Below are 161512 nucleotides of genomic sequence, written 5' to 3' on the forward strand. Positions count from 1 at the left end.
TTTGCTTTAACTTTATTGAAAGTGTTTCGTGATTTTAAGTCACTTTTAAGGTCTATAATTATTAGGTTAAAACTATTTAATTGTATTTTCATTTGAGTTAATAAAATATGGTAAGAAAATTGTACAGAGACTTCTCGAATCTTTTTAAGATAGAACAGATAATCTTAAGTTTTTAAAAACATTGCTTCTAGTGAATTACCTATATGTCAAACGTAATATTGATTTGTGACGACGATGCCGGCATTTTGAATATGCTTAATGTAATGCTTGATTATGAAGGCTACGATGTTGTAGCAGTCGACGACAGTTCGGAAATAAAGGGTCTGATTGAACAACGGTTACCAGACATAATCATTATTGACCTTTGGATGCCAACTGTATCAGGTTATGATGCCATTAAAGCCATAAAAGCTAATCCTGATACATCCAGAATCCCAATAGTCGCCATCTCTGCGAGTCCTGATGGACGTAATATAGCAATGGAGGCAGGGGCGAATGAGTTTATAACAAAGCCATTTGATATCTACGATTTAATAGATGTAGTCAACAGATTATTGGTTGCTGCATAAAGTAGCTTATCAAATAGCTGTAGCAAGGGACATAAAAAATAAAAGCGGAACTAGGTCCGCTTTTATTTTACTGCAATTAATTAAAATCTACAGATGTAGATTTTTTTGAGCATTTTTTGAAAACTACTATTTAATCATGCCTGTCTTATCAGCAGCAAAGCGTTTGTCAATCATCGAGCTCATTTCTTCTAAATGAAAACGTGTTAACTTATTGAGTGAGTTGCTTTTCAATTTTTGTTTGAACAAGCTGTTTAATTGCTTTAGTTCATCTTTTAAAATTGCATTTATATCTGTTATAGTAAAGTGATAGGTATTGCTCGGAAATATTGTGCTCATTTCATTAGGCAAAAACGCCTGCTCACATACCCTATATACAAAAAGCTTTTGCATAGTACGACGGTAAACATCAACATTGCGACCGGCATAAACTTCCTCAAAAATGCCTTTGTTCAAATCGTTGAAAAGTTCATTTACAGTATAACCTTTGCCTTTGCCCTCTATTTCGTTTGTGTACAGATTGCTGAGGCGCATACGCGTTATTAACGGATACAAAACGCTTTCCTGAAGCTTACTTAGCTCTATTGGGAAGATTTCAGAAAACGATGATTGAAAGTCAGAAGCGTTAAGCCATGTTGGTGTTTTGAAAACCTGCTTATTCAAAAATGCAACAGCCTGCTTTTGACGCCAACGCGGTACGGGTTGGTAACTTGGTAAACGCTCGCTATTTAAACGGATGGTATGATAGGTGCCGCCAACATTTTTTAAAACGTGACCGGCATACATACCCATTTGACTCCATATACCAGCATAAGCATTTAAGCGGTCTGACTGATCTTCATATGGTTTATTAACCCAATTACCCAACTGTGGCATAATACGCTTAAGGTTTTTGATACCATACTCACTTGCTAAAACTGAGTTATCCCCTAAATCCTCGTTTTGAGCACGCGGATCAAACGGTTCCATTTCATTACCAAACCATAAGCGGTGGTTTTTGGCTAAAGAATCGGTCACCACTTTAACCATCGCTTTGTTTTCTGCTATTTCGTTAGCAAACTCAGGTCGCCAGGTGTAACCAAACTTAACTGCCCATTTATCATAATCGCCAATACGCGGGAAGATTCCCTTTTCGCCAATATGATCTTCGGGTTGTGCAACGTAGTTAAACCTTGCATAATCCATAATAGATGGCGTATGGCCATGCGCCTCAACCCATTCTTTCTTGCGAAGATTTTCAACAGGAACAGTTGAGCTTGAGCCAAAGTTGTGGAGTAAGCCAAGTGCGTGGCCCACTTCGTGAGATGATACAAAACGGATTAGTGAACCCATCAGCTTTTCATCTAACTCAGGTTTGCGCGCCCGTGGATCAACAGCACCGGCTTGTGTACGGTACCATTGCTCTAATACCGACATTACATTGTGATACCAGAAAATATGACTTTCAATAATCTCACCGCTGCGTGGATCGGCAATGCTTGGGCCCATGGCGTTGGCTATTACAGAAGGCCTGTAAATTATAGCCGAGTGATTAGCGTCGTCAATACTCCAGGTACTGTCCTGAGCTTTTGTGGGCGCTTCTTTTGCCATAATAGCATTTTTAAAACCCGCTGCTTCAAATGCCTTTTGCCAGTCATTTACACCCTGAATTAAATATGGTACCCATTTGCGCGGGGTAACGGGGTCGATATAAAATACAATTGGCTTTTCAGGTTCAACAAGTTCTCCGCGTTTGTATTTTTCTTCATCACCAGCTTTTGGATTTAAGCGCCATCTGTTGATGTAAGTGGTATTGGCTACTCCTTGTGGCTTAATATCAAAATCACGTGTTGATGTGGTGAAGTAACCTACGCGTTCATCCTGCAGGCGCGGCCTCATTGGCTGAACCGGCAATAGTACCATTGACGTATTTAGCTCAACCGTGTAACTTGAGTTGGTTGGGTTCATTCCGGCCGAATATGTCTTTACCGTATGAATTTCAACGTTGGTAGGGAAGGTGTGGATATAATCTATATAGCTTTTATCATTTTGCTGCCCACCCATACCTGCTTTGTCTTTGTACTGTTTTCTTTGAAAGTACAGCACATCATTATCGGAGTTCAAAAGCTCGGTTACTTCAACAAGTATGGCAGATGAATCGGGCTTGTATGATACCAACGGAAACGAGGCTACAATGGTGCTCACGTTGTTTTTAACAACGCTTGCGTACATAGTTGCTGTACTATCTTTTGCATTCTCCCTGAACGAGCGACGGCGTAAAAGCAGTTTATTATCAGGTGCTCTTTCAAAAGCGTAAACGCTTTCGCCAATTTGGTCGCCAGCGTAACCCATGCTACCATTGCGCATATCTGATGATGCCTTTGAAATACGGCTCACCGTTAAAATATCCCTGCCAAATATGCTTTTAGGTATTTCAAAGTAGTACTTGTTATCTGTTTTGTGAACAGTGATAAAGCCCTGGCTAGTTTTAGTGTTTTTAGTTACTATGGAAGCGTACGGTTTAAGGGCGTTGGCTTTTTTCAAGCTGTCGGCCCGGCGTTGTGCCGGGTCAACCGCCACTGCCGGCTTAACCGGAGCTTTCTTTTTATGCAATAGTTTACATGCGGGTGTAAGCATTGCAGCGCTTGCGGCACAAGCAATAAGAAAGTTACTCTTTCTAAAATTCATGGTATATTATTATCTCGGGTTTTGTATAATTTCTGGGTTTAAAGCAATATATTTTTCGGCGATAGGGAAGGTGTAGCGATTGCTGCCTGGTGCCAGCGTGTACGTTGCATCTTTAAACTTACGTGTAACTGTTTGTATCAAGCCGTTATCTTTACTTAAACGGCGCTGATCAAACCAGCGGTAGCCTCTTCCCATAAATTCACGGCCACGTTCGTCAATTACAATACGAAGCGCATTATTTGCATCAGTTGCAGCAAGGTTATAATATTCAGCTGGTTTGAAACGTTTTTTGCGCAGGTTGTTAACCATTTCCATGGCCGCACTCGTATTTCCTGCACGGGCTTCACACTCTGCTTTAATCAGCATCATTTCGGGCACGCCCGGTCCTATGTAAGTGCCCTCTAAAAAATATTGCGATCTGGTAAGACCACGGCCTACAGTAAAATTAGACCCTCTAACCAACGCTGCTGGAGCTGTAAAAACACTGTATCTTAAATCTTTGGTATCATATAAATTTAAAGCAGCTTGTTGAAGCGGAACTACAGTAACTGTTTGAGCGGTACGTTTGAAAAACATTTCTTCAGGGTTCTGAAGTTTAAGAGGCCAGGTTGTTGTATAAGCGTTATAATCAAGCAAAGTATTCCTTAATGCTAATGCCATCTCAGCATAACGTTTAGCTTCGCCAAACTCACGGGTGTTTAAGTAATACCTTGCAAGCAATGAATACACAGCCAACTTTGAAGGGTTAACATTAAAAGTGGCAACTTCAGGCAGCAATGGCAAAGCCTCAGTTAAGTCAGATTTTACCTGGTCATAAACGCGTTGTACTGTTGCGCGGCTTAAACTGGCATACAAATCGGGTGTGAGTAACAAAGGCACACCCAAATCACTATTAGCTGTGGCTGCATCATATTGTTTACCATACAAATTCACCAGAGTGAAGTATGCATATGCCCTGTGAACTAGTGCGCTTGCCTTTATTACAGCTTTTTGGGCATCGGTACCGCCTTCGCTTTTATCAACACCTGTAATTACTGTATTGTAGGTGTTCATAACTTTATAAAGCGTACTCCAGTCAGCATCTTCTTCAGTTGGGCCCCAAATACGTTCGGCCCAAGTGTATGCATTTACTGGTGGCTGGTAGGAGAAACGAGGATACCAGGTTGGGTCATCCACGCCAAAATCATCAGCTGCATAAACCGGGTAAGTATAACCCGGTTCAATGGTGGATCCATAGTTAAGTAGCGCACTGTAATCTGTTGTGTATTTTAAAGCCCTTACCTGACTTGGCGGAATCTCTACATACTTACGGCATGCGCTAACCATTATTAGCAGGCAAGCAATGATAGCTAAACTTGCTTTAGACATGATTTTTGTAAACATCTTATAACGAAATGTTAAGGTTAAATAAATAAGTACGCGCAGGCGGCAGGTTTGATATGTTTCCGGTACGCTGATAGTCCGGATCGACACCTAACTTGTTGGCGCGCCAAATAAGACCAAGATTACTAACTGTAGCACCAATATTAATTGCTTTGATAAACGGTGCCTTGCGAAGAATTGTCTGCGGTAGCGAATAGTTCAATGATAACTGTTGCAGCCTTATATTTCCTGCATCGATCAGGTTGTAATCAGAGTTAACGAAATAATCAACGTTGGTAAAGTTATTACCGGCTAAGCCTGGAATATTGGTGAAATTTTCATCTCCCGGATTGCGCCATCTGTCTAACAGCCTGATGGTATTAGGCAGGTAGCCACTTGTACTTGAGCTGGTTGGATATGTCGCACCGGTTATATCAGTAAGCATAACTTTATGCCCTAAATTATAGGTAGCTCTTACTATAAGGCTGAGGTTTTGGTATCTTACCGTGTTTGTCCACCCACCAAAATACGGAGGTGTTGTGCGGCCACCGTAAACCAGGTCGTTAATGTTTGGACTGCGTGAACCTGATACATTCAATATAGTACCATCGGCTCCGTGAATTCTTGATTGTCCTTTATTGTCAAGGCCTGCCCATTTGTACACAAAAATGTTATCTGTTGGGAAACCTTGCGTTGATACTTGCCCGCCTGCAGTGGCAAACGTTGGTTTGAATCGCGCATCAGTTACTGTATTTTCTGTGTATGAGAAATTTAAAGATGACGTCCAGTTCCATTTGTTTGTCATAACAGGCTGCCCGGTTAAGTTAAATTCAATACCACGGCCCTTTGCGTCTCCTGCATTATATTGCAGGCTTGAAAAGCCATAGGTTGAATTGTAAGGTAGAGTAACCAGTAAGTTATAATTTTTCTTCTGGTAGATATCCATAGACAAGGAAATTCTGCCGTTGAAAAAATCAGCATCAATACCCTCATTTATAGTGCGGGTTGTTTCCCATGTTAATTGAGAATTAGCCGGAACTGTTATTCCTGCTGCAGGTAAGAGCGTATAAGAATCATTAGCATATAGTGATATTGTAGCATAAGAAGTTCCGGTGTTAGGAATGCTTCCACCTGTACCAATAGTTGCACGAAGAGTTAATCCGCTAAGCCAGCTAATATTTGATAAAAAGTTTTCACGCTTCACATTCCAGCGTAAACCGGCAGAATAAAGTGGAATAGCCCGTTGTCTGCGATCAAGTCCCTGATTGGTAAAGTCGTCAAACCTTACGCTACCGCTGGCATAGTACTTATTTTTATATGAATAAGTAGCTAGGGAAAAATATGACAGGTATCTTAACCTATTTGCAAATATTGTCCCATCCAGGTAGCCAAGATTGGTTGAATAACCGAAAATAGTTGGATAATTAACTGTTGGGTTTACAACAACAGATGTTCCGGTGTCTTCATTATAACCATAGCGTGTTTGCGTGCCGCCTTTATATTTGGTTTGCCTTATTTCGGCTCCTCCAAGCATGTCAAAGTGATGATCAGTCCAGTTTTTGTTAATGTTGAACTGTCCACGCAAGCTGTATTCATCAGTGGTGCCATTGCTGGTTTTATAAATGCCCCCTACGGGTACGCCGTAGCTTGGTAAGCGGGTGGTAGCGTTAAGTACCGTGCCCGTATTAATCAGGTTGCGTGTTAAGTAACTGTTTTGATTTTGCAAGTAATCCTGGTTTGCAAACTGACGTTGAAATTGGCCTGATACATTTACATTTAACCATGATGTTATGATGCCCCTGATTGAATTGCTGATTCTGAGAGAGTTTTTTGACAAAACGGTATTATTGTAGTTAAGCTCATCAATAGGATTGTAAGTCCATGGCATGTAGCCTATACGTGCAAGACTGTCTGACACACGCTGAGTAAACATAATAGGTTTGCTTATGGGATTTCCATTTGCATCAACTATCATTTCGTAAGGCGCGAAACCAAACTGACTCTGGCTTAATGCGGCTGAAGAAGCATTATTAACCTGGCTTTTGGTGTTTATATAATTGATGTTGGTAGCAACTAATATCCTCTTGTTCCAAAAATCATTTGTGAGATTTGAGGTAAGTGAATAAGTTTCACCGTAGTTGCTCTTAAAAATAGGCACGTCTTTAGAGTAATTAGCCGCCAGGTAGTAGGTGTTATTTGCACCACCACCAGATATAGATAGATTGTGTTGCTGGGTAGCTGCTCTTTGTAGTAAATATTTTTTTAACTGATCACCATTTGAGCGATTACCGAGAACACTTAACGCCGAGTCACGCTGCGCAGCGGTAGCTTTGCCTCTCTTCACCCTAAACATCCACTCCTGAGCCTCACTGATAGGGCCATAACGGTAACTCAATGTTGGGTCAGTAAAGAAACCTTTGTCAAACATCTCGCGTTCCAGGTCAATGTATTGCTGGCTATTCATAGCATTTAACTTTGACAAGTCAGGTGATTGTGCTGTGCTTAGCGTCATGTTATAATCAATGCTAGGCGCACCTTGCTTGCCTCTTTTAGTTGTAATAACGATAACCCCATTGGCAGCTGAAGCACCCCATATTGATGCTGCTGCTGCATCTTTTAAAAAGGTTATGCTTTCAATATCATTTGGATTGATGTTATTTAAGATGGCATTGCCGGCTGTAGCTGGCTGATTAACGTTTCTAGGATTACCATCAACAATGTTATTTGATATGTTAACCAAATTTTGGTTTGTTGCAGGAAAGCCGTCTATCACTAATAAGGGCGATGAGTTTCCGCTCATGCTAATGCCATTTTTACCTCTTATTTGTATAGTGTTGTTACGTACGTCAAATCTAACACCCGGTACTTTACCTTCAAGTCGTTCAATTAAGCTTATGCTTGGTGTGCTTTCAATGTCCTTAGCAGTTAAAACAGCGCTTGAACCTGTAGTGCTACCCTTTCTCACCTGCTGATATCCGTTTGATACAATAACGTCATCAAGTTTTTGGGTAGTTAACATGAGTCGCACCACCATTACGTCTGACGCTGCAACCTCTTGTGTAGTATAACCTACGTATGAGAATACGAGGATAGCATCGTCGGGCAGGTTTCTGAAGTTGAATGTGCCGTTTTCATTTGTATAAACGCGTTGCGTGGTGTTTTTGAGGTTTACGGTAACGTTAGGCACCGGTTTGCCACTTTCTGCGTCAAGCACCTTGCCGGTAACGTTAACGCTGCTAAAGTAGCTCACCACTTTATCAATCAATGTTTTTTGCTGTTGTTGAATAACAACAGTTTTATTTACAATTTTATAAGTAAGTGAATAGGGCGGAAGTGTTTGATCGAGTACTTTTTGCAGTGTTTCTCCTTTGAAAGCAACGTTAATTTTTTGCTGTTCGTTAACCTTGCTATCCTGCCAGAAAACATTATATCCGGTTTGTTTTCTAATTTCTGTAAACAATTCTTTAAACGAAGCGTTTTGCTTAACGAATGTGACCTTTTGAGCAAAGCCAGCTGCACTGACTTGTATGAAAAAGGCTGTCATCAAAAATACGGTGAGTTTCACTATGCGAATGACTGAGAGATTATTGCAGGCTGAATGCCCTGATCTAATAAGATCTTGAAATTTCATTACATTTGTTTATTAGCGTTTTAGTTGAATGTGTGAATACGTCTTGGCTAAACACTGATATTTAATTGACCGGGGATGTTGGCGCATTCCCGGTTATTTTTTTATAGTGTTTATTGGCTAGATAAAAACTATTGCATAACAGTAACTCTCCTTCCCTCAATTTTAAAGTGAACAGATCCTGTTGTTTCGAGTACCTCAAGCATTTCTGAGATGTTTTTAAAGCGCGATAATGCACCGCTGAAAAGTTGATTTTTTACGTCCTGGTCTTCATATACCACGTCAACGTTATACCATCTTGATACCTGACGCATGATATTTTCCAGGCTTTGCTGATTATATAAAAATAACCCATTTTTCCAGGCCATGGCTTCTTCCAAATCGGCAGTCTTTACGCTAATGTTGCCATTGGCAAAAACGGCTTGCTCACCCGGACTTATAGTTGTTGATTTTTGAGCAGTCACTACACTTACTTTTCCCTCAAGTAAAGTGGTTTTTGTAACCGGTTCGTCTGCGTATGCGTTAATGTCAAAGTGAGTTCCGAGTACTTTAACCTGTTGTTTATCAGTAATTACTAAAAATGGACTTTTGGCGTTCTTGGCAACTTCAAAATAGGCTTCACCCGTAAGCTTAACCGTGCGATTTTGCTGAGTGAAGTTCACCGGAAATGTCAATGATGATGCTGTGTTCAGCCATACGTGGCTTCCATCAGACAGAACTACCTGAAACTGGCCGCCACGCGGCGTTTTAATGGTATTGTGTGATGTGTCGGCATTTGAGGATGCCTGGCCTGCATCATAATGGTACAACAGCGTGCCATCTGCACCTTTTTGTATGCTAACACCGTGTTCTTGTATCGTGCCTTGGTTGTTTGCCTGTGATAGATTTACCACCTTGCCGTTTGCCAAAGTCAAAGTTGCCTGCTCAAAACCTGGCTTAACATCGTTTTTATAGCGTTTGGCTATTGATTGATTTGCCGGGGACTGAGTTGTAAAATATATTGCCGCACCCGCCGCAACTACCAATACAGCAGCCGCATAACGATACCATGGTTTAAGCTGTTTTATTTTAAGGTCGTTCTTCCCGGATGTTTGCTCTGTTAAACGCTTGAAGATACTTTTCTTGACATCTTCCGGTGCTAAAAACTCATGTGCATTGAGGCTATGCCATATATCATCCATAGCAGCCAAAATTTCGGCATCATTGCCCGTTAGCCTGAAATGACTTATAAGTATATCAAAGTCTTCCTTTGATATAGTACCATCGGCATAGCTGCGTAAAAGAGAATTTATTTGTTTGCTTGTCATTATAATTACAGGATGTTAACACACCCTTAATAATGACATTACACATCAAACTTAATGATGTACCAATGGGAAGTGAAAAAAAATTAAAAATTTTTCGATGTTTTTTAAAAAACCGAGTAAAAACACAATATACGGTTCATTTAAATGCTGCCTAAGCGATTTTAGGGCAAGAAATAAGTGATTTCTTACAGTATTTTTTGACAAGTTTAACTTTGTGGCAATTTCGTCGTGACTTAAACCGTCTTCACGGCTCATTCTGAATATTTGTTGCTGCTGCGCAGGAAGTAATGCAACTTTTGTTTCAGTTATTCGCTGAAGATCATTAAAAAGTATAGCTTCCTCAGTAAGATTTGTGCTGTCATCAACCTGTTTCCACAATTCGTCAACTGCTTTTTGTGAACTGGCGGTTTGACGTAGCGAATTCAGCGCAAGACGTTTAGTAATGGTATATATATAAGGTGTTATAGGAAGTGAGGCGTTAATCTTATCACGATTATTCCAGGCGTTTAAGAACGCATCATGTACTATCTCTTCTGCTTGTTCCCGGCTTTTTAAGATTTTGAAGGCGAAGGCATACATTTTGCCGACGTTTTGCTCGAAAACAATTTTAAACGCACTCTCATTTCCCTGCTTAAAGGATGTAATCAAATCTGCATCAGCACTATCATGGTTGGCCTGTTGAATCCAATTTAAACTTTCGAAAACTGACCTCGCAAATATCCACCACGAAGGACCTTTTAAAACTATCATCGACACTTTCTCTTTTAACTTTTAACAGCCCGGCATGTTTTCGTTTGGTAGATAAATAGAAACACCTAATTTAAGATGTTTATATTAAAAAAGTGAAATTTAATAAGATAATGAAGTTAATTTGATGTATAAACATCTATCATAATTACTTACTTGCTGAATTCAACGCCGATTGAATAAAAGCTTTCAACTTATACCTTCAATAGAGGTAGCTCTTTTCAAAGAGATTGTTTATCTATATTTTACATCAAGCAGCGTTTGTGTACGGCCGTTTGAGTAATAAGGTGATGTGCTGTTTGACGTCACTTTAAGCTCATCGTTAATATATATCTTTCCTGTTGCCGTTGCTTTGTCGCCGTTAAGGAGCATGTCAACATGCAGGCCTATTGAACTCTTGCCATTATCAATAATGTTCACTTCCTTTTTCCAGGTGGTACCTTTAAAAGTATCAAACAAGTAACTGCCTTCAGCTGCAGTAAACATCAATTTATTGTACGCCTCGTTATCAAAAGCGGCTACCGAACTATTTACTTCGTAAGTTATCTTGATAGTTTTTTCGGGCGTCGTATTGGCAATTGGAGCGGGTTCTTCTTTATGTTTCTTTTTGCAACCAAAGGCGGTAAATACAGCAGTTATCAGTAATATATATAATAAAAATTTCATCGACTATCAGTTTCTTAGGAAACACTCACTCCGAGATTAAGTTTGTTAATTACGATTTGTAGCTAAAGATTACAAACTGATATCCAGACCTTATGCCATGCTAAACATTAATATGTGTGAACCATTAATCATCGCCTGCAATCTTGATGAACATGCCGTTAGGTTTAAGTTGGTAAACAACAGTAGACGTTTCAACAGGGGCATTATTTAAAGAACCTGTAATATCGCCCTGTTCGTTATACGTATACTGATCTTTGCTATGTAAATTGATAGTGATTTTTCCGTTTTGTTCAATCAGGAAGTCTCTGTGATAAATCACTTCAAAAGTGAACCTGCTATCCAATAAAAGCGCATCCAACTGTTTGCCGGTCTTATCGTAACTATTAAGTTGCGTATTAATAACCGTCCTATCATTTTCACCATTTACTTTGTAAACAATTATTTTGCAATCAACACCCGCCATGTGAAATTGAGATGCTGTTATGTAGCGAGTGTCGTCTTTCATTTCGTAACCATACGGGCTCTCTTTTACTTGAACACCGTTATTTTTATTTGGAGTAAGAGCAAAGCCTTCTGGAATAAGCAAACTGTAATCACCGCTTTCATTGTTTTTTTTGTAGAACCTCGCGAAGTTGACTGGTGTAACAGGCCACTTAAACTTTGCAACGATCTTTTTCCTTGTTACTGGTGTTTTCAATAGATATACCGTATCGCTTCCATCTTTAAACGTTTTCTTTATTACTTCTCCGGAATGAGTGGTTATCGTCTCAATAGTATCAGATGTATAGCCGTTTTTGTAAAAGTGTAAACGGCTATTTGCTTTATCCTCGGCACTTATACTGAAATATCCTTTAGCGTCAGTTTGCACCTGTTTATTATCGTAACTAACGGTCACACCCTGCAGTGGGCGTTTTGTTTCTTTATCATATACATAACCAATATGCACGTTTCTACTGCATGAAAACAAGGATATTAGGCAAATTGCAATGACGAGTAATTTACATTTTGACATGATTTTCATTATTGGCCGGTGGTTAAGGTGTTATTATTGATTACAATGACACATGCCTAGCGTTTCTCGGCTGATCGCACATATATCAATTTATTGTCTTTGTTAATCTGGTAAATGTCCTGCCACCAGCGTGCACCACCGCGGCAAGAAGTATAAATTAGCTTTTGTTTCTGGTTGATACTTACATCACATAAACAAGTACATTTAGCACGCGCATCGTTTGGTTCTTGCAGGGGTTTAAAGCCTTTTGTTGATGGGTTATAAAGAAATATGTTAAAGGTTTGATAAACCCCCATGCCTGCATCAGGTAACGAAAATGCAATGTCATCATAACCATCAAAATTATAGTCCTTAACATAAGCAGATCGGATAGCATTGGGAGAGTCTAATGACCCAAAGTCGGTTGTAATTGACTTGCCGTTAGCATATTTAAATGAAAACGTTTCATCTAAACTGCTGGTGGTAAAGGAAATGATAACACCATGTAATAAAAGTTTTTGAAGTTCGTTATCAGCTTCCGTCTGCTGGTAAGCAATCAATTCGAATTTTTTGCCGTCTTTACCTCGCAAATACCAGGCGCTTGTTACCCGACCTGATTGTTCAACTACTCCATATGTTCCTGTAATTTTGTCTCCTAATAATTCACTCCACTCATAATAATAGCCTTCGGGTTGCTTGTTTGAATTTGTTAAAACGCTTTTGGTGAATTTTTCCAGTCTTAACGCTAAGTACCCAGCTTGCTTATTGTATTGAACAAATGCAGCTTTACCATCATTTGAACAGTGGATGCTCAACCCAAATGGCTTGGTTTCATTCTTAGACATTAGCTTAAATGTCTTTGCATAACCTACGCTCAAAAGCATTGTTACTGTTAAAAGCAAATTGGTTATATTAATTATACAAATCTTCACAATTTTAAATTTTGAAAAGTGGATACACATTTAATTTAGCAAGGAAACCACCAGTGCAAAAGATGTAGTTTACCGTTCTTGAAAAATATCTTTACATGTCCGTCAGATACATTGTTGTAATCTTCACGCAATTGTATCACCTGTAATTTACCTTCGCCAAACACGTCCATTTCACCAATATGTTTTATGGCGTTAGGGAAAAGTCCTTTTATATCGCTTATGGTTGTCGACTTGTTGAGTAAATGTCCTTTATATAAAATATGATCTCCACCATCAAAGTTTATCTCATCAATGGCAACCTTATTGCCCGAATTTTCAAACCTCGAACCATTCTTATACAAATATTTCGCTTGCGGATTAACCGAGCCATCTGCCTCTTCAAATATTGATGTACAGGGCTCTACATCGCTTAAAAGTTTTGAACTGTCTGGCTCACCAAAATTTGCTTTAAAATCTATTAATGAAAAGTACCTTTTCAGTTTCCCATTCAATAAAATGTCTTTTTCGTCCATAACTTCAACGGAGTCTCTGTTGTCGGCATGTAATTTTGATTCAGACACTAAGGTATCGGTAGCCTTGTTGATGTTTTTTATATAGCCGGTTTGTTTTGGATCGGAGGGTTTACTGTTGTTGCTGCAAGAGGTAAAAACCAGGCAAGTAACAATAAGACATGTTATGGTCAATTCAAGAATTTTGCATTGCAGATTGTGGCTGTTGCTATTCTTCTTGCCCGGGGAAGAGTGATGATTAATAATAAACATTTCAATTAGTTTAGGTACTATTTAAAGGTCGGTATACCCCGACTTGTTGATAATTGATCTTTTAAAGGATACAAATAGCAAAATAGAGGCTATTAAGTTGATGACTGAAAAGCATAGCATGCGCATAATAATATCACTATTATCTTTACGAACATCTTTAAAATAAATAGTAATTAATACAATTACCAATATGAGGGGTGTACCACAAAAAGTAAGTAATGAGCGTTTGTAGCTTTCCCTGATTGCGCTGAGTTTATTAAGTAGAATAATAAATGAAGAAAGCAACATTACAGTCAATAAAATTGCCGAATAACCAAGGTTCAGAACGATATCCAAAATGTCTAATACGGATGATAAAAAACCCTCACCGTGCGTAGTTATATTAGAAATAGAAAACCTGTATACTAAAAAAAGTAATAAACTTGTAACTAAGCTCAGTAACCAATATAAACTAACAACTCTATTCATCTTACTGGTGTGTTATATGGATGATAAGTTGAGAATGACACTATTTGTATTCAACCAAATTGTCATTTGCTAAATCATATTCATAAAGTTTATCGTTTTCATCTCCAATGTAAAGCCACTGCACAACGTTACTGCCGTTTGGCCCAACAGGTGCAAGGCCTAACATGGTGTAGCTTTTTCCATTTTTTTCCTGCGGCTCAATAGAGTAAGTTATATCCTGCTTATTGTTAATAGCCTGTTTCAGTAATGAATTTTGTGTAGTTGCTAAATAATATTCTGCTGTTAAGTAAAGCCGGTCAAGGTAAGACGAGGTGTAATCTTCAGTTGTAGGCCAAGTGTACTTTATTTTTTTTAAATACAATTTCCTGAATTTTGATACCGAACCATCTCCGATCTTTTTTATTGAAATAAGCAACTTAGCAGGCACCTCAGCATCATCATCGCCCGCCATGGTAATAGTTCCTTCCTTCCAGGTAATTTTAACTAAGTCGCCACGATTTAGGTTACGGGTGGTGTCTGCGTTATTAATGAAGCTCCATGCCGACTTATCCTCACTTGCTATTAATTGAGAATAGTCGCCGTCGTCAATATATTTAACAAATGCAAAATTTCCTTCATGGCGCTTCTCTACAATTTCTTTATTGGTTGGGGCGGTGTCACGAACTGCTGGTTTGATTTCGGGCTTAGCGCTTTTAGGAGGGTTGGTAGAGCAAGCTTGAATTATAGCAAGTGCTATAATAACGGTAATTGTTTTTAGGTTGAGCATATATTTGAGTTTTACATTTACTTGCCGTCAAGATTTAAAGGCATTAATGTAGTAAACAAATTAAACGTTCATAGTAAACCACACCTCAGTGATATAGTTTGAATAAATTAGCCTGGGTGTTGCTGTTGAAATATTTTAATGGGTATTATACTTTTTATAAAAAGCACTGTGCGTTGTTAGCTCAAGTATTCAAATACGTTAATATGACCCATCCGATAGCATTTTTTTAATTCCTGCAAAGCTCTATGGTATGCAAACTCATCAACTAGGGTCTACAAATTCGGCAAAAGCAGTAAGGGGTTATGCAAATGCTATTACGTTGTTTAGTTTTGAGAACCTATTATAAAAGTCCTTACCAAGGCTTTCATTTATACCATTCCTCATTATGAAGATTAATTTTTTACGCGGTCTAATTAAAAGGACGTTGATGTTAACGCTCATCGTTTTCGCCATGCAGAGTTTTGCTACCGAGCAACCTTCTGGTATGCATCCTAAGGCACAGCTCGATTTTGTAAGAAAGCAAATTAGGGCTAAAAAGGAGCCTTATCTTTCGGCTTTCAAACAACTTATTCAAAAAGCTGATAGTGCCTTGCTGGTAAATAACCACGCAGTTGAAGATTTTAAAGTGCCGGGCTATTATCAGCAGAAAGAAGAGCATCAATCTAAATCATTAGCTTTACAGGTAGATGCTTTCAGCGCGTACAGTTGTGCGTTGGCCTGGCAGTTCACCAATAAAAAGGTATATGCCGAAAAGGCACTATATTTTCTCAATAGCTGGGCAACTACCAATAAGGCCTACTCAGAACTTGACGGATCATTAGTAATGAGCTATTCGGGTTCGGCTATGCTTATGGCAGCAGAACTACTTAAGCCATATTCAGGGTGGAAGGCAAATGATAAGGCATTGTTTACTAACTGGGTAAAAAATGTTTTTATAAAAGCGGCTCACAGCATACGGTATCGCAATAATAATTCGGGAGATTGGTCAAGACTGGCAACCGTTTTAGGTGATTGTTTTATTGGCGATGTGGCCGACATAAAAAAAACTACCGAGATGATCAAAGCCGATCTTTTTAATAAAATTGCGCCAGATGGTCATATGGTTGAAGAGGTTAAACGTCAGGGTAATGGCATATGGTACACCTACTTTTCACTCGCTCCGCTTACCGCTTCTATGTGGGTAATATACAATACCACCGGCGATAACTTGTTTACGCTTGAAAAAGATGGCTCATCGGTAAAAAAGGCTTTGGAAAGATTGCTATACTACAATCAACATCCTGAAGAGTGGACGTGGTTTAAAAACCCGGTTACCAGCAATACGTATACCTCGGTGGGATTTTGGCCGGTTAACCTGCTTGAAGCTATGCACCATATTTATCCTAATGATAATTTTGAAGCATATATCGCACCTCACCGTCCTATCATGTATTCTAAACATGATTACGCCTGGACGTTCCCAACATTGATGCCCGTAAAGCTTAATGGTTATAATTAACTGGCAGCCTGCAACATCATCCAAAAAATGCATTTGATGTGCATTCAACGGCAAACAATTTCATATATTGGCATTACGTTCAGTGTTGTAAACCAAACTTAATTAATTAACATACGCACCGTCATGAGCAGTCATGGCGGTTTGCTGTTAACACTGCGCCAACCAATTATAATACTTTCGGGTTTTGTGTATGAGGCTATTGAATGTTTTGAGATGCGCGTTTATAATAAGCAGCTTTTATTTTTTGATTTTTAGCGCCATTGCGCAACAAAAGCCGGTTATAAATTACCTCGGTATTGAAAACGGCCTGTCAAACAGTGCGGTACGCAGCATATTTCAAGATCATAATGGTTTCATGTGGTTTGGAACCTATGATGGTTTAAATCGTTACGACGGTTATGAATTTAAAGTTTTCAGAAGCCGCGCCGGAGATACAAGCACATTAATACATAACTGGGTTAATACCATTGCAGAAGATGCACAGTATCACCTTTGGATTGGTACGCAGCAAGGTTTAAGTATTTATAATCCCGCATCAGGGAGGTTTGGTACTGCGAAGTATATTGATGGGGAAACTTTAGCGTCGGTTACAGGCAATATAAAAGAGATTAAAGCCGATGCCTTGGGCAACGTATTCGTTTCTGCCGAGCATAAGGGACTTGTTTTGTTTTCAAACAATGGCAAAGATCCTGGGCGCTTAATTAAGTTGCCATCCACAACCAGGTACAACATCTCATCGCTAACTATAGGGAGTGACCATAAGCTGTGGCTTATTATTGAAAATTTGGGTCTTTGTACCTTTGACATCAAAAAGCAAAAACTCACGTTAGTAAACGCAAGCATACGTTCGGCCTACTGCATGCTGTTTGATGGTAAGTTACTTTGGATTGCAAATTCTGGCGGATTAAGCCGTTTCAACACAAGCATTAATAAAGTTGAACAGCAATACCATGTTGGCGCTGGTCAGCTAACTTCCCAACGCTTCACCGCAATTATAAAGAGCGGACCTAACGAGTTGTGGGTGTCAACAGATGGTGGAGGCATCAACATTTTAAACACGCAAACGGCTCGTTTCACTTATCTTACCAGTGGTAATGGCTCGCACTCGTTAACCAGTAACGCCGTTGCCGCTTTATACTGCGATAAAGAGATGCGTAAGTGGATTGGGACGTTACGGGGCGGTATTAATATTCTCGACCCGCACATCGCAAATTTCAAAAACGTTTCAAATATCCCATCCCAATCAAACAGCCTGGTTAACAATTTTGTGCTGTCGCTACTTGAGGAAACACCTCAAAGGTTATGGGTTGGAACTGATGGTGGTGGATTGAGCATATGGGACCGATCCTCTAACCATTTTAACAATTACACGCATAATGCAAATGATGAAAGCTCTTTACCTGGTAACTTTATAACAAGTATTAAAAAAGATGTTAACGGCAACATATGGGTAGCGTCTTATGATGGCGGAATTGGCAAGTACCTAAGCAGCACCGGCCGCTTTCAAAAATATTATGGTACTAACCCGCAAAACAAGCGCTCTTCAACCTTTTGGCTATTGGAGAGCGACAAGCAGGGCCGACTATGGGCGGGTTCGATACAAAACGGATTGTACCTTTTTAACGCTCAAGCAAACCGGTTTGATTTATACGATGAAAGCCTGCGCGATTTGCTGGTTTTAAAAGCTGACAAAGCGGGGCAGTACTGGGCAGGAGACTGGACGGATTTGATAAAAGTTGATTTACTGAATAAAGAGTATGAGCGTTATAAAATAGGTAAACCTGTGCGCTCCATTTTTGAAGACGGTAAAGGTAATTTATGGGTAGGAACTGAGGCAGGTTTGATTCAGTTTGACAGGAAAAATAAACAAATTGTAAAAAAATATACGACTGATGATGGCTTGGGAAATAATCATGTGCTAAACATTCAGGAGGATAAGAATGGAAATCTTTGGATAAGTACTTATAACGGGTTGTCGAGCTTCGACATCAAAAAGCAAAAATTTAGTACTTATTCGCAGGCTGATGGTTTGCCAACAAATGAATTTAATTTTAATGCCTCTTTAGCGCTGAGCTCAGGGGAGCTTGCTTTTGGGAGTATAAAAGGGTTATCAGTTTTCCATCCGGAAAATATATCCCAAACCCGTTCTGATCCTAATATTGTACTCGCGGGGTTGAAGGTAAATAATCAGCCTATTGCACAATCGCCTCAGTATATAACCAAGCGCACCAGTAACGAAGCAACAGAATTAAAAGTACCTTATGACAAGGCTATATTTACCTTTGATTTTACTGCAATTGATTATCCTTATGCCGAACGTATTAATTACAGGTATAAAATGGAAGGCTGGGACCGTGGCTGGATAAACGCCGGAAACGTGCGCAGTGCCACCTATACAAACTTAGCTCCTGGTACATACACCTTTAAAGTTAACTGTACCAACCGCGACGGGCGTTGGGTACAAAAGCAAGTCTCCATTCATTTGATTGTTTTACCGCCTTGGTACCTAACCTGGTGGGCGTATTTGTTATATGCTGCAGTTTTTGCATCGTTGGTTTACATATTTATTTCGTACCGTATAAAGCAAACGCGGTTAAAGTATGAAGTTAAGCTTGCCGTGGCCGATGCTAAGAAACAAAAGATATTACAGGAAAAAGAGCGGGAAATTAACGAAAAGCGGTTGGAGTTTTTTACCAGTATATCGCATGAGTTTCGCACCCCAATATCATTGATTATAAATCCAATTCGTGATATGCTGCGGCTTGATGCTAATGATAAGGGTTTAAACATTGTTTACCGTAACGCCAGACGCTTACTCAGCTTGGTTGATCAGTTATTGCTTTTCCGTAAGGCTGATTCAGGTACTGTACAATTAAGGGTTGCACCTGTAAACATTTATCGTTTATGTCATGAGGTATTTTTGTGCTTTAAGCAACAAGCAAAATCTGCAGGGTTACAATATGAGTTTTTGGCCAGCGAAGACAACGAGTTAATGATCTACGCGGATAGTGAAAAGCTGGAGATCATATTATTCAACCTTATATCAAATGCCATTAAATTTACACCGCCTGCCGGAAATGTATCAATAGGCATTTTTGAGAATACTGAAGGCGTAGAAGTAAAGGTTTCTGATACGGGCTGCGGTATTCCTGAAAGGGAAGGTGAACGCTTGTTCGAGAAGTATTACCAGTCACGTACTGACGGGCGCCCCGTGAAAGCAGGTTTTGGTATTGGATTGTACCTCGCCAGGCAATTTGCCGATGAACATCATGGTAACCTGACATATACAAGTAAAATTGACCAGGGCACTACTTTTACGCTTTCCTTACTCAAAGGCAAAAATCATTTTGCTCCTGAACTCATAGTAACACCACACCAACAAGAAGCCACATTCATAAATGAATTAGTAGGGGAGGAGTTGATAGTGGAAGCTGAATCTCAGGCCGGAGAGGAATTTAAGGCTGAAAACATTTTTACAGACCGTAAAGCTATACTCACAATTGACGATGATGCCGAGATACGAAGTTATATAAAGTCGGTATTTAGTCCACAGTATATTGTTTATGAGGCTGCAAGCGGCGAGGAAGCTATGGTTATGGTGAAAGATAAATTGCCAGACCTTGTACTTTGCGACGTGATGATGTCTGGTATGACAGGTATTGAGTGGTGTGACTGGTTGCGACAAGACGTAGCCCTCAGTTACATACCTGTAATTTTATTAACGGCGAGTTCATCATCAGAAAATAAATTGAAGGGTTTGGATTGTGGTGCTGATGATTACATAAGCAAGCCATTTGAAAAAGAGCTACTGTTAGCCCGTGTAGCCAATTTGTTAAATACACGTAATAATCTGCGCAGCTATTTTTATAATGAAGTTACCCTGCAATCAAATAATATTGCTATATCAGAAGAGTACAAAGACTTTTTACAGAAGTGCATAACTATAGTTGAAAAGCACATTACTAACCCTAACTTCAGCATCAAAGTACTTGCATCTGAAATAGGGATGAGCCATTCGAACCTGTATCGTAAAGTGAAGTCAATGTCTGGCTATACTATCAATGGTTTTATACGGCTTATAAAGCTGCGTAAGGCGGCAGAATTGCTTATCAATACCGAATATAATATCAATGAGGTAGCCTTTGAAACAGGCTTTAATAACGCTAAATACTTTAGGCTGCAGTTTGTCAAGCTGTTTGAAATGACACCGTCAGACTTTGCAAAGCGTAATCGTAAAGTATTTAAAAAGAAGGTTAAGGTAAATCTTTAAAAGATTGTACAGAAATGTAAAAGCCCCTTGTTTACTAACAAGGGGCTTAATTGTGTAAGTGATAGGTTGTGTAAGATTATTTAGTGTTGTATTTATATATCTCGCTTCCGCTTAGTAAAAAGGCACCCACGCCATATACTTCGGTGCTGCTTGCATCAACCTTATCTGGGCTGGCACCAATTGGTTGAACGTATCCCAGCATTCCGTTTTCATGAACAGATGATGTAAGTGCAGTCCAAGCCTTTTCAACAGCAGGCCAATACGCCTTTTTGTTAAGCAAGCCATGGTTAACACCCCAGGCCAAAGCATAGCAATAAAAACCTGTACCACTCATTTCTTTAATTGGAAAGCTTGCAGGATCAAGTAACGAGGCGTGCCAGCTTCCATCGGGCTGTTGTAGTGATACAATACGGCCGGCCATGTCTTTATAAAGCTTCTCAAGTTTTTTACGGTCAGGGTGTTTAGCAGGTGTGCCCTCCAGCAAGCGTACCAAACCGGCCATAACCCAGCCGTTTCCCCTCGACCAAAATACTTTCTGTCCGTTCTGTTCCTTTTTATTCAAATAAGTTTCATCACGGAAGTACAGCTTCTCAGTAGGATCATATAGAAACTCAGTAGTTTTCCACCACAGTTTTATAGCGGTATTGGTGTATTTTTGATCTCCCGTAGCTAATGTAAGGTAGCTTAGCGCAGGCGGACCCATAAATAACGCATCGCACCAGGCCCACTCGCGCATGGCAATGTTGTTTTTCCAGTTAAGGGGCTCGGTATGAGGTTGAGCAGCAATACTATCAGCAAGAGCCCTGAAAGGTGTAATCATTTTAGGCTCTTTATAGCGCAAGTATAATTGTGAATATGTTTGAGCGACGCAATAGTCATCGGCATAAAACCGCCGTTTGCCGGTGTTCCACTTGTTATCCTCCCCAATTTTTATCAAAACATCCAGATATTTTTCGTTACTCGGTAAGTTTCCTAGCGCAAATATGCCGGTATAGCAAGCGCCCAAAGTCCAGTCAACTTTTGGATATTTATAGCCGTCAGTGTTCCATTTATTAATTTGCCAATCGGCAACGCGCTGCATATCTTTAACTACCTGTTCGGCCTTGATCTTTCCAGAGGCGGTTTTTTGCGAAAAGGCCTGCAAACCTGTAACGGTGAATAATGTTAGAATAAGTCCCGTTTTTGAAAATTTCATGTAGGTGTATTAATTTAAGTTTATAATTAACTTCTTACTTCGATTTTTGATAAACCCTTACGTAGTCTACCTCAAAGCGTTTTGGAAATGTTGTGTTTGAAGGATCTCCGCCCTGCTGGCCACCAATTGCTAAATTCAAAAGCATGTAATGCGGTTGCCTAAAAGGGTTGACACCTGTACCGTCCTTATTAACCATCTTGTCAATATCAACGTTGAGCATCAGCATATCATCAACATATAAGGCAATGGTTTTCTCATCCCAGTCCATTCTCCAAATATGGAAGCGGGATGCCCATGTTTTACCTCCCAGTGAATCAATATTGCGGGTTTGGCTGGCCCATTCATCTTTGTTGTTTTCGCCTAAACAAACCATATTAGCCAGCAACTTTTTACGGTAAAACTCCATAATGTCAATTTCGCCTGTGGCGGGCCAGCGGCCTTTATTGCCAAGCGTCCACCATGCGGGCCACATGCCGTTGCTAATGTCAATTTTACCACGCATTACAAAGCGGCCGTATTGCCATGATTGTTTGCGGCGTGTTTTTATGCTTGATGAGGTGTAGTAAGCTTTCTCCCTGTTTTTGCGCCACTCATTACTACCCGGTGTATAGTTGGGGTTAGTTTTCGTTTCGCGTCTTGCCTCAATTATAAGCAAACCATTTTCGCACCAGGTATTTTCTGGCTGATACCATTGGGCCTCTTCATTACGTTCAAAACCCCGCTCATAACTCCAGTTGCTGCTATCGGGTGCTCCCTTGTAATTAAATTCATCGGCCCAAACTAATTTGTATCCACCGAGCGTGTCTGATTTAACAGTTTGCGCTCTCGAATGCGATACGCCGTAAAAAGCTGCAAATAAAACAGATATAATGTATTTAAGCATTACTTACTCTTATCGTTTGATTGGTTTTGTGCGGCTTGTTTATCAAAGTAATCAAGGCTCCACTCATCAAGCCATTTAATTTCAATATCGTTGCCTTTAAATGTGATAGGCAACCATAAATGACGACCATCTATAGCATTTTTAGGCATCCATTTATCGGCCATGAAGATAAAAGCATTTTTCTTACCTTCAACAGGCAAAACATGCGTGCTTTGACCGCCAAAAGTCTTCTGTGCCCCGGCACCCACACATGGATTACCTTCATACTTCCACGGACCCCATATTGAATTGGCCGAGAACCAACGAGCCGGGTTAGGAGCCCAACCTGTACAACCCGAACCTATCATATAATATCGGCCATTATTTTTAAACAGGGCAGGAGCTTCAGTTTGCTGTCCTATATAAATGCGTACAAACTTGCCGGTATGTGCTGTAAAGTCGTCACTTAGTTCGGCCAAATGCAAAGTGTTGTTTTCTTCAGATGAGAAGATGTGATAAGCCTTTCCATCGTCATCTACAAAAACGGTCATGTCACGAGCCATTTGTCCGCCAGGAAAATCGCGCATAAAAATACTGTCACTTCTGTTAGCCGGATTCAGTTTATTAATCTGCGCAGACTGTAACGTTCCTGCAGGATAGTAAGGCATATAACCTGCATTTGGGCGGTAGCTGCGTACAAACTTAAACGGGCCGGTAACCCTATCAGCAATGGCAACACCGGTACGGGCAGCCTCATAACCTTTGCCAAGCAGCTCAAGATGGAACCACATTACATACTTTTTGGTTTTAGGATTGTAAACCACTTTCGGGCGTTCCAAAATGCAGCCTTTAGCAATATCGCTGGTTTTGTCGTCAGATACTTTAAGTGCTGTTCCTTCGTCTTTCCAATTGTACAGATCTTTTGAAGAGTATGCATGTACCCCTACGTGGGCAACATTGCCGGCATCTCCCTCTATTTTATGTTCTCCAAACCAATAATAGGTTCCGTTTTGATAAAGTACTCCGCCACCATGCACGTTTATATGAGTACCCTTATTATCGGGCCATATGGCTCCGGGCTTAAAAGTGTTTGTTTGTGCGTAAGAACTTTTTATACTGCCCAGGAGCAGGCCTGCTGTAAGTAAAATGAAAATAGATTGTTGTTTTGTCCTTTTAGATAGGTTCATAAAAACAGATTAATTTGAGAGCAGCAATTTGTCATCATTAAGCCAATTGCAGGGGGGGTAAATCCATCATATAAGTGCTAAAATTTGAGCAAGTATTAAAACTGCGCTGATAACCAATACTGCATCATCATTAACTAAAATTTCATTTGGTAATATGCTGTTGCCTGTTTTAAGTTCGCGGGCTGACGTGTAATAGCTTTCAATAGAATGCAAGTTGAAGCGACATGCAGTTGGGGAGTGATAACGTTATAAAGGCGTTAAAAAAAAGCGTTTTTGTATGGTTTGACGAAAAAGTACCCCCTAAATGGTTGATTTATGGGGCTACTAATGAGCAATTACTTGACAAATTTGCTTCACCAATTAATCATTTAAAACCAAACAACCTTTAATTATGGTAAAATCTTTACATCGAACTCTCAGGGATACGAGTCCTTGCTTATCCCGCACATTTCTTTTTAAGCCTGATGCTTCGTAAAGCACATAATGAGGCTTAACGGTTAGGTAAAGCAAAATTATTTACCGCTGCTGCGCTTACTAAACGTACCGCAGCAAACCTGAGTTGCGCGTAGCGCAGCCGGTTACTCTATTAACCAATTTAAACTTATGATAAGAAAATGTACCCAAATCAATTTAAGCGTACACGCCACTTGCTAACCATGCGTGCATCGGCTATCACATCGGCCATTGCTTTGCTGCTTTGTGCTAACGAACAAGTGATGGCAGGGAACTTAATATTAAGTGAAACTGCCCATAACTCCACCGCATTTTTTCAGGCTGCAACACCTGTGAAGGGCACTGTAAAGGACGAAAGCGGACAACCCATAGTAGGAGCCAATGTCAAAATAAGAGGCACAAATACAGGTACTCAAACTGATGCAACCGGCCAGTTCAGCATCAATGCAGGCAAAGGCACCGTTTTGATAATAACCAGTATTGGATTTGACGATAAACAGATTACCGTAGGCAACACACTGCCGTTGAGTATCACACTCACATCAAAGCAAAACTCACTTACCGAAGTAGTAGTAAACGGTTACACCTCACAACGGAGAAGTGATGTTACTGCAGCTATCAGTACGGTATCCGGTAAAGAGATATTGAAATCGCCGGTAACCAATGTAACTCAATCCTTAGCAGGTGTTGTTCCGGGGCTTATAGTACAACAATCGCAGGGCCGTCCGGGTTTCAACTCAGCCAACCTTTACATCCGTGGTCGTGTGTCTCCAACAGCAACAGCTCTAATTATTGTTGATGGTGTTGAGCGTACCAGCTTTGGTGATATTGACCCTAATGAAATTGAAAGTATCAATGTACTAAAAGATGCTGCGTCAACAGCTCTGTACGGTTTGAAAGGTGCCAACGGTGTATTTGTAATAACTACAAAACGAGGCAAGGAAGGACCTGCAAAAGTTACATTTACTGCCAATACAGGTATTGTTAGTCCAACGGCCCGTCCTGAAATACTTCGGGCGTATGAAAGTGCATTGGTTTACACTGAAGGCCAGATAAATGTGGGTGAAACCCGCACCTTTAGCGACGCCGATTTGCAAAAGTTCAAAGACAAAACCGGCGATCCGTTATTGTACCCGGATGTTGACTGGTACTCAGAGTTGGTACGTAACTCATGGTCGCAAAACCAGCAAAACCTAACCGTATCAGGCGGTACTCAAAAAATCAAGTATTTTACCTCATTTGGGCATCAATTTGAAGATGGTAACTTTAAGAAGTTCAAAACACCGCTTAATTACAGCACCACTCCAAGCTATACCCGTTATAATTTCAGGGCGCGTGTAAATTTCGATATTACAAGCTCAACTAACTTTGAGGTTAACCTTGCCGGGCGTAATGAGCATCGTTACAGCCCTGCCGGTATGAGTGAGTTTAATGATCCATCGGGTGTTGTAAGTAATGGTATTGAGGGTTTGGTAGGCAGATCTTTGAAAATTGCTTCGTGGGGTTTACCGTTTTTTCCTCAGTATACAAATTCATCTGACCCGCGTATTATAACGCTTGATAATACCTACAACCATATTGTAAATATGAGTTTGTTGGGTACAAATAGCGTAAATCCTTATGCATTCCTTACTTACAATGGTTACGCGTTTACCGATATAAACGTTGCAGAAAGTATATTCACTTTTAATCAAAAGCTTGACTTTGTAACAAAGGGCTTATCATTCAAGGCCCAGTTTGGTTACGACGCCACTTTCAATACCGGGAAGTTGCAGCGCGGTAGCGTGGGTTATTACGAGTTAAACCGTAATACATTGGCACTTACACCTTATTCAACGTCATATAATGACTTTTTAGGAGCACCTGCATACACGCGCACAGGTTTCACTAAAACCAACCTGCAACTGTTTTTAAACTATAACCGTTCTTTTGGTGAGCATGCAGTAAGCGCAAACGTAATTGGGCAGCGCGAATTACAAAGTTCAGTAAACGCAAGCGCACCTTTTGCTAACCAAGGGATAATTTCTCAGGTTACATACAACTACGCCAGTAAATATTTTTTGACGGCTAACGCAACTTATAACGGTTCAGAAAACTACGCCGCGGGTTACCGTTATGGTTTTTTCCCGGCTGCAACCATTGGTTATAACATTGCCAATGAAGAGTTCATGAAAAAGTTTGACTGGTTAACGTTGTTAAAAGTACGCGGTTCAGTTGGTAGGGTAGGTATTCCGAGTCCGGGCACCGGTCGCTTCTATTACCAGGATAATTTTGGAGCCGGAACATCTGTGCCATTTGGTAATCCAAGCAGCGTTTTTAGTGCGCCAACATACACCCAAACCCAATATGGTAACCCTATGGTTAGCTTTGAAATTTCTGTTAAAAGAAATCTTGGTTTAGATATATCGTTGCTGAAAGATAAGATAAACTTCACTGCCGATGTATTTGACGATCGCAGGTCTGACATACTTATAAGCCGTAACAACACAAGTTTTGGTACTTACGGTGCAACGGTGCCAAATACCAACTATGGTGTGAATAAGAACCATGGTTATGAACTTTCGGCCATGTATCAAAACCGCGATCATAAATTCACGTACTCAGTATCAGGTAACTTTATGTTTGCCCGCAACACCCGTAAGGTTTTGGATGAGGCGCCGGGCCAGATACCCAATTTAAGAAGTACAGGAACGCCAATTGGTACCTATTTTGGGTATCATGTGTTAGGCTACTACGCTAACCAGGCTGATATTGACAACAGTCCGGTTAATAACTTAACCAGCGTTAAGTCAATTCCGGGCGACTTGAAATATGCGGATATCAATGGTGACGGACAGATAACAAGTTTGGATCAATTACCAATAGGGCATCCCAACATTCCTGAATATAACGCCGGTTTAAACCTGCAGGCAGGCTACAAAGGGTTTCAGTTATCGGTGCAGTTTAATGCTGTTGACAACGTAAGCTCAAACGTTATATTTTACGGTGGTGGTTTAAATCAGTACTACAAACCTATGTTAGGCCGCTGGACGCCAACAAATCCAAACCCCACATGGCCGGCCATGAGACCCGGACTGGCACCAAACCCTAACGAGACGCTAAACGACTACTTTTTGCAGGATGCATCTTATATAAAGCTGCGTAACATACAATTGGCTTATACATTCCCAAAAAAGGTTTTGAATCGTTTAAAGCTAACAAACCTAACCCTGATTGTGAGCGGCCAGAATCTTCTCACCTGGACGAAATTTTACGGTGTAGACCCTGAGAATAACATCGTAGGTGGTACATATAATTACGCCGCTACGGTTATCCCAACCACCAAGATTGTCAATTTTGGATTAAATATGTCCTTTTAATTCCTAAAACATTGAACATGAAAACTTTAAAGCTATCAATGCTCGCTATATTTATACTTTCATCCACCGCTTGTAAAAAAGACTTTTTACAGCGCGATATTGGTATTCAAACCGATATACAGAAAGTATTTCAAGATCCTATTCTGGCTTCACGTTATGCTGATAACAGCTATACTTTCAGCATCAACGATTATGGTCGTTTAAGCGGTTACAAGGGCATGACCTCGCAGTTTAGCGATGAATCAATTGCCAACAATGCGCAAACCGAGGTTGCTGTTATAAACCGTGGCTTGTTTTTAGATGCAGGTGCATCAGACGTGAACAATATTTATACCCAAATGTATCGTGGTATACGTAATGTGAACGTTACCCTGGCCAATATGGACAAAACTCCATGGACGCCCGATTTAAACGCGAATTATATTAAGGGTGAGCAGCTATACCTGCGCGCTTACTTCTATTCTGAACTTATTAAGCGTTATGGTGGTGTTGTGCTTTTAACACAACCGCAGGATTTTACCGAAGCTGCTGACGATAAACCGCGCGCATCATTCGATGAAACGCTTAACCAGATACTTGCGGATTTAGATCAGTCAATAACTCTGTTACCGCAAACCAACGCCGATTGGCCTAACCCTGCTGCACAGGCTAACCGTGCTACAGGTGCGGCTGCTATGGCACTTAAAGCTCGAGTGCTTTTGTTTGCTGCAAGCCCTTTGAACAATCCAACCAATGATGTAAGCAAATGGAGAAAGGCTGCCGATGCTGCATTGGCCATCATCAACTTAAATAAGTTTGGCCTCGAAACAAGCTATGCCAACGTTTTACAGCTATCATCATCACGCGAGTACATACGGATATGGCCGCGCGGTGGACGTTCTTACATCGGTACCTACATCAGCGATTTTTTGGTGCCTATTAGTTATGGAGGTGCGCAGTCTAACTTATCGCCAACACAAAACCATGTTGATTTATATGAGATGAACAATGGTAAGCCCATTACCGATCCAACATCGGGCTACAATGCGCAAGCGCCGTATACCAATCGCGACCCGCGTTTTTATGTAAACATACTTTACAACGGTGCAACATGGCAGGGAAGGGCAGTGCAAACCTGGCAAACCGAACCAAATGCATCGGGCGCCATAACTTACGGTACAGATATAAGTGCAGCTATTTCAATAACTAAAACCAGTTATTACTTAAAGCGTCTTTGGCCCGAAACTTCGCGTTCAGGCTCTACAGCTAGTGCACTGCTAAATTTTGTTTACTACCGTTACGCAGAGGTACTTATTAATTACGCCGAAGCACTTAACGAAGCTGAGGGGCCAACTCAGGCTGTTTATGATGCAGTTGATGCCATAAGGCAGCGTGCGGGTATGCCCAAATTGCCAACCGGTTTAAACCAGGAACAAATGCGTGCACGCATACGCAATGAGCGTGCTGTTGAATTTGCATTTGAGGATATGCGCTGGTGGGACATTTTACGCTGGAAGAAAGGGCCTGAATTAGTTGCACAACCTATGAAAGGTATGAAGGTAATCAGAAATGCAAATAACACTTACACGTATAACGTAGTGGAGCTTCCAACCTTCCGGAAAGTGTTTGAAGATTACATGCATCTGTATCCAATTCCGCGTAACGAGATGAACAAATCATCAGGCGCTCTTAAACAAAACCCAGGCTGGTAATCAATTCGATTTAAATTAACAAGTAACACAACATGACTAAATATATAAAGTGTTTTGGGATGTTTATGAGCTTGTCGGTATCGTTTACCGGCCTTGCGCTACAAGCACAAACACTCAACATAAAAACCTTCAGCGGTAAAATTACCGATGAAAAAGGCGCCGCTATTGACGGCGTTGAAGTTACCGTAATAGGTAGCAGGGTGAGAGCCGGATCTGACAAAAACGGCAGCTTCGCAATCAAAGGCATGTCCGAAGATTCACTATCATTTAACAAAGCAGGTTATAAAGAGCTACGTGTTGCAGGCAAAGACAGGGCAGACATAAGCGTTGTTTTAGCAAAAAGCAACGGTGCCGATTACTTTAACGAGCTGGTTGACATTCCTTTTGCCAAACGCACGCGCCGCGAGCTTAATTATGCTGTAAGTGCATTAAAGACTGATGATTTTCCAAAAATACCGGTAAGTAATCTATCAAGTATGCTTGCAGGCCGGTTCAGTGGTTTACTGGTTCAGCAAACCGGTAACCAGCCGGGTACCGAGAATATTGCTTTCCAGGTTAGAGGGAAGTCATCATACGCGCAAGGTTCAGCGCCTAAATTATTGGTTGACGGGGTTGAGCGCGACTTTAGTGATATGGATATCAATGAGGTTGAAAGCGTAACCGTATTAAAAGATGCTGCTGCCCTCAACTGGTATGGCTTACTTGGCGGCAATGGTGTTATTTTGGTAAATACACGCCACGGTAAAGCCAGACAAGACTTTATTAACTTTGACATTCAAGGCGGATTTCAAAAGGTGGAAAACCTTGTTACGCCGTTGAACTCTTACAAGTTTGCCACTTTATATAATCAGGGCCTTACCAATGCAGGTCAGGCTCCTGCGTATAACCAGGAAGCGCTTGATGCGTACCAAAATCAGTCGAACCCTTATCTGTTTCCCGACAATAATTACATAGACCGGTTTTTGAACAAAACAGCGCCTGTACAACGTTATGCAGTATCATTAGGCGGCGGCAGCGATAAAATACGCTACTTCACTAACGTAAGTTACTATGATCAAAACGGTTTATTTAAAAACACCCAAACCAATGATTATAACTCAAACTTTAATTACAAACGTTATAATTTCAGGGTAAACCTTGATTATGATGTAACTAAAACGCTGAGCTTTTCATTGCTTGCCGGAGTTCGCAGCGAGCGTCGTACCGACCCAATAGGCGGTGGCGGGGGTGGTACAGCAGCTGTTCTTTCGAGCTTATTCACACTTCCACCCAATGCGTTCCCAATACTGAACCAGGACGGAACTTATGGCGGTACATCTGTGTATCAAACCAATCCGTTGGGGCAATTGCAAAACAGTGGTGTTTACAAAGCTATTACCAACGTATTGCTGGCTTCAATTTCAGCCAAACAACGTCTTGATTTTGTAACACCAGGTTTGTCTGCAAACATTTTCTTTTCCTACGACGGTTACGGAAACTATACGCACGGATTCACTCAAAACTATTCAGTAGTAAATCAAACTTTAACACCGTCACAAACTTTCCGAACTCCTGCGGTATTGGCTTACCAGTTTGCCGGTTTTGGAACAAGTACTAAAAATAATGAGGTTTGGGCCGGTTTTGATTATGACCGCACCATTGGCAATCACAAAATTAATGCATCTGCCCGCGCTCAACAAGCTACCAGTGCTGCTGTAGACAGGATTGATTATAATGAGCGCCTATTTGTTGGCCGTGTTGATTACGGATTTAAAAACAGGTATTTTCTTGGATTTACCGGAAGCTACTCCGGATCAGAAAATTATGCGCCGGGCCGCAGGTTCGGCTTCTTTCCGGCGGGTACAATTGGCTGGGTAGTAAGTGATGAAGATTTCCTTAAGCCAAATAATGCGTTAAGCTATTTGAAACTGCGTGCATCATACGGACGTAGCGGTAACATTGGCCCAACTTACGATAGCAATGGTAATTTGGTAAGGTTACCCTACAGGGCATTATTTACGCGTGGTGCCGGGCCAATACTTGGCTCTTCGTTTTCAAGCACCACCACTGCATATGAGGTAAGCCCAACTGGTAATCCGCTAACAACCTGGGAGAAAATTGACAGGCTAAACATTGGAGCTGACATCAGTTTCCTTAATAACTCACTCTATTTAACGGCCGACTACTTTAATGAAACACGTACCGATATTTTGAGTAGTGCTAACCTGCCTGGCATATTAGGTGTGGCGGTAAGTGCGGTAAATTCGGGTAAGGTGAACAGTAAAGGCTTTGATATGAGCCTGCTTTATCAAAAAAACCTAAGCGGTGTAAACTTAAGCTTGAACGGTAATTTTACTTATGCAGCAAATAAGCTGTTAGAGCAATCATTGCCAAGCGGAACCTTATCGTACCAGTCACCATTAGGATATAACATTGGTAACGTTAACGGAGCAGGTAACAAGCGCTATTATCTATCTGACGGATTATTTCAATCGCAAGAAGAAATCAACGCAAGTCCTAAACAGTCTTTATCAGGGCTAGTAGTTCCGGGAGATATACGTTACAAGGATGTAAACGGTGACAACATTATTGATAGCCGCGATGCGGTATCTACTAACTATACCGACGTTCCTAAAGCGTACTACGGTTTTGGATTTAACATCAGCTATAAGTTATTTGATATCAGCGCACAGTTCCAGGGAGTTTACGGCCGTACAATTGACATTCGTTCACTTGTATATTCAGGACCTAACAATTTAAATGGATTATCTCTTGACAGCTGGACACCGGCAACTGCGTCAACGGCACGTTTTCCGCGCATAGCATTAACTGACAATGGAAACAATAACGCTAGTTCAGACTTTTGGTTACGCTCTGGTGATTTTATTAAGTTACGTACTGTAGAGCTGGGATTAACGCTGCCACAGCGCCTTACTTATAAACTCCATATGCAAAAGGCCCGCTTTTTTATAGGTGGCTATAACCTGTTATCATTCTCAAAATTGAAAGATTTGAATATGGATCCCGAAACGCCGTTTGCCGGACGCGGAAACAACTATCCTTATCTTAAGACTTATACGTTGGGTGTTAACGTCAAATTTTAACGCATCAAGTTCATAAAACATGAAAAAGCATTTTAATTATATATACGGCGCTGCTTTGCTGCTTATGGCTCTTTCAGGCTGCAGTAAAGACTTTTTTGAGCCATCTTATACCGAAGGTCCTATTACTGAAGAATCCATCTGGATTACCGACCGCAGGGTACGCGAATACCTTAACCAGGGCTATAATTATTTATTAAGCCGTTACAACCTTGATGCGGCTGGTGCCATGCTATCAAGCGGTAGTGACGAAGCCGTTAATTCCAACCTAAATAGTAACGTTAACTATTTCAATAACGGTACATGGGGGCCTTTGCGCACTTTTGATGACCAATATACCAATATGTATACCGGTTTGAGGGTAGCAAACGTGTTTTTGCAAAAATCTCCTACAAGCACTATTTACCCTGTAAGTGATTTAACAGGTTTACGTGGCGAAGCTTTCTTTTTGCGGGCCATGTATCATTTTGAATTATTTAAGCGATATGGCGAAATTGTATTGGCTACCCGTCCTTTTGAAGTGGGTGAGAACCTAAACCTGCCGCGCAACTCGGTAGATGAGGTAGTAAAAGCCATTACAACAGATTGCGATTCAGCCATTAATCAAATTGCCGCAGCGTCAACACGTGATTGGGATGCTGCTAACTACGGCCGTGCTACTAAAGCCGCCGGCATGGCACTTAAAGCAAAAACGCTTTTGATTTACGCAAGCCCGCTTTATAACACTGCCAATGATTTAACCCGCTGGCAAAATGCAGCTAACGCTGCCAACGCACTTATTGCATTAAACAAGCATGGGTTATTATCAGCAACCGATTATCAAAACCTTTGGGATTACACAAATACGGCAACGTCTTACAACCGTGAAGTGATTTTTGCAACACCGGCGGGCTCTGTAAACACCATTGAGTCGTTTAACGCGCCTATTGGTTTTACAGGTGGCCTTGGCAGGGCAAATCCAACTCAGGATTTGGTTGATGCATTTGAAATGACTAACGGCAAATCAATCACTGATCCAACATCGGGCTATAACCCACAAAACCCTTATGCAGGACGAGATCCGCGCCTTAATCAATTCATTATTACTAATGGTGCTACCTTTAAAACAGGCAGTTTAACCAGGACGGTTGAAACTTTTGAAAACGGATTAGATAATGTGCTTACTAACGTAAATAGTACCAAATCGGGTTATTATATGCGGAAGTTTTTAAGTGGCAACGCTACTTATAACGTAAACAGTATAACAAACGTACGCCGCCCGTGGGTACTCTTCCGCTACGCCGAAGTTCTGCTTAACTATGCTGAGGCTTTGAATGAGGTATCGGGTCCAACAAGTTCTGTTTATGAAGCTGTTAACGCAATTCGTAACAGAGCAAATATGCCATCGTTACCTGCAGGATTAAGTCAATCAGCCATGCGTGATCGTATTCGTAACGAGCGCCGTGTTGAGCTGTGTTTTGAAGAGCAACGATTTTTTGACGTGCGCCGTTGGAAACTTGGTGAAACCTATTTCAATGCCCCTGTGCGTGGCATGCGTATCACTAAAAATGGCACCACTTTAAATTATTCGCCTTTTGTAATTGAAAACAGGGTTTTCAGCGCTAAAAACTATCTGTACCCAATACCTCAGGCTGAAATAGACAAGGCCGACAAGCTTAAACAAAATCCGGGCTACAATTAATATATTTTAATGATTCTGACTTATAATAAATTTTCTGTTGCGGGCAGTGCGCTCGTATTTGCCTGGTTGCTGAATACAACGATTGCCCACGGGCAAACCAAGGTTCCGCAGTTAGGCAAAAACACCGTAAAAGAGGTGATTGCCGCAATGACACTTGAAGAAAAAGCCATGATGGTGATAGGAGGAGGGCGCGACGCTGCGCCCTCAGCCTTCACTGACGGATCAATGGTGGGAAACACAAGCTTTCGTATACCGGGAGCTGCAGGTGTTACTAACGCCATACCGCGATTGGGTATACCGGCAATGGTGCTGGCCGATGGTCCTGCCGGTGTGCGCATGGATGTAAGACGCAAAAATGACGACCACAAATATTTTGCAACCGCTTTCCCTGCCGGAAATACGCTGGCATCAACCTGGAACCCGGAAGTGGTGAAACGTGTTGGCGAAGCTTTTGGTAATGAGGTTAAAGAGTTTGGTGCTGATATCATTTTAGCACCTGGAGTAAACATTCACCGTAACCCATTGGGCGGCCGAAATTTTGAATACTATTCCGAAGATCCTGTACTTACAGGTGAAATTGCTGCTGCTATCATCAACGGAATACAAAGTAATGGCGTAGGCACATCGATTAAGCATTTTGCAGCAAATAACCAGGAAGCAAACCGGGCGGGAGTAAATGCACACATTACCGAGCGCGCTTTACGGGAAATTTATTTAAAGGGATTTGAGATCGCTATTAAAAAGTCCTCTCCCTGGACGGTGATGTCGTCTTATAATTTGCTAAACGGTACCCATACTTCTGAACGTAGAGATTTATTGACAAATATACTTCGTAATGAGTGGAACTTTAAAGGGTATGTAATGAGTGATTGGGGCGGAAAGGCCACAAATTGGGTTGAGCAGGTTAAGGCGGGTAATGACATGATTATGCCGGGCAACAACAGGCAAATACAGCGTATTATATCTGCAGTAAAACATGATTCACTTGATGTTAAAACTTTGAACACAAGCGTTGAAAGAGTTCTTAATATAATAATGCGTTCGCCAAGCTTTAGCGCTTATAAGTTCAGCAACACTCCTGACTTAAAAGCGCACGCCAAGGTTTCGCGTGAGGCGGCTACAGAGGGAATGGTGTTGCTTAAAAATGAAAAAGAAGCGCTGCCCATAAAAAGTACACAAGCTAAAGTTGCCTTGTTTGGCAACATTAGCTATGCACTTATTGCTGGTGGCTGGGGTAGTGGTGATGTAAACAAAGCTTACACCATATCATTGGCTAAAGGATTGACCAATGCAGGGTACACGCTTGATAAAGAATTATCAGACCCTTATCAGCAATACAATTCAAATTACCGTAACTGGAATAAAGAGCTTTTGATAACAGATGAGCTCATTAAGAAAAAAGCCGCTGAATGTGATATAGCCGTACTAACTATAGGCCGAAATAGTGGTGAGACAAAAGACCGCGACCTTGACTATGATTACTATCTGAAACCTACCGAGCTATCCTTAATTGAACGTACGGCTGAAGCCTTCCATCGTCAAAATAAAAAGCTGGTAGTTGTGCTTAACCTTTGCGGACCTATTGATACTAAAGGCTGGCGCGAAAAGGCTGATGCTATCTTGTTAGCCTGGCAACCCGGCATGGAAGCCGGTGATGCAATTGCTGATTTAATGAGTGGAAAGGTAACTCCATCGGGTAAGTTACCTGATACCTTTGCGGATGACTATAATGATATTGCTTCATCTGCAAACTTTCCGGGCTTGCCTTATGATAACCCGTCTGATGTTATACATCAGGAAGACATATACGTTGGTTACCGCTACTTTGACACCTGGAAGGTTAAGCCCGCTTATGAATTTGGTTATGGATTGTCGTACACAACTTTCGGTTTCTCGCCACTTAAGGTTTCATCATCCGTAGTGAAAGATAATTTGAAGGTAAGCTTAACTGTCACCAACACAGGTAATGTTGCCGGTAAAGAAGTTGTACAATTATACCTTTCTGCGCCCGGTAAAATCAGTAACAAGCCAGCACAGGAATTAAAGGCGTTTCATAAAACCAATTTGTTGCAACCGGGCCAGTCGCAGGTGGTAACTTTTGATTTGCCGGTAAATACTTTTGCTTCATTTGATAACATTCAAAATGCATGGGTGGCAGAAGCCGGTGTACATACTTTGAAAGCCGGTAGTTCATCAAGGCAAATAAGGCAAACAGTAGAAATTACTATTCCAAAAACAATAGTGACTCAAAAGGTAAATTCTGTTTTACATCCTCAAACACCCATTGAGGTCATAAAACCTAAATAAAGGATGATTAAAAAGCTTTTTTTGCCAATTGCACTTACTTTGTTACTTATAAATAGTGCTGAAGTTTTGGCGCAAGCTACATTGCGTAAGTCGTTCATTTTAAATGGAAAATGGAGCGTTATTGTGGACTGGTACGGTAGCGGAAACGCTCACGAAATAGCTACCGAAAAACGACCGGTTGCAAAAACGGATTTTGTAGAGTTTTCTTTCGATAACAGTCAAACATTGTATGTACCCGGTGATTGGAACTCTCAACGGCCGGAGTTGAAGTACTATGAAGGCACGGTTTGGTACAAGCGTGAGTTTGACTTTAAACCCCATGCCAATGCACAAGCGTATCTTCACTTTGGTGCAGTGAGTTACCGTTCAGAGATATTGTTGAACGGCATTAAATTAGGCGAGCATGAAGGAGGTTTTACATCCTTTACCTTAAACGCTTCAAAAGCCATTAAAACCGGGCGTAATGTTTTAGTGCTTAAAGTAAACAATGAACGAAGGGAAGATGCCATTCCCGCCCGTAAGTTTGATTGGTGGAATTATGGCGGCATAACACGAAGCGTATGGATTGATGAAAAGCCGGCTAATAACATCAGTGATTTTTTTTTTCAATTAAAAAAGGGATCACTCAAAGAATTACAAGGCTTTGTACAAACTTCTGAGCATAAAAAGCAACAGGTAATTGTTGAGATACCCGAAACAAGGTTTAAAAAAACTTACACAACCGACACAAGCGGAAAGGTAGTGTTTACCGCAAGTGCTAATTTGAAATTGTGGTCGCCAGCAAAGCCAAAGCTTTATACGGTTAAGGTTTACAATGCTGCAGATACCCTTACAGATGAAATCGGTTTTCGGTCGATTGAAGTACAGGGCACCAATATACTGCTAAATAAAAAGCCTGTCTTTCTACGTGGTATAAGTTTCCATGAAGAGATTCCGCAACGCGCCGGCCGCGCTTACGGAGAAGCTGACGCACGCACGTTGCTAACGTGGGCAAAGGAGCTAGGGTGCAATTTTGTTCGCTTGGCTCACTACCCACAAAGCGAAGAAACCGTTAGGCTAGCCGAGAAGATGGGCTTAATGATGTGGGAGGAAATACCGGTTTGGCAAGGTATTCAATTTACTAATCCGCAAATTTTGCAAAAGGCCAACCATATGCTTGCAGAAATGATTGCTCGTGATAAAAACCGATGCGGTATTATCATCTGGAGTTTATCAAACGAAACGGCTCCATCGCCGCAGCGTAACAGTGTGTTAATGCAAATGGCATCTGATGCTCGCAAAGCTGATCCAACAAGGTTAATATCTTCTGCATTTGATCATTTTAAGTATAATGGAAATCAAATACTTATTGATGATCCATTAAGCGAAAGCTTAGATGTTTTAGCAGCAAATAAGTATATGGGATGGTATGCCAAATGGCCGTCAGAACCAGGCAACGTGGAGTGGAAAAGTAATTTTAACAAACCTCTTATCATATCAGAGTTTGGTGCTGAGGCACTATATGGTAACCACGGATCAAAAGACACGGCAAGTTTATGGACTGAAGAATACCAGGAACAGCTTTATAAAGACAACATAAGCATGTTCAATAAAATTCCTTTTTTGCGCGGCGTTTGCCCGTGGATACTTGCCGATTTTAAAAGCCCGGCGCGTATGCACGCACAATACCAGGAAGGATGGAACCGTAAGGGTCTGCTATCTGACAAGGGCTTTAAAAAAAGGGCCTGGTATATTATGAATGAGTATTACAAACAGCTTGAAGCTAAACCGCTGCAAGTGAAAAACAAATAAAACTACTATTGATGCACAAATTAAGTATAGGCGTTTTGAGCCTTGCGCTTGCCGGTATGCAGCTAAGCGCAGTTGCACAACGAAAATCTGTTAATCAGCGCGTTGATTCAGTTATGCGGTTAATGACGCTTGATGAAAAAATAGGCCAGCTAAACCAATACTCGGGCAGGGAAGTAACAGGCCCTTTGGTTAAGCAAAACGCCAATATGTTAAATGATATTAAGCTAGGCCGCGTAGGTTCAATGCTTAACGTTCAAGGTGTTAAAAATACCCGGCAGGTGCAGGAGGTAGCCATGCAATCGCGCCTGAAAATTCCATTGCTGTTTGGTATGGACGTTATACACGGCTACAAAACTATCTTCCCGGTTCCGTTAGCCGAGTCTGCAACCTGGGATATGGATCTTATAGGTCTTTCGGCACACGTAGCAGCAAAAGAAGCTGCGGCTGTAGGTTTGCACTGGACGTTTGCACCAATGGTTGATATAGCCCGTGACCCGCGCTGGGGACGTATAATGGAAGGCGCTGGTGAGGATACCTATTTAGGTAATGAAATAGCGAAGGCTCGTATCATTGGCTTTCAGGGTAAAAAGCTTGGCGGGTTAGATGCGGTAATGGCCTGCGCTAAACACTTTGCTGCATACGGTGCAGTATCATCAGGGCGCGACTATAATGATGTTGAAATGAGCGATCATCAGCTTTGGGAAACCTATCTACCGCCATTTAAAGCGGCTGTTGATGCCGGTGCTGCGACGTTTATGAGCTCATTCAATACATTAAATGGTGTGCCCGCTGCAGCAAGCGACTATCTTCAACGTGATATACTGAAAGGGAAATGGAATTACAGTGGCTTTGTTGTTAGCGATTGGGGGTCAATAGATCAAATGATAAAATGGGGTTATGTGGCTGATAAAAAGGAGGCGGCTTTGAAGGCCATTCTCTCGGGCTGTGATATGGACATGATGAGCTACAGCTACTTGGAACATTTAAAAGATTTGGTTAGCTCTAAAAAAGTAAGCGTCAAAATAATTGATGATGCAGTGAAGCGCATTCTTGCCAAAAAGTTTGAACTTGGTTTGTTTGATGATCCGTACCGGTTTTGCAACGAGGAACGCGAAAAAGCCGAATTAAATAACCCAGAACACGTAAACGCAACACTTAAGGTTGCTCAAAAATCAATAGTGCTCCTTAAAAATCAGGATGCTTTACTTCCAATTAAGCAAAGTGTAAAAAGTATCGCACTCATAGGCCCTTTGGGCGATTCAAAACGTGATATGCAGGGTGCATGGGCGGGTGCAAATGATGCTGATCGGGTGGTTACATTGTTAAAAGGTTTACAGCAAAAATTGGGTAATAATGTTCGTATAAACTTTATAAAGGGTGCCACCATTAAAACCAACGATACTACCGGTATTGCTGAGGCTGTTAAAATAGCCAAGGATGCTGACCTTGTGATTATGGCTTTAGGTGAGGCTTATGATATGAGCGGCGAATCAAGATCAAGAGCCGACATAGGCTTGCCTGGTAAACAAAACGAGCTATTTAACGCAGTACAAGCCACCGGTAAACCTGTTGTTGCTGTTTTAATGGCAGGCAGGCCACTTACTATCAATAACATTGCTGATAAGGCGAAAGCAGTGGTTTATGCATGGTTCCTGGGTGACCAGGCTGGCAATGCCATTGCGGATGTGCTTACCGGCAAGGTGAATCCGTCCGGAAAGCTGCCCGTTACATTCCCGCGTTCAGTTGGCCAAATTCCATTAACTTATAATGATTACAAAACCGGTCATCCGTATAATGCTAATGTATTCCAATATCAAACAGGTTATATTGATCTTCCAAATTCGCCGCTTTATGCATTTGGTTATGGGCTTAGCTATACAACCTTCAAGTATTCCGACTTAAAGCTTAGTAGTACCGCGATGGATAAAAAAGGGAAAATCACCGCGTCATTTACGTTGACTAATACCGGTACAACAGCCGGCGAAGAAGTAGTTCAGTTATATGTTCATGATCCTGTTGCATCAGTTGTACAGCCAACAAAAAAACTCAAAGGCTTCCAAAAAGTAACCCTCAGTCCGGGCGAATCAAAAACAATCAGCTTTAATATTAATAATGAAACGCTGGCCTTTTACAATCAACAATTAAAATGGGATTCGGAGCCGGGCAAATTTAAACTCATGATTGGCGGCTCATCTGATAAGCTTGAGCTGCAAGCAGATATAGAACTTAAATAGCGCAGCCCGATATGACATTTTATACAAAATTTATAGTAACGCTGGCGCTTGTGTTTGCAGTTGGTGTTCATATTCTTTCCGCTCAAACAACCAGTCACAAGGATAGTCTTATCAATTTCGATTGGAAGTTTTATATAGGAGATAATGCTGCAGCAAAAGAAAAATTATTTGACGATAAAAAGTGGCAAACCGTACACCTACCTCATGATGGCAGCATAGCAGGAGGTTTTGACACTGTAAGCGGCACACGCCAAAATGGTTTCCGTCCGCGACACATTGGCTGGTACCGTAAAATGCTGTTTGTGCCTGCAAGCGCTAAGGGCAATATTATTAGCCTCGAATTTGAGGGTGTATACCGTGCTGCCGAAGTATGGGTTAACGGAATGCATTTGATTAAACATTTAAACGGCTACACGGGCTTTACCCTTGATGTTACTAAATACGTAATACCGGGTCAAAATAACCTTATTGCAGTAAGGTATGATAATACTTACAAGCAAAGTTCACGCTGGTACACGGGTGAGGGTATATACCGCAATGTTTGGCTGCACTTGAGAAACCCATTGCACATACACGAAAACGGCACTTACATAACAACTCCCTTTGTTGGAGATGGTATAGCAAAAGTGTCGGTACAAACAGAAGTAAGCAACACAGCTAATAGTGCAATTACTGCTACTTTAAAAACGGTTATTCTTTCTCCCGGTGGCAAAGAAGTGCAATCAATGTTAAGTACGGTTCCATTGCGTGCGCAAGAGACTTATAAATTTCAGCAGTATACCACTATTCAAAACCCGGAAATTTGGGATGTGCTTAAACCCAACCTTTACGTTGTAAGAAGTTATTTGAGCGTTGGCAGCAATCAAACTGATGGGTATAACAGCCGTTTTGGCATTCGTACAATTGATTTTACACCTGAGCAGGGCTTTTTACTTAATGGCAGAAAGGTGTTTTTAAACGGTGTAAATATTCACCATGATTTAGGCCCGCTTGGTGCTGCTGCGTTTGATAAAGGTTATAAACGCCGCCTGCTTGGGCTCAAAAAAATGGGTGTTAATGCTATAAGACTGGCACATAATCCATATACAAAATCGGTGCTTGATATGTGCGATGAAATGGGCTTATTAGTTTTTAACGAAGCCTTTGACAAGTGGAGTAGCGAATACTATGGACCGGGTGAAGACTTTAAAAAACATTGGCAGCCCGACTTAGGCTGGTTCATAAAGCGTGACCGCAATCATCCAAGTGTATTTATTTGGAGTGTGGGCAATGAAGTGGCAGTTAAGCAGGAGTACAAAGATTCGGCATTTGTGTTACAGCTCAACAAGATGGTTGAATTTGCCCACCAGGCCGATCCGTCACGCAAGGTAACCTCTGGGCTTTACCCTTCGCGTGATGAAGACAGCCCGGCACCGATGGCTTTTCATATGGATGTAATGAGTGACAATTACATGTCGAGGTTTTACAAACGCGATCATCCAAAATTTCCGCAACTCATATTCATAGAAAGCGAAATGACCACTGATAATGGTGGCGAAAACTTTTTCAATTATGATCATAGTTATGCTTGCGGCCAATTTTATTGGGGCGGCACAGATTACATTGGCGAATCATTTAAATGGCCGTCAAAAGGGTGGAACGGCTTAATTGACTGGTGTGACTTCTGGAAACCTATCACGTACTACATCCAAAGCCTCTATAGCGATGAGCCTATGGTAAAGGTTGCAGTGTTTGATGCGTCGGCAAGCGAATCGCGTGTATGGAACGATGTGTTTATGAACACCATTAAAATGAGCGATAGCTGGAACTGGAAACCCGGCCAAAAACTTACCCTTTACACCTTTACTACAGGTGACGAGGTGGAGTTATTTGTAAACAACAAGTCGGTAGGTGTAAAATACATGAAAGACTTTCCAAAGCATAAAATAAGCTGGGAGGTTAATTATGAGCCGGGTACCATAAAAGCTGTGGCCCGCAAAAACGGTATACAAATTGCAACCGACGAAGCCAAAACCACCGGTAAGGCTGAGCGTATTGTTCTTCAAACTGATTCTGCTCATTTTAATGCCAACGGGCTTGACCTTGCCTATGTAACTGTAACCGTGGTTGATAAAGATGGATTGGTTGTACCTGAGGCTAACAACAGCATAAATTTCAAACTATCGGGCGAAGCTACTTTAGCAGGAGTAGCAAACAACGATCGTATGAGCGATGAGCATTTTGTAGCTAACCACAGAAAGGTAAATGATGGCAAATGTTTGGTAGTATTGCGTAGTACACGTAAGAGTGGCAAAGTGAAACTTACTGCTTCGGCAGCCGGCCTTGAGGATGCATCATTAAGTCTTACCGCAAAATAAATTTAAGTAAATACCTGATGAAGAAATACATATCAATTGTAGCACTGCTTTTTATGTGCGCTGCCACAAAAGCGCAAAATAATAAACGTATAACAATAGAAACAGACCACGTTTCAATGGTTTTTAGTGTTGGCAAAAACGGCAGGGTATATCAAAATTATTTGGGGGCGAAGCTGCTGAATGCTGCCGATAACGCAACGCTGCCACAAGGTAAGGAGGTGTATGTATGTGGTGGAATGGAAGATTCATTTCAACCGGCCATTCGTGTAACACATACAGACGCAAATCCATCACTTGAACTACTATATACCGATCAAAAAGCCGAGCGACCAATAGCAGGCTGTACTGAAACGGTTATAACACTTAAAGATCCAAAATACCCGGTAACGGTTAAGCTGCACTACCAGGCTTTTACTAAAGAGGATGTCATAAAAAGCTGGACAGAGATCATTAACGGAGAGAAGGGTGAGATTACCTTAAATGACTATGCTTCTTCCATGTTAAACTTTGATGCCCGCGAGTACTGGCTAACTCAATATCATGGCGATTGGGCTGCCGAGATGAAGATGCAGGAATCAAAGTTAACCAGTGGCATTAAGGAAATTGACAGCAAGTTGGGTACGCGTGCGGCTATGTACCAAAGTCCGTTGTTTCTGCTATCGTTGGGTAAGCAGTCTGACGAAACCAGCGGCGAAGTAATTGCTGCAACTCTTGCCTGGACAGGTAATTTCAAGTTTCATTTCGAAACAGATCAAAATAACGCGTTGCGGGTAATATCGGGCATTAATCCCTATGCATCAGCATATCGTTTAACAGCGGGTAAAACATTTACTACGCCGGCATTTATTTTCACTTACTCGGCAAACGGCAGAGGGCAGGCCAGTCGTAATTTACACAAATGGGCGCGTAATTACGATGTTATGGACGGTAATAAACCCCGCCTTGTATTACTAAACAATTGGGAAACCACCTTTTTTAACTTTGATGAGCAAAAGCTCAGTGGCTTATTTGACGATGCTGCTAACCTTGGAGTTGATTTGTTTTTGCTTGACGATGGCTGGTTTGGTAACAAATATCCGCGCAGCAACGACAAGGCAGGTTTGGGAGACTGGCAGCCCACCAAAATTAAATTACCCAATGGAATTGGTAATCTTATTAAACAAGCCGAAGCTAAAGGAACAAAATTTGGAATATGGATTGAGCCCGAAATGGTTAATCCTAAAAGTGAACTTTACGAAAAGCACCCCGATTGGGTACTCCGGTTGCCAAACCGCGCCGTAAATGAGCAAAGAAATCAAATGGTGCTGGATTTGGCTAACCCAACGGTGGCAAATTTTGTGTACCAAACCATGGATGACCTGATTAGTAAAAATCCTGGGCTTGGATTTATTAAGTGGGATTGTAACCGCCTAATGACCAATACCTGGTCGCCGTATTTGAAAGATAAGCAATCAAACCTGTACGTTGATTATGTACTAAATTTATACAAGGTATTTGAACGCTTACGTGCAAAGCACCCGCATTTGCCTATCATGTTATGTTCGGGCGGAGGGAGCCGTATAGATTACGAAGCACTTAAATACTTTACCGAGTTTTGGGCCAGTGATAATACCGATCCGTTAGAGCGGGTTTACATGCAATGGGGCTACAGCAGTTTTTACCCGGCCAACGTGGTGGCAAGTCATGTAACATCGTGGGGAAAGCAGTCACTTAAATTTCGTACCGATGTAGCTATGATGGGCAAATTGGGTTACGACATCGACGTCAAAAAAATGACACCTGATGAACTGGCGTTTAGCAAGCAGGCTATCAAAAATTATAAACGCTTAAGCAACGTAATTTGGTACGGAGATTTATATCGTCTTATATCGCCTTATGAAGAAAGCCGTGCCGTACTCATGTATGTTGATAGTGCTAAAGCCAAAGCTGTTGTATTTAATTACAACCTTAACATCCGCGAACGCGAAACAGTTAATAGGGTGAAATTGCAAGGACTTGACGCTGCCAAAAGATATAAGGTGGAAGAAATAAATGTAATGACAGGAGCTAAGCCAATTTTGCCTGATAATGGCCGCATTTACACGGGTGATTTTTTGATGAAGGTAGGGCTCGACTTAAATAGCTGGCATTTGAAGGCTTTAACAAGTTCAATTGTTGAAATTACTGCTCAATGATTTGTATAACATAATGTTAGCACAAAATTATATCTTACTTAAAATATTAAAACAAGGTACTTTTTCGTCATTTGGCGAAAAAGTACCCCCTAAATGGTTGATTTATGGGGCTTATGGTGAGCTTATACTCAACAAATTTGCTTCACCAGTTAATAATTGCAAACCAAACAACCATTTAATTATGACAGAAATTTTTTTACGTCATCACTCCAAAGGTTTTTTTAAATCATCTCATCTGAATCATTTGCCGGCAACGTCACATAAACGTTGTTGCTGCAACCAAAAAGCTTTCTGATCCTGAGGGTTTCAAAACCCTACTCACTGCTATGTATTGGATTACCCAGCCGTAAAGCAGGGTAGTACTCTTCACTGCTTTTTAGGCGGTAAGCTATTCTATTGTTTAAATTTTAGTATTCCAAATGGTAAAAAAACACCCGATTATGGATAGTTACAATTCCTCACCTCTGTGAGACAAACACAAACTAATCACACAAACCCCCAAAAAAATTCCTTAATGAGAAAAGAATTATACAAAGAACTTAAAAGCTGGCTTATGCTCATTATGCTAATGCTGGCGGCCAGTTATGGCTTTGCACAAAATAACATCAAAGTTACAGGTAAGGTTACTGATTCGGGCAAAGCAGCCTTAATTGGCGTATCAGTTATTGTTAAGGGAAGCAATAACGGTACACAAACAAATGCCGAAGGTAACTACACCCTACAAGCCCCAGCGGGTGCTACATTGGTATTCACCTACGTTGGGTTTGATGCCCAGGAAATAAAAATCGGATCATCAGGCGTGGTGAACGTAACTATGGCCGGTGATAAAGTGCTCGACCAAATGGTTGTCGTAGGTTACGGCTCGGCAAAAAAGAAAGATCTTACCGGTGGTTTGGCTGTGGTGGGTAAGGAGCAGTTGAGCCTGGTATCTACCCCAAACCTTATGGATAGGTTGGTTGGGCAGGTTGCAGGTTTTAACATTACCACTACAAATGCAGCTCCAGGTCAGGATCAGTCGTTACTTATACGCGGCGAAAACTCACTTTCTGCAAATAACTCACCTTTAATTGTATTAGATAATATTCCATACAGCGGCTCATTGGTGGATATAGATCCTAATAACGTAGAAAACATTACGGTGCTTAAAGATGCCTCAGCAGTAGCTATTTATGGTTCTCGCGGCTCAAACGGGGTAATCCTCATTCAAACTAAACGTGGTATGGTTGGTAAGCCGCAGGTTACATACCGTGGCCAGGTAGGTGTGGCCGAGCCCATGCAGCGCATAGATGTGATGGGACCAAATGAGTTTATTCGTTTTCAGCAAGATATTGGCCGTTTGAGGGAAAATTACAGTGGTGATGCGCTTGACCCAATTGCTGGTGGAATAATATCAGTGTCGGAGCGTGATAACTACTTAAAAGGCATCACTAATGACTGGCAAAGCTACATTTTCCGGCGCGCTATCACTACCGATCATCAATTAAGCATCTCGGGTGGTACCGAGAGCACCAAATATTTGGCTTCAGCCGCTGCTTTGAAGCAAGACGGGGTTGTTTACAATTCTAAACTAACCCGTATCAACATCACAGCCAATATTGACCAAACATTTAACAAATGGCTTACCATTGGTATTGGTACCCAATTTACCCAGCGTAGCGATGGCGGTGTGCAACCCAATATAGAGCATGCTATTAAACAGAGCCCTTACGGTAAATACAAAGATGCATCGGGTTATTATGTTCCTGAGCCAATGGAGTACTCACTTATAGTAAATCCTATGCGTAATGTGAATGCCGATCAGGACCGGATTAACCGCAACTTCTTCCTTTCGGGCTACGCAAATATTTTGCTACCGGTTAAAGGCTTGTCTTTCCGGTCAAATTACGGCTTTAATTACCGTAGCGGTTTTACAGGTACTTATTACGGCCGCGATACCTTCGATGGTCGGGAGCAGGCCGGCTTAGTGGGCGGGCGTGCAACCATCAGCAACAATCATTACAATGATTACACTTGGGAGAATATACTGAAATATGAGCGTCAGGTGGGTGAGCACCGCTTTGATGCCACCGGGCTTTTCAGTATGCAGCAAACTAAAAGTACCGGCTCATCACAAACCGGCGAAGGCTTCGTAACCGATGAAACGAGCTATTTTATGATGAATACCGCCGCGCGTAATATATCCAATACCTCGAGCTTGTCTGAAACTGCATTGCTTTCATACATGGGACGCTTAAATTATTCATTCAAAGGAAAGTATATAGCCACACTTACAGGCCGTTCTGATGGTGCTTCGGTATTTGGTATCAATAATAAGTATGCGTTTTTCCCATCGGCTGCATTAGCTTGGCATATTGGCGAAGAAAGCTTTTTAAAGAATAAGGTAAACTGGCTAAACATGCTAAAGTTACGCCTTTCATATGGTGCCAATGGTAACCAAGCCATTACGCCTTACCGCACGCTCGATCGTTTGTATTCAAGCGTCAAATACATTTGGGGCGATGGCGGTACCGCCGTTAACACTGCATACCTTGCAGGTGATGGTGTGGGCAACCCTAACCTGAAATGGGAAACCACTTATACCGGGAACATTGGCGTCGATTTCCAATTATTTAATAACCGTGTAAGCGGTAGCTTAGATGTTTACCGTTCCCGCACAAAAGATTTGTTGATGACCCGTACAGTGCCCATCATGAACGGCTACAGCCGTATATGGGACAACATTGGTGAAACTCAAAACCAGGGTTTAGAGTTGAACTTAAATACGACTAACATCAACAACAAAAACTTCAAATGGAACACCACTGCTATTTTCTCCTTCGATAGAGATAAAATCATAGAGTTACGTGGCGATGGCCTTGATGACATAAACAACAACTGGTTTATAGGAAAGCCGCTACGTGTATTTTATGATTATAACATGATAGGAATATGGCAACGTGGCGACCAGTACTTTTATACCGATGCAAATGGCAGTCAGCGTGAAGCACAAACCGGTGCCGCTCCGGGTTCGGCCAAGTTAGAGGATGTTGACGGTAATGGTTTTATTAACGCCGCCGACCGTAAAATCATCGGCTCAAGAATGCCTCGCTATACGGCATCGTTGGCAAACAGGTTCACTTACAAAAACTTCTATTTATCAGCCTTGCTCACCGGAACTTTTGGCGTGTGGCGTGATGATAACATGGCCAACCTTGGGTCGTGGACTTTTGGTATAACCAATTACGTGCATAATGCTAATTACTGGACTCCTGAAAACCCCGGTGCAACCATTGTATCTCCGGGATACAATAACGGCTTTGGTCACGGTTTCTATAAAAAGGTAAACTACGTTCAAGTTAAAAACATAACGTTTGGGTACCGCATACCACAAAATATTGTAAAAAAACTAGGCGTAAGTGGTATTGAAACCAACCTGAGTGTAAACAACCTATATACGTTCTCTAACATTAGGCAGGTACTCAATTATGATAATACATGGATGGCCTCATACCCAACCGCACGATTACTGATGTTTGGTTTAAACGTAAATTTTTAACGGCAAAACACACGTAACATGAATAAATTTATAAAAGCAAGCTTTACGCTTATTGTACTCATCTCATTAGGCGGGTGTAAAAAATTTTTAGATGAGGAGCTGAAAACCGAACTAGCTCCAACAAACACATTTACAAGTACGTATGGCTTTGAGGTAGGTAGTGCAGGTTTATACGCACTAACCCGGTCAGAATATAACACTTTTGGTGAGGGCGGCGCCTTTCTGCATAATGGTGCATGCCCTTATGAAGCCTTACAGGCCGCAACTGATATTGCCGACGTAATAAACAGCGATGCCTCATTGATGGCATTTGCAAACTTAACACTCACACCGGCCGAACGCTTTGTTGGTTCATATTGGAATTGGGCTTACAGCTTGATTTCATCGGCCAACTTAATGCTGGTGTATTCAGAAAAAAACACCAACTGGGATTCGCCATCTGATAAGGTACGTTTCCAAGCCGAGGCCAGGTTCTTCAGGGCTTATGCATACCGTACGCTGGTTTATCTTTATGGTGATGTGCCTTATGTCGAAACCATTTTGTATGATTTCAAGCTAAACTTTACACGCACGCCTAAGGCTGAAGTATTGGGGCATATTGTTGATGATTTGAAGTTTGCAGCAGAAAATCTACCGGCAAATCCTGATCAGGTTAAAGAAGGTAAAGTTACCAAGTGGGCTGCAAATCACCTGTTAAGTGAAATGTACTTGATGCAGGGCGAGTATCAGCTGGCCGAACAAGCAGCACTTTCTGTTATAAACAGCGGCAACTACAGCCTCATGAAAAATCGTTTTGGTGCAGGTAAAGACAAGCCCGGAGATGTATTCAGTGACCTGTTTGTTGAGAACAATCAAAACAGATTAAAGAACGGTAACCGCGAGAGCATTTGGGTGCTGCAGTTTGAATTTAATGCTATTGGTGGTGGTACAAACTCCGATGATTGGACCCGCCGCGCCTGGATTCCGAAATACCCCGATATTAGCGGCTTCGTTTTGGCCGACACGTTAGGTGGCCGTGGTTTAGCCCAATTGGTACCTATGAAATGGTGGGTAGGTACCAATGGTACCAATGCATTAGGTAATGTGGCTGGTATTTTTGAAGCTTCTGATATTCGTAACTCAAATTATAACATAAAACGCAACTGGTACTACAACAACCCCAATGATGCTGCATTGAATGGCAAAAAAGCCAGTATAACCGAGCAAACGTGGTTTTCTACCAAAAGCTTATTCCCAACTATAACCAAGTTTTTTTATGGTCGTGCCGAAAACTTAAGCTTAACCGGCAGCTATAAAGATCGCATGAAGTTCCGTTTAGCTGAAACTTATTTACTGCTTGCTGAGGCTTATCTGGGGCAAAACAATCCGCAAAAAGCAGCCGATGCCGTGAATGAGGTACGTAAAAGAGCAGGTGCTTCAACTGTTACGGGTGCACAGATGAACATGGATTTCTTACTTGATGAACGCATTCGTGAACTGGCAGGTGAGGAGAGCCGCAGGTTTACACTTGTACGTACTAACAAATTGGTTGATAGGGTTAAAGCATACAATGGCGCCATCCGCGATAAAATAACATCAAACAATATATTGTGGCCAATACCACAAACCATAATTGATGCCAACCGCGATGCTCCTTTTCCGCAAAACCCAGGCTATGGTAGGTAGAGTAAGTAATGGTATACTGATATTAAAAACCAATCACAACAATTAATTAAGCATAACTGCATGAAAAAAGTTAAATACTTATTTAACTCGTGGAGCCTTTTATTCATGATTGCCTGCTTAACGGCTTGTAAGCACGAAATAAATGATATTGAAAAGGTTCAGGAGACATTGGAACTTAAGGTTTCATCAGAAAATATAACACTAGACGAGAACGATCCGGGTAAAGATATACTAACCTTCAATTGGGAGAAGGCGCGGAACCAGTCAGACGACCATATGGTCACCTATGTCACCAAGCTTGATGTGCTGGGCAATAACTTTGGTTCATCAACCGCCATTATGACCTATGAGGATGACGGTGTTTTTGCCAGAAGTTTTACATCTGCCCAATTACTAAACTGGGCAAACCAAAAATGGAAGGTTGCCACCAATAAGCCATTCACGCTTGAATTCAGGGTAGTGGCTCAATGGGAAGGCGGGGCTACATTTGAAGCACCTGAAGTTCGTACGGTAAGGATAAATATATTGCCCAAAAAGGTATCGGTAGGTGGAACTGCTGTGCCTGGTAACAACCGTATTGAGATGCAAAAGACTATTGAAGATTTGAATCAATATGCATTTGTTTTAAACCTACAACCCGGCGAATTACAAATTCCGGTGGAAACAAACGGTAAAACAAATTATGTAAGAGCTGCCGATGGTAGCAGCACACTTAAAGATGGTACCACAGTTGGTACAAACTTAAGCGAAACCCCATTTGGTTGGAAAATTGAAACAGCGGGCGAATACAGGGTAGTGGTTAATTTGCTTAAAGCTACAGCAACCATTTATTCACCTGCAAAAGCCTTGCAGCCAAAAGTTGTACAGTGGGGCAACGCAGCTACGCCTACCAGCACCACTGTAAATGAGCTATGGATGCACGGACAAATAAATAATTTTTTGGTACCTATAAAAATGGACTGCCAGGTGAGTATGGCCGATCCGCAAATTTTGGTGTACACCGGCGGCCGTGTGGGCAAAACCAAGTTTATAGTGTATGGCGGTAACGATAATAACAAGAATCTGGCTTACGCATTCAGCTGTCCGTTAACGGCAACCGGAACTTCGCAGGAACTGGCCTTAAGCTTAGGTACGGTAGCTCCGTTAGCAGGCGGTAACTCCAGTGCACAACGAAACTCTTATTACACCATTCCATCGGGTACTAATATTATAATTTTCGACCTGCGTAATATGACCATACTGGCAGACAGGAGATAAGGAAAATTAAGTGTGATTTATACTTAAATACGATACTCAAAATGATAAAATCAAGTTATAATCTAATGCTTTTAAAACTTACTACCGCCTTATTATGTGTAGCAGCATTAGCTTGCAAAAAAGATTCAGATAACGACGCTAAACCCATATCGGGTACACTGGTTAAACCCAATTACAACCGTAGCACGGTGTTTCGCAACCCGCTTAACGGTTGGGTAATGTATGCCGGTGCCGATAATGAAAATTACTGGGACTTAAACTTTTATGTTCCTGATTTAGGTAAATCAGTAAAGGCATCTGATTATGCATCGGCTTGTTATATACGTACAAGCTGGGCTAAGCTAAATCCTGCCGACGGTGTTTACGCCTGGCGCGATCCAAATTCGGCCTTAGGAAAACTTATTAAAGGCGCCGAAAACAGAGGCCTGCCAATTGCGTTCCGTATTGTTGTTGATGGCCGCGACCAAGGCTTAAATACCCCTCAATTTGTGTTTGATGCAGGGGCTAAATTCTATCTTGAAAACGCATCATTCCCGGCGCGCCGAACTCCGTACCCGCAAGATGCTGTTTTTAAACAGTATTACGCAAAATTTATAACCGAGCTTGCTAAGGACTTCAATGATCCTAAGAAAACATCATTTATTGATGCTTATGGCTTAGGTAAATGGGGCGAAGCGCACAACGTGGTTTATGAACAAATTGGCGCAGCTGTAAGCCCAAACACAGAGAAGCTTAAAGAAGAGGTGTTTGATTGGGTTACTGATTTGTACAGTCAGCAATTTACCAAAGTGCCTTTAGTAATCAACTATCACCGTTTGGTTGGTCACCCTGCAAGTTGGGGTGCTGCAAATGCAAACAGCGATAGATTACTGGTTAAAGCTATTAATAAGGGCTATAGTTTAAGGCAAGATGCATTTGGTATGACTGATTATTACCAAAGCTGGGAAAAGCAGTTTACCAAAACCTGGAACTTTAAACGACCGGTTATTATGGAAGGTGGCTGGATAACCACAGGTACTCACCGTTACTGGACAGACCCTAGTGGCAAATACCGCGAAAATCACCCGGAAGACGTTCGCCAAGGCGAATTTGATGCATCTGCCGAAGCTGCTGTTAATATGATGGATTTCCGTGTAGGTGAAATCGAAAGCTGGTTTACCAAATCGTTTTCTTTGGTGCAAAGATTTACAACTGAAGGCGGCTACCGTTTGTACCCTGACCAGGTTTACTTACCCGAAACTTTAAAAAGCGGCGAAGAAGGAACTATTACACACCGCTGGCGTAATATGGGATGGGGTTATTTTCCTAACAACATTCCGCAATGGAACTACAAGTACAAAGTTGCCTTCGCATTACTTGATGCTGCGGGTGCAGTAAAAAAGGTATTTGTTGATGAGAAAGCCGAACCATCTACCTGGCTCAAAGGCACGCCTGCGAGGTATGAACTGAAAGCCAAGGCCGATTTACCTGCCGGAACTTACACCTGGGCAGTTGCTATTATTGATGCTCAAAAAGAGAACCAGCCAGGAATACGACTTGCTGTAAACGGTGATATTACCAATGGCGGCTGGTTAAAACTGATGAACGTTCAAATACAATAAACTAAATTTACTGATGATAAAAAAGCGTTTTGTGTTTGCTTACAAGCTTACATAAAGCGCTTTTTATGTAAAACCGTAAAATGAAAATCTTTCAAATCACATCAGCATTCAAGATTGCTGTAAGCTTACTTGTTTTATTTAGCGGCAGTGTTTATGCTCAAAAAACAGATAAGTTTATGGGCGAAATAGTTAACTATGACGAGGAAGCCGTTCCTAACTATACTTTGCCCAATGCTTTGGTCACCGCCAAAGGACTCAAAGTAAATAACAAAGCAGTGTGGGAGAAATCAAGACGGGCAGAAATAATAGAACTATTTAAAAATAATGTTTATGGTCAAACACCATCGGGCATTGATAGCATTAAGTTTGAGGTTACCAAAACTACAGATACAGCTATGAACGGGCTTGCAAGCCTAAAGGAAATTACCGTTCACATTTGGAACAAAGGCAACACAATAGGAATTCCGGTTGTGATGTTTGTGCCAAACAAACGTAATAAGCCTTCGCCTTTGTTTCTGTTGATTAATAACCGTAGCAAGCGTAATACTGATCCATTGCGAGCGGTAAAAAGCACGTTTTGGCCTGCCGAACTTTTGATTGAAAAGGGTTACGCCATTGCAGCATTTCATGTAGGTGATGCCGCACCCGACAGAAAAGATAGCTACCAACACGGCGTGCTTGATAAGCTTTACCCTGAGTTATTAAAGCAAAAGAATGGTATGAAAGCTATTGGTGCCTGGGCCTGGGCCGCCAGCAGGGTTATGGATTACCTGGAAACTGACAAGGATATCGATGTTAAAAAGGTAGCTTTAGTTGGCCATTCAAGAGGAGGAAAGACTTCGTTGTGGGCAGGTGCGCTCGACCAGCGTTTTGCTTTAATATTCAGCAGTTGTTCGGGTAGTACGGGAGCTTCGCTGGCGCGCAGGCAGTATGGTGAAACGGTAAGCTTGGTCAATAAACAGTTCGGCTATTGGTTTGCCGACACCTATAAAGATTACAGCACAAAGGTAAATGAGCTGCCTGTTGATCAGCATATGCTAATTTCTCTGATTGCTCCCAGGCCGGTGTATACCACCAATGCAACTGAAGATAGGTGGGCAGATCCAAAAGGATCATACCTTTCACTTATCAATGCTTTGCCGGTATACAATTTATACAAATCAAAAACAGCACTACCTCCACAGCCTTCTGCTGTAAGTTCACCTATCATCAAGTCAACTATTGGCTATCATTTCCGCACGGGCAAGCATGACCTCAACGTTTACGATTGGGAGAGATTTATTGAGTTTGCAGATTACCACTATAAAAAACAGTGGTGAGGGGTTAGCATTACCAAGCTAAGTCGCGAACAATTTGTGCAATAATGTAGTTCATACACAAGTGTATCAATTTCTGGCTGTGATTGAGTTATCACTTAGATTGTACCTACATACACCTAACAATAAACTGCATGAATAATAAGGAAACCGAAGTTCAGGCTGATGCTATGAGCCGAAAGGAGTTTTTGTCGCTATCTGGCAAGTCAATAATAGCGGGCGCTGCTGGCGCCGTGGCCTTAAATGGATTGGCCGATAACAGTTCGTATGCGCAATCCACAAATACAAAAGCGTTGTCACCACCGGCTAAAGTTCCGCCCAGCTTAGAGGAACCGATTGTGTTGGAGCAGTGGAAATCTGACGCTGACCAAAAATCGGCGCCAACACCTACACCGCTACCTCCAGACAGGCGCATTGGCTATGCCATTGTTGGGTTGGGACATTTATCCCTAGAGGAGTTGCTTCCGGCTCTTAACAATTGCAAAAAATCAAAGCTTGCGGCTTTAGTAAGCGGTAGTCCTGATAAGATGAAGAAGGTGGCTCAGCAATATGGTATTAGTCCAGAAAACTGTTACGACTATAAAAACTACGACCGTTTAAAGGACAATAAAGATGTTGATGTAATATACATTGTATTGCCAAACGGATTGCATAAGGAGTTTGTTATAAGAGGAGCAAAAGCCGGCAAACACATATTATGTGAAAAGCCAATGGCTAATACCGCTGACGAATGTCGCGATATGATTGCTGCATGTAACAAAGCAGGTGTTAAATTGATGATTGCTTATCGTATACACTATCAGCCGCATAACCGTAAGCTGCGCGAACTTTTAGCTGCCAAAGAATTTGGTTTAGTGAAATATGTTGAGGCATCAAATTCTCAAAGCACTGCAAACGTTGACCATTGGCGACATAAAAAGGCACTTGCCGGGGGAGGAGCATTGCCTGATATTGGATTATACTGCCTCAACACCACTCGCTTTATTTTGGATGCGGAGCCTGAAGAGGTTTTTGCATATAGTTACAGTACACCCGGTAACCCGCTTTTTGCCGAAGTTGAAGAAATGGTATCATGGCAGATGCGTTTTGGCAACGGTATATATGCCAGCTGTACTACCCATTATGATGTGCATGAAAGCAGGCACTACAGAGTTAATTGCCAAAAGGGATGGCTAAATTTAGATAAAGCTTACGCTTATAAAGGACAGAAGTTAAAAACGGCGCGTGCCGATGGTATGCTTGAGCGGCAGGAAGACTTGGGAATAGCTGAAATTGATCAGTTTGGAGCAGAGATGGATCATTTTTCGGACTGTATATTGAAAAATAAAAAACCCTTTACTCCCGGCGAAGAAGGCCTGCAAGACCATATACTGATGGAGGCGATTTATCAATCGGCTAAAGAGGGTAAGCCAATAAAGGTTAAAGGCCTTGGAAGTAAGAATACATGGCGTGGCCCAGAGCCTGAGTTATAACAAGAAAAGCGGATTACTATTTGCAATCCGCTTTTCTTGTTTTATACAGCTACAAAAACATTGTCGCTGTATTTATGAGTCAAAATTAGCTTACTGAATTTCTCTTATCCAAATGTTTCTAAAGCTGATGGGCTCACTTTTATCGCCGTGCGCCTGTAACTTTATTGGACTTTTGCCGTGCTTTATTGAATATGACGCCTTGCCAATGTACTGAGTTGGTCCAAGCAATATGGTATTGTTTTGTACAACAACGCCGTTCCAAATAACCGTTACACTTGCCGGTTGTTTGATACTTCCGTCTTCGTTAAACACAGGAGCACTCCAGGCAACATCATAGGTTTGCCATTCACCGGGTTTGCGCGCAGCATTTGCCAGTGGTGCAAATTGCTTGTAAATGCTTCCGGCCATACCATTTACGTAGGTTTTATTTTCATAAGAATCTAAAACCTGCAACTCATACCCTGGGTCGCCTTTACCTAATGATGCCAAAAAAACACCGCTATTACCGCGGGTCTGACCTTCGCCTGTAATATTTGCAGGTATTTTCCATTCAATATGTAGCTGGTAACTGCCAAATGAGCGTTTAGTTTCTATGTTTCCTTTCGATTTGTCAACCACCAGGGCATCGCCTTGCACTTTCCATGCGGCAGGCTGACTACGGTCGGCATTTGATACCCATTCGTCCAAGCCCTTGCCGTTAAATAATATAATTGCGTCTGAAGGGGGCGGAAGCATTGGCGATGCTTTGCCAACTTCAACCTTTGGCGGCACAGGCGTCCATGATTCTGTATCTTGAGGTTTGGCCTGCTGTTGCCCGCAAACTCTTAAAGAAAGGGTGGATGTTGTAAGTAGCATCACAAAATATGATAGTTTCATAGTGAATTTAGCTTAATAGATTATTTAATAAATATTTACTGCTTTGAGCAATGCTTACATACGGGTCGATCTTAAAGTTTTCCTGTTCCACAATATAATGCTTAATGCCTCCTAATTTTGAGCTTGCAAATATTTGCTTAAAGTTCACAGAGCCTGAACCAACCTCGGTATTAAGTTTGTTGTCTTGCTTGTCCATATCTTTTACGTGCACCATAGTGAAACGGCCCGGATATTTTTTAAACCATTCAACAGGATCGTTTCCAGCACGTACAACCCAGTATAAATCCATTTCAAAATCTAACATCCCCGGTTTTGAGCCTTTTAAAAGTTCCTCATACAAAGTAACACCCTCAACCGGTATCAGTTCAAAATCATGATTATGGTAGGCCATCTTAAATCCCGCTTTTTTAATATGCGCGGCTGCAGTGTTCACCTTGGCAACAATGTTTTTGATATCGGCAGCGGTTTTGCGAAACTTAATGTTGATGTAAGGCATGGTAACATAGGTATGTCCTAACACCTTAGCTGCCGCTATAGCATCGTTTACCTCATCCATACTACCGGTTTCTAAAAGCTTATCCATACCATAATGGCCGCTTGGGGAAGTAAGTCCGTGTTGCGTAAGCAAAGCTTTAAAATCTACCGGCGACAAGCCCCAAAAGCCATTTTGTTTACTGTAACCATAAACTTCAACCTCTTTATAACCTGCCTGGGCTACTTTTGCTATTACACCTTTAACATCCTTTGGTAATTGGGCACGTAGAGAATATAGTTGCAGCCCGGCAACCTTATTAGTTTTAGCCATTAGTAACTCAGGCGCTAATGCAAGCCCTGCACTTATTAAGCCGGCTTGTGCTATAAATGTTCTTCTGTTGGTCATGTTTAATTAAAAAAAAGCATCATGCTATACGTCACAAATTTGAACGCACTTTTGCAATGATTTCAATTTGTTATCGCCTGTAGGCACAAACTCCTGTGCTACATACCCTTTAAAGCCTGTTGCAACAATGGCTTTCATAATTGCCGGATAAAACAACTCTTGTGTTTCATCAATTTCATGACGGCCGGGTACACCACCGGTATGATAATGCGCAATAAATGGGTGATATTGTTTAATGTTTGTAATTACGTCTCCTTCGTCAATTTGCATGTGGTAGATGTCGTAAAGTAGCTTAAAGCTTTCAGAACCCACTTTTTTACAAAGCTCGGCACCCCACCACGTACGGTCGGCCTGGTAGTCCTGATGATTAAGTTTGCTGTTCAGCAACTCCATAACCAATACAACCTTGTGCTTTTCGGCTAACGGCATCAGTTGTTTCAAACCTTCTGCACAGTTTGCCCAACCTTCCTCGTCACTCTTGTTGCGTTTGTTACCGCTAAAGCAAATAAGATTAGTGTAACCTGCTTTTGCCACCAGCGGAATCATTTCGCTGTATTGTTTTATAAGGCGTGCATGAAATTGCTTGTCGTTAAAGCCATCCACTAAATTAATTTCGGCACCGTTACACATTGATGAGTGTATACCGTGGGCTTTAAGCGTGTCCCATTCTTTGGGACCAACCAAATCAATGGCACTTAGACCTATCTTTTTGCCTTCGATACACAGCTTATCAAGCGGTATATCCTGGTAGCACCAACGGCATGCTGAGTGATTAATGTTTCCTTTAAGCGGCATGTTTTTTTGTAAAGGTTGAGCAACGGCATCCAGATTGGCAAATGCACCCACTGTTGATAGCGCGGCAGTACCGGCAACAATATTTTTAATAGCCGAACGGCGATCTGTACTCATATGATATTGACTTTATAATTGGATATAAGTTTAAATAGCATCGGTTGCAGGCATGAACTTATCAGGCGCTGGCGACTCTAATTGTACACCTCTGTTACGGTCTTTAAACAATAGCAGGAACAGTATAAGTACAACTGCGGCAATAGCGGCAGGTATCAACCATATTTGTTGCCAATCATGTAATCCTCCTGTTGTTTTGTGGGCATCAACAATTGGCCCTGATATGGTAAAGCCAATGAGCATACCCACGCCATAAGTGGCAAGTGTTATAAAGCCCTGCGCCGCGCTTTTAAATTGCTCTCCTGCTAATTCATCAGTATAAATTTGACCGGTTACAAAGAAAAAGTCATAACAGATACCGTGCATCACAATACCGCCTATCAGCATCCAGTAGTTAGCGCCGGTATCACCATAGGCAAAAAGCGCATAGCGCAATACCCAGGCCAGCATACCTACGGCAAGCATTTTTTTAACCCCTAAGCGTTTAAAAAAAAGTGGCATCAAGGCCATGAATATCAATTCTGATACCTGACCAAATGCCTGCTTACCTGCGGCACCATTCATGCCTACCTCATTTAAAAACGGGTTAGTAAAGTTGTAATAGAAAGCAAGGGGCACACATATAGCTACTGATGCTAAAAAGAAAATGCGGTAAGAGGAATTTTTAAGCAAGCCAATAGCATCCAGACCTAGTATATCTCTGACAGATGTTTTGCTTCCTTTTTTAAGAGGAGGCGTTGCCGGTAAAGTAAAACTAAATAAACCAAGCAGGAGAGAGGCTGCTGCAGCAGTTTTAAAGGTTAGATCGAGAGATCCACTTTTTTCCCAGTTCAACCAACCAATGGCGAAGCCGGCAATAATCCAGCCCAAGGTTCCCAAAAACCTGATGGGAGGAAATTGCTTGCTTGGATCGGTCATTTGGCGGAAGGATATGGAATTGACCAGCGCCAGCGTTGGCATGTAAATGATCATATAAATCAAAACATACGGATAGAACGCGTTAAAGTTAGGTGCAGTACCGCAAAACCAAAGCATTACTGCGCCAATTACATGCAAAACGCCAAGTATTTTTTGTGCCGGAAAATACTTGTCGGCAATTAAGCCTATTATAAACGGCGCAACAATAGCCCCAATTGATTGGGTAAGATAAGCTACGCCAACTTCGGTAGCATTTGTTTTTAAGTCGGTAAGCAAATAGGTACCAAGCGTTACAAACCATGCTCCCCAAATAAAAAATTGAAGGAACATCATTACCGAAAGCTGGATTCTGATCTTATTGTCCATATAAAGTGGTACTACTTAACTGTAAGTATATATTTAACCATCTCTTTGGCGTCGTCAACAGAAACAGCGGGGTGCGGTGACATAGGCACTTCACCGAAACTGCCCGAACCGCCTTTGATTATTTTGTCGGCCAGCTTATCAATATCGGCACTGGTGTATTTTGCAGCAACCTCGGCGTATGATGGTCCAACTAATTTGTCATGCTCTTTGTGACAGCTTAAACAATCTGATGATGCAATTAGGCTTGCACCTTTAGAGTTAGTAGCCACACTTGTAGCAGTGTTTTCGGTACCAATGCTGCCCGCGGTATCTTGTGCGGCGTTAGGGTTTTGCGCAACTGCATTTTGGTCGGTTCCGTGGGTGGTGTCAGTGCTAATTTTATCGCCCGATTGTGAGCCGCCGCATGAAACTGCAACCAAACAAACTGAAGCAATGGCAAAAGAAAAAAACGTTTTTTTCATGATAGATTATTGTATTCCTAATAAGTTGTTGTTAAGTGAGGGGTTACCGCCTGATGATACAAAATCATCAAATGCATGGTCGGTTACGCGTATAATATGATCGGCAATAAACTTTGCTCCTTCAAGCGCGCCATCTTCGGGGTGTTTAAGAGCGCATTCCCATTCCAGTACCGCCCAGCCCGGAAAATCATATTGCGCCATTTTGCTAAAAATGGCTTTAAAATCAACCTGACCATCTCCTAATGAACGAAAACGACCAGCCCGGTCAACCCAGTTTTGATAGCCTCCGTAAACGCCTTGTTTACCGGTAGGGTTAAACTCTGCATCTTTTACGTGCATCATTTTAATACGCTCGTGATATATATCAATGTGCGCCAGGTAATCAAGGCATTGCAGTACAAAATGCGACGGATCATAAAGCAGGTTTGCCCGTTTGTGCTGACCTACGCGATCAAGAAACATTTCAAATGTAACACCATCATGAAGATCTTCACCGGCATGTAGTTCGTAACAAAGGTCAATGCCGCATTCATCGTAAAAATCAAGGATAGGTTTCCAACGCCTGCCTAATTCGTCGAATGCGTCTTTAACTAAATTGACCGGGCGCTGCGGCCATGGATAAACAAATGGCCACGCAAGTGCACCACTAAAGGTTACACTGGCTTGTAGTCCCAAATTTTGTGATGCCTTTGCAGCATATTTTACTTGCTGCACCGCCCATTCCTGCCTTGCTTTAAAATCTTTGTGCAAGTGGGCAGGGGCAAAGGCGTTGAACAATTCGTTGTAAGCCGGGTTTACAGCCACTAATTGCCCTTGCGTGTGAGTGGAGAGTTCGGTGATTTCCAAACCTGCCTCATTTACAATGCCTTTTACCTCGTCAGCGTAAGTTTTACTTTCTGCAGCTTTTTGCAAGTCAATAAAACGTGCATCACCGGTTGGCAACTGTAGTCCTTTATATCCCAAAGAGGAAGCCCACTGCGCTATTGATTTTAAATCATTAAACGGCGCATCGTTGCCAATAAATTGCGCAATGAATATGGCTGGTCCTTTAATTGTTAACATAGAAATTTAGATAGTAAATGGTGTCCACTTCTGTTCTGATTTCCCTGAAGCAATCACATTTTCAATAAATGCCATACCGCGAACGCCCTCATTCAAGCCCGGATAGTCGAGCATTTGAGCTGAAGGTTGTTCATCGTCACCAATAGCTTTTATAGTTAAAGCAAAATTGCGGTAAATGTTGGCAAATGCTTCGAGGTATCCTTCAGGATGACCGGCCGGAGTGCGTGTGTTAAACATAGCCGCAGTTGATGTGTAACCGCCGCCAGTGCGCCATATTTCGGCCGGCTTGTCGGTGTATCTAACAATAAGCGAGTTCAAATCATCCTGCTGCCATTCTATGCCGCCGGTTTCGCCATAAATACTTATCTGCACATTGTTTTCGGCTCCTGCAGCTACCTGGGTGGCTACTAAAACGCCACTGGCGCCACCTTCAAAACGCAGCAACACGGCACCATCGTCATCAAGGCGTCGTCCCGGTACTACAACGTTAATATCGGCACATAAATGACTTACCGATAAGCCTGTTACATACTCAATAAGGTTGAATGCGTGCGTGCCAATATCACCCATGGCCCCGGCAATACCGCTTTGTGACGGATCTGTGCGCCAGGTTGCCTGTTTGTTATCAGTAGCCTCGGCCAAAGAACTTAACCAGCCCTGCGGATATTTTGCATACACTTTCCTTATCTTACCGATATGGTTAGCGGCAACAAGATCGCGTGCTTGTTTTACCATTGGATAACCGGTGTACGTATGGGTAAGACAAAGCAAATTACCTGTTCTGTCTGAAATCTCTTTTAGTTGCTTTGCTTCCGCAAGGGTAAGCGTCATTGGCTTATCAAGTATCACATGAAAGCCGTTTTCGAGTGCGAGTTTTGCAGGCTCAAAATGAACGTGATTTGGAGTTACTATGCTGATTACCTGTGCACGTTGATGAGCAGGTAATTTACTCTCTTTTTCAATTAACTCAATATAGCTGGCATATGCGCGGTTTTCATCTATACCCAGCACAATTCCGCTGGCTTTAGAGCGTTCGGCATTACTGCTGAAAGCACCACAAACCATTTCGTACTCATCATCGATACGGGAGGCTATGCGGTGAACGGCACCAATAAAAGCGCCCTGGCCTCCGCCTATCATTCCTAATCTTAATTTCATAGTAGATGTATATTATTTAGGCAAGTGCCCAGGCTTTATCGCCTTTTTTGTACGGATAGTTACCATCATATTTGCCTGGTACCGGTAAGTAGCGTTGCGCTTTGGTACAGCCAATTTCTGAAGTAAAGTAACCTAGAAGAGTAAGCTGTTTAACCATGGTAAAATAATGGTTCGGCGCTTCTTTCTCTTTGGTTTTACTATAAGCCGCCTGTTCTTTATCGAGGTCTGTAAGCAACTGTGTGCGTTGCTCAACTGTTGCTTCCATAAAGCCAACTTTGAATTTCTTATCGCAAGCCTCTTCTAACTGTTTAAGGCCTTTTTTAAATACTTTTTGATCCTCATCGGCATAGCAATCGCGCACCATTACTGCCATAAAGTTACCTACGTTGGCATCCTTGGCACCGGGTGTTTGGGTGCGCGGTAATATGGTATCGGCTACTTCATTTAAAAAGGCCTGCGTTTGCTGATTAAATAAATCCTCGGTATCAACCGAACTTCCGGATTTGCAACCCGATAAAAAGAAATCGGCTCCTATAACTGAACCGCCTACCAGTAAGGCTACACGGTTTAAAGCTTCTCGTCTGTTCATAAAATATTTCTTATACTATCCGATAGTTATGCTTTTAATTCCCAACCATTGCGGTAGTTGCGTTTCACAAATTGATTAACCTCGTTAAAGTTGCTAACCTTCATGGCCTTGTTGTCCCACTCGTACTTAAACTGGCCGCCCGGTAAATCATGACCGCGTACAGCCAGATTGGCCATAAGCAAGGCCTCAGTAAGCGGACCAGCCACCTCAAAAGGTGAGCTTAGTTCTTTTTTACCATAGCCGGCAAGGCAAGCTTCAACCCACTGTGTATAGTGGCCGTTTGATCCGCCTGGTACACGGGCCCATTTTTGCGGTGCTTTTGCTTGTTCGGTTAATGATTTTGGAAGCAGGGTTGGAGCTGTTGAATAAGTGCTGGCATACATTTTACCTTTAGTTCCTACAAACAAGGTTCCGTTACCGTCTTCACCACCCCACTTTTCGTTAGGGCCTAATTCGTCAGGGCGTTCGGGTTGTATACCTCCATCCATCCAATGAAGTGCAACTTCACCTTTTGTTTTATCGGTTTTAGGAAATGTAAGTGTTACATGGCTTGATGGCGGGCAACTTTCAGGGAATACACCTTTCTTGAATTCATCTACGTAAACGCTGCCTACACTTGCTTGTACCGATTTAACATATTGTAACCCCAAAGCACGAAATGGTGCTTCGATAAGGTGACAACCCATATCGCCTAGTGCTCCGGTGCCATAATCCCACCAGCCGCGCCAGTTGAAAGGCACAAGTTTATCTACATATGTTTTGTAAGGTGCAGTACCCAGCCACAAATCCCAGTTTAATTCTTTAGGAATGGTTGCGCCTGTTCCAGGCCACGAAATACCCTGCGGCCATACCGGGCGATTTGTCCAGCAATAAACGGTGTGCACATCGCCAATCAAACCGGCGTCATACCACTCTGATAAAAGCCTGGTACCATCATTTGAGGCACCCTGATTACCCATTTGGGTAACTACCTTATATTTTTTGGCAGCTTCTGTGAGCATACGAGCCTCCCAAATATCATGGGTTAAAGGCTTTTCAACATACACATGCTTGCCTAATTGCATAGCATGGTAGGTAATAATGGCGTGGTTATGGTCGGGCGTAGCTACTGATACTGCGTCAATATGCTTGTGCTCTTTATCAAAAAGCTCGCGCCAATCTTTATAGTATTTTGCTTTCGGAAAATTCTTAACAGAGTTTGCTGCCCTCCGGTCGTCAACATCACACAGGTATCCAATTTCGGCCTTGCCACTTTTATAAAAATTGGCAATATCGGTTTCACCTTTGCCACCTGCACCAACGCCGGCAATAATCAACCTATCGCTAGGAGCAGTGAAACCTTTTCCACCCAATACATACCGTGGAACAATCATAAACCCGGCAGCTGCTACAGCACCGGTTTTTAGAAAATTGCGCCGGGAGGTTTGAGCATTTTTTTTGTCTGAATTCTCTTCCATTTTGAGGCTTAGTGAGGTAGGTATTAAATATTCATTTTCTTTAATTCAGAAACTGCATGGTCTGCCGCACGGGCAGTTAAAGCCATGTAAGTAAGTGACGGATTCTGGCATGCAGACGAAGTCATGGCGGCACCATCGGTCACGTATACATTTTTGGCATCCCAAACCTGGTTAAACTCATTAAGTACCGATGTTTTAGGATCACGACCCATGCGGGCGGTACCCATTTCATGAATACCACGGCCTAGTACTGCTGTATCGTTATATGAATTTACATTTTTAACGCCCGTTGCTTCAAGCATTTCGGCCGCATCGTTCATCATGTCAATACGCATTTTGTTTTCATTATCGCGTACAACAGCATCAATAACCGGTACAGATAATCCCCACTTATCTTTAGTGGTTTTATCAAGCCACATACGGTTCTCATGATATGGCAGTACTTCTCCAAACCCGCCTATACCCATACTCCAGCTTCCCGGCTCGCTTAATTCATCTTTAAATTTAGCGCCAATGCTAAGCTCTGGTATGTTGCGGCTCCATCGCTCGCGCGAGGCCGAACCCTGGTATCCGAAACCGCGAATGTAATCGCGTTTTTCGCCGTTAAGGTTGCGGTAGCGCGGAATGTAAATACCATTAGCTCTGCGGCCATAAGTGTATTTATCCTCATAACCATCAACCTGGCCCCATGCACCTACATTGAGGTGATGGTCCATAATATTGTGACCAAGCTGGCCGCTGCTGCTACCTAAACCCCCTGGCCACACATCATTAGCCGAACGCATTAGCACAGCAGCAGTGTTGATTGTTGATGCATTAAGGAAGATAACTTTGGCGTAGTACTCGTAAGTTTTATTAGTTTCGGCATCAAGCACTTCAACTCCCTTAGCAAGTTTTGTGTCTTTATCATATAAAACACGGGTAACAATACTCCAAGGGCGCAGGGTTAAGTTACCGGTACGCATAGCTGCAGGTAGGGTAGATGATTGCGTACTGAAGTAAGCACCAAACGGACAGCCTAACCAACATTTATTACGATACTGGCAATTGGTACGGTTTTCATGCGGCTTGGTAATATTAGCCACGCGGCCAATTACCATATGCCTTGATCCTTTGTACAAGTTTTTAATACGGGCAGCAATATCCTTTTCAACCACGTTAAGCTCCATAGGCGGCATAAAATCACCATCTGGTAAAATTGGGATACCATCCTTGTTGCCCGATATCCCTGCAAAGCGTTCAACGTAGCTGTACCACGGCGCTAAATCTTTGTAACGGATAGGCCAATCTACCGCAATACCATCTTTAGCGTTTGCTTCAAAATCGGTATCGTGCCAACGGTATGATTGCCTTCCCCACATAAGTGAGCGGCCACCAACATGGTAACCCCTGAACCAGTCAAAGCGCTGTTTCTCGATGTAAGGGCTATCGTGCTCGTTAACCCAATAATCTAAATTGGTTTCGTTGAGTACGTAATCGCGCTTAATAACCGGGTAATCCTTTTTCATTTGCTGGGTAGCGTTACCCCGGTGTGCAAATTCCCAAGGAGCGGTATTGGCGTTCACGTAGTCTTTAATGTGTTCAATGTTCCGGCCGCGCTCAAGCATTAAGGTTTTTAGTCCTTTTTCGGTCAGTTCTTTAGCTGCCCAGCCGCCGGAAATACCGGAGCCCACAACTATTGCATCGTAAGTATTGGTTGCCATAAAAGCAGGTTAATCTAAAATTGGTTGTGTTTGGTAATTAAATTGGTAAGTTACCTAATGCAATTTATCGAAATATTTTATTGCGACGAACTACAATACATAAAACCTCAAAAACTTTAAAATGAAGTAGTATGTCTCATTGAGAGACAAAGATAAAAGCCTGTATCACTTTCGCAAATTAATTTTCGGATTGTTACAAAGGTTGTAATCAAACCGTAAAGACCTACCATTCTTGCTTCAGGCCGTTTTGCAAAGCTTCGTTATAACGATCGATATTGAAACTGTAGAGGATAGGAGGACGGTGTGCATTTTTGCTGGGCGTGGCATCAAGCTTATTCAATATATTGAAGCTGTGAATTTTTCGCTGAAAGTTTCCTCGGTGAAGCGTTTTACCTAAAATGATTTCATATAAACGCTGTAGCTGAGGCATAGTAAACTCTCGTGGAAGAAGGTTTAAACCAACTGGTGTGTAGTTTATGTTACGCCTGAGAGTATGCAAAGCACTATTCATAATCTCTTTATGATCCATCATTAGTTCGGGCAAATCGTCAATATCGCGCCATTCGCAGCTTTCGGATATGCGGTCGGTAACAGGTGTAATTTCGGCATAGTTCACCAGTGCATAATAGCCTACGGAAACAAAACGCTGACGCTGCCAAAAGCTTTGGGGCAAATGAGCCATATCAGCTTCGGAACGGCCAACGTTGCCAAACACGTTGAACTGTTCGAGATATAAATCAGTTGCACCGGTACGGGCCTTTAAAATTCGGTGCGCGGCGTGGTTAAGGTCTTCGTTTGTTTTAACGTAACCGCCGGGAAGCCCCCATTTATCAAAGCCCTTCATTTTAAGCAACAGTACTTTTAATGAAGATTGATGAAATCCAAATACAACGCAATCGACAGACACATGCGCAATGCACGACTTGTATGCAAGCTCACTGCCTTTTTCAAATAATTCGATTACGTCCATTTTGCAAATAAGAGGAATTATTGTAAGCAATCAAAGTCAAAAGGTACTCAAGATGGGTAATCCCTTTTTACAGCGATAAATTTATAGTTGTGTACAACATACTCCCAAAACTAAACCGTTGCTTTTTTTGAATTTGAACGACACCTGTCTGAACAATATTTAACCTCTTCCCAAACGCGTTCCCACTTTTTTCGCCAGGTAAATGGTTTACCGCATACTGTGCAAACTTTGCTTGGAAGGTTTTGTTTTTTAACCCCTTTCATGCTTCCACTTCTTTTTCATAGCGGCGTAAGTGTCGTTTGCTTCGGCCTGCTTCCATTTTTCGTAAAAAATGTTTGCGGCTGCAGCCTTTTCATTTTCACCGGTGCCGCGTTCCAGTTGCTGGTAACTATTGTGCTTATCATATTTTAGGCCCCCTTTGTAATTGGCGTAACGCCTGGCACGGGTATAGCCCATTTGTAAATACTTTCGTGCCATGTCGGCGCCAACAAAGTCGCCTACGTTAACATACTCCTTAAACATTTCATATATCTTTTGGCTGCTTTCGCTGGCAGTGTCCTGATCTTTAAATCTCCAGTACTTGCCAATTTCGCTTTTGTATGGCTCACAAATTAACACACCTTGTTCACCCTTACCAACTTTGTAAAGATGAGGGTGTGTCCTATAGTCAATATCGGCTTTCCAGTGATACTTGTCGATGTCAAAATTGAGGTAGCTTGGCTTATCCATTTTAAAATGCGTAACGAATACCGCAATAAGGTATCATCTCGGTACAAAGATTTACTAACTCATTAACCAACTCGCGTTTGGTGTTATTTTTATATCGCACATTGCGCTGGCCGCTTTGGCTATATTTAACCTGCTGTATATCCGGTCGCCATAATACTTCTTCGGCTTTAGGATGCCAGTTCATGTTTACATTATGCAGTTGTTCGTTGTGTGTAAGGAAAATTATTTCGGTGACTAGTTTTTTCTTTGTCTCATCGTCCAGCACGTCGTTCATCTCGTCAAACAGTTTACGCCAATCATCAAGCCAGCCCTCGTAATAAATTACAGGTGCAAAGCTTACGTTAACTTCGTAGCCAGCCTCCCTAAAATCGTTCATTACTGCAATACGGTCGCTTATTGGCGTAGTGCGTACATCAACCAGCTTTGACATTTGATGTGGCATAAGACTGAACCGTATACGCGTTTTGCGCTGCGGATCATAATCAAGCATTTGCCGGTTCACAAACTTGGTTGCAAACGTAAGTTTAGCATTTGGTATGCTACGAAACTGCTGTACCAGGTCTTTTACATTATCGCAAATGGCGGCATCGGCGCTGCAGTCACCGTTTTCGCCAATTTCATATACCCAGTATTCAGGGTCGGTTAAATCGGGGATAAGTTTTTTACCTTGTCGGGCAGCGTGGCGCTCAAGGTAACCCATTATCTTTTCAATGTTTACAAATATGGTTATAGGGTTTGCATAACCTTTACGGCGCGGCACGTAGCAATACGAGCATGACATAGTGCAGCCATTTGACTGCGACGGCGCTACCCAATGTGAACTGCGGGTGTTAGGTCTTGCACTTAAGCTGTGTTTGCTGCCCAAAACTAAAACGTTCTTTTTGTTCCACAGCCAGTCTTCAACTGCGCCTTCAAAACCAAATAACTCCGGAATTTTGTTGTGTGCCGGTACTTCAATAAGTTTTGCATCCGGGTATTTCGCTAAAATTTCGCGGCCGCGTGCAAACTCACGTATGTTAGGTTCGTGATAAATTTCGTGTATGGTTAAAAGCTGATCTATGGTTTTTTCATGAAGCATAAATACTAAAGCCAATGTGTGTTAAAATTGTTGGCATGCGGTGCTATAATAGTTACAACTATTTGCTTGTTGCAACAACAATGTGTCCATAGTGCTGTTGTTTACTATCATGATAATTAATTATTTACGATGAAGATTGACTGGCATACATTATTATTAAATGATTTGGACTGGAGCTATGCACTTGAAATAGTAATACGCACCATGGTAATGTTTGCCTTCATCTTAATTCTTTTACGGCTTTCGGGTAAAAAAGGGGTTAGGCAGCTAAGCATTTTTGAGGTAGCCATCATTATAGCGCTCGGATCGGCAGCCGGAGATCCTATGTTTACCAAAGATGTGGCTATACTGCCCTCATTGTTGGTGTTTGGAATAATCTTATTGTTCTACCGAGTACTCACTTACATTGCAGCTAACAGCGAGCGTTTCGAGAATATTTTGGAAGGCGAACCAATGTACATCATTGAAGATGGAATGTTTACCTTACAAGAAGAAACAGACAATACATTTGCCAAAGATGAGTTTTTTGCCGAAATGAGAAATCAAAGCATTGAACATGTTGGGCAGGTTCGTACTGCGCTGCTTGAAACAAACGGACAGGTGAGTTTTTTCTTTTTTGAAGATGATGAAGTAAAGCCGGGTTTACCCGTTCTACCAAAGCCATATAGTTTGCGCTCAAATAAAATTGATAAAGAGGGGGAGTATGCTTGTACATTTTGCGGTAGTGTTGAAACCAGACAACATGGCGGTACATGTAAAAGATGTGACAAGGATGAGTGGGTTACTGCTTTAAAATCCCGCCGAATATCATGACAAATGATGGTACGGCACAACAGTTGAACAATAAGAAAAAATTATAATTATGAATACGCAAAAAGCTGTTTTGGCTGGAGGTTGCTTTTGGGGAGTTGAGGAACTGATACGGCAACTACCTGGTGTAACAAAAACCGTAGTAGGATATACCGGTGGCGACGTACCGAACGCTACCTACCGCCACCACGGCACCCATGCCGAAGGAATAGAAATTACATTTGACGCTGATGTAATTTCGTATAGAAAGATTCTTGAATATTTTTTTCAGATACATGACCCAACAACCCGTAACAGGCAGGGCAACGATATAGGAACGTCTTACCGGTCGGCCATATTTTATATTGACGATGTGCAAAAGGCAGTAGCCGAGCAGGTAATTGCAGACGTTGACGCATCAGGCAAATGGCCGGGCAAAGTTGTTACAGAAGTTGCACCTGCCGGTGATTTTTGGGTGGCCGAAGAGGAACATCAGGATTATTTGCAGAAGTATCCTTTTGGTTATACATGTCACTTTGAAAGGCCCGACTGGAAGCTATAAAATTAAAAATGCAGCAGGTATTATTCACTTGGCCTGCTGCATTCTTAAATATTTATTACAAGGGTAATTTGAAAAAGAATGTTGAACCTGTTCCCAGTTCGCTTTCCACCCAAATATCGCCTTTATGCCTCTTTACAATTTCGGCGCTTAGGTACAGTCCAATCCCAAAACCTGATATTTGCTGCATTTGATCGCTTTCGACGCGATAGTAGCGCTCAAATAATTTCTTTTGATCTTCGGACTTAATACCCATACCTTTATCAGATACTGAAACCACTGCATAGCCGTCTTTAACGTACGATTTAATAAAAACCTGTTGCTGGCGTGGTGAGTATTTTATTGCGTTACTTATCAGGTTGAAAATAACAGACTCAATCTTATCAATATCACCTTCAACCATTATCTGGCCAGATGGCTCAAAAATCAGCTCGTGTGAACCAGTCGCACTTGCAGCGTCTTCAACGGTCTCGGCTACCAGTTTGCCAAGGTCGAAGCTTTCCATATTTAAATGTATTTTTCCTGCTTCTAAACGCGATACATTTAAAAATCCTGAGATAAGCTTATTCATTTTCTTAACCTGAGCCGATATCTTCACCAATTTTTCTTTTGCAAAAACGTCGTCTTTTCGTCCTGCATGAAGCTGTAAAAGTTGCGAGTAACCACTTAATGATGTTAAAGGTGTTTTGAGTTCATGGCTTACCATTCCTATAAAATCATCTTTACGCTGGCTATCTTCTTTAGATTCGGTTATGTCTAAGATGGTTCCTATAACACCAATGACGTTTTCATTATCGTCCAATTCAACCTTACCTGTTGTGTTGAGCCATTTGCGCCTTGTGCCACCCGGCGGCAAAATTTGATAATCATGGCTAAAGCGCCCTTTTGCGCTTACTGCGTTTTCAATAGCTTGCAATAATGGCGCTCTATGTTCGGGTGCCACAATCTCCATGGCTTCGCTGAATTTAATTGCTTCGTCAACAGGTATATTCTGTGTCGTTCTTGCAATATCTGACAGCACAAGATTATCAGTACCCCAATCTGTGCGCCACGTGCCAAGCCTTGCGGCATCTAAAGCAAGCTTAAGCGTGTCAGTGGTCTTCTCTAATTTACTACGCGAAATTACTTGTTCAGTTACATCGGCTGCCACCACAATCATTCCTGTGATGTTTGCCTGTTCATCTTTCAGCGCTTCAATAGTAAGATTTATAAAGCTTTCTTCTTTACGGCCAAGCTTATTGAAAGTAAGACTAACCTCTGAAGAGACGAACCTTTCGCCGGTTTTGTAAACGTTATCCATAATGTTTCCAAAACCTTGAGTTTTAAGTTCAGGTATTGCTTCAAGTATTGGTTTGTTAAACGCCTGCTCGGCCGTTAGTCCCCAGTACTCAAGCATGCGCTTGTTGGCAAACTCAATTACGTGCCATGGAGTGCGGTAAATTGCGATAGCAACCGGAGCCTCAACCAGTAAGTTCCGCAATTGCTGCTCAGCATAATTACGTGTTTTACTTATTTTGATTTGTGCACGAATTTTGGTTAAAAGCTCGGCTGCAGAGAATGGCTTCACCAAATAGTCGTCTGCTCCGGCTTCAAGGCCATCAATACGTGCTTCTTCGCCCGCACGGGCCGATAAAAATATTAGAGGCAGGCGCGAGGTCTCCACCTTGTTTCGTAAATGCTCGAGCATGGCTTTACCGTCCATCACCGGCATCATAATGTCGCTCAATACCAAATCAGGTGTAAGCTCATGAATTTTTTGTAACGCATCTGCTCCGTTCACGGCAAGCGCAATGGTGAAGTAAGGCTCCAGCAAACGGGCAAGATAAGCGCGCATATCGGCATTATCATCAACAATGAGTATAACGGTTTCCTTACTTACCGAAAAATCCTGATGTGTTGTAATTCCTCCGGTTAAAACTTCGTCTTCTGCTGTATATTGGGCTTGCGTAGATTCTTGTAAAAGGCTGAATGCCTCCTGTAAGAAAGCTCCTTTTAAAGCAGTCGAATCTGTTTCTTTAGCCGAATCCAAAACGCGGTCTTGAGGCAGGTGGGCTTTACCAGTAGGTAGACGGACGGTGAAAGTACTGCCTGCACCTTCAACGCTTTCAACTGTAATTTCTCCACCGTGCAAGTGAACTAGCTCATGCACCAGTGATAAACCAATACCTGTGCCTTCGTGTGTTCGTCCTGCTGAATTTTCAACACGGTGAAAACGCTCAAACATATGAGGCAACTCTTTTGCCGGTATGCCAACGCCTGTATCAGTGACGCTTAATACAGCAAATGCTCCATCTTGCTTAAGTGAAACTGTGATGGAGCCGGCAAGGGTATACTTAAATGCGTTTGATAAAAGATTGAGCACAATCTTCTCCCACATTTGCCTGTCAACATACATAGCGCTTTTCAGCGGTTCGGCATTCACGGCCAGAGTCATGCCAGCCTTTTCGATGATAGATCTAAAGCTGCTTGCAAGGTCGATAGTCAGCTCAGCCAAATCTAATTTCTGGTAAGCGGCTTGAGCTCGTCCCGCCTCAACGCGACTGTAGTCAAGCAGGTTATTAACTAATTTAAGTAACCTAAGTGCGTTACGGTGCGTTGACTCCAGTGGCGCTTTAATATCGGCACTTAATGAAGGCTTAGCCAATAAATCTTCAAGCGGGCCTAGCATCAAGGTAAGTGGGGTACGAAACTCGTGGCTTACGTTGCTAAAGAATGCAGTTTTTGATCTGTCTATTTCGGCAAGTGCTTCTGCACGCTTTTGTTCCTGCTCGTAAGCATAAACGTTAGAGATGGCAGTATTATAAGTATTTAAAAGTTGTTCGTAAAAGTTTTCGTAATCTGCATCAAGAGCCCTGCGTGCGCTTACGCCAGCTATAATAAAACCATAAAGGTCATCTTGTCCGCTTATTTTAAGCGGAAGAATCATTGCATTCTCAGGTGTTTCGGGGTAAGGTTCGCAGCTATAATTTCCAAAAATACCGGTAAGGTTGTTCACCTGCTCAATTTGCCCTGAAGCTTTTGCTTTGTGCAAAGGCCATGTGCCATTCACATCATCTAATGCAATTACTGAAGGGGCTAGCTTAGGTGCATTTAACAAGCCTGCGGCAGAAGTTAAGCGTGCTGTGTTGGTAGAATGGTCCAATTGATACACCATTAAAAAAGGTATATCAAGTTGGTAATCGGTTTCTTTGTCGGACGTTATGGCGTTAACATCCTGCATGTTTTTGGCTTTGCCCAAGGCTGCGCCTAATTCTTTCAACGTTTGTGTTCGCCGTCCGCTCAGCATTTTTACCGTGGTTTCGGTAATAGGGTGAAATATGCCGCCCACGCCACCTGATTCATCACGTATAGGTGCAAATGAAAACGTCATCCATGATTCTTCAAGGTATCCATACCTGTCTAAAAACATTCGCTGATCGTTGATATATGTTCCCTCACCTTGTTCGCCCCGGCTAAAAGCATCACCCACAACAGGCAAAGCGGTCTCCCAGCAAATTCTGAAGTTTTGACCCATTGACTCCGGGTGCTTGGCACCGCAAATAGGGCGGTAACTATCATTGTAAATTTGAATAGTTTCGGGACCCCAGGCTATTAAAATTGGAAAGGTGGAAGATAAACAAAGGCTCACCGATGTTTTTAAACTCTGTGGCCATGACTCTACCGGCCCAAGCGCCGTTTTGGACCAATCCATGCTACGGATCAGTTTGCCCATCTCTCCTCCACCGGAAAGAAATTGTTCCGTGCTCTCGTTAATACTTTGCTCCATCAAAAAATTATGTACCGTCGGCTATAATGTATTCGGGTTGATGTGTAAAGGTAACCTTTTTAAGTATAAATTATAGTTGCCATAAAGCGGATGAGTTGCAAAGGTGTCAATACGATTAACAGCGTGACTTTTACGTTTACACTTAATTTTATCTCTAATTAGGTGGTTGAATTATTGGAAAATCTTAACACCCTTACTTTTTCACAAGGCCTTTGGTCGTCAAATTAACTTTGGTCAAGTCCAGGCCCATGGACTTAAATTGCTGATCGATACCCGACCTGAATTGAGCAGACTGGCCACCCTGTAAGGCGCTTTGCCAACCTAAGTAAAGCACAACGGCCTGTAGCTTTAGCTCTTCTCCAAGGCGTGAGATGGCTGTTGGAGTTGATAAACGTTTGTTTTGGCTTAATAAGGCAGTTGTTTGGCGTTGTAGTGCTTTATCAACCTCGGCCGTTATGCTGGAAGTATTTTGAACGTTATTCACTACAACGTAACCAACTTCAAGGTATGCAGCCAAGGCGGTTGCGGCATTGTTGGCCGGTAATCCCGACTGTTGCACCATCTGGGCAAATAGTTGGTTATAATCGGCCTTTCCGGGGCCTAGAGCATTGAAAAAAGCTTGGCCGGCTGCTGCGTTACGCGCCTTTAAGTTATTTCCAAGTTGCTGAACTACCTTTTGCTGTAAGGCTTTATTTGGCGTATAATTAAAATTTACCTTTGTGTTCAAAGCCTTAGCTGATTTTCCTTTGCGCGCATTGCGCATGGAGCTTTCAATGGCTGAGTTGGCTAAAAGTGTATTGGTTTGCGATATAACGGAACTTGTAAAGTTGTCCATTATAAGATCAACAGACTGTTGGGCTTTAGCGGTGCTGTTTGATAGTAGGAGGTAGGCAAAAATACAATTGATCAGAAATAATTTCCGCGCCATAATTAGTTTATTGAATTATGCGTATAACATAATTTAAGCAAAAAGGATTTAAGTGCAGCAAAAATTCAAATTAACGTAACATTGAATTAACCAAAAAGCATATCAACACAGTAGCGTTAATGAGGGAAACTAATTTTGCCCATACTCACATTGGGGATGCCGCTTGCCAGATTCATGGTGTTTAAATTTCCCGATACTGCTTCGTTGGCAAGCAATGCAAATAATACCGCTTCTTTAGCATCTGGATGTATGCCCAAATCGGCAGTTGACTTTATCTGTTTTTTTAAACGATTTTCAATAAGTGATACAAGCAGTTTGTTGTACATGCCGCCGCCACTTAAATATATTTCAAAGTTATTGATATTACCTGTTGCCTTCTCAATAGCATTGATTATTCCGTGTGCTGAAAAGTGTGTAAGTGTTGCAATAATGTCCTCATTACTTAACCCTCTTGCACCACTTTGATCAATTGCGTTTTGCAGGTACGCTTTGTTAAAAAGTTCAGGACCTGTAGTTTTAGAAAATTCGGCAGCAAAAAAGTTGTGGTTTAGCAGGCAATGCAACAGTTGTTTATTTACTTCGCCGCTCAACCCCAACCGTGAGTCTTTGTCATAATACAATCCCGGGTAATGGGCTTGCACAAACTGGTCAATCATGGTATTACCCGGACCTACATCTGTTGAAAAGAAATGCTCAGGTCTTCCAGCAGGCAGATAGGAAAAATTGGATATGCCGCCGATGTTAAGCATTATGCGATTTTCTTTGTCGTTAGAAAAAATAAGCAAATCGCCGTAAACGGCCAATGGGGCACCTTCGCCACCTGCTGCTATGTGCTTTTGCCTGAAATCACTTAATGTAATTATTCCCGTTGAAACAGCAATATGGTCGGCATCGCCAATTTGTAAAGTAGCATTGTTATATATGCTATTAGGATGGGTGTGTTTAGGAGCGTGAAATATGGTTTGACCATGACTGGCTATTAAATCGATGGATTGATTTTCAACCCCCCATTCTTGTAAAGCCTCATTGATGAGTCTGGCATGATAGCTGCCTACATAGGCGTTCAGCAGCGTTAATTTTTCTAAGTCAACGTTCTTTTTGGCAAATACAGACTTCACTTCCTCTTTAAAAGCTGGCTCGTATCCCTTAGTGATGAAGTTGCTTATGTTGACTTTTGTAGTTAGGCCACTACCGTTGAATTCGCATAATGCAATATCCAAACCGTCGAAAGAAGTTCCGGACATTAAGCCGATGATTTTTCTTGCCGGTTTTTGGCCAATTTGATAAAGCTTTTGCAGATCAGAATTCATGGGACTATGCTAAACGTTTTTAACAGCTTTAATACTCATGATGTGCTTGTCAAACTCATCTCCATGAATTTTTGCTTTGGCTTTGATGCGCATTTTATATACATAAATTGTTTTCTCGGTGTATTCTAGAATATTAGCCACCGCCTGCACGTCAGTAATCCCTAAACGCATTAAAGCAAAAATTCTTAAATCTGTTGTTAGCGCCTCATGTTCACGCGGCCAAATCTGGTCTTTTTCTTCAAAGAGTGCATTAAATGAACTAATAAAGTTTGGGAATATCTTTAAGAAAACATGGTCGAAGGTATAGAATAGTCGTTCGCGTTCTTTTTTAATGTTAATGTCGTTTATGGTTGCCTTGATATCGTCATACTTTTTAAGGGTAAGCTTAGTGTCAACCGAATGTTTAAGCTTTTCCAGTTTTGATATATAGCCCGATATTGAATCAAAAAAGTAACCTATGTAATCCTCTTTTATCTTCGCATCCTCCAGTAACTTACTGTTGATTGACTTGAGCTCTGCATTCTTGTCTTCAATAACCTTCTCCTGTGCTTGTAGGGCCTTGTACTGTTTGAATAGCAAAATGGTTATCACAATCACCACCGCGGCCAACACGGTAAGTATTAAAAGATAAGTTAAAAACCGTGTACGTTCTGTTTCCGAGTAATTAAGCTGTTGAGCCGCTACTATAGGCAGTACAGTACTTATTTGAAGCTGGCGTAGCCGTGCGCCGTAAAATTCGGCATCGGCCATGGCTTGTTGCAAAAAGTCGTAAGCATCTTTACTATTACCATCTTTGTAAAGCTGTTCTGACAACCATAACAAAGCCACGGTTTCTTTGGTTGATGATTGTATATCCCCAATCGCAGCGTTTATCAGTAGCTCTGCGCGTTTTTGAGGATTGTTGTCAACGTACAGGTTACTTAAGGTTGATGTTGCAATGGCGTACTGATGCTGTGTAAGTTTTTGCTTTAGTAGAGAGTTAAATGTGGTTTCCGCAATTTCGCGCTCGTTATTTTTTAAAGCTTTATAGCCCGATAGATATTCAAAGTTATATGATCCGGGTTTGCTTAACGCTATAGCCGAATCAATAAATTTGTTGGCAGATGTGTTGTAGCCTGGTGAGTAATGCGTGTCGCTATTAAAAGCCGCTAAATCATAGTTTGCCCGTGTTAAAAGCGAATAATACTCAAACCTGGCGCTATCAGTTAAAAGTTTTGCATTTACAGATTTCAGGTTGTCAAACGTTTCTTTAAACAAGCCCGATGACAAGAGAATAAACGCTATTTTCAGTTTAGCCTCGTGTACAAGGTCTTTACGGTTTCCATCCTCACTTAGCTGCAAAAATTTATTGGCATATACATAAGCTGAGTCATACTGGTATGACCTGTACTGCTCATATATAGCATCACAAATTTGTAGTGATTTGCCCGTGTTTGCTTTAGCTGTATTTTGAAGTTGTTTTTTTAAAGAGCCGATGAGAGCTTCTTTTTGCCGGTCGTACTTTTTCTTATTTGCAATTTCCTGTTTAAGCTTTTGAATAAGTGGTGCTTTACTTTGCGCAATGTTAATTTGCGGCAAAGCAAGCATAACAAGTGCCCAGCAAAGCAAACTTAATACGTACCTGTTAAACATGCGCAAAAGTATAGGTAAGAACTTATTATACCAAATGCAAAAGCCCCGGTGCAAACTTTTGCACCGGGGCTTTTAATAGCGTTAATTCCTTAATAATTTAGTACCATACGGCCTTTATTATTATCAATAATTAAGCTTTGTACGTTACCTCCTTCAGCAACGTTATCTGTGCCCTGCGGATCAAATGTTGAAATAGGCGTTAACAGTGATACAAATTCCTTTTTAGCTTTTAAAGATTTTCCGTTCAGGCTTAATTTCTCATTAGTATCAAACCCGTGCAGTTGTATTTTTATGTATTTGAATTTTGAGGAGCGGTTACCTTCAGCTTCATTAATTACAATTTGTTTTGATGATGCATTGTAGGTCATCAACCTTTTATAATATGAACCTTTTTCGTAGTCGTAACTTTCGCCATCATCTTCGTAATACACAAAGCTATTGTTACGGTTACCTTTATAAATGTGGAGAGTAAGCGTATCGGTAGGTTTTTCGGCAGTGCTTTGTATAAGCGATTGCATAGGTATAATACTGCTTTCCTTTACAAAAACCGGAAGTTTTGTAACAGTAACCCTTGTAAGCTTTTCCTGTTTACCGTTTATGCGTTCATCGTTATAAAGGTTATACCAGTTACCTTCAGGGAAATACACTGCTCCAAAGCTATCAGCACCTCCAAAAGGAGCAACCATGAAACTGTTACCAAAGCCATATTGATTTTGAAATTGTGTTTCATAAATCTTCGGATCGAAGGTATAGTCTATTGCTAATGAGCGCACCACTGGGTTGCCGCTTTGCGTTGCCTGGTAAAATGTTGAATAAAGGTATGGCAACAACCGGTAACGCAGATTGATAAAGTTGCGCGAAATCTCCAGCGCTTCCTCACCAAAGGCCCATGGTTCGGCTGATTTGGTATTTACTGCTGTATGATTACGAAAATACGGACTAAATGCGCCTATTTGCATCCAACGTGAGTAAAGCGCCACATTGGGGTTGCCGGTAAAGCCACCAATATCCATACCGGTAAAGGCAACGCCGCTTAAGCCAAGGCTACTTAGCAAACGTACGCCTAACAGCATATGGTCTTCCTCGGCCCGGTTGTCACCTGTCCAAATTGCAGTGTAGCGTTGCAAGCCTGCATAACCGGCACGCGTTAACATAAACGGACGTTTGTTGCCGTTAGCTTTCAGGTAGCCCTCGTAACTGGCACGAGCCATTTCCATGCCGTAAATATTGTGCCCCTGCAGGTGAGATACGTTTTTACCCTCATAGCTAAACAATACGTTATCAGGTATTTTTTGGCCCCATGTTGCAATCTCGTTCATGTCATTCCAAATACCATCAACGCCTACATCGGCATATTTTTTCACCTGTCTGTGCCACCAGCTGCGTCCTTTGTCTGATGTAAAATCAGGAAAGTGACACCAGCCCGGCCAAACCTGCCCGGTATAATTCGTGCTGTCGGCGTATTTTATAAAGATGTTGTTTTTAACGCCGTCTTCATACACTGGGTACCCCGCTTCTGTCTTAACACCGGGGTCAACAATAAGTGTTAAATGCAAGCCCATGTCTTTTAGCTTGCCCGTTAGCTTAGCCGGATCAGGAAATCGATTTTTATCCCATGTGAACACTTTATACTTGTCCATATAGTGGATGTCGAGCGTTATGCCATCCGCAGGTATTTTCTTTTCGCGCAGTGTTTGTGCAATGCGGTATACCTCCGTATCAGGGTAGTAGCTGTAACGGTTTTGCTGATAGCCTAGGCTCCACATTGGAGGCATTTTCATACGGCCGGTTAAAGTGGTATAGGAGCTTATGATATCGGCTAAGTGTTTATGATAAATGAAGTAGTAATTCATTTCGCCACCACGGGCACCGAATGACGAAAAGCGGTTGTTGCTTGCGCCAAAGTTGAAATCGCTTTGAAACGTGTTATCAAAAAAAATACCGTAGTTTAAATTATGGTGTATGCCTATGTAAAATGGAATGGTGGAATAAATAGGGTCCTGGTCGGTACGGTAGCCAAATGTATCAGAGTTCCAGTTGGTATAACCGCTACCTTTGCGGTCAAGGTTGCCGGTTTTTTCGCCTAAGCCTATAAAGCGTTCGCCATCCTGCATGTGCTTGTACGTAGTAACCGATTCATTGACCCATGAGGTAGTAAGTCCTTTTTCATCTTGACTAATGATGTTGCCATCCAGCGTGTAAAATGTTGCGCTGTATGGTTTTTTACTAATCACAAGCTTAACCGAATCTGTTACAATGTTTAACTGATTCTCATCTTGATTGATAGATACCTTACTTGGTTGCGGCTTTGTAATTACAGCGTAAGAAAAACTAGGTTGTAATGGTTGCTTATCCATACGCACACGTATTACCGATGGGCTGTAAACCGTTACTTCGGCAAATGCGTTTTCGGTAGTTAATTTAACCTGCTGTCCGCTTATTTGCACATTACTCACGTTGCCTGCACTTTTAACAGCCACGTTTTGTGCATAACCTATAGCAGCTGTACACACTGTTAAAATAGCGAGCGGGAGCACTTTGTTCAATATCTTCATGTATTTAACAGGTTTTTAAATTACGGGCAGTGTTGTTGCACTGCCCGTAGCATTATTGTTTAGTTATGGTGTAAGTAAAGGAGTTAAGATCAACGTGCAGTTTAAACGTGCCCGTTCCAGGAAATACAAGGTTTGCACCGCTTGCACTTAATTGTCCGCTTGCACCGCCAAAGCTTTCATCCCAGTTGGGTTTGGTGGCTACCTTAAATTCAAAATTGGTTACCGTTGACGGTACGGTTACAACACCATCGTAAACCTTGTTATCCAAAGGCGATTCCAGCTTTGGTGCCGTAGCCGGCGACCAGCCCTGGTATGCACCCGGCAGGTAAACAAAACCTGCAGCCGAGTATGGCGTTACGGTAAGGGTTACCGCGTTTGAATAAGCTGCATCGGTATTGGGAGCAATGCTTGATTTTAGCCTAACCTCAACTTGTGCTTGGGCATCGATTACAAGACCAAGGTTAAGGAGGGCTTTATTTAAATCGCCCACTTTAACTGCGGTGGTGGTACCTGCGGCTGCTATCTCGCGTGGAAGTTTGAAATTGTTTCCTTTTTTATCAACCTGCAAGGTATAGGTAACTGTACCTGCCGAACCACTTACCGGTGTTGCAGGCCAGTTGAAGGTTACAGCAGTGTTTTCAGCAGTAGGTTTTGACAGGGCAGGTGTAGTGGTTGAGGCGGTTAAATTACCTGCATTGCCTAATGAGGAATAAACCTTTGTTTCATCCTTTTTGCAGGATGAAAGCATGAGCAGCATTATACTACCCGCTGCCATCATTGAAAAAAATATCTTCTTCATAATAATTATGCTGATGCTTATTAATAACCTGTGTTTTGTTTTAAATTAGGGTTGTTGTTTAAATCGCTGCTTGGTATTGGAAACAGGGTGCGGAATGATTCAACACCACGGCCGTCACGTATGCCGCCTTTCCATGGCCATAGGTAGGTGCCAGAGGTAAACAGGCCATAACGAATTAAATCGGTACGACGGAAACCTTCCCAGTACAACTCACGGCCACGCTCATCAAGTATGCTATTTAAGTTAATTGATATAAGGTTGCCTGCAGGTGTACCGCTGTAAGCGCGTGTACGTAAGTTGTTTATATACTGTAGCGCAGTTGCTGCGTTACCTCCAGCGCCACCGCGTAGTGTTGCCTCTGCATAAATCAAATACATTTCGGCCAGACGGAATAGCGGGAAATCGGTAGAGCAATAAGTGCCACCGGTTGATGGCGCTGCTGTACCGTTTTGCAAAATGTTTTTAAACTTTGTAACGGCTAAACCTTGTGTAAAATCATTTACATTGTTAATCTCCTGATTGTTGCCGTAAAACAAAGCACGTTTGTCTGTAGTACCGGTACGGTCGGTAAATAGTAAAGGTAAATTGCGCGTACTGCGGTTACCGCCCCAGCCACCACTTGGAACACCAAAGCTTGCCGGGTTCATATCCGAGTTTATAGCCGCATTAATAATGTATGTAGTGCCACCATAATTTTGGGTATTAACACCATCATAGTTTACCGATAAGATAGTTTCAGTGTTGTTAAGGTTGTTATCGGCCAAAAACAAGCGTTGGTAGCTTGGCATTAAGGTATATCCTGCACCAATTACTTTATTGGCGTAAGTTATAGCATCTCCATATTTTGCATTTCCGCTGCCTAAATACACTTCAGCATTCAGGTACATACGTGCAAGCAACGCCCAGGCGGCTGCCTGATCAGCCCTGCCGTATTCATTTTGGCGCGGTGCAGCCAATGAACTTTCAATAGCTTTTAACTCTGACTCTACATATGCAAATAAACGCGCACGTGTAATTTGCTCAGGCAGGTATTTGCCAATAGGTGTAGTTTCATCAACATAAGGCGGGTTGCCAAACAAATCCATTAACACCCAGTATTGGTAAGCACGTAAGAAACGTGCTTCGGCGCGGTATTTACGTGCGTTATCAGCATCGGCACCGGTAATGCCACGGCTGGCCAGCTTATCATCTGTAGATTCGCGGATGAAAGCATTGGCTACCGTAATTTGATAAATACAACGGTTGTATAAACCGTTAAGCAGAGTATTGTTTGGACCCCAGTTAAGGTTATGAAAATCGGGAACGTCGGTATTGTTCCATGCACAAATAGCTTCTTCGGTAGTCCATTCCTGCGCGCTCCAGTATAAGCGGATAAAGTCAGACGTGCCGGCATCAATACCGCCTAGGTCAGATTTATCAGCACCAACGCTGCTGGTTAAAGCAAATGCGCCGTAAACCTTTGCAAGCGACTGCTTGTAGCCTATTGGGGTAGCGTACACATCATCAGCCGTGGTGGCATTGGTAGGTGTACGGTCTAAATCTTTTTTGCAGGATACCAGGGCAACTGAAACTATGACAGCAACACCCAGATTTTTCCATATATTCTTTTTCATTTCTTCTCTTCTTTTATGGGTTAAAAGCCAAGGTTTAAACTCAAGGTATAAGTGCGCGGGCGAGGATAGAATTTATTATCTATACCGCCTGATATTTCAGGATCAAGTCCTTTATACTTGGTTAGCACAAATACGTTTTGCACGTTAGCGCCAACATTTAGCTTTAAGCCGCGTCCTTTAAAAATATTACCAAAATTGTAGTTAAGCCCAACGTTATCCATGCGCAGGAATGATGCGTTTTGTACGTAATAGTCTGACAGATAAGTGCTGTTGGTAAAGCCTGTATTAAGCAAATCACGACTGGCATTATTATTTAAGTTACCTGCAGTGCTAATGATGGTATTTTGAGTGCCAAGATTGGATGCAACATTGTTATACATGTAATTGCCAATGTTTGCACGTAATACAGTAGAGGCCGACCACTTTTTATAGTTAAAGTTGGTGCTGAAACCCATAATGTATTTAGGGAAAGGCGATTTATAATGATATAAATCGCTGTTGTTGATTACACCATCTTTGTTTTGATCAACAAATACGCCTTGTAGCGGCTTGCCGGTTTTTTGGTCATAAACCTGTTGGTATACGTAAAACGCATTTGGTGAGTACCCTACCGATTGTATTTGAACATTGGTACCTGTACCACCTGTAATGCCGCCTACTGCATTACCTACCGAACTATCATTTACACCGGTGGCAGACAGGTTGGTAATTTTGTTATGGTTGTAAGCAATGTTGTAGTTTACTGTCCAGTTAATGTCCTGAGTTTTTACCGGTACAAAATTTAAGTTCAGTTCAATACCACGGTTCACCATATTACCTACGTTGGTAACTAAGCCGTTGGTGAAGTTGGTACCGGCAGGCAGGAATATGTATGACAACAGGTCTTTAGTATTTTTATAATAGGCATCAATGCTACCGCTTATACGCTGGTTCAGGAATCCAAAGTCGAAGCCAACGTTGGTAGTAGCTGTTGTTTCCCATCTTAAGTTTGAATCATAGAAAGATGGCGTATACATGTTATAAAACTGATTGCCAAACTGGTATCTTGAATCGTTGTTACTAATAAAGTAAGTAGGCAGATAGCGGTACAGGTAGTCGTTACCCAAATCCTGCTGACCGGTTATACCGTAGCTCACGCGTAGTTTTAAATCAGATACAGTTTTTGAAGTTTTCAGGAAGTCTTCGTCACTGATGCGCCAGGTAAAGGCAGCCGACGGAAATACGCCCCAACGCTCGGTTGGTGAAAAGCGTGAAACACCGTCGGTACGAATTGAACCGGCAAATATGTACTTGGTATCAAAAGTGTAAATCAATCGTCCGTAGTATGATTCAAGCGTATATTGCGGAACATCAAATGCAAATACAGGGGTTGAACCGGCTAACAAGCCACCCGCTGCGTTGTAGCGCGGATAGTTGCGGTTCACCGTACGGAAATCGTAGTAACCATAACCGGCAGTTGCATTGATGTTGCTTTTAATTGATTTTACATCGGTAACGTAGTTTAAATAAAACTCGCCGGTCGTGTTATAATTTTTTTGATGCGACTGATAGCTTGAACCGGCAGTAGCATAGGCCTGGGCGGCCGTAGCAGGAACAAATACGCTGCCACCACTTTTTGACAAATCGTAACCTAAATTTAAGTTAGCCCTCAGGCCGGTTAAGAAAGGGAAGCGATAATCGGCAGTGAAGTTACCAAAGCTGCGGTAGGTATTGTATACATCTGACTTATCATTTAACAGTGCTACGGGGTTACGCGGCGCATTAGGATTAAGCACAATTGCACCATCAGCCGTTGTATTATACCATTCGTTATAGCCATTAAAAGGGCTGCCGGTTTTATAAACAGGTTGCGTAGGGTCAAATGCAATAGATGCACCAATTGCATCCTGATTGCCAAAACGGCTTTTAGCATAAGTTCCATTTACGTTAAAATCAAGTTTTAAGGCGTCATTGAAAAACTTAGGACTTAAACGAATTGCTGCGGTGGTGCGCTGCAAACGGTCGGTTTTAAGTAAACCGTTAGCATCTAAATAACCAACCGAAACACGGTAAGGCAGTTTGTGGGTGGTACCCGATACACTGAAGTTATTATCAGATGTAAAAGCTTTCTGATAGATTTCATTTTGCCAGTCGGTATTGGCATTACCCAAAAATGATGCGCGGTTGGTTCCATTTGCAGCATCATAATTACGAATATAGTTGCGTACTTCATCAGCCGATAGCACGTCAATTTTGTTACGCATTGATGCTATGGCATTTTTGGTTGAAAATGTGAACTGTGGAGTACCGGCAGTACCTTTTTTGGTAGTGATTAAAATTACACCATTTGATGCCCTTGAACCATAGATGGCGGTTGATGATGCGTCTTTTAGTACGGTGAATGTTTCAATATCATCAGGATTAATCAACGCCAATGGGTTTGAAGCACCTGAAATGGCATTGTTACTCACCGGTACACCATCAATTACAATCAAAGGATCGTTGCTGGCGTTTAGTGAAGCCCCCTGACGTATACGTATAGTAGCGCCTGCACCCGGTTGGCCACTGTTGGTAGTAACTGATACACCAGCAATTTTACCTTGAATCAATTCGGCAGGTGTGGTTGTGGTACCTTTTTGAAAATCTTTTGATGAAACAGTTGAAATTGCACCCGTTACTTCTTTGCGGTTTTGCGTACCGTAACCTATAACTACTACCTCCCCCAAAGCCTTGTTATCGGGCGTTAGTTGGAAATTGGCAGTTGCCATAGCTGTGGCGCTTACAGTAACAGCTTTACTTATTTTTTCGTAACCTATAAATTGCGCTGCTACAGTGTAGCTGCCAGTTTTTAAACTACTTATCCGGTAAACACCGTCGGGGCCGGTAACGGTGCCTTGAGTAGTGCCAGTGATAACAACACTTACACCAGGTAAAGCTTCGCCTTTTTCGTCGGTTACTTTACCGGTTATGCCCCCGGTTTGTGCGAATGCAATGCTCGAAATAAAGAGCAGCAGGCACACCATTGCATAATTTTTGAGATAGTTCTTCCTCATACAACTTTTGTTTTTTGCTGTAAAACCTTGTTGGTTAAATAAAATTGGTTTGAAATGATGGGGTAGAGGCAAAGCCTTACCTGCATAAACTGCGATTGTTTTTTGTTTAGGTTGGTTAGGTTTGAGATACAGTTATTTGCTATGCATATTGGGGATAATTGGTTAATTTAATTCTAGTATGTATTGCCCTCTGGCGGGGACAGATATGCTCTTAGTGATATTGAATTTATTCCCTGTGATTATATCAAGGCCTTCCGTTCGGTTGCCGGTGATTTGCTTGTACCTATCCATTGGCACTTCGCGGTTTGTGTTGGTGCCGTTTAGCATAACCAAAACGGTTTTGTTGCCGCTTATACGTGCGTACACATAAACGCCCGTTTCGTCAGGTACATAGTGTACAAGCTTTCCGTTTGCAATTGCTGCATTTTGTTTACGCCATTTGAGCAACTTTTGCAAGTAATTCCAGGCTTCGTTTTGCTTATCACTGCGGCCATCTGAAGTAAACGCATCTTTTTTATCATTGCTCCAGCCACCCGGGAAGTCTGTACGCACGTAGCCATCGCTTTTGGCTTTTTTACCATCCATTAAAATTTCGGTACCATAGTAAATTTGTGGAATACCTCGTGTGGTTAATAGGAAAGCTAAAGCTTGTTTGTATCGGCGCAGGTCCTGATCGTCTGCACGGGCAAAGCGGTCTAAATCGTGGTTATCTAAAAATGTAAGAATGTTGCTTTGGTCAGGAAACATAAAGTCTTGAGCCAGCTCTTCGTATATGCTGTAAAAAGGACTCCCTTCACCGGTGCGATCTTCTTTACAATAATCGAAAGCGCCTGAGGTTATAAAAGTAAGCGGGAAGTCCATTACGGTTTTAAGGCCCGTTTTCCCTTGCTTGTTCAACGCAGAACCTTGCTGCCACCATGATGATGCCGATGAACGACCATACCATGATTCACCTACGATATTGAACTGAGGATATTCGGCTTGTACCTCGCGGCACCAGCGTGCCATAAAGTCATAGTCGGGATAAGGATATGTGTCCTGACGGATGCCGTCTATACGCGCAAATTCAATCCACCATATGCTGTTTTGTATTAAATAAGTAGCCAGGTGCCTGTTGCGTTGATTTAAATCGGGCATTTCCTTAACAAACCAGCCGTTAATTAAAATATCTTTATCAATGGCAGCAGCGTGTGGGTCCATCAAAGTGTACTTGGCATGGTTGGTTTGCACATATTTGCCAGAGTTATTGTTAATCCAGTCTTTTGATGGCATGTCGTTCATCCACCAGTGTGAGCTTCCGCAATGGTTAAAAATCATATCCATTACCACCTTCAAGCCGTTTTTGTGCATGTTGGCCGTCAAGGTTTTGAATTCACTGTTAGTACCAAAACGCGGATCGATGTTATAAAAGTCGGTAATGGCATAGCCATGGTAGGAGCCACCAGGCATACGGTTTTCCTGTACGGGGTTTAACCATACCGTTGTAAAGCCTAAATCTTTAATGTAATTGATGTTTTTAGCAATGCCGGCCAAATCACCGCCATGGCGTGCATTTGGGTCTTCGCGGTTTATCTTAACGCCATCTAAATCATCATTAGCCGCGTTGGCATTTGCAAAGCGATCGGGAGTGATCAAATACATAACATCGGCCTGACTAAATCCTGCTGCGCCTTCTTTTGCTGTACGAGCAAGCAAGGAAAAGTTATGTGTAAGCGTTTGATTGCCTTGTTTAAATTGTAGCCTAACAGTGCCAGGCTTGGTATTAGCAGCAATATTTAAATAAACAAACAGATAGTTAGGATTATCGGTATGGGCAACTTCTTTTACAGTTACACCTGGATAATTTACAATCAACCGGCTTAACCCAATCTGTTTGCCATAAACCATTATTTGAAGCTGCTTGTTAACCATGCCTGTCCACCATGATGATGGCTCAACTCTGGTTATTTCGGCTGCCTGGCTAAGCAAAACAGAAAGAACAAAAAATAGCGAGAGTACAATTCTTCTCATTTAAGGTCAGTTAATAGTTTTTATCTTCCAGTCAAAAACACACGGCACAGCTAAATTACCGATACCGAAATTTCAACTAAGTGTATAATTGGTTTATGGCTGTTTACGATCTTGAGTGATAATCGTTACAGCAATACAAAGTAAAGTCACAAACAGCAAAAAAGGATTAAGTTGCGGCCGTTTTTAAAATTAATTTACGGAAATTACAAGTTAAGTTACTGTTAAACAATTACATAGGTTAGTATTTTGTCTGTAAAATTTAATGGCATTTTGAGGTGTAATTAAGTTTACAGGCGGATTTTTCATTTGATTAAGATGGTAAATTTCTAAATTATGTATTACCAGGCATAGTGTAAGTAATTAATTTCCAGAAAAAAAAGCGGGCGGTATTTACGTACTCAACTTCCACAAATTGTAATGTTTTATGTTAATATTACAACATGAAAATTGCCACCTATAACGTCAACGGCGTCAACGGACGCTTGCCTGTCTTACTTCGCTGGCTGGCTGAGGCGCAACCCGATGTAGTATGTTTGCAAGAGCTTAAGGCACCTCAGGAAAAGTTCCCTGAGGAAGCTATTAAAGATGCGGGGTACAATGCCATTTGGCACGGACAAAAAAGCTGGAACGGTGTTGCCATTTTAGCCCGAGGCATGGAGATTAAGGAACTGCAACGAGGCCTTCCGGGTGACGATGACGATATACAAAGCCGTTACATTGAGGCTATGGTAAACGATGTAATCATAGGCGGACTGTACCTTCCTAATGGCAACCCGGCACCCGGACCAAAGTTTGATTATAAGCTAAGCTGGTTTGAGCGGCTGCAAAAACATGCAGCACGCTTAGTTAAACTGGATTTGCCTGTTATACTTACGGGCGATTTTAATGTGATGCCAACTGAGCAGGATGTTTACAAGCCTGAACGTTGGGTGGATGATGCCTTGTTTCGTCCTGAAACGCGTGAGGCATTTCAAAAGCTTGTTGCGCAAGGGTGGACCGATGCCATAAGAAAGCTTTATCCTGAAGAAACCATTTATACATTTTGGGATTATTTTCGCAACGCATACGGACGTAATGCCGGTTTGCGTATTGACCATTTTTTGCTTAATCCTAAAGTATCAGATAAACTTAAAGCAGCTGGTGTTGACAAGCATGTTCGCGGCTGGGAAAAGACGAGTGATCATGCACCAGTTTGGATTGAGCTGAAATAAATACATTATAAGCAACTTTCAACTAATGGGTTTTGGAGTTAATTTGGCGTTTGTATTTTTAGTAATACCTTCAACTATCATCTTACTAATTATAGCATTTATAGGCAAGAGTAAATTTTATTTGAAAGCTGTGGGTGTTATGTGGGCGGTTTTACTGTCAATTATGGTGCTTGCTAGCGTGATTAAATGGATGACCTCAATAAAGCAACTTGATAAAAGTGACTATTTCGGGTCTTACATAGTTGATAGGAGCTACTTTGCCGGCAAACAAGCCGACTGGCAATATGATCACTTTAGGTTTGAAATTAAAAATAACGACTCCATATATTTTTACAAAACTGACGGAGAGAGCATAACCAAAGTTTATAAAGGCAGCATTACAACTGTGAGGCCTTACGGTTCGGACCGGTTAGTTGTTCATATGGATACCCCAATTCATCATATTATGCATGATAGTTATCCTACAATTTATCGTAGTGCATGGAGCTTCAAAGTCGTTTTCCACTCTCCGTTATATAATAACGTATTCTTTAAAAAAGGCGAATGGGCCGAGTTAAGCAAATAATTAGTTCAATGAATAATAATTGATTTACAGCTTAATGCTATCGCTAACTTAACGGTACACCAATGAAATATTTAGCCATAATGCTTTTTTGCTTTGTTTGCTCACCTGTAATTGCACAGTCTAAAATGGATGTGCTGACATTACGTGAAGACACTACTTATAAAAACAGGTACGGATACGCTTTTGTAAATGCTAAAGGTGATACGGTTCTCAAACTCGACACCGCTAAGTATTCATTTTGCTTTACAACTAGCTTTAAACACTTTGCTGTAGTAGGGTTCAGAAAAAAACACGGCTGGTATGCTATTGACAGGAATGAAAAAGTATTATTTGAAGTTTATAACACCAGTAAGGGCGAGCCATCACCCGATGAACTGCGCGAAAATTTGATACGGGCCATTGGTCATAAAGGGTTAATCGGCTTTGCCAATGAAAAAGGACAAGTAGTAATCAATCCTCAATTTGAAGCCGTTACAAGTTTTTATAAAGGCAAAGCCATTGTGGGAAAGACATGTAAAGAAGTGTTATGGGGTAGCGAAAGCCAGGCTAATGATGGTGACAAGCATTACACAATTGATTGCAAGCAGGCGGGCTACATCAACAAAAAGGGCCAGATACTCAAAATGGGTAACTTTACCTTCGAACAAATACAGAAGCAAATTGGTTGGAAATCAGAATTTAATTTGATGTAAAAGCGCACACACTTGCTTGTGTGCACGCTTCAATCGATATTTATTGTTCGTCAACGCTCTTACCCTTCATAGCCGTTGCAATTGCTTGATCCATCACGCGTTCGGCGTAAGGGCGGGTAAGTTCATTGAGCTCGTCAATTTTTTTGTGGATGAGGTCTTTGTCGCCGCTGGTAAGTGCAGCTTTCAAAGCCTGAACGTATTGGTGTGTACTACTAACTTCAGCAACACTTAGTAGTGCGCCATGCTTTTCTATAAAGCGTTCAGTAGTATAAACCATTTGTTCACCTTCGGTGCGCGCTTCAATCAGCATACGTTGAGCCACATCGTCTTTTGCATGCGTAATGCTGTCCATAAGCATTTGTTCAACCTGGTCATCGGTAATACCGTAAGCCGGCTTTACGTCAACTTCCTGTTTAGTTCCGGAGCGTAACTCAATGGCTTGCACTTTCAATATGCCATCGGCATTAAGTAAAAAGTTAATGTCAACCTTAGGGAAACCTGCAGGCATAGCAGGTATGCCCTTCAAATCAAACTCCGCCAGTTTGCGGTTTTCTTTAACCAAATCACGCTCGCCCTGGTAAACCGAAATTTTCATATTCACCTGGCCATCTACAGAGGTAGTGTACTGCCTGCCTGCTTTGGTGGGCACCTTTGAATTACGCGGAATAATTACGTCCATTAATCCGCCCATAGTTTCAATGCCCAATGATAGAGGGGTTACATCAAGCAGTAAAATGTCTTTACGGTTACCGGCCAAAATGTCGGCTTGTATTGACGCTCCAAGGGCAACCACTTCATCAGGATTCACATCGTCATGCGGTGTTTTTCCAAAGTAATCACCAACTCGGCGTTTAACTAAAGCGGTGCGGGTAGATCCGCCAACCATAATAACCTCGTCAATATCTTTGATGGTTAAGCCTGCATCTGTAAGTGCATTAGTACAAGCTTTAATGGTTTGCTCAACTTTGGGGGCAATCAGTTCTTCAAATGTAGTGCGGTCAAGCGTGCACCATATATCGCCAATTTTTTCATTGAAAAGACTTTGATGGGCAAACGCTTTTTTAGCTTCTTCTGCTTTCAAGCGCAGCTGCTGCATCAACTCGCGGTTATCAGCAAGTTCTGTACGGTTCAGCTGGTTTTTTTCAATCCAGTACTCAAGTATAGCCCGGTCAAAATCATCTCCGCCTAAAAAGGTGTCGCCGTTGGTAGCTAACACCTCAAATATGCCGTTTTGTATTTGCAGTATTGACACGTCAAATGTGCCGCCACCTAAATCATATACTGCAATGGTTTTAGTTTCGTCGGCCTTAAGGCCTATACCGTAGGCTAAACTAGCAGCAGTAGGCTCGTTTACAATGCGTAAAACGTCTAATCCGGCAAGCTTCCCGGCATCGCGTGTGGCCTGGCGTTGCGAGTCATTGAAGTAAGCCGGAACTGTTATTACCGCGCGGTTCACCGGTGTTTTAAGTGCATGTTCTGCACGTTCTTTTAGTTCCTTTAATATTAAGCCAGATAGCTCAATGGGTGTGTAAAAGCGATCGCCCACTTTAACTTTAACAAGGCTTTCGGTGTTATCATCAATTACTTTGTATGAAAAGAAGTCTTTGTAATTTTCAATATCGCCATAAGAACGACCCAGCAATCGTTTAACCGAAAATATAGTGTTTTGCGGGTCGGTCACTAGGTGATTTTTGGCCTCGTTACCTACAGTGATAGTGCCTGTTTTATCAAAATGCACAACCGAAGGTACTAATACGCCCTTGCCTGCATCATTAATAACCTGCGGGTTTTTGTCAGGGTTGATAAATGCTACCAGCGAGTTGGTGGTACCTAAATCAATTCCTACAATAATTTCTTCCTTTTGCAATGAACCCGTTGCCAGGTTGATGGAAACTTTAGCCATAATACTTGCTTAACAAGCGGCAAATGTAGCTAGTTTTAGTTTAAGGCTTGTCATACTTGTGTGAATTGCTTTGCAGCATATTGTATAGGTTTATGATGTAGTGCAGTTCCTGACTGTCGCACATACATTGTCAACTCCTTTTTTGCCTTTATAAATCATTGCGTTAATGCGTATTTCTATTTAATTTCATCGCATAATGATTAAGGCTAAGTTTTGTAGTGCAGCTATAGCAGCATTGATTTTGATGGCGTTAGGAGCAAATGCACAGCAATTTGGTGGCAATCCGCCGTCACTCAAATGGAATCAGCTTAATGATTCGGCGGCCAGGGTAATATATCCGCTGGGCATGGATTCAATTGCAAGGCGGTTAGCAGGCATAATTGATCATGTTAAAAACAGTACCCAACCAACCATAGGCTTAAAGCAGCGTAAAGTAAATATTGTATTGCAAAACCAGCTGATTACTACTAACGGTTACGTTGGTTTGGCACCGTTCAGAAGCGAATTTTACCTTGTACCGGCCCAAAACAGTTTTTCGTTAGGGAGTTTACCGGTGGGCGATCAGCTGGCTATACATGAATTCAGGCACGTTCAGCAATTCAATAATTCTAATGTAGGGTTAACTGCTTTTTTAAAAGCTGTTTTTGGAGAAGGCGGGCAGGCCTTGGCATACGGTATTGCCGTACCAAACTGGTTTGCCGAGGGCGATGCCGTTTATAATGAAACCTACTTAACCAACCAGGGACGGGGCCGCCTACCTTACTTTTTTAATGGATACCGAAGTTTATGGGCCGCCGGAAAAGACTACAGCTGGATGAAGCTTCGCAATGGGTCATACAGAGACTTTGTACCCGACTGGTATCCGCTAGGGTATATGATGATAGCTTACGGAAGATATACTTACGGTGATGATGTTTGGCGGAAAATCCACAGAGATGCAGCAGCTTACCATACACTTGTTTATCCTTTTCAAGGCGCGTTAAAACGTTACACAGGCAAAAATTACGCTGACTATCGCACGGTAGCGCTTGATTATTTCAAACAGCAGCTCGTAAGTCCCGAATTGCAAAAAGGCACCTTGAAATACAAAAGCAATCAGCATTTTATTGGCAGTGAGGAGTTCCCAAACTATGTAAATGACAGCACCATTATTTACAGAAAATCGTCGTACAAGCAACGTGCAACGTTTGTTGAAAGGAAAGGCAACCAGGAAAGAAAAATACGGCTATCAGACTTTACCGTTGATGGTTACTTTACTTATAACAACGGGAAAATCATTTATGCATCGCGTCGTCCTGACCCGCGCTGGACTTACCGTGAATATAATGAGCTTAAGATAGTTGACGTGGTAACAGGCCATCAGCAAAGTATTACCCGTAAAACCAAGTATTTTGCGCCAGCGTTTAACGCCGACAACAGTCGTATTGTTGCGGTTGATGTGCAGCCATCAGGAAAGTACGCCTTACATATATTAAATGCTGCCGATGGCGTTTTACTTAAAGAGGTTCCTAATCCTAATGGGGTATTTTATACCTATCCCAGGTTTTATTCTGAAACTGCAATTGTTGCGGCTATCCGCAAAACATCGGGCAATATGAGTATTGCGTTAGTTGACGTTGGAAGTGGAAAGTTAACTGAACTCACACCTGAAGACATAGCACCCAAAGCATTTCCTGTTGTACAGCGCGATACTATTTACTTCACAGGCACATCCGGTATCAACGACAAGCTGTTTGCCGTCAGCATACCCGACCGTAAAGTGTATGAACTGCAAGGCGACTCGTTGAGTAATTACATCGGCAACTATCAGCCCGCTGTAAGCTCTAATAGAGTAGGGTGGGTAAGCTTTAGCGCGTTTGGTTATCAAATACACCAGACAGAAAGGAAAAATCTTCGCTTTAAACCATTTGTTAGAACTTCGCAGTTGCCTGATTTCAATATTTCATCATTAAAAAATGAACCGGCCAGTAACTTAATTGCATCGGCGGCTCCAGCTGCCACATCTGCCAAAAAGTATTCAAAACTTACTCATCCGTTTAACTTCCATAGTCTGATTCCTAGTATTGATGACCCTGATTACAGTATATCTTTAATGGGCGAAAACATTTTGAATACCCTGCAAACTGAGCTTTCCTTTGGTTATAACCGTAATGAAGGGTATAAACAATTAAGTTTTAATACTACTTATGGCGCCTTTTTCCCTTACCTGTTTGGCAGGGTTGATTACACGCTAGACCGGCGCGACTACGGCTTTGATGCCAACCGCAATGTAGTTGAAGTAAACTGGAACGAAACGAGGTTGCAAACCGGTATTCAGGTGCCGCTACTTTTTGCCGGTGGCAAAAACTATACGCGCCTTACCTTCACAAGCAGCGTTAATCTAAGTATGAATAATGTAAGGCAACAGGCTTTCAAAGGTTCGCTTCCTAATTACACTTACATAAATAATTCGTTTACATTCAACAATCAAATTGCAAAGCCATACCAGCTTATCAATCCGCGGCTTGCGCAAAGCGTAACGCTAAGCTATCGCAATACAATAAACAGCTTAAATGCGCACCAATGGTTGGCATCCGGTACTTTCTATTTTCCGGGTATATTAGCTACGCATAGTATTGTAATCAATGCAGCTCATCAGCGTCGGGATAGGGCTTATAGCTTTTTCTCTAATCAGTTGCCGTTTTCGCGCGGTTATACAGCTGATAATTTATACCGCTTATACAAAGCCGGAATAAGTTATCATTTTCCCGTAGCATACCCTGATGCCGGCTTTGGCAATTTATTATACGTTATGCGCCTGCGCGGAAGTATTTTTTACGACTACACCCGTGGTACGGATTTCTATCGAAACGGCACAACGTTTAAGGCAAATTTCAGATCGGCAGGAGCGGAGTTGTATTTTGATACCCAATGGTTTAATCAAAGCTCCATAACATTTGGGCTGCGCTATACGCGTTTGATGGATGAAGATTTATTTGGAGGAAACGGGCGTAACAGGCTAAGCCTCATACTGCCCCTGAGTATCTTTTAGCAAGGGGTAGGGCTCGTTAGCCTTTTCAATTATACTGCGCACGCGGCCTGCATCGGTTTCGTCTATATCATAATCTTTACCTACGCTACGTCCTAACAATATGTTTTCGTTCATGTAAAGCATGCCCGTTTTACGAATTTTGCGTGCCGATGAATGTATCTCTGTAGCACCGGTAAAATGCACCAGGTCATTTACGTTATATTCGCTCACACCGCCGCCGGGCATTACGCATATACGCCCGTTTGCTTTTTGTATGAGTTGAGCAATTTTGCTGGCGCCTTCAATTGCAGTGGTTTTACTGCCTGAGGTAAGTATACAATCATACCCCATTTCAATAATTTCTTCCAATGCCTGAAACATATCTGCACAAAGATCAAAAGCGCGGTGAAAGGTAGCTTTCATGCCTGCATCTTTTGCCATTTTTACCAGCTCCTTACACCTTACTTTATCAATAGTTCCGTTTGGGTGCAGCATGCCGGTTACTATGGCATGCGCGCCTAGCTCTGCAGCCATCTTTAAGTTTTCTTTCATTACTTCATACTCTGCGTCAGAGTATAAAAAATCGCCGGTACGGGGCCTAAGCAGTACATGTACAGGTATATTGATTTTATTTAAAGTAACTTTTATTTGTCCGTACGATGGCGTTGTGCCGCCTTCATGAAGGTTGTCACATAATTCAATACGTGTGGCGCCGCCCTTTTCAGCAGCAATTGCCGATTCTACAGAGTTAGCGCAAACCTCAAGAGCAATATTCATATTAAATTGACGAAAAAATATAGGTTGTTACTTATTTATGAACTAATAAGTTAAATATAGCGTAAATGTTAATATTATAAGCGTAGGTCAATAATAACTTTTCCCGTCAATTAAGAGGTCTTGCTTGTCCTCATTGCATACAGCAAAGTTAAATCCCTTCTGTAATGCAAAAGCGCCATACTCACCCTTTTTATTTATGGCTAAAAACCCAACCTGTATTTCCTTGGCAATTTCGGGCTTCTTTTTTACAATGCGCATCACGGCTTCCTTACACGCAGCTTCGGGTGCGTAACCCTGGCGCATAAGCTCAACCACTAAAAAGCTGCCTACGTTGCGTATTACTTCTTCGCCTACACCTGTGGCTGTTGCACCGCCAACTTCATTATCAACATATAAGCCAGCACCTATTATGGGGCTATCGCCCACACGGCCGTGCATTTTGAAAGCCATACCGCTGGTAGTGCATGCGCCTGATATATTGCCTTGCGCATCAATAGCCAGCATGCCAATTGTATCGTGGTTATACTCATTGCCGGGCAGGCCTTTTTTGTTTTCGATGTTAATTATTGGTTTGTATTCAGCTTTTTTAAGCCACTCTTTCCATGCCTTTTCCGAGCTTGGCAACAGTAGTTTTTCTTTTTTAAAACCCTGTTCAACAGCGAATTGTGTAGCCCCTTCGCCAACCAGCATTACGTGCGGAGTTTTTTCCATCACCAGCCGCGCGATGCTTATTGGGTGAGCAATGTACTCCATTGCCGCAACCGATCCGCAGTTGCCTTTCTCATCCATAATGCAGGCATCAAGCGTAACGTGTCCATCTCGGTCGGGGTAACCCGAACGGCCGACAGTATGATTAGTTAAATCAGCTTCGGGAATTTTAACACCGGCCTCAACAGCATCAACAGCACGGCCACCTTTTGATAAGGTTTTCCAGGCTTCCTGGTTTGCCTGTATACCAAAACCCCAGGTTGATATCACTATAGGCAGGCTATGGGCTTTGGTGACCATTTTTGTGTTACCGGCTACAGTTTTTGATATGAGCGAAACTGAAGCCCCTACGGCCGAAAGTTTAACAAATTTACGACGATTGTACATTGAATCAGCAGGTTATTAACGTTGAATAGTCTTTGAAAATACTAATTATCGGTTAAATGTTAAGCGTTTACCTTTTATTGTCTCGTTAAAGTTACCATGTTTATAAATTAAGTTGCCCGATACTATGGTATGAGTAATACTCGCCGGAAATGTAGTGCCTTCAAAAGGACTCCAGCCACATTTATATAAAGTGTTTTGCCTGGTTACCTCCCAGGGCTTATTAAGGTCGGTTAACACCAAATCGGCCCAGTAGCCTTCACGTATAAATCCACGCTTTTCAATCTGGAAACAGGTTGCTACGTTGTGCGCAGTTTTCTCAGCAATTTGTTCAAGCGTCATTTTGCCTTGTTGGTGCAAGGCCAGCAAAGCTGGTAAGGCATGCTGTACCAGCGGCCCTCCCGATGGTGCCTGCAGATAGGGCTGTGCTTTTTCCTCAATTGTGTGCGGAGCGTGATCAGTTGCAATAACGTCTATGCGTCCATCTAATACAGCTTTTAAAATACCGTCACGGTCTTCAGCCGTCTTAACTGCCGGGTTCCATTTTATCAGGTTACCTTTTGTAGCGTAATCGGCGTCGCTAAACCATAGGTGATGCACGCAAGCCTCAGCAGTAATCTTTTTATCTTTTAGTGGGATGGTATTATCAAAAAGCTCGGTTTCCTTTGCGGTAGAGATGTGCAGAATGTGCAACCTTGCGCCGTGCTTTTTAGCCAGTTCAACAGCCATTGATGACGAAAGGTAGCAAGCTTCGGTGTTACGAATTCTAGGATGATAATCAATGGTAATATCATCACCCAATAATTCTTTATAGTGTGCAAGATTGTTTTTGATGGTTTGCTCATCCTCACAGTGGGTTGCAATCAGCATAGAAGATTGCGAGAACAGGTTCTCCAAAGTTCGGGGGTTGTCCACCAGCATATTACCTGTTGATGAACCCATAAATACCTTCACACCGCAAACATTGCGGGCATCGGTACGCAAAACTTCTTCAATGTTATCGTTAGAAGCACCCATGTAAAATGAGTAGTTAGCGAGCGAGTTTTGCTCGGCTATATCATACTTATCTTGCAAAAGCTGCTGGGTTAACGTGTTTGGTACGGTATTGGGCATCTCCATAAAAGAGGTAATTCCACCGGCCACAGCAGCGCGCGCCTCAGTATTTATATCAGCTTTATGCGTTAAACCCGGTTCACGAAAGTGAACCTGATCATCAATTGCGCCGGGCAGCAGATGCAGCCCTTCTGCTTTAATCACTTCATCGGCATGAGCATCAATGTTATTGTCTATACGCTCTATTAAACCATTTTTTACTAAAACATCGGCAACAAACTTTTGGCCTTCATTAACTACGGTAGCAGATTTGATGAGAATGGATGACATGAGGTAAAGGTATGCAGATTTAAATATTTATGGCCTATAAGTTTTAATGTGCCTTCAAATATTTGGACAGCGGTGATTACTCAAGAGCGTTATTAATACCCATAGTTACGGGATAAATACCCTAAAGGCGCCAGAACTGAAACATGTGTTATGTTTATTTCTTATTGAGTAAAATAATTAATCGATATGAAAAACAAACTTATTTTAGTTATGATGCTTGCGCTAAGTGTTTTCACATTTTCGGCATGCTCAGATGATGACGATGATGATGCAATGAAAATGCAGAACCAGATTTTTGTAAATGAAGCAGCAAGCGGCAACATGCTCGAAATTCAGGCTGGTGCTATGGCCGAGCAGAAAGGTGTAAGCCAGCAGGTAAAAGATTACGGTCATCACATGGTTACTGACCATACTACCGCAAGTACTCAGTTAACCACCTTGGCTAATAATGAAGGTTTTACCGTACCAACGCAATTGCTTGAAAAACATCAAACAAAATTAATGCTTTAATGCCATTAACCGGTGTAGCGTTTGATAAGGCCTTTGCCACTTTAATGGTACAATCGCACGAGGAGCAGGTGAACTTATTTGAACAAGCTTCAAACAACGTTGAAGATGACGATCTGAAAGATTTTGCGCGCGAAAAACTGCCGACTTTGAAAGCTCACTTAGAAGAGGCACGCCAACTGAATACAACCGTAAACGCACAATAATAGTAATTGTTGATTTGCCCGGGACGCTGGTATGGCCCCCGGGCATTTTTATGATTTAACATTAGCTAAATGTTATATTGGCTAATGGTTTTGTTGGTAAAATGACCGCTTGCCGACTAACTCAATAACCAAGTACTTTCCCACTTCTTTACTAAAAGCGTATCTTTGCCCGCTATGGGCGTACCTTTCGATGATTTTAAATTTAACCGGCAAATATTAAATGCTGTTGCTGATGCCGGCTATACCGAAACCACACCGATACAGGAAAAAGCTTTTCCGCCTATTTTAAACGGTCAGGATGTGATGGGCATTGCGCAAACGGGTACAGGTAAAACCGCCGCCTACGTATTGCCAATAATCATGAAGTTAAAGTATGCACAGGGTAACGATGCACGTGCGCTAATTCTAGCTCCAACGCGTGAGCTTGCAATGCAAATCGAGGAAAACATACGCAGCTTTGCCGCCAATACCGATTTGCGTACCGTTATATTATACGGAGGCTTGGGCCCAAAAACTCAGATAGAAAATATAAAGAAGGGCGTTGATATAATTGTAGCTACCCCAGGCAGATTTATGGATCTTTATCTTGCCGGGCACATTGTTACAAAGCCACTGCAGGTACTTGTACTTGATGAAGCCGACAAAATGATGGATATGGGCTTTATGCCGCAAATTAACCGCATTTTGGAAGTGGTACCTCGCAAAAGGCAAAATTTACTGTTTTCGGCTACCATGTCTGATAAGGTTCAAACCCTGTCTGGCAATTTTCTTGAATTTCCTACAGTAATTGAAGTTACGCCCCAGGCCACGCCCGCACAAACCGTAACGCAATCACTGTTTCACGTACCAAATGTAAAAACTAAAATAAACCTTCTTAAAAAGCTGCTTGACCGTAACGAGGATATCAAAAAGCTTATTGTATTTACTAAAACCCGTAATGCTGCCGAAGACGTTTATAAGTTTTTAGTGCGTAAATATGATGATCAGCAGGTTAAAGTGTTGCATGCCAATAAAGGCCAAAATACGCGTATTAATTCTATCAACTCGTTTAAAAATGATAATATAAAAATTTTAGTGGCAACAGATGTAGCCTCGCGAGGAATTGATGTGAGTGATGTAAGCCATGTAATCAACTTTGATGTGCCTATTGTTATTGAAGATTATGTTCACCGTATAGGGCGTACGGGCCGTGCGTATCAAAGCGGTGAAGCGGTAACTTTTTGTAACCCGGCAGAAGAATATTACGTTGGCAAAATTGAAAAGCTTATAAGGCAGCAAATTGCCGTGCAGCAAATACCCGAGGATGTTTTTATTGAAGAGACACCTTACGAGGAACGTCAGGAGCAGGCACGTGAAATTGACCTGCAGAAGCGTAGAGAAGACCCTGATTTCAAAGGTGCCTTCCATGAGAAAAAGGAGCGTGTAGAAAAGAAGCCAAAGCTTGGCCACAAGCAGCAGTTGGCAAAAAAACATGGTAAACCAAAAACAACCCGCGGTAAGGCCTTGCGCAAAAGATAATTTTCGGAAAGAATGAAAATCAGAATAACTCCCCTAAACTTTGCCACAGCATTTTTTTTAGTACTGGCATTAATTACATGGCTGTTTAAACCGGCAAGTATTATTGATAAGCAGCCACAGCAGCTTACCGGCGCAATTGCTCTGGTTTTTTTGGTTTACGCTGTGGGCTCGGCTTTCCTGGACATGATTTTTCGTAATTTTTTTAAAGACCTAAAAGCCCTTTGGCTTATTGAGGGCAGTTTTATAGCGCTTACAGTGGTTATATATTTACTTGTAAAATAATAATAGAATAAATGAAAAGAGCTGAGATTAAATTAATTGTAGATCTTGACGATAATAACGTTCCTGAAAAAATTACCTGGGAGTCTACTGATGCTGCAAACAAAGATGCAGTTCCGGTAAAATCTTTTATGCTGGCCCTCTGGGATCATAATTATAAAAATACCATGCGTATTGATTTATGGACCAAAGATATGCCGGTTGATGAAATGAAGAAGTTTTTCTTCGAAACGCTGCAAACCATGGGCGATAGCTTTTTACGTGCTACAGGTGAAACAAATATTGTGGAAGATTTACGCGATTACTGTGCTCATTTTGCCGAAAAAATGGAAATTACACGGTAATCTTTAACCGCTACGAATCTCTTTACAAAAATTAATAGCCCAAACTTATGTCGCCAAAATCGTTTTTGTCATTTGTTGGATTTATATTGTTACTAGCCGGTACATGGTGCCCTCTAATTACCGCTTTTGGCTTAAAAACTTACAATTTGTACGGTTTGGAAAAGGCGTTTGGCATGGTTGTCTTATTAATGGCGGTAGTAGGCTTAGCCTGCATCATATTGCGAAAATTTACTATTGCGCGCCTTGCGGCCTGGATAGGGTTGGGTTTAGTATTATTGGTTTTTACTGCAGCGCAGTTAAAGGTGCATGATTTTTTCAGCTTCATACCATTTAAGGGTATCGCGGGCTTTTTTACACATCAAATAAAATTTAAATGGGGCTGGTACTTGCTTTTTGCCGGCCCTGTTTTAAGCATCCTTGCCAACCCGAAAGAAAGATTTTCGCTAACGCAACAAACGACAACAAATGATGTTAAGTCATGAAATTGATTTAATATGCTGGCGCGTGGAATAAAAACAATATTGTTCCTTATCATTTCTAACACGTTCATGACGTTTGCCTGGTACGGGCACTTGCGGTTCAAAGATTTTCAATGGGCAAAAAATTTACCGCTTATAATGGTGATTTTGCTTAGCTGGGGTATGGCTTTTTTTGAATACCTTTTCCAGGTACCTGCCAACAGGGCCGGTTTCCAGGAGGAGGGAGGCCCCTTTAGCTTATTACAACTCAAAGTAATTCAAGAGGCACTTACCATTACCATTTTTATGATATTTACCACGCTGTTTTTTAAAACCGAGAAAATTGCCTGGAACCATATGGTAGGTTTTGGGTTGATTATGCTTGCCGTATTTGTAGTTTTCAAGAAGTGGTAACTATAATAGGTAATTCCTCGTACGAAAAGATTTTTATTTCAACATATTTTGATTTATTGTTAGCTTTGATTCGTTAGTCTCGCAAGGGCTGATATTACATTCTTATCCTATAAAATGCTTAAGTTAAACTTCCGCACGCAGGTCTTAATTGGCTTTGCGTTATCCATTGTGCTGGTATTTATAGTCGGTATATTCTCTTTCCGCAGCATCAACCAGCTTCAAGATAATCAAAAATCTGTAGAGCATAGCCAGGAAATTGTAACTACATCACGCAATGTATTACAAAACCTTATTGACGCTGAAACCGGTATGCGCGGTTACGTGGCAACAAACAAGCCTAAGTTTTTAGATCCGTATAATGCTGCCTTGCCACGTATCAGTCAAAACTTATCAAAGCTCGAGAGTTTGGTTATTAACGATGCCGACCAGCAAGGCAACGTAAACATGCTGTTTACGTTAACCAACAACCAGTTGGGGTTAATGAAAACCAATGTTGAGAAGCGTGACGACTTAGGTCTTGAGTACATGGTGGCTCACGATATGCTCATCAATGGTAAAGCGTTAATGGATAGCATACGCACAACTATTGAAGAAATTAACCGGGTTGAGACACGTTCTTTAACATTAGGAAAAGCACAAACAACAGAAGCTGCTTATTCAACTATTTTAACTATAACCACGGGTTCAATAATTTTTCTCATCATTATTGTTGTATTATTCTTTTATATACAAAAGACATTTGAACAGCAAAAGAAAATTGAGGCAGAGATTAAAGATACCAATATTGAGCTTGGAAAAGTACTTGCCAATAATGAACAGCAAAACTGGCTGCTCACAGGCATAGGTTTGCTAAACGAGAAAATGCAAGGGCAGCAAAATGAAAAAGAACTTGCCGAAAATGTACTAAATGAGGTTTGTAAATATACTAACGCCCTAAGCGGAACTTTGTATTTATACAATGAAAGTGATGAGCATTTAGATCTTTATTCTTACTATGCATTCCATGATTTAAGTGTGGTGAAACCCAAAATCAAGCTTTCCGAAGGTTGGATGGGTCAGGTAGCTCAGGATCAAAAGTCGGCCACCATTAAAGGCAATTTGAATGATAAGCTAAAGCTGCAAACGTCAATTATTGATCAGGAGCTTGCTGAGATACTTATCGTGCCATTCTTCTTTGACAAAAAGCTTAAAGGCGTAATGGAAGTTGCGTTCCAGCAGCAGGTTAAGGAAGTTGATAAAGAGTATATTTTAGCTGCAGCCGATGACATAGGCATAGCCATTAACACCGCACAGGCTCGCACCATAATGCACGATTTGTTTGAAGAAACGCAGCAACAAGCCGAAGAGTTGGAAGCACAGCAGGAAGAAATGCGTGTAACTAACGAGGAGCTCCTGAACAAAACTGAGATGCTGCAGGCTTCGGAAGAAGAGTTGCGCGTTCAGCAGGAAGAGCTGCGTACCATCAACGCCGAGCTTGAAGAAAAGGCCAGCTTGCTTGAAGAAAAAAATCAAGCTATCGAAGAAGCTCGCGAAGCCATAAACCTAAAGGTTACGGAGCTGGAAACTACCGGCAAATACAAATCGGAGTTTTTGGCCAATATGAGCCACGAGTTGCGCACACCGTTGAATAGTATATTGGTGTTAGCGCGTATATTAAAAGATAATAAGACAGATAATTTAAGTGAAGATCAGATTAAATACGCCAGCGTAATCTTTAACGCCGGTAATGACCTACTTACGCTTATCAATGATATTCTTGACTTATCAAAAATTGAATCGGGCAAGCTTGATTTAAATTATGATGACATCCGTGTGTCTGAAATCTTGAAAGACATGGAGATGCTCTTTGCCGAAGTTGCCGGTAATAAAAATATAAGCTTCACCAATCAGGTAACTAACGTGCCTGATGTTATATTCACTGACAAGGTAAGGGTTGAGCAGGTAATTAAAAATCTTCTTTCAAACGCCTTCAAGTTTACTCCTGAAAATGGCAGCATAGCTATTAAGGCGCTACCTGGTAAAAATGAGGGAACCATTAGTTTTGCCATTAAAGACAGTGGTATAGGTATAGCTCCCGAAAAGCAACGAATTATTTTTGAAGCATTCCAGCAGGCCGATGGATCAACCAGCCGTAAGTACGGCGGCACCGGTTTAGGCCTTTCGATAAGCAGGGAATTAGCGGCGCTTTTAGGCGGAGAAATTACGCTAACCAGCGAGGTTGGCCGAGGCAGTGAATTTATTTTAACAATTCCTGTGACAGGTACGCCAACAGCCCGCAGCGAAGAAGAACCACAGGTGCCAACGGTTGAAAGCTTTAAACCTGTTTCTGAGCCGCTAAAACCGGCTTCACAGGCCCAAATACTTAAACCAGGCCGCACAACTCCGCTGGTTGTAATTGTTGAAGATGATAAAAACTTTGCCGACATATTACAAGATTACGCCCGTGACCATGGATATGATGCCCTCATGCTAAATGAAGGTACCAATGCTCCTGAGTTTATCAAAGACAACATGCCTGATGCCGTAATACTTGATATTATGTTGCCGGGTAAAGATGGCTGGCAAATATTGAAAGAGTTGAAAGCAGATGCTTCTACCAAAGATATACCGGTTCACTTAATGTCTGCCGGTGAGGCGGCTGCAAATCGGGTGCGTAAAGAGGGTGCTATAAGCTTTATGAAAAAGCCTATAAACACCGAAACGCTTGATAAGCTCTTTAACGATATGATGAGCCAAAGTGGTGTTTCGTTTAAACAAATACTACTGGTTGAAGATCACGAGGCGCAAAGTCAGGCATTGAAGGACCTGATGCAAAAACAGGGAATTACGGTTGATCAGGCATTCAATGGCCAACAGGCATTCAACATGCTGCAGCAAAATGAATATCAGTGTGTAATACTGGATTTGAACCTACCGGATGAATCGGGCCTTGACTTACTTGACCGTATCAAAGCCATTGAGCGTTTTGCCGAGCTCCCGGTAATTGTAAATACAGCTATGGAACTGGATAAAACATCAGTTAACCGCCTGATGCAGTATGCCAATGCCATGGTAATGAAAACCAACAAATCGGCCGATAGGTTGATTGATGAGGTTAACTTATTCCTGCACAAGGTAAGCTCGTCACCTTCATTAGAATCAGCTCCAAAAGCCTCTGCTGCAAACAAAGGGAAAGACAGCCTTAAAGGTAAAAAAGTGCTTATTGTAGATGATGATATGCGTAACATATTTGCCTTAAGCAGTGCATTGCAACAATATGATTTAATTGTTGAGATAGCCAACGATGGCGATGAAGCGCTTGAAAAACTTGAAGCTACCGAAGGAGTTGATATTGTGTTAATGGATATTATGATGCCAAAAATGGATGGCTATGAGGCTACAAGACAAATAAGAAAACAAAACAAATGGAATAAATTACCTGTAATAGCACTAACGGCCAAAGCTATGAAAGAAGATAGAGAGAAGTGTTTGGCCGCCGGCGCTAATGATTACATAACTAAACCAATTGATATGGATCGTTTGATATCATTGATGCAGTTATGGCTAGAGGGGTAATTTATGATGAATGAAAGTACAGACACGCAAGGTTTAACACCTGTAGAAATAGATGAGCTTGTTAACGTTGTAAAAAAAATACATGGTTTTGATTTTTCGGGTTATTCAAAAGCTTCACTAAAACGGCGCATAACGCGTATTATGCAGTTAAAGAAGCTTGAGTTTTATGACCTCAAGCATCTTTTAATTAACGATGCGGCGTTCTTTCAGCACTTTTTGGAAGAGGTTACCGTGAACGTTACTGAGATGTTTCGCGACCCTTTGTTTTATAAGGCGCTGAATGCACAAGTTTTACCTTACTTGTCAACCTTTCAGCATGTGAAAATTTGGAGCGCTGGTTGCTCGTCGGGCGAGGAAGCTTATTCATTAGCTATTTTACTGCGTGAAGCCGGATTACATAAAAAATCTTTTATATACGGTACCGATATAAATACAGAGGTGCTGAAGGAAGCAAAGAAGGGTATTTATAGTTTGCGTAAAATTAAGTCATACGCGGAAAACTACCAGTACAGTGGACTGCCAGGCACAATTACCGATCATTTCACCATTTTATATGATGCAGCAACCGTACAGGCCGAATTGAAGCAAAACACATTGTTCTCGGTTCATAACCTGATATCTGACAATGTTTTCAACGAGTTTCAAATGATTAGTTGCCGTAACGTATTCATCTATTTTGAATCGCATTTGCAGGAAAAGATTTTGGACTTGTTTTACAAAAGTTTGTGTCCGTTAGGTTTTTTGTGTCTTGGCAGCAAGGAGGCCATACGCTCTGATGCATTCAAGAGGCGTTTCAAGACAGTAAATTCTAAAGAAAATATCTATCAGAAAATTGGAGCTTAATAACGATATTAAAAATAGGTGGCATAACTCCAAAGTTTTGTTGCTTGCGGGTTCGGCCGGGTCGTTCAAGCTATTGTTTCATGCAGTTAAAAATTTTCCTGCCGACTTAAACAAAACGGTAATTATCATCATTCACCGTAAAAAAAATTTTTTTAGTGAAATTGAAAAACTGTTTGCCGAAAATAGCCGTATGTACCTTCGCGAGATAAGCGATAAGGATAAGATAGATAGTAATACTATTTACATAGCACCGGCAAACTACCATACGTTGCTTGAAAATGAAAAACAATTTAGTTTAGATGTATCAGAAGCCGTCTGGTATTCTAAGCCATCTATCGACGTAACGTTTGAAAGTGCTGCAGACGTTTTTAAAGACAAGTGCACAGCGGTGCTTTTGTCAGGAGCCAATCAGGATGGGGCAGAGGGGTTGTTAAAACTGCGTAATAACGGGTCGCTTACTATAGTACAAGATCCGGCTGATGCAGAGATGAAGGATATGCCTGCGGCTGCGATAAACATTAATGCAGCAGATTACGTATTAAGTTCAAATCAAATATTTCAGTTATTACAGGTTTAGCTTATCATATTTGTACCTTTACCCACTTATTATGAGTGTTGTTAATATTTTAGTTGTTGATGATAGGGAAGAAAATATTGTTGCGTTGGAGGCTTTGCTCCGCCGCGATGATATTAATATCATATCTACTACATCACCAAATGAGGCATTGCGTATTGCCTGGGAAAACCAGATAAGCATTGCCCTGGTTGATGTGCAGATGCCCGAGATTGATGGCTTCGAGTTAGTGGAGATGCTTAAGGCAAACCCGCGAACTAAAGACATACTCATCATATTTGTAACAGCAATTTCCAAAGAATCAAAGTACGCAGTAAAAGGGTTTGGTACAGGTGCAGTTGATTACTTGTATAAGCCACTTGACCCTTATATAACATCAGCCAAAGTTGATGCATTTATCCAGTTAGCCCAATACCAGAAAGACATCAGGGAAAAGAATGAGGAGTTGCAGAATTATGCCATAATGGTTAAAAATTCTGCTGATATCATTACCACTGTTGATGCTAAAACCTTTCGCATACTTTCAATAAATCAGGCTGTTAAAAAGTTGTTAGGCTATCAGGTTAATGAGCTTGAGCAAACAAGTATTGTTGATATGGCCGTGCCGGACGATCAGCCAAAACTGCGTAAAAAGCTTTCAGAGATTGTGAATAACAACATGAGCTTTGCAGTAGCCGAATATCAATTAGAAACGTTTGACAAGCGTACTATTTGGGCCGAGTGTCGTATTACTTATAATAATAAAATATTATTTATTAATATAAGTGATGTTTCTCCACAAAAAAGCTATCAGCAGGAACTCATTAAATCAAAAGAAGCGGCCGAGCACTCGCGCAAGGTTAAAGAAAGTTTTTTGGCCAATATGAGCCATGAACTGCGCACACCCGTAAATGGTATTGTTGGCCTTACAAACATGCTGCGCAAGGGTGAACTTAACGAGCATCAACGAAATATTGTGGATTTACTTGATGTGTCGTCGCAGTCACTATTAGGAGTTATTAATGACGTGCTTGATATCTCAAAAATTGAAGCCGGTAAATTTAGCATTATTCGTAAGGCTAATGATGTGCGCCAGGTTGTTCAGTCCACATTTGATTTGCTGAAATACAAAGCCGACGAGAAAAACATTGATTTGCTGTTGGAGATTGATAGCGATGTGCCTCAATGCTTGCTTTTTGATGCCTTACGTCTCAATCAAATTGTAATGAATTTGCTTAGCAATGCCATTAAGTTTACGGAGCGCGGCTATGTTAAGCTTGTACTATCGGTGTTGCAAAAGGTTGATAGTAACGTTAAAATCAAATTCAGTGTTATTGATACCGGTATTGGTATAGCCAGTGACCGACTTGCTAAAATATTTGATTCTTTTGAGCAAGCTGAAGACGATACACTTATAAAATACGGCGGTACAGGCTTGGGGCTTACCATTGTTAAAAAGCTTATTGAACTAAAAGGAGGCGAACTTACCGTAAGTAGCCAAATTGGTAGCGGCAGTGTGTTTAACTTCACTAACTGGTATGCTGTTGCTGACGCGCCTAAGCCCGAGAAGGCTGGGGGGGGTAAGCAAAGAAGCTTAATGCCATTTACAGATGTACACGTTTTAGTTGCTGAAGATAATCTGGTAAACCAGTTCATGATGTCTAAAATGCTTAAAGATTGGAACGTAAACTTTGAGATAGTAGACAACGGACAAAAAGTGCTGGATAAATTGCTGGCAAAAGATTTTGACCTGATATTGATGGATACGCATATGCCCGAAATGAATGGGTACGATGCCGCTAAAAACATCCGTATGAACTTTGCCGAACCTAAGCGCAGTATACCAATCATATCGCTATCGGCAGCCACGTTTGACCATGAGCAGCAGCAGGCGCTCTCAGCTGGTATGAATGATATTTTATCTAAACCTTTTCAGCCATACCAACTACACGAAAAAATGCAACATCTGCTTGAGATATCAAAGGGTAAACAGTTAGCTTAAATTATTTCCGGGTTTTGCTACCTGTAACAAAACCTAAGTGTAGCCGCAAAAGCTTTTTCTTATATTTGCAGTAATGAAATTATTGCGCCAAACAGGTTATTTGCTCAGGAAAGAAATATTGTTAGAGTGGCGCTCTAAATATGCATTTAACGGGGTACTGCTTTATATTGTATCAACGGTTTTTGTTTGTTACATAGCTTTCAACTTAACACCCGGCTTTACAAAAAGCCAGGGTTACCCGGTAGTATGGAACGTACTGTTTTGGATAATAATTCTGTTTGCTTCTGTAAACGCCATTGCTAAAAGCTTCCTCCAAGAAAGCCGTAGCCGCTTGCTTTATTACTACACCATAGCAAGTCCGCATGCTATAATTTTATCAAAGACTATATACAACGCCTTGCTCATGGCTTTGTTAAGCACATTGGCGCTTGTAGTTTACACCTTGTTTTTTACTAATAACGTTGGTGATTCCTTATGGTATTTCCTGGTAGTATTATCAGGCAGTATTACGTTTTCTACAGTATTTACCATGGTTTCGGCCATAGCCGCAAAAGCCGGTAACAATGGAACGTTGATGGCTATATTGAGTTTCCCGGTAATAATACCTGTTATTATGTTGCTGGTAAAAATTAGTAAGAGTGCCATGGATGGTGTGGAACGCAGTCTTACTTACGGTAATTTTGGTGTGTTGGGTGCTATTAACGTAATTGTTATAGCTGTATCGCTTATATTGTTTCCGTTTTTATGGCGCGATTGATGACATTTGGTGCCGGTTCTCTTGCATTAAGCAATTATCAGATTTCTACTGCGCGACTATTGCGTGTATACTTCTTGCTTTTACTGAACCTGATGGTGTTTGCCGGTGCGCAAGCGCAAACGGGTACCATTAGTGGCAAAATTGTACGGGCAGATACCAAGACTCCCTTAGCTAAAGTAAGCGTTTTCTTAAGTAATGCTACCGTTGGAGCAACCACGGATGAAGCTGGGAATTTCACACTTCGCAACATCAGGCCCGGCCAGTATGATTTGGTTGCTACGTCAGTAGGATTTGAAGACTTCACGCAACAGGTTTTGGTTAACGCTACACCAATAGCTATAAACGTGGAAATGAGAGCGCGTGTTATGCAACTGGAGGATGTAGTAGTTACCAATAATGATAATTGGAAGGCAAATTATCAAATGTTTCTGGCCGAGTTTTTTGGCACATCTGCTTACGCCAGGCAATGTAAAATATCTAATCCGCATGATCTAGTACTTATTTACAGCAAATCAAAGCGAACCCTTACAGCTTTATCTTATGATTTCATTAATATTGAAAATAAAGCATTAGGCTACCGCATACGTTTTCTACTTAAAAACTTTAAAAGCGATAAATTAAACAATATAATATCCTGGCAAGGAAAGGTATTATACGAGGAGTTACCCGGAAGCGCGGCTCAAAGGAAAATTTGGGAGCAGCGTAGGCAGGACATCTACTACGGATCGGCAATGCAGTTTTTCCGCTCGCTGGTTGATGGTAATTACGAGCGTGATGGCTTTGTTATGCGCATCTTGGCCCGACGACCAAATGCTGAGCGCCCGCCCGACCCGGTTATACAACGCAAGATTGATAAGTTTGACGGTGTAAACAGCGATTCATTAAGATACTGGGTAAACAAATATCAGTTGCCAAAATATCACGAGCACCTCTACCGCGACCCACTGAAAATTGAGCAGGTTGTTAAAGAGACAGACAGGCAGGGTATATACGGCATGGCGTTTCCGGAGTGCCTTTACGTCGTTTACACCAAAAAGCGCGAAACGCAGGATTTTAAAGACATTTACCGGCCTCTGGATTGGGAAAATTTTGAAACAAGTGTGGTAACGCTTTATACGCCATATATACTGTTTGATAAAAATGGCTCAATATTATCAAATCCAAGTCCGCTGCAGGAAGGTACATGGTCCAAAAATAAAATAGCGGAATTGCTACCTGTAGACTTTGAACCATCTGCAACTTACACACCGCCGTATATAGGTCAACAATATAAGCCTTAGCCTATATGATAATTGCTATGTAAGCATAGTAATTTTAAGTAATTGTTTTACCTTTGCGCGTTGAATTTTATATGAAATTTATATATCAAAGTTGGTGGAAAATTTTAGGTGTTGTGCTGGTGTTATATACATTGGTAGCCGGGTTCATGCTAACTGTTCCTAAATTACCTATTTTGCACGAGACCATACGCAACGTATACTTCCACGTGCCCATGTGGATGGCTATGTTTTTGGTGTTTGGCGTATCGGTTTTTTACAGCGTGCGCTATTTAGCCAGTGGCAAGGAGGAGTATGATTTGATTGCTATTGAGAGCGTTAACACCGGTATAATATTTTATATTTTGGGATTGCTGAGCGGCATGCTTTGGGCACGATATACTTGGGGACAATACTGGAGTAACGACCCTAAACAAAATAGCGCGGCAATAGCCTTCTTGCTTTACTGTGCTTACCTGGTTTTGCGAAACGCCATAGATGAAGAGCAGAGGCGTGCACGTATTTCGGCCATTTACAACATATTTGCTTTCCCTATAATGTTGGTTCTATTGTTCATACTGCCACGTTTAACCGATTCATTACACCCTGGTAATGGAGGCAATCCGGCGTTTGGTAAGTATGACATGACTAACGAAATGCGTGCTGTATTATATCCTGCATTTATAGGATGGATGCTTATTGCCTTATGGATTGCAACTTTGCGTTACCGTATACGTTTAATCGAAAATAAAAACAACTCCTTATAAATTACCATGAAGAAACTTACTTGTTTAGCCGTATTGTTGATAGGCTATTTAGGCGCATTTGCACAAGATGTTGAAATGGCTGATACTATGCGGAGCGAAGGAAAAATATACGTTGTTATAGGTACCATAGTTATTGTATTTGTTGGCCTGGCTTTATACCTGTTCAGTATGGACAGGCGTTTAAACCGTATTGAAAAGCACAAAGACTAAAACTTTTTTGGCACTTGCAATGTGTTAACTTTTAATTCAACTTCTTATTGCGTAAAACTTTACCAATTATTAATCAAATTCATATATGAGCAATTTAATTATATCCGATCAAGACACTCATTTCTTTTCAGATGTGTGCGCCAATTTTGATCACGCAGCTCAATTTACCAAACACGATGCCGGTTTATTAGATCAAATTAAATCATGTAACAGTGTTTACCGTTTCCGCTTTCCTATACGTAAAGGTGACGGCTTTGAAGTTATTGATGCATGGCGCGTTGAGCATTCGCATCACCAATCGCCTACCAAAGGTGGTATACGTTACAGCGAAATGGTTAACGAAGATGAGGTAATGGCGCTTGCAGCGTTAATGACTTATAAGTGTGCTATTGTTAATGTACCATTTGGTGGTGCTAAGGGTGGCATTAAAATCAATCCAAAAAACTACACGGTACAGGAGTTAGAGAACATTACCCGCCGTTACACTGTTGAACTGACAAAGAAAAACTTTTTAGGTCCAAGCATTGACGTACCTGCACCAGATTATGGCTCAGGCGAGCGTGAAATGAGCTGGATTGCTGATACCTATGCAACCATGAACCCTAACCAGGGCGATGCACTAGGTTGCGTTACCGGAAAGCCAATTGCGTTGCACGGTATTGCAGGCAGGAGAGAAGCTACCGGCCGTGGTGTTGCCATAGCTGCCCGGGAATGTGTTAGCGTTGGCGAAGACATGCAAAAACTTGGTTTAACAGCCGGGTTAACAGGCAAAAAGGTAATTGTACAAGGCTTAGGTAACGTGGGCTACTACTCGGCCAAGTTTTTGTCTGAATTTGGCGCAACCATTGTTGGCTTGTGCGAATATGAAGGTGCCATTTATAGTGAAGACGGTCTTGATTACGACGCTGTTTTCCAACACCGTAAAGCCACAGGTTCAATATTGGGTTTCGCAGGTGCTAAAAAGGAATTTACCCGTTCGGGAGAAGGACTTGAGCAGCCATGTGATATACTGGTACCGGCTGCATTAGAAAATCAAATTACAATAGAAAACGTTCGTAACCTGCAAGCTAAAATTATAGTTGAAGGTGCAAACGGACCAACTACACCTGAGGCAGAAGCCATTTTTTACGAAAACGGTGGTATAATTGTACCTGATATGTATGCCAATGCCGGCGGTGTAACCGTTTCATATTTCGAGTGGTTGAAAAATCTTTCACACGTTTCATTCGGTCGTATGAATCGCAGATTTGAAGAAAACTCAAACTTGAACATAGTTAACATGGTTGAAGGCATTACCGGCGTTTCATTAACTCCGCTTCAGCGCGAAACTATCATCAAAGGTGCTACTGAGCTTGAATTGGTTAACTCCGGCTTGGAGGATACTATGATTCGTTCATACCATGAAATACGCGAAACTTTACGCAATAACCCGGAGGCAAAAACGCTTCGCGTTGCTGCTTTTGTAGGCGCAATAAATAAAATTGCTGTTTCATACCAAAACTTAGGTGTTTGGCCGTAAATAATTCCAGCAATACTTATTTGGTTTAAAAACCGTTTTAATAGCGATAACCCTAATGGTTATCGCTATTTTTGTTTGCTAAATAAGCATTTACAAATTCACTAATCAAAGTAATGAGATTTCTACCGGGCCTGCTTGCATTAATGTTATATGCAACCTGTTCATTTGCACAAAACGCTCCCCCCGAGTACTTCGAAACCGGAATAATTAAAACCAAGTTTGGTGCAAGGGTAGCTTACACAAGCCGCAAGCGTGCGCTTACCCTGGATGTAGCATCCAACCAGGTTAAGGCCACAGAACACCCATATGTTATATTGGTTGGTACACAGGTTTTGCAGTTTGCGTTTACACCTGTTATCAATGATACACTATCGCGCACACCTGACAAACAAAAAGAACTTGTTTTAGGATATGTACAATCGGAAGTTGATTACGCTAAGAAAATTTTAAAGGCTGATAAGTTGATAAGCACAACGGAGTGGCTTACGCTTAACAATAAGCCATATTTATTCTGGACATATTATTTGCCTGAGGGAGACAAATCAAACGTAGTAAAACAAACTTACTTGTGCACATACAGTTATGGCAGGGTGTTGAGCATCAATTCACCGCTGATGAAAGGGGAGGATGAGTTACAAAGTAAAGCCTTATTGACCCAGGTAGGTAAAACTTTCATGCAGTACAATAACTACATCGATCTTGAAAAGATGTATAAGGCTATGCGTTAATAGCGTATTGTTAAGAATAGTTCTAAATAAGATATATCTTCGGTAATAAATTATATTGGTTATACGTTTTGTATTTTTGTAAATTGTTTTACAACAGGTAATTTTCAATGAAGAAAAGTTCTATCTTAGGTATTATTGTAATTGCTATTGCTATAGCAGTTATCATCAGTACATATTCAAATACAAGTACTTACGGTTCATTCAAAGATGCAGGTGCCACTACCGAAGAATTGCATGTGGTAGGCCATTTGGTTAAAAACAAAGAGCTGTACTACGATCCTACTAAAGATGCCAATTACTTTTCATTTTACATGCTTGATAATAAGGGTGAAGAATGTAAGGTGGTATTTACCGGAACCAAACCTCAGGATTTTGAACGTTCGGAGCAGATTGTACTTACCGGACAAATGAGGGGCAGGGAGTTTCATGCCTCAAAAATTTTAATGAAGTGCCCGTCTAAATATACCGAAGATAAGCTTGAGGTAACCGAGGTTTCTGCCAAACAAGCTAACTTATAATCTTACTTAATGAACACAGTTTTTACAGGGGAGCACCTTTTACCGGGGCACCTTGGGCAGGCATTTGTTATCCTGTCCTTTGGCTCGGCATTGCTTGCTGCCATCAGTTACTTTTTTTCTGCAAAACAACAGTCTGATCTTTCTGATCAATCCTGGTTCCGCATAGCCCGCGTGGCATTTTTTGTAAATACCTTTTCGGTGATTGCAATTGGTTGTTGTCTGTTTTATATTATTTATAATAACTTATTTGAGTACCATTATGCATGGGCGCACTCATCACGTACGTTGCCGGTATACTACATTATATCCAGTTACTGGGAAGGGCAGGAAGGCAGCTTTTGGTTATGGACTTTTTGGCAAGCGTTATTAGGTAATGTTCTTATCTGGAAGGCTAAATCATGGGAACGGCCTGTTATGGCCGTGGTAAGCTTGTCGCAGGTATTGCTAAGCTCAATGCTGATTGGTGTTGAGATGTTTGGCGAACGCATAGGCAGTTCACCATTTATTATGTTGCGCGATGCTATTGAAGCTCCAATATTCAGCAGGCCCGATTACTTGCAATATATCAAAGATGGTAATGGTTTAAATCCCTTGCTGCAAAACTACTGGATGGTTATTCACCCGCCCACTTTGTTTTTAGGCTTTGCTTCAATGATTGTTCCGTTTGCTTATGCCGTGGCAGGTTTATGGCAGCGCAGATATAAGGAATGGGTTGCTGCTGCAATTCCTTACGCTTTATTTGCGGTAATGATTTTGGGAACTGGTATCATTATGGGATCATTCTGGGCATATGAATCGCTTAACTTTGGCGGTTTCTGGAACTGGGATCCGGTAGAAAATGCTTCGCTTATTCCATGGCTGGTTCTTATTGCGGCCGTTCACGTTTTAATTGTTTATAAAAACACCGGACACTCATACTTCACCGCCACCCTGCTCACTATGCTAAGCTTCGTATTGGTGCTTTATGCTTCATTTTTAACACGTAGTGGTATTCTGGGCGAAACATCGGTACATGCTTTTACCGATCTTGGTATGTTTTGGCATCTTGTTATAGATGTGCTGGTGTTCCTTGGCATTATGGTGGGTTTACTCATATGGCGTTGGAAAGATCTTCCGTTCTCGAAAAAGGAAGAAGAAACTTACTCGCGGGAATTTTGGATATTCGTTGGCTCATCATTCCTGGCGCTATCATGTTTGCAACTAGTTATTGTAACATCTTTCCCTGTTTGGAATGCCATGTTTGGGACTAAAATAGCTCCTCCGGCAAATCCTATTACGTTGTATAACATGTTTCAGGCAGGGTTTGCAGTTGTGGTTACCCTATTTTTAGGTTTTACTCAATTTTTGAAATACAAAAGAACCGAACCTGCCAAATTTTTTATTAGTACTTTGGTATGCCTGGTAGTAGCTGCTATTATTAGTGCAATCATCATTTACATAACCGGTTTATACAAGCTTAAGGTTGTATTTATGCTCGCTATGTTTGGATCAGTTTACGGGGTGCTAGCCAATGCGAAAATTTTGGCCGATTCACTTAAGGGTAAATTCAAATTAGCTGGTTCGGCAGTGGCTCACATTGGTTTTGCCCTATTGTTGGTTGGTGCGTTGATAGCTGCAGGTACAAGTAGGGTAGTATCAAAAAATGAAAGCGGTGTTATACAGGTGAAAGACTTTGACAAAGCCGGTGACGCGCGCGAGAATATAATGCTCTACAAAAATCAGCCGGTTAATATGGGTGGTTACAAAGTAACCTACGTTGGCGATTCACTTGTAGCACCTAACCATTACTTTTTGGTGGATTACAAAAAAGTTGATGCAACGGGTAATGTAACTGAGCACTTTGTTTTGAAACCTAATTCGCAGGCTAACGCTAAAATGGGTTTGGTTTCATCTCCTGATACAAAGCATTATCTCTTCCGCGATTTATATACTCACATAACAGCAGCGCCTATTAAGCAGGAACAAGATTTGGCTGCAGGAGCTACCGAGGTTGCGGAAGATCATGCAGGTGACGATAAAAAATACAATCCACCTGTTGTTCACGAAGTAAGTTTAGGTGACACCATCCGTTTCAGAGAAGGTTACATGGTATTGCGTAATCTTAACAAGTCTCCTAAATTGCAAAATATACCTTTAGGTAAAAATGATGTAGCAGTTGGTGCTATGCTGGATGTGTTCTCGCACGACAAAACTTACAAGGCCGAGCCTGTATTTATGATAAAGGGAGGCAATACATTTGATTTTGCCCGCAAAGTTGACGATGCCGGTTTGAAAATCCGTTTTACTAAAATAATACCTTCTGATAATAAATTTGAAATTACGGTATTAGAACAGCCCGAAAGCGAAAAATCATACATTGTAATGCGGGCCATTGAGTTCCCTTACATCAATTTCTTTTGGTCGGGCACCATTATAATGGTTATTGGTTTCCTGATGTCAATATTCAGAAGAAACAAAGAGCTTAAAACAATCTAACAAAGATGGATTGAATAGATCAATATTGCCGATGATGGGTTAACTATCATCGGCAATATTGTTTGTATGATATTCATAACCGTATTAAGATTTTTGATTAACAAATAGCAACAAGTAACAAATTGAATCATGCGTATCACCCTCATCGGCTCAGGTAACGTAGCTACACATTTAGGTGCTGCTCTTAAAAATGCGGGCCATTACATAGTGCAGGTGTACAGTCGCAATCAGCACAATGCGAATCTTTTGGCGTATCACCTGAAAGCAGAAGCCATTGATGATTTGACGATGATTAATACCGATACAGATTTGTTTATCATCAGTACAAGTGACAGCGTAATAGACAGTGTTGCTTCACAACTGGCAGTACATAAAAAACCTATAGTCCATACATCGGGCGCTACACCCATTGAGTCTTTGTTTAAATACACCGAACATGCCGGAGTTTTTTATCCATTGCAAACGTTCAGCAAAATAAGGGAGGTAAATTTCAGCACGGTGCCATTATGCATTGAGGGTGCATATGAAGATCTTATCGCTATGTTGAAAGAACTTGCTTATAGCATAAGTAACAACGTGAGCGAGGTAAATTCGGCGCAACGTAAAATATTGCATTTAGCGGCGGTATTTGCCTGCAACTTTCCTAACTACTTGTATAATGTTGCACAAGAACTTTTAGCCACACATCAGTTGGATTTTAATTTAATGCGCCCTCTTATTTTAGAAACCGCAGAAAAAGTGCAGGTGCAGTTACCGGCTAAAGTGCAAACCGGGCCAGCTATACGTAACGATAAAAATACGATGGATGCGCACCTTAATTTGCTGGAAGATAAGCCTGTTTCGAAAGAAATTTATGAGCTGTTAAGTCAGTGTATCATCAAAATGGGAGAGGGGCAATACAGGGTTGAGTAATTTTGTTACTTTTGCCAAAATGGATATTTTTAAAGTTAAAATAAGCTTTGAGGAGCCCGACCACGCACCGGTTGAACTTCCGATAGCCGCAGGCGAATCTGTACTGGATGTTTGCCTTGAGAATGGCATTGAATTACAACACAACTGTGGCGGTGTTTGCGGCTGCAGTACCTGTCATGTTTACGTAACAAAGGGTATGGATAACATACAGGAAATTTCAGACAAAGAGGAGGACTTTATTGACCGTGCGGTTAATCCGCGCATCACCTCACGCTTAGGATGCCAGTGCGTAATTATCAATGGTGATATAGAGGTGCTTATTCCGGATCAGTCGGCATTTATGGGTCATTAATGGCCTTGGTATAAGCATTAATAATGCTCTACAACAGACCGATGTTGGCTTAAATGAATTGCGAATCCTTTTATATAGATTACAACATACAATAATGAATAACGATAAATTTGCACTTCCAATTCATTGGAATGATTATGAAGATATTGCCATGGGGCTTTATGAAAAGTTTGGCGATGATTTTAACGAATCTAAAATTTACCGTATACGCTTTACCGATTTGCTGGAGTGGGTGTTAACTATTCCAAATTTTGCCGGCACGCGCGAAGAATCAAACGAAGGTCACCTGGAGCAAATACAATCTGCCTGGGTTTACGAATGGCGTGATAATCAATAATTTTAAGTAGGATTTATTCAACTATTTTCTTAAAATTGTTTGATTTGATATAAACTTTACAAAACATTGCTTACAAAATTTAAAGACATTACCACGTTTATATTTGACGTTGATGGTGTATTAACCGATGGGTCGGTATATGTGAACGAAGCCGGCGAACAAACGCGTTCGTTCAATATAAAAGATGGATACGCATTACAATTAGCCGTAAAATGCGGTTATAATGTATGCGCCATATCTGGCAGCCGCTCAAAAATAGCTATACATCGTTTAAGCAGTTTAGGTATTAAAGATATATTCTTAGGTTGCAGCGTAAAAACTGACACCTTTAAGCTTTACATTAATGAGCGTGGTATTAGCCCGATGAACGTGATGTATATGGGCGATGATATACCTGATTTGGAGGTGATGAAAATGGTTGGCATGCCGGTTTGTCCGGCAGATGCCGCTGAAGAAATCAAAGAGCTTTGTGAATACATCTCTCCACTAACTGGCGGTAAAGGGTGTGCACGTGACGTTATTGAAAAAGCATTAAAAATTCAGGGTAAATGGATGGGTGCTGAAGCTTACAGCTGGTAGTTCAGTTTTGAAATTAATCCATCTTCATAAACATTTCAACTTTAAACAGTCATGAGCTTACCTAAAATCATTCTGGCATCAAAATCACCACGCCGGCAGGAGTTGTTGAAGCAAATGGATGTTGATTTTGAAATTGTACTTAAAGAGGTTGACGAGTCATATCCGGAAGGGCTGACGCCTGAGGAAGTTGCCGTTTACATTGCCCGTAAAAAAGCTGAAGCTTACGATGGTACAGTCAACAACGAGATAGTACTTACAGCAGATACTATTGTGACAATCGATAACCTTATTTTAGGCAAGCCCAATAATGAGGCTCATGCTGTTGAGATGCTTAGAGTACTCTCAGGAAGGGTTCATAAAGTAGTAACAGGCGTTTGCATACTGCACAAAGGCAATTATAATTTATTTCATGACGTATCGGAGGTGTTTTTTCGTGAGCTTACCGAGCAGGAGATTGTAAACTACGTAAGTAAGTATAAACCCATGGATAAAGCTGGTTCATACGGTATACAGGAGTGGGTAGGCATAACAGCAATTGAGCGAATAAACGGTTCATACACAAACGTTGTTGGCCTACCTACCGAAAAGGTATACCAGCAGCTAAAACGTTTACAATAGTTGTTACTGCTGGTAAATTTACAACGAGGACTAACTCCAATATTATTTGATCATTACGCCAACCTTGTTTAATACAGGCAGCTTTATAAAGTTTCCATCAACAATGCTTTCGGGCAAAAAGATGAACTTCTTGTCATATATATCTTTCCCAATATAGTAGCTTATCCAGTACTCATTGTTCAGGCCAAAAGTTTGTTCATCAATCGGTTCTATTAATGCAAACTTTCCGGCCTCAATCAGCGGTATCATATGACGTAAGGTAGATGTCTTCACCTGCTCACCGTCTTTTTCTCCATATCCTTTTGAGGTAATCAATACATTTTCAATGGCCTGCTGCTTTAAGTTTATTATATAAACGTACCAAACCTTACTTTCAATACTCTCTTTTTCAAGCGCAACGGCTACGGCAATATCTTCAACAATGTTTTGTGGCAAATCTTTTATCATATAACTAAAAACGCCTGTCTCCAGGCGCGTTGTATTATTTTTTCTTAGAAAATTTCTTTCCTGCAGGCTTCTTTGCTTTTGGATCTTTCTCCATTGCATCAGCAAGGGCTTTACACTCTTCGTAAGTAAGTTCCTTAGGCTCTTTACCTTTAGGTATTTTAACGTTTAACTTCCCAAATTCAATATACGGTCCCCAGCGTCCGTTTAAAATTTTAACATCGGAGTTTTCATCAAACGTCTTGATGAGCTTTTCGGCGTCTTTTTTACGCTTATCCTCGATAATTTCTATAGCTTGGGGTTCAGTCACGCCCATAGGGTCAACGCCTTTAGGCAACGAATAAAAAGTACTGTTGTGGCGAATGTACGGGCCAAACCTGCCAATGGCAACAGTCATGTCTTTATCTTCAAACACACCCACTTTCTTAGGAAGCTTAAACAATTCTAAAGCTTCTTCTAAAGTAATGGTTTCAATCATTTGACCGGTCCGCAGGCTTGCGTATTGAGGTTTCTCCTCTTCATTTTCGGTATCACCAATTTGCACAAACGGACCAAAACGACCTATGCGTACTGATATCTTTTTACCGCTTTCAGGGTGTACACCTAAGTCGCGTTCGCCACGGGCTTTATCTGCCGTTTGTATAGTACTTTCAACACCTTCATGAAAAGGCGTGTAAAAGTCTTTAAGCATAGCTGTCCATTCGGTAAGTCCTTGCGCAATCTCATCAAACTGCTTTTCAACGTTTGCAGTGAAGTGGAAATCGACTATACCGTTAAAATGCTGCACTAAAAAGTCATTCACTACGGCACCAATGTCAGTAGGGAAAAGCTTATTTTTTTCGGCACCGGTGTTTTCCGTTTTTTGTTCCTGTTTAACTGCCTTATCTTTAAGAGTGAGTACCCGGTAATTGCGGGTTTTGCCTTCGCGTTCCTCTTTGACTACATACCCACGGTTTTGCACGGTTGAGATTGTAGGCGCGTAGGTAGACGGGCGGCCAATACCTAACTCTTCAAGCTTTTTTACAAGGCTTGCCTCGGTATAACGGGCCGGCGGACGTGAATAGCGCTCGGTTGCCGTCATTTCCTGCAAAGTTAGCTGCTGGCCTTTTGTTAAAGGTGGCAGTATGGCATTATCACCATCCTGGTTGCTATCGTCATCTTCATCATTTGATTCCAGATACACTTTTAGGAAACCATCAAACTTCATAACCTCTCCGTTGGCTACTAAACCTTCGGGCCGGGTTGATATGCCAATTTTTGCTGTTGTTTTCTCAAACTGCGCTTCACTCATTTGTGAGGCTATTGCCCTCTTCCAAATTAGTTCATACAAACGCTTTTCGGCGTTATCACCATCAATGGTATGCTCATTGAAGTAAGTAGGCCTTATAGCTTCGTGAGCTTCCTGCGCACTGGCTGACTTTGTTTTGTATTTGCGTGATTGATGGTAACGCTCGCCATAAGCGGATGTAATTTCTTGTTGAGCAGCATTCAAAGCCATTTCAGACAGGTTCACACTATCAGTACGCATATAGGTAATCTTACCCGATTCATATAGCTTTTGCGCTACAGACATGGTACGTGATACCGAAAAGCCCAATTTACGGCTTGCTTCCTGTTGTAAGGTAGAGGTTGTAAAGGGGGCCGCAGGCGAACGTTTGGTGGGGCGGGTTTCAAGCGAATTTACTGTAAAAGAAGCATCAATGCAGTCTTGTAAAAACTTTTCTGCCTGTGCCTGCTCCGCAAATCTTTCAGCAAGCTCAGCTTTAAAGGCGTCGCGGCCTTTACCAAATATGGCAACAATTCTAAATGCAGCTTCGGGAGTAAAACGGTTAATTTCACGCTCACGCTCTACTATTAGCCTAACGGCTACAGATTGCACTCGTCCTGCAGATAAGGATGGCTTAACCTTTTTCCATAAAACTGGTGACAACTCAAAACCTACAAGCCTGTCTAAAACGCGGCGGGCCTGTTGTGCATTAACCAGGTTATAATCAATGGTGCGCGGGTTTTCAATAGCTCTTATAATGGCCGGCTTAGTAATCTCATGAAAAACAATACGTTTAGTTTTATCATTTTTAAGCCCAAGCGTTTCAAACAAATGCCATGAGATGGCTTCTCCCTCACGGTCTTCATCGGATGCTAGCCAAACCATCTCTGCTTCTTTAGCAAGTTTCTTTAACTCGCTTACTACCTGCTTTTTATCGGCAGGTACCTCATATCGTTGTGCAAAGTTATTTGGTATATCAATGGCATCTTCAGACTTTACCAAATCACGGATATGACCGTAACTTGATTTAACCGTAAAGTCTTTACCAAGATAGCCTTCGATAGTTTTGGCTTTCGCCGGAGATTCAACAATGAGTAGATTTTTAGCCATTAAATGCTTTTTATTTTCTGCAAATAAACACAAAGAATATGAAACACAAATTCTCTGCTGCTATTATTTTCATAATTGCAACAGCAATTGTACACAATTGTTCGGTTTGCTTATTGAGAGGCGGGGTTGATTTCTACATTAAAAAGCCACCGCCAAGCAGGTCGCTTCCTTCATAAAATACAGCCGACTGACCAGGAGCAATGCCAGAAACGTGGTGATGAAAATCAACCTTCATGTGTTCGCCCATTTGAACAATACTACTTTCTGAGCCGGCATCCTTATAGCGTATTTTGGTGACTGCCTGCAGCGGTTCGGTTATACTTTCGTATTTAACAAGATTAAGATCTCTTACCCAGGCTTCCTTGCGTTGTAACTCTTCGGCAACGCCTAACACAACCGTATTATTATGCGGGTTTATTTGCGTAACAAACATAGGCTGCCCTAAAGCTATGCCTAAACCCTTGCGTTGACCGATGGTGTAGAACGGGTAGCCCTGGTGTTTACCAACTATAGTGCCGTCAGTTAAAATGAAGTTTCCGGGTCCAACACGTTGATCAAGGTCTTCAACTTTGTGACGCAAAAAGGCACGGTAATCATTGTCTGGTACAAAACAGATTTCATAGCTCTCGCTTTTACCGGCAAGCTCAACCTGGCCGTAATCAAGCGCCATTTGCCGTATTTCGGCTTTAGTAAAGCTTCCTAACGGAAACTTGGTACGTGCCAGATTTTCTTGCGATACACCCCAAAGCACGTATGATTGGTCTTTATTTTCGTCTCTGCCCTTTGATACCACATAACGGCCATTATCCTGCTGGCGAATGTTGGCGTAGTGCCCGGTAGCGATAAATTCACAATCTAGTTTATCAGCACGTTTAAGCAATGCTTCCCATTTGATGTGCGTGTTACAAAGTACACAAGGATTAGGGGTACGGCCGGCTAAATATTCGTCAACAAAATTGTCAATAACATAATTGCCAAACTCGTTACGTATATCTAATATGTAATGTGGAAAGCCATAACCAACGGCTAAAGCCCGTGCATCGTTAATACTATCAAGGCTGCAGCAGCCGGTTTCTTTGGAGCTGCCACCAGATGAAGCGTAGTCCCATGTTTTCATGGTAAGGCCAATAACTTCGTAGCCCTGTTCATGTAACATTATTGCTGCTACCGAACTATCAACACCACCACTCATGGCTACTAAAATTCTACCGTGCTTACTCATATAGTTGACAAAGATAATATATAAGCACGGTAGGATAAAATATGCACAGTCAGGGTAGGGTAAAAGCTGAAAGGAGGCTGATTTGCTTACTTTATATAAACGGTTTTGATGTTTACAAATTCATGAATGCCAAACATTCCTAATTCTCGGCCATAACCAGATTGTTTGATGCCACCAAAAGGTAAGCGCGGATCTGATTTAACCAATGAATTAACAAAGCATGAGCCTGCCTCTAAATCGTTAGCAGCCAAATGCTCCCCGCGTTTAATATCTTGAGTGAATATAGCACCTCCAAGACCGAATACACTGTCGTTAGCTATCTCAATGGCTTCCACGTCATCTTTAGCCACAATTATAGCGGCTACCGGGCCAAATAATTCTTCATCATGAGCCGGCATACCTTTCTTTACATTGGTAAGGATTGTGGGTGGATAAAAAGCATTTTCACCTTCAGGAATCGTGCCACCTAAAATACATTTTGCGCCCGCAGCAACAGACTTTTGTACTTGCTCATGTAATTCGTTGCGTAAGTCAACCCTGGCTTGTGGGCCCACCTCAGTTTCTTGTTCTAAAGGATCTCCAACGCGTTTGCTTTCCATTTTTTCTAGCATTAGTGCTGTAAACTTGTCGGCAATGGCTTCAACTACAATAAAACGCTTGGCGGCAATACAACTTTGTCCGCTATTGATTAAGCGGCTATCCGTACAGGTAGTGGCGGCTAATTCAAGATCAGCGTCTTTTAATATAATATAAGCATCGCTGCCTCCCAACTCAAGCACACTTTTTTTAAGTAAAGAGCCAGCCTTTTGTGCCACCTTTATACCAGCGTTTGTACTGCCTGTTAAGGTAACCGCTTTAATGTACTCGTTTTCAATGATGGCATCAACCTGGGTATTACCGGCAAGTAGCGTTTGAAATACGTTATCAGGAAAACCAGCCTCGCGCACCATATCTTCAATAACAAGCGCACAGCCCGGTACGTTTGAAGCGTGTTTTAGCACCCCGCAGTTGCCTGCAGCTAACGCCGGCGCTAAAAACCGGAATACCTGCCAAAACGGAAAGTTCCAGGGCATAACGGCGAGCACCACCCCGATAGGATTAAACGTAACATAGCTTTTTTGAGCTTCCGTTTCAATTATCTGTTCCTGTAAGAATTTAGCAGCGTTATCAGCATAATACTCGCAAACAGCCGCACATTTATCGATTTCTGATGCACCCTGTTTGACCGGCTTGCCCATTTCAACGGCCATCAGTTCTGCAAGCTCACTTTTGCGTTTGTTTAGCACTGCCGCTAACTTAAGTAGTAAATTGGATCGTAAACTACTATCACTTTTGCGCCACCGTAACCACGCGTCATAAGTCTGTTTTATTTTGTAGGCCACCTGTTCATCAGTGTGCGCTTCATAAACTTTAATAACCTGGCCATTGGCAGGATTTACTGATTGGATTGACATAATTTAACTTTTAATATAAAGGCGGCAGCAATTGATTTAAGCTTGTTTGTAGCATATCTCACCTAAAAAGGATGTTTTCGTTGAAAATATCAGGTTAAAAAACCAGTCACATTGTACTTAATTAATCCTTCATTTTGGTTCAAATCATAACACCTGTTTAAAAAAAATAAGTGTTTACTGAAAAAAATTTATCTAGATGGTCAAACAACTAAATAATTCTTAAAAATGCTGTAAACCCTTGCAAAAAAGTACGCCAGGCCTATATTTGCTATATATCCCCTAATAAAATGAACATAACTAATTTAACCATCGAACAAAAAATGCAGGGCTGCATATTGGCTCTTATTTGCTTTGCCGCAATTATAAACTGGATTATATAAAGTATTTATTTTTTGGAATAATCATGCCCCCAGTTTTTTAGGGAGTAATTCCATTTTGAATCTTTTAAGTTACCTGATGGTTGCTGGGCTGTATGCCTTTTAATATAGCCCACAACCTTTTGCATATGCTTATAATCGGTACCTGTTAATTCATCTTTCTTTTTGCGGAGGATGTCTACAATCTTAACACCTGACTTATGCCCAACAGATTCACCGTTGCCGCTATCCCATCCCGCATCTTTCGATTCATCAGTCTTCAGCCATTTTTCTAACACTGAAGCCGACATATTTACAAGCTCCTTAAAGTCTTTATAAACATCCTGTTGCTCGTCCTTTTCCATAGTACTGTATTTAGAAAGGGTAACAACGCGACACTGATTTTTGTTGACGATACTACTACCGGGTGTAAATTTGATAAATCCCTAAAACAGTACGATTGGTAGGTGAGCCAACAAGTATGGTAGTAATTTTACGTTCAATCATAAGCTGCTCTGCATGGTTTATTGATTCATCGGCGGGTATTATAACCGGATTAATGCTCATCATGCTGCTTACAGTTTGTGTAGATGTATCGGGGTTGCGTAAAAGCGCCCTCCTTAAGTCGCCATCGGTAACAACACCTTTAACGTAGGTTTCATTGCCAACTATTACCATTCCTAGCCGGCCCTCTGACATGCGTAGCAGCACATCAGTGAACGAAGCATTTTCATGAATAAACGGTAACTGTTCTGTACGCATCAAATCTTTTACCTTAACAAGTAGTTTACGGCCAAGGCTTCCGCCGGGATGAAAACGTGCAAAATCTTCCGGCTGAAATTTTCTTGCCTCCATAAGTGCTACCGCCAAAGCATCGCCCATTACCAGGGTTGCTGTAGTAGATGAGGTGGGAGCAAGTTTAAGTGCGCAGGCCTCGTGCGTTATACGTACGTTTAAGTGATGATTAGTATTCTTAGCTATAGTTGAATTTGGATTGCCCGTGATACTGATAGTTATGTTATCATTCCACTTTAAAAAAGGGATTATTTTGATTACTTCATCAGTTTCGCCTGAGTAGGATATGAGTATCAACACATCATCCTTACCAACCATACCTAAATCACCATGGAATGCCTCGGTTGGATGCATGAAAAAACTTGCGGTGCCGGTGCTTGCCAGCGTTGCTGAGATTTTTTTACCAATCAAGCCAGATTTGCCTGCTCCGGTAATTATCACCTTTCCCTTACTTTGCAAAATAACGTCAACGGTTGCAGAAAAGTGCTCATCAATAAGTGCAGCAGCCTCTTTAAGCGATTCAATTTCATCATTAAATACACGTTGCGCGATGTGTTGCATAATTAAGACTTGGTTTAACGTACTAACCGATACACAACTTATAACATAATACCGGCTGAAACTTGATTTCGATTTATAGAGAAGAGAAAATTAGCTTAGTAAGGATTCAATTACCTTATCTAGGTCATGCAGTTTTACCATGTTAGGGCCATCACTTAGGGCGTTGTCAGGGTCGGGGTGGATTTCCATAAAGTAACCATTCGTGCCAAATGCTTTTGCAGCCAATGCCATCATAGGTACAAAGGTACGGTCGCCCCCGGTTTTACCACCTGCACCGCCCGGGCGTTGCACAGAATGTGTACAATCCATACAAACAGGGTAACCAAAAGCTTTCATGTCGAATATATTCCTGAAATCAACTGCTAAATTATTATAGCCGTACATGTTGCCACGCTCGGTTAATATAATTTGCGTGTTACCGGCCTCGGCCACTTTTTGTGCCGGATAAAACATATCCTGCCCCGACAGGAACTGTGCTTTTTTTACATTTACAATTTTGCCGGTATTTGCCGCAGCTACAAGCAAATCTGTTTGGCGGCACAAAAACGCAGGAATTTGTAAAATGTCACAAACCTCGCCAGCTGTTGCTGCCTGATGGCTCTCATGTATATCGGTAGTAACAGACAACCCGAACTTTTCTTTTACGTTTTGCAGCATTTGCATACCCACTTCCAAACCAGGACCGCGGTATGAGGCAACTGACGTGCGGTTGGCCTTATCAAAAGATGATTTGAATACAACCGGAACATCATACTTTTCCTTTACGCGTGCAACCTGTTCTGCAACCTGATAAAGCAAATCCTGACTTTCCATAACACAAGGACCCAAAATAAAAAAAGGCTTGTGCTGTATTTGTTCGTAAAGCGTCATGCCGGCAAATTTATAATTTTTTAATCAAGTAAGCCCTTCAGGTACGCTTGATTACTAATGCTCAAGTCTTTTTGCTTCGACCTTAAGCTCCTGAAGGCGGCTATCCATATTTAAGAAATCGTTTTTTGGAATGGCATAGTTGATATTAAGTTTTGTAGAAGCTGTGGCAGCTGATGCAGCATCTTCACGCAAAAAATTTTCAAAGCTATAAGTGACGCCGGTTAGCATTAAAATGCGTTTTACAATTGCTTCGCGGCTGGGTGCGTTGAAGTTTAGACTATTTAAACTCGACATTAAGCTATTATTTTCTGGCCGGTACATACCTTTGCTACGGTAGTAAGCACCTTCAAAAGAACTTACGCCACCGTACCCGGCACGGCCAACAAAGTGTGACCACTTGGCTTTTGATGCATCGGCAGTTACATCAATGTTAGCCATCATTGGTAGCCGGCTTAACGGGTAATTATCTGCAATTTCTTCTTCGATGTACTCATCGCCCAGGCCGCAAAAGGTATGACCCACCTCATGGACCATTACATACCTGGAGGCTTCATTTGTTGATACTACAGCAATGTTGCCACCGGAACCACCGTACTTACTGTCGTTTACCACAAGCACTACAAGGTGAGCAATTGCGCGCGGAATAGCCTTATCAACATATTCGTAACAGGTGTTGTAGTTTCCTGCTATCAGCAACCTGTCTGTAACAGACGAAAAATAGGAACCGAATTTATTATCGGATGATGTTGAGCCTACGGCAGCTCCTTGCTTGGCCGACTCGGCATATACTACGTAAGTATTAAAATATTGTTTGTATTGCTTAAACGGAGCTACGGTAAAAAGATAATCAATCACCTTTTTTACCTGCGTGTCAAATACCCCATTCTTTTTTAAGTCTTCCTTAACAAAGCCATCACCAAGTACAACTATGTTAACACCATTGGCCATGTTATAATATAACTTGTTTACGTCACCGTCTTTATGGTAAAGCACATCTTCGGGAGTTGTGCCACCGCCTCCTGGGTTTGAGCCGGTAGTTGGGGGCGTTGTGGTTGCCTGCTTAGGTGCTTCTGTTTTTTTGCCACAAGCCGATATCAGCAAGCAAAAAATAATTGTGATAATTGAGTTTAGTTTCACTGTTATGATAAGATCAGTGCAGAGCCATATAGTTCTGCACCACTAATATACGTCACACTTTGTTAAATTAAAATGATGTTTGCATGCACTCTTAGTTTCTCATTTATAGTTTGTAGCTTAAATGTTTCTTGTGGTTAGCGCATCAACCTGTATATTCGGCTATGTTAAAATCATTTTTTAAATACGTTCTGCTGTTTGTACTCGTTACCGGCTGCGCAAACCTGTATGCACAAACAGACCCGTGGAGTCAGTTAGATGATGTTCTTTCCAAGATCAAGCGTCCGAGTTTTCCTAAGCGCATATTCTTTGTTAAAAATTATGGCGCCGATGCCACGGGTAAAAAGGATTGTAGCGCAGCTATAAAGGCTGCTATTGATGCCTGCCATAAAGCTGGTGGGGGTAGAGTAATTATACCAGCGGGCCGCTACTTAACAGGGCCGGTATATTTAAAAAGTAATGTCAACCTGCATCTGGAAAAAGGTGCAACTTTATTATTCTCAACCAAACCTGATGACTATTTGCCATTAGTACCTACCCGGTGGGAGGGTATTGAGCTGATGAATTATTCCCCGCTGATTTATGCATACAACGAGAAAAATATAGCAATTACCGGCGAGGGAGTACTTGACGGACAAGCCACCACTCAAAACTGGTGGCCTTGGAAGGGCAAAAAAGAATATGGATTTAAAGCGGGTAGTGCAAGCCAGGTAGACAAAGGTAACAGGCCAGCTTTATTTGCCATGGCTGAAAAAGATGTGCCTATGGCCGAAAGACGTTTTGGAAACGGCTTTTACCTACGCCCTCAGTTTGTGCAACCTTACAAGTGCAATAACGTGCTTATTGAGGGGGTGCGCATCATTAACTCGCCAATGTGGATACTTAACCCGGTGTTATGCAATAATGTGACCATTAATAAAGTGACAGTTGAAAGTGAAGGCCCTAATACAGATGGCTGCGACCCCGAATCTTGCAAGAACGTTTTAATTAAAGACTGCTATTTCAATACAGGTGATGACTGCATTGCTTTAAAATCTGGCCGCAACCGCGATGGGCGTAGAATAGGTATACCATGTGAAAATGTAATAATACAAGGTTGTACCATGGCTAACGGACATGGGGGCGTAGTAATAGGCAGTGAGATTTCGGGCGGTGCTAAAAATATTTTTGCCGAAAACTGCACCATGAATAGCCCTGAGCTTGACCGTGCCTTACGTATCAAAACCAGCTCGGCGCGTGGCGGCATAATTGAAAATATTTACATGCGCAACATCAAGGTGGGGCAAGTTAAACAGGAAGCTATTTTGGTGACTATGTTTTACGAAGACACAGGCAACTATATGCCGCTGATTAAAAACATTGAGGTGAGTAATATGCAAGTGGAAAATGGAGGAAACACCGGTGTGGTAATTGAAGGTTATAAAGAGCAACCAGTTCAAAACCTAAAGCTTACCAATGTTACTATAAACAATGTTAAAAAGGCTTATAATATAGCCAACCTAAAAGGTCTACAACTAAAGAACGTAGTTGTTAATGGAACCAGATTATCAACAGATCAGATTAAGATGACGGACGAAGAGAAGAATCTTAATTATTAATACAAAAAGGCTGCCTTTGTGGGGCAGCCTTTTTTATGTTTATGCGGTTAAATATTTGTTTAAATGTGCGAATAACACAATGTCTAACCCGTAAATGTCGGGTCTGAATTGTAAGGTGCCGCTTTCATCTGCCCAACAAGTTGTGTAGGTTAAGTACACGGGCACTTTCTTAGGCAGTGCAATATCTTTTGGTTCTGGGCTTCCTGCTTCCATGTCTGATTTAATGGTCTCAAATTTGTTACCGTCGCCAAATAAAGCATGGGCAAGGTCAAGCGGACGTTCAACACGAACACAGCCATGGCTTACTGCACGCATTGGTTTATCAAACGCAAGTTTTGCAGGGGTATCATGTAAATAAACACTGCTACTATTTTTAAACAGGAATTTGATTTTACCAAGCGCGTTATTATCGCCCGGACGCTGTTTAAATTCATAGTCGTTAGGCCCGGCAGATGACCAATCAATTGTTTCACTGTCTTCAATTTCTTTTCCGTTTTGATAAACAGCCATATTATGATTTGAAAGGTAATATGGGTCCTGGGCTGCTGCAACCATGATTTCTTTTGTGGCAATACTTTTTGGTATGTTCCAAATTGGATTTACTTGCACGGTATATATCGCACTGTTAAGTTGTGGTGTTTCGCGTGAAAACGGTCTGTCTACTTTATCGCTTTCATCATATTCAACCAGGTTATCAGTACGGTCAATGTTGCGACCTTCGCCCACACATACTTTCATATTCATAACCGATTTGCCGTTTTGCATTACATCCAAACGGTAATCAGGAATATTTACAATAACGTACTTATTGTCAGCAGGCTTGTTTTTCCAACGCAGGCGTTCAAGATTTACTTTTAAAATCCTGTCAGTTTCTTCAGCAGTTTTACCCGGAACCTGTACGTTTGATGCAAGTGCTTTTTGTAAAGCAACATATTGAGCACTTTTAGGCTGAATGCTATCTAAAAATGATTTCATATCGGCAATGCCAAACACTTTTTTCATTGAGGTGCTATCAGGACGCAGGGTTTGAGTGAAATAGCGTGCGTAAATTTTACGCGGACTAATCAAGCCATACTGGAGAGCGTTGGTATAGTTAATAAGTGAGTTAGCAAGTGCAACTTCAAGGCGGGCCATAGTTTCGTAAGCTTCTTCCGGAGTTTTAATGGCGTCTTTGCTGTAAAATTTGTCAACCAGATTGTTGATGTCATCAGCCTGGAATATTTTAGGATCAAGGCCGTGCTCACCAGACTTTTTCAAATAAGCCGCAAGAGTTTTAAGGTCTTCACCTTTCATGTGATCAAGTACCAGCACGGGGTCGTAACCGTTGCTTTCGTAAAATCCGGTTATAACTTTTGGGTTTTTAAGTTTGGCTTTCTTTTCGGCAAGTATTTTCTGAAATACCGGCTGAAAGCCTTCTTCAGTAACTTTATTAAAAGCTTTGTTTTTGTTTACTTCATATATGGTTTGCGCCATATCAGAACGTTTGGTATGCTTACAGCTTGTAAACGTAATTACCAAAAGTGCACATAACCCAACGGATAGGGTATGCCACTTACTCTTAAAACTAAATGTGTTGAGTATTTTCATGGATCGATTGTTAATGCCAGGCTTATTGCAATTGCTATACCATACCTCAGTTACACCTGTAAATGGCTGTTTAATCATCAATACATATATCATGTTAGATTGAAATGATACGCTATTGTATAGTTTAGCATAATTTTACAGTATGAAAAGTAAACAACCAGAGGTTTGGCTGCGTGGACCGCTTGATGATGTTCCGGCGTTATTGCAGCCCGTGGCGCATGCTTTACTGCAGGCAAGGGAAGAAATTACAGATTTAATGAATGGCTTTCCCGAGCAAGCATTATGGACGAAACCCGCTAGCCTTGCATCGCCTGCATTCCATCTGCAGCATTTAACCGGTGTGCTTGACAGGCTATTTACTTACATTCGGCAAGAACAACTTAGCCAGCGGCAACTTGATTATCTTGCAGCTGAGGGTAACCCTAATGCAAACAGTACCAATGTAGCTGGCTTGGTTCAATCGTTTTCGAACCAAATAGATTTAGCTTTAGTGCAAATAAAAACCCAAGACCCCCAAACTCTTATTGAATTTAGAGGTGTTGGGCGTGCGCAATTGCCATCAACCGTAATTGGTTTGTACACTCATGCTGCTGAGCACACTATGCGGCATCTTGGGCAATTGCTGGTTACTGTTGGCGTATTAAGGCACCAGGCCTAAGCGTACTGCTCAATAACCTTGGGTAACTCTTTAAAATTACTGATACGATGATCGGCTTTTTGCTGAGCATATGCACTGTTACGGTCATAAAACACCGTTGGTATACCTAAATCAAGTGCAGCTTTTATTTCCGATTCAGGGTCATCGCCAATAACCAAAATTTCCTGAGGTTTAAAGGTATATTTAAGCATTATATCCTGAAAAACTTCCTTTTTCGTGTCTTTAGTCAGCTCAGGATCGTTGATGTGGATCTCCATGAAATCGTTGCTGATGTTAAGTTGCTTAACTTTGCTTTGCTGCATATTAGTAAAACCCATGGTAACCAAAAACTTTGGAAGGTCGATTAACTTTAACTCCTTGTAATCGGCAAAAGTTTGCATTGGCTTATCATAAGTCAACTCACGCAGCATTTCGGTGCCTGCTTGTTTTAGCTCAGTGCTCAATTCAAAGTCATCTGCTACCTTTTGCCACGCCCTCCGCATAATCTCAGCCTTAATCTGTTTTATTTTTACAGCATCAATTTGGGGTTTGCTGTTTTCTAAAAGCTGCAGCAAAGGTTCAAAAAGTTCAGTGCCTATTGAGCTTACCGGGTAAAGGGTGTTATCTAAATCAAGTATCAACGCTTTAATCATACTTACTTAACCATTTAACTTACGTTGGGTTTACATCAGCCGCTTTTATTACGTTACCGCATTTCGGTTTAAAGCGATAATAATATAATGCGGCTAAACCCGTAGCCGATACAATACTTATAAGCCCAAGTGCCCACCACAAAAAACTATAGCCGTTAAAATCAACTAAAAAGCTACCCATTGCAGGTGCTACAATTTGTGCGGTTGACCACGCCATGCTATACAGCCCGGCGTATTGCCCGGTATTACCATCTCCGGCCCTTGATATCCAAAAGGCGTTCATAAACGGCATACTTAAAATTTCGCCCATGGTTAAAAAAACTATAATTATTACTCCTGCAAACGCAACCCCTGGTAAAATATCAGTTAGGACAAACCCTGCGCCCGTAAGTAACACACCGAAGGGTATGTACACCAATGGATGACGCCTTCCATCAAGTTTATGCACTAAAACCATTTCAATAAGAATGATTAGCAAACCGTTCATTGACATTAGCATGCCTATGAACATTTCATTATAGTGCCATTGCGTTTTAAAAAAAACCGGCTGTATAGTAAAAAGCTGAAAAAAGCAAGTTGCAAACAATGTAGTAAAAAGCAGGAACAGCAGGTAAGGCACATCTTTATAGGCTGATGCTGCCTTGACAGTATGTGTTACTTCACTGGCTAGGCCTTTAATTGCACCCGAACGTGGCATCAGTTTAATAAGCAGCAGAGCGAAAATATGTTAGTGAAACCATCAACCCAAAACAACAGACTGTAGTTTACCGATGCTATTAAACCACCAACGGCCCAACCCAAATTTACTGCAAGCCGGTTTAATGAGTAAGACCGTGTGCGCGTTTCCGTTGTGCTGTAATGCGCTACAGCAGTTGAATTGGCCGGTCTGAAGGCATCATTGCATTAACTTAGAATAAATGAGTTGATGCAAACGCCAACCAAATTTTGCTGAAATCCAAGAATTAAGAACAATATGCCACCGATAAGCAATGCACCAAATTGCACGTCGTAAAAGCCGTACCTGTCGGTAAGCTTGCCACCCAGGAATGCCCCGGCAAGCGAGCCAAAGCCAAACATTGACATTACAATACCTGCCTCTGCAATAGTGAAGTGCAGATGTTGCGTACAGTAAATTGTCATGAACGGCAGTACCATGGTACCACTGCGGTTTACCAGCAATACCAATGATAAATACCAGCTACTGCGGGCAAGGCCGCTATAAGCCGTTTTGTAAAGGTTGAATACCTTGTTAAGCATGCTTATGTGAAGTTAGAATAGGTAAAAACAAAAAAACCACTGCCTGATGGTGAACAAGCAGTGGTTTTTATTACAATGTATCTGTTAGTTTGATCAGATACGAGTTATATCAGCGCCCAGTGCTTTTAGTCGCTCGTCAATGTGTTGATAGCCGCGTTCAATTTGCTCAATGTTGTAGATGGTTGATTTACCTTGTGCAGATAATGCGGCTATAAGCAACGACACGCCCGCACGAATGTCAGGAGAGGTCATGGAAATACCACGCAATTTAACCTGATTATCTAAACCGATAACTGTGGCGCGGTGCGGGTCACAAAGAATAATTTGCGCGCCCATGTCTAACAATTTATCTACAAAGAACAGGCGGCTTTCAAACATTTTCTGATGAATAAGCACCGATCCTTTAGCCTGTACGGCAATAACAAGTACGATGCTCAGCAAATCGGGGGTAAAGCCCGGCCATGGTGCATCAGCGATGGTCATAATTGAACCATCGATAAAGGTTTCAATTTCATAATGGTCTTGTGAGGGGATGAAGATATCGTCACCACGCAGTTCCATTTTGATACCCAAACGTTTGAAAACATCTGGTATGATACCAAGCTCTTTATACTGAACGTCTTTAATAGTAATTTCAGAACCGGTCATGGCGGCCAAACCAATGAATGATCCAATCTCAATCATATCGGGCAGCATGCGGTGTTCTGTGCCATGCAGTTCGGTAACACCCTCAATTGTCAAAAGGTTAGAACCAATGCCTGTAATTTTTGCCCCCATGCGGTTAAGCATCTTACAAAGTTGTTGCAGGTAGGGTTCGCAGGCTGCATTGTAAATGGTGGTTGTGCCTTTAGCCAGTACTGCTGCCATAACAATATTGGCTGTGCCGGTTACAGAGGCTTCGTCAAGTAAAATGTAAGTGCCTTTAAGGTCTGATGCATCAACGCGGAAAAAACCGTCCTCCGGGTTGTAATCAAAGCGCGCGCCCAGTTTTTCAAATCCTAGGAAGTGGGTATCTAACCTGCGGCGACCAATTTTATCTCCGCCTGGTTTAGGTATGGAGGCTTTACCAAAGCGGGCCAGCAACGGACCAACAATCATGATTGAACCGCGCAGGCTGCCACCTTTGGCTTTAAATTCGGCTGATTGGAAAAAATCAAGATTAATGTTACTTGCCTCAAAAGTATAGGTATCAGGAGCAAGGCGCTCAATTTTAACGCCCATGTCGCCAAGTAATTCAATAAGCTTATTAACGTCTTTTATATCAGGTATGTTGCTGATGGTTATCTTATCGGCGGTTAATAATACGGCCGATATGATTTGCAAGGCTTCGTTCTTTGCACCCTGAGGTGTAATTTCGCCTTTAAGTTTTTTACCACCTACAATTTCGAAAGCATTCTTCATAAAAAATTTATATAGTGTTTAACAGACACTATCACCGGTTTATTTTGTTTGCAAAGATGTTTAAAAGAGTAGCAAGAAACAAGAGCTTTTAACAGAGAGACAAGGATAACAGGCAAGAACCAAGGTGGAAAAATAAGGGAAGCGATTGTCCTCTCAATAAAAAGAGCCAAAAACTAAGACCCTATATAGAAATCTTGGTTCCTGGCTCTTAGCTCTTGATTTTAATTTGTTAATATTTCCTTGAGCCGCCGTTGTTGCGGTTTTGATTATTGTTACGGTTTTGTTGGCCACCACCGCGGTTTTGCTGCCCACCGCCACGGTTTTGCTGCCCACCGCCACGGTTTTGCTGATTGTTGCGCGGATTGTTATTTCGCGAATTTTGAGCAGGTGTACGGTACTCAACCTTATTAAGGTTGATATTATCTTCTAATTTAAGCTCACCTTTTGAAAGTTCATAAAGGTCGTTCAAAATGATTTCGTCGCTTACTGAGTCTTTATTCCACTGTACATAAGCCATTTTCATAAAATTGGCTATAGCTTGTACCATGTGTTGCTTGCGGGCCGGCTCTTCAATGCTTTTGGCCTTAGCAATCATCAGTTCAATGGTTTTACCATAATGCTTGAAACGTATACGCTGGTTGGGGTAGCCTAACGGCTCGGGTTTAAGGTGTATTGCTTCCGGTGATGGTAAAGGGTAGGGAGAGTCGACATCAATTTTATAGTCAGATATTATGTGCAGGTGATCCCATAATTTATGCTTAAAGTCGGCCACATCTCGTAAGTGCGGGTTTAAAAAGCCCATAAGCTCAATAACCACGTTTGCGTAACGGTTACGCTCTTCTTTGGTAGGCAGGTTTACAATGTACTTAACCATGTTTTGTACATTGCGGCCATATTCGGTTAAAAGTAATTTGCTTCGGGTTGAGTTATAATCAAATTCTCCAGGCGTATTTTTTGCAGCCATGTAATTGTTTTGAGTAAAATTTTAGTTCGGCGCTGTACTTTTTAAATAAAAGCATTGGATGTAAGCAGCGCCCGATTTGATAAGTTAATAAATGTATTATTTATACGGGTAACGCAAATATAAACTAATTTGTGTGGGTATGATTAAAATAATTGCTGCAAATATGTAATTTTTTATAATAACACGAAAGAGGCCGTTGCACACTGCACATTAAATACTTTAATAATGCTTTAACTAACTAGTTATAAAGATCTGCGAGCACCGGCAGGCTTGGTGTTGAACACCTAATGGATTGCCGGAAATGATATGCCTTTGATATTCCGGTACAGTTCCACTGCGTATAGATCAGTCATGCCAGACACAAAATCAAGCACACTCTGAATTTTTGAATACACATCAGTGTTTTTGGTGATGAATTGCTTTGGTATAAGCTTAACCAGTTTTTGATGATAGTGCGTGTTATTATGCATTACCGCAGGTATAAATTCTTCCAATAAACCACCCATTACTTTATAACCGGCTACCTCAATTTGCACTACTGATTGGTAATTGTATATTTTTTCAACTGATATCTTACTGATGGTTTTCCACGGTGTTTGAAATGGCTCAGGCAATGCATCAGTTAAACCCATGTTGAAATTGCCGCTGAGTATAGATTGCTGATTTTCCATGAATACTTCAGAGCAGGCAGTTATTAAATTGTTTATTGCCTTGGCGCGCATAATGCTTACTTTGGCATCTTCATCTTCAAACTCGTCTTCCAGCCATTTACCCATGCGCAAACTGTTGCAAAGTGGCATAAGTAGCTCCTTTATCTTGTCGTAAGTTAATATTTTAAGTCGATGGGCATCTTCAAGGTCAATAATGTTGTAGCAAATATCATCGGCCGCCTCAACTAAGTATACAAGCGGATGCCGTTTGTAAATTAATGGGTGATCATGAGCCTTAATCATACCAAGCTCGGTAGCAATAGTTTGAAAGCTAGCTTGTTCAGACTGAAAAAAGCCATACTTTTTTTGATGGATGTTACCTTTAACATGTCCGGCAATAGCGTCGCATGGGTATTTGACTATGGATGCAAGCGTGGTATAAGTTAAGGCAAAAGCACCGTTTCCCTTACCGCTAAAAGGGTGTGTAAGTATGCGCAATGCATTAGCGTTTCCTTCAAAATGCGTAAAATCGTGCCATTGCTCGTCACTAAGCCGAGAGCGATAAATACTGCCGTCACCATCAGTAAAATATCTTGACAAAGCCGATTCGCCCGAATGACCAAAAGCCGGGTTGCCCATATCATGTGCCAGGCAGGCTGCAGCAACCATATTGCCAACCTCACTTATGAGTGGCAGGCGTTTGTCTAACTTGCTATCCTGTTTTTTTAAGTTGTTGTAAAATATAGCGCCTAACGATCGGCCAACACTGGCAACCTCGAGGCTATGGGTAAGGCGATTATGAACAAAAACACTTCCAGGCAGGGGAAATACCTGCGTTTTATTTTGCAGGCGACGGAAGGGCGAAGAAAATATCAGCCGGTCGTAATCACGCTGAAACTGAGAGCGTGCCTTATCCTGATCCTGAACATCGTCGTTATCAATTCCCCATCGTTTAGCCGAGATGAGCTTTTCCCATTGCATCATAATGCCGGCAATTTACAAGGAATTTCAATAAAGCACTAAACAAACAAGCCGCGCTTTTAGTGAGCACGGCTTGTTTATAAGGAAATAGCATACACTATTTCTTTTTTTTGTTGTCGCTTGCCATTTCTTTAGCAGCGGCACTTTTTTCTTGCTTTGAAGCTTTCGGATCTCTCATTTCTTTTGAAGCTTCGCTTTTTGAATTTTTCTTTGACGTAGGCATAACTGTTAGTGTTAAGTTAAACAAGCAAAATATTAACTTAATAATGTTAAATGCGTGCTTAAAGTTTTCACCATCTAAAGTTTAAACCCCAAATTAAAATTCGTTTTAGTTGTATAGTTAACTAAGCGCTGCAAAGTTTTTGTAAAACAGCGGTATAGTCTCAATGCCTTTATAGTAATTAAATATATCGTATTTTTCGTTAGGAGAGTGCAAGGCATCACTGTCAAGACCAAAGCCCATAAGCACTGTTTTAATACCTAACTCTGCTTCAAACAAAGCTACAATTGGTATGCTGCCACCGCCACGGGTTGGAACAGGCTCAACTCCAAATGCCTCGGTAATTGCCTTTTGGGCGGCTTGGTATGCCACGCTATCGGTTGGTGTAACAACAGGCTCACCGCCATGATGAGGCGTAACTTTAACCTTTACGTAAGGAGGAGCAATGAGTGAGAAATGGTCAGTAAATAACTGTGTGATTTTATCAGAAACCTGGTTGGGTACCAGTCTCATCGAAATTTTAGCATTTGCTTTCGATGGCAACACTGTTTTAGCGCCTTCACCAATATAGCCGCTCCAAATTCCGTTTACTTCAAGAGTAGGGCGTGTGCCGGTACGCTCAAAGGTACTGTATCCCTTTTCGCCCCAAACCTCGTCAATACCTAAATCTTTTTTATACTCATCCTCATTGTAAGGAGCTGAGTTTAATGCGTCTTTTTCGTTGTCTGTAAGTTCGACAACGTCATCATAAAAACCTGGTATGGTTATATGATTATTTTCGTCGTGCAGGGAGGCAATCATTTTCGCCAGTATAGTAGCCGGATTTGCTACCGCACCGCCATAAACGCCTGAATGCAAATCGCGGTTAGGTCCGGTAACTTCAACCTCAAGGTATGAAAGGCCTCTTAACCCTGTTTCCAAAGATGGAGTTTCCATGCTAAGCATTGAAGTATCTGATATCAGTACAACATCAGCCTTTAACCGCTCCTTATTTTCCTTTACAAAAATGCCCAGGTTGTTTGATCCAACTTCTTCTTCGCCTTCAATCATAAACTTTATGTTGCATGGCAGGGTATTGGTTTGCATCATGAGTTCAAAGGCCTTTACATGCATGTAAAACTGGCCTTTATCATCACAAGCACCACGGGCATATATCTTTCCGTCACGAACTGTAGGTTCAAACGGCGGGGTTTCCCAAAGCTCAAGCGGATCGGGTGGTTGAACATCATAGTGCCCGTATACCAAAACCGTTGGCTTTGTGCTATCAATAATTTTTTCGCCGTATACTATGGGATAGCCGGCCGTTTGGCAAACTTCCACATTGTCGGCACCTGCTTCGCGCAGTTTAGCTGCCGTATAATCGGCTGTTTTTAATACATCAGCCTTGTATTTCGGATCGGCGCTAACCGATGGAAAACGCAGCAAATCGAATAATTCATCGAGCATACGTTGTTTATGCTCTTCAATATACTGTCTTATAACTTGCATATTTTGCCCATTTGGTAATGATGCAAATATAGGATTATTAAACAGGCTGTAGTTTACAAAACTACTGGTAAAACTTAATCAATTTATCCATCGTATGAGGATAGAGATTAATAATTGCAAATCAACGTTTAAACCCGCTTATGTAAATAAGACTAAAGTTATAAACATGTTATTGCGCAATAATTAAACAATACTTAACTTTAAGGCTAAAATATGCTCAGCATATACACCTAAAGCTATACCAATTATAACTTTAATAACAAGGCAATCAATGGTTAATACAGGTTATTACCTGCCACCATCAGCCGTACCTAGTATGGCTTTTACACTTTTTGAACTGGCTTTACTTAATACCGCTTTAGCTTCTGCCAGTTTTAAAGCTGCAACCGTGGTGTTAGCAGCTGTTCCCGGCTTTACGCGGACATCAGGTGTTGCCGAAGCATTTGTGACGCCCGCTGTGATAACTAAAGCAGATAAAATAAATAACCGTTTCATGAATTTTTTAAAGTTATGACCTGGATTTGTACTGTTTAGCTTCTATCACGGTTTGCCCGGACGCTCAACACCACCATCACCGGTGCCTAAACCACCACCACCAATCTCAGTATTGTCATCATCGTTAGTAGTGTTACCCGCTACCTTAGTTACAGTTGGAGCAACTTCTTTTTCTTTAGTACATGATGACACGATACCAGTTGAAACAAATAATGCGGCGATCAATAAAATCTTTTTCATAAAAAATTGTTTTGTAGTTATTTATATCTGTTACCTAAAGCAACACTACAAAAGTAATTAAGTTTTCATACATTCAAAAAAAAATTAAAAAAAAAATTTTTGCTCATTTTTGGTACCCTTTGTTACTATATTTAAAACATTTGTTTTGGGTTATCGTAATATGTGTTTAATGAGAAATTTCTTCACCCTTATATTGTTGCTGGCGATAAGTTGCGTTGCATATGCACTTCCCGATCATATAGCAAGCAAACAAGATTCAAATGAGGTGTTGAGCACTATAGGGCGTGGTTTTGATGTAAGGCTTACCGACCCAACGCAAACCGTAAAGTATGCTGATAAGGCGTTACGATTGGCAAAAAAAATCAACTTCACTAAAGGCGTAGCAGCAGCCTATCGTATTAAGGGATTAGGTGAGCATTATTTAGGTAATAATGAGAAGGCTATTGAGAACTACTTTGAAGCATTAGCCAATTACCAAAAGATAAATAATACTATAGGTGAAGTTCGTATTTATTTAAATATAAGCACTTTATACCAATATGTTGATTATGATAAATGTCTAGAGTATTTGAATGAAGCCCGCGATTCTTATTATTCGGCTAAGTTGGACAACCTTGATATCCTGGCGTCTATATATCTGAATATGGGTAACGTTTATCAGTTACAGGCAAATTATAATAAGGCGCTAAACAACTATATGAAGGGTTACCAAATTATTCACAAGCTGGATAATGATGAACTTAAAGTAACGGCCATGCAAAACTTAGGTGTTGTTTACACATCAATAGGAAACACCGATAAAGCCAAGGAATATCTCTACAGTTCTTTAAGCTTGGCTAAGGGATTGGATTTAAACTCGCCGGTAGCACAAATCAATTTATCGTTAGCTGAAATTTATATTAGTGAAAGTGATTATGCTAAGGCACGCCAATGTTTACAAGAGGGGCGTGCTTATGCTATTTTAAGCAAGAGCGAAAAGTTGCTTAAGGATTTTGAGAATAACTCATACCTACTTGAACTTAAGCAAAAGAACTACGAACGTGCGCTTTTGCATCTGCAGTCTATATACAAACAAGACAGCATTGAATATGCATCCCGAAACTCAGCTGCTTTAACCCTGTTTCAGGCTAAATACCGGCAGGAAGAGTTAAGGAGGGAGAACGAGCGTATTACGGACAGGCAAAAATATGAACGGAGTATTGCCATTGGTACCATTGTTTTAGCAGCGCTGCTTATTGTGGTGATTGTGTTACTAACAAGTAACGTAAAACGTAAGGCCGAAACTAATAAAAAACTTACGGAGCTTAATGCTGAGATATCAAACCAGAAAGATAATCTGGACAGGATCAATCATCATTTAGAAGAGATAATTGATGAGCGTACTAAAGATTTGCAATTAAAAAATAAAAAACTTTCAGAATATTCCTCACATCTGTCGCACCAGGTACGTGGGCCAATAGCAACCCTTAAAGGATTAATGAACCTGGAAAGGGAAGGGTTGGTAAGCCAGGAAGAATGTATTCAGATGATGATTAAATGTGTATCTGAAATTGACGATAAAATTATTGACATGAGCGATATGCTGCACAATCCTGAGCGTGCCGGTATGTAATAAAAAATAATCCTCAACAAAATTGCTTACTTTATTCAGCTAGCGTGCAAGAGTGGTAATGTACTGTGTATTTGTGCTTCAATTAATCCTAAATACAAGCAATACCAGGCAATCATTTGCAATATCAAAACTTTACGATGTTTACTGTACCCACGCGTTTCAAACGCAAGTTGCGTATCACCATCGGTTACAAAAAATCTTACCTCACCTTTACTTGGCTTAAACGGCGCTGTTAACAAGTCAACAACTGTTATTTTGAGCTTTGTATCCGGATCATGAATAGTGCCCAGTTTTTGGCGCTGATTATTTGAGGTGGATAGCAAGTAGTTAGTCATAATAACCTGTTTTAGTCAGCCTATTACGACACAATTATTACTCCAAAAGGGTAATTAGAATGAATAAAAATAAAAATACCGTATTAATTGATTTTTACGAAACGTATTTAACTTACGTTTAACCAATTTATACGGTACTATGAGTTGATGTCCTTTTTAAAATATAAAATGCGTTAAGCCTATCTGTTAACACATCATATTCTTATACTGCATATGATCTTTTATTGTGCAGTTCTTCATACAGTTCAATTACCTTGCGCTGCAAATCGGCAATCTCCGCCTCGCGGTCTGAAAGTTTTTTCTGTGCAGCACTCATGCTTGAATACTGTTTCTCCGTTTCGGTAAGGCCTAAACCTAATAGTTGTACTACGCTAATTTCATAGATGTTAGCAATTTGCTCTAATCTTGAAAGATTTACATCGGTAATACCGGTTTCGATTTTCGAAAATGCTGGAATAGATATACCTAACCTGTTGGCTACATCTTCCTGGCTCCAGCCACGTTGATGACGTAATGTGCGGATGTTATTTCCTACTGAATTTACCGCTTTGTTGTTAATTAATGGGCTCATAAAAAAAGTTTAAACACCTAAGGGGAAAGGGGTGTTACAGCTTACAATTCAAAGCATATGCCAACAACCAAAAGTTAGCATTAATGTAACAAAAAGGCAATCTGAATAATCCTTTCAGTTAAAGGTGTTGAAATTATTCCACAAATGCGGGGAATTCAGAATTGGGCATTTACTCAAAGTGGGGTGCTTTTTACCGGCTGTTGCTTAAACGGCAAATCGGGTTTTATGCACAGGTTTGCATAATAATTTATCTGTAAATAAATTTAATTAAAATGAAAACGTAGTGTAATTAAAAAAGCCGCTACAAAATAGCGGCCTTTTTTGCAAATGCATTAAGGTAGTTAGTTAACTATTCGCAATTTGGCAAATTTTAGTAATAGCTGTTTGTTACCAATTTCTTTGAAAAATATAGTAGCCTTTATATCGGGCTTATTGCCTTCAAGGTTTACAACTTTACCGTAACCAAAGCGTTCATGCTCTACTTCCATCCCTACCTGCAGGTTTGAAGTGTCAGAAGGGGCAAAGCCCGCTGAAGGTACGTGCGCTTTAGCCAGTAACGATGTAGTTTTGACTTTGGTCGGCGTTGGCGATGCAGCAGCCTTTGGTTTCGAAAACGTATCACTATTACGATTCCATGCTTTGCGGTCATCATCAAAAAACGGATTACCGGTTTGCTGTTTAGCCTTAAAATCTAATTCCAGGTACTGAGCATCAATTTCATCTAAAAACCGGCTCGGTTCGCAATTAATCAATGTGCCGAATTTAAAGCGTGATGTAGCATAGCTTATAGTCAACTTACTTTCGGCACGGGTAACGGCTACATAAAATAGGCGGCGTTCCTCTTCCAGGTCTGTACGCGAGTTAAGTGACATTTGTGAAGGGAACAGGTTTTCTTCTAAACCAACCACATATACCTGCGGGAACTCAAGTCCTTTAGATGCATGTATGGTCATCAATGAAACCGTATCGGCATTGGGGTTTTTGTCGTTATCATCATTAGTTAACAACGCCACATCCTGCATAAAAATATCCAAACCGCGCTCTTCAATATCTTCACGTTCCGAAAATTCTTTGATACCGTTCAACAGCTCCTGTATGTTTTCATAGCGGTTAAGACCTTCAACCGATTTGTCTTCATATAAATCTTTCAACAAACCCGAATGCTGAGCAATATGCAAAGCTGCATCGTAGGCGCTCAGCGTTTGCGCAATTACCTGAAAGCTTTGTATAAGGGTTGAGAACGTTGCTACAGCGGCTGTGCTACGCCCATCAATATACCTGGCCGGCTCTTTAACAATTTCCCAAAGGGTGGTATCGTTTTGACCTGCGGCCAAAATAATTCTATCTACAGTTGTATCACCAATGGCACGTTTAGGATAATTGATAACGCGCTTAAGTGCTTCCTCGTCATTTGGATTGAAGGTTAGCCTGAAGTAAGCAATCAGATCTTTAATCTCTTTACGTTGATAGAACGACAAGCCGCCATAAATTTTATACGGAATGTTTAGCTTACGCAAACCCTCCTCCATAGAACGCGACTGGGCGTTGGTGCGGTATAAAATGGCAAAGTCGTTCCATTTCATACCTTTTGTGCTACGGTCTTGCATAATGGCTTCGGCAATAGTCTTGCCTTCTTCATTATCACTGTACGCACGTATCACCTTTATTTTATCGCCGTGATCTTTCTCTGAAAATACGTTCTTTTTAAGCTGCTCCTTATTGTTTGATATGATGCTGTTGGCAACATTAACAATGTTTTGCGTTGAGCGGTAGTTTTGCTCCAGCTTAAACACTTTCAAATCAGGGTAATCCTTTTCGAAGTTGAGTATGTTTTGGATGTTTGCACCACGGAAAGCATAAATACTTTGCGCATCATCACCCACTACACAAAGGTTTTCATTAATGGCAGCAAGTTTCTTTACAATAAGGTATTGCGAAAAGTTGGTATCCTGATACTCATCTACCATTAAGTATTTAAACTTATTCTGATACTTGTATAGTACGTCAGTATGTTCTTTTAGCAGGCGGTTGGTTTGGAATAAAAGGTCATCGAAGTCCATGGCACCGCTTTTAAAGCAGCGCTGGGCGTACATTTCATAAACCTTACCTAAATGACCACGACCGTTTGAAAAGTCATCAGCTTGTATTTGCTCGTTTTGCTGATACTCGGACCACGAAACCAGGTTATTTTTAGCAGCCGATATGCGCCCGTAAACATAATTTGGAGCGTATAATTTATCATCAAGGTTCATTTCTTTCAAAATTGCCCTTAAAACGCTTTTGCTGTCGTCAGTATCGTAAATGGTAAAATTACTTGGGTAGCCAATTTTAGTAGCCTCAACTCTTAATATTTTGGCAAACACGGAGTGGAAGGTTCCCATCCAGATGTTTTTGGCCTCGGGACCTATAACCTTACTTATACGCTCGCGCATTTCTTTGGCGGCTTTGTTAGTAAAGGTTAGCACGAGTATGTTAAACGGATCAACGCCTGTATGTATAAGGTGAGCCACCCTGTAGGTAATAACCCGCGTTTTGCCCGAGCCGGCACCTGCAATAATCATTACCGGTCCGTTAATCTGCTCGGCGGCAGCCCTCTGCTGCGGATTTAATCCCTGTAAATAATCCAAAATCTTTCCTCTTTCTGTTAAACTGCGAAATTAGAACTTTGGGCTGAAAGGCGAAAGCAGAGTTGTATGAATTTGTGAAAACATGCTGCGTTCCCCTGATTTAGGTTGGCCTAACTCGTGCCAATACGTCGCCCTAACGCAATTTGGGTTTAAACATAATTCGCAATTGAACATATAAATCCGAAATCATGAAAAACCTTTAGCTTAGCCGGCTGGTTTAAATAAATCCGACGTAAGACATCCAAAATCTAAAATTAAAATGAATCGTCTCGCCAATTCAGCATCACCATACTTACTGCAACACGCTAATAACCCTGTTGACTGGTACCCATGGGGTACTGAGGCTTTACAACGGGCAAAAGATGAAAATAAGCTCATACTGGTAAGTATTGGTTATTCTGCTTGCCACTGGTGCCATGTTATGGAGCACGAAAGTTTTGAAGATGCTGAAGTTGCTGCATTAATGAATGAGCATTTTGTATGTATTAAAGTAGATAGGGAAGAACGCCCCGATGTTGACCAGATATATATGAGTGCCATACAACTCATGACGAATCGTGGCGGTTGGCCGCTTAACTGTATCTGCCTGCCCGATCAGCGACCAATTTACGGCGGCACCTATTATCAAAAGCACGATTGGATGAACATACTCATGAGCCTGGCCGATTTCTATTACAACCGGCCCGATGAAGCTATTGAGTATGCAGTAAGGCTTACTGAGGGCATACAGCAATACGAAACTGTGAAGCTCATAACTGAGGAGCCCGAATACGATTTAAATGATTTACAAACCATTGTTGCCAACTGGAAAAAATACCTGGACGCCACAGAAGGAGGTATGGGTCGGGCGCCTAAATTTCCGATGCCTAATAACTGGTTGTTTTTGATGCGCTACGCACATCACATTAAGGATGACAGCCTTGCACAGTTGGTTAAGCTTACCTTACATAAAATGGCGTTTGGTGGTATTTATGACCATATTGGTGGTGGCTTTGCCAGGTACTCGGTTGATGGCCGATGGCATGTGCCTCATTTTGAGAAAATGCTGTATGACAATGCGCAGCTTATAGGTTTATATGCCGAAGCTTATGCGTGGAGCAATAACGACTTATATAAGGAAGTAGTTGAGCAAACCATTGACTTTACCGAACGCGAATTGACCTCACCTGATTATGGCTTCTACTCGGCACTCGATGCTGACAGCGAAGGAGTGGAGGGCAAGTTTTATACTTTTACAAAACCCGAAATTGAAGAAATTTTAGGTGACGATGCCGATCTGTTTTATATCTACTACCACGTAGTTGATGACGGAAATTGGGAGGAGGAGCATACCAACGTATTCTACCGCAAGGAGCAGGATGCCCTTTTGGCTAAAACTTTGGGCTTGACCACCGAAGAGCTACAAACGGCTATAGCAGCAGCAAAACTTAAAGTATTTGAAGCGCGCGCCACCCGCATCCGACCAGGACTAGATAATAAAATACTGGCATCATGGAACGGGTTAATGCTTAAAGGCCTGTGCGAGGCTTACCGGGTTTTTGATAAGGAGGCATATCTGCAGTTAGCGCTAAATAATGCCAAATTCATTCAGCAAAATTTGATTAATGCTGATGGTCGTTTAACACGTATTTACAAAATAGATGCACAAGACGAAAAACCTGTAGCCTTTTTAGATGATTATGCCAATGTGATAGAAGCCTACCTTGCACTATACGAGGTTACTTTTGACTTTCAATGGTTGACAGTGGCCCGTGACCTGGCCGATAAAGCGATTGAACTCTATCTTAACGAAGTTGATGGCATGTTCTTTTATACCGCTGCAGACGATGAGCAGCTGATAGCCCGCAAAAGTGAAATAATGGATGGTGTAATTTCTTCATCCAATTCAGTAATGGCACGTAACCTTAAACGGTTGGGTATGTTGTATGAGATAAGCAGATATGAAGAGATATCGGCGCAGCTGCTGCGCAACGTAATGCCTTTCATGGGTAAATACGGATCGTCGTACTCAAACTGGTGTTTGTTGTTGCTTGAGGAAATAAGCGGCTTATATGAAGTAGCCATTACAGGTAACGATGCTGATGATATGCGTGCCGAGATGGAACAATTTTATATTCCTGATAAAATTATGTTGGGCGGTAACGAGGAAAACTTACCTTTACTGCAAAACAGAACGGGAGAAGACACCCGCATTTTTGTTTGCAAAGACAAAACCTGCGGATTGCCGGCCCTGTCGGCGGCCGAAGCTGTAAAACAAATATGGCTTTCGTAGCTTTACATTATTAAACAATTATCCAATGAAAATTGAATCACAACACGTCGTATCGTTAACTTACGATTTGTATGTTAACCAGGAAGACGGACAAGAAGGCTTGGTTGAGAGCGCAACCCAGGAACAGCCATTAACATTTTTATATGGCGCCGGCCAAATGTTGCCACGTTTTGAAGAGAACCTGAGCACACTGTCAACAGGTGATAGTTTTGACTTTAAACTAAGCGCCGAAGACGCTTATGGCGAATATAACGATGAGGCAGTAGCCAACCTGCCTAAAGAAATGTTTGAAGGTGAAGGTGCCGAACTACCTGAAGTTGGATCAATATTACCTTTACAGGATAACCAGGGTAACCGTTTCCAGGGTCAGGTAGTGTCAATTGCCGAAGATTCGGTTATTGTTGACCTAAACCACCCTATGGCAGGTCAGGAACTGCACTTTAAAGGCGAAATCATTAACGTTCGTCCGGCAAATCCTGAAGAGTTGGCTCATGGCCATGCTCACGGACCCGACGGTCATCACCAGCACTAAATAAAAAAGCCGCTTAATTTAAGCGGCTTTTTTATTTTATAACATCTCCAGCCGGTCGGCCCCGGTAAACCTGCAGGGTATTACCATTCTTACCGCTACGCGTTCGTTGTTGAGCGTTGCCGGTACAAATACTTTATCTTCATCACTCAAAAGCTTAATATTGAGATTTAGTAGTGCATCGTCTTGGTAAGGTACCGGCCTTGCAGGTTTAATGCGCACTTTGAATTCTGCGAGTCTCCCGTAAGGACTTATCAAAAGCTCCATGGTAACAGAAGCCATGTCATTACTTATGCTCCAATAATCTTTGGGTAAGCGCACTAAATTTACATAGTTCAAAAACCCATAGTAACTACCACCAACACGTATTGGCCTGGTAAAACGAGGATTGTTGTTTAGTGAGTCATCAACAATATACATTATATGTTGATTACTGTCTGGCGCAGCTTCGTAAATCAGGCTGTCCCTGTCGTAATTATAACGTTGTGTAAGTTTGCCCTTTTTATCAAAAAATGTCCAGGTAGCTTTTTTTTGGTTATGGTCATATAAACCGGCGGCAATAAGCGTTTTTTTCAAGTAAGCGGCATACTGACCGTTCAGAACAGAGTAATCAGATTTAAGCACGCGGTAACGTTCGGTTACACCCGGAGTAAGTTTTCTGCTGCGCTCAACTGTTTCCTGTGCAAAAACATTCAGTATAATAAAGGAAAGTATGATTGTGTAGAATAGTTTCACAATTTAAAATATTAGAATAATAAGGTTGTTAGACCTCTGTTATTTGATATCGTTAAGTCGCAAATATAACAACAGCAGCAAGAGCTAAGTTTCAGTCATTATATTATTGTGTAACATAATTGTGCTGTAATATAATGTATTGAATTTATTACCAATTGCCTCATTATAATTTCCATATGCGTACTAAATTTGTAGTTGCAACCATATAAACATCTATTGTAACATTTATACTTTATAATAAACCCTCGTCTGCCTGTGCAGTCGTACCCGCTATACATCAACAACCTTAAGATATGCAATTAAAAAACATAGTAGCGCCGCTTGTTGCCTTTTTGTGCTGTACAGGCATTAACAACAGTCTGTATGCTCAAAATTCTGACATTTCATCAGGAGTAAAAGCACCGTCAACAGTAAAAGTTGACGGCAAGACAACCGAATGGGGTAATTTGCCTGCTTATAATAAAGCCACCACCTTGCGCTATACATTGGCAAACGATGCTAATAATCTTTACCTGGTTCTTACCTGCACCGATAATCAAAACATCAATAAGCTTTTGGCAGGTGGATTAACGTTCACCATAAACAAAGACGGTAAAAAGAAGGAGAAAGATGCAGTGCAAATTCAGTATCCGCTACAAGGCAAAAACGGAGGTGGCTTCAGGGGTATGCGCTTTGGTGGTAGAGGTACCAATATTAACGTTGATACGGCAGCACTAGTAAGCTCGAGGAAACAAATGGTAGCTGCGGCTAAGGAAATAAGTGTTATTGGTGTTAAACAAATTACTGATACCCTTATATCAATTTACAACACCGATGGTGTTAAAACCGGCATAAACTTCGATTCGAAGGGGAATCTCTATTATGAACTTGCAGTGCCATTAAAATTGCTTGAGTTAAACGCCGGCAATGCTACGGAATTGGCCTATAATATAAAGCTGAATGGAATGCAGTTTGGCGGCAACCGTGAGCGCGGTGAGGGAAGACCCGGAGGCAATGGTGGCGGAAATTTTGGCGGAAATATTTCTATTAGTGGCGGCGGCGCTTTTGGCGATACAATGATGGACTTAATATCACCAACTGATTTTTGGGGAAAGTATAAGCTGGCTAAACCTTAAGCTTATCTGTTATTTTGCATTGAAACCTTATCACATGAAACATACAGTACTCTTTATTTTTTTACTGCTGTGTACAGCTACTGTTTTTGCTCAGCTCCCGGCGCGGCAAGGTGGCAACAGCAAGCCCCCTTTAGCCGTACGCGAGGTTAGCGGTATAGTAAAAGACAGCACCGATAATACCATAATTGGTGCAACAGTAAAGCTTAAGGCCGGCACCGATAGTTTAACTACCACAACCAATGCTGATGGAATCTTTGTCTTTAAAAACGTAAAGTCGGCTACCTTCGTTATCAGCATAACGAGTATAGGCTACAAGCCTGTAATTAAGCGCATGCTAAATAATGATGCTGTTGCACGCCTGGTGCTTGATCCTTTTGTATTAGGTGTGCAAGCTAACCAGTTGGCAGCAGTAGAAGTCAAAGGCCCAACCATAACTTACAAAACTGATACGGTTGAATACCGGGCCAGTGATTACAAAGTGCGCCCTAATGCAACAGTAGATGAGTTATTGAAAAAAATGGAAGGCATGGAGGTAGGCAGCGATGGTTCTGTTACGCACCAGGGCCAACAGGTAACCAAAGCTAAACTTAATGGAAAAGACTACGCCGGAGGAGATTTGGCGCGGGCTATACAAACCTTAGGTGCCGATATAGTTGAGAAAATTCAGGTAGTTGATGACTACGGCGATCAGGCCGCCCGTACAGGAATTAAAGACGGAGACCCGCAAAAGATCCTTAACATCACCACCCGTGCCGACCGTTCAGTTGGTAATACAGCACGTATAAATGCAGGTGCCGGAAATAACGAGCGGTATGAAACCAACATTGACCTTAGGCGCATAAACGGCAATAAAGTGCTTAACGTTAGCGGAAATTTACGCAATACTGTAAACGGTGTAGCCTCAAGTGGTATTGCAGGCGGGGCTGATGGCGGGCGTGGCATTGGCCAGGGTGGCGGTAATGCCGGTGGCGGTGGTGGCAGCGGAGGTACAACTACATCGGGCAGCCCTTCAATAACGTACCGCGATCAGTGGGGGAAAAAAATTGAAGTTAACTTAAATTATAGGTACAACTTTAATAACGTAAATTCAATTAATAACAGCTACGGTCAAACATACTACCAAAACAGGTTACCAGGTGGAGTTACATCGTCTGATACGTTAATATTTACGCGCAACAGCGAATCGCAAAACAACAGTAAGAATCACAATTTTACATTCGAAATGGAGTATAGCATTGATAGTGCTAACTTTTTGCGGGTGACACCAAGTTTTTCGCTCAGCAATGCTGTTGCCAATAGCTTTTCAAACAGGTTTGATACAGGTTTACGTTTTCAGGATAACACCGGCAGGGGCATAAGTGATAACTCTACGCCTAATTACGGTGGTATTGTGTTTTACCAGCACATATTTAAAAAACCGCGCAGGAACGCCTCTGTACAATTAAGCTATACCCGCAGTAACCAGCAGCAAAGTACCGAAAATGATAACAACACGCTGTTTAAAGATTCATTAGGTAATGTTACGCGTGATTTAAACACACACCGTTTAACAACCCGCGATAATTTAACACGCAACTTCCGTACAAGTATAACTTATGTGGAGCCTTTAAGTCAGAAATCGCAGTTGGAATTTAATGCTCAAATAAACAGGCGTGCTTATGATAACAACGCTGTGATTGACAGCATTACACCGGCCGGGAACCGTGTAGCATTAAGCAGCAACCTCAATAACATTTTCAATTATTCATTCACTGAAAGCCGCATGGCGTTAAATTACAGGTACAATCAAACCAAGTTTAACATGTCTTTTGGCGTTACGGCGGTACCTACCAACCTTTCAGGTACAAATGTAAGCCGGGGCGGTATCGAAACCAGTCGTAATAATTTCTTTATTATTCCAATTGCCCGTTTCGAGTATGCATGGTCAAGGCAGCACAGGGCTTCAATAAATTATACAGGTGCCCCGCAAGAGCCAAGTTTTAATCAAATACAGCCAATTGTTGATTCGTCAAACCGTTCAAACCCTATTGTTGGTAATCCTAACCTCAAAGTTGCGTTCAGGCACACTATAAATGCACGCTACAATAATTATTTGTCAAACTCAAGGTTTACCATTGGTGCCAACTTATATGGTACAAGCGTTCAAAATCAAATTACTACAAACAACGTAAGGATCATTGACCCGTTAGACCCGGAGAAAAAGGCGTTTATTAATCAAACCAATTACGTTAACATCAGTGGATCATATAGCATTGGCGGTAATTACACCTTATCAAAGCAACTGGCCGACCGTAAATACAACCTGGCTTTAAATGGTAGTGTGAGTTATAATCATACGCTGGCTATGGTTGATAATTTACCAACCACCAGCAACGGATGGAGGATAAATCAAAGGTTTGGGCCACGCATTAATCCTAACGAGTGGATGGAGGTAAACCCGTTTATTTCTTATGATTACACCAAAACCTTCCTCATTGTATCAGATACTAAAACAACCAGCATACGTCGTACCGCGCTTGCTATTGACGGTCGATTCTTTCTACTCAAAGAAGGCTCACTGACCATTGGTTACGATGCCAGCAAAAACTTTGTAAGTCAGCAAGGTTACAGCAGCAATCCGTTGGTAATAAATGCCTATGTAGAAAAGAACTTTTTAGCAAAACGCAACCTTACTTTCCGCCTGCAGGTATTTGACTTGCTTAAGCAAAACAACTTTACCAACCAGGTGATTAACGATAATGGCTTTACCAATACGCTGTCAAACGCATTAAGCAGGTACTTTATGTTTAGCGTACGCACCAATTTGCAAAAATGGAGCGGAACGCCTATGCGTAACGGCAGACCAATGCGCCGCCGTGGCGATGGTAGCTTTTTTTAAACAGGCAGATACTAATCGTTTTAAGCCGCAGACGAGGATATATTACTCATCTGCGGCTTTTTACATTAAATAACATTGTGTATGGGCTGTAAATATTTATTGTGGTTATACGGTGTACGGGCTAAAAAACATAATTTCGCCACTGTAGTTTAATACCTATGGCTAAAATTGCATTAATAACAGGAGCTACCGCCGGTATTGGCGAGGCCTGTGCTCATCTATTTGCCCGTGAAGGGTATGATTTGATCTTAACAGGTCGTAGGCAGGAAAGGCTGGACGCGCTAGCACAACAGCTAAACACAACCTACAATGTGCGTATAGCCGTTGCTGCGTTTGACGTTCGTAACCGCGAACAGGTGTTACATCATTTAAATACGTTGCCTGATGATTTAAAGCAGGTGGACGTACTTATTAATAACGCAGGACTAAGCCAGGGACTTGATCCTTTACAAAATGGCAGCTACGATGATTGGGACACCATGATTGATACCAATTTAAAAGGTTTGCTTTATGTGAGCAAATTAGTAGCAAACTGGATGATTGGCAATAAAAAAGGGCACATCATTAATCTTGGTTCAATTGCCGGTAAAGACACCTATCCAAACGGAAACGTGTACTGTGCTACCAAATCGGCCGTTGATGCACTTAGTAAAGGAATGCGCATGGATTTACTGCAGCATGGTATTAAAGTGACTGCAATACACCCCGGAGCTGTAGAAACTGAATTTTCGGAGGTGCGCTTTAAAGGTGATAAGGAGCGCGCTAAAAAAGTATACGAAGGCTTTACACCACTAAGTGCACAGGACGTAGCTGAAACCATCTGGTTCGTAGCATCGCGCCCGGCGCATGTAAATATTAATGATTTGGTGCTGATGCCTACTGCCCAGGCTACCGGAACTATGATACATCGTTCATAAGCAAAAAAGTTGAGTGTTTGATGTATTGCGGCACTAGCACACAATCCTAATCAGTTAATCAATAAAGCCAATTATAACAACACAATTAAAAAAATGTCTCTCGAAACAACCATTAACCAAGATATAAAGCAAGCCATGCTTGCAAAAAACGAAGCTAAACTTCGCGGATTGCGTGCAATAAAATCAGCTCTTTTGCTAGCTAAAACCGAAAAAGGGGCTTCAGAAGATATAACTGAAGAAACCGAGATTAAGGTACTGCAAAAGTTAGTGAAGCAACGTAAGGAATCGGCTGATATTTACCAGGCACAAAACCGCCCCGACTTATATCAGGTAGAAAAGGAAGAAATGGACGTTATTGAAGCTTACTTACCAAAGCAAATGAGCCGTGACGAAGTTGAAGCTTTTTTGAAAGATTTGATTAGCAGGGTAGGTGCTACTTCAGTAAAGGATATGGGTAAGGTGATGGGTGCTGCAAACAAGGAACTTGCCGGCAAAGCCGATGGCAAAACAATATCTGAAGTGGTGAAACAATTGCTTGCTTAATTTAATTTGTTTAGTATTGAAGCAACGTTTCAAATTAAACTAACTTTACAACCTTGTTACGGCTGTTTTAAATATTAACGAGTTGGTCGTAACAAAAAACTATAGCTTATACTGCTCTGAATTGTATGAAATACGTGCTTAAAGAAGAAAAGGGTTTTATTTATATTGACGAAGGGCAGGGCCCTGTGCTGTTATTGCTGCACGGTTTAATGGGCGGTTTAAGCAACTGGGAGGGGGTTATAGACGAGTTTAAGCACGATTACCGGGTTGTGATACCTATACTGCCAATATTTGATTTACCGCTGTTAACTACCGGAGTTAAAACGTTAACTAAGCATGTGCATCGCTTTGTTAAGCACATGAATTTAAACGACTTTGTACTGGTTGGTAATTCACTAGGTGGCCATGCCGGCTTAATATACTGCGTACTGCACCCTGAAAGGGTTAAGTCGCTGGTTTTAACGGGCAGCTCGGGTTTGTATGAAAATGCCTTTGGCGGATCGTTTCCACGCCGGGAGAATTACGAGTTTGTAAAGGAAAAAGTTGAATATACTTTTTATGATCCTGCTACCGCAACCAAAGATTTGGTTGATGAGGTGTTCATCCTGGTGAATGACCGCTCAAAGGTGGTTCGTTTGCTTGCTATGGCTAAATCGGCCATAAGACACAACATGGCTAAGGAATTAAACAAAATTACAATGCCGGTAGGGTTAATATGGGGACGCGATGACAAAATTACACCGCCGGAAGTAGCAGTTGAATTTAATCAGTTACTGCCCGATTCAAAGTTATACTGGATTAATAAATGCGGCCACGCGCCGATGATGGAACGCCCCGACGAGTTTAATAAACTATTAAGGGAGTATTTAAACGAACTGAAACAAAAAGCTTAACATTATGCTTGCAATAGAGTTAGCTGCCAATACCATACCGCCGGTTACCACAACCGACAGCATTCAACTTGCCATTGACCGTATGGCCGAGTTTAAGGTTAGGCACCTGCCTGTTGTAAATGATCAGTTGTTTATTGGTTTGCTGGCCGAAGCAGATATTACCGATCCTGATCATAGTTTGCCTGTAAGTTCATTACAGCATTTGCATGTTAATACATTTGTTTATGAAGATAAACATGTGTACGATGCCGTGCGCATGTTTTACGAGCATAATTTAACTATTGTGCCGGTACTGGGGCCAAACAAAACTTACGATGGTGTAATAAACCAATATGCCATGAATGCCTATTTTGGCGAGATAACCGCCATTGCACAACCGGGCGGCATTATTGTGCTTGAAGTAAGTAACCGCGAAAATTCAATGTCGCAAATGGCACAGATTGTTGAGTCTGACAATGCTCAGATTTTAAGCTCATACGTACGTAATTTTCCTAATTCTACACGTATGGAGGTTACGCTTAAATTAAACAAAGCCGATATTTCTTCAATTAACGCTGCATTTTTGCGGTATGGCTATGACGTTAAAGCCACGTTCAATCATAACGACGATGATGATGATTCCATGAACCGGTACGAATCGTTCATGAATTATCTCAACATGTAATTACTATCCATGAGAATAGCAGTTTACGGCCGCCAGTTTAACGACACGGTTATACCTTATATTCAACAGGTATTTGATGTACTTGCACAGCATAATGTTGAAGTATACATTCACCCGCAACTGCAGGCAACGCTGCAAGATCAAATTGGTAATCTAAATTTCCCTGTGCTTGATAGCACCAGCGAGCTAAAAGGTTTTATTGATGTTTTTTTAACACTTGGCGGCGATGGTACCATGCTTGACGTGGTTACGCTCATACGCGACAGCGGTATACCGGTAATAGGTATTAATTTTGGCAGGCTTGGCTTTTTGGCCAGTGTAAATAAAGATGATATTGCAGCCGCCATTAATGCGGTAGTAAATCATCAATTTACTTTAGACAGCCGTGAGCTGATTTGCATAAGTTCAGAAGCCGAGATTTTCGGAAAAGATAACTTTGCCCTTAACGATATAACAATTCACAAGCGTGATGACTCGGCCATGATTACCATGCATGCTTATTTAAACGGCGAGTTCCTTAACACCTACTGGGGCGATGGTATTATTATATCTACTTCTACTGGCTCCACAGCTTATTCATTAAGTTGCGGCGGACCGATCATTTACCCACAAAGCGACAGTATTGTATTAACGCCGGTGTCTCCTCATAATCTCAACGTGCGCCCAATTGTACTGCCCGATAATATCACACTAACCTTTGAAGTTCAAACCCGTAGTGCTAACTATTTAATCAGCTGCGACTCGCGCACGGCGGTAATTGATACGAGCATGAAGTTTGACATCCGTAAGGCAGGCTTTCGCTTAAATTTAATCAGGCTTAACAATGAAAGTTACCTGTCTACCCTGCGTAATAAATTATTATGGGGATTAGACGCCCGTAATTATTAAATTTGTTTATGCCGCGTTTGCTCACTATCATTCTGTTGTTTTTTTGTGTTACAACAGCCCAGGCCCAAAAGTGGGAGTTTGGTGTATTGGCAGGTGGCTCGGGATATATGGGCGATTTAAACCAACGCAACCCTTTGCAGGTTAGCGGAGTAGCCGCCGGCTTATTTGCCCGTTATAATTTCAGCGGTTACGCTGCAGCCCGATTAAGTATTACAAAAGCACAGATAGAAGGTGCCGATAGCACATCGCGCTTCAAACAACAACGTGACCGCAATCTGAGTTTTTTCACCCCATTAACCGAGGTGGCTCTTATTGGTGAGCTAAACTTTATGAAATACCTTCCCGGCGCAGGCTATAATAGTTTTACACCCTACATATTTTTGGGGTTGGCAAGTGCAAATTATAACCCTCAAGCTAATTACAACGGGCAAAGCTATGAATTGCGTCCATTGCGCACCGAGCAGCAACGTGTACCTTATAAAAACAGTACCCTTGCCGTACCGTTTGGCGCGGGAGTTAAGTATAATATTCTTGGCAAGTTGAGTCTTACGGGCGAAGTAGGTTACCGCACCGCTTATACCGATCGCCTTGACGATGTAAGCGGCTTGTATGCTTCCAAATCATCATTTGCAAATCCCATTGCACGTGCGTTAAGTGATCGCTCTGGGGAACGTAACGGTATTTATATAGGTGATGCAGGCACTCAAAGAGGTGATACCCGTAAACATGATACTTACATGTTCTTCCAGATCAGTTTGTCGTATACCTTCTTAAGTCAAAATTGTTATTATTAATTAAGTAAGGTTATCAAATGATTTTTGTGTTTGTTATTTGCTGCTTTGAAGAACATCAAGTTTTAGCTTGACTTTGGTTTAAGACAGCTCAGGTATTCTTCAATAATTAACAAGGCACCTAATACACCTAAGTAATCATTCTCCCCAGGCTGTAATTAAAATATTTCGTGATCCGCCGTGATCGCGGTGCTCGCAAAGGTAAATTCCTTGCCATGTCCCTAATGCCAATCTTCCGTCAGTTACGGGTATCATTACTGAAGTGCCAAGTATGGCGGCCTTTAAATGAGCCGGCATATCGTCCGGTCCCTCATCAGTGTGCAGGTAATCAGGGTCGTTTTCAGGTACTGCTTTATTGAAGTATGTTTCAAAATCATGTCTTACTGTTGGGTCGGCGTTTTCATTGATGGTCAACGATGCAGACGTGTGCTGTATAAAAACCTGGCAAATGCCCGTATATATTTGATTTATTTGCGGAAAATTTTGAATAATTTCTTTTGTAATTAAATGAAAGCCTCGCTGTTTTGGCTGCAAACGAATGCTACGCTGAAATATTTTCATATAGACGAAACGGATGGGTATTAAGTGTTATAAGTAGTTATGAAATTTACCAGAAAAATATCGCTTATAGCTATAACCTTTTCTTAAAATTTAAGTAAAAGGTAGTAATATTATCATCAAAAATAATATTACCCCCGATTAATTATTAACTAAGATTATGCATACCTCATCAGCTCCCGTACCAGCCAACGAAATGGACAGGTTGAAAGCCCTGGCCGATTTAGACCTTGATTATACCGCACTTAACGAAAATTTACAAAGTTTAAGTAAGCTTGCTGCTAAGGTAGCAGGTACCGAAATTTCCATGGTGAACCTGATTGATACATATACGCAATGGACAATATCAAATCATGGCCTGGATTTGGACCAGATGAGCAGGGAAGATTCTGTTTGCCAGTATACCATTTTAGGAAATGATGGATTTGAGGTAAAGGACCTTTCAGAAGATGATCGTTTTAAAGATAAGTTCTATGTAACCAGCGATCCTAATTTGCGTTACTACTATGGTGTTCCGCTTCGTGCTGATGATGGTATAAATTTAGGCGCTTTATGTGTTCTTGATACACAGCTGCATAACCTCACGCCAGAAAAGGTGGAGATGCTTAAAATAATTGCAGATGAAATTGTAAACAGGCTTAAAGCGCTGAAGGTAATTGAAAGCATGCGTAACCATGTATCTGAAGTTACTGAAAATCAGCGCAGGGTAGCCCATGACATACGCGGTCCATTAGGCGGTATTATTGGACTGGCACGTATAATAAGTGAGCAGGGTGACGAAAACACAATGGAAGAGGTGTTGGAATTTATTCATCTTATTCAAAAAAGCGGACATTCTATTTTAGAGCTTGCTGATGAAATATTAAGCGTTAAATCAATACAGGCAGCCAACGAAGTGAAACTTGCCTCAGACGAATTTAACCAGGTAACTTTTAAGGAAAAACTACTCAAACTATACACGCCTCAGGCACTTAACAAAAAAGTAACGTTTAGTGTGAATACAAGTGCCGATACGCAAAACATCCCATTCTTTAAAAACAAGTTGCTGCAAATTGTAGGGAATTTAATTTCAAATGCAATTAAGTTTACGCCTGAGGGAGGATTTGTAAAAACACATTTATCATTGGATAGTGTAAACGAAGGCCGCACGCTTCATATAAAGGTAGAGGATTCGGGCGTGGGTATTACACCTGAGCGTATACAGCAAATTATGAGCGGTAAAGGCGAATCAACAAACGGAACTCATGGTGAACAAGGCTACGGGTTTGGACTTGCACTTGTTAAACACCTTATTGATAGTTTGAGTGGACAATTGCAGGTGATATCGAAAACAGGCAATGGCACTACGTTTACTGTAAGCTTGCCACAACAGGCCTCAAAAAAATAGTAGTCTAACTTTGATCGCCGTGTAAAGCTGCCCAGGCTTTGCACAAGTGCCTCTCCGGTATGGAGGGGCATTTTTGTTTTAGGATTGTTTTAAGTTATATCAATTGATGTTATTGCTTAAAAATATCAACTGTGGAATTGCAATTCCCCAGCAGTTGAGTAAAGTTGGGAAAACTTAACCACAGGTTAATCGCTGTTTGTCTTGCTTAATGCTTTTGGCACGATATGAAATATTTGTTTTTATAGGCGTTAAGGCCGTTTTTGCTTTGTTTGCTGCTTTCGAGCGGCTGCTGGTACAGCAGTTGCCTATTACTTATCAAACAACAACAACAAAATAAGAACACACCCTTTCCCCCTGATTGATATGAAAACTAACTTTACCTTCGCCGCCATCATCCTTTTCGCTGCTGCTTTCCTTACCAGCTGCCAAACCCAGAATGTTGCCTCACGCTTTACCTCAAAGTATGCTAAAGCCAACA

General features: G+C 41.5%; 125 protein-coding genes and 1 pseudogene. 61 read left to right on the plus strand and 65 right to left on the minus strand.

The window, feature by feature from the left end; all coding sequences use genetic code 11:
* Positions 1-203 precede the first annotated feature (203 nt).
* Positions 204-569, plus strand: a complete 366-nt coding sequence (locus QZ407_RS12730; RefSeq protein WP_295771665.1) for a response regulator — start codon at positions 204-206, stop codon at positions 567-569.
* 126 nt (positions 570-695) lie between these two features.
* On the opposite strand, the gene QZ407_RS12735 is transcribed toward QZ407_RS12730, so the two are convergent.
* The 11 genes from QZ407_RS12735 to QZ407_RS12785 form a co-directional block, all read right to left on the minus strand.
* The gene (locus QZ407_RS12735; RefSeq protein WP_295771667.1) at positions 696-3233 is read right to left on the minus strand and encodes a zinc-dependent metalloprotease; all 2538 of its coding nucleotides are present in this window, start codon (positions 3231-3233) and stop codon (positions 696-698) included.
* 9 nt (positions 3234-3242) lie between these two features.
* Positions 3243-4601 carry a RagB/SusD family nutrient uptake outer membrane protein gene (locus QZ407_RS12740; protein ID WP_295771669.1) on the minus strand — a complete coding sequence of 453 codons (1359 nt, stop codon included), beginning with the start codon at positions 4599-4601 and terminating at the stop codon, positions 3243-3245.
* A 16-nt stretch (positions 4602-4617) separates the two neighbouring features.
* The gene (locus QZ407_RS12745) at positions 4618-8139 is read right to left on the minus strand and encodes a SusC/RagA family TonB-linked outer membrane protein (protein WP_295771671.1); all 3522 of its coding nucleotides are present in this window, start codon (positions 8137-8139) and stop codon (positions 4618-4620) included.
* 215 nt (positions 8140-8354) lie between these two features.
* Complete coding sequence (locus tag QZ407_RS12750; RefSeq protein ID WP_295771673.1) at positions 8355-9530, minus strand: FecR domain-containing protein; 1176 nt, start codon at positions 9528-9530, stop codon at positions 8355-8357.
* 51 nt (positions 9531-9581) lie between these two features.
* Positions 9582-10280, minus strand: coding sequence for an RNA polymerase sigma-70 factor (locus tag QZ407_RS12755; RefSeq protein WP_295771675.1), 699 nt, complete (start codon positions 10278-10280; stop codon positions 9582-9584).
* A gap of 231 nt (positions 10281-10511) precedes the next feature.
* Positions 10512-10943 (minus strand): hypothetical protein, encoded by a 432-nt coding sequence (locus QZ407_RS12760; protein WP_295771677.1) that lies wholly within the window; start codon positions 10941-10943, stop codon positions 10512-10514.
* Positions 10944-11067: 124 nt separating this feature from the next.
* Positions 11068-11964 (minus strand): carboxypeptidase-like regulatory domain-containing protein, encoded by an 897-nt coding sequence (locus QZ407_RS12765; RefSeq protein ID WP_365335229.1) that lies wholly within the window; start codon positions 11962-11964, stop codon positions 11068-11070.
* A 47-nt stretch (positions 11965-12011) separates the two neighbouring features.
* The gene (locus tag QZ407_RS12770; protein WP_295771680.1) at positions 12012-12779 is read right to left on the minus strand and encodes a hypothetical protein; all 768 of its coding nucleotides are present in this window, start codon (positions 12777-12779) and stop codon (positions 12012-12014) included.
* Between the two features lie 122 nt (positions 12780-12901).
* On the minus strand, positions 12902-13426 hold the full coding sequence (locus tag QZ407_RS12775; RefSeq protein WP_295771682.1) for a hypothetical protein: 525 nt from the start codon (positions 13424-13426) through the stop codon (positions 12902-12904).
* A gap of 222 nt (positions 13427-13648) precedes the next feature.
* On the minus strand, positions 13649-13963 hold the full coding sequence (locus QZ407_RS12780) for a hypothetical protein (RefSeq protein WP_295771684.1): 315 nt from the start codon (positions 13961-13963) through the stop codon (positions 13649-13651).
* Positions 13964-14135: 172 nt separating this feature from the next.
* Entirely contained in the window at positions 14136-14861 is a 726-nt protein-coding gene (locus QZ407_RS12785) for a hypothetical protein (protein ID WP_295771686.1), read from the minus strand.
* 385 nt (positions 14862-15246) lie between these two features.
* Here QZ407_RS12785 and QZ407_RS12790 point away from each other — a divergent pair, with 385 nt between their 5' ends.
* Positions 15247-16359, plus strand: coding sequence for an alginate lyase family protein (locus QZ407_RS12790; RefSeq protein ID WP_295771688.1), 1113 nt, complete (start codon positions 15247-15249; stop codon positions 16357-16359).
* Between the two features lie 244 nt (positions 16360-16603).
* Entirely contained in the window at positions 16604-20629 is a 4026-nt protein-coding gene (locus QZ407_RS12795; RefSeq protein WP_295771690.1) for a two-component regulator propeller domain-containing protein, read from the plus strand.
* Between the two features lie 76 nt (positions 20630-20705).
* Here QZ407_RS12795 and QZ407_RS12800 read toward each other — a convergent pair whose 3' ends face one another.
* The 3 genes from QZ407_RS12800 to QZ407_RS12810 are packed head-to-tail and all read right to left on the minus strand — an operon-like array spanning position 20706 to position 23873.
* Positions 20706-21824, minus strand: a complete 1119-nt coding sequence (locus QZ407_RS12800; RefSeq protein WP_295771692.1) for a glycoside hydrolase family 88 protein — start codon at positions 21822-21824, stop codon at positions 20706-20708.
* Positions 21825-21858: 34 nt separating this feature from the next.
* Positions 21859-22707 (minus strand): glycoside hydrolase family 16 protein, encoded by an 849-nt coding sequence (locus QZ407_RS12805; protein WP_295771694.1) that lies wholly within the window; start codon positions 22705-22707, stop codon positions 21859-21861.
* A complete protein-coding gene (locus QZ407_RS12810; RefSeq protein WP_295771696.1) occupies positions 22707-23873 on the minus strand; it encodes a glycoside hydrolase family 43 protein in 1167 nt (388 codons plus the stop codon). Before QZ407_RS12810 ends, QZ407_RS12805 begins: the two co-directional genes overlap by 1 nt.
* Positions 23874-24487: 614 nt before the next feature.
* Between QZ407_RS12810 and QZ407_RS12815 the strand changes: the two genes are divergently transcribed.
* The 15 genes from QZ407_RS12815 to QZ407_RS12885 all read left to right on the plus strand — a co-directional run bounded on the left by QZ407_RS12815 (position 24488) and on the right by QZ407_RS12885 (position 55846).
* Positions 24488-27685, plus strand: a complete 3198-nt coding sequence (locus QZ407_RS12815) for a TonB-dependent receptor (protein ID WP_295771698.1) — start codon at positions 24488-24490, stop codon at positions 27683-27685.
* Positions 27686-27702: 17 nt separating this feature from the next.
* Positions 27703-29376 carry a RagB/SusD family nutrient uptake outer membrane protein gene (locus tag QZ407_RS12820; RefSeq protein WP_295771700.1) on the plus strand — a complete coding sequence of 558 codons (1674 nt, stop codon included), beginning with the start codon at positions 27703-27705 and terminating at the stop codon, positions 29374-29376.
* 32 nt (positions 29377-29408) lie between these two features.
* Positions 29409-32459, plus strand: coding sequence for a SusC/RagA family TonB-linked outer membrane protein (locus tag QZ407_RS12825; protein ID WP_295771702.1), 3051 nt, complete (start codon positions 29409-29411; stop codon positions 32457-32459).
* A gap of 19 nt (positions 32460-32478) precedes the next feature.
* Positions 32479-34137, plus strand: coding sequence for a RagB/SusD family nutrient uptake outer membrane protein (locus QZ407_RS12830; RefSeq protein ID WP_295771705.1), 1659 nt, complete (start codon positions 32479-32481; stop codon positions 34135-34137).
* Between the two features lie 9 nt (positions 34138-34146).
* Positions 34147-36444 carry a glycoside hydrolase family 3 N-terminal domain-containing protein gene (locus QZ407_RS12835; protein ID WP_295771707.1) on the plus strand — a complete coding sequence of 766 codons (2298 nt, stop codon included), beginning with the start codon at positions 34147-34149 and terminating at the stop codon, positions 36442-36444.
* A gap of 3 nt (positions 36445-36447) precedes the next feature.
* Positions 36448-38235: a glycoside hydrolase family 2 TIM barrel-domain containing protein gene (locus tag QZ407_RS12840; protein WP_295771709.1), complete on the plus strand. Its 1788-nt coding sequence runs from the start codon at positions 36448-36450 to the stop codon at positions 38233-38235.
* Positions 38236-38246: 11 nt separating this feature from the next.
* Complete coding sequence (locus QZ407_RS12845; RefSeq protein ID WP_295771711.1) at positions 38247-40469, plus strand: glycoside hydrolase family 3 N-terminal domain-containing protein; 2223 nt, start codon at positions 38247-38249, stop codon at positions 40467-40469.
* A gap of 11 nt (positions 40470-40480) precedes the next feature.
* Positions 40481-42826 (plus strand): glycoside hydrolase family 2 TIM barrel-domain containing protein, encoded by a 2346-nt coding sequence (locus QZ407_RS12850; RefSeq protein WP_295771713.1) that lies wholly within the window; start codon positions 40481-40483, stop codon positions 42824-42826.
* Between the two features lie 17 nt (positions 42827-42843).
* Positions 42844-45000 (plus strand): alpha-galactosidase, encoded by a 2157-nt coding sequence (locus QZ407_RS12855; RefSeq protein WP_295771715.1) that lies wholly within the window; start codon positions 42844-42846, stop codon positions 44998-45000.
* A 514-nt stretch (positions 45001-45514) separates the two neighbouring features.
* Complete coding sequence (locus QZ407_RS12860; protein ID WP_295771717.1) at positions 45515-48535, plus strand: TonB-dependent receptor; 3021 nt, start codon at positions 45515-45517, stop codon at positions 48533-48535.
* An 18-nt stretch (positions 48536-48553) separates the two neighbouring features.
* Positions 48554-50200: a RagB/SusD family nutrient uptake outer membrane protein gene (locus QZ407_RS12865; RefSeq protein WP_295771719.1), complete on the plus strand. Its 1647-nt coding sequence runs from the start codon at positions 48554-48556 to the stop codon at positions 50198-50200.
* Positions 50201-50260: 60 nt separating this feature from the next.
* The gene (locus QZ407_RS12870) at positions 50261-51457 is read left to right on the plus strand and encodes a SusE domain-containing protein (RefSeq protein WP_295771721.1); all 1197 of its coding nucleotides are present in this window, start codon (positions 50261-50263) and stop codon (positions 51455-51457) included.
* Positions 51458-51498: 41 nt separating this feature from the next.
* Positions 51499-53058, plus strand: a complete 1560-nt coding sequence (locus tag QZ407_RS12875) for a DUF4832 domain-containing protein (RefSeq protein WP_295771723.1) — start codon at positions 51499-51501, stop codon at positions 53056-53058.
* 80 nt (positions 53059-53138) lie between these two features.
* The gene (locus tag QZ407_RS12880) at positions 53139-54377 is read left to right on the plus strand and encodes an acetylxylan esterase (RefSeq protein WP_295771725.1); all 1239 of its coding nucleotides are present in this window, start codon (positions 53139-53141) and stop codon (positions 54375-54377) included.
* Positions 54378-54508: 131 nt separating this feature from the next.
* Complete coding sequence (locus QZ407_RS12885; protein ID WP_295771727.1) at positions 54509-55846, plus strand: Gfo/Idh/MocA family oxidoreductase; 1338 nt, start codon at positions 54509-54511, stop codon at positions 55844-55846.
* 90 nt (positions 55847-55936) lie between these two features.
* Here the strand turns inward: QZ407_RS12885 and QZ407_RS12890 are convergent, their stop codons facing one another.
* From QZ407_RS12890 to QZ407_RS12955, 14 genes are all read right to left on the minus strand, one after another.
* Positions 55937-56722 (minus strand): DUF1080 domain-containing protein, encoded by a 786-nt coding sequence (locus QZ407_RS12890; RefSeq protein ID WP_295771729.1) that lies wholly within the window; start codon positions 56720-56722, stop codon positions 55937-55939.
* A gap of 7 nt (positions 56723-56729) precedes the next feature.
* Entirely contained in the window at positions 56730-57602 is an 873-nt protein-coding gene (locus QZ407_RS12895; RefSeq protein WP_295771731.1) for a sugar phosphate isomerase/epimerase, read from the minus strand.
* 24 nt (positions 57603-57626) lie between these two features.
* Entirely contained in the window at positions 57627-58511 is an 885-nt protein-coding gene (locus QZ407_RS12900; RefSeq protein WP_295771733.1) for a TIM barrel protein, read from the minus strand.
* A gap of 30 nt (positions 58512-58541) precedes the next feature.
* Positions 58542-59795, minus strand: a complete 1254-nt coding sequence (locus QZ407_RS12905) for a nucleoside permease (RefSeq protein WP_295771735.1) — start codon at positions 59793-59795, stop codon at positions 58542-58544.
* 11 nt (positions 59796-59806) lie between these two features.
* Positions 59807-60256, minus strand: a complete 450-nt coding sequence (locus QZ407_RS12910) for a c-type cytochrome (RefSeq protein WP_295771737.1) — start codon at positions 60254-60256, stop codon at positions 59807-59809.
* A 6-nt stretch (positions 60257-60262) separates the two neighbouring features.
* The gene (locus QZ407_RS12915; protein ID WP_295771739.1) at positions 60263-61318 is read right to left on the minus strand and encodes a sugar phosphate isomerase/epimerase; all 1056 of its coding nucleotides are present in this window, start codon (positions 61316-61318) and stop codon (positions 60263-60265) included.
* Between the two features lie 6 nt (positions 61319-61324).
* Positions 61325-62476 (minus strand): Gfo/Idh/MocA family oxidoreductase, encoded by a 1152-nt coding sequence (locus QZ407_RS12920; RefSeq protein WP_295771741.1) that lies wholly within the window; start codon positions 62474-62476, stop codon positions 61325-61327.
* A 16-nt stretch (positions 62477-62492) separates the two neighbouring features.
* Positions 62493-63065 carry a gluconate 2-dehydrogenase subunit 3 family protein gene (locus QZ407_RS12925; protein WP_295771743.1) on the minus strand — a complete coding sequence of 191 codons (573 nt, stop codon included), beginning with the start codon at positions 63063-63065 and terminating at the stop codon, positions 62493-62495.
* A 26-nt stretch (positions 63066-63091) separates the two neighbouring features.
* Entirely contained in the window at positions 63092-64522 is a 1431-nt protein-coding gene (locus tag QZ407_RS12930; RefSeq protein WP_295771745.1) for a Gfo/Idh/MocA family oxidoreductase, read from the minus strand.
* 23 nt (positions 64523-64545) lie between these two features.
* Positions 64546-66225, minus strand: coding sequence for a GMC family oxidoreductase (locus QZ407_RS12935; protein WP_295771747.1), 1680 nt, complete (start codon positions 66223-66225; stop codon positions 64546-64548).
* Between the two features lie 223 nt (positions 66226-66448).
* Positions 66449-67195, minus strand: coding sequence for an NUDIX domain-containing protein (locus QZ407_RS12940; RefSeq protein WP_295771749.1), 747 nt, complete (start codon positions 67193-67195; stop codon positions 66449-66451).
* A gap of 110 nt (positions 67196-67305) precedes the next feature.
* On the minus strand, positions 67306-67458 hold the full coding sequence (locus QZ407_RS12945; RefSeq protein WP_295771751.1) for a DUF2256 domain-containing protein: 153 nt from the start codon (positions 67456-67458) through the stop codon (positions 67306-67308).
* On the minus strand, positions 67445-67924 hold the full coding sequence (locus QZ407_RS12950; RefSeq protein WP_295771753.1) for a DUF4385 domain-containing protein: 480 nt from the start codon (positions 67922-67924) through the stop codon (positions 67445-67447). Before QZ407_RS12950 ends, QZ407_RS12945 begins: the two co-directional genes overlap by 14 nt.
* Before the next feature lies 1 nt (position 67925).
* On the minus strand, positions 67926-69017 hold the full coding sequence (locus tag QZ407_RS12955; RefSeq protein ID WP_295771755.1) for a spore photoproduct lyase family protein: 1092 nt from the start codon (positions 69015-69017) through the stop codon (positions 67926-67928).
* Positions 69018-69131: 114 nt separating this feature from the next.
* Here QZ407_RS12955 and QZ407_RS12960 point away from each other — a divergent pair, with 114 nt between their 5' ends.
* Entirely contained in the window at positions 69132-69815 is a 684-nt protein-coding gene (locus QZ407_RS12960) for a YetF domain-containing protein (protein WP_295771757.1), read from the plus strand.
* Between the two features lie 49 nt (positions 69816-69864).
* Positions 69865-70353, plus strand: coding sequence for a peptide-methionine (S)-S-oxide reductase MsrA (msrA, locus tag QZ407_RS12965; RefSeq protein WP_295771759.1), 489 nt, complete (start codon positions 69865-69867; stop codon positions 70351-70353).
* Between the two features lie 55 nt (positions 70354-70408).
* On the opposite strand, the gene QZ407_RS12970 is transcribed toward msrA, so the two are convergent.
* The 9 genes from QZ407_RS12970 to QZ407_RS13010 all read right to left on the minus strand — a co-directional run bounded on the left by QZ407_RS12970 (position 70409) and on the right by QZ407_RS13010 (position 87995).
* A complete protein-coding gene (locus tag QZ407_RS12970) occupies positions 70409-74116 on the minus strand; it encodes an ATP-binding protein (protein ID WP_295771761.1) in 3708 nt (1235 codons plus the stop codon).
* A gap of 193 nt (positions 74117-74309) precedes the next feature.
* The gene (locus tag QZ407_RS12975) at positions 74310-75044 is read right to left on the minus strand and encodes a DUF6683 family protein (RefSeq protein WP_295771763.1); all 735 of its coding nucleotides are present in this window, start codon (positions 75042-75044) and stop codon (positions 74310-74312) included.
* Positions 75045-75160: 116 nt separating this feature from the next.
* Entirely contained in the window at positions 75161-76354 is a 1194-nt protein-coding gene (locus QZ407_RS12980; RefSeq protein WP_295771765.1) for an anhydro-N-acetylmuramic acid kinase, read from the minus strand.
* Positions 76355-76363: 9 nt separating this feature from the next.
* Complete coding sequence (locus tag QZ407_RS12985; RefSeq protein WP_295771767.1) at positions 76364-77986, minus strand: DUF6377 domain-containing protein; 1623 nt, start codon at positions 77984-77986, stop codon at positions 76364-76366.
* Positions 77987-78075: 89 nt separating this feature from the next.
* A complete protein-coding gene (locus tag QZ407_RS12990; RefSeq protein ID WP_295771769.1) occupies positions 78076-80541 on the minus strand; it encodes a TIM-barrel domain-containing protein in 2466 nt (821 codons plus the stop codon).
* Between the two features lie 52 nt (positions 80542-80593).
* Positions 80594-81340: a SusE domain-containing protein gene (locus tag QZ407_RS12995; protein WP_295771771.1), complete on the minus strand. Its 747-nt coding sequence runs from the start codon at positions 81338-81340 to the stop codon at positions 80594-80596.
* 20 nt (positions 81341-81360) lie between these two features.
* A complete protein-coding gene (locus tag QZ407_RS13000) occupies positions 81361-82953 on the minus strand; it encodes a RagB/SusD family nutrient uptake outer membrane protein (RefSeq protein ID WP_295771773.1) in 1593 nt (530 codons plus the stop codon).
* 20 nt (positions 82954-82973) lie between these two features.
* The gene (locus QZ407_RS13005; protein WP_295771775.1) at positions 82974-85985 is read right to left on the minus strand and encodes a SusC/RagA family TonB-linked outer membrane protein; all 3012 of its coding nucleotides are present in this window, start codon (positions 85983-85985) and stop codon (positions 82974-82976) included.
* Between the two features lie 162 nt (positions 85986-86147).
* Positions 86148-87995 carry a glycoside hydrolase family 13 protein gene (locus QZ407_RS13010; RefSeq protein WP_295771777.1) on the minus strand — a complete coding sequence of 616 codons (1848 nt, stop codon included), beginning with the start codon at positions 87993-87995 and terminating at the stop codon, positions 86148-86150.
* A 440-nt stretch (positions 87996-88435) separates the two neighbouring features.
* Here QZ407_RS13010 and xth point away from each other — a divergent pair, with 440 nt between their 5' ends.
* The 3 genes from xth to QZ407_RS13025 all read left to right on the plus strand — a co-directional run bounded on the left by xth (position 88436) and on the right by QZ407_RS13025 (position 90463).
* Entirely contained in the window at positions 88436-89206 is a 771-nt protein-coding gene (gene xth / locus QZ407_RS13015) for an exodeoxyribonuclease III (protein WP_295771779.1), read from the plus strand.
* A gap of 25 nt (positions 89207-89231) precedes the next feature.
* Entirely contained in the window at positions 89232-89771 is a 540-nt protein-coding gene (locus tag QZ407_RS13020) for a hypothetical protein (protein ID WP_295771781.1), read from the plus strand.
* Positions 89772-89833: 62 nt separating this feature from the next.
* Positions 89834-90463 carry a WG repeat-containing protein gene (locus tag QZ407_RS13025; RefSeq protein ID WP_295771783.1) on the plus strand — a complete coding sequence of 210 codons (630 nt, stop codon included), beginning with the start codon at positions 89834-89836 and terminating at the stop codon, positions 90461-90463.
* A gap of 40 nt (positions 90464-90503) precedes the next feature.
* Here the strand turns inward: QZ407_RS13025 and hscA are convergent, their stop codons facing one another.
* Positions 90504-92366 (minus strand): Fe-S protein assembly chaperone HscA, encoded by a 1863-nt coding sequence (gene hscA, locus QZ407_RS13030; RefSeq protein WP_295771784.1) that lies wholly within the window; start codon positions 92364-92366, stop codon positions 90504-90506.
* Between the two features lie 196 nt (positions 92367-92562).
* Between hscA and QZ407_RS13035 the strand changes: the two genes are divergently transcribed.
* Positions 92563-95397 carry a hypothetical protein gene (locus QZ407_RS13035; protein ID WP_295771786.1) on the plus strand — a complete coding sequence of 945 codons (2835 nt, stop codon included), beginning with the start codon at positions 92563-92565 and terminating at the stop codon, positions 95395-95397.
* Here QZ407_RS13035 and QZ407_RS13040 read toward each other — a convergent pair.
* From QZ407_RS13040 to QZ407_RS13050, 3 genes are all read right to left on the minus strand, one after another.
* On the minus strand, positions 95365-96153 hold the full coding sequence (locus QZ407_RS13040) for a copper homeostasis protein CutC (protein WP_295771788.1): 789 nt from the start codon (positions 96151-96153) through the stop codon (positions 95365-95367). The genes QZ407_RS13035 and QZ407_RS13040 overlap by 33 nt on opposite strands.
* An 87-nt stretch (positions 96154-96240) precedes the next feature.
* Positions 96241-97248, minus strand: a complete 1008-nt coding sequence (locus tag QZ407_RS13045) for a N(4)-(beta-N-acetylglucosaminyl)-L-asparaginase (RefSeq protein ID WP_295771790.1) — start codon at positions 97246-97248, stop codon at positions 96241-96243.
* A gap of 45 nt (positions 97249-97293) precedes the next feature.
* On the minus strand, positions 97294-98628 hold the full coding sequence (locus QZ407_RS13050) for a dihydroorotase (RefSeq protein ID WP_295771792.1): 1335 nt from the start codon (positions 98626-98628) through the stop codon (positions 97294-97296).
* Positions 98629-98949: 321 nt separating this feature from the next.
* Between QZ407_RS13050 and QZ407_RS13055 the strand changes: the two are divergent.
* The 23 genes and pseudogenes from QZ407_RS13055 (at position 98950) to QZ407_RS13165 (ending at position 120335) form a co-directional block, all read left to right on the plus strand.
* Positions 98950-99341 (plus strand): annotated as a pseudogene (locus tag QZ407_RS13055) (DUF4142 domain-containing protein).
* A gap of 174 nt (positions 99342-99515) precedes the next feature.
* On the plus strand, positions 99516-100859 hold the full coding sequence (locus QZ407_RS13060; protein ID WP_295771794.1) for a DEAD/DEAH box helicase: 1344 nt from the start codon (positions 99516-99518) through the stop codon (positions 100857-100859).
* Between the two features lie 12 nt (positions 100860-100871).
* Positions 100872-101141, plus strand: coding sequence for a hypothetical protein (locus tag QZ407_RS13065; RefSeq protein ID WP_295771796.1), 270 nt, complete (start codon positions 100872-100874; stop codon positions 101139-101141).
* Between the two features lie 11 nt (positions 101142-101152).
* Positions 101153-101482, plus strand: a complete 330-nt coding sequence (gene gldC, locus QZ407_RS13070) for a gliding motility protein GldC (protein ID WP_295771799.1) — start codon at positions 101153-101155, stop codon at positions 101480-101482.
* 47 nt (positions 101483-101529) lie between these two features.
* Positions 101530-101964: a hypothetical protein gene (locus QZ407_RS13075; protein WP_295771800.1), complete on the plus strand. Its 435-nt coding sequence runs from the start codon at positions 101530-101532 to the stop codon at positions 101962-101964.
* A 12-nt stretch (positions 101965-101976) separates the two neighbouring features.
* On the plus strand, positions 101977-102354 hold the full coding sequence (locus tag QZ407_RS13080; protein ID WP_295771802.1) for a DMT family protein: 378 nt from the start codon (positions 101977-101979) through the stop codon (positions 102352-102354).
* Between the two features lie 114 nt (positions 102355-102468).
* Positions 102469-105909, plus strand: a complete 3441-nt coding sequence (locus QZ407_RS13085) for a response regulator (protein WP_295771804.1) — start codon at positions 102469-102471, stop codon at positions 105907-105909.
* 3 nt (positions 105910-105912) lie between these two features.
* On the plus strand, positions 105913-106752 hold the full coding sequence (locus QZ407_RS13090) for a protein-glutamate O-methyltransferase CheR (protein ID WP_365335268.1): 840 nt from the start codon (positions 105913-105915) through the stop codon (positions 106750-106752).
* Positions 106742-107329 (plus strand): chemotaxis protein CheB, encoded by a 588-nt coding sequence (locus QZ407_RS13095; RefSeq protein WP_295771805.1) that lies wholly within the window; start codon positions 106742-106744, stop codon positions 107327-107329. The genes QZ407_RS13090 and QZ407_RS13095 overlap by 11 nt, the downstream gene beginning before the upstream one ends.
* 31 nt (positions 107330-107360) lie before the next feature.
* Positions 107361-109307 (plus strand): response regulator, encoded by a 1947-nt coding sequence (locus QZ407_RS13100; RefSeq protein WP_295771807.1) that lies wholly within the window; start codon positions 107361-107363, stop codon positions 109305-109307.
* A gap of 73 nt (positions 109308-109380) precedes the next feature.
* Positions 109381-110064: a heme exporter protein CcmB gene (locus tag QZ407_RS13105; protein WP_295771808.1), complete on the plus strand. Its 684-nt coding sequence runs from the start codon at positions 109381-109383 to the stop codon at positions 110062-110064.
* Positions 110052-111344 (plus strand): carboxypeptidase-like regulatory domain-containing protein, encoded by a 1293-nt coding sequence (locus tag QZ407_RS13110; RefSeq protein ID WP_295771810.1) that lies wholly within the window; start codon positions 110052-110054, stop codon positions 111342-111344. Before QZ407_RS13105 ends, QZ407_RS13110 begins: the two co-directional genes overlap by 13 nt.
* A gap of 80 nt (positions 111345-111424) precedes the next feature.
* Positions 111425-112087 (plus strand): cytochrome c biogenesis protein CcsA, encoded by a 663-nt coding sequence (ccsA, locus tag QZ407_RS13115; RefSeq protein ID WP_295771901.1) that lies wholly within the window; start codon positions 111425-111427, stop codon positions 112085-112087.
* 6 nt (positions 112088-112093) lie between these two features.
* Positions 112094-112297: a CcmD family protein gene (locus QZ407_RS13120; protein WP_295771812.1), complete on the plus strand. Its 204-nt coding sequence runs from the start codon at positions 112094-112096 to the stop codon at positions 112295-112297.
* A gap of 85 nt (positions 112298-112382) precedes the next feature.
* Positions 112383-113816: a Glu/Leu/Phe/Val dehydrogenase gene (locus QZ407_RS13125; protein ID WP_295771814.1), complete on the plus strand. Its 1434-nt coding sequence runs from the start codon at positions 112383-112385 to the stop codon at positions 113814-113816.
* A gap of 113 nt (positions 113817-113929) precedes the next feature.
* Entirely contained in the window at positions 113930-114544 is a 615-nt protein-coding gene (locus QZ407_RS13130; protein WP_295771816.1) for a hypothetical protein, read from the plus strand.
* A gap of 107 nt (positions 114545-114651) precedes the next feature.
* Positions 114652-115062 (plus strand): cytochrome c maturation protein CcmE, encoded by a 411-nt coding sequence (locus QZ407_RS13135; RefSeq protein WP_157542016.1) that lies wholly within the window; start codon positions 114652-114654, stop codon positions 115060-115062.
* Between the two features lie 9 nt (positions 115063-115071).
* Entirely contained in the window at positions 115072-117537 is a 2466-nt protein-coding gene (gene ccsA, locus QZ407_RS13140; protein WP_295771819.1) for a cytochrome c biogenesis protein CcsA, read from the plus strand.
* Between the two features lie 129 nt (positions 117538-117666).
* Positions 117667-118449 (plus strand): Rossmann-like and DUF2520 domain-containing protein, encoded by a 783-nt coding sequence (locus QZ407_RS13145; protein WP_295771821.1) that lies wholly within the window; start codon positions 117667-117669, stop codon positions 118447-118449.
* Positions 118450-118468: 19 nt separating this feature from the next.
* Positions 118469-118801, plus strand: coding sequence for a 2Fe-2S iron-sulfur cluster-binding protein (locus QZ407_RS13150; protein WP_157542012.1), 333 nt, complete (start codon positions 118469-118471; stop codon positions 118799-118801).
* Positions 118802-118895: 94 nt separating this feature from the next.
* Positions 118896-119138, plus strand: a complete 243-nt coding sequence (gene iscX / locus QZ407_RS13155; protein WP_295771824.1) for a Fe-S cluster assembly protein IscX — start codon at positions 118896-118898, stop codon at positions 119136-119138.
* Between the two features lie 66 nt (positions 119139-119204).
* On the plus strand, positions 119205-119717 hold the full coding sequence (locus tag QZ407_RS13160) for an HAD-IIIA family hydrolase (protein ID WP_157542010.1): 513 nt from the start codon (positions 119205-119207) through the stop codon (positions 119715-119717).
* A 51-nt stretch (positions 119718-119768) separates the two neighbouring features.
* Complete coding sequence (locus tag QZ407_RS13165; RefSeq protein ID WP_295771826.1) at positions 119769-120335, plus strand: Maf family nucleotide pyrophosphatase; 567 nt, start codon at positions 119769-119771, stop codon at positions 120333-120335.
* A 42-nt stretch (positions 120336-120377) separates the two neighbouring features.
* Here the strand turns inward: QZ407_RS13165 and QZ407_RS13170 are convergent, their stop codons facing one another.
* From QZ407_RS13170 to QZ407_RS13205, 8 genes are all read right to left on the minus strand, one after another.
* Positions 120378-120782: a hypothetical protein gene (locus tag QZ407_RS13170; RefSeq protein WP_295771828.1), complete on the minus strand. Its 405-nt coding sequence runs from the start codon at positions 120780-120782 to the stop codon at positions 120378-120380.
* A 34-nt stretch (positions 120783-120816) separates the two neighbouring features.
* Positions 120817-123156 carry a type I DNA topoisomerase gene (gene topA / locus QZ407_RS13175; protein ID WP_295771830.1) on the minus strand — a complete coding sequence of 780 codons (2340 nt, stop codon included), beginning with the start codon at positions 123154-123156 and terminating at the stop codon, positions 120817-120819.
* 133 nt (positions 123157-123289) lie between these two features.
* Entirely contained in the window at positions 123290-124378 is a 1089-nt protein-coding gene (gene mnmA / locus QZ407_RS13180; RefSeq protein ID WP_295771832.1) for a tRNA 2-thiouridine(34) synthase MnmA, read from the minus strand.
* Between the two features lie 86 nt (positions 124379-124464).
* Positions 124465-125832, minus strand: coding sequence for an NAD-dependent succinate-semialdehyde dehydrogenase (locus QZ407_RS13185; protein WP_295771835.1), 1368 nt, complete (start codon positions 125830-125832; stop codon positions 124465-124467).
* 385 nt (positions 125833-126217) lie between these two features.
* On the minus strand, positions 126218-126553 hold the full coding sequence (locus QZ407_RS13190) for a DUF3140 domain-containing protein (protein ID WP_295771837.1): 336 nt from the start codon (positions 126551-126553) through the stop codon (positions 126218-126220).
* Positions 126554-126608: 55 nt separating this feature from the next.
* Positions 126609-127544 (minus strand): KpsF/GutQ family sugar-phosphate isomerase, encoded by a 936-nt coding sequence (locus QZ407_RS13195; protein WP_295771838.1) that lies wholly within the window; start codon positions 127542-127544, stop codon positions 126609-126611.
* A gap of 90 nt (positions 127545-127634) precedes the next feature.
* Positions 127635-128414: a 3-deoxy-8-phosphooctulonate synthase gene (kdsA, locus tag QZ407_RS13200; protein WP_295771840.1), complete on the minus strand. Its 780-nt coding sequence runs from the start codon at positions 128412-128414 to the stop codon at positions 127635-127637.
* A 54-nt stretch (positions 128415-128468) separates the two neighbouring features.
* The gene (locus QZ407_RS13205; RefSeq protein WP_295771842.1) at positions 128469-129551 is read right to left on the minus strand and encodes a M64 family metallopeptidase; all 1083 of its coding nucleotides are present in this window, start codon (positions 129549-129551) and stop codon (positions 128469-128471) included.
* A 161-nt stretch (positions 129552-129712) separates the two neighbouring features.
* Between QZ407_RS13205 and QZ407_RS13210 the strand changes: the two genes are divergently transcribed.
* The gene (locus QZ407_RS13210) at positions 129713-131146 is read left to right on the plus strand and encodes a glycoside hydrolase family 28 protein (RefSeq protein ID WP_295771844.1); all 1434 of its coding nucleotides are present in this window, start codon (positions 129713-129715) and stop codon (positions 131144-131146) included.
* Between the two features lie 39 nt (positions 131147-131185).
* On the opposite strand, the gene QZ407_RS13215 is transcribed toward QZ407_RS13210, so the two are convergent.
* On the minus strand, positions 131186-132733 hold the full coding sequence (locus tag QZ407_RS13215; protein ID WP_295771846.1) for a L,D-transpeptidase family protein: 1548 nt from the start codon (positions 132731-132733) through the stop codon (positions 131186-131188).
* Positions 132734-132875: 142 nt separating this feature from the next.
* Here QZ407_RS13215 and QZ407_RS13220 point away from each other — a divergent pair, with 142 nt between their 5' ends.
* Positions 132876-133391, plus strand: a complete 516-nt coding sequence (locus QZ407_RS13220; RefSeq protein WP_295771848.1) for a DinB family protein — start codon at positions 132876-132878, stop codon at positions 133389-133391.
* On the opposite strand, the gene QZ407_RS13225 is transcribed toward QZ407_RS13220, so the two are convergent.
* The 10 genes from QZ407_RS13225 to QZ407_RS13270 all read right to left on the minus strand — a co-directional run bounded on the left by QZ407_RS13225 (position 133388) and on the right by QZ407_RS13270 (position 141719).
* The gene (locus QZ407_RS13225; RefSeq protein ID WP_295771850.1) at positions 133388-134023 is read right to left on the minus strand and encodes an HAD family hydrolase; all 636 of its coding nucleotides are present in this window, start codon (positions 134021-134023) and stop codon (positions 133388-133390) included. The two genes, QZ407_RS13220 and QZ407_RS13225, sit on opposite strands and share 4 nt — an antisense overlap.
* Positions 134024-134042: 19 nt before the next feature.
* A complete protein-coding gene (locus QZ407_RS13230; protein ID WP_365335302.1) occupies positions 134043-134747 on the minus strand; it encodes an MFS transporter in 705 nt (234 codons plus the stop codon).
* Between the two features lie 179 nt (positions 134748-134926).
* Positions 134927-135280, minus strand: coding sequence for an MFS transporter (locus QZ407_RS13235; RefSeq protein ID WP_295771851.1), 354 nt, complete (start codon positions 135278-135280; stop codon positions 134927-134929).
* Positions 135281-135373: 93 nt separating this feature from the next.
* Positions 135374-136681: a UDP-N-acetylglucosamine 1-carboxyvinyltransferase gene (gene murA / locus QZ407_RS13240; RefSeq protein WP_295771853.1), complete on the minus strand. Its 1308-nt coding sequence runs from the start codon at positions 136679-136681 to the stop codon at positions 135374-135376.
* Between the two features lie 229 nt (positions 136682-136910).
* Positions 136911-137645 carry a DUF4290 domain-containing protein gene (locus tag QZ407_RS13245; RefSeq protein ID WP_295771855.1) on the minus strand — a complete coding sequence of 245 codons (735 nt, stop codon included), beginning with the start codon at positions 137643-137645 and terminating at the stop codon, positions 136911-136913.
* A gap of 284 nt (positions 137646-137929) precedes the next feature.
* The gene (locus QZ407_RS13250; RefSeq protein WP_295771905.1) at positions 137930-139276 is read right to left on the minus strand and encodes a deoxyguanosinetriphosphate triphosphohydrolase; all 1347 of its coding nucleotides are present in this window, start codon (positions 139274-139276) and stop codon (positions 137930-137932) included.
* 97 nt (positions 139277-139373) lie between these two features.
* Positions 139374-139499, minus strand: coding sequence for a hypothetical protein (locus QZ407_RS13255; protein ID WP_295771856.1), 126 nt, complete (start codon positions 139497-139499; stop codon positions 139374-139376).
* Between the two features lie 117 nt (positions 139500-139616).
* Entirely contained in the window at positions 139617-140984 is a 1368-nt protein-coding gene (locus QZ407_RS13260; protein WP_295771858.1) for a dipeptidase, read from the minus strand.
* 288 nt (positions 140985-141272) lie between these two features.
* Positions 141273-141479, minus strand: a complete 207-nt coding sequence (locus QZ407_RS13265; RefSeq protein ID WP_295771861.1) for a hypothetical protein — start codon at positions 141477-141479, stop codon at positions 141273-141275.
* A 45-nt stretch (positions 141480-141524) separates the two neighbouring features.
* Positions 141525-141719, minus strand: a complete 195-nt coding sequence (locus QZ407_RS13270; protein WP_295771862.1) for a hypothetical protein — start codon at positions 141717-141719, stop codon at positions 141525-141527.
* Positions 141720-141888: 169 nt separating this feature from the next.
* On the opposite strand from QZ407_RS13270, the gene QZ407_RS13275 reads away from it, so the two are divergent.
* Positions 141889-143331, plus strand: a complete 1443-nt coding sequence (locus tag QZ407_RS13275; RefSeq protein ID WP_295771864.1) for a tetratricopeptide repeat protein — start codon at positions 141889-141891, stop codon at positions 143329-143331.
* Between the two features lie 35 nt (positions 143332-143366).
* On the opposite strand, the gene QZ407_RS13280 is transcribed toward QZ407_RS13275, so the two are convergent.
* The 3 genes from QZ407_RS13280 to QZ407_RS13290 all read right to left on the minus strand — a co-directional run bounded on the left by QZ407_RS13280 (position 143367) and on the right by QZ407_RS13290 (position 146864).
* Positions 143367-143666 carry a hypothetical protein gene (locus QZ407_RS13280; protein WP_295771866.1) on the minus strand — a complete coding sequence of 100 codons (300 nt, stop codon included), beginning with the start codon at positions 143664-143666 and terminating at the stop codon, positions 143367-143369.
* A 202-nt stretch (positions 143667-143868) separates the two neighbouring features.
* Positions 143869-144237 carry a helix-turn-helix transcriptional regulator gene (locus QZ407_RS13285; protein ID WP_295771868.1) on the minus strand — a complete coding sequence of 123 codons (369 nt, stop codon included), beginning with the start codon at positions 144235-144237 and terminating at the stop codon, positions 143869-143871.
* A gap of 341 nt (positions 144238-144578) precedes the next feature.
* The gene (locus QZ407_RS13290; RefSeq protein WP_295771871.1) at positions 144579-146864 is read right to left on the minus strand and encodes a UvrD-helicase domain-containing protein; all 2286 of its coding nucleotides are present in this window, start codon (positions 146862-146864) and stop codon (positions 144579-144581) included.
* A gap of 259 nt (positions 146865-147123) precedes the next feature.
* Here QZ407_RS13290 and QZ407_RS13295 point away from each other — a divergent pair, with 259 nt between their 5' ends.
* The gene (locus QZ407_RS13295) at positions 147124-149136 is read left to right on the plus strand and encodes a thioredoxin domain-containing protein (RefSeq protein ID WP_295771873.1); all 2013 of its coding nucleotides are present in this window, start codon (positions 147124-147126) and stop codon (positions 149134-149136) included.
* A 25-nt stretch (positions 149137-149161) separates the two neighbouring features.
* Complete coding sequence (locus tag QZ407_RS13300) at positions 149162-149668, plus strand: peptidylprolyl isomerase (protein WP_157541984.1); 507 nt, start codon at positions 149162-149164, stop codon at positions 149666-149668.
* Positions 149669-149704: 36 nt separating this feature from the next.
* Here QZ407_RS13300 and QZ407_RS13305 read toward each other — a convergent pair whose 3' ends face one another.
* Complete coding sequence (locus tag QZ407_RS13305; RefSeq protein WP_295771875.1) at positions 149705-150400, minus strand: hypothetical protein; 696 nt, start codon at positions 150398-150400, stop codon at positions 149705-149707.
* Between the two features lie 293 nt (positions 150401-150693).
* Between QZ407_RS13305 and QZ407_RS13310 the strand changes: the two genes are divergently transcribed.
* The 8 genes from QZ407_RS13310 (at position 150694) to QZ407_RS13345 (ending at position 159092) form a co-directional block, all read left to right on the plus strand.
* The gene (locus tag QZ407_RS13310; RefSeq protein ID WP_295771877.1) at positions 150694-151515 is read left to right on the plus strand and encodes a hypothetical protein; all 822 of its coding nucleotides are present in this window, start codon (positions 150694-150696) and stop codon (positions 151513-151515) included.
* Between the two features lie 34 nt (positions 151516-151549).
* Entirely contained in the window at positions 151550-154393 is a 2844-nt protein-coding gene (locus QZ407_RS13315) for a TonB-dependent receptor (RefSeq protein ID WP_295771879.1), read from the plus strand.
* Positions 154394-154551: 158 nt separating this feature from the next.
* Positions 154552-155310 (plus strand): SDR family oxidoreductase, encoded by a 759-nt coding sequence (locus tag QZ407_RS13320; RefSeq protein WP_295771881.1) that lies wholly within the window; start codon positions 154552-154554, stop codon positions 155308-155310.
* A 93-nt stretch (positions 155311-155403) separates the two neighbouring features.
* Positions 155404-155853 (plus strand): GatB/YqeY domain-containing protein, encoded by a 450-nt coding sequence (locus QZ407_RS13325; protein ID WP_295771883.1) that lies wholly within the window; start codon positions 155404-155406, stop codon positions 155851-155853.
* Positions 155854-155978: 125 nt separating this feature from the next.
* Positions 155979-156746: an alpha/beta fold hydrolase gene (locus QZ407_RS13330; RefSeq protein WP_295771885.1), complete on the plus strand. Its 768-nt coding sequence runs from the start codon at positions 155979-155981 to the stop codon at positions 156744-156746.
* Between the two features lie 4 nt (positions 156747-156750).
* A complete protein-coding gene (locus tag QZ407_RS13335) occupies positions 156751-157410 on the plus strand; it encodes a CBS domain-containing protein (RefSeq protein WP_295771887.1) in 660 nt (219 codons plus the stop codon).
* Between the two features lie 9 nt (positions 157411-157419).
* Positions 157420-158298 carry an NAD kinase gene (locus QZ407_RS13340; protein WP_295771889.1) on the plus strand — a complete coding sequence of 293 codons (879 nt, stop codon included), beginning with the start codon at positions 157420-157422 and terminating at the stop codon, positions 158296-158298.
* Positions 158299-158306: 8 nt separating this feature from the next.
* On the plus strand, positions 158307-159092 hold the full coding sequence (locus QZ407_RS13345) for a DUF6089 family protein (RefSeq protein WP_295771891.1): 786 nt from the start codon (positions 158307-158309) through the stop codon (positions 159090-159092).
* A 135-nt stretch (positions 159093-159227) separates the two neighbouring features.
* Here QZ407_RS13345 and QZ407_RS13350 read toward each other — a convergent pair whose 3' ends face one another.
* On the minus strand, positions 159228-159650 hold the full coding sequence (locus tag QZ407_RS13350) for a secondary thiamine-phosphate synthase enzyme YjbQ (RefSeq protein WP_295771893.1): 423 nt from the start codon (positions 159648-159650) through the stop codon (positions 159228-159230).
* 157 nt (positions 159651-159807) lie between these two features.
* Between QZ407_RS13350 and QZ407_RS13355 the strand changes: the two genes are divergently transcribed.
* Positions 159808-161034, plus strand: coding sequence for a GAF domain-containing sensor histidine kinase (locus tag QZ407_RS13355; RefSeq protein WP_295771895.1), 1227 nt, complete (start codon positions 159808-159810; stop codon positions 161032-161034).
* The last annotated feature ends 478 nt before the right edge of the window (positions 161035-161512 follow it).

This window comes from uncultured Mucilaginibacter sp., assembly GCF_913773635.1.
In the GTDB taxonomy this organism is placed as follows: domain Bacteria; phylum Bacteroidota; class Bacteroidia; order Sphingobacteriales; family Sphingobacteriaceae; genus Mucilaginibacter.

Excerpts from the sequence above, each read along its gene's own strand:
- QZ407_RS12730 (WP_295771665.1), top strand. The coding sequence starts at position 204 with ATGTCAAACGTAATATTGATTTGTGACGACGATGCCGGCATTTTGAAT.
- QZ407_RS12735 (WP_295771667.1), bottom strand. The coding sequence starts at position 3,233 with ATGAATTTTAGAAAGAGTAACTTTCTTATTGCTTGTGCCGCAAGCGCT.
- QZ407_RS12740 (WP_295771669.1), bottom strand. The coding sequence starts at position 4,601 with ATGTCTAAAGCAAGTTTAGCTATCATTGCTTGCCTGCTAATAATGGTT.
- QZ407_RS12745 (WP_295771671.1), bottom strand. The coding sequence starts at position 8,139 with ATGACAGCCTTTTTCATACAAGTCAGTGCAGCTGGCTTTGCTCAAAAG.
- QZ407_RS12750 (WP_295771673.1), bottom strand. The coding sequence starts at position 9,530 with ATGACAAGCAAACAAATAAATTCTCTTTTACGCAGCTATGCCGATGGT.
- QZ407_RS12755 (WP_295771675.1), bottom strand. The coding sequence starts at position 10,280 with ATGATAGTTTTAAAAGGTCCTTCGTGGTGGATATTTGCGAGGTCAGTT.
- QZ407_RS12760 (WP_295771677.1), bottom strand. The coding sequence starts at position 10,943 with ATGAAATTTTTATTATATATATTACTGATAACTGCTGTATTTACCGCC.
- QZ407_RS12765 (WP_365335229.1), bottom strand. The coding sequence starts at position 11,964 with ATGAAAATCATGTCAAAATGTAAATTACTCGTCATTGCAATTTGCCTA.
- QZ407_RS12770 (WP_295771680.1), bottom strand. The coding sequence starts at position 12,779 with ATGTCTAAGAATGAAACCAAGCCATTTGGGTTGAGCATCCACTGTTCA.
- QZ407_RS12785 (WP_295771686.1), bottom strand. The coding sequence starts at position 14,861 with ATGCTCAACCTAAAAACAATTACCGTTATTATAGCACTTGCTATAATT.
- QZ407_RS12790 (WP_295771688.1), top strand. The coding sequence starts at position 15,247 with ATGAAGATTAATTTTTTACGCGGTCTAATTAAAAGGACGTTGATGTTA.
- QZ407_RS12800 (WP_295771692.1), bottom strand. The coding sequence starts at position 21,824 with ATGAAATTTTCAAAAACGGGACTTATTCTAACATTATTCACCGTTACA.
- QZ407_RS12805 (WP_295771694.1), bottom strand. The coding sequence starts at position 22,707 with ATGCTTAAATACATTATATCTGTTTTATTTGCAGCTTTTTACGGCGTA.
- QZ407_RS12810 (WP_295771696.1), bottom strand. The coding sequence starts at position 23,873 with ATGAACCTATCTAAAAGGACAAAACAACAATCTATTTTCATTTTACTT.
- QZ407_RS12815 (WP_295771698.1), top strand. The coding sequence starts at position 24,488 with ATGTACCCAAATCAATTTAAGCGTACACGCCACTTGCTAACCATGCGT.
- QZ407_RS12820 (WP_295771700.1), top strand. The coding sequence starts at position 27,703 with ATGAAAACTTTAAAGCTATCAATGCTCGCTATATTTATACTTTCATCC.
- QZ407_RS12825 (WP_295771702.1), top strand. The coding sequence starts at position 29,409 with ATGACTAAATATATAAAGTGTTTTGGGATGTTTATGAGCTTGTCGGTA.
- QZ407_RS12830 (WP_295771705.1), top strand. The coding sequence starts at position 32,479 with ATGAAAAAGCATTTTAATTATATATACGGCGCTGCTTTGCTGCTTATG.
- QZ407_RS12835 (WP_295771707.1), top strand. The coding sequence starts at position 34,147 with ATGATTCTGACTTATAATAAATTTTCTGTTGCGGGCAGTGCGCTCGTA.
- QZ407_RS12840 (WP_295771709.1), top strand. The coding sequence starts at position 36,448 with ATGATTAAAAAGCTTTTTTTGCCAATTGCACTTACTTTGTTACTTATA.
- QZ407_RS12845 (WP_295771711.1), top strand. The coding sequence starts at position 38,247 with ATGCACAAATTAAGTATAGGCGTTTTGAGCCTTGCGCTTGCCGGTATG.
- QZ407_RS12850 (WP_295771713.1), top strand. The coding sequence starts at position 40,481 with ATGACATTTTATACAAAATTTATAGTAACGCTGGCGCTTGTGTTTGCA.
- QZ407_RS12855 (WP_295771715.1), top strand. The coding sequence starts at position 42,844 with ATGAAGAAATACATATCAATTGTAGCACTGCTTTTTATGTGCGCTGCC.
- QZ407_RS12860 (WP_295771717.1), top strand. The coding sequence starts at position 45,515 with ATGAGAAAAGAATTATACAAAGAACTTAAAAGCTGGCTTATGCTCATT.
- QZ407_RS12865 (WP_295771719.1), top strand. The coding sequence starts at position 48,554 with ATGAATAAATTTATAAAAGCAAGCTTTACGCTTATTGTACTCATCTCA.
- QZ407_RS12870 (WP_295771721.1), top strand. The coding sequence starts at position 50,261 with ATGAAAAAAGTTAAATACTTATTTAACTCGTGGAGCCTTTTATTCATG.
- QZ407_RS12875 (WP_295771723.1), top strand. The coding sequence starts at position 51,499 with ATGATAAAATCAAGTTATAATCTAATGCTTTTAAAACTTACTACCGCC.
- QZ407_RS12880 (WP_295771725.1), top strand. The coding sequence starts at position 53,139 with ATGAAAATCTTTCAAATCACATCAGCATTCAAGATTGCTGTAAGCTTA.
- QZ407_RS12885 (WP_295771727.1), top strand. The coding sequence starts at position 54,509 with ATGAATAATAAGGAAACCGAAGTTCAGGCTGATGCTATGAGCCGAAAG.
- QZ407_RS12890 (WP_295771729.1), bottom strand. The coding sequence starts at position 56,722 with ATGAAACTATCATATTTTGTGATGCTACTTACAACATCCACCCTTTCT.
- QZ407_RS12895 (WP_295771731.1), bottom strand. The coding sequence starts at position 57,602 with ATGACCAACAGAAGAACATTTATAGCACAAGCCGGCTTAATAAGTGCA.
- QZ407_RS12900 (WP_295771733.1), bottom strand. The coding sequence starts at position 58,511 with ATGAGTACAGATCGCCGTTCGGCTATTAAAAATATTGTTGCCGGTACT.
- QZ407_RS12905 (WP_295771735.1), bottom strand. The coding sequence starts at position 59,795 with ATGGACAATAAGATCAGAATCCAGCTTTCGGTAATGATGTTCCTTCAA.
- QZ407_RS12910 (WP_295771737.1), bottom strand. The coding sequence starts at position 60,256 with ATGAAAAAAACGTTTTTTTCTTTTGCCATTGCTTCAGTTTGTTTGGTT.
- QZ407_RS12915 (WP_295771739.1), bottom strand. The coding sequence starts at position 61,318 with ATGTTAACAATTAAAGGACCAGCCATATTCATTGCGCAATTTATTGGC.
- QZ407_RS12920 (WP_295771741.1), bottom strand. The coding sequence starts at position 62,476 with ATGAAATTAAGATTAGGAATGATAGGCGGAGGCCAGGGCGCTTTTATT.
- QZ407_RS12925 (WP_295771743.1), bottom strand. The coding sequence starts at position 63,065 with ATGAACAGACGAGAAGCTTTAAACCGTGTAGCCTTACTGGTAGGCGGT.
- QZ407_RS12930 (WP_295771745.1), bottom strand. The coding sequence starts at position 64,522 with ATGGAAGAGAATTCAGACAAAAAAAATGCTCAAACCTCCCGGCGCAAT.
- QZ407_RS12935 (WP_295771747.1), bottom strand. The coding sequence starts at position 66,225 with ATGGCAACCAATACTTACGATGCAATAGTTGTGGGCTCCGGTATTTCC.
- QZ407_RS12940 (WP_295771749.1), bottom strand. The coding sequence starts at position 67,195 with ATGGACGTAATCGAATTATTTGAAAAAGGCAGTGAGCTTGCATACAAG.
- QZ407_RS12945 (WP_295771751.1), bottom strand. The coding sequence starts at position 67,458 with ATGAAAGGGGTTAAAAAACAAAACCTTCCAAGCAAAGTTTGCACAGTA.
- QZ407_RS12950 (WP_295771753.1), bottom strand. The coding sequence starts at position 67,924 with ATGGATAAGCCAAGCTACCTCAATTTTGACATCGACAAGTATCACTGG.
- QZ407_RS12960 (WP_295771757.1), top strand. The coding sequence starts at position 69,132 with ATGAAGATTGACTGGCATACATTATTATTAAATGATTTGGACTGGAGC.
- msrA (WP_295771759.1), top strand. The coding sequence starts at position 69,865 with ATGAATACGCAAAAAGCTGTTTTGGCTGGAGGTTGCTTTTGGGGAGTT.
- QZ407_RS12970 (WP_295771761.1), bottom strand. The coding sequence starts at position 74,116 with ATGGAGCAAAGTATTAACGAGAGCACGGAACAATTTCTTTCCGGTGGA.
- QZ407_RS12975 (WP_295771763.1), bottom strand. The coding sequence starts at position 75,044 with ATGGCGCGGAAATTATTTCTGATCAATTGTATTTTTGCCTACCTCCTA.
- QZ407_RS12980 (WP_295771765.1), bottom strand. The coding sequence starts at position 76,354 with ATGAATTCTGATCTGCAAAAGCTTTATCAAATTGGCCAAAAACCGGCA.
- QZ407_RS12985 (WP_295771767.1), bottom strand. The coding sequence starts at position 77,986 with ATGTTTAACAGGTACGTATTAAGTTTGCTTTGCTGGGCACTTGTTATG.
- QZ407_RS12990 (WP_295771769.1), bottom strand. The coding sequence starts at position 80,541 with ATGAAGATATTGAACAAAGTGCTCCCGCTCGCTATTTTAACAGTGTGT.
- QZ407_RS12995 (WP_295771771.1), bottom strand. The coding sequence starts at position 81,340 with ATGAAGAAGATATTTTTTTCAATGATGGCAGCGGGTAGTATAATGCTG.
- QZ407_RS13000 (WP_295771773.1), bottom strand. The coding sequence starts at position 82,953 with ATGAAAAAGAATATATGGAAAAATCTGGGTGTTGCTGTCATAGTTTCA.
- QZ407_RS13005 (WP_295771775.1), bottom strand. The coding sequence starts at position 85,985 with ATGAGGAAGAACTATCTCAAAAATTATGCAATGGTGTGCCTGCTGCTC.
- QZ407_RS13010 (WP_295771777.1), bottom strand. The coding sequence starts at position 87,995 with ATGAGAAGAATTGTACTCTCGCTATTTTTTGTTCTTTCTGTTTTGCTT.
- xth (WP_295771779.1), top strand. The coding sequence starts at position 88,436 with ATGAAAATTGCCACCTATAACGTCAACGGCGTCAACGGACGCTTGCCT.
- QZ407_RS13020 (WP_295771781.1), top strand. The coding sequence starts at position 89,232 with ATGGGTTTTGGAGTTAATTTGGCGTTTGTATTTTTAGTAATACCTTCA.
- QZ407_RS13025 (WP_295771783.1), top strand. The coding sequence starts at position 89,834 with ATGAAATATTTAGCCATAATGCTTTTTTGCTTTGTTTGCTCACCTGTA.
- hscA (WP_295771784.1), bottom strand. The coding sequence starts at position 92,366 with ATGGCTAAAGTTTCCATCAACCTGGCAACGGGTTCATTGCAAAAGGAA.
- QZ407_RS13035 (WP_295771786.1), top strand. The coding sequence starts at position 92,563 with ATGATTAAGGCTAAGTTTTGTAGTGCAGCTATAGCAGCATTGATTTTG.
- QZ407_RS13040 (WP_295771788.1), bottom strand. The coding sequence starts at position 96,153 with ATGAATATTGCTCTTGAGGTTTGCGCTAACTCTGTAGAATCGGCAATT.
- QZ407_RS13045 (WP_295771790.1), bottom strand. The coding sequence starts at position 97,248 with ATGTACAATCGTCGTAAATTTGTTAAACTTTCGGCCGTAGGGGCTTCA.
- QZ407_RS13050 (WP_295771792.1), bottom strand. The coding sequence starts at position 98,628 with ATGTCATCCATTCTCATCAAATCTGCTACCGTAGTTAATGAAGGCCAA.
- QZ407_RS13060 (WP_295771794.1), top strand. The coding sequence starts at position 99,516 with ATGGGCGTACCTTTCGATGATTTTAAATTTAACCGGCAAATATTAAAT.
- QZ407_RS13065 (WP_295771796.1), top strand. The coding sequence starts at position 100,872 with ATGAAAATCAGAATAACTCCCCTAAACTTTGCCACAGCATTTTTTTTA.
- gldC (WP_295771799.1), top strand. The coding sequence starts at position 101,153 with ATGAAAAGAGCTGAGATTAAATTAATTGTAGATCTTGACGATAATAAC.
- QZ407_RS13075 (WP_295771800.1), top strand. The coding sequence starts at position 101,530 with ATGTCGCCAAAATCGTTTTTGTCATTTGTTGGATTTATATTGTTACTA.
- QZ407_RS13080 (WP_295771802.1), top strand. The coding sequence starts at position 101,977 with ATGCTGGCGCGTGGAATAAAAACAATATTGTTCCTTATCATTTCTAAC.
- QZ407_RS13085 (WP_295771804.1), top strand. The coding sequence starts at position 102,469 with ATGCTTAAGTTAAACTTCCGCACGCAGGTCTTAATTGGCTTTGCGTTA.
- QZ407_RS13090 (WP_365335268.1), top strand. The coding sequence starts at position 105,913 with ATGATGAATGAAAGTACAGACACGCAAGGTTTAACACCTGTAGAAATA.
- QZ407_RS13100 (WP_295771807.1), top strand. The coding sequence starts at position 107,361 with ATGAGTGTTGTTAATATTTTAGTTGTTGATGATAGGGAAGAAAATATT.
- QZ407_RS13105 (WP_295771808.1), top strand. The coding sequence starts at position 109,381 with ATGAAATTATTGCGCCAAACAGGTTATTTGCTCAGGAAAGAAATATTG.
- QZ407_RS13110 (WP_295771810.1), top strand. The coding sequence starts at position 110,052 with ATGGCGCGATTGATGACATTTGGTGCCGGTTCTCTTGCATTAAGCAAT.
- QZ407_RS13120 (WP_295771812.1), top strand. The coding sequence starts at position 112,094 with ATGAAGAAACTTACTTGTTTAGCCGTATTGTTGATAGGCTATTTAGGC.
- QZ407_RS13125 (WP_295771814.1), top strand. The coding sequence starts at position 112,383 with ATGAGCAATTTAATTATATCCGATCAAGACACTCATTTCTTTTCAGAT.
- QZ407_RS13130 (WP_295771816.1), top strand. The coding sequence starts at position 113,930 with ATGAGATTTCTACCGGGCCTGCTTGCATTAATGTTATATGCAACCTGT.
- QZ407_RS13135 (WP_157542016.1), top strand. The coding sequence starts at position 114,652 with ATGAAGAAAAGTTCTATCTTAGGTATTATTGTAATTGCTATTGCTATA.
- ccsA (WP_295771819.1), top strand. The coding sequence starts at position 115,072 with ATGAACACAGTTTTTACAGGGGAGCACCTTTTACCGGGGCACCTTGGG.
- QZ407_RS13145 (WP_295771821.1), top strand. The coding sequence starts at position 117,667 with ATGCGTATCACCCTCATCGGCTCAGGTAACGTAGCTACACATTTAGGT.
- QZ407_RS13150 (WP_157542012.1), top strand. The coding sequence starts at position 118,469 with ATGGATATTTTTAAAGTTAAAATAAGCTTTGAGGAGCCCGACCACGCA.
- iscX (WP_295771824.1), top strand. The coding sequence starts at position 118,896 with ATGAATAACGATAAATTTGCACTTCCAATTCATTGGAATGATTATGAA.
- QZ407_RS13165 (WP_295771826.1), top strand. The coding sequence starts at position 119,769 with ATGAGCTTACCTAAAATCATTCTGGCATCAAAATCACCACGCCGGCAG.
- QZ407_RS13170 (WP_295771828.1), bottom strand. The coding sequence starts at position 120,782 with ATGATAAAAGATTTGCCACAAAACATTGTTGAAGATATTGCCGTAGCC.
- topA (WP_295771830.1), bottom strand. The coding sequence starts at position 123,156 with ATGGCTAAAAATCTACTCATTGTTGAATCTCCGGCGAAAGCCAAAACT.
- mnmA (WP_295771832.1), bottom strand. The coding sequence starts at position 124,378 with ATGAGTAAGCACGGTAGAATTTTAGTAGCCATGAGTGGTGGTGTTGAT.
- QZ407_RS13185 (WP_295771835.1), bottom strand. The coding sequence starts at position 125,832 with ATGTCAATCCAATCAGTAAATCCTGCCAATGGCCAGGTTATTAAAGTT.
- QZ407_RS13190 (WP_295771837.1), bottom strand. The coding sequence starts at position 126,553 with ATGGAAAAGGACGAGCAACAGGATGTTTATAAAGACTTTAAGGAGCTT.
- QZ407_RS13195 (WP_295771838.1), bottom strand. The coding sequence starts at position 127,544 with ATGCAACACATCGCGCAACGTGTATTTAATGATGAAATTGAATCGCTT.
- kdsA (WP_295771840.1), bottom strand. The coding sequence starts at position 128,414 with ATGACGCTTTACGAACAAATACAGCACAAGCCTTTTTTTATTTTGGGT.
- QZ407_RS13210 (WP_295771844.1), top strand. The coding sequence starts at position 129,713 with ATGTTAAAATCATTTTTTAAATACGTTCTGCTGTTTGTACTCGTTACC.
- QZ407_RS13215 (WP_295771846.1), bottom strand. The coding sequence starts at position 132,733 with ATGAAAATACTCAACACATTTAGTTTTAAGAGTAAGTGGCATACCCTA.
- QZ407_RS13220 (WP_295771848.1), top strand. The coding sequence starts at position 132,876 with ATGAAAAGTAAACAACCAGAGGTTTGGCTGCGTGGACCGCTTGATGAT.
- QZ407_RS13225 (WP_295771850.1), bottom strand. The coding sequence starts at position 134,023 with ATGATTAAAGCGTTGATACTTGATTTAGATAACACCCTTTACCCGGTA.
- QZ407_RS13235 (WP_295771851.1), bottom strand. The coding sequence starts at position 135,280 with ATGCTTAACAAGGTATTCAACCTTTACAAAACGGCTTATAGCGGCCTT.
- murA (WP_295771853.1), bottom strand. The coding sequence starts at position 136,681 with ATGAAGAATGCTTTCGAAATTGTAGGTGGTAAAAAACTTAAAGGCGAA.
- QZ407_RS13245 (WP_295771855.1), bottom strand. The coding sequence starts at position 137,645 with ATGGCTGCAAAAAATACGCCTGGAGAATTTGATTATAACTCAACCCGA.
- QZ407_RS13250 (WP_295771905.1), bottom strand. The coding sequence starts at position 139,276 with ATGCAATGGGAAAAGCTCATCTCGGCTAAACGATGGGGAATTGATAAC.
- QZ407_RS13255 (WP_295771856.1), bottom strand. The coding sequence starts at position 139,499 with ATGCCTACGTCAAAGAAAAATTCAAAAAGCGAAGCTTCAAAAGAAATG.
- QZ407_RS13260 (WP_295771858.1), bottom strand. The coding sequence starts at position 140,984 with ATGCAAGTTATAAGACAGTATATTGAAGAGCATAAACAACGTATGCTC.
- QZ407_RS13265 (WP_295771861.1), bottom strand. The coding sequence starts at position 141,479 with ATGAAACGGTTATTTATTTTATCTGCTTTAGTTATCACAGCGGGCGTC.
- QZ407_RS13270 (WP_295771862.1), bottom strand. The coding sequence starts at position 141,719 with ATGAAAAAGATTTTATTGATCGCCGCATTATTTGTTTCAACTGGTATC.
- QZ407_RS13275 (WP_295771864.1), top strand. The coding sequence starts at position 141,889 with ATGAGAAATTTCTTCACCCTTATATTGTTGCTGGCGATAAGTTGCGTT.
- QZ407_RS13280 (WP_295771866.1), bottom strand. The coding sequence starts at position 143,666 with ATGACTAACTACTTGCTATCCACCTCAAATAATCAGCGCCAAAAACTG.
- QZ407_RS13285 (WP_295771868.1), bottom strand. The coding sequence starts at position 144,237 with ATGAGCCCATTAATTAACAACAAAGCGGTAAATTCAGTAGGAAATAAC.
- QZ407_RS13295 (WP_295771873.1), top strand. The coding sequence starts at position 147,124 with ATGAATCGTCTCGCCAATTCAGCATCACCATACTTACTGCAACACGCT.
- QZ407_RS13300 (WP_157541984.1), top strand. The coding sequence starts at position 149,162 with ATGAAAATTGAATCACAACACGTCGTATCGTTAACTTACGATTTGTAT.
- QZ407_RS13310 (WP_295771877.1), top strand. The coding sequence starts at position 150,694 with ATGCAATTAAAAAACATAGTAGCGCCGCTTGTTGCCTTTTTGTGCTGT.
- QZ407_RS13315 (WP_295771879.1), top strand. The coding sequence starts at position 151,550 with ATGAAACATACAGTACTCTTTATTTTTTTACTGCTGTGTACAGCTACT.
- QZ407_RS13320 (WP_295771881.1), top strand. The coding sequence starts at position 154,552 with ATGGCTAAAATTGCATTAATAACAGGAGCTACCGCCGGTATTGGCGAG.
- QZ407_RS13325 (WP_295771883.1), top strand. The coding sequence starts at position 155,404 with ATGTCTCTCGAAACAACCATTAACCAAGATATAAAGCAAGCCATGCTT.
- QZ407_RS13330 (WP_295771885.1), top strand. The coding sequence starts at position 155,979 with ATGAAATACGTGCTTAAAGAAGAAAAGGGTTTTATTTATATTGACGAA.
- QZ407_RS13335 (WP_295771887.1), top strand. The coding sequence starts at position 156,751 with ATGCTTGCAATAGAGTTAGCTGCCAATACCATACCGCCGGTTACCACA.
- QZ407_RS13340 (WP_295771889.1), top strand. The coding sequence starts at position 157,420 with ATGAGAATAGCAGTTTACGGCCGCCAGTTTAACGACACGGTTATACCT.
- QZ407_RS13345 (WP_295771891.1), top strand. The coding sequence starts at position 158,307 with ATGCCGCGTTTGCTCACTATCATTCTGTTGTTTTTTTGTGTTACAACA.
- QZ407_RS13350 (WP_295771893.1), bottom strand. The coding sequence starts at position 159,650 with ATGAAAATATTTCAGCGTAGCATTCGTTTGCAGCCAAAACAGCGAGGC.
- QZ407_RS13355 (WP_295771895.1), top strand. The coding sequence starts at position 159,808 with ATGCATACCTCATCAGCTCCCGTACCAGCCAACGAAATGGACAGGTTG.